This window comes from Streptomyces sp. LaPpAH-108, from assembly GCF_000373625.1.
Classification (GTDB): Bacteria; Actinomycetota; Actinomycetes; order Streptomycetales; family Streptomycetaceae; genus Streptomyces.
Genome location: NZ_KB891993.1, coordinates 452163 through 682848 on the forward strand (window position 1 = coordinate 452163; position 230686 = coordinate 682848).

Sequence of the window (230686 nt, forward strand, 5' to 3'; positions counted from 1 at the left end):
ACCGTGGGCGAGGGGGTGGGGCCGTGCGTGCGATCAGCGGTCTGTGGCGCTGGCGGAGCAGTCCGCTGAGCCGTCCGACCGACCGGGCCGAGGCCTGGGTGTGTCTCGTGGCGCTGCTGCTGATCTGTGGTGCCGCGCCCGCGATCGGCTGGCTGACGGGGGCTGCCGCCCAGGACTCGTTGCGCCGTTCGGTGGCCGAGCAGCGCCACACCCGGCAGCGCGTCCCCGCGACCGTGCTGCGCCGGATGGTCTACCACCCGCCGGAGACCGATCCCGACGCCGGTTCCGTGCACACGGTCCGCAGCCGGGTCCTGGCGGGCTGGACGGCGCCGGACGGCACGCGTCGGCACGGTGCGATCCTCACCGGCCTCAAGTCCCCGCACCGGGGCGACCGTTTCATGATCTGGACGGACCGGCAGGGGCACATGACGAGCCCTCCGCTGGATACGACCACGGCCAAGGCGCACGCCGTACTGGCCGGATTCGGGGCGGCGTTGCTCGCCGCCGCGCTGATCGAGACGGGCCGTCGGCTGGTGGTGTGGCGCATGGTCCGCCGCAGGTACGCGCGTTGGGACCAGGCATGGGAGCGCGCGGGCCCCGACTGGGGCAAGGCCGGGACGGGCAGCTGACCTGCTTCGCGGCTCTGGTCAACCCGGCGTCCGCGCACACGCTACGGTGGACCGGCCGACTCCCTTTCGGCATCGACCCGCGCGCGAGCGAGCCGAAGGCCGCGCCGGAGTCCGGAGCGCACCCGCGCGGGCCCTCGGGGCCGCGGGCGGTCGCCTTCCCGGCATCCGGCGGCGGAGCCCCAGAGGCGGACGAGCACAAGTACCACGAGGTGGGGGCACAGCAACGCCATGGCACAGGGCACGGTCCAGGTGACGCACACCGGTACGTCGCGGTGGCGGCGCCGCACGGGTGAGTACGCTTCGCTCGCCGCCGCCCTGGAGGCCGCCGCGGAGGGCGACGTCCTCACCATCGCCCCCGGCACCTACCGGGAGAATCTGGTCGTCGGCCGCCCGGTGACCCTGCGCGGTCCCGAGGGCGCGCCGGGCTCGGTGCGGATCGCGCCGGTGGACGGGGTGCCGCTGACGGTGCGGGCCTCGGCCGTGGTGCAGGGGCTGCACGTGGAGGGCCAGGACGGCGCGGCGCCCGCCCTGCTGGTGGAGGACGGCACGCCCGAGCTGACGGATCTGCGGATCGTGACGCGTTCGGCCGTCGGCATCGAGGTGCGCGGCGGGGCCCGCCCGACGGTGCGCCGCTGCACGGTCGACAACCCGGCCGGTATCGGCATCGCCGTGCTCGACGGGGGCGGCGGGGTGTTCGAGGAGTGCGAGGTCGTCGCGGCCGGGCAGGCCGGGGTGGCGGTCCGGGGCGGCGCGCGTCCGCGGCTGGAGCGCTGCCGGATCCACCACTCCGCGGGGTCGGGGCTGAGCGTGACCGGGGAGAACTCCGCTCTGGAGGCGGTCGGTTGCGAGGTGTACGAGGTCCGGGGCTCGGGGGTGCAGATCACCCGGCAGGCGACGGCCCAGCTGACCGACTGCGCCGTGCACCGCACCTCGGGCGACGGCGTCACGTTGGACACGGACGCCTCGCTGACGCTGGCCGACTGCCGCATCCACGACATCCCGGAGAACGCGGTCGACCTGCGCTCGCGCTCGATGCTCACGCTGACCCGGACCACGGTGCACCGCTTCGGGCGCAACGGCCTGTCGGTGTGGGACGCGGGCACCCGTGTGGACGCCAACCAGTGCGAGATCTCCGACAGCACCGGCGACTATCCGGCGGTGTGGGTGAGCGACGGCGCCACGGCGGTGCTCGACTCCTGCCGGGTGCACGACGTGCCGGACGCCCTGTTCGTCCTGGACCGGGGTTCGCGGGTGGACGTGGTGGACAGCGATCTCCACCAAGTGCGCAACACGGCCGTGTCCGTGAGCGACGGGGCGACCGCGCAGCTGGACGACTGCCGCATCCGCGACGCGGCGACCGGTGCCTGGTTCCGGGACCACGGCAGCGGGGGCACGCTCGCCAACTGTGTGCTGGAGGGCACCCAGACCGGTGTGATCGTCACCAAGGGCGCCGATCCGTCCCTCGAACGCTGTGTGGTGGAACGCCCTGCCGAGGCGGGTTTCTATGTGTCCGCCGGAGGTAGGGGCAGCTTCCTGAACTGCCGGGTGAGCGGCAGCGGTGGCTACGGCTTCCATGTGATCGACGGCTGTCGTACGACGCTGCGTGGCTGCCGCACGGAGCGGTGTGCGCGCGGAGGCTATGAGTTCGCGGACGCGGGCCCCGACTCCGGCTCGGGCACGGGTCCGGTGGTGGAGGACTGCACGAGCGACGAGTCCGGTGGCGGCCTGCGGCCCCCCGAGCCGCCGCGCGCGACGGCGGTGCAGACGGCGGCCCCGTCGACCGGCGGGCTGCTCGGCGCGATCCCGGGTCAGCGCGCCATGGATCCGGAGGCGCCCGTGGTACCGGAGGTGCCGGAGCCCGAGGTCCGCGCGTCCGAGGCGGTGCTCGGTGAACTCGACGCGCTGGTGGGCCTGGAGAGCGTCAAGCGCGAGGTGCGGGCGCTGACCGACATGATCGAGGTGGGCCGGCGCCGTCAGAGGGCAGGGCTGAAGGCGGCCTCGGTCAAGCGGCATCTGGTCTTCACCGGCTCCCCCGGCACCGGCAAGACGACGGTGGCCCGGCTCTACGGCGAGATCCTCGCCTCCCTCGGCGTGCTGGAGAAGGGGCATCTGGTCGAGGTGTCCCGGGTCGACCTGGTCGGTGAGCACATCGGCTCCACGGCGATCCGTACCCAGGAGGCGTTCGGACGGGCGCGCGGCGGGGTGCTGTTCATCGACGAGGCGTACGCCCTCTCCCCCGAGGACGCGGGGCGCGACTTCGGCAAGGAGGCCATCGACACGCTGGTCAAGCTGATGGAGGACCAGCGGGACGCGGTGGTGGTGATCGTCGCGGGCTACACGGCCGAGATGGAGCGCTTCCTTTCCGTCAACCCCGGTGTGGCGTCGCGGTTCTCGCGGACGATCACCTTCGGGGACTACGGCCCCGAGGAGCTGCTGCGGATCGTGGAGCAGCAGGCGGACGAGCACGAGTACCGGCTGGCGGAGTCCACTCCGGAGGCGCTGCTGAAGTACTTCACGGAGCTGCCGAAGGGCCCCGCCTTCGGCAACGGCCGTACCGCACGGCAGACCTTCGAGGCGATGGTGGAGCACCACGCGGGCCGGGTCGCCCAGCTTCCCGACCCGAGCACCGACGATCTGACGCTGCTGTACGCGGAGGATCTGCCCGAACTCCCCTGAGCCGTCAGCCCGTCGGCGCCTCGTCCTGCTGTGCCGAGGGGCGCTGTGCGGGCAGTCCGGGGTGGAGGCGGCCGAGCAGCCGGGTCCGCGCGCGGGCGAAGGCGGGGTCGTCCTGGTAGTCGGAGTGGCCGAGGATCGGGGCGGGCAGCGGGTGTTGGGGGGTGCGGCCGTAGGCGCGGGGGTCGGCGAGCGGTTCGTGGTCGACGTGGGGCTCGCCGGGGACGCGGAGCGGGCCGCCGATGGGGTCGGTGCGGCGGTAGAGGTTGGTCCAGGGGCCGGTGTCGCGGTGCAGGGCGGCCAGCGCGTCCGGGCCGAAGTGGGCGGGGAACCAGCGGCCGTAGAGGCGTTCCAGCGGTGAGCCGTAGGTCAGCAGGGCGACCCGTTCGCGGGTGGCGGGGGTGAGCTGCCAGGCCGCCGCGGCGACGAGGACGCTGCCCTGGGAGTGGCCGGAGAGGACCAGGCGCCCGCCGGTGCGCTCGGTCCAGGTGGCTGTGCGCCAGGTCAGGTCGGGTACGGCGCGCTCGGCGTAGCAGGGGGGCGCGAAGGGGTGGGCGGCGCGCGGCCAGAAGGTGCCCACGTCCCACAGGATGCCTATGGTGCGCCGGGCGGAGGCGTCCTTGTAGGCGCGGCGGCCCCAGGTGACGAAGAGCAGCAGACCGAGGCCGACCAGCCAGGACCCGAGGGCCTGCGCGGTCTCGGCGGCGATCCGGACCGGTTCGTCGGCGCTGTGCGCGGCGCGCGCGGGCGGCAGTCCGGTGGTCAGGGAGCCGGTCAGGGCTGCCGCGCCGAGCAGCAGGATGGTGACGGCGACGACGGCGAGGAGCAGGGGCGCGCGGTCGGTGAGGGTGGCCATGGCGCGGGTGCGGGCGATGGCGCGGGTGCGGGAGGTGTCCTCGGGTTCGCCGGGGTGCTGGTGGCGCACGCGCGCGCGTTCGGCGCGGGCCAGGCGCGCGACACGCGCCCCGAGCAGCGCGGTCGTGGCGAGCAGGACCAGGAGCAGCGGGGGGATCGCGGCTGCCTGCCAGGTCAGGGTGACGGGTGGTCCGGACAGCGAGGAGCGGGTGCCGTCCAGCCAGTCGGCGACGCGCTGGGCGACTCCGCCGGAGGCCACTCCGCCGAGGGCGCAGGCGAGCAGGGCGACGGCGGGGCCGCCGAGGCCGCGCATGGCGGCGCGGGGGTCGGGGTTGCGGCGGTACAGGTCGTACGCGACGACGGCGAGCGCCACGGCGAGGACGCCCTGGACCAGCATGAGCGCGCCGAAGACGGGGTCGCCGGGCAGCCGTCCGGCGGAGTGCCAGCCGGGGCGGGACCAGCCCGCGTACAGCGCGGCGAGGAGCAGCAGGGCGAGGGCGCCGAGCGGGAGGCCGCGCACGAGGAGGCGGTCGGTCCCGGGGTCGAGGCGTGTCTCGCTGCGTCCCCGGCGGCAGACGACCAGGGCGACGGTGAGCGCCCAGCCGAGCAGGGCCGCGCCGAGGATCAGGCCCAGGGTGTGGAGGAGGGCGGCATGGTGGTCGTGGCGGAGGGCGGGGAAGGTGAGGGCGGCGGCGATGGTGAGCAGTCCGGCGGCGGTGTGGGCGGCGCGGAGCCGGGCGCCGAGGCGGCGGCCGTACCAGAAGCCGGGGCTGGCCAGGGCACCGGCGTTCGGGTCGGCCTCGGGGGTGCGGGTTATCGGGCGGTGGGACTCGTACGCGCTCCAGGTGCGGTGGGAGAGGTACCAGAGCAGGGCGGTCAGCGCGGTGGGGACGAGGGCGGCGAGGGCGAGGCGGCGGCCGGGCACGCTCCACCAGCCGTGGCCCGCGGGCGAGAGGAAACGCAGCCAGGAGTGGCGGCCGGAGCAGGCGGTGACGCCCGCGCACTGCCAGGCGACCAGGTCGAGGGCGACCTCGCAGGCGGCGGCGACCAGCAGCACGGTGAGGGAGAGCGCGGCCAGGCGGACGAGGAGGCCGTAGAGGCGGATGGTGCGGGTGCGGCCGGGGGCGGCGGGGCGCATCCAGTGGGCGAGGTTGACGACCATGAAGGGCAGGAGCAGGAGCCACAGGGCGCGGCTGGCGTTGCCGGAGGTGAGGTTGCACCAGACGTACGCCTCCTGGACCGGTTCGCCGCGGGGGCTGGTGCCGGGCGGAGGGTCGGTGTCGGCTCCGGTGGGCCCGACGTCCCCGGCGCGGCGGAAGACGGCGGCCGTGTCGTCGCCGGTGACGCGGACCGTGCGGGGGTCGCCGAGCATTTTCTCCGGGGTGGTGCCGCCGACCCCGTGCACCAGGAGTTCCAGGTCGGCCGGGCGTGTCGCCGCGGGTGTCCCGGGGGGACGCGCCGGGTCCGGCGCGGTGGTGCGCTTCTGCGCGCCTGCCACTGTTCGCTCGCATTCGTGTGACGCGGTCGGGGTGACGCGACGGCGGCGGTTCCCGTGCCGTACGGGGTCCGGGGCCGTGCGGGAATCAGGTTCTCCGATTCGGGCACCGCGTACACCCGCCGTCACTTTTCGTTACCGAATCTTCCCGATTCGTGCGACGGCGGCCCGGGTGGGCGCGGCGCCTATGTGGTCGCACCCCAGGTGGGCGCGGTGACAGCCGGTGGCGCGGCCTATGGGGCGGCGTGACAAGATGAGACGCCCGCATAGCTGCTGCCGGATGGAACGTCCTGGTCGGACCAGGTGTGCCGGGCGTGTCGGACGAGTGTGGGGCGAAAGGACCGGAGCGTACGTGAGTGAGAATCAGAACCTCCTCGCGGAGCAGCGCCGCGCCCTGATCGTGGACGAGGTACGGCGCCGGGGCGGGGTCCGGGTCAACGAACTGACCCGCAAGCTCGGCGTGTCGGACATGACGGTGCGCCGCGATCTGGACGCGCTGGCCCGTCAGGGTGTGCTGGAGAAGGTGCACGGCGGTGCGGTCCCGGTGGTCGAGGCGAGCACGCACGAGCCGGGGTTCGAGGCCAAGTCGGGTCTGGAGCCGACCGCCAAGGAGGAGATAGCGCGGGCCGCGGCGCGACTGGTCGCGCCGGGTGCCGCGGTGGCGCTGTCCGGGGGTACGACCACGTACGCGCTCGCCCGGCAGCTGCTGGAGGTGCCGGATCTGACCGTGGTGACGAACTCGGTGCGCGTCGCGGACGTGTTCCACGCGGCCCAGCGGGTCTCGGGGCAGCGGCAGGGCGCGGCCACGGTGGTGCTGACCGGCGGGGTGCGCACGCCGTCCGACTCGCTGGTGGGTCCGGTGGCCGACCGGGCGATCTCCGCGCTCCACTTCGATCTGCTGTTCCTCGGTGTGCACGGCATATCGGCCGAGGCGGGCCTGTCCACGCCGAACCTGGCGGAGGCCGAGACGAACCGGCGCCTGGTGCGCTCGGCGCGGCGCGTGGTGGTGGTCGCGGACCACACCAAGTGGGGCACGGTGGGCCTGAGTTCGTTCGCGACGCTGGACGAGGTGGACACCCTCGTGACCGACGCGGGGCTGCCCGCCGAGGCCCGCGCGGAGGTCTCCGAGCGGCTGCGGCGCCTGGTGGTGGCGGGCGAACCGGACGAGGACGAGGACGAGGGCGCGCCGGACGACGCCGAGGAAGCCTGACAACGCCCCCCCGACAGCCGACCTGAGCGCCCCCGGAAACGGCACCCGCTCAGTCCGGCCAGACCCCCGTCGCCAGCAGCGTCTCGATCGCGGCCGTGTACGGCGCGATGTCCAGCCCCTGTTCCTCCAGCCAGCTGTCCGAGTAGTACTTGTCCAGGTAGCGGTCGCCGGGGTCGCAGAGCAGGGTGACGACGCTGCCGGTGCGCCCCGCCGCGACCATCTCGGAGACGATCTTCAGCGCGCTCCACAGTCCGGTCCCGGTCGAGCCGCCCGCCTTGCGGCCGATGGCCCGCTCCAGGGCGCGTACGGCGGCCACGGTCGCCGCGTCCGGCACCTTCATCATCCGGTCGATGGCGCCGGGCACGAAGCTGGGCTCCATGCGGGGCCGTCCGATGCCCTCGATCCGCGAGCCGCAGTCGCAGGTGACGTGGGCGTCGCCGGTGGTCCAGCCCTCGAAGAAGCAGGAGTTCTCCGGGTCGGCGACACAGACGCGGGTGTCGTACTGCATGTAGTGGACGTAGCGGGCGAGGGTCGCGGAGGTGCCGCCGGTTCCGGCGGTGGCGACGATCCAGGCGGGCACCGGGAAGCGTTCCAGGGCGAGTTGGCGGAAGGTGGACTCCGCGATGTTGTTGTTGCCGCGCCAGTCGGTGGCCCGCTCGGCGTAGGTGAACTGGTCCATGAAGTGGCCGCCGGTCTCGGCGGCCAGGCGCGCGGACTCCTCGTACATGGTGCGCGGGTCGTCCACGAAGTGGCAGCGCCCGCCGTGGAATTCGATGAGGCGGCACTTCTCCGCGCTGGTGGTGCGCGGCATGACCGCGATGAACGGCACGCCGATCAGGCTCGCGAAGTACGCCTCGGAGACGGCGGTCGAGCCGCTGGACGCCTCGATGACCGGGCGGTCCGGGCGGATCCAGCCGTTGCACAGGCCGTAGAGGAAGAGGGAGCGGGCGAGGCGGTGTTTGAGGCTGCCCGTCGGGTGGGTCGACTCGTCCTTCAGGTACAGGTCGATGCCCCAGTGCTCGGGCAGCGGGAAGCGCAGCAGATGGGTGTCGGCCGAGCGGTTGGCGTCGGCCTGGACCTTGCGGACGGCCTCTTTCAGCCAGTCGCGGTAGGCCGCGTCGCTGCGGTCGACGTCGAGGGTGGCCCCCGCCCGGGCCGGTGGGGTGGTGCTCACGGCGAGGCTCCTTACGCGGTCGCGCCGACGGCGCCCCGCGCGGCCGGCCCCCCGATCATAGGCACCTCCCGTCACGCTTCTCACCTGCATCAACGCATCTTTCAGCCACCCAAAGGAAGCCTGGGACACCCCCGTAGGGGGCGTGTGGGGGCGCATTGGCGTGAGTACTCCCGGCGCTCGTGGCGCACTTCTTCCGCACCCTGGTGCTCCGGTGCTCGCGGGGGCAGACTGCGAACGGCACGCATCGGCGCGCGACACATGGGGCGAGCACACGACACCCGCAGCGGGCATGTGGCGCGCGGCCATGGACGACACGCGGACGATCGGACGACACGCGCAGGAGGGGACGGCGAGGATGGCGGAGCCCGAGTTCACGGCGAGAGGCGTGCGCATCGGCAAGGGGCTGCGCTCGCTCACCCGGGCCGGAAAGGTCCGGATCAGCGACGGCAGGGTGGAGCTGCTCAACAGCTACGACAGCGAGATCGACAGCGCGCCCGCCTCGGCGGTCCGCGCGTCCAAGCCCTGGTTCGCGCCGGACGACCGCGCGCGGGCGGAGCTGAACGGGCAGCGTTACGAGCTGACGCTGGGCGAGCAGGACCCGGCGCCGGGCGAGTCGGGTCCGCCCGCGGCCCGGCGGTTCATCGACGCGGTGCGCCGAGCGGCCCGACACGGCGACTGACCTGCGTACCGCCGCGGCGAGTTGCGGGAGGGCGGGCGCTGCGTCACGCTGATCTCACGTCACTCTGGGTTTACCTGAGGTAACGCTGAGGTCCAGCCGCCGGCCGCGCAGTCGGGTCGCCTCCTGGACGCGGGCGCCCTCCTGGATTTCCGTTGTTCTCCGTGTTCTTCCGGTTCCTTCCGGACCTCACATCGGGGAGTCGCAGCCGTGATCAGTCACCCCAACAGGCACTGCACGGTGGAGCTCCAAGCCCTGCCGTCGCGGATCGGACAGGTCCGCAGAATCGTCTCTGCGCAGTTGCGCTACTGGCATCTGGATCCCCTCATCGACCGCGCCGCACTCGGCGTGACCGAGCTGCTGAGCAATGTCCACCGACATGCGCGGCCCGACAAGTCGTGCACCGTCGAACTGGAGCTGCTGCCCGACGGGCTCACCGTGTCGGTACGGGACCGCGATCCGCGTCTGCCCGTGGTGGCCGACGCGGCCGACACCCGTGAACTCGCGCCCCTCGCCACCTGCGGGCGGGGCCTGGCGATGGTCGCGGCCGTCAGCGAGAGCTGGGGAGCGCGCCCGGACGGCGAGAGCGGCAAGGTCGTGTGGTTCACGCTGGCCGCCACCGTCATGGAGCCCGCCCGGCCGACCCGCGCCCCGCTCCGCGCGGCGGAGCCGCAGGCCAGGCCGCGCGCCGCCGAACCGCGTCCGGCACCGGTCAACCCGGTCGGCCCGGTCACTCCGGTCACCCCCGTGACTCCGGTGACGCCGGGCCCGGTCCCGGCGCCCCTCCCTGTCACGCCCGTGACTCCCGCACCCGCGCCCGTGAGCCCCACGCCGGAACCCGCGTTGGCGCCCGCCGCCGCCTCTTCCGTGGCGGAGCCCGCCCTGGCGTCCGCGCCCGTCGCCGCCGCGCCCGAGCCCGCGCTCGCGTCCGCACCCGCCGTGGCCCCGGCCGCGGCGGCCACCGCTCCCGCCCGGTCGGCCGTTCCCGGCTGACCGGGCGGTGACCTTCCCGGTACGGCGGCGGGGCGGCGGGTGTCGATGACCCACCGCCCCGCCCGTACGCCCGGGACACGGCACGGCGCCGACCCGGCCTCCGCCCCTGCCTCTCGGCCAGGCCCCTCAGCCCTTGCCCACGGCCCCGAACCGCTCGTCCAGCACGGACAGCCTGCGCCAGTACTCGTCCTCGTCGATCTCGCCGGAGGCGAACCGGCGGCCGAGCACCGCGACCGGTGAGTCGCCCAGGGGGCGCCCGGAGTCCAGCGACCGCCAGGGGGCACCCCGGCCACGCCAGGCCGTGCGCCGCAGCACGGTGACGACTCCCGCCACCGCGACCGCCCAGATCAGCGGGAAGAACAGTATCCAGGGGCCGGGTCCGCCGCCGTCCCAGTTCGCCAGGGTCTCCATCTCGGGCTCATCTCCTCGGTCGAGCACGCATCGGGTGATGCTCCGAGACTCCCTCCGCGAGGGGGTCCGGGTCGTCGTGCGGCGGGCGGCCGTGCGCGTACGACGCCGGGAGTACGGCCCCTGGAGCCGCGCCCGGCCTCGCCTTCTGTACCTATCGGTATGTACAGTGAGAGGATGAACACCTCCGAGCGCCTGATCGAGTCCACCCGCGAGCTGCTGTGGGAGCGCGGCTACGTCGGCACGAGCCCCAAGGCGATCCTGGAGCGTTCGGGCGCCGGGCAGGGCAGCATGTACCACCACTTCCGGGGCAAGCAGGATCTCGCCCTGGCCGCGATCCGCCGGAGCGCCGACGAGCTGGGCGCCACCGCCGAGCGGATCTTCGACGGTCCGGGGACGCCGTACGAGCGGATCGAGGCGTATCTGCGGCGCGAGCGCGACGTGTTGCGCGGCTGTCCGATCGGGCGGCTGACCATGGACCCCGAGGTGATGGCCAGCGACGAACTGCGCGCCCCGGTGGACGAGGTGATCGCGCGGATTCGCGGGCGGATCGCGGAACTGGTCGAAGAGGGCAAGCGGCAGGGGCAGTTCGCGGCCTCCCTGGACGGCGAGGAGATCGGCGCCGCCGTGGTCGCGACCGTGCAGGGCGGCTACGTCCTGGCGCGGGCCTCCGGTTCCCCCGACGCGTTCGACGCGGGCGTACGCGGGCTGCTGTCGCTGCTCGCGCCGCCGACTTCCGCCGCTCGTGACTGACTTGCCGCCGACGCACCGAGAGGACCCGCTCATGCACGCCCTCCAGTACGAGGTCACCCTGCCCGCCGACTACGACATGGCGGTGATCCGCGATCGCGTCGACCGGCTGGGACATCTGCTGGACGACTGGGACGGCCTCGGCGTCAAGGCGTATCTGGTGCGTGAGCGCGGCCGGTACGGCTCGCCGGTCAACCAGTACGCGCCCTTCTACCTCTGGAACACGTTCGACGGCATGAACCGCTTCCTGTGGGGCGGCGGCTTCCAGGGGCTCTCGAACGACTTCGGCCGCCCGCCGGTGCAGCAGTGGACCGGCCTCGCCTTCGAGCGCGGCTCCGTCTCCCCCGCGTCCGCCGCGTTCGCGGTGCGGCTGCGGCAACCGGTGCCGGAGGGCGTGGAGTTGGGGCCGTTCATGGAGGAGGCCGCGGCCGAGGCGATGCGGCTCGCGGGCGAGGACGGTGCCGTACTGGCGGCGGCTGCCGTGGACGCGCGCCGCTGGGAGCTGGTGCGTTTCTCGCTGTGGGACCACGCATCCCCCAAGGCGGAGGGGGACTTGTTCCAGGTACGGCATCTGTCCGCGCCCGGGCTGGACAGTCTTCCGCGCGGCAGGCAGTGGTAGCCGCGCGTCTGACGGTGCGTCAAGCGTTCAAGTGACGAGGCGTCAGCCGAGCGCGCTCAGCGGGTCGTCCAGCACCGGCTGCCAGGCGAGTTCGGCCGCGCCGACCAGGCTGTCGTGGTCCAGGGTGCAGGGCAGGATGGGCACGCCGCCGCTCTGGCCGCCCCACAGGCTGCGCTCGGCGACCACCGCGCACAGCCGGTCGGGGTCGGCCTCCAGCAGGGTGCGGTGCAGTCCGCCGAGGATGATGCGGTCGGGGTTGAGGATGTTGACGAGCCCGGCGAGCCCCAGGCCGAGGCGGTCGATCAGGGTCTCGGCGGCGCGGCGTACGGCCGGTTCGTCATAGCGGGTGCGCAGCAGGTCGGTCGCCTGCTGGAGCAGGGAGACCTCGGGGCCCGGGTCCAGGCCCGCCTCGACCAGCAGGGCCAGCGGGTCGGCCTCCACGTCGAGACAGCCCCGGCTGCCGCAGTGGCAGGGGCGGCCCTCGGGGTTGACGGTGAGGTGGCCGACCTCCAGGGCGAGGCCCGAACTCCCGGTGTGCAGACGGCCGTCGAGGACCAGTGCGCCACCGACGCCCCGGTGTCCGGTGGCCACGCAGAGCAGATCGCGGGCGCCCCGTCCGGCGCCGTGCCGGTGCTCGGCGAGGGCGGCGAGGTTGACGTCGTTGCCCGCGAAAGCGGGGCCGGTGATGCCCGCCGCGCGCACGCACTCCACGAAGATGCGGCGCACCGGCTCGCCCACGGGCCAGGCCAGGTGCAGCGGGTTGAGGGCGAGACCGTCGGGTTCGGCGACGGCGGAGGGCACGGCGAGTCCGGCGCCCACGCAGCGGCGGCCGGTCGCGCGCAGCAGCTCGGCGCCCGCTTCGACGACGGTGCCGAGCACCTTGGCCGGGTCGGCGTCCACGGTCTCGCAGCCGGGCGTGGTGGCCACGATCCGGCCGCCGAGCCCGACCAGCGCGGCCCGGAAGCCGTCGGCGTGGATCTGTGCCGCGAGCGCGACCGGGCCGTCCTCGGCGACCTCGAGGCGGTGCGAGGGGCGCCCCTGGGAGCCGGAGGCCGCGGCGGGCCGCGCGTCGACCCGGATGAGGCCCAGCGCCTCCAGCTCGGCGGCGACCGCCCCGGCCGTGGCGCGGGTGACGCCCAGCTCGGCGGTGAGGACGGCGCGGGTCGGCGCCCGGCCCGTGTGCACCAGCTCCAGCGCGGGGCCGAGGGCTCCGCGCCCACGGTCCAGGCGCGCTCTCGTGGTGGTCTCTTCCCCCGCCTTCCGGGGCTCCGCCATGCCGCTCATGAGGGCGAGTCTCCCATGATCCGGGCCGCTCGTGGCGGGGTGTGCTCACCCGGTGGAGGACGCGAGTCCACTCACCCGCAGCGTGATGTTCAACCGCCCGGTGAGCCCGAGCGCGCCGGGTGCCGTGTCCGGCCGTACGCGCGGTACTCCGTGGTAGGCGAGGCGGGACGGTCCGCCGAAGACGAACAGGTCGCCGCTGCGCAGCTCCAGATCGGTCCAGGGCCGGTTGCGGGTCTCGGTGTTGCCGAAGCGGAACACGCAGGTGTCGCCGAGGCTCAGCGACACCACCGGGGCGTCCGCGTGCTCGTCGGCGTCGCGGTGCATGCCCATGCGGGCGTCCGCGTCGTAGAAGTTGATCAGCGCGATGTCGTACGGCTCCCCGGGGAGCGCGTCCGGGCCGAGCGTGTCGGTGACCGCGCGGCGGGCCAGTTCGTCCAGCCGGGCCGGGAAGGGCTTCACCGGGGAGCCGTCGCCGTCGACCGCCGTGGGGGCGTAGCCGTAGGGGTACCAGTGGTGGCCGAGGCAGACCTGCCGGGCGGTCATCGTGCCGCCGCCGGGGGTGCGGACGGTGCGCAGTCCGGCGGGTGGGCGTGCCCAGGCGCGGCAGGCGGTGAGGAGCGCGCGCTGCTCGTCCGGGTCCAGCCAGGCCGGGACGTGCACGGCGCCCGGGGCGGTCTCGGCACGCTCGCGGGGGAACAGTTCCGCGTCCATGCGCCCATCCTGCCCGACGGCTGGGCGACCGGTCCTGAGCTGCGGCTCGGCTAGCCTGGTGGGCGATGAACGACCGTATGACGACTCCGTGGGGCGAGCTGGACCTGTCCCGCTTCCCCGACGATCCCCGCGACCGGCTGCGTGCCTGGGACGCCTCCGACGCCTATCTGCTGCGGCATCTGGCCGAGGAGGGGGTAGACCTGTCGGGCGAGGTCGTCGTGCTCGGCGACCGCTGGGGCGCGCTGGCGACCGCGCTCGCCTCGCACCGGCCCGCGCAGATCACCGACTCCTTCCTGGGCCAGGAGGCGACCCGCGCGAACCTGGCGCGGGCCGGTGTCGAGCCCGGCGCGGTGCGGCTGCTGACCACGCAGGACCCGGTGCCGGAGCGAGTGGACGTGCTGCTCGTGCGCGTGCCGAAGAGCCTGGCGCTCCTGGAGGACCAGCTCCACCGGCTCGCCCCGGCCGTGCACGCGGGGACGGTGGTCGTCGGCACCGGCATGGTGAAGGAGATCCACACCTCCACGCTTCAGCTCTTCGAGCGCATTCTCGGGCCGACCCGCACGTCACTGGCCCGGCAGAAGGCCCGGCTGATCTTCTGCACCCCGGACCCGTCGCTCGCGCGGCCCGCGAACCCGTGGCCGTACGCGTACGCGCTGGAGGACGGCATCGGCGCGGCCTCGGGGCGCCCGGTCGTCAACCACGCGGGGGTGTTCTGCGCCGACCGGCTGGACATCGGCACCCGGTTCTTCCTCGGGCAGCTGCCGCCTCCGCGCGGGCGCCGGGTGGTGGACCTGGGCTGCGGCAACGGCGTGGTGGGTACGGCGATGGCGCTGGCCGACCCGGACGCCGAGGTGCTGTTCGTGGACGAGTCGTTCCAGGCGGTGGCCTCGGCGGAGGCGACGTACAAGGCCAACGGGGTGCCGGGGCATGCCGAGTTCCGGGTCGGGGACGGTCTGGCCGGGGTGGCGCCGGGCAGTGTGGACCTGGTGCTGAACAACCCGCCGTTCCACTCCCACCAGGCGACGACGGACGCGACGGCGTGGCGGATGTTCACCGGGGCCGAGCGGGCGCTGCGGCCGGGCGGTGAGCTGTGGGTGGTCGGCAACCGGCATCTGGGCTATCACGTGAAGCTGAAGCGGCTGTTCGGGAACTGCGAACTGGTCGCGAGCGACCCGAAGTTCGTGGTGCTCAAGGCCGTCAAGAAGAGCTAGCGGGCGCCGTGCCGAGGACGCCGATGATCCGGGCGACCTCGGCGGCCATCGCCTCCCGGCCCGCGCCGAGGTAACCCCGGGAGTCGACGGCCTCGGGGCGTTCGGTGAGGTGTCGGCGGACGGCGCCGGTCAGGGCCGTGTTGAGCGCGGTGCCGACGTTGACCTTGCCGATGCCGCCCGCGACCGCGCGGGCCAGCGCGTCGTCCGGCACGCCGGAGGAGCCGTGCAGGACGAGCGGAACGGGCAGGACGGCCGAGAGCCGTCGCAGCAGCGCCTGGTCGAGCGTGGCGGTGCGGGTGGTCATGGCGTGCGCGCTGCCGATGGCCACCGCGAGGGCGTCCACCCCGGTGTCCTCGACGAACGCGAACGCCTGGTCGGGATCGGTGCGGGCACCCGGCGCGTGCGCGTCCAGCGGCGGTCGCCCGCCCTTGCCGCCGATCTCTCCCAACTCGGCCTCGATCCAGAGCCCTTGCGCGTGCGCCCAGGCGGCCGTGGCGCGGGTGGCGGCGAGGTTGTCGGCGTAGGACAGCCCTGAGGCGTCGTACATCACCGAGCTGAATCCGGCCTCCGGCGCCTGGCGCAGCAGGTCGTCGCTCTGGACGTGGTCCAGGTGCAACGCGACGGGTACGGCGGCCTGTTCGGCGGCGGCGCGGGCGGCACGGGCCAGTGGCAGCAGGCCCCCGGCGCGGAACGTGACGGTGTTCTCGCTGACTTGGAGGACGACCGGCGTCCGTGCGGTCTCGGCGCCGGTGACGACGGCTTCGATGTGTTCCAGGGTGACGATGTTGAAGGCGGCGACGGCGGAGCCGGAGCGGGCCGCCCGGGTGACCAGGTCGCCGGTGGTGGCGAGGGGCACGGTGTCTCCCTTCCGGGTGGTGTTTCCCTTCCGGTGCCGGGTCAGGGGGCGAGGATCACCGAGCGGGTGAGGTGGCGCGGCCGGTCGGGGTCGAGGTCCCGGAGTGCGGCGACGGCGAGGGCGAGCCGCTGGGCGCGGACGAGTTCGGCGAGCGGGTCGAGAGTGCCGTCGATCCAGCGGGCGCCGGTGGCCCGGACCTGCTCGGCAAGACCTTCGGGGGCCGGGCCGAACATCCACGTGGCGGTGCCCGAGGTGCTGACGCTGATGGGCCCGTGCCGGTACTCCATCGCCGGGTACGCCTCGGTCCAGGACAGCGACGCCTCGCGCATCTTGAGCGCGGCCTCCTGGGCGAGTCCGGTGGTCCAGCCACGGCCGAGGAAGGTGAACTCCTCGCAGCGCGCCAGCCCTTCGGGCAGCGGGGTGGCCAGCGCGGTGCGCGCGTCGGTGACGGCGGCGGGGGTGTGCAGTCCGAGGTGGGCGCGCAGCAGGGTGAGGGCGGTGGTGGCGAACCGGGTCTGTACGACGGAGCGTTCGTCGGCGTAGTCGAGCACGATCAGGTCGTCGGCGGTCTCCTTGACCGGGGTGGCCGGGTCGGCGGTGATCGCGGTGGTCGGCGTGTTCAACTCGCGCAGGAGGTCCAGCACTTCCGTGGTGGTGCCGGAGCGGGTGAGGGCGACGACACGGTCGTAGGAGCGTCCGCGCGGGAACTCCGAGGCGGGGAAGGCGTCCGTCTCCCCGTGGCCCGCCGCCTCGCGCAGGGCCGCCGCGGACCGGGCCATGAAGTAGGAGGTGCCGCAGCCGGTGATCGCGACGCGCTCCCCCGGCGCGGGCAACACGTCGGTGTACCGCGTCACTTCGGCGGCGGCGCGGGTCCAGCACTCGGGCTGGCTGTTCAGCTCGTGCTCGGCATGGCTCATGCCACGTCCTCCCCGTTGCTGATCGCTCCCGACGGTACAGCGGCCGTTCGCGCGCCTTCAAGGAGCGTGCGGGGCACGGCCGTTCGGGCGGACCGGACGACGCGCTCAGCCGGTGGCGGCCGGGCCGTACGACGCGCTCAGCCGAGCCAGCCGGGGCGCACGAGCCCGGACTCGTAGGCGAGGACGACGAGTTGGGCCCGGTCGCGGGCGCCGAGCTTCACCATGGCGCGGCTGACGTGGGTCTTGGCGGTGAGCGGGCTGACCACCAGGCGGCGGGCGATCTCCTCGTTGGACAGGCCGATGCCGACGAGCGCCATCACCTCGCGCTCCCGGTCGGTGAGCCGGCCGAGGGCGTCTGCGGCGGCCGGTTCCTTGGAGCGGGCCGCGAACTCCGCGATCAGCCGACGGGTGACCCCGGGCGAGAGCAGGGCGTCCCCGTCGACCACGGCCCGTACCGCGCGCACGAGTTCGTCCGGCTCGGTGTCCTTGACGAGGAACCCGGAGGCGCCGGAGCGGATGGCCTCGAAGACGTACTCGTCGAGTTCGAAGGTGGTCAGCATGATCACCTTCACGTCGGTGAGCGCGGGGTCCTCGGTGATGCGCCGGGTCGCGGCCAGGCCGTCCAGCACCGGCATCCGGATGTCCATCAGGACGACGTCGGGCCGCAGTTCACGCACCCGGCGCAGTGCCTCGGCGCCGTCGGCCGCCTCCCCGGCGATCTCGATGTCCGGCTGTGCGCCGAGCAGCGCCCCGAACCCAGCCCGGACCAGCGACTGGTCGTCCGCGAGCAGGACCCGGATCACCGCGCCTCCCTGGTCCGCGCGGGCAGGACGGCGAGCACGCGGAAGCCCCCGTCGGCGCGGGGCCCGGCCTCGATGGTGCCGCCCAGGGCGGCGGCGCGCTCGCGCATCCCGGCGAGTCCGTTGCCGGTGCCGCCCGCGTCGGCGCCGGTGGCGGGCCCGTCGTCGTCCACGGTGAGGCGCAGCTGGTCCGCGCCCTGGGCGAAGCGTACGCGCGCGTGCCGTGAGCCCGAGTGGCGTACGACGTTGGTGAGGGCTTCCTGGAGGATGCGGAAGGCGGCCAGGTCGGCGCCGGGCGGCAGGCTCGGGGGCTCGCCCTGGACGTCGACGGTGAGCCCGGCGGCGGCTGCCTGCTCGACCAGTTCGGGCAGCCGGTCGAGGCCGGGGGCGGGCGCGCGCGGGGCGGCGCCGGGGGCGCGCAGGGTGTCGAGGACCTGGCGCACCTCGCCCAGCGCCTCCTTGCTGGCGGCCCGGATGGTGGTGAGCGCGGTGCGGGCCTGCTCGGGGTCCTTGTCGAGAAGCGCGAGGCCCATGCTGGCCTGGACGTTGATGACGGAGATGCTGTGCGCGAGCACGTCGTGCAGTTCGCGGGCGATCCGCAGCCGTTCCTCGTCCGCGCGGCGCTGGGCGGCGCGGGCGCGGTCCGCGCGTTCGCGGGCCCACTGCTCGCGCCGTACCCGGGCCAGTTCGGACACGGCGACCACGGCCGCGACCCAGGTGGCGGCGACGATCTCCTGCCCGGCGCTCGCGCCGGAGTCCCCGGCGGGCGGGAGATAGCGGTAGAGCCAGAGCGCGATCAGCAGATGACCCGCCCAGAGCAGGCCGAGCGCGGCCCACGCGGCGCGCCGGTGCCCGGCGACGACCGCGCCGAAGCAGCCGACCGCGACGGTCAGGAACACGGGCCCGTAGGGGTAGCCCGCCGCCAGATAGGCCAGGGTCACGACGGACGTGGTGAAGGCGACGGCCACCGGGTGGCGGCGCCGCCACAGCAGGGCCACCGATGCGGCGACCAGCAGCACGCGCCCGGCGACGTCCGGCGCCTCGCGATGGGGCTGGGCGTGCGCGGCGAAGGCCGATCCGGCGAGCACGACGGCGGTGATCAGCGCGGTGGAGAGCCAGGGCCACCGGGTGGCGCCCTCCCGGGACTCCGGGTCGGCGCCGGTGCGGGACTCCGCGTCGCCGTCGGTCCGGTGCCACCAGGGCGGTCCGTACCGCCACCACCCGGGTCCGTGCTGCTCTTCCATGCCTGCCACGCTAGACGCCGCCAGGGTGCGCGGGCGTCGGCCGAGCGTGGTGATCACGGGTACTCCCTGGGGAGTACGGGAAACCGGCTCGCGGCGTACGAGCCCTCACGCCCCTGTCAGCCCCACGCTCTCCCCCAGCCGCCCCGCCGCGTACCGGAACAGTTCCGCACGGTCGGTCACCATCCTGTTGAACTGCCCGAACACCTCGAACCCGACCAGCCCGAACAGCTCGGACCAGGCCGCCACCAGCGCGGGCGCGGCCACGGGCGGCAGGGCCGGGGAGATCTCGGCGGCGAGGCGTTCGGCCTCGGGGCGCAGCTCGGCGGGCAGCGGCGGCAGCGGGCGGCCGGTGCCGTCCCGGTGGGCGTCGCCGACGATGCCGACGAGGAGCAGCCCGACGCGGGCCGCGGAGGGGACGGTGGTCGGGGGCGCGGCGTAACCGGGCACGGGGGAACCGTAGATGAGCGCGTACTCGTGGGGGTGGTCGAGCGCCCAGGCGCGTACGGCCTCGCAGACGGTGGTCCAGCGGAGCAGCGGGCCCGTGCCGTCCGGGAGGGCCGCGTGGGCTCTCTCTGCGGCCTCGCCGAGGGAGTCGTAGGCGTCGATGATCAGCGCGGTGAGCAGGTCGTCGCGGCTCGGGAAGTAGCGGTAGAGGGCGGAGGAGACCATGCCCAGCTCGCGTGCCACGGCCCGCAGCGAGAGCTTGGCGGCGCCCTCGGCGGCGAGCTGTCTGCGGGCCTCGTCCTTGATGGCCGCGGTGACCTCGGTCCTGGCCCGTGCGCGGGCGCCCTGTGTGGTGCTCATACGCCGAGTCTGCCATGGAACGAGAGCGGCGCCCACAAAAGAGAGCACTGCTCTTGCGCGAGAGCGCCGCTCTCGGCACACTGGAGGAAAGCGAGAGCACCGCTCTCCCACAGCATGGGGGTCCTCATGTCGTCTTCGTCGTCGCCGTACTACGTCCAGGGCAGCCCGATGGCCGTCCGCTTCAACAACCTCATCGGCTGGCTCGCCCGGCACGGGCTCAGCTTCGCGGGCAGCGCCGAGCTGTCGGTGCGGGGGCGCAAGAGCGGCCAGCTGCAGCGCATCCCGGTCAATCCGCACACCTACGAGGGCGAGCGGTACCTGGTCTCGGCGCGCGGCCACTCCCAGTGGGTGCGCAACATGCGGGCGGCGGGCGGCGGGGAGCTGCGGGTCGGCCGCAAGGTGCGCCCGTTCACGGCGGTGGAACTGCCGGACGCCGAGAAGGTGCCGGTCGTCCGGACCTATCTGGAGCGCTGGGGCTGGCAGGTGGACGCGTTCTTCGCGGGCGTGACCGCCAAGTCCTCCGACGCGGAGATCCTGGCGGCTGCCCCCGACCATCCGGTGTTCCGGATCACCGTCGCGGACTGACGGCGGTCTCGGCACCGGGCGCGATGATGTCCTCGGCGCCGGTCACAGCGCCCTCGGCCACCGTCGCGATTCGGCGGCCGTCACGAAGCGGCCCCCGTCACGAAGCGACGGCCGTCACCGGTCCGCGGCCGTCACGAATCGACAAGGTCCTCGTCCGCGTCCGAGACGTCCGCCCCGTGCCCCCGGTCGAGGAAGGCGATGGTGCGCTGGGCGAGCGGGCGGGACCTGACCATCTCGCCGAGCGAGGACGCGCCGCTGGTGATGTCGCGGAACGCCTTCCAGGCGGGACGGAAGCCGGTCAGGGCGGCGTGGAACAGCCCGGGACGGCGTTCGAAGGCGGCCAGCAGCCGCTTGCCGACGCTCATCTCCACCCCGAGGCCCGCCTTGACGGCGAAGGCGTAGTTCAGCGCCTGGCGGCGGGTGTCCACCGCGTCGTGGGCCTCGGCGATGCGCACCGCCCACTCCCCCGCGAGGCGGCCCGAGCGCAGCGCGAAGGAGATGCCCTCGCGGGTCCAGGGCTCAAGCAGCCCCGCCGCGTCGCCGCAGACCAGCACCCGGCCCCGCGAGAGCGGGGAGTCCTCGGCGCGGCAGCGGGTCAAGTGCCCGGAGGAGACGCTGGGTTCGAACCCGGCGAGGCCGAGCCGGGCGATGAAGTCCTCCAAGTACCGCTTGGTGGCGGCGCCTTCACCGCGCCGGGAGATCACACCGACGGTCAGGGTGTCGCCCTTGGGGAAGACCCAGCCGTAACTGCCGGGCAGCGGGCCCCAGTCGATGAGCACCCGGCCCTTCCAGTCCTCGGCGACGGTGTCGGGCACCGGGATCTCCGCCTCCAGACCGAGGTCGACCTGGTCCATCTTGACGCCGACGTGGGCGCCTATCCGGCTCGCGCTGCCGTCGGCGCCGACGACCGCGCGGGCCAGCACCGTCTCGCCGTCCTGGAGCACCACGGCGACCGTGCGCCGGTCCGGGACCGCCGAGCCGTGCTGCTCGACGCGCTGCACGGTGACGCCGGTGCGCAGTTCGGCGCCCGCCTTCTGCGCGTGCTCGACCAGCTGCTGGTCGAACTCGGGCCGGTTGATGAGCCCGAACAGCATCTGCTGGGAGCGCCGGGTGCGGGTGAAGCGGCCGTTGTGCGCGAAGGTGACCGCGTGCACCCGGTCCTTGAAGGGGAGTTCGAAGCCGGGCGGCAGCGCGTCGCGCGAGGGTCCGATGATGCCGCCGCCGCAGGTCTTGTAGCGGGGCAGCTCGGCCTTCTCCAGCAGCAGTACCCGCCGTCCCGCGACCGCCGCCGCATAGGCGGCCGAGGCCCCCGCAGGTCCCGCGCCCACCACGACGACGTCCCAGACCCGCTGCACGCCGTCCGCCGAAGAGTTCTCGCCGCTCACGATGGTCTACCGCTCCGATCCAGCCGATGCCGCTCTCCCGGGCTCCCGGCCGCACCGGAGCGGGGAAACCCATGTCATCCGGCATCCTACGGCGATCACCGCCGAGGCCCACTGTGGGAGGATCGGGGGTATCCCAGCAGTTCAACGTCGCGTACACAGCGTCGCACCCCTGAGGAGCGTGCCCCATGCCGTCGAATCCGGTCGCCGAGACCGTCGCCTCGCTCATGCCCCGCGCCAAGACGGAGCTGACCGAGCTGGTCGCCTTCAAGTCGGTGGCGGACTTCGCGCAGTTCCCGAAGAGCGAGAGCGAGGGCGCCGCGAACTGGATCGCGGACGCGCTGCGCGCCGAGGGCTTCACCGACGTGGCGCTGCTCGACACCCCGGACGGCACCCAGTCGGTGTACGGCTACCTGCCCGGCCCCGAGGGCGCCAAGACCGTGCTGCTCTACGCCCACTACGACGTGCAGCCGCCGCTGGACGAGTCCGCGTGGACGACTCCGCCGTTCGAGCTGACCGAGCGGAACGGCCGCTGGTACGGGCGTGGCAGCGCCGACTGCAAGGGCGGCCTGATCATGCACCTGCTGGCGCTGCGCGCCCTCAAGGCCGACGGCGGTGTCCCGGTCTCCGTCAAGGTGATCGTGGAGGGCTCGGAGGAGCAGGGCACGGGCGGCCTGGAGCGTTACGCCGAGCAGCACCCCGAGCTGCTCACGGCCGACGCCATCGTCATCGGCGACACCGGCAACTTCCGCGTCGGCCTGCCGACCGTGACCAGCACCCTGCGCGGCATGACGCTGGTCCGCGTCCAGGTCGACACCCTCGCCGGGAACCTGCACTCGGGCCAGTTCGGCGGCGCCGCCCCGGACGCGCTCGCCGCGCTGATCCGGGTCCTGGACTCGCTGCGCGCGGAGGACGGTTCGACCACGGTGGACGGCCTCGCCGCCGACGCGCGCTGGGACGGACTGGAGTACGCCGAGGAGCAGTTCCGCTCGGACGCCAAGGTGCTCGACGGGGTCGGTCTGATCGGCGGCGGCTCGGTGGCGGACCGCATCTGGGCCCGCCCCGCCGTCACGGTCCTCGGCATCGACTGCCCGCCGGTCGTCGGCGCCACTCCGTCGGTGCAGTCGACCGCCCGCGCGCTGGTCAGCCTGCGCGTGCCGCCGGGCACGGACGCCGCCGAGGCGTCGAAGCTGCTCCAGGCCCACCTGGAGACCCACGTGCCGTGGGGCGCCAAGGTCACCGCCGAGCAGATCGGCAGCGGCCAGCCCTTCCGCGCCGACACCACCAGCCCGGCCTACCAGGCGATGGCCACCGCCATGGCCGCCGCCTACCCGGGCGAGACCATGCAGTACGCGGGCCAGGGTGGCTCCATCCCCCTCTGCAACACCCTCGCCGCCCTCTACCCCGAGGCGGAGATCCTGCTGATCGGCCTCAGCGAGCCCGAGGCGCAGATCCACGCGGTGGACGAGAGCGTGTCTCCGGAGGAGCTGGAGCGCCTTTCCATCGCCGAGGCCCTGTTCCTCCAGGAGTACGCGGCGAACTGACCCACCCTCGCGGACGGCCCCCGGCACCGAACACCGCCGGGGGCTGTTCCCCTACGGCCCGTACACGCGCCCGAGCAGCGTCCTGCTACAACCTCGGTAAAGTGGTCCTGATCCCGTGCCGGGGTCAGCCCACCGGCGTCCCCGCCTCCAGATAGATCGCCGCTCCCCGTTCGCGCGCCCGCAGGGCCCAGCGGAGGCGTTCGTAGCGGACCGGCGGGAGCATCGTGGCGGCCTCGTGTTCGGAGGCGAAGCGCCAGGCGCGGAGTTCGGGGCCTGGGAGGTGGACGCGGGAGGCTTCGGACGGGGTGAGACGGCCGCCGTCGAAGAGGAGGCGCAGGCCGCCGTAGCGGGGCGGGTCGGGGCGTTCCCAGTCGACGACGAGCAGCCGGGGGGCCTCGCGCAGCCGGATGCCGGTCTCCTCGGCGACCTCGCGCATTCCGGCGCGGGCCGGGGCCTCGCCGGGTTCGACCACTCCGCCGGGGAACTCCCAGCCGGGTTTGTAGGTGGGGTCCACGAGGAGCACATGGTCGTGTTCGTCGAAGAGGAGGACCCCGGCCGCCAGGGTCTCGGCGGTCGGCTCGGGGGTCTGCACGATGTCGCAGGGCCGGGCCGCACCGCTGCCGACGGCCTCGGTGACGCGCAGGGCGGCCTCGTACGGCGTGAGCGAACCGGTGTCGATCGGGTGGGCGTCGACGGCGAGCCAGGAGGCGAGGGCGGCACGGTAGGGCTCGATGTGGTCGTACGACCATTGCCGCACCCGTATCTCGCCGTCGGGGAGGTCCGGCGGGATCTCCCGGGCGGCTATTCGCGCGCGCAGGATCGTTTCGGCCGGGGCGAGGACCAGGTGGCGCACGGAGATGCGGCGGGCGGCGAGACCGCCGAAGATCTCGTCGCGGTACTCCTGGCGCAGCAGGGTCATCGGCACGACGAGCGTGCCGCCCAGCTCGGCGAGCATCGCCGCCGCCGTGTCGATGACCAGGCGGCGCCAGATCGGCAGATCCTGGAAGTCGCCGACCTCGGCCAGGTGCTTGGCGGGCAGCAGGCGGGACAGCTCCGCGCCGATGATCTCGGGGTCGAAGAGCGTGCTGTTCGGGATCAGTTCGATCAGTTCCCGTGCGGTGGTGGTCTTGCCCGCACCGAACGCGCCGTTGATCCAGACGACGGTCACGGTTCCCCCTCTTCTGTTGGCCCCCTGGGGCTTGCCCGTTCCACCCTGCCACGGAAACCACCCCCAGTTGAGGGCGCACAGCACGGCGCCGGCACCCCTTCGGCAGGGGTACCGGCGCCGTGGCGGCGCTGTCACGCCGTACCGAGCGTGCCCTCGTCCAGGTCCAGGCTCTCCTGGCTGACGAGGTGGTCGACCGTGCCCAGGGTGTCGGTGATCCTGAGGTCCTTGAGCGCGCCGTCCTCGGTCGCGTGGGACGGGGTGACGGCGGCCACGACGAATCCGGTGGCGAGGCTGGCGATGGCGAGCATGCTGCGCTTCTTCATGCCCTGATCAACTGCCGGAGCGGCGAGGAGTCACGCGGATTCGCCCGCGCAGCCCGTGCAGAAGGACAGGATCGCCGAGGTGAACGCCTCGGGCGCCTCCTCGGGCACATAGTGTCCGCACCCATCGATCACGAGTTCCGTGACGTCGGAGGCGACATGTCGTACGTCCCGGGCGACGGCCGCGCCCCGGAAAGCCGCTCCCCCGACGGCCAGGACGGGCATCGGCAGAACGGCACGCGCCCGCGCCCGGTTCTGCCCGATCGTGGCGTCCAGGGCCCGGTAGTACTGGAAGCTGGCGTGCAGGGCTCCGGGCGCCCGGAGCGCGTCGACGTACACATCGACGACGTTCTTCGGCATCGCGGTGGGCGTGGCACCCTTCACGGCGAACTGGTCGCGGTAGTAGATGTCCTCGCGCCCCCTGACCAGCTCCTCATTGACGGAGGCAAGCCGGTTGAACATGAAATGCCAGGTGGCCTCGGCCTGACGGCTGTCGGCCGGAAGGGCCCCGGGGTCGTCGGAGATCCCGGGGAGGGCGGCCTCCATCAGCACGAGTCGCGTGACCCGGGACGGGTGGTCGGAGGCGAGCGCGTAGCTCAGCATCATGCCGACGTCATGACCGACCAGCCGGAAGCGGTCGTGCCCCAACACGCTCATGAGCCGGGCGAGATCGCCTGCCGCCGTGGCGCTGTCGTAGCCCGTCTCCGGCTTGTCGGAGCGTCCGACGCCTCGCGGGTCCACCGCGATCACCGAGAAGTGCTCCGCGAGCGGAAGCATCACCTTGCGCCACTGCCACCAGAACTGCGGCCACCCGCCCACCAGGAGCAGGGCAGGGCCCGAACCGCCCGTGACGGCGTGCAGGGTGATGTCACCGAGGTCGTAGCGGTGGCTGCGGAACCGGTCGAGGAATCCGTCCGGCAGGTCGGGCAACGCCGTCACGGTGCCGAACCCGCTCACGGGCTCCGCTGGAACAGAAGTCATCGCTCCTCCAAGGAACCGGCTTAGGTGGTTCCTTCAACGTAACAGGATCCGCATGAACCAGCTAGGGTGGTTCACACGGTGGCCGACGGACGGCGGAGGAGGTACGGCGATGGCGGACGGCGGGCGCGCGGATGTCGATTCCCAGCCCCTGTGCTTCCGCTTCACCAAGACGGCGAAAGCCCGCACCGACCGCACGCCGAAGGAACTGCTGCGCCGGCCCTCGGACCTCGCGGAATGGCTCGCCGCCGCAGGTCTGACCGAGGGTGGGCGACTGCCTGAGGTGGACGAGCAACTGCTGTGTGAGGCCAGGGAGTTGCGCGAGTCGATCTATCGCGCCGCACGATCCGTCGCCGACGGCCGACCGCTCACCGAGGCGGACCGCGACCGCATCAACGCCTGGGCCGCCCGCAACGACGCGTACCGCGCGCTCGACGACACCGGCGCCGTCTGGCGCTTCCCCGGCCCCTCACCGGCCCGGTCCGCCCTGGCGGTGCTGGCCGCCGACGCCGTCGACACGCTCGGGGGCGCCAGGTCCGGCACGATCAAGGTGTGTGCGGGGACCGGCTGCGTGGCGGTGTTCCTGGACACCACCCGCGGCCGTTCCCGCCGTTGGTGCTCGATGGGCACGTGCGGCAACCGTGCCAAGAAGGACGCGATGCGCGTACGGCACGAAACGGCGCCGTCACCCGGCACTTGACCCCGAGAGGGGTCAGTGGTCCCTGTCGTCTCGCCGAAACCCACACAACCGAACGGCTGATACCCGTTTGCCGCGAGGCTTCCAACAGAGTCCCACAGGTCCTACCGTAATCGCGCACCGCTGACACGAACATGCCGTCACCCGCGCACACGAGTCGGAGGACCGTGGACGATGCGTCACCCCCACACGTACAGATCCCACAGATCCGGCGTCATAGCGGTCGGCGCACTCGCCGCCGCCCTGCTGGTGAGCACGGCCGCGCTGACCGCGCCCGCTGCCGCAACTCCCGTACGGAGTAAGGCTGTCGCCTCGGACGACGGTCTCGCGCTCACCCCGCCCATGGGCTTCAACAACTGGAACTCCACCCATTGCCGGGCCGAGTTCGACGAGAACATGGTCGAGGGCATCGCGGACCTGTTCGTCGACAAGGGCCTGAAGGACGCCGGTTATCAGTACGTCAACCTGGACGACTGCTGGGCACTGCCGAACCGGGACGCGAACGGGCAGTTGGTGCCCGATCCGGTCCGGTTCCCCCACGGAATCAAGGCCGTTGCCGACTACGTGCACGCCAAGGGCCTCAAGCTCGGCATCTACACCAGCGCGGGCACCAAGACCTGCGACACCACGGGCTTCCCCGGCGCGCTCGGCCACGAGGCCAGTGACGCACGGCAGTTCGCGGAGTGGGGCGTCGACTATCTCAAGTACGACAACTGCAACAACCAGGGCGTGGACGCGCGCCAGCGCTACCGCACCATGCGCGACGCCCTCAGGGCCACCGGGCGCCCCATCGTCTACAGCATCTGCGAGTGGGGCGAGAACAAGCCCTGGGAGTGGGCGGGCGACGTCGGCCAGCTCTGGCGCACCACCGGCGACATCAGCGACAACTGGGGCTCGATGCTGTCGATCCTCAAGCAGAACCTGCCTCTCGCGCCCTACGCCGGTCCGGGCCACTGGAACGACCCCGACATGCTGGAGGTCGGCAACGGCGGCATGACGGACACCGAGTACCGCTCCCACTTCTCCCTCTGGGCGGTCATGGCCGCGCCGCTGCTCATCGGCACCGATCTGCGCACGGCGTCCCCGGAGACCCTGGACATCCTCGGCAACAAGGAGGTCATCGCGGTCGACCAGGACCCGCTGGGCCGCCAGGGCGCGGTCGTCTCGTCCGAGGGCGGCCGGTGGGTCGTCGCCAAGGAGATGGCGGACGGCAGCCGGACGGTGGCCCTCTTCAACGAGTCCGCGACCGCCCAGCACATCGCCACCAGCGCCTCCGCCGTGGGCCTGCCCACGGCGCCCGGCTACACCCAGCGCGACCTCTGGCAGCACCGGAGCCTCAACACGGCGGGCACGATCGCCGCGACCGTCCCGGCCCACGGCACGGTTCTGCTCAGCGTGTCGGCCGACGGCCACTGGGCTGCCCATCCCCCGGCTACCGAACTAGGCGTGGCCGAACAGCCGTTGATCGAGGCAGCCACGCCGACGGCACTCACCACCACCCTGACCGACCTGGGGCGTACGACGGCCCACCAGGCGTCCGTGTCCCTGACGGGCCCCGAGGGCTGGGGAGTTCACGCCCTCTCCCCCACCCGCGCCGGAACGCTCGCACCGGGCAAGTCCCTGCGCACCCGTTGGCGCGTCACGGCCCCCGAGGGTACCCCCACCGGCTCCTACACTCTTTCCCTGCGGGCGAGTTACCGCTCGGCCACCGGAACACGCGTCACCGACGTGCTCCCGCTGACCGCCGCCGTGGTGGTACGGCCCCCGACCGGCACGTCGTATCTGAGCGACCTGCCCTGGATGTCGGCCACCGGCGGCTGGGGCCCGGTCGAGCGCGCCACCAGCAACGGAGAGAGCGCGGCGGGCGACGGCAACCCGCTCACGATCGGCTCGGTGACGTACGCCAAGGGTCTCGGCACCCACGCCCCCAGCGAGATCGCCTACTACACGGGCGGCCGGTGCGCGAAGGTCACCGCCGAGGTGGGCGTGGACGACGAGAAGGACACCAGGGGCACCGTCGCCTTCGAGATCTGGGCGGACGGCACGAAGACCGCTTCGACCGGCGTCCTCACCAATGCGATGCCCGCCCAGCCCCTCACCGCCGACGTCACCGGCGCCCAGGTGGTCCGCCTGGTCGTCACCGACGGCGGCGACGGCATCGACTCGGACCACGCGGACTGGGCGGACGCGCGCCTGACCTGCCGAGAGCGACACCTCACCGGGTCCTCCCGGTGAGTGAGCCACCCCTCCACCGCCCGTTCACGCGTCCCGGTGAACACGAGCCGCCGCCCCCTGCCGCAGTCCGGCCGGGGGCGGCGGCTCAGCCATGCGGCACCTGATCATCGACGACAGGTCCGGCACCCTCACCTGTCCGCCGGGGCACGCTCGCCGCACACAGGACTCACGAGCCCGGGACGAGGGCGGCCCCCAGTGCGGCGGCGGCGGCGAGTTCCTGACGGGTGGCACCGGCCGCGGCCTCGACATTGAGCCCTTCGGCGGTGGCGACGACGATGCGCGCCAGAGCGGCGCAGTCGGTGCCGGGGGGCAGGTCGCCGTCGGCGAGGGCCTTCTCGAAGCGTTCCAGCAGGGCCTGGCGGGTGCCGGCGCGGTAGGTGGCGAGGAGTTCGACCACCTCGCGGTCCTCCTCGGCACAAGCCAGTCCGCCCTGGACGGTCATGCACCCGGCCGGCCGGTCGGGCAGGGTGGCGGCCTCGGCCGTCCCGGCCAGGAAGCGCAGCACGGCGGCGCGGGCGGTGGGTTCGGCCATCGCCTCGCTCAGATACCGGGCCCGTTCCTTCGAGTAACGCCGGAGGGCTTCCTCGAAGAGCGCGCGCTTGTTGCCGAACGCCGCGTACAGGCTCGGCGGGTTGATGCCCATCGCGGAGGTGAGGTCGGCGACGGACGTGCTCGCGTACCCGCGTCGCCAGAACATCTCCATGGCGGTGTCCAATGCGGCGTCCCTGTCGAACGCGCGCCTGCGGCCTCGTGGCATGTCCATCCTCCTGCTTCCCGGTGTCCCCATTCTCCGGCTTGCTTTTTCTTAGCGGTCGCTACATTGTAGACGGCGAGCACCTTAGCGATCGCTACACAAATATGATCACCGCAGGAACGAGGAAACCGATCATGGGCAAGCTGGACGGAAAGACCGCGGTCGTCACCGGCGGCACCAGCGGCATCGGACTGGCCACGGCGAGGCGGCTGGCAGCCGAGGGGGCACATGTCTTCATCACCGGCCGCCACCCTGAGGCCCTGGCCAAGGCCGAGGCGGAGATCGGGTCCAACGTGACCGGTGTGCCAGGTGACATCTCCGACCTGGACGACCTCGACCGGCTGTGGGACCGCGTCCGCACCGAGCGCGGCTCGGTCGACGTGATCGTCGCGAACGCCGCGTTCGTCGAGCTGGCCACCCTGGCCGAAGCCACGCCCGACCATTTCGACAAGACCTTCGGCACCAACGCGCGGGGCACGTTCTTCACGGTGCAGAAGGCGCTGCCGCTGCTGAACGACGGCGGATCCGTGGTGCTGGTGTCCTCCACCGGGCACCTGCTCGGCGTCCCCCCGTACACCGCCTACTCGGCGACCAAGGCCGCCGTCCGGTCCTTCGCCCGGAGCTGGGCGGCGGAGCTCAAGGAGCGCGGTATCCGGGTCAACTCGGTCAGCCCCGGCCCGATCGACACGCCCATCTTCGAAGCCCAGGCCGGAAAGGACGCGGATGCCCTGCGTGAGCAGATGCGCGCCGCGATCCCGATGGACCGGCTGGGAAGTCCGGAGGAGGTGGCCGCCGCGGTGCTCTTCCTGGCAGGCGACGACTCCAGCTTCACCACCGGCGCCGACCTCCAGGTCGACGGCGGCCAGACCCAGATCTGACCCCCGCTCCGGCCCGGCCCCGCCCGCCCTTCCGCCACAGACGGCTTCCCGGACTTCCAGCCCGAGATCCGGTGGCAGATCGCCAGCGGCCCCATGGTGACCACCTACAAGATCTACCGCGGCACCCACCGGGGCCCCGTCCTCGGAGTCGCGCCCACCGGCCGCAGCGTCGAATTCGAGACCGTCGACGTCATGAAGGTGGAAAACGGCCGGATCACCGATCACTGGGGTGTCGGCAACCTCCTCAAGATGCTCACCCAGCTCGGCGCCGTCACCCTCTGAGCCCCCGGGCTCGACACTCCCGACAGAAGGAATCCTCACTCATGTCCGACAGCCTCACCCTCACCGGCCAGAACGCCCTGGTGACCGGTGCCACCAGCGGCATCGGGGCGGCCATCGCCCGCAACCTCGCCGCTCAGGGCGCCCACGTCATCGTCGTGGGGCGCAATGCCGCACGCGGCGCCGCCGTCGTGGGCGAGATCACCGACGCCGGTGGCAGCGCCCGGTTCGTGTCCGCCGACATCGGCGACCCCGCCGGCATCGAGGCACTGCGCAAGGAGGCCGGCGACGTCGACATCCTGGTCAACAACGCCGGTCTCGCGATCTGGGGACCGACGCAGACCCTCACCGTCGAGGACCTCGACGCCACCTACGCCACCAACGTCCGCGGCCCCTTCCTCCTGGTCGCCGCGTTCGTCCCCGCCATGCTCACCAAGCGGAGCGGGGTGATCATCAACATCGGCAGCCTCGCCGCGACGATCGGCATCGCCGGTTCCTCCGCCTACGGCGCCAGCAAGGCCGCGCTCACCTCGCTCACCCGCGAGTGGGCCGCCGAGTTCAGCGGGCAGGGCATCCGCGTCAACACCGTCTCGCCCGGCCCCGTCGACACCCCCATGGGCAGCCCCGACGTCCTCGACCAGCTCGCGGCCACCACCGCCGTGGGACGCGTCGCCCAGCCCGAGGAGATCGCCGAACTCGTCGGCTTCCTCGCCTCCGACCGGGCTGCCTACATCACCGGAACCACCGTCCACATCGACGGCGGGCGCACCGCCATCTGAACCACCGTCCCCCTGCCCGGTCGCTGTGCGGACGACCGGGCGGACCAGGGGACCGACCCGAGGCCGTGCCCCTGAAACCCTCCAGGGGCACGGCCTTCCCTCGCTCGGCCGCACCACCGGTGACGTGTGGCAGGCTTGCCGCGCGCCCTCTCCGGGACGAAGTCGGTCCAGGGCAGCCCCGGCTGCCCGACCGCACACCGGGTCCGGAGGACACGCCACCCGGCCCCCGTACGACGAAGGCCCTGCCGCTCCTCACACCCCCGCAGCCGCCGCCCCCGACCCCCGGCTCAACGCCGCTGCAGCCGCTCCCACCAGCCCCGCGTCCGTCCCCATCTGCGCGGGCGCGACCGTCAGCCGCTGGACGAAGGACAGCGTCGCGTAGCTCGCGAGCGCCTTCCGCAGCGGGGCGAAGAGGACGTCGCCCGCCTTGCCGACACCCCCGCCGATCACGGCGATGTCGATCTCGACGAGGGTCGCGGTGGCGGCGATTCCGGCGGCCAGGGCCTGGGCGGCGCGTTCGAAGGCGGCGGCGGCGACCGGGTCGCCCGCGCGGGCGGCGGCGGCCACGGCGACGGCGGAGGTGTCGCCGTCGGGGCCCGGCCGCCAGCCCTGTTCCAGGGCGCGGCGGGCGATGTTGGGGCCGCTGGACAGGCCCTCGACGCAGCCGCGCGAGCCGCACGGGCACAGTTCGCCGTCCAGGTCGACGCTGATGTGGCCGATGTGACCGGCGTTGCCGGTGGGGCCGGGGTGCAGTCGGCCGCCGAGGACCAGGCCGCCGCCGACGCCCGTCGAGACCACCATGCACAGCGCGTTGTCGTGGCCGCGCGCCGCGCCCTGCCAGTGTTCGGCGGCCGTGATGGCCACGCCGTCGCCGATCAGCTCCACCGGGAGGCCGCCGCCGGTCGCCGCGCGCACCCGTTCCACCAGCGGGAAGCCGCGCCAGCCCGGCACGTTGACGGGGCTGACGGTGCCCGCGGAGGCGTCCACCGGTCCGGCGCTGCCGATGCCGATGGCCTCGGCGCGGGACCACAGCGGCGAGGCGGCCAGCTCGGCCAGCACCTCCTCGACCGCGTGCATAACCGTTTCACCGTCCTCGCGGGCGGGCGTGGCGCGCTGCGTACGCGTGTGGATCCGGCCGTCGCCGTCCACCAGCGCGCCCGCGATCTTGGTGCCGCCGATGTCCAGCGCAGCCACGAGGTCGGTGTGCATCAGTGTCAGGTCTCCCCGTCGAGCCGTGAGATGGAGCGAAGCCGGAAAACGCCCCCGACCGGTCACGACGGACCTGGACCGGGGACGGCGGTGGACAGTCTCTCGCGCACCTGACAACGTTGTCCAGGCTCTATGCTCGACGCCACATGCTCGTACCGGCCCCGACCTGGGGCACCGGCCAGTGAAGACCACGGACGACAGGACAGCACATCGTGCCCGAGACCACCCGCGGAGCAGAACGCGCCAACGGCACCGGCCGTTACGGCAACCGGCCCACCATGAAGGACGTGGCCGCGCGGGCCGGAGTGGGCCTCAAGACGGTCTCCCGCGTGGTCAACGGCGAGCCCGGGGTCACCCCGGACACCGAACGGCGCGTCCAGGAGGCCATCGAGGCGTTGGGCTTCCGGCGCAACGACAGCGCCCGGGTGCTGCGCAAGGGCCGTACGGCGAGCATCGGGCTGGTCCTGGAGGACCTCGCGGACCCGTTCTACGGCCCGCTCAGCCGCGCGGTCGAGGAGGTGGCCCGTGCCCACGGCGCCCTGCTGATCAACGGCTCCAGCGCCGAGGACCCGGAGCGGGAGCGGGAGTTGGCGCTCGCGCTGTGCGCGCGGCGGGTGGACGGGCTCGTGGTGATCCCGGCCGGGGACGACCACCGTTATCTGGAGCCGGAGATGCGGGCGGGCGTGGCCACCGTGTTCGTGGACCGTCCGGCCGGGCGCATCGAGGCGGACGTGGTGCTCTCCGACAACTTCGGCGGCGCCCGGGACGGGGTGGCCCATCTGATCGCGCACGGGCACCGCAGGATCGGCTTCATCGGTGACATGCCGAACATCCACACGGCGGCGGAGCGGCTGCGCGGCTACCGGGCCGCCATGGAGGACGCGGGGATACCCGTCGAGGACGACTGGATGTCCCTCGGGGCGACCGATCCGGAGCGGGTGCGCCGCGCGGCGCAGGAGATGCTGACCGGTCCTTCGCCGGTGACCGCCGTCTTCACGGGCAACAACCGGGTGACCGTCACCGTGATCCGGGTGCTGGCCGGGCACGCGCGCCCGGTCGCCCTGGTCGGGTTCGACGACTTCGAGCTGGCCGATCTGCTCCAGCCGGGGGTGACGGTCGTCGCGCAGGACTCGGCCGCGCTGGGGCGTACGGCGGCCGAGCGGCTGTTCCGGCAGTTGGACGGCGCGCTCGTGGCGCCCGAGCGGATCGAGCTGCCGACCCGGCTGATCGAGCGGGGCTCGGGCGAACTGCCCCCGGCCGACTGAGGCTTGCGCGCGCTCAGGCCCGGCGGCCACCAGGAGCCGCGTAGGACTCCAGGGCGTCCCGGGCCAGCCCGGTCAGGGCGGTGACCTCGGCGGTGTCGAGGGCCCCGCAGTCCAGGCCGCGCAGGAGATGGCCGCTCAGCGCACGGGCGGTGGCGGGCTCGTCCAGGACGTCGCCGCCCGCGCGAGCGGCGTAGCGGGCGAGCCGGTCGGCGGCGCGCTCGAACCCCTCGCGGTAGAAGGCGAAGACGGCCGCGTAGCGGGTCGGCAGCTGGCCGGGGTGCATGTCCCAGCCCTGGTAGTAGGCGCGGGCGAGGGCCCGGCGGACCAGGTCGTGATGCAGCCGCCAGGCCGCGTGGACCTGCTCGGCGGGGCCGACGGGCAGCACGTTGGTGGAGCCGTCGGACAGGCGTACGCCGGTGCCCGCGGCGGCGACCTGCATGACCGCCTTGGCGTGGTCGGCGGCGGGGTGGTCGGGGGCCTGGTGGGCGGCGGAGACGCCGAGGGCGGCGCTGTAGTCGAAGGTGCCGTAGTGGAGGCCGGTGACGCGGTCCTCGCCCGCCTGGATCATGCGGGCGACGGTCGCGGTGCCGTCGGCGGCTAGGACGGCCTGGCTGGTCTCGATCTGGATCTCGAAGCCGAGGCGTCCCCGCTCCAGGCCGTGGGTCTCCTCGAAGGCGTCCAGCAGCCGCGCGAACGCGGTCACTTGCTCGGCGTACGTCACCTTCGGCAGCGTCAGCACCAGCCCGTCGGGCAGCCCGCCCGCCGCGAGCAGCCCGGTGAGGAAGACGTCCAGGGTGCGGATGCCCCGCTCGCGCACCCCGGCCTCCAGGCACTTGACGCGGATGCCGGTGTACGGCGGCGCCGTGCCCTTCTCGTACGCCTCGGCCACGAGCCGGGCGGCGTGGGCGGCGGCCTGGTCCTCCTCCTCGGCGGGGCGGATGCCGTAGCCGTCCTCGAAGTCGACCCGGAGGTCTTCCACCGGTTCGCGCTCCAGCTTGGCGCGGACGCGGGCGTACACGGCGTCGGCGAGTTCGGCGGGCAGGCCGAGGACGGCCGCGAAGCTCTCGGCGTCGGGGGCGTGCCGGTCCAGGGCCGCGAGGGCGCTGTCGCCCCAGACGCGCGGGGTGTCGGCGGCGAAGGCGTCGGCGGGGACGTAGACGGTGTGGACGGGCTGCCGGGTGCCCGGGTCGCCGGGGTAGCGGCGGGCCAGGTCGGCGTCGACCGGGGCGAGGAGGGCGCCGATGTGGTCCGTGACCGCGTCCGCCAGGCTGGTCCTGATCTTCTCCTGCCCGTCCATCCACACCCTCCCTCTCGCGCGGCGCGGAACCGGACGGGTCCGCGCGCCGAAGCTATCCGGGGTGATTCTCGCTGGTCAACACCCTCCGGACGGGGCGGAAAACGCGGAACCCCCGCGACCGGAGGCCGGTCGCGGGGGTTCTGTGCGCGCACGGGAGCACACGAGCGTGCTCCGCCGGGATCAGCCCTTGCGGGTCTTGATCTCCTCGGTGAGCTGCGGGACGACCTCGAAGAGGTCGCCGACGACGCCGTAGTCGACCAGGTCGAAGATCGGGGCCTCGGGGTCCTTGTTGACCGCGACGATCGTCTTGGAGGTCTGCATACCGGCGCGGTGCTGGATCGCGCCGGAGATGCCGTTGGCGATGTAGAGCTGCGGCGAGACCGACTTGCCGGTCTGGCCGACCTGGTTGGTGTGCGGGTACCAACCGGCGTCGACGGCGGCGCGGGAAGCACCGACGGCCGCGCCGAGGGAGTCGGCCAGCGCCTCGATGATCGCGAAGTTCTCCGCGCCGTTGACGCCACGGCCACCGGAGACGACGATCGCGGCCTCGGTCAGGTCCGGACGGCCCGTCGACTCACGCGGGGTGCGGCCGGTGACCTTGGTGCCGGTGGCCTGGTCGGAGAAGGTGACCGACAGGGCCTCCACGGCACCGGCGGCCGGGGCGGCCTCCACGGCGGCCGAGTTCGGCTTGACCGTGATGACCGGGGTGCCCTTGACGACACGGGACTTGGTGGTGAAGGACGCGGCGAACACCGACTGGGTGGCCACCGGGCCCTCGTCGCCGGCCTCGATGTCGACGGCGTCGGTGATGACGCCGGAGCCGGTGCGCAGCGCCAGACGGGCGGCGATCTCCTTGCCCTCGGCGGAGGACGGCACCAGCACGGCGGCCGGGGAGACGGCCTCGACGGCGGCCTGGAGGGCGTCGACCTTCGGGACGACCAGGTAGTCGGCGTACTCGGCGGCGTCGTGGGTGAGGACCTTCACCGCGCCGTGCTCGGCCAGCGTGGCGGCGGTGTCGGCGGCGCCGTTGCCCAGCGCGACCGCGACGGGCTCGCCGAGGCGGCGGGCCAGGGTCAGCAGCTCGAGGGTGGGCTTGCGGACGGCACCGTCCACGTGGTCGACGTAGACGAGGACTTCAGCCATGGGATTGCTCTCCTGCGTAACGAAGTTGAGGGGCGGTCGGGGCGCGGGCCCTTAGATGAACTTCTGGCCCGCGAGGAACTCGGCGAGCTGCTTGCCGCCCTCGCCCTCGTCCTTGACGATCGTGCCCGCGGTGCGCGCCGGGCGCTCGGCCACGGCCTCGACCTTGGTGTACGCGCCGTCCAGACCGACCTCCTCCGCCTCGACGTCGAGGTCGGACAGGTCCCAGGACTCCACCGGCTTCTTCTTGGCCGCCATGATGCCCTTGAAGGACGGGTAACGCGCCTCACCCGACTGGTCGGTGACGGACACGACCGCCGGGAGGGACGCCTCCAGCTGCTCCGAAGCGGTGTCGCCGTCGCGGCGGCCCTTGACGGTGCCGTCCTCGACGGAGACCTCGGACAGCAGCGTCACCTGCGGCACGCCGAGGCGCTCGGCGACCAGGGCGGGTACGACGCCCATGGTGCCGTCGGTGGAGGCCATGCCGGAGATCACCAGGTCGTAACCGGCCTTCTCGATGGCCTTGGCCAGCACCAGGGAGGTGCCGAGGGCGTCGGTGCCGTGCAGGTCGTCGTCCTCGACGTGGATCGCCTTGTCGGCGCCCATCGAGAGGGCCTTGCGCAGCGCGTCCTTGGCGTCCTCGGGACCGACGGTCAGCACGGTGACCTCGGCGTCGTCCGCGTCCTCCGCGATCTGGAGGGCCTGCTCCACCGCGTACTCGTCGAGTTCGGAGAGCAGACCGTCCACGTCGTCGCGGTCGACGGTCAGGTCATCGGCGAAGTGCCGGTCGCCAGTGGCGTCGGGCACGTACTTCACAGTGACAACGATCCTCAAGCTCACGCCGGCTCTCCTACTGCATCGTCTATTTCCGGGCTGCCTCTTGAAGGCAGCATAGGCGCCTCAAGCGGCCTGTCCCGGTCGGGGCGTCGGTGCGCTCCCGGCCGAAATATTACTCGCCAGTACATCCAGTTCGTGCCCGCTGAGCAAGCGCTTTGAACTGTGACCTTCGCAACGCAGCGTAACCGGAACTCGACGGCGACGCAGCAGCGGGCCACCGCCCCGGGAGCGGGGCCCGGCCCCGGTCAGTCCCGCAGCGCGTTGAACCGGCCCTGGTGGTAGAGCAGCGGGCGGCCGGTGCCCGAGGGGTCGCCGAGCACGACCTCGGCGAGCACGATCCGGTGGTCCCCGGCCGGGACGCGGCCGACGATCCGGCAGACCAGCCAGGCGAGCACGTCGTCCAGGACGGGCACACCCTCCGGGCCCTCGCGCCAGGCAGTGGGGGCGCCGAAGCGGTCGGCGCCGCTGCGGGCGAAGGTGGCCGCGAGGTCGTGCTGGTGCTCGGCGAGGAGGTGGACGCCGACGTGCTCGGCGCGCGAGACGGCGGGCCAGCTGGAGGCGCCGGTGCCTATGCCGAAGGACAGCAGCGGGGGTTCGGCGGAGACGGAGGTGAGGGAGGTGGCGGTGAAGCCGACCGGGCCGTGCTCGGCGCGGGCGGTGATGACCGCGACACCGGCGGCGTGGCGGCGGAAGGTGGCGCGCAGCAGTTCGGGCGAGGCGGTCTGGTGGGTGCCGAGATCGGGCGTGGCCGTCATGGAGTTGTCCTTCTGCTGAGGGGGGCGAGCGGAGCGGAGGCCGTGGCTGCTCAACAGCCCGGACAGCGCGCGCTCGCGGTGCGGGCCAGGTCGACGTGGGCCCGTCCGACGAGAAGGAGTTCGGTCGGCATACGGTCAGGCTGACGATGGATGGCGCGCACAGTCAAGTACGTTCCATGATCTGGAAGAGGCCCGGTCAGGCGGTCGCCGCCGCTCACAGGGCCTCCCCGAGGGCCGCGATCACATCGGCTCTGCGCGGCTGTCCGGCGGCGCGGCGCACCACGCGTCCTTCCGCGTCGAGGACCAGGACGGTGGGGGTGCGGACGATGCCGAGGGCGCGTACCAGGCCGAGATGGGCCTCGGCGTCGATGTCGACGTGGGTCACGCCGGGGACCATGGCGGCGACGTCGCCGAGAGTGCGGCGGGTGGCCCGGCAGGGGGCGCAGAAGGCGCTGGAGAACTGGACGAGGGTGGCCCGCTCGCCCAGTGCGCCGCTCAGGTCGGCCGGTTCCAGCCGCTGTTCCTCGCCCTGCCCGCGCACGCGTGTCCTCCGCTCCGCCGCTCGCGCGGCACGTGTCCGGCCCGTCGGCCGGTCCTGTCGTCCTCAACACAAGCGCGCGGGCGCCGCGAAGGATTCCCGCGTCCGCGGGGAGGGTATGCGCGGGGCGGGTGAGGCGCGTGCGCCGCCGCTCGACGGGCTGTTACCGGGACGTGACGAGGATCTCGCCGCCACGGGGCACCAGGACTGGCTACCCGTCCGTTCTTGGGGCACGATCTGGAGACGCCGTAAACCTACGGCTGCGTAACTTCCCGCCGGGAGCCCCTTTCCCGAGCAGAGCAGAAAGGGCCGACCCCGCCCATGGCAGAACTGGTCTACCGTCCCGTCGTCGGTTTCGCGAAGACGATGTTCAAGGTGTGGGACCTCAAGATCGACTGCAAGGGGTCGGAGAACATCCCGCGCACCGGCGGCGCCGTTCTGGTGAGCAATCACATCAGTTACCTGGACTTCATCTTCAACGGTCTGGCCGCGCTGCCGCAGAAGCGGCTGGTGCGCTTCATGGCGAAGGAGTCGGTGTTCCGGCACAAGGTGTCGGGTCCGCTGATGCGCGGGATGAAGCACATCCCGGTGGACCGCGCGCAGGGCGAGGCCGCGTACGAGCACGCGCTGAACTCGCTGCGCTCCGGTGAGGTCGTGGGGGTGTTCCCCGAGGCCACCATCTCGGAGTCCTTCACACTGAAGAGCTTCAAGTCGGGTGCGGCGCGGCTCGCCCAGGAGGCGGGCGTCCCGCTGGTCCCGATGGCCCTGTGGGGCACCCAGCGGCTGTGGACCAAGGGCCACCCGCGCAACTTCAAGCGCAGCCACACCCCCATCACCGTCCGCGTCGGCGAGGCGCTGGAGGCACCGCGCGACCAGTACGCGGGCGCGATCACCCGTCGTCTGCGCGAGCGTGTCCAGGACCTCCTGGACGCCGCCCAGCGCGCCTACCCGGCCCGCCCCAAGTCCGCCGAGGACTCCTGGTGGCTCCCGGCCCACCTCGGCGGCACGGCCCCGACGGCGGAGCAACTGCGCGCGGTCCAGGCACTCTGAGGCCCGGCGGCCCGGCCCCCGTTCAGAGGGAGTCGGGCAGCGTCCCGCGCAGGCGCACGGCGACCAGTCCGTGCAGGACGTACCCGGATCCGGCGTCATGGGCCAGCCGCTGATAGCACAGGGCCGTGGGGATGCCCTCGGCCCGCAGCAGTGCGGCCAGCGCGTGCGCCTTGGCGTGGCAGCTGCCCGTGCCCTGCTCCAGCACGTCGGAGGCCCGCCAGGTGACGCGGGGGTCGTCGGCGTCGGCCGAGTGCGTGACGGTGTCGCGTACGAACTCGTAGGCGGCACGGGCGTACGAGGACGCGTCACCGGTCCTGCCGGCCAGTCGGGCGGCCGCCGAGCAGAGAAATGCGGCCACCCGGACTCAATGAGTTTTCGGGTGGCCGCATATTCATGCACTCACTCCTGGCGCGCCATCTCCTCCTTGAGCGCCGACACGAACAGGTCGACGTCGTCCTCCGTCGTGTCGAAGGAGCACATCCAGCGGACGTCACCGGCCGCCTCGTCCCAGAAGTAGAAGCGGAAGCGCTTCTGGAGGCGTTCGCTCACGTCGTGCGGGAGGCGGGCGAAGACGCCGTTGGACTGGACGGGGTACAGGATCTCCACGCCGTCGACCGCGCGGGCGCCCTCCGCCAGGCGCTGGGCCATCTCGTTGGCGTGGCGGGCGTTGCGGAGCCAGAGGTCCTTGGCGTACAGGGCCTCCAACTGGACCGAGACGAAGCGCATCTTGGAGGCGAGCTGCATGGACAGCTTGCGCAGGTGCTTCATGTGGGAGACGGCGTCCTGGTCGATCACCACGACCGCCTCGCCGAGGAGGGCACCGTTCTTCGTCCCGCCGAGGGAGAGGATGTCCACGCCGACCGCGTTGGTGAAGGTCCGCATGGGGACGTTCAGGGAGGCGGCGGCGTTGGAGATACGGGAGCCGTCCAGGTGCACCTTCATGCCGTGCGCGTGGGCGTGCTCGCAGATCGCGCGGATCTCGCCGGGCGTGTAGAGGGTGCCCAGCTCGGTGGACTGGGTGATCGAGACGACCTGCGGCTTGGCCCGGTGCTCGTCGTCGAAGCCCCACGCCTGCCGGTCGATCAGCTCGGGCGTGAGCTTGCCGTCCGGCGTGGGCACGGTGAGCAGCTTGAGCCCGCCCATCCGCTCGGGGGCGCCGCCCTCGTCCACGTTGATGTGCGCGCTCTCGGCGCAGATCACCGCGCCCCAGCGGTCGGTGACCGCCTGGAGCGCGACGACGTTCGCCCCCGTGCCGTTGAACACCGGGAACGCCTCGGCGCTCGCACCGAAGTGGCCGCGGATGATCCGCTGAAGGTTCTCGGTGTACTCGTCCTCGCCGTACGCCACCTGGTGGCCGCCGTTGGCCAGGGCCACGGCGGCCAGCACCTCGGGGTGCGCACCGGCGTAGTTGTCGCTGGCGAAACCCCGGACCGTCGGGTCGTGACGACGACGCGCGTCGGTCCTGGGAGGGTTCACGGCTTCTCGGTCAGCCACAGACGGGTTCCGTTCACTTCGGCGGCGGGCTCGTTCCAGACGCCGGCGACGGCGTCGGCCAGGTCCTTGACGTCCGTGAAGCCCGCGAACTTCGCGTTGGGGCGCTCGGCGCGCATCGCGTCGTGCACCAACGCCTTCACCACCAGGATCGCAGCGGCGGCGCGCGGCCCCTCCTCGCCCCCGGCCTTGCGGAAGCCGTCGGCCATGGCGAGCGTCCACGCCTCGGCGGCGGCCTTGGCGGCGGAGTACGCCGCGTTGCCCGCCGTGGGCTTGGCCGCGCCCGAGGCGCTGATCAGCAGGTAGCGGCCGTTGCCGCTCTGCTGGAGGGCGTCGTAGAAGGCGAGGGAGGTGTTCTGGACGGTGCGGATCAGCAGCTTCTCCAGCAGGTCCCAGTCGGCCAGGTCGGTGTCGGCGAACGTGGCGCCGCCGCGCCAGCCGCCCACCAGGTGGACCAGGCCGTCGATCCGGCCGTGTTCCTTCTCGATGCCCGTGGCCCAGGCCCGGGTCGAGTCGAGGTCGAGCAGGTCGACCGTCTCGCCGGTGACCGTGGCGCCGCCGTTGGCGTAGCGGGCCGCGTCCACGGCCTCCGCAAGGCGGGCCGGGTCGTTGTCCGCGCCGACGACGGTCGCTCCCGCCTCGGCCAGCCGGACGAGCGCCGCGCGCCCCGCCGGTCCGCCCGCTCCGGCGACCGCGATCACCGCACCCCGCAGAACCCCGTTGCCCATCGTCTTCCTCTCCCGCTCCGCGCTCTCGTGTACGCCGCTCTCGTGGACGTCGCCCACCTGGACGCCGTCGCTCACGCGGCGGCCCGCTCGGCGCCGTCCGCCGTGATGCCCTTGGTCGAGGCAATCACGTTCTTCAGCTTCTTGGACAGGGCCTCATAGAACATGCTGAGCGGAAACTCGTCCGGGAGCACGTCGTCCACGAGCTTGCGCGGCGGCAGGCTCAGGTCGAGCGCGTCGGGGCCCTTGGCCCACTTGGAGCCGGGGTGCGGGGCGAGATAGGTCGCCACGAGGTCGTACCCGGCGAACCAGTGGACCAGCTTGGGCCGGTCGATGCCGTCGCGGTAGAGCTGCTCGATCTCGGCGCACAGCCGGTTGGTGACCTCGGGGGCGCGCTCCCAGTCGATGGAGAGCTTGTTGTCGGTCCAGCGGACCACGTCGTGCTTGTGCAGGTAGGCGAAGAGCAGCTGGCCGCCGAGCCCGTCGTAGTTGCGGACGCGGTCGCCGGTGACCGGGAAGCGGAACATGCGGTCGAAGAGGACCGCGTACTGCACGTCACGGGCCTGCGGGACGCCGTCCGACTCCAGTTTCACGGCCTCCTTGAAGGCGGTGAGGTCGCAGCGCAGCTCCTCCAGGCCGTACATCCAGAACGGCTGGCGCTGCTTGATCATGAACGGGTCGAACGGCAGGTCGCCGTGGCTGTGGGTGCGGTCGTGGACCATGTCCCAGAGCACGAAGGCCTCTTCGCAGCGCTTCTGGTCGTGGACCAGCTCCGCGATGTCCTCGGGCAGCTCCAGGCCCAGGAGGGCGACGGCGGCGTCGGTGACCTTGCGGAAGCGCGCGGCCTCGCGGTCGCAGAAGATGCCGCCCCAGGAGAAACGTTCCGGCGCCTCGCGGACGGCGATGGTCTCCGGGAAGAGGACGGCGGAGTTGGTGTCGTAGCCCGAGGTGAAGTCCTCGAAGGTGATGCCGCAGAACAGCGGGTTGTCGTACCGCGTGCGCTCCAGCTCGGCCAGCCAGTCCGGCCAGACCATGCGCAGGACGACCGCCTCCAGGTTGCGGTCCGGGTTGCCGTTCTGCGTGTACATCGGGAAGACGACCAGGTGCTGGAGGCCGTGCTCGCGGTGCGCGGCGGGCTGGAAGGCCAGCAGCGAGTCGAGGAAGTCCGGCACCTCGAAGCCGCCCTCGGCCCAGCGGCGCAGGTCCTTCACCAGAGCCTCGTGGTAGGCGGCGTCGTGCGGGAGCAGCGGGGCCAGCTCCTCGACCGCCTCGGTCACCCGGCGGACGGCGGCCTCGGCGTCGGCCCGCGTGGGGGCGCCCTCGGCCGCGAAGTCGATCGATCCGTCCTTGGACTGCCATGGCCGGATCCGCTCCACGGCATCCTTGAGCATCGGCCAGGCCGGGTGCTCGATCACCCTGGTCAGCGAAGGAAGCCGCTCCTCCGCACCCGCCTGCACAAGAATTTCCGTCATGACCCATCCTCCACGGGAGAACCTCGCGTATGGACACCGTATGCATACCCGGTTTCACCGAACAAGAGGGGTCTCGGGAAATTATTCTGCGCAGCCGCCGTTCAGCCGCTGTTTTTCCTGCGGTAAACCGTGACGGCGCTCACTTCCGTCGGACGGATACGACCGCACCGGCGCCTGCGGGTTTCAGCCACCCCGCGCGCGGGCAGCGGCACACGGTCCGTGACGGGGCGGACGCACATGAAGAGCCATCCCAGGGCGGGGCCATTAGGCTGCGGAACGTGCCGCGCGGTCGACGACGTCCGTCGGGTCCGCGGACCGGGCCGCCGTCGACGGAAGCGAGTTGAACCTTGAACTTCCTTACCATCGGACACCGCGGGGTCATGGGCGTCGAGCCCGAGAACACCCTCCGTTCCTTCGTCGCGGCGCAGCAGGCCGGCCTCGACGTCATCGAACTCGACCTGCACCTCAGCAAGGACGGCGCGCTGGTCGTCATGCACGACGCCGAGGTGGACCGCACCACCGACGGCAACGGGGCGATCTCCGAGAAGACCCTCGCGGAGCTGCGCGCGCTCGACGCGGGGCTCGGGGAGCAGGTGCCGGTCTTCGAAGAGGTCCTGGACGCAGTGAGCGCGCCCCTCCAGGCGGAGATCAAGGACGTGGCGGCGGCCAAGGCGCTCGCCGAGGTCATGCACCGCCGGGACCTGGTCTCCCGCGTGGAGGTGCTGTCCTTCCACGACGAGGCGCTGGCGGAGATCTCCCGGCTGGTGCCGGGGGTGCGTACGGCCCTCGTCGCCAGCCGGTACGGCACCGACGTGGTGGACCGGGCGGTGGCGGTGGGCGCCACCGCCCTCTGTCTCAACATCCGCAGGCTCACCCAGGAGACCGTGGAGAAGGCGCGCGCGGCGGACCTGCGGGTCTTCGCCTGGGTGGTCAACACCCAGGACGACCTGCGGCTGGTGCGCGCGCTCCAGCTCGACGGGGCGACGACGGACTATCCGGAGATCAAGCGCACGGGCCGCTTCACGGCCTGAGCCGCTGAGGACGGCTGCCGGGTCAGGCCAGCGGCTTGACCAGCAGCTCGAAGCGCAGGTCGTCCCGGCGCGGTATGCCGAAGCGCTCGTCGCCGTACGGGAAGGGCGAGGTCTTTCCCGTACGGCGGTAGCCGCGCCGCTTGTACCAGGCGATCAGGTCCTCGCGGACGGAGATCACCGTCATGTGCATCTCGGTGACGCCCCAGCTCTCGCGGACCTGGCGCTCCGCCTCCGCCATGACGACCTTGCCCAGGCCCGCGCCCTGGAGGGCGGGGCTGACCGCGAACATGCCGAAGTAGGCGTACTCACCCCGGTGTTCGAGCTGGCAGCAGGCGACGGCGTGGCCGTCCCGCTCCACGACGAGCAGCCTGCTGTCCGGCGACTTGACGATCTCCCGCACGCCCTCGGGGTCGGTCCGCTGTCCGTCCAGGATGTCCGCCTCGGTGGTCCAGCCGACCCGGCTCGCCTCGCCCCGGTACGCCGACTCGACCAGTGCGACGAGGGCGTCCACGTCGGCGTCGGTGGCGTCGCGGAAGGTCAGTCCGGTGGGGTGGTTCATGGGATGTTCTCCGACTTCTCGGGCGCGGCTCGGCCAGGGTCGAGGGTAACCGGGCGATTAGGCTTCGCCCGCATGGTGCATGTACTCGGCAGTCGTCTGCTCGTCCGCCCGACCGACCCCGACCGTTCCCGCGCCTTCTACGGGGATCAGCTGGGGCTCGCCGTCTACCGCGAGTTCGGTACGGGTCCGGAGCGCGGGACCGTCTATTTCCTGGGCGGCGGTTTCCTGGAGGTCTCGGGGCGCTCCGAGACTCCTTCGTCGCCCGAGGTGCGGCTGTGGCTCCAGGTCCCGGATCTGCGGGCCGCGCACAAGGAGCTGCGGGAGAAGGGCGTGGAGATCGTCCGAGCGCCGGAGCGGGAGCCGTGGGGACTGGACGAGATGTGGATCGCGGACCCGGACGGCATTCCGATCGTGCTGGTGGAGGTGCCCGAGGAGCATCCGCTGCGGTACCGGCCGGGGATCTGACGCCCGGGGCGTGGCGGCTTCAGGCACGCAGGCCGCCGAGGTGGCCCTCCAGTCCGTTCAGGAGCACCGCGAGCAGGTCGGACAGCTCTTCCTGGCCCTCGGGGGCGAGTGCGGACAACACCGCCTTCTCGTAGGCGAGTTGCTCGGGGAGGATGCCGTCCACGAGGGCGCGGCCCGCGTCGGTGAGGCGGAGGTGGGCCACCCGGCGGTCGCGGGTGTCGGTGCGCCGTTCGACCAGTTTGGTCTCGGTGAGCCGCTTGAGGCGCTTGGTCACGGCGGCCCCGGAGGAGAAGGTCTCGCGGGCCAGCTCTCCCGGGGTCAGCTCGTGGCCGGTGCGGCGCAGCGCGCCGAGCAGGTCGAACTCGGCGCGGCTGAGTCCCGCGCGGCGCAGCGGGGCGTCCTCGGCCTGCTGGAGGAGGGCGGCGCAGCGGTTGATCCGGCCGATGACCTCCATGGGGCCGGTGTCGAGCCCGGGGTGCACGGCACGCCACTGGCCGACGACCGCAGCGACGGTGTCGGTGCGGGGCGGGGTGTCGGCGCCGCTCCTGGCACCGGCGCCGTCGGCCGTCGGTCCGGGGCCGTCCGTCCGTTCGTCCCCGGTGTCCGGCTGCCCGTTCCTCGCCGTCATGGCCGTACTGCCTCCGTCGTCCCGCTGTCGTGCGCCTGCGCGTGTGCGGCCCGTCCGTGGCGCACCGTCTCGGTGAGCGTACGGTGTCCGGCCTGCTCGGCGCGCAGGACCCGTTCCTCGGGCAGGGGCCGCTGCCACCACTCCCCCAGCGCGGTGTCGGCCGTGGCGCGCAGGTCGACCAGGGCCACGGCGAGGGCGCGGCGCGCGGCGTCCAGGTCGGCGGCACGGGGCTGTGCGAGCAGCCGGTCGGCGTGGGCGCGGGCCTCCTCGGCGGCGGTGAGGGCGTGCTCCATGTGCCGTCCCGCGCGCCGGTTGGTGACGAGGACGGCGGCGGCGAAGCCGGTCAGGGCGCCGACCAGGGTGTCCAGGACGCGCTGGGTCATCAGCGGGCCGGGGTCCTGGAGGCGGGTGAACTCGGTGATGAGCAGCGCCATGGGCGTGACGCAGACGCTGCCGAGCCAGTAGTTGCGGGCGATCAGCGCCTCGGCGCCGAAGTTGCAGGCCGCGCAGCACAGCACGAGCACCACAGGGTGGAGGTGGGTCAGCGGGGCGAGGGCGGCGAAGAGGAGCACCCCGAGCAGGTTGCCGAGGACTCGCTGGAGGGCGCGGCTCCAGGTGCGGGTGACGTTGGCCTGGTAGAGCGCGGCGGCGGTGACGAGGGCCCAGTAGGGGCGGCCGACACCGAGCGCGAGGGCCGCGTATCCGGCGAGCGCGCAGCCCAGCGCGGTGCGGGCGGCGAGCGGGGCGAGGTGGGCCAGGGGGATGCGGCGGGGGCGGGGGTGCGGCGGTTCCGCGACCGTGCCGGTGGCGCTGGGAACGGGGCCGGAGCCGCGCAGTGCGTCGGCGTGGGCGCGCAGTACGGCGGCGTCGGCGTGCGGGGTCGCGAGGGCGGTCTCGGCCTCGGTCAGCAGGGCGGCGAGGGCCTGCCGGGTGGGGTCGGGGCGGACGCCGGGGGCGTGCAGGGCGGACCGGGCGGTGTGCAGGGCGGCGTAGGCGGCCGTACGGGACGGTCCCGCGCCGCTTCCGGCCTGGGCGGCGACCGCGCGCAGGGCCGCCGCGACGGCGCGGCGTTCGGGGCCGTGCGGGCGGAACAGGCCCGGGGCCATGCCGATCAGCCAGGCCCAGGCGCCCGCGCCGAGCGCGAGGGCGAGGTGGCCGGGAATCTGGCCCAGGGCCTGGGGGACGAAGAGCGCGGCGGACATGACGAAGGCGACGACCACGTTGCCGGGCGGGCCGATCCGGGTCGCCTCGCAGACGGTCTTCTGCACGGCGGCCAGCAGGGCGCCGACGGTGACCAGGACGACCGGGTCGGAGGTGAGCGACGCGGCGAGGAGGGCGGCGGCCAGACCGGCGGTCATGCCGAGGACCGCCAGGGCGAGGACACGGGCCCGGGCGGTGTACGGGCGGTCGTGGGCGTAGAGCGCGCACAGCGCCCCGGCCATCGTGTAGAGGGCGAGGTCGAGTCGGCCGAGGGCCAGCAGGACCAGGTTGGGCGGGAGGGTCGCGGCCACGACGCTGAGGGCGGGTTTGAACCAGATCGCGGAGGGCCGTCCGAGACGGAGCGTCTGAGCGAGCGGAAGGGGGCGGAGGGACAGGCTGCTCATACGGATGAACTTAGCATATGTTTTACCCGTAAAAGATATGGCCTCCGGGCGTGCGCGCTCCGGCGAGTGCTCCCCGTGTACTCCCTTGCGCTCGCGTGCGCTCCGCGTGTCGTGGGCATCGCATCTCTCGACCGACGTCGAACGGGGGTGGTGGGCGTGCACGGTCCGGCTTCACCGGCCTGGCTGCTGGTCGCGCTGTGCGCGGCGACCGGGGCCTACTGCCTGCTGCGGATGCGCAGCGGCGTCGAGGAGCAGCGCCGCGCGGCGGGCGGCGAGGCGCTGATGGGCTTCGGGATGGCCGCGATGGCGGTCCCGACGGCGGTGTTCGCTCCCCCGCGCTGGGTGTGGCCGGTGTACGCGGCCGTGTTCGGCGCGGCGGCGCTGCGCGCGCTGTGGGCGGCCCGCCGGGACGCGCATCATCTGCACCATCTGATGGGCACCTCGGCGATGGTCTACATGTCCGTGGTGATGGCCCTCGCCCCGGCCGGGCACCACCACATGCCCGGCGGCTCGGGCGTGGCCCCGCTGACGGGCGCGCTGCTGCTGTACTTCACCGGCTATGTACTGCTGACCGGAGCCCGTCTGGTACCGGCCACCGCTGGTACGGGACGGGGCGCTCCGCGCTGGGGCGACCGGACCGAACTGGCGCGCGTCTGCCGTCTGTCGATGGGGATAGGCACGGTCGCGATGCTGCTGACGATGTGAGGGCGCGGCGGCGGGCAGGACGGTCAACCTCCGTCGCACGTCCGGGCGTTGTCTGCGTCACTTCGGCGGACCGGGTGGCTCCCGGTGGCCGCTCGCGCCCATAGGGTGCTGCCCATGATGGTCCCCGTGGCGCTGCTGCTGCTCGGCATCCTGACCTCCGCCGCCGCTCCCCGGCTGCTCGGGCGGGCGGACTGGCCGGACCGGGAGCCGGTGGTGGCGCTGTGGGCGTGGCAGTGCGTGGTGGCGGCCGTCCTGCTGTGCTGCGCGCTGTCGATGACGCTCAGCGCGGCGGCGGCCTGGCAGGCGGTGCGCGGGCGGGTGTTCGCCCCGGCACCGCACGCGGTCGTCGAGGCGTACGCCCTCGGCACGGGCGGGGCCTGGGCGGCCGGGACGGCGGTGGCCCTCGCCTGCGGTGGCCTGTGGAGCGCCGCGATGCTGGTCCGCGAGGTGGTACGGGTCCGCAGGTGCCGTGGCCGGGACCGGGCCGAACTCCTGCTCCGGGCCCCGCTGTTGCCCGGTGAACTGCCGTCGGAGGGCCGTCTGGTGGTGCTGGAGGGCGAGCGGCCCGACGCGTGGTGGCTGTCCGGTACGGCTCCCCGGCTCGTCGTCACCACGGCCGCGCTGCGTCGCCTGAAGGGGCGTCAGCTCGATGCCCTGCTGGCCCATGAGCAGGGTCACGCGCGGGCCCGGCACGACTGGCTGCTGCACTGTTCGGCGGCGCTGGCGGACGGTTTCCCGCGCGTGCCGGTGTTCGCCGCGTTCCGCGACGAGATTCACCGGCTGGTCGAGTTGGCCGCCGACGACACCGCGTCCCGGCGCTTCGGCCGGGTGACGACGGCGCTCGCGCTGGTCGAACTCAACCAGCACCGGGGCGTGTTCGGGCCGTGCCCCACCCCCGAGTCACATGTGCCGCAGCGGGTGGACCGGCTGCTGACCGCCCCGGAACGGCTTCCGGCACCCCAGCGGCTGCGGTTGACGGCGGCTGCCGCGCTGATCCCGGTGATTCCGGTGCTGGTGACGCTCGTTCCGGCGCTGCGGGCACTGGGTTAAGCCCGCTTCTGCCGCCGACGCGCCGGGACGGTGGGATGCCCATGTACCGCCGTATGTACGAGGATCGCGGCATGTGTCACCAGCCCGCCCGCGCGACTCCCGCCCACCGGCCCTCCCCCGCGCTCCGCACCGCCACTCTCGTCGTGGCCGTCCTCGCCGCCTGCTGCGCCGTCCTGATGTCGCTGGTGGCGGTCGAATGGGCGCCGCTCGTCGAGGCGGACGGCTCCGTGTCCCGGACGACGCACCGCTGGGCGGTCCGCGACGGCGCGGCCACCTCGGTCATGCGGGTGCTGTCGGACTGGGTGCTCGATCCGCTGACCATGCGTCTGGTGTGCGCGGTGGTCGCGCTGTGGCTGCTGTGGCGCCGGGCGGCCTGGTGGACGGCGCTGTGGCTGGTGCTGACCGTCGGGGTGGCGGTGGTGGTGCAGCAGTCGGTGAAGGCCGCGGTCGGTAGGCCGCGTCCGGTGTGGCCGGACCCGGTGGACTCCGCGCGCTTCGCGGCCTTTCCCTCCGGCCATGCGATGACGGCCACCGTGGTCTGCGGCCTGCTCCTGTGGCTGCTCCACCGCGACGGGACGCGTGGGGCCCTGTGGTGGACGGCCGTCGCGGTCGCGCTCCTCGCGGTGGTGGGCGTGGGCGCGACCCGGGTGTGGCTCGGTGTGCACTGGCCCTCGGACGTGCTGGGCGGCTGGCTGTTCGGGGCGCTGGTGGTGGCGGTCGCGGTGGTGGTGTACGAGTGGCGCCCGCGTGGCGTACGGGGACGCGGGCCCGGGTAGGGTCGCGCGCATGAACGCCGTCCTGTTCGACTTCTCCGGCACCCTCTTCCGTATCGAGTCGACCGAGTCGTGGCTGCGCGCCGGGCTCGCGGCCACCGGCGGGCGGCTCGATGAGGCCGAACTCGTCGCCGTGGCACGGCGGTTGGAGGAGGCCGGGGCGCTCCCGGGCGGTGCGGAGCCGCTGCGCGTGCCGGACGGGCTGGCGGAGTCGTGGGAGACCCGCGACCAGAACGCGCAGGCCCACCGGGCCGCGTACACCGGCCTCTCCCGGCTCGTCCCGCTGCCCGACCCGGGGCTGCACGACGCGCTGTACGACCGGCACATGAGCCCGGCCGCGTGGACGCCGTACCCGGACGCGGCGGACGTGCTGCGCAAGCTGCGGGAGCGGGGGACCGCGATCGGGGTGGTCAGCAACATCGGCTGGGACCTGCGTCCGGTGTTCCGCGCACACGGGCTGGACGCGTATGTGGACACCTATGTGCTGTCGTACGAGCACGGGATCAAGAAGCCCGATCCCCGGATCTTCACGCTGGCCTGCGAGCGGCTGGGGGTCGAGCCGCGCGAGGTGCTGATGGTCGGGGACAGCCGTCCGGCCGATGGCGGCGCGGCCGTGCTCGGGTGCCGGGTGCACTTCGTGGACCATCTGCCGGTGGACCGGCGTCCGGACGCGCTGCTGCCGGTGCTGGAGCTGAGCGGGTGAGAGGGCCCCGCAGGGGGCGCTCACCGGTGTGCCGGCCGCCTGAGACGATCCCCCGCGTCGCCCCAGACGGACGGCACCCCTGAACAGGCCCCGCGCGAAGCGGTGCCTGGTCCGACGAGTATAGTTGGCCGCCAGCCAGTCAACGCAGGAGTTCGACGATGTCCCCGCGCAGCGCCTCGGTCAACGAAGAGCTGCGCCGCCGTTCCCGGGAGCGTCTGCTGCAGGCCGCGGTGGAGCTGGTCGGCGAACGCGGCTACGACGCGACCACCCTCGGAGACATCGCGGACCGCGCCGGTTCGGCGCGCGGACTGGTGTCGTACTACTTCCCCGGCAAGCGCCAGCTGGTGCAGTCCGCCGTGCACCGGCTGATGCACCGCACGCTGGAGGAGGCGCTGGAGCGGGAGCCGCGCACCGAGGACGGGCGCGAGCGGCTGGCCCGCGCCGTCGACGCGATCCTGGGCCTGGCCCGGGACCGGCCCGTGCTCATGCGCCAGCACATGGCGGGGCTGCTCCAGGCCGAGGGCTTCGTGCAGTGCCCGGAGCAGCGGCGCCTGTCGGAGCTCCTTGGCGACACGGTGGCGCGGTACGGCTCGGCGGACGTGCCCGCCGACTACCCCATGCTGCGGGCGCTGCTGATGGGCGCGGTGTACGCGGCGCTCGTGCCCGGGGTGCCGATGCCCGTGCCGGTGCTGCGCGCGGAGCTGTTCGAGCGGTACGGGCTGGACTGGGAGCTGGGGGTGCCGCCGGAGAGTGCGGCGGCCGGGGGCGAGGCGGAGCGGGATCTGTCGCGGTTCTTCGCGACCGGGGAGCGGCCGGAGCCGGACCGGGCCTGAGCCCTGCCGATCGCCCACCGGCCCGGCACCGGCACCGCCCGGACTGAGCTCGGGACCGCCCGGGCCTGAGCGCGGCACCGCCCGGGTGGCCTGCCAGCTCCTGCCGCCGTGGGCCGCCGGTGCCATGCTGGAGCCGTCAGGGCACTCTCCCGATGCCCTCGGGGTGAGGAGGCCGCCGTGCTGCGTGTCGCCGTCGTCGGCTCCGGACCGAGCGGGTGCTACACCGCGCAGAATCTGGTCCAGCTCCGTCCGGACGTGCAAGTGGATGTGCTGGACCGGCTGCCCGCGCCGTTCGGCCTGGTCAGGTATGGCGTCGCCCCGGACCACGAGAAGATCAAGTCGCTCCAGGACAGTCTGCGGACCGTGCTGGAGCACGAGCGGGTGCGGTTCCTCGGCGGGGTCGAGGTCGGCGGCCCGGACGGCATCGCGCCGGAGCGGCTGCGGGAGACGTACCACGCGGTCGTCTACTGCGTGGGCGCCGCCACCGGGCGCCGTCTGGACATCCCCGGCGAGGATCTGCCGGGCAGCTGGGCGGCGACGGACTTCGTGTCCTGGTACAGCGCCCACCCGGACGCGGCGGGCCTCGGCTCACTGAGCGACGTGCGCTCGGCGGTGGTGATCGGCGCGGGCAACGTGGCGCTGGACGTGACCCGGATGCTGGTGCGGGGCGCGGAGCAGCTGCACGGCACGGACATGCCGCAGGCGCCCCTGGACGTGCTGGCCGCGAGCGGTGTCGGCGAGGTGCACATGGCGGCGCGGCGCGGGCCGACCCAGGCCCGGTTCACCACCAAGGAGCTGCGCGAGCTGGGGCAGCTGCCCGGCACTCAAGTCCACGTGGAACTGGCCGAGTTGGCGCTCGACCCGGCCTTCGCGGAACTGTCCGCACTGCCCGCCGCGCAGCGGCGCAACGCGGAGGTGCTGCGCGACTGGGCAGCGCTGCCGGGACCGGAGGCGGAGCGGAACATCCGGATGCGGTTCTTCCTGCGGCCCGTCGAAATCCTGGAGGAGAACGGCCGGGTGGGCGGCGTGCGCTTCGAGCGGACGGCACCGGACGGGCGGGGCGGTGTCGTCGGGACGGGCCGATTCGAGGACGTCCCCGCACAGTTGGTGCTGCGCTCGGTGGGCTATCGCGGAGTGCCGCCCGAGGGGCTGCCATTGGACCCGGCGACCGGGACCGTGCCGCATCAGGAGGGCCGGGTGCTGCGGGACGGGGTGGCCTCGCCCGGTGAGTACGTCGCCGGGTGGATCAAGCGGGGGCCGACCGGGGTCATCGGCAGCAACCGGCCCTGCGCCAAGGAGACGGTGGCCTCGCTGCTCGCCGACGCCCCCGCGCTCGCCGCCCGCGAGGTGCCGGACGAACCGCTCGCCGCGCTCAAGGAGTCGGGGATCGAGCCGGTGCCGTGGCCGGGCTGGCTGGCCATCGAGCGGGCCGAGGCGGAGCTGGGGGAACGCCTCGGGCGCAAGGTGGTCAAACTGGCGGACTGGGACGAGCTGTTGGCGGCGGCGCGGACCGTGTAGGCGACGCGCGCAGGGAAGTTGGCATCTCCGCGCCCCCGGTGGGGCAGGACACACGGCGGCAACGCCGCGGAAATCAACAATCTGTTCAAGGCGCTTACCGTCGCCTGCAGTTCGGATGCCGCTCCCCCACCGCCGCTCTGGAGTCCCCATGGCAGAGACCGCAGTTGTCCATCCCGTCGACGAGATACCACCGGTGCGCAGCCTCGCGGCCTTCGGTCTGCAGCATGTGCTCGCGATGTACGCGGGCGCGGTGGCGGTGCCGTTGATCGTGGGCGGCGCGATGAAGCTGTCCGCCGCCGACCTGGCGTATCTGATCACCGCCGATCTGCTGGTGTGCGGGGTGGCGACGCTGATCCAGTGCGTCGGGTTCTGGCGGTTCGGCGTACGGCTGCCGATCATGCAGGGGTGCACGTTCGCGGCGGTCTCGCCGATGGTGCTGATCGGGACGACGGGTGGTGGACTGCCCGCGATCTACGGCGCGGTGATCGTCGCGGGTCTTGCGATCATGCTCCTCGCACCGGTGTTCGGCAGGCTGCTGCGCTTCTTCCCGCCGCTGGTCACCGGCACGGTGATTCTGATCATCGGGGTCTCGCTGCTGCCGGTCGCGGGCAACTGGGCGGCGGGCGGAGCGGGCGCGAAGGACTTCGGGGCGCCCCGGAATCTGGCGCTGGCGGCGTTCGTGCTCGTGGTGGTGCTCGGGGTGCAGCGGTTCGCCCCGGCGTTCCTCTCCCGGATCGCCGTGCTGACCGGCATCGTGGTGGGCCTCGCGGTGGCCGTGCCGTTCGGCTTCACGGACTTCGGCGGGGTCGGGGACGCGGACTGGGTGGGGATCAGCACCCCGTTCCACTTCGGGGCGCCCGAGTTCCGGGTGTCCGCGATCGTCTCCATGCTGGTGGTGGCGCTGGTGACGATGACGGAGACCACGGGTGACCTGATCGCGGTGGGCGAGCTGACGGACCGTCAAGTGGAGTCGCGCTCGCTGGCCGACGGGCTGCGCGCGGACGGGTTGTCGACGGTGCTCGGCGGGGTGTTCAACACCTTCCCGTACACGGCGTACGCGCAGAACGTGGGCCTGGTCGGGATGACCCGGGTGCGCAGCCGCTGGGTGGTCGCCGCGGCCGGGGGACTCCTCGTGCTGCTCGGTCTGCTGCCCAAGCTGGGCGCGCTGGTGGCGGCGGTTCCGGCCCCTGTGCTCGGCGGGGCCGGGCTGGTGATGTTCGGGACGGTCGCGGCGAGCGGGCTGCGGACGCTGGCCCGGGTCGACTTCAAGGACAACCACCATCTGACGGTCGTCGCGGTCTCGGTGGCGGTCGGGGTGCTGCCGGTGGGCGTGCCGGACGTGTACGCGAGGTTCCCGGACTGGTTCCAGACGGTGATGAACAGCGGGATCAGCGCGGGGTGTCTGACCGCGATCGCGCTGAACCTGCTGTTCAACCATCTGCCGTCGAGGAGCGGCGACGGAGCCGTACCGGCCGACGCGACGCCCGCGCAAGAGGCTCCCGCACAGAGCGCCTAGGCCGCGTCCTCCTCCTTCGGCAGCAGCCGTACGACCGTCTCCTCCAGGCGCGGCAGGGCCCGCTGGCCCGCCACCGCGAGGAGGATCGCCAGGGCGACGCCGGTCCAGGCGACGGGCCCGAGCGGGGTGCAGCCGACGAGGCGGCTGACGCCGGGGGTCTGGATGACGGCGACGAGGACGGCGGCCGAGCCGAGGGCGGTGAAGCGGACGAGGGTGCTGTCGCGGCGGTCCAGGAGCGTCTGCACGAGCTGGGTGCCGACCACGCCGCACAGCGCCATGGTGCTGGAGCGGCGGGCCGTGCCGGGGGTGAAGCGGCCGATCAGCCAGGCGACGGTCGCGCCGAGCGCGGTGGTCAGGGCGCGGTGCCGGATCTGCCGGATCAGGGGCGCGCCGAGGACGCCGCCCGCCGCGTCCTCCGGGGTGGTGGTCCACTCCCCCGCGTCCTCGTCCTCGGGCGCCTTCGGGGTGACGGCGACCGCCATGGCCGGGAACAGGTCGGTGAACAGGTTGACCAGCAGCATCTGGCGGGTGGAGAGCGGTGCGGTGCCCGAGACCAGGGTGCCGAGGATGCCGAAGCCGACCTCGCCCGCGTTGCCGCCGATGAGGATGGCGATGGCGTCGGCGACGCTGTGCCACAGCGAGCGGCCCTCGCCGATGGCGTCGATCAGAACGGTCAGGTCGTCGTCGGTGAGCACGATGTCGGCGGCGTTGCGGGCGGCGGCCGAGCCGCGGGCGCTGATGCCCACGCCGATGTCGGCGGCGCGGATCGCGGCGGCGTCGTTGGCACCGTCCCCGACCATGCCGACGACCCGGCCCGCGTCCCGCAGCGCCTCGACGACCTGGAGTTTCTGCTCGGGCGCGACCCGGGCGACCACTCCGGCGTCGCGCAGCATCCGGGCCCGGGTCCTGCGGTCCGCGGCGGCCAGTTCGTCCCCGGTGACGACCTCGGTGCCCTCGGGCCAGCCGAGGTCGCGGGCGATGGCGCGGGCGGTCTGCGGGTGGTCGCCGGTGAGCATGACGGGGCGTACGCCCTCCTCGTACAGGCCGCGCACCAGGGCCCGGGAGGTCTCGCGGGGGACGTCGGAGAGCGCGAGGAGGCCGTTGAACTCCAGGGCGTGCAGCGGGTCTTCGAGGACTTTTGTCTCGTCCTCGTCGTCGGCGAGGGGGCGGGCGGCCACCGCGAGGACGCGCAGTCCGTCCCCGGCCAGCTCGTGCGCGGTGGCGAAGGCGGGGTCGGGGGTGCCCTCGCAGGCGGGCAGCACGGTCTCGGGGGCGCCCTTGACCACGAGGAGGCGCGGTCCTTCGCCCTCACGGCCGACAGCGGCGGCATAACCCCGGGCGGCCTCGAAGGACAGGCCGCCGAGCTGGGTCCACTCGGGATCGGGGCCCGCGGCGTCGAGGACCGCCTCGTCGGTGGCGTGCACGGGGCGTCCGGAGCCGCCGTTCACACGGGGGCAGGCGCGGGCGGCGCGCAGCAGGGTGCGCGCGGGGCCGGGGTCGTCGACGGCGCCGACCGTGCCCTCGGCGTCGGAGACCCGCACCAGGCGGAGCCGGTTCTCGGTGAGGGTGCCGGTCTTGTCGAAGCAGAAGGTGTCGACGCGGCCCAGCGCCTCCAGGGTGCGCGGGGTGCGCACGAGCACGCCGTCGCGGCTGAGCCGCCGGGCGGCGGCGAGCTGGGCGACGGTGGCGACGAGCGGCAGCCCCTCGGGCACGGCGGCCACGGCGACGGCCACGCCTCCGCTGACGGCCTCGCGCACCGGGGTGCCGCGCAGCAGCGCGAGTCCGGTGACGGCGGCGCCACCCGCGAGGGTCAACGGCAGGGCCTTGCGGGTGAGTTCCTGGAGGCGGCCCTGCACTCCGGCGGCCGGGGGCGTACGGCCCGCGAGGTGGACGGCGCGGGCGGCCTCGGTGCGTTCCCCGGTGTCGACCACGACGGCGTGCGCGGTGCCCGCCACCACGGTCGTGCCCTCGAAGACCATGCAGCGCCGCTCGGCGACGGCGACGTGCGGGGTGGGGTCGGGGTCCTTCTGCACCGGCAGCGACTCGCCGGTGAGCGCGGACTCGTCCACCTCCAGGCCGTCCTCCCAGAGCAGCCGGGCGTCGGCGGGCACCACGTCGTCGCCCTTCAGCTCGATCACGTCGCCGGGGCGCAGCGTGCCCGCGTCGACGGTCACGGTGCCGCCCGCCGGGGCCTCCTCCGGCGGGGGTGCCACGCGGGCCTTGCGCTGCTGTTCGGCCTGGAGCCCGGACAGCGCCCGTTCGGCGCGCAGCCGCTGGACTCCGCCGACGAGCGCGTTGAGATCGAGGGCGCCGACGACCAGCAGGGCGTCCACGACCGAGCCCAGGATGGCGGAGGCCGCGGAGCCGACGGCGAGGACCGGGGTGAGCGGGTCGTCCAGCTCGCCGCGTACGGCCTGGCCGAGCTGCCAGCTCCAGCGGGCGGGGACGAGCGCGGGGTGCCGTACCGCGTGCCGTACGGTACGGCGGGCCGTGGCCAGCGCGCGTTCCAGGGCGGTGGGCGGGGCGTCCGCGGTGCGGTCCAGGCGCTCCATGGCCTCCTGGGGGCCGAGTTCGTGCCAGCGGACCCGGGCGCGCGGGCGCGGGGTGCGGGCGGAGGCCACGCCGAGGGCGGCCCAGATGCCGGAGAACAGCGCGGTCAGCGCGCCGGTGTCGACCGGGGCGTGCCGCAGTCCGGGCAGCAGTGAGTGGCGTCTGCCGCGGTGGCCGTCCCCGATGGCGACGAGGAGGCCGGAGAGCGCGGCGCCGGAGCGGGCGAGGACCTGTCCGCGCCGGCTCACGTCGCGGGCGGCGGGGATCGCGGTCAGCAGCCGCCACACGTCGGGCAGTCCGTGCGGGGCGAGGACGTCGGCGCCCCAGACCACGGCGCCGCCGTGGTCGGTGAGCACCACGGCGATGTCGCTGCCGCGCAGCCCGGCCAGCACCTCGCGCTCCTCGGCGGTGCGCGGCCGGGCCACCGTGATGACGACGTCCTCCCGGCCGCAGGCGGCTTCGACGTCCTCCTCCTCGCCCACCTCGGCGCGCAGGGCGTACACCACGTCGTCCAGCGGGCGCCGGGCGTCCACCACTTGGTCGGCGAGCCCGGTGAAGTCCTCCAGGGCGGGGTCGTCCACCAGCACGACGCGGAGTCCGGCGCGGCGGGCGGCATCGAGCACGGCCTCGGTCCAGGGGTCGGCCAGTCCGTCGTCGGTGCGCAGGGCGCTCGGGTGGAGGACGAGGGTGCCGGCGGTCTCCAGCTGTCGCAGCCGCTCGGGGTCGCGGACGAGCACGCCGTCGCGGGCCAGCGACGTGCCGAACACGGCGTGGAAGGCGGCGGGGGCGTAGCGGGCGGCCTTGGGCGAACCGGCGAGCACGGCCTCGGCGGCGGAGTTGGTGTCGTGCTTGACCAGGAAGGCGGCCACCGCGCCGAGCACGCTGCCGATCGAGGCGTGGGCGGCGTACGCCTGCACCGGGGACTCGCGCAGGGACGGGCGCGGGGTGTCGTCGCCGGTGACGCTCACCCGGCCCGGGCCGCAGAGCTGGTCGTGGACCGTGTCGAAGGCGGCGGCGCGGGCCACGGTCTCGGCGAGCTGGCAGCCGCGCAGGGTGCCGTCGAGCACCAGGGAGGTGGGGGTCTGCCCGGCGGCGTGGACGGTGGCGTTCGCGGTGGCCAGCAGGAGGTCCATGCGGGTGGCGCCGATGCGGGAGCGCAGCAGGGCGCGGAAGCGCGGGTTCTCGCGCAGGAAGGTCACCACGGCGGTCAGCGCGCGAGGCGTGGGCGGGGTACGCAGCAGGAAGGTGGTGACCGCGACGGAGATGCCGAGGATGTCGATGCCGAGGGTGGTCGCGGCGGCGCGTACTCCGGCCGGGTCGGCGGGGTGGGTGTTCTCCTCGGGGTCGCCGCCCGCCACGAGCAGTCCCTCGCGCTGCGCGAGGTCGGCCGCGTGGTCGACGACCCGGTCGAGCATGTCGTCCTCGGTGACGGTGACGACGAGCCGGGCCAGGCCGTCGTCCCAGTAGGCGAAGACCACGTCGGGCCGCTCCGCCAGGGTGACGGCGATCCGGCGGGCCAGGTGCGCGGTGCCGCCTTCGTGGCGTACGCGCTCCGGGTGCGCGGCGCGCAGCGGGAGGTGGGCGCGGACGCCGGAGCGCCAGTGGGCGGGGCCGCCGGGCAGGGCGGAGCGCACGACGCGGGCGACCCGGGCGGTCGTGTCGGCGGCCCGTACGCCCGCGCGGGCGGTGCCGACCGCGGCGCCCGCCGCCAGTCCGACGGCGGGCGCGGCGGCTCCGGCGAGAAGTCCGGGTACGGCGGGCAGCCGTCGGACGGCGGTGACCGGTGACGTCAGCAGCTCGAGCACCATTGCGGCGCCGTCAGAGGCTGGTGCGTTCGGGGCGGGCGGTGGGGCCGAGCGGGCCCGTGGTGCCCTTGGCGTGGGCGCCGGTACGGGCCGGGTTCGCCGGGGCCGCCTTGACCGGGCCGGGGGGTTCCTGGTGGTGCGCCTCCGGCTCGGCGCCGGAGCGGAGGGCGGCGCTGCCGAGGTCGTGCGCGGGCTCGCCCGCCACCTCGTGGGTCTCCTCGGCCGGCGGCTCCTCCTGACCGTTCGCGTGGTGCGCCGGGCGGGGCTGGGTCAGCCAGGCGACGGCCGCTCCGGTGAGGGCGACCGGCCACTCCACGACACCGGTGACCCCCAGGACCCCCGCCCCGGCGTACACGAGCACCCGGCGGCCACGTGGGGACACCACGCCGACCTTGTCCAGCGTCTCCTGGGCCGCCTTGCCGACCATGGCGGCGCCGGGCACTTTGCCCAGGACGGAGGCGGCGCCGCGCAGGGGCGCGGTGAGGAACGACGAGGACTTCCGCTCAGCCATGACTCTCCTCGGGTGCGTTCGCCTGCCGTGCCCCACGAGCACGCACACGCTGTCCACCCCCTCCTCCCAGGGAACGCCAGGGCGGGGCCCGCCGCCACTCGGCGGGGGCGGGCGGGGTACGCGGCGAGAGCACGCCCGCCGGCCGGGCCGTAGCGCCCGGCACTACGACCCTCGGCGGAACCGCTCAGCCCGCTCCGAGCAGCCCCACCGGCCCCGCCAGCTCCCGCTGGTACTCCGCGTAGGCGGCCCGCAGCCGGTCGCCCGGCCAGTGGGGCGGGAGGAGTTCGGGCGGGAGGACCGGGTCGGTCAGCAGGTGGCGGACCATCGCGGCGTAGGCGGCCAGGCGGGTGGCCGGGGTCTCGGCCGCTGCCGCACCGGTCAGCAGGGTGTTCGCGGTCGTCGCCCAGGCGGGCAGCGGCCACAGGCGCGCGACCAGGCGGGAGGCGGGCTCGTCGGGGCGGCCCCGGTAGGTGAGGGCGACCCGGTCCAGTTCCGGGGGGAGCGGGCGTGCCAGGTTGGCCGGGCGGAGCCAGACGCCCTCGCGGAGTTCGGCCAGCCGGAGTTCCCCGAGACGGGAGCGGAGGTCGGCGCGGGCGGCGGGGTCGCGGCCGGTCGCGGTGATGACGACCATCTCCCAGTCGCCGTCCCAGGGCCGGGTCAGGGGTCGTACGGCCTCGTCCTGGCGTCGCTGGCGGGCCAGGAGGCGGTCGCTGAGGCCGTACACCGCGTCCGTGCGGCGCAGGTCGCCCGCCGCGACCATCCGGCTCAGCGCGGCGCGCAGGGTGGAGCCGCCCACGCCGAACGGCTCGACCAGCCGGAGCAGGTCCTTCACGGGGAGCCGGGGCGGGTGCGCGCCGAGGAGCAGGCTCAGGACGACCGACCGCGCGGACAGGGGGCGCGGTGCGGGGGCGGTCCCGTGCGGCGGATCTTTCAGGGGCATGGGCACGTACTGTACGGGCGGATCATTGTTGCACTATTGCTGCGACCGCACGAAGAGTGCAACATGGCCGTATGGACCCGATGCCCGCGCAGCCGCTCCCGCCGTCGTCCGCCACCCACGACGTCACCAACCAGCCCCCGCCCCTGGCCCCCTACGACGCCTCCGACGACCGCGCCCTCCTGGAGGGCCTGCGCCGCGAGGGCGCGGAGTGGGCCGAGGCGGACGTCCGGCGCCTCGGTGTGCGCGCGGGCGGCGGCGAGGCGCAGGAGTGGGGCGAGCTGGCCAACCGGCACGAGCCGGAGCTGCGCACCCACGACCGCTATGGCAACCGCGTCGACGAGGTCGACTTCCACCCCAGCTGGCACGACCTGATGCGCACCGCCGTCGAGGAGGGCCTGGCCGGTGCCCCGTGGGCGGACGAGCGGGTCGGCGCGCACGTGGCGCGTACGGCGGGCGGCCTGGTCTGGGGGCACACGGAGGCGGGCCACGGCTGCCCCACGTCGATGACGTACGCCGCCGTACCCGCCCTGCGCGCCGAGCCGGACCTCGCCAAGGTCTACGAGCCGCTGCTGACCAGCCGGGTGTACGAACCGGGGCTGCGCGTGCCCACCGAGAAGGCCGGGCTGCTCGCCGGGATGGGCATGACCGAGAAGCAGGGCGGCTCGGACGTGCGCACCAACACCACCGTGGCCACGCCGACCGGCGAACCCGGGGTGTACACCCTGCGCGGGCACAAGTGGTTCACCTCGGCGCCGATGTGCGACGTGTTCCTGGTGCTGGCCCAGGCGCCGGGCGGGCTCTCCTGCTTCCTGGTGCCCCGCGTGCTTCCGGACGGCACCCGCAACACCTTCCGCATCCAGCGCCTCAAGGACAAGCTCGGCAACCGCTCCAACGCGTCCTCGGAACCGGAGTTCGACCGTACGGTGGCCTGGCTGGTGGGTCCGGAGGGGCGCGGGGTGAAGACCATCATCGAGATGGTCAACTGCACCCGGCTCGACTGTGTGATGTCCTCGGCCACGCTCATGCGCAAGACGCTCGTCGAGGCGGGTCATCACGCCCGGTACCGCAGCGCGTTCGGCGCCCGGCTGCTCGACCAGCCGCTGATGCGCAACGTCCTGGCGGACCTGGCCCTCGAGTCGGAGGCGGCGACGACACTCACCCTGCGGCTCGCGGGGGCGGCGGACCGGGCGGTGCGCGGGGACGCCGGGGAGCGCGCCTTCCGCCGGATCGCGACGGCCGTCGGCAAGTACTGGGTGACCAAGCGGGGCCCGGCCTTCACCGCCGAGGCGCTGGAGTGCCTGGGCGGCAACGGGTACGTGGAGGACTCCGGGATGCCCCGGCACTACCGGGAGGCACCGCTGCTGTCGATCTGGGAGGGCTCGGGGAACGTCAACGCGCTCGACGTGCTGCGGGCGCTGGTCCGCGAGCCGGAGAGCGCCGAGGCGCTGTTCGCCGAACTCGCCCTGGCCGAGGGCGCGGACACCCGCCTGGACGCGACGGTGACGGACCTGAAGCGGCAGCTGGCCGAGGCCGACCAGGTCACCGCGCGCCGTCTGGTCGAGCGCATGGCCCTCGCCCTCCAGGCCGCCCTGCTGGTGCGCCACGCCCCGCCCGCCGTCGCGGACGCCTTCTGCGCGACCCGCCTGGCCGGGGACTGGGGGCACGCGTTCGGCACGCTTCCGGCGGGGACGGATCTGGACGCGATCCTGGAGCGGGCGCTGCCGGAACGGGGCTGACGGCACCCCTGGGCACGGGGCTCTGCGGCCTCATCCCGTTCTGCCCGTTCTGCGGGCCCCTCAGCCCGTCGTGTGCCCCCACCGCGGTCCGAGTCTGGCCCACTCCGCGTCCCAGTGGGCCAGACGGCGGCGCTCCAGGGCGGTGCGGACGACGCGTCCGCAGACGAAGGGGACCGCGCCCGCCGCCGTCCCCACCAGGGTGCCGAGGAGACCTGCGCGGAAGGTGGCCTCGGCGGCGGTGGCCGGACGGGTGACGAGATGCCCCTGCGGGTCGGTCCAGACGGTGACCGGCGTACCGGCCGGGCTGCCGGGCGCGACCCGGACCTGGCCGGTGTGGGCGGAGCCGTCCGCCACGGTCCAGCGGACCTCGGCCCACACCCGCTCGGCATCGGACTTCGGCCGGTGCGCGGACTTCCCGGGGACGCGGGAGACGACACGGGCGACGGCCTGATGCCAGGTGGCACGGTCGCGGGCGAGCCCGCTGTCCACCGAGCGGGCCGCCGCGAGCCCGGCCAGCACCCCGGCGAGCACCGTCAGCGCCCAGGCGCCGAGCACCACCCACGCCTCCACCACGTCGACACGGCGCCTGAGCGGGTTGCGCCGCCAGCGCCAGAGCCACACCTGCGGACCACGGAACGCCATCAAGGGCATCCTCCTCACCGAGCGCGCCGACCGGCCGTACCGTCCTCCCATACGGGCGGCCCCGCCCTGTTGCTCAGGACGGACCGCCTTCCCGACGGTCGCACGGGAGACACCTCGCGCGCAGGAACATCCGGCAGACCGCCCGGACGACCCCGGTCACCGGCGGTCGGTCCGCCGGGCCGACCCCCGCCGACCTGCGCGGACCTGACGGATGGACACCCAGGCCATCGGCACGGTGGCCGAGATGCGGCGGCTCACTTCCCCGCGAGGCGGTCGATCAGCTCCAGCAGGCGCCGCACGGCCGCGTCCGCCTCCGGGCGGCGCACGGCGACCACGCTCGTCTCCAGGTACGACGACGCGCCCCGCAGCGGGACGAAGACCACCCCGGGGACCGGGAAGCCGCTCAGCCGCCCGGGCAGCAGCCCGACGCACAGACCGGAGGCCACATAGCTGTACAGCCCGGAGAGATCGTCGGCCACCGCGCGGCCCCGGGGTGTGAACCCCACGTCGTGACAGGCGAGTTGGACCTGCCGGGCCAGGGTCGGCAGGGCGACGGGGTCGGGCAGCACGAAGTCCTCGTCGCTCAGGTCGGCGAGGTCGACCTCCTCGGCCCCGGCGAGCGGGTGGTCGTCCGGCAGGGCGGCGGCGATGCGCTCCACCACGAACGGCTCGCTGACGAGGTCGTCCGACACGGACGCGGGGTCGCGGAGGAACCCGAGGTCCAGGGCCCCGGAGCGCACCAGGTCGGCCACGGCGACCGAGGAGTCGTGGTGCAGATGCACCCGCAGACCGGGCAGTTCCTCGGCCACCGCGCGCAGGAAGCCGGGCAGATAGAGGTGGCTGAGGACGCTCACGTACCCCACGCGCACGACGCCCTCCAGGCCCGCGGCCACCCGTCGCACCCGCTCGATCGCGGCGGACTGGGCGTCCAGGAGGCGCCGGGCGTCCACGGCGAACGCCTCGCCCGCCGGAGTCAGCGCGACCCCGCCAGGACCCCGGTCGAACAGCCGCACCCCGAGGCCCCGCTCCAGGCGCTGGATCGACTGGCTGAGCGGGGGCTGGCTCATGAAAAGCCGCTCCGCCGCCCGGCCGAAATGCCGTTCGTCGGCCACCACCAGAAACTGTTCGAGGAGGCGCTTCGTCAGATTGATATCGTCAGCCATATCGAACGCTAGCCAATCATATATTGGACAGACCTGCGCGCGAGGCGTCCACTGGTGACACGGGGATGCCGCGCGATACGGCGGCGGCTCCCCGGCACTACCGGTTTCAGCAATCCCATACGGGAGAGGCCCGGGCCCGTACGGCGGCCCTCTCCCTGGAGGCCCCATGCGCAAGCAGGATGTCGCCCGGCTCTTCACCACCCCGGTGGATTCCCCGGCCTACGCGCCCACGCGGTACCGCTTCACCGACCGCGAGTACCTGAACATCACCTACCGCACCGACCCCGAGGCGCTGCGCCGCCTGGTCCCCGAGCCGCTGACGGTCCCCGAACCGCTGGTCCGCTTCGAGGTCATGCGGATGCCCGACACCACAGGGCTGGGCGACTACACCGAGGCCGGGCAGCTCATCACCGTCGAACACGATGGTGAGCGGGGCGAGTTCAACCTCGCGATGTACGTCAACAGCGTCCCCGCGATCTCCAGCGGACGCGAGTACAGCGCGTACCCGAAGAAGTCCGGCTCCCCCACGCTGTACGTCGACTCCGACACCCTGGTGGGCACGCTGGACTACGGCAGCCTGCGCGTGGCCGACGCCACCATGGGCTACAAGCAGCGCGCGATGGACCTGGACGAGGCCCGCGCGGAGATCTGTGTGCCGACGTTCATGATCAAGACGGTGCCGAACTACGACGGCACCCCGCGCGTCTGCGACCTGGTCCGCACCCGGATCACGGACATCACCGTGAAGAGCGCGTACACCGGCCCCGCCCGGCTTCAGCTCTTCGCCCATGTGATGGCGCCGCTGGCGGATCTGCCGGTGCTGGAGGTCGTGAGCGCCAGTCACATCCTCACGGATCTGTCCCTCAACCCGGTCGAGCCGGTCTTCGACTACCTCGCGCGAGCCTGAGGCCGCCCGAGCGGGTCCGGCGCGAGCCCCCGTCCCCCGCTTCTTCCTTCTCCGAGCTTCGAGAAAGCCGCGACATCATGTCCTCTGTTTCCGAACCCACCGCTTCCGGCCCCGCCCCGGCATCCCGCAAGCGTGCCGCGATCGTCGGCGGCGGCGTCATCGGCGTCTCCTGGGCCGCCCTCTTCCTCGCGCACGGCATGGAGGTGGTCGTCAGCGATCCCCGGCCCGGCATCGAGGAGATCGTCCGCGCCGGTCTCGCCGAGATCGCCCCGACGCTGGACGAACTCGGGCTGCCCACCGAGCACTTGGCCGACCGGCTCTCCTTCGAGGCCGACCTCGCGACCGCCGTCGCGGACGCGGACGTGGTCCAGGAGAACGGACCCGAGCGCCTGGACCTCAAGCAGGAGATCTGGCGCACCGTCGAAGAGGCCGCCCCCGCGCACGCGTTGCTCGCGACATCGACCTCCAGCATCCCGGCGACCGCCATCGCCGCGGGCCTCGCCCAGCCCGAACGGCTCGTGGTGGGGCATCCGTTCAACCCGCCGCACCTGGTGCCACTGGTGGAGGTCGTGCCCGGCGAGAAGACCTCGCCCGAGGTGGTCCGCGAGGCCGTGGACTTCTACACCGCGCTCGGCAAGAAGCCGCAGGTGCTGCACAAGGAGATCCCGGGCTTCGTCGCCAACCGCCTCCAGTCCGCGCTGTTCCGCGAGTGCGTGCACCTGGTCAAGGAGGGCGTGGTGACGGAGGAGGAGCTGGACGAGATCGTGACCTCGTCCATCGGGCTGCGCTGGGCCGTCGCGGGCCCGTTCCGCACCTTCCACCTCGGCGGCGGACCCGAGGGCCTGCCCCACTTCATCGACCACCTGGGCCGCGCCATGGCCGACCACATGTGGCCCGCACTCGGCAATCCCACGCTCGACGACGCCACGGTCGCCCTCCTCTCCGACCAGGCGCGCGACGCCTTCGGCGACGGCACCGTGGAGGAGCTGGCCGCCGAGCGCGACCGCGCGCAGATCGCGCTCATGCGCGCCCTGGGCGAGACCCCGGACCGGCAGGACGCCGACCGGGCCTGACCGCCCGCACCGGCAGGACGCCGACCAGGGCCGACCGCCCATACGGCAACACCGCCCACAGACAACCGCTTTCACCGCCCCCCCCACGCGAGAAACGCACACCCATGAACCTCACCGAGAAGATCACCCGGGCGATCGACGCCCCCGCCACCGACGACGCCTTCGACGTCCACGCCGAGACCGCCGATGTCCTCGCGGGCATCGGGCTGAAGCCGGAGGACACCGGCGGCACGATCACCTTCGAGGGCGCCGACCCGGTCGTCCCCAGCACTCTGCGCCTGGGCGCCGCCTCCGGCATCGCCCTGGTCGCCAAGTCCGCCGCCGTCGCCGCCCTGTGGAAGGACCGCACCGGTCGCGGCCAGGACATCCACATGGACCTGCGCGTGGGCCCGCACCGGCTGTGCCCGTTCTACGAGCAGAAGTGGGAACTCCTCAACGGCTACACCGGGGGCACCCCGTCGATCATCAACATGGCCCTCGCCAACAACTTCTACCGCAGCGCGGACGGCCGTTGGATGATGCCGTTCAACATCTACCCCAACATCAAGGTGGCCGCCGAGCGGCTGCTCGGCGTGGGTGACGTGCCCGAGCACGTCGCCGCCGCGATCGCGCAGTGGGACGCGCGGGAACTGGAGAAGGCGGGCGCGGAGGCCGGCTGCGTGATGCCGATGGTGCGCACGCCCGCCGAGATTCTGACGGAGCGTCAGTACACCGATGTCCTGGCCCACTTGCCGCTGGTGGAGATCACCCGCGTCGGCGACAGCGACCCCGAGCCGCTGCCCGCGGACCCCACCGCCCCGCTGGACGGCGTGCGCGCGCTGGGGATGGGCCACATCATCGCGGGTGCGGGCTGCGGTCGCGCCCTCGCTCTGCACGGCGCGGACGTGCTGAACCTGTGGCGGCCGTACGAGCTGGAGCACGACGTCACCTACCTGACGACGAGCGTCGGCGTGCGCTCCGCCACGGTGAGCCCGTACACCCCGGAGGGCCTGGCCCGTATCCATGAACTCCAGGCCGGAGCCGATGTGTTCTACGCCAACCGGCGCCCCGGCTTCCTGGAGTCCATCGGCCTGTCCGAGGAGGAGGCCGTCGCGCGGCGGCCCGGACTCGTCTACGCCACGGTGTCGCTGAACGGGCACGAGGGTCCGTGGAAGGACTACCTCGGCTTCGACCAGACGGCGGGCGCGCTCACCGGTCTGCTGCACCTGGAGGGCGACGGCGACAAGCCCGCGCTGCCGCCCATCACGGTGGTCAACGACTACCTCGTCTCGTGGTTCCTGACGGCCGGGATCGCCGAGGCGCTGCGCCGCCGTGCCGTGGACGGCGGCAGCTACCGCGTCCATGTCTCCCTGTCCCGCGTCGCCCTGTGGATCCTGTCCATGGGCATCTTCGACCAGGACTACGCGAAGGAGATCGCGGGCACGGGCGAGGCGCACGCCTACCCGGACCCCGAGCTGTTCACCGCCGAGACGCCGCTCGGCCACTACCAGGGCATCACCGACCAGGTGCGGATGTCGGACACCCCGGGCGCCTACCGGCAGATCCTCGTGCCGCGCGGCTCCCAGCGCCCGGAGTGGCTCCCGGCCGCCTGATCCGGCGGGCCACCCGCGCGACGGCCGGCGGGGCGCCGGGGACCATCGAGGTCCCCGGCGTCCCGCACACCGCTACGGCAGGCGCCAGTCCACCGGCTCCGCGCCCTGCTGCGCGAGCAGTTCGTTGGCCCGGCTGAAGGGGCGCGAGCCGAAGAAGCCGCGGTCGGCCGACATGGGCGAGGGGTGGGCGGACTCGACGGCCGGGTAGTCGCCGAGCAGCGGGCGCGCGTTGCGGGCGTCGCGGCCCCACAGGATGGAGACCAGCGGCTTGCCGCGCGCGGCGAGGGCGCGGATCGCCTGTTCGGTGACCTCTTCCCAGCCCTTGCCCCGGTGGGCGCCGGGCTTGCGCGGGGCCGTGGTCAGCGCCCTGTTCAGCAGGAGGACGCCCTGCCGGGTCCAGGGGGTCAGATCGCCGTTGGACGGCCGGGGCAGACCCAGGTCCGAGTGCATCTCCCGGTATATGTTCTCCAGGCTGCCCGGCAGCTGCCGTACCTCCGGCGCCACCGCGAAGCTCAGGCCGATCGCCATGCCCGGCGTGGGATAGGGGTCCTGGCCCACGATCAGGACCCGGACATCGTCAAAGGGCTGCTGGAAGGCGCGCAGGACGTTCGCCCCGGACGGCAGATAGGTCCGCCCCGCCGCCACCTCGGCACGCAGGAAGTCACCCATGGCCGTGATACGGCCCTCCACCGGCTCCAGGGCCTTCGCCCAGCCGGCCTCAACAAGTTCACTCAACGGTCGTCGTGCCACGTCAAGTCACTCTAGTGGCCCCCACCGACAATCTCCTCCGGCGAGGGGAGAAGCGCGCGACAGCCGGGACGCCGGGCCCGTACCCCGCTACTCTTCCTCCCCGTGAGCCGTGTGCCCGAACGAGCCGAGCGGAGTGCAGCCTCCGCCTTCCTCGCCGTGGACTCCGGTGGTTCCGGGATCCGGGTGGCGGTGGGCGTCCCCGGCACGGGCCGGACCGCCGAGGCGGCGACCCGGGAGCCGGTGCGGACCTCGGAGCGCGGCATCGACGCCGGTCACCTCATGGCCCAAGTCGCGCCCCTGGCGCGTACGTTGGCGGCCGAGGCGGGGGCCGACCGCATCGCGTGGGCCGTCGTCGGCGCCGCCGGGTTCGCGAGTCTGGGTGAAGCCCTGCGCGCCGAGCTCCCGGGCACGCTCGCCCGGGAGCTGGGGACCGGGACCGTGGCCCTCGCCGCCGACGCGGTGACCGCCTATGTCGGCGCCCTCGGCCCCCGGCCCGGTGCCGTGCTCGCGGCGGGTACCGGTCTGATCGCCGTCGGCACGGATCTGACCGGCTGGCGGCGGGCAGACGGCTGGGGGCATCTGCTGGGCGACTGCGGCGGCGGGGCCTGGATCGGCCGGGCCGGGCTCGAGGCCGCGCTGCGCGCGCACGACGGGCGGGACGGCGGCTCGGCCGCGCTGCTGAAGCGCGCGACCGAGCGGTTCGGGGCGATGGCCGAGCTGCCCGCCCGGATCTATCCGCGTACCGACCGTGCCGCAGTGCTCGCCTCCTTCGCGCCCGCCGTGGCCGAGTGCGCGGCGCACGATCCGGTGGCGGCCGGGATCCTGCGGACTGCGGCCCGGTATCTGGCCGAGTCGGCCGTCGCCGTGTGCCCGGCGGACGGGGCGCCCGAAGTGGCGCTCACGGGTGGCCTCTTCAAACTGGGCGACCCTCTCCTGGCGCCCCTGCGCGAGGAGTTGGCCGAGCGGCTGCCGCACGCCACGTCCGTACCGGCCGAGGGCGATCCGCTGCACGGTGCCGTACGGCTCGCGGCGGATCTGGCGGCCGGGCGGTGCGATGTCCCGGTTGCGCCGCCCCTGCTCCATGTGGTCACCATAAGGACGGATTGAGTCCGCCGAAGCGCCAAGTGTCCGGCGCGGGGCGGGAAGAGCCGCCTCACCTGCGCACCTCATCAGACAAAACCGGACGGATACCGCTCACCTGCACCCTCCCCGAACAGGGGAGCCCAGGAAACCAGTAACATGCGGCGCCATGAGCTCCCCCACTGGACCCGAGTCCGGCCTGCCAGTACGAATGCCGCGACCCCGCCAGCCAGGACGTCACCGTCGTCCGGAACCGCTGGTGGCTCCCGAGGACGCGCCCGCGTTCGTCCTCGCCGTGCCCGGCGCGCCCAGCGCCGCCACGCGCAGCCTCGCCGAGGAGGTCGTGAGCATCGCCCGCTCCGAGCTGCCCGGCCTGGATGCCCGGATCGGCTACCTGGACGGGGACGACGCGGACTTCCCGACCCTCAAGTCCGTACTGGCGCGGACCGCCGAGGAGCGCACCGCCCGCTACGAGCAGGCCGTCGCCGCCGGCAGTGACGTGAAGAAGCCCGAGGGCCCCGTCGCCGCGGTCGTCCCGCTGCTGGCCGGTCCCGACGGCGCCCTGCTGCGCCAGATCCGCCAGGCGATGATGGACAGCCGGGTCGCCGCCGAGCTGACCGACGTGCTCGGCCCGCACCCGCTGCTCGCCGAAGCCCTGCACGTGCGGCTCTCCGAGACGGGCCTGGCCCGCGCGGACCGCGCCCGGCTGTTCACCGTCACCACCACGGCCGACGGCATCATCCTGGCCACCGTGGGCGGCGAGGAGGCCGTGCAGGCGGCCGGTATCACCGGCATGCTGCTCGCCGCGCGTCTGGCCGTGCCGGTGATCGCGGCGGCGCTGGACCAGGAGGGCTCGATCGCCTCCGTCGCCGAGCAGCTGCGCGCGTCCGGCTCGCAGCAGCTGGCCCTCGCGCCGTACCTGATCGGTCCGGAGATCGACACCTCGCTGCTGACGGCCGCCGCCGAGGAGGTGGACTGCGCCACCTCGGAGCCGCTGGGCGCCTACCCGGCGATCGGCAAGCTCGCGCTCGCCAAGTACACGACGGCGCTGGGCATCGCCCCGCAGCAGTCGCAGGGCGCGCCGGTCCGCTGACGCGGCACGACACCCGTACGACATGAGGGCCCGCCCCGGGCGACCGGGGCGGGCCCTTCGGCATGCCTGAGCAGGCCCTTCCGGCCGCGTGAGCGGGGTTCTCCGGGCCGCTCAGCCGAAGATCACACAGGAGGCGGCGGGGACCGCCAGGGAGCCGTCGTAGCGCGGCAGGCCGGTCCTGTCGTCCACGGTGAACCAGGTCACGTCGCCGGAGCGTTCGTTGGCGGCGTAGAGGCGGCCGTCGTGCTGGGCCAGGGCGCGCGGCCAGTGGCCGCCGCAGGGGACCGTGCCGAGCGGGCGGAGGACGTCGTCCTCGACGCGGAAGGCGGACAGGACGTCCTCGCCCCGGGTCGCGGTCCACACGAAGCGGCCGTCGGGCGCGACCACGATGCCGGAGGGGTAGGCGTCCCCGGCCGGGGCGCCGGGCAGGACGGGGACCTCGGTCAGCGGTCGCAGGGAGCCCGCGCCGCCGTCCCAGCGGCAGACGGTGACGGTGGGGGTGAGCTCGTTGACGACGTAGGCGTGCGTGCCGCCGGGGTGGAAGACCAGATGGCGGGGGCCGGAGCCGGGCCGCAGGGCGATCTCGCGGTGCAGCACGGGCACGCCCGCCTCCAGCGTGCACACCCGCACCGAGTCGCTGCCGAGGTCCACGCTGACGGCCCAGCGCCCCTCGGGGTCGGACTGCACCTGGTGGGGGTGCGGGCCGCGCTGGCGGCGGTCGTGCGGGCCCGAGCCGGTGTGCTGGAGCTGTCCGGAGGGCGCGGGCGCGAGGGTGCCGTCGGAGCGTACGGGGACGGCGGTGACGCTGCCGCTGCCGTAGTCGGCGGTGAGCAGATGCCCGGCGTGCAGACCGAGGTGGGTGGGTCCGCTGCCGTCCACCGGCACGGGCGGCCCGGCGGGCTCCAGCTTGTCCCCCCGCACCCGGTAGGCGGCGACCGCGCCCTCGGCCGTCTCGCTGACCGCGTAGAGCATGTCCCCGGCGGGAGAGAGGGCGAGGTACGACGGGTCGGGCACGGCGCCGAGACCGCCGGTGCGGATCAGGGCGCCGTCGTCGGGCCGGACCTCGGCGGTCACCAGACCGGGGCCGCCGGCCGCCGTGTACGAGCCGATGAACGCCCGGCGGGGCACCGGTCCGCGTTCGCCGCTTTCTGCCACGTCTGTCCCCTCTCGGTCGAGACGATGCCGACGCTAGCAGCAGGTCACCACCGGTCTGGACCAAATGGCGGAGGGGTGCGCGCCGGGACGACGGGGGGGCGCACCGGCCGGGCGCAGGGGTGCGCGTCAGGCGCCGACCAGCCGCGTGGGCGCCGGGGCGTGCAGCGGCTCGGCCAGTTCGGCGAGGGCGCGCTCCAGGCCGTGGAGGTGGGCGAGGGCCGGTTCGGCCGGGGTCTCGGCCGGGCGCAGGATGTGCCCGGCACCGCCCTCGGTGAGCGCTTCCACGGCGGCCTCCACGCGCCAGCAGGCGGCGGCGAGCCGGGCGTCGTGCGAGGCCACCGGGTCGGCGGCGATCGCGACCAGGCCGCGCACCTCGCGGGCGCAGCCGTCGAGCAGGGCGAGCACGCGGTGGGCACGCCGCTTGCGCCACAGCAGCGGGTTCAGCGGGTGGGTGAGCGGCGCGACCGAGAGCCGGACCCGGGCGAGCAGCTGCTCCAGCTCGGCCACGCGCGGGGCGGGGTCGGCGGCGGACCCGGCGAGGCGGGCGGCGGCCTCGGCGGTGCAGGCCCGCACGCAGCGCAGGGCGCGCTGGATCCAGGCGTCGGTGGTGAGGTGGGTGGTGACCGGCAGCACGAACAGCACGGCGAGCGCGGCGCCGACGACACCGACGGCGGTCTCGGCCACGCGCAGCGCGAGCAGGCCGGGGCCGAGGACGCCGAAGAGGCCGTAGAGGAGTTCGGCGAGGAGGGTCACCCAGAGCATCATCCAGGTGTAGGAGACGGCGGCCGTGTAGAAGATCCCGAAGACGGCGACCGCGACGAGCACCGCGCTGGCGACCGGGTCGCCGTGCAGGGGCATCGCGACGAGCACGCCGAGGGCGACGCCGAGCAGGGTGCCCAGGACGCGCCGGAAGCCGCGGACCAGGGTCTCGCCGCGCGAGGCGGTGTTGACGAAGACCCACCAGGTGGCGCCGACGGCCCAGTACCAGCGCTGCCCGGACACCAGCTGGCCGACGACCAGTGCGAACCCGGCCCCGGCCGCCGCCTGGACCGCCTGCCGGGTGGTGACCCGGGCCAGACCGGTGCCGCCGGGCGGCGCGGGGACGGCGGCGGGAGGCATCCGGCGTTCGTAGCACCACAGGCCGAAGCGCACGGCCGAGGCGGCGAGCAGGGAGAGCAGCAGGGCGGCGTACAGCTCGGGCAGGTGGGCGGGGGTGACCCGCAGGAACTGGCCGACGAAGAACATCATGAACGCGAACACGCCGAGGCTGTGTCCACGCGGCCCCCAGCGGCGGGCGTACACCCCGGCGCCGACGACGGCGAGGAAGGCGACGTCGCGGCCGACCGGGTGGGTGTGCAGCCCGGCGGCCAGCGCGAGCACCGGGATGCCGACGGCGGGGAGCAGGGCGGTGGTGACGGCCTGGCCGCGCACGGTGGCGTCGGCGACGGTGAAGAGCGCGAGCAGCGCGGCGAGTCCGCCCGCGACCATCCCGACGAGGGAGTGCCCGGCGAGTCCGCACACGAGGACCGCGAGCCCGATCCCGAGGACCGCGCGCGCGGCGAAGCGCAGCCGCATGTGTCCCGGGTCCGGCGCCACGAACACCTTCTTCAGCACTGCTGTCCGCCCCCTTGTGGCCGTCCGCACGAAAAAGGCGCCGCGGTGATCCGCAGCGCCATCGACCTGACTATATGAGCATCACAGGGCCACTTGGCTCAACTGACCCTCGATTCACTGGGCCATTGGATCAGCAGCACGCGAGAGCGTGGAGCCGTCGGCAGGCCAACGGTCCAGGTCGCACGGTATACAGGGGAGGCACCGCGCTGGGCCATTGGTACAGTCGCCCGCAACCGGGGGTACGAGGAGGCAGGACTGTCATGGCCGTGGACGAACTCGACACGCGCATCCTGCGGTTGCTCCTCGAGCAGCCGCGCACCAGCGTGCGGGAGTACGCCCGGATCCTCGGTGTCGCCCGGGGCACGCTCCAGGCGCGCCTCGACCGCATGGAGCGGGACGGCGTGATCACCGGCACGGGGCCCTCGCTCTCCCCCGCCGCGCTCGGGCATCCGGTGCTGGCGTTCGTGCACATCGAGGTCACGCAGGGCCATCTGGACGATGTCGGCGAGGCGCTGGCGTCCGTGCCGGAGATCGTGGAGGCGTTCTCGACCACGGGCGGCGGGGATCTGCTGGCCCGGGTGGTGGGGCGGGACAACGCCCATCTGGAGGACGTGATCCAGAAGCTGATCAGTGTGCCGGGCGTGGTGCGCACCCGCACCGAGGTGGTGCTGCGCGAGCGCGTGCCGTACCGGCTGCTGCCGCTGGTGGAGTCGGTGGGGCGGGCGGCGGCGCGCTCCTGACCCGGTCGTACGGGCCCGGGGCACCGGTCGTGCGGCGCCGGGCGGGGCGGATCTCCGCGCGCGCCGGACGCGCCCCCTGCATAGCGTGATCGTATGACTACAGTCCAGACCCGCCCGGCCACCGGCGACCGACGGCGGTGGCAGGCGCTCGCGGTCTGTCTGACGGCGGGCTTCATGACGATGCTCGACAGCTCGATCGTGAACGTGGCGCTGCCCTCGATGGAACGCGGCCTGGGCGCCGACGCGGCCGACGTGTCCTGGGTGGTGTCGGGCTTCGCGCTCACCTTCGGACTCACGCTGGTCCCGGCGGGGCGGCTCGGTGACGTGCGCGGACGGCGGGCCGCCTTCCTGTTCGGGCTCGCGCTGTTCACGCTGTCCTCGGTCGCGTGCGCGCTGGCTCCCGGTGCGGGCTGGCTGGTGCTGTACCGGCTGGTGCAGGGCGCGGCCTCGGGTGTCATCGCCTCGCAGACGACGGGGCTGATCCAGCAGATGTTCCAGGGTGCCGAGCGGGCGCGCGCGTTCGGGCTGCTGGGCAGCGTGGTGGGCGTCTCCACGGCGGTCGGGCCGCCCGCGGGCGGGCTGCTGATCCATGTGTTCGGGGTGGCGGACGGCTGGCGCTGGATCTTCTACATCAACCTGCCGATCGGTATCGCCGCCTTCTGCGCGGCGCTGCGGCTGCTGCCCCGTACGCCCGTGGACCCGGCCCGCCCGCGCGAGGGCGTCGATCTGCCCGGGGTCGCGCTGCTCGGCGCCGGGACGCTCGCGCTGATGCTGCCGCTGGTGCAGGAGCAGCAGTGGCCCGGGCGGGAGAAGTGGGCGCTGCTGCCGCTGGCGGGGCTGCTCCTTGCCGCGTTCTGGGTCTGGGAGCGGCACCAGGGGCGGCGCGGCCGGGCTCCGCTGGTCGACCTGAACCTCTTCGCGCTGCGGTCCTTCACGCTCGGTGTGCTGCTGAACGTGGTGTACTTCGCGGGCTTCACCACCGTGTTCTTCGTCTACACCCTGTTCCTGCAGAACGGCCTCGGCTACAGCGCGCTCGCGGCGGGGATGGCCTCGCTGCCGTTCGCGGTCGGCTCGGCGGTGGGCGCGGCCCGGGGCGGTCGGCTGGTGGTGCGCTACGGGCGCGCGCTGGTGGTCCTCGGGCTGAGCGCGGTGGCGGTCGGGCTGCTCGCGGTCGTCGTGGCCGTCCAGGCGGTGCCGGGGCGTGACGTGGCCTGGGCGGCGGCACTCCCCCTGCTGATCGCGGGCCTCGGCTCGGGCATCACCATCTCGCCCAACACCGCGCTCACCCTGACCCGGGTGCCGGTCCAGCGGGCCGGTGCGGCGGGCGGCGTCCTGGTCACCGCCCAGCGCGTCGGCTCGGCGGCGGGCATCGCGGCCGTGGGCGCGGTGTACTTCGCCCACCTCGCCAACGACGGCAACCCCACGACGGCCCTCCAGCTCGGCCTGCTGACAGCGGTCGGCATCATTCTGATCGCCCTGGCCCTGGCGGTGGCGGACCTGCGTGAACGCCGGAACCACCCGGAGCCGACGGAGGCCGTCGAAGGCCCTGCGGCGCCCGAGCCGACGAGCGCGGGGCGCTGACCTCGCGGGCGGTTCCCGCCGCTCAGGACTTGCGGCGGGGCTTGCCCGATCCCTTGCCGGACGAGCCGGAGCGCCCCCGGGTGCCCCGGCCGGACGTCTTCGCGGCGCCGCCGGACCTGGACTTGCCCGCGCCGCTCTGGTGACGGCCCGGCTCCGGGCGCTTGGCCTGCTTCTTCGGCTCGGCCGCGGTGGAGCGCCCCCGCGTGCTGTTGACCGTACGGCCGCGCACGATGCCGATGAAGTCCTCCACCAGGTCGGTGGTGGCCTCCTCCGGCCAGGAGAGGGCGATGCTGGACTGGGGGCCGTCGGTCAGCGTGCGGTAGGTGAGGTCCTTGCGGTGGTACAGGCGGGCCAGGGACTGCGGGACGACCAAGAGGCCGACGCCCGCGGCGACCAGCTCGATCGCGTCCTCGGTGGTGGCCGGGCGCTCGAAGGCGGGCTCACCGGGGGGCGTGTCCCAGTCGAAGACGTCGTCCAGGGGGTGGAAGAGCACTTCCTCGGCGAGGTCGGCCAGGGTCACCTCTTCGCCCGCCGTGAACAGGTGGTCCTTGGGGACGACGACCACGGTGGTCTCGGTGTAGAGCGGGATCGCGCTGAAGAACGTACGGTCCACCGGCAGCCGTACGAACGCGGCGTCCGCCCCGCCCGCGCGCAGCAGCCCGTCGGTCTCGGCGGCCGGGACCTGGAGCAGGGTGAGCGGGATGTCCGGCAGCCGCTCGTTCCAGATCCGCGCCCATTTGGCGGGCGTCACTCCGGGAACGTACGCGAGCCGGAACGACGGTGTTTCCTCCGAGCCTGTCACCAGGCCAGGCTACCGGCCCCGGTCGGCTCACCCGCACACGGCCGATACCCTTGACCTCATGAGTTCGCAGCAGAGCACCCAGACGATGAAGCCCGCCACCGCGGCGAAGAAGCTGGGTGTGTACCTCCCCGCCACCCCCGCCGAGTTCCAGGAGGGTGTCGTTTCGCGCGCCGAGCTGAACGAGCTGCAGGCCGACCCGCCCCAGTGGCTGCGCGAGCTGCGCCAGAACGGCCCCCACCCGCGTCCCGTCGTCGCGGCCAAGCTCGGCGTGTCCATCGCCGGTCTGGCGCGCGGCGGTGTCACCGAGGCGCTGACCACCGAGCAGATCGACGCGCTCAAGCAGGAGCGTCCCGAGTGGCTGGAGAAGGAGCGCGCCACGCAGGTGGAGGTCCGCAAGGAAGCCGTGCGGATCAAGAACCTGAAGCAGGAGAAGGCGGACCGCGAGGACTGACCCCGCCCGCCCCGCACCCGCCCCCCGGCCTGGCCGGGGGGCGTTGTCAGTGGTGCCGCCTACAGTTCCCCTCACTTGATCACCACGGTGCGGGGAGGCACGTATGGGGTGGGTGTCGGCGGGTGGCTACGAGGTCACGCTCGACGGCGGAAAGGTGGTGTGCCGCAACGCGGCCGGACGGCGGCTGAAATCGGTGCCGCCGAAGATCGCCGACGATCCCGCGGTCGTAGGGCTCGCGCAGCTCACCGAGTGGCTGGAGCGGCACGAGCGGGAGTGCCTGGCGGATGTGGAGCGGTGGATGGTCCGCTCGCTGCCGGTGCCGCTCGCCGTGCTCACCCGCGTCTGGCCCGACCCCGCCTGGCAGGGGGCGCTGCGCGACCTCGTGGTGACCGGAGACGACGGCCGGATCGCCGGTTTCCTCCGCGACGCCGGCCCGGAGCGCGGTCTCGGCCTGGTCGACCTGGACGGCGACACCGTGCGCCTGTCCCCCGACCTGGTCCGCATCCCGCACCCGGTGCTGCTCGACGACCTGGCGGACCTGCGGGAGTTCGCCGTCGAACTCGGCGTGGAGCAGCGCGCCCAGCAGCTCTTCCGCGAGGTGTGGCACCGCCCGGCGACCGTGGCCGAGGACGCCACACAGGTCGACACGTACGCGGGCGGCGCCTTCAAGGAGCTGCGCTTCCTGCACGGCCGGGCGGCCCAGCTGGGCTACCGGGTGCGCGGCGGCCAGGCGGTCTGCCCCGTCCTGGAGGATGGCCGGAGCGTCGAGGCCCGCGTCTGGATCGGTGACTACGACGGCTGGGCGGACACCGAGACCGGGCCGCTGATGTGGACCGACCCGGCGGGACGGGTGATCGGGCTCGGCCAGGTGGGGCCGGTCGCCTGGTCGGAGGGGATGCGCATGGCCGCCGCGCTGTACGCGGGGCGCGACGTGGAGAACGAGGAGCGGGCGGCATGACGACGTACGACGAGACCACCCTGGCCGCCCTCCTGGAGGCGGGCGCGGTCCTGCCGCCCGGCAGCACCGCGCGCGAGGACGCCGACACGCTCACCGTCCGCACGTACACCCACCCCGCGCTGGACGACCGCCAGGTCGTACGGCTGGTGCCCGGCACCCTCGGGGAGGCCGAGGACCTGGCGCTGGAGTTCCTGGGCCTGGCCCGGGAGCCGGAGGCCCCCGAGGTCGGGCAGGTGCGCCGCGAGACGCTGGGCTTCCCGGCCTGGGCGCTGGTGCACGACCCGGCGAACGGCCATCACGCGCTCGCCCTGGTCAAGGACGTGGAGCGGCTGGCCCGGCAGGCCAAGTCCCGTCCGGGCAGCGCCAAGCAGGGCTTCGAGGAGCTGGGCGCCCGGCTCGGGCGGGCGGTGCCGCACTTCCTGCCGACGTTCTACGAGCAGGCCGCGCGCGCCTTCCTCCAGCACGAGAACACCACCTACGCCGCCGCGTTCTTCGGCCGGGCCCGCGAGGCCGAGCGGGTGCACGCGCTCGCGGTGGACGAGGAGCGGCAGCGGGCGGTGTTCCTGGAGTTCGCCTTCGCCGGGGCGCTGACCGTGAAGGCGCTCAAGGAGCATGTGAAGGATCTCGGCCGCCGTCTCGACCCGGCCGCCGCGTGGGCGCAGTTCCGGCAGCTGACGGTGGAGCGCTGCGCGGCCGGGATGCCGCCGTACGCCTCGCTGCCGCAGGACGCGCGCGGGCTGATCAAGGCGGCCGGGCTCGACCGGGAGGCCGAGGAGCGCGCGCTCGTCGCCGATCTGCTCACCTCGCCCGCCGCGGTCCGGGCGCCCGCGTCGTTCTGGACGGCCTACCGTCCGGTCCTCGGCGCCCTGGCCGAGGAGCGGCCCGAGGTGCGGACGCGGCTCCTTGAGATCATGCCCGCCGGGCTCGGACGCGGGGTGGAGAACGACGAGTTCTGGCTGGCGCTGCTGGCCGAGACCGGCGCCGACCGGCTGCTGACGGACGAGACGGCGGCTCGCGCACACGGCGTGGACGCGGCCGACTGGCTGACCCGCTGGGCGCTGCACCGCAAGCGCGGCAGCGCGTTCGCCGACCGCTCCCCGGCCACGCTCGTGCTGGCCGCGCGCATGGCGCCGCTGCTGCGCTCCGCCGGGCGCCCGGTGGATCTGTTCGCCGGGAACTGGGGGGCGAGCGCCCACCTCGATCTGCTGGACCTGTGCGTCGCCGAGGGCGTACCGCTGTCGGTCCCGGCGCCGGGCGACGCGGTGCGGCTGTCGGTGACCCACTGGCTGTCGGACACCGGGGAGGGCCGCCGGGACCTGGTGGCGCTCGCGGCCGACCCGCGGGTGCGGCCACTGCTGCACTCGGCGGTGGAGGACGCCGGGCCTCGATACGGCCGCAGGGACGAGCAGTTGAAGGCGCTCGCCGCCCATCCGGTCCTCTCCGAGCTGCTGCGGGAATGGCTCGACGAGGTGTCCGGGGAGTTCACCCGCGCGGCCGGGCTGCCCGCCGCGAGCGCGACGCTCGACCGGCTGCGGCCCTTCCGGCCCGTCGCCCTCGGGGCAGGGCCCGAGGCGGTCGCCCGGATCGCCGCGCACCCGGTCGCGCCCCTGCTCGGCCGCACGCTGCGCGCCGGTGTCCTGGACGAACTGGGCTGGCCCGCCCTCGAAGAGGCGCTGGACCTGCTCGACGCCCAGACCCTGGACCCGAAGAACCCGCGCCGTGAGGTCACCGTCCACGAGGCGTGGCCCGCGCTGATCGTCTCCCGGGGGCACAAGGCGCTCGTCGTCGGCCCGGAGAAGATCCTCCTGGACCACGACCTGCGGCTGCCCCAGGACCTGGACCGCCATCAGCGCCCCCGGTTCCGCCACGTGGACGGGGAGCTGCTGGTGATCTGGCGGCAGGACGGCAAGCAGCGCGCCTACTGGTCGAGCCGTCCCGCCGAGGTGTTCGCACTCGGCGGTGAGCAGATCCCGACCTGGTGGTACGGCCAGGACGACCTCGCCGCCTCGATCCCGCTGCCCGGCGGTGGCCGCGCCTCCGGGGGCCGCGCTCTGCACGCCGGTGACACGGCCCTCCCGCCGAGCCGTCCGGTCCTGGGCGACGGCACCGGCTATTGGCGCGAGGGCAGGCAGGGCGTGCGCACGGTGTGGCTGGAGTACGACCCGGTGACGGGCGGTCACGGCCGCGCCTCGCTGCCCGCGCCGCTGCGCGCCGGTGTCCGCGAGGACGCCGAGCTGATGGCCGGGATGTGCGAACTGCTGCCGCTGCGACCCGGCCTGGAGCAGAGCCCGTTCGGCACCGACGGCACGGTCCTGGGCCGCTGGGTGCGCACCGAGGGGGACACCGGGGAGCGGTTCCGCACCGCCGGGACGCCGGACGGCCGTACGGTGTCGATGCCTGTGACGGACGCCGTCCCGCTGGGCGCGCTGCGGCTGCCGGGCGCCGAGCCCGTCGTCGCGCGGATGTCCCAGACCGTCGCGCTGTTCGCGGGCGACGACCGCGACGCGACCGGACGGCTGGGCCACGTGACGCCGAACGGCCCGGGCGGGGAGTTCGCGGCGGGCACCCCGCTGGTGCCCCCGCTGCCGTTCTGGCACGCGCTGCGGCCACGCGACGAGCGGGGCTCGGCCGTGCTGCGCGCCGTCACCGACGAGCAGGCGGCCGAGCTGATGCGCGGGACGGCCGAGGTGCTGGCCGGGCGTCAGGCGGCCCTGAAGCGCGCCGGGGACGACAAGGGCGCGCGGGAGGCCGTTCCGTCCGAGGCCGAACTGACCGTCCGGGTGGTGCGCGAGGAACTGCCGGGCCTCACCGACGCCCGGCTGATCCTCGGCGTGGCCTCGCTGGTCCGCTCGGCGCTGCGCCTCGACGGCTCGGCGACCGCGTTCGCCGAGCCGCCCAAGGAGCGCCCCGCCCAGCGGCGTGAGCACACCGAGGGCATGTTCTGGGACTACAGCCCGGAGCACGGCGAGGACAGCACGCTGCGCGAGGCGCTGGCCGGGATCGTGAGCGTGTACGGCTACTGGCACGGCGAGCAGCGCACCACGCTGCGCCAGATCCGGGCCGTGAACCACGTGCTCTCCGGCCACGCCGCCCACGGCAAGCCGCTGCCCGCCGCGGAGCGCGACGCCGTCCTCACCGACGGCTGGCGCAGCGAGACGCACACCGTCCCCGGGATCGGCCTGGGCTGGCCCGCCGCCCTGGGTGCCCTGCGGGCGCTCGCCTTCCGGGCCGCCTCCGCGACGCTGTCCGAAGCGCGACGCGAGGCGCTGCTCCTCCTGTTCGAGGCGCTGGGCGAAGGGCCGCTCGTCTCGGGGCCCGGCACCCTGCGGGAGGTCACGCTGAGCGAGCCGTACGACCGGCTGGACCGGTTCGGACAGGTGCTGCGGCGCGGTGAGCGCACGGTCGTGATCCTCGGCAGCCAGCGCGTCGACCAGCTACGGAAGCGCACCGACTGGCTGGCGGTGGACCACGATCCGTCGGGCGCGTTCGGCCCGGTCGCCCACTTCGCCCTGAGCGACGAGGTCCGGCACGACCCGGGGATCTCCGGCGCGGACCTGGCCGCCGTCACGCGGCTGATCCGCGCCAAGGGCGCCGCTCCCTGGCAGTCCGGGGCCCCGGAGATGCTGACGGCCGCGACCGGTGGCGGCCTCGGTCCGGTCCAGGCGACGGCGCTGCTGGCCGCGCTGCCGCCGGAGCCCGGCGCCGAGACGCTGGCCCTCACCGGTCTGAAGTCCCGTCAGTGCGCGTACGGCGTCTCCCGGCTCGGCCGTCTCCCCGCCGAGACGCGGAACGCCCTGCTCGGCGCGCTGCTGCCCGCCGACCCCGAGGCGCTGTGGACCTCGGGCCCGGACACCGGCGCGGCCGGACGCGTCTGGGCCGATCGGCTCGGCTCGGCGCTCCGGCTGCCGGAGGACGTCGACGCCGAACTGGCCGGGATGACCGCCGAGTACGCCGAGGACGTCCTCAACCCGGCGCGGACCCCCTGGCTGGCCCGCACCACCCGGCTGCGCCCGGACGCGAACGGTGAGCTGGGGCCGGAGGACCCGGCGGCACTGCCCGGCGGGCGTTCCCTGTCCGGCGCGGTCACCGCGCTCGCGGCGCTGGCCTACGTCCTGCCGTACGGCCACCCGCTGCGCGCCGCGCTGCCCGAGGGCCTGGCCGCCGTGCGCCGCCGGATGGCCGACCCGGAGCTGCTGCTCGACGCGGAGGTCGGGTGGACGGAGAAGGGCACGCCCACGTCGGCCGAGGTCCGCAAGGCGTACGGGCTGCCCACGACCGGCGGCGCCGACGCGCTGGGGCTGACCCCCGTGGGCGAGGCCCTGGTGCTGCGCCCCTGGTACCACGGCGAGGCGGTCCTGCTCCGCACGGCCGCGCTGAGCGGCCCCGACGACCCGGTGTTCGGGCTCCTCGAGGGGCTGGTCGGCCCGGAGCGCGGCGACCATCTGCGCCCGCTGAGCACGGTCCTCGGGCCCGAGCTGGAGCGCGCGGTGGCCGCCGGTGCCGACGGGCCGCGGGGCCACGCCCAGGACCCGTCGGTGAGCGTGCCCGAGCTGGTCGCCGAGGTCGCCGCCACGCACGGTCTCGGCGAGGACGCGGCCGTGCTCTACCTCCAGTTGCTGGCGCTGCCCGACCCGACGGACCGCGACCGGGCGCGCTGGACCGGCTGGAAGCCCGCCCGGGCGAAGAAGGCACGGACCGAACTCGTCGCGAGCGGCCTGGTCGTGGAGGCCAAACGGCCGCGCGCCGGGCGCACCCTCTTCCTGCCGTGCGGCTGGCGGGACCTGAAGTCCCCCGCGCTGCCGGTGGAGACCTGGAAGGAGGGGCTGTACCCGGTGCCGGTGCGCCGTCGTGCCGTGCCCCTGCTGCCGGTGCCCGAGCTGTTCACCCGCGCCTGGGAACGGGTCCGCTCGGGCGACGGACCGGCGTACGAGGAGCTGACCACCCGCGCGAACCGGAGGGGACGGCGCAGGTGACCGCCCCCGCCCACGACGCTCCCGGAGCGGGCGGCGCCAATGACCGCCCGCTCCCCCGCACGACCGCGAAGGACTCCCGCTCATGACCACCGACCTCGCCCCCGACGCGGCACGCCAGGACGCGGCACGCCAGATCGTCCCGCCGGAGGATCGGTACGCGACCGAACTCGCCTTCCTCGCCGCGTACGACACCGGACCGCGCCCGCCCGCCTGGCGACTGACGCCCCGCGCCGTCGTCACCTTCGTGAGGGGCAGCGAGGGCCGCGCCCTCGCGCTGCCCGCCGACGCGGTGGTCCCGGCCGGTGTGCCGCGACGCCTTGAGATCACCGGCAAGTTCGTGGGTGACCGCGCGCTGGTGGAGCGGTGTGTCGTCACGCTCGCCGGGGAGCGGGGCCTGCTGCTCGTCGGTGAGCCGGGCACGGCCAAGTCGATGCTGTCCGAGCTGCTGTCGGCCGCCGTGTGCGGCACCAGCGGGCTGACGGTGCAGGGCACGGCGGGTACGACCGAGGATCAGCTCAAGTACGGCTGGAACTACGCCCTGTTGCTCGCCCAGGGGCCCAGCAGGCAGGCGCTGGTGCCCTCGCCGGTGCTCACCGCGATGACGCGCGGGGCGATCGCGCGGGTCGAGGAGGTCACCCGCTGTCTGCCGGAGGTGCAGGACGCGCTGGTGTCGCTGCTGTCCGAGCGGCGCATGGCCGTACCCGAACTGGCGGGCGGCGAGGACGCGTTGGCGCACGCGGCACCCGGCTTCAACCTCATCGCCACCGCCAACCTGCGGGACAAGGGCGTCTCGGAGATGTCCGCCGCGCTCAAGCGCCGCTTCAACTTCGAGACGGTGGGCCCGATTTCGGACCTCGACGCCGAGACCGCGCTGGTGCGGGGGCAGGCGAGGGCGGCGGTCGAGCGCTCGGGCGCGGCCTTCCAGGTGGACGACGCCGTGCTGGAGGCCCTGGTCACCGCGTTCCGGGACCTGCGTGAGGGGCGGTCGGCGGAGGGCTGGGAGGTGGAGCGGCCCTCCACCGTGATGAGCACCGCCGAGGCGGTGTCCGTCGCGGGCGCGCTCGGGCTGGCCGCCGCCTACTTCCCCGGGGACCGTGACGTGCTCGGCCTGCTGCCGGGTCACCTCCTGGGCGTCGTACGCAAGGACGACCCGGCCGACGCGGCCCGGCTGCGCGGCTACTGGGACGGTCCGGTACGGCGCCGGGCCGAGCAGGGCTCCGCCACCTGGCGCACCCTGTGGGACCTGCGCACGGTACTGGAGGGCTGAGCACCGTGTCCCACGCATCCCCCGAGGCGGCGGTGGCCGCCCTGACCGACCCGGCGGCGCCGTATCTCATCGGGGTACGGCACCACGCGCCCTCGCTGGCGGCGGCCGTACCGGCGCTGCTTGACGCGGCGAAGCCGGACGTGCTCCTGGTGGAGCTGCCCGCCGAGCTGGAGGAGTGGCTGCCGTGGCTCGCGCACGAGGAGACGCGGGCGCCTGTCGCGCTGGCGGCGGCGCCGGGTTCGGGGCCTGGGGGCTCGGGGCCTTCGGGAGGCGGCGGGGGGCCTGGGGGCGGAGGCGTGGGGCCCGCCTTCTATCCGTTCGCGGACTTCTCGCCGGAACTGGCGGCGGTGCGGTGGGCGGCCCGGCACGGGGTGCCGGTGCTCACCTGCGATCTGCCGCTGGCGGACCGGGCGTGGGCGGGCGGCGAGGCGGAGGCGGTACGGCGGGCCACGTCCGGTCCCGGCCTCACCGCGGCCCTCCGCTCCCGGCTCACCGGGCGTCCGGACGACGACCTGTGGGACCGGCTGGTCGAGACCGCCGCGCCCGGTTCACCGCCGGAGGCGCTGCGCCGCGCGGCGCTGCTGACGGGGTGGGCGCTGCGCGAGGAGGCGGCGGCCTCGGGCGGGGTGCCGGAGCTGGATCTGCGCCGGGAGAGCTGGATGCGCTCCCGGCTGGCCGCCGCCACGGCCGACGGGGAGCGGGCCGCCGTGGTGGTGGGCGCGTTCCACGCCCCGGCGCTGCTCGCCCCGGCCGAGCCTGCCGAACTTGCCAAACTTGCCGAAGTTGCTGACGCACGGCCGTCGTCGGCCCCAACCTGGACGACGGCCTGGACGACCTCCCTCATCCCCTACACCTACGCCCTGCTGGACGAGCGTTCCGGTTACCCGGCCGGAATCCGCGACCCCGAGTGGCAGCACCTGGTGCTCGACGCGGCCGGTGATCCCTCGGCCCTGGCGGACGCGCTGACCGGCGCCGCCGTGCGGATCTGCGCCGAGCTGCGGGGGCTCGGGCATCCGTCGGGGCCCGCCGACGCACGGGAGATCACCCGGCTCGCCGGTGATCTGGCCCGGCTGCGGGGGCTGCCCGCGGCGGGCCGGGGCGAGCTGGTGGAGGCGGTGCAGACGGTGCTCGCGCAGGGCGAGCCGTACGGGCGTGGGCGGGCCGTGGCGCGGGCGATGGAGCGCGTGCTCGTCGGCACGCGGGCGGGGCGTCCGGCGCCGGACGCGCCGCGCAGCGGTCTCGCCCCGGCGGTGGAGGCGGAGTTGGCCGAGCTGGGCCTGCCGGGACCGGCCGGTCCAGGCACCGTCCGCGACCTGCGCCTGGACCCGCTCCGCTCGGCGCTGGACGCCCGTCGTGAGGTGCTGCTGCGCCGCCTGACGGTGTGCGGGGTGCCGTACGCCGAGCCCCAGGAGGTCGGCGCGGCCGGTGGTGGCGAGGCGCTGACCTCGCGCTGGGAGGTGCGCTGGACGCCCGCGACGGCGGCCATGCTGAACGCGGCCGGGGTACGGGGCGTGACCTCGGCCCAGGCCGCGGAGGGACTGCTGCGCGAGCGGCTGCGCGCGGAGCGGGACGAGGGCGGCCCGACGGCGGCGCAGTCGCTGCGGGGCCTGGAAGAGGCGGCACGCTGCGGGCTCCCGGGGCTCACCGAGGAGCGGGTGGCGGACACCGCGTCCGTGCTGCCGGACTCCGGCACGCTGCCCGAACTCCTCTCGGGGCTCGCCCTGTTGGACCGTCTGCGGGCCGGGCACATCGCCGGATCGGGTGCGGTGGACGAGAGCGGGTCGGCCCGCTTGGCCGCGGTCGCCGAGCTGTTGACCACGGCCGCCGTGCGCCAGGTCGACGGCCTCACCGGTTCCGACGACCCGGCCGACGCCCGCGCCCTGTTCGAACTCGCCCACCGCGCCGATGGGTTCGGCGGCATCCGGCTCACGGACGCGCTCGCCCGGCTGGCCCGCGAGGGCTCCCCGCTGATGCGCGGGGCGGCCGGGGCCGTACGGGTGCTGCTCGGACACGAGGAGCCGCAGGCGCTCGGCGACCGGGTCGCGTCCTGGGTGGACGGCGCGGCCGACGCGGCGACCCGTACAGCGCTCATGGACCGGCTGACCGGGCTGCTCACGGCCGCCGGACCGCTGCTGGAGTCCGCGGCTGCCGCCCTGGAGCCGCTGCTGGGCCGGGTGGCGGACCTGTCCGACGAGGACTTCCTCACCCGCCTCCCGGCCCTGCGCGGCGGTTTCGACACGCTGAGCCCGGCGGCGCGCGAGCGGCTGCTGTCGACCGTGGAGGAGCGGCTGGGGGCGCACCGGCTCGGGGACACGGGGGCCGTCGATCCGGTGGCGCTGGCGAGGTGGACGCGGGCCGACCTGGCGGCGCGGGAGGCTCTGGCGGCGGCGGGGTTGCTTCCTTCGGCTGCGGAGCCGGTGGTTCCCAGTGTTGCCGACCCCTCCGGCGAGGACTCGGTCCCCTTCTCGGGACGCATCGCGCCCACCGACCGCTGGCGCCTGGTGCTGGGCCGCCGCCGCGACCAAATCCCGCCGTCCGCACGCCGCTTGGCGACCGCGCTCGACGAGCTGTACGGCACCGGTCGCGGTGAGGGCAGCCGGGGCGATCTCACCGGGGCCGGGTCCGGTTCCGGTGGCGGCCGGGAGGCGCCGTATCCCGGGGTGCGGGAGTGGTCGGAGGAGCTGGCGGCGCTGTTCGGGCCGGGTGTCCGGGAGGAGGTGCTGGCGGCGGCAGCGGCGACGGGCCGGGCGGACGTCTTCGCCGAACTCGACGCGGAGAGCGTGCGCCCCTCGGTGGACCTGCTCCGCTCGGTGCTGCGGCACGCGGGCGGTCTGCCCGAGGCACGGCTCGCGACGCTGCGACCGCTGGTACGGCGCCTGGTGGAGGCGCTGACCAGGGAGTTGGCCACCCGGCTGCGGCCCGCGCTGCACGGCACCGCGCTGCCCCGGCCGAGCCTGCGTCCGGGCGGCGGTCTCGATCTGGCCCGCACCCTGCGGGCCAACCTGGCCACGGCCCGCCGGGCCCCGGACGGCACGGTGACGGTGATCCCGGAGCGGCCGGTGTTCCGCACCCGGGCCCGCAAGGCGGCCGACTGGCGGCTGATCCTGGTCACCGACGTGTCCGGCTCCATGGAAGCGTCCACGATCTGGGCGGCGCTCACAGCCTCCGTGCTGGCCGGAGTGCCCACCCTGTCCACGCACTTCCTGGCCTTCTCCACCGAGGTGATCGACCTGACCGACCAGGTGGAGGACCCGCTCTCGCTGCTGCTGGAGGTGAGCGTCGGCGGCGGTACGCACATCGCGGCGGGGCTGCGGCACGCCCGCGAACTGGTCACTGTCCCCTCGCGGACGCTCGTCGTGGTGATCAGCGACTTCGAGGAGGGCTATCCGCTCGGCGGTCTGCTGGGCGAGGTCCGCGCGCTGGTCGGCGCGGGCTGTCACGTACTGGGCTGCGCGAGCCTGGACGACGCGGGGCGCCCGCGCTACTCGACCGGTGTGGCGGGCCAGTTGGTCGCCGCCGGGATGCCCGTGGCCGCCCTCAGCCCCCTCGAACTCGCCCGTTGGATAGGGGAGAAGATCGCATGAGCACCCAACTGCCGCCCGTCGCACCCGAGGTGACCGCCGCGCTGGTCGAGGCGCTCTCTCCCCGGCTGCGCAAGCGCCTGGACGCGGGCATCGCCAAGCTGGCGGACCGCCCGGTGGGCCGCGAGGGCGACACCGTACGCATCGCCGTGGACGACACCACGCACGTCGAACTCCACGCTCCCGGCGGCACGGTGACGACCCCGGACGCGGTCCGCTGCGGGTGTCTGCTGGCGCCGGACTGTCTGCACCGGGCGGCGGCCGTGTCGTCGGCACCGGTGGCGGAGGCCGAACCGGCTGCCGAGGCAGTGCCGTTGACGGACGGACCGGCGGAACCACAGGACCCCGGGGAGATCACGCTCCCGGAGCCCGAGCGGCCCACTCCAGCCCAACTCACCGCCGCCCAGGCCGTATGGAGCGCGGCAGCGGCCGTACTGGACGCGGGCGCCGACGGCTGCGGTGCCGTCCTCCAGGCGGAGTTGCTGCGCGCCGCCCACACCTCGCGCCTGGCCGGACTGCATCGCGTCGCCGCCGCGTCGTCCTCGGTGGTCACCGCGTTGCGCGCGGCCCGCTCGGCCGACCCGGCGTACCGGCTCGCGGACCTCGTCGCCGCTCTCGGTGACGTCCTCGCGGTGTCCCATCGCCTCCCGCTCGCCGAGGGCGCGGAACTGGCCGCTCTGCGCGGCACCGCGCGGCAGCCGTACCGCCCCGACGGCTCCCTGCGGCTGTACGGTCTGTTCACCGAGCCGGTGCTGACGGCGAGCGGGTACGCGGGCGTGGTGACCTGGACGGCCGACGCGGACGGCAGGCTCTACCAGGTGTCGGACGTGGCGCCCGGTGGCGCGTCCCGGGCGACGGGCGCCGCCGACCGTGCGGTACGGCTCGGCGACACGGCCCTCACCCATCGCGAGCTGTCCCGGGCGGGGCTCGCGGTCTCCGGGGCGACGGTCTCCTCCACGGGCCGACTGGGCGCGGGCGCCACGGTGCGCGCGGTACGCGCCCCCGGCGTCGACTGGCGCGCGGAACCCCTGGACGGGCTCTGGCGCGTCCCCCTCGCAGACCAGCTGACCCGTGCCCTCGCGCCCGACTCCCCCGGCCTGCTCTTCCTGGAGGTGACCTTCACCGGCACGGCCCGCGAGTCGGCGGGCGACTGTCTGCTGGCCGCCTCCGACGGCCTCGCCCTCCGTCTGACGGCGGCCCACGACGACCCCGCCCTCCCCCACCGCGACAACCTCCGCCTCCTGGCCGCCGCCACGGACAAGCCCCTGCGCGTCATCGCCCGCCTGACCCCGGCCTCCCACCCCCGGGCCACCCTGCTGGCGACGGAACACCCGACCCTGCCGGACACGCACGTGGACGTGGGCCTGGACCGCCTGCAGAAGGCGGACCTCCCGCCCCACGCCTCGCCCCCGCACCCCGCTCCCCTGTCCGACGAACCCCCGGTGCACCTCCTCGTCCGCCGCATCCACCAGAGCGCGGCGGGCGGGCGCCGTGCCCTGGCCCACCCCGGTACGGACGGCGTCACCGACCCCCGCCGCCTCGCCGCCCACGGCCTCCCGACGGCGGCGGCCCTCCTGACGGAACTGCACTCCTCGGCGGCGACCCGTTCCCGCGACGCGTTCGGGCGGCTGCTCCCGGCCGATCCGACGCGCTTCACCCAGGCGTGGCTGAAGGCGCGGGAGTACACGGTGGCGCTGGACAGGGCGTTGTGTGTGGCGGGCTGGAGCGCGTGACGGGCGATAAACCGCTCGACAGCCCCGGGGCTCACCCGGAAAAGTACCCCGCCGTGACGAGCAGCGAACTGTGGAGCCGTGCCACCGCCGAGCGGTACGACGCGGAGGACACCGAGATGTTCTCCGCCGCCGTACTCGACCCGGCCCTCGCCTTCCTGGCCGAACTGGCGGGCGACGGGCCCGCGTTGGAGTTCGCCATCGGAACCGGCCGCGTCGGCGTCCCCCTGCGGGAACGGGGTGTGCCCGTGACCGGCGTCGAACTGTCCGAGCACATGGCGGCCGTGCTGCGCCGCAAGGTGGACGAGGAGACCCTGCCGGTCGTCATCGGAGACATGGCGACCACCGTCGTACCGGGCGAGTTCACCCTGGTCTACCTCGTCTACAACACGATCTCCAACCTGCTCACCCAGGACGAACAGGTGGAGTGCTTCCGTAATGCCGCCCGCCACCTGGTCCCGGGTGGCCGCTTCGTGGTGGAGCTGAACGTGCCCCCGCTGCGCCTCCTGCCACCCGGCGCGACCGCCGTGCCGTTCGACGTGTCGGACCACCACCTCGGCTTCGACACGTTCGACCTGATCGAGCAGATCCTCGTCTCCCACCATCTGACCCGCGACGGGGAGGACGGCCGCTACCGGCGCAACGCCTCCCGGCACCGCTATGCCTGGCCGGCCGAGCTGGACCTGATGGCACGGCTCGCCGGGCTCGAACTGGAACGGCGCGTGGCGGACTGGGACGGAACGCCGTTCACAGCGGACTCCGGGAAGCACGTCTCCGTCTGGCGCAAACCGGCCTGACCCGGCCTACGCCCCCTTCTTCCCCACCAGCCGATCCAGATGGGCCAGCACGCCCGCGTTGAACTTGTGCACGGCCTCGTCGATGCTGCGGATGAAGCCCGCTTCCGTGTTCCCGCGCTGCGCGCCCATGCTCTTGAAGAGGGAGAGCCGGAAGCCGGTGATCTTCACGCCGGTCTTCGGCAGCATGTCGCCCGGTTCGGGGCGCAGGCGTTCCAGGGTGCCGCGCGGGCCGCCGGTCTCACCTTCGACCAGGGTCTCGATGTGCAGGTCGGCGGGTGCTTCCGCCAGTTCGCGGACGATGCGCTTGGCCCAGGAGAGCGGGTAGCCCTGTTCGGGGGCCGGGATGTCGATGGAGGTGCGGATCTTCGTGGTGCGCAGGTCGGCCGTCACGCCGAGGACGCCCGCGACGCCCTCGATGCGCAGCTCCGCCTGCAACTTGCCGTCCTGGCACAGCTGGTCGGCCATGCGGGAGCGCCGGGCCACCGCGTCCGTGTCCCGCCGGGCACGCTGGACGGGGAGGACCTTCAGCCCGAGTTCGCCGCCCAGGCCCAGCGACACCTGGCGCACCAGCCGCTCCCAGCTCTCGACGGTCTCCAGCGCCCGGGGGTCGCCCTGGCAGAGCGTCTCGTCCTGGATGCCGCTGCGCACGGGCACCCACGCGGGGCCCATGTTCTGGAAGCCGTGGCAGCCGGAGTTCTCATGGAGGAGGTAGTGCAGCAGTTCCTCGAGGAGCCAGGCGTGCGCCGGGTTCACCACGCCCTCGTGCCGGATCAGCATCTGCGCCTGGTGCGCCACCTCGGCCCAGGACAGGTGCCACAGGCTGACCTTGTTCTTGCGCCGCCGGTCGATCTTCACCTCGACCAGTGGACTGCCCTCAAGCGCCACGTCGTTGGAGAGCGTGATCACCGCCTCGTACCCGCGCCGCGCCGCGATGTCGGCGTACGCCTGCACCTGCTCGGCCTTGAGCGGGTTGCCGTTCGTCTTGGTCTCCACGAGCGCGGTCCAGAGCTTGCCCGCGCGCTCCACCCGGATGACCCCGTCCGGTCGCCGGGGCGTGTCCCCGTGCGGCAGCGACACCTCGGTGAAGGTCTCCATCCGCCCGGCGGGAGCACCGAACCCGGCGGTGAGCCTGCGCCCGAACTCCGGCACCTGCGCCATCACCGCGAGGAGCACGGAGGTGGCCCGCATCTCCCGGTCCCGGTCGCTCTTCAGCGCGGAGACGGGGAAGAGCCGGGCACCGTGCCACGCGTCGTTCTCCGCGAGGGACTTCTTCAGCGCCTTGGGAAGGGTGACCTTCTTCTTGGCGGTACGGGGGCGCGTCTTCCTCGGCGCCGGTACGGCATCGGTGTCGGGGGTGCGCGGTGACGGGACGGCGCCGGTGACAGGCGCGACGGGCTCGGGCGTCGACCTCGGCTCCGGGATCTGCTCGGTCACCGGCCCGGCCGACGGCGGCTCCTCGATCGCGGCCTCCCCGACCGCCTCGGTCTCCACCCCCGCATCGTCCAACCCCGCATCGTCCATCCCCGCGTCGCCCACCGTCTCGGCGTCGTCCTCGATGTCGACCCCGTGGTCGGACGCGAGCGCGGCGAACCCGGACTCGTACCCCTGCCCGACCGCGCGGAACTTCCACTCCTCCCCACGCCGGTACAGCTCGCCGAAGATCAGGGCGCTGACGCCGCCCGCGTCCCCGACCTCGTACGTCAGCAGGGGTTCGCCGGAGCCGTCACTCAACGTCAGCCGCAGGTCCTCGAGTTCGTCGAACCGGGCCGATTCGTACCGGCTCGCGGCGACGAGGATCGTGGCGACGTCGTCCGGGAGTGCCTTGAGGTCGAAGCCGATCCGGTCCTCGCTGCCCTCCCCGACCGGGGTCTTGCCGAGCAACTGCACGCTTCCGTCCGGCGCGCAGGGGTTGTTGTAGAAGTAGAAGTCGGTGTCGCCGCGGACCTTGCCGTTCTCGTCCAGCAGCAGGACGGAGACGTCCGCGTCGCCCTCGCCGGTCGGGCTCACCCACCCCAGGCTGACCACCACGGACTCGACGTCCTCGTCACTCAGGCTGCCCAGAACGACGTTGGCACCCTTGGTCATCTCGTGCACACGGCCTCCCGACCGATCACCAGGCAGAAGGAACCCCCCGCCCTCACCGAAACCTCATGTGGAGATTCGGTGCACCTGATGTGAACGAGACGACTCTATCGATCAACGGGGAAAGTCACCCCAAGGAGACGCGAACCGGTTACGACCCGGGCACGCCGGTTGCGACCCGGGCACGCCCGGAAGGCCGGGTCAGCCCGTCCGCCTGCCCTCGCCCTGGGTCGCCTGGAGGTCGGCGAGGAGTTCGGCCTGGCCCGCGAGGACGCCCGAGAGGATCGTCCGCGCCACCCGCAGCAGCTCGGCCACGTGCGGGCTGGTCAGCGAGTAGTACACGTTCGAGCCTTCCTTACGCGTCCTGACCAGGTTAGCCCGGCGCAGGACGGCCAGCTGCTGGGAGAGGCTGGCGGGCTCGACGCCCACCTCGGGCAGCATCTCGGCGACCGCGTGCTCGCGCTCGCTCAGCAGCTCCAGGACGCGGATGCGAGCGGGGTGGCCCAGGGTTTTGAAGAACTCCGCCTTCAGCTGGTACAGCGGCGTACTCACCGGGCCGTCTCCCCTTCCGCGCGGCGGCACCGTGCCACCGGGCCCGCCCCGGCGCCTCGTGTGCGGCCATTCGTCAACACCATGAACCCATCCTCGCGTGCGGCAGCGGCCCGGCCGAATCCACGTCGACGACGGGAGCCGCCGGATGCGGCGGCGATGACCTCGTGAATCGCCGAGATTAGCAAGTCTTCGAAACGGCGGATCGGCCCGTGTTCCAGCGGTTCCACCGGCGGCGCCACCCCCCCTCAGAGCGGGAGCGTGATCCAGATGGCCTTGCCGCCCCCGTCGTCATCGGCCTGGACGGCGGCGCTGCCACCGAGACCCAGCGTCAGCTCCATGACCGTGGCCAGGCCGCCCGTCCCGGTGTCCAGGCCCGGTCCGTCGAGCCGGGGCCGGTGGGGATGGCGGTCGTGGACGGCGAAGGCGACCCGGTCGGGGGCCGCCGCGTAGACCACGGTGACCTGCGGGGAGAGTACGGCGGCGTGCCGCACGCTGTTGGTCACCAGCTCGCTCACGATCAGCAGGGCCGGGTCGACGGCCGGGTGCCGCAGCCCGATGCCCCACTCGGTCAGCGCCCGCTCGGCGGTCTCGCGGGCGACGCGTACGGCGGAGGGTTCCGTGGGCAGCGTGAGCACATGCCGGTGCGGCAGGGCGTTCAGCTCGGTGAACATCACGCCTCCACGGCCGTCGTCGCGGCGCCCGGCTGCGGGGCGGGTACGGCGGGCAGCACTCCGGCGTGCTCCAGGTACTCCCGGGCGCCCCGGATCGCCTCGGGCGTCGTGGCGTACTCGCGCCCGTCGTGCCGCAGCAGCTCCAGCGCGCCCACGGATTCGAGGACCCGGCGCTGACCGGGCCGTACCCCGGAGGCGAGGACGCGGATGCCGCGCCGCTCCAGCTTCTCGACCGCGTCCTTGAGGACGAGCACACCGGTGGCGTCCATGGTCGAGACCCGGGACATGCGCAGGATGACGACGCGTACGTCCGCGACCTCGGTCAGCTCCAGCAGAAAGCGGTGGGCGGCGGCGAAGAACAGCGGCCCGTCGATGCGGTAGGCGACGATGTGCTCGGCGAGCAGGGCGTGTTCCTCGGCGGTGTGGTCGGCCCGGTCGAGCGGCACCTGTTCGAAGCGGGCCTGCTTGGCGACGGCGCGCAGGGCGAGCGCCCCGGCGACGACGAGGCCGATGACGACCGCGTAGACGAGGTCGAGCGCGACGGTCGCGACGGCGGTCAGGACGAGGACCAGGGCGTCGGAGCGGGTGGCCCTGACCATGGCCCGCAGCGCGCCGACCTCGACCATGCGGATCGCCGTGGCCAGCAGGACTCCGGCGAGCGCGGCCAGCGGGATCTTCGAGACCAGGGGCGCGGCGGCGAAGACGATCACCGCGAGGACGGCGGCGTGGGTCAGGGCGGCGAGCCGGGAGCCCGCGCCGGTACGGACGTTGACCGCGGTGCGCGCGATGGCACCGGTGGCCGGGACGCCGCCGAACAGCGGGGCGGCGATGTTGGCCAGCCCCTGCCCGAACAGCTCACGGTCCGGGTCGTGCCGCTGCCCGACCGTCATGCCGTCGGCCACCGAGGCGGACAGCAGGGATTCCAGCGCGGCCAGGGCGGCGACCGCCACGGCGGGGCCGAGCAGGCTGCCGAGCGCGCCGAGGTCGAGGAAGGACAGCGAGGGCGCGGGCAGCCCGGCCGGAAGATCGCCGATCGGCTTCGCCGCGTCGAATCCGCCGACCTGCGCCACGATCGTCGCCGCGATCACGGCGACGATCGAGAACGGTACGGTCGGCCGCCACCGGGCGCCCACGAGCATCACCGCGGCCACCGCGACGGCGAATCCGGCCGCCGTCCAGTTCGGGGTCCGCGCGAACTCCTCGATCGCCCGCCAGGTCACGACCAGCACCCGGTCGCCCTCGGGTTTGGGCACGCCCAGGGCGCTCGGGATCTGCTGGAGCCCGATCACACAGGCGATGCCGAGGGTGAAGCCTTCGACGACGGGTGCCGGGACGTACCGCATGTACTTCCCGGCCCGCAGCAGTGCCAGGCCGACGAGCATGACGCCCGCCATGAGGCCGACGGTGAGCACCCCGCTCGGGCCGTACCGGCCGACGATCGGCACGAGGACCACGGTCATCGCGCCGGTCGGCCCGGACACCTGGAGGTTGGAGCCGCCGAAGACGGCCGCCAGCGCCCCGGCGACCACGGCGGTCGCGAGGCCCGCCTCGGCGCCGAGCCCGGAGGAGACCCCGAAGCCCAGGGCCAGCGGCAGCGCGACGATGGCCACGGTGAGTCCGGCGAGCAGGTCACGGCGCGGGGCGCGCCGCATCTCCGCGAGGTCGCCCCGGCCGGGCAGCAGCGCGGCGACGGAGGCCCCCAGACGACCGGCCTTGACCTGGTACGACGGAACGGACACGGGCCCCTCGGCTTCCTACCTGCGGACACAACCAGCACAGCATCTAAGCAATTGCGAAATTATGCAATTCCTCAAGAGGTGCGGGCCTTGATCGTTCCGCCATTCCAGGGGTGCCCGGCCTCCGGGCTCAGGCCTTCTTGACCACGCTCGACTTGAGCTGCATCGCGCCGAACCCGTCGACCTTGCAGTCGATGTCGTGCCCGTCGACCCCGTCGACCAGCCGGATGTTCCGCACCTTGGTCCCGGCCTTGATCCCGGACGGGCTGCCCTTGACCTTGAGCGCCTTCACGACCACGACACTGTCGCCGTCCCGCAGCACATTGCCGACGGCGTCCTTGACGACGCGCTCGCCGCCCTCGGCACCGGCCTCGCCGGGAGCCCACTCATGGGCACATTCGGGACACACCACCAGGGCGTTCATCTCGTAGGTGTACTCGCAGGAGCACTTCGGACAGGGAGGAGGATTCTCAAGCATCCGACCAGCCTATCCGGCCCCTGACCTGGTGAAGCCCAGGGACAGCGTCACCGCTTGATGCGTCCTCGCACGGCCAGCACGGCCAGGGCCAGGAGGAGGGGTTCGGCAACCCGGGACGCCATTTCCGTGTACGTGCCGCATACGGTCAGCTCTTCTTCCGAGGAGCGGAAGACCACGGAGTTGACGGTGACGCGCAGCGCCTTCTCGAATCGCTCGCCGGTCAGACGTCCGCGCCACGGGCCCGTCGGGTCGACCGGGTCCTGGGTGTCCGTCACGGCGCTGATCTTCCGGCCCGAGATCGCGCCGACCGTCTCCTGTTTCGGCGAGTCCTTGGGCAGCCCCCAGAGCATGAGCGCCAGCGCGGTGACGGTGGCGGCTGCCAGCAGACAGCACACGGCCCGCAGCGCGCGCAATCCGTATCCGGACACGGCCCAGTACAGGAAAAGCAGGACTCGCTCCATGAAAGGACGCGTGGGGTCGTGGCGGCGCATCTCCATCTCGCCGTAGTAGAAATCCGCCGCGTCCGGCTCGTTCTTGTCGTCCTCGAAGGCTTTCCGCAGCTGACGGTAAGCGGGGGCCAACGCCGTGGGACCGGCCGGGGGCTGCCCCGGGGGACCTGCCGCCCAGCCTGCCGCGCCCCGGGACGCGCGCCAGTGATGTTCCTCGGCGAGGGTACGGCGGCGCGTCCAGCGCACGGGAAGCCACCCGCGGCGCCTGAGCCCACGGGGAGCGAAATCCAGCTGGAAGTGCCCTTCCAGGCGCAGTTGGTCGAGATGAATGGTCCCGAGGAGACGACAGGCCGACAGATCGACATCCGTCAGAGTCAGGTACGACGCGTCCACACCGCTCAGCGAGGCCACCGCGACACCCGGGTTCTTCCCGGCCAGGAGCGTTTCTCCGGCGGAAAAGAACGGCGTGGCGCGGGCCGAGACCGTGAACGGATACTCGAACGTCGCGTTGGTGAGATCGACGGTCGCGTACCGCAGACGCAGCGACGCTTTCGCTTCCCAGCGTGTCCCCTTGCAGGTGACGCGACCCGCCGCTGCCGCCATGGCCACGGGGGCCGTGAACACGGCGCTGTTCAGGTCGAGCGTCCCGGCGCACGCGAGGGGGCCGAAGGCCGTGGCATCGCGGAACACCGTGCGGTTGAACCAGGCATGCAGCGCGAACGTCGCCTCCGTGAACCGGGCTTCGGCGGCGAACAGCGCTCCGGTGAAGCGCGCCTCCAGCCCGAACTCCGCCTTTCCGAAGTCGGCCGACGCCTCGAAGACGGCCTTGGAGAACGTCGCCCCTTTGCCGAAGCGCGCCTTGGAGAAACGGGAACTGCCGCCGAAGGACGCCCGCGTGAAAGAAGCACCGTCCCCGAACGCGGCCTGATCGAACCAGGCCCCGGCGGCGAAGGACGCTTTCCCGAAGTTCGCGTCCTTGCCGAACACCGTCCCCCGGAAATCGGCGGCGTCCTCGAACACCGCCTCCGCAAACCGCGCGTCATCCGGGAACCGGGCCCCGTTGAACCGCACTCCCCCCGCGAACCGCGCCTCGTCGAACCAGGCACTGCGGAACTCGGCCCGGGTGAAGTCGGCCGACCCGCTGAACGTCGCCCCGCTGAACCTGGCCGTACCGAACCTCGGCGTTCCGTCCGCCGGATCCCTGACGGCGTCGAGGAGTCGCCCCAGCAGCTCCCCGGTCAACTCGGTGCCCCGATGGTCCACGGGGCTGCCGCTGTGCAACCCGGCGAAGTACGCGGCCCGTTGACCCTCCGACATATGCGCCAAGCACGCCCCCGAGTCGGCCACCCGACGACCACGGCAGCCGACGGGATCGGTGGAGCCGACATCACGACCACACAGAGGCCACACGGGCCGATCCGGCGACACGGTGGGGTCCGTCTGGGTAACCATAATCAGCTGACCTTACCGAACCACCAGGGCGCCCCCGTTCCCTCCAAGGGAGTTCCCTCTCCCCCCAAGTCCGCCCCGCGCACTGACGCCCCGTCATGTTCAGCGTGCCCGACGAACTGGACACGGTGTCGTCTTCCTTTACGACGAGCCGGCCCGCGGTCTCCTCGACGTCCTGTACGACGGGCACATCGGACCGCTCGACAGCACTCAGACGGCCGTCCTGAATTCCTTGCGCCCGGCCTCGGGTCTCCAGCGCACGATTCATCCCCAGGCCAAGCGCCCTCCGCGCACCGCGAGAAGCCGGCCGAGGCCGAAGCGAAAGCGTTAGGTTCATCGGCAGCGCCGGAAACACCACGGGCACGGCGCACTCGCACAGGACTCGAGGTCAGCGTGACTTCGGCGGGTTCTGGGTGTCGAAGGCGAAGAGGGTGTTCTTGGCGGCGGCCACGACCACCGCGCGTCCCGCGAGGGTCACGCGCGGGGTCGCGCCCAGTTCGCCCGTCAGGCCGTCGGCGCGCGCGCCCGTCGCCCACAGGAACTTCCCGTGGTCCGGCGACAGTGCGACGACCCGGCCGGTGGCCGAGCTGAAGTACAGCGCTCCGTCGCCCGCCACGGGACCGGACGCGCCCTCCACCCCGGTCCGCTGCGACCACTTCTTGCGGCCGGTCGCGGGGTCGAGGGCCATGACGAGACCGGTCTGCCCGCTCACGTAGACGGTGCCGTCCGCCATGCCGGGCGTCCCCGCACAGGTCCGGGCCAGTGGGGAGTACGTGACCTTCCCCGAGGCCGGATCGACCCGTACCACCGCGTCGTACCCGTCCGGGACCGCCGCCTCCTCGGTGTGTTCCCGGAGGAGGACGAGACTGCCGTCGGCGACGCCGACCGGCACGGCGGGGCCGTCGACCGCGACGGGAGCGCCCAGTTTCCCCGAGGTCCGGTCGAGCGCGTACAGAGTGGGGTGGCGCGCCGATACGGCATCCACCTCGGCGTCCGTCGCGCACATCGCGAGGAGCCGGGTGCCCACCGGGACGGGAGCGCACCGCGTGCCCGCGGGGAACGGCGTCGTCCAGAGGACCTCACCGCTGTGCGCGGCCCGTGCCTCGAAGCGGGAGTCGGAACCGTCGACCGACACGACGGCGGAGCCGATCACGAGGGCGTCCTGGGTCTGGCCCGTGACGGCCTGCGACTGGGCACCGGACGGCGCGGACCACAGCTCCCGGCCGCTCTTCGCGTCGATGGCCACCACCTCGGTGGGAGGGGACTGCGGGTCGTCCTGGGCGGCGATGCGGTATCCGAGCACCGTGTCGTCGGTGGCGCCGACCATGTGCATGCCCTGCGCGGGGACGCCCGGGCTCTTCACCGTCCATCGGTGGGAGCCGTCCTTGACCCGGATACGGGTCGCGACGACACCGCCGCCTCCGCAGTAGACCGCGTCGCCGCGCGCGACGCACCGCAGTTCGTCGGGGAGGTCCTGGCCGCCCCGCACGGTCGTACGCCACGGCTTGAAGCCGTCCGGAAGCGCGGCTCCCGACGTCACGACGCTGTCGCCCTTGCCGTCGCCGACGCCCCCGAAGTGGCTCGCGTTCAGCGCGGCGACTCCCCCGCCGATCGCCGCCACCGCGACCGCAGCCGCGAGCACGGGGCGCCATCGGCGGCGGAGGCGACGGCCGGTGAGGGTGCCGGTGCTTTCGGCGTCGGGGGCGGAGGGGACGGCGGGCTGGGCGGAGAGGGGAACGGAATCCGAGGCGTCGACCCGGGCGGAGTCCGGAGCGGCGGTCGGGACGGCAGTCGGCGCGGTCGACGCCAGGGAGGTCGGCGTGGCGGAGTGCTGTTGCGTGATCATGTCGCGGGTACGGCCCGTACCGACGCCACTCGCGCCGTCCCCGTCCGCGTCGGTCCCGCCGAGGTCGGTGGGCAAGTCCCGTAGCAGCACGAGGAGTTCATCGGCCGAGGGACGTCCCTTCGGCTCCTTGTCCAGGCACGGCTCGACGACCGCGCGCAGGGTCGTCGGCACGGCATCGAGCGACGGCTCCTCGTGCACCACCTGGTACGCCGTCATGTAGGGACTGTCGGCGTCGAAAGGCCCCCGCCCGGTCGCCGCGTACACCAGCAGCGTGCCCAGCGAGAAGACGTCCGACCACGGCCCCACCTCACGCGGCGACTGCAGCTGCTCCGGTGACATGAAGGGCGGCGTACCGATGACCCGCCCCGTCATCGTCAGCGTCTCCTGGCCCACGGCGCGCGAGATGCCGAAGTCGATGACGCGCGGCCCCTCGGGCGAGAGCACGACGTTCGAGGGCTTGAGGTCACGGTGGACGACCCCCACCCGGTGGATGTCACGCAGCGCCTCCGCCATCCCGATGGCGAGCCGCCGCAGCTCCGCACCACTCAGCGGCCCCTCGGTGGCGCAGTGCTGGGCGAGCGTGCGCCCCTCGATGTAGGTCGTCGCCATCCACGGCTGCTCGGCCTCGGGCGCCGCGTCGACCACGGCGGCGGTGAACGCACCACTCACCCGCCGCGCCGCCGCCACCTCCTGCCGGAAACGGATGCGGAACTCGTCGTCCTCCGCGAACTGCCGGTGGATCAGCTTGACCGCGATCGGCCGCCCCGAACTCGTCCGGGCCAGGAAAACCGTGCCCATCCCACCCGAGCCGAGCCGCGCCTCCAGTGGATAGCCGCCGATCTCGGCCGGATCACCTTCGCGCAGCGACACCGTCCCCGACCTCCCGTTTCCCCTCGCACCTCACCCACGGGCCCACACACCCACCCGCACAAACTAGCCGCAGGGCGGTACGTCGTGGCACAGCGGGTGACGAACAGGGCGCGCCAGACCGCCCCGTAGGCCGCACACCAGACGATTTCACGCGTCCCCGCAGCTCACGAGGGCGGGAGCGAACCCCTAGCCGAGGAAGCCCAGCCGCACCTGGCGATTCGGATCGTCCTCAAGCTCAGCGCGCACGCGTGGCCGCCACCTCGGCGAGAGAGGCCAAAGTCGCCTCCATACCAGCCGTGTTGTGCGCTTTCAGGTCGAGTAGTTCCTCCCGGCTCGTGCCCATGACCGGGAAGAGGTGTTCGACCTGCCAGCTTTCGGTCACGAGGGTGCCTCCGTCCTGGGGGCGGAGGCGGTAGTGCCACAAGGCGGCGTCCACGCCTTGGACTACGACGTACCAGGCGAATTCGCGTCCGGCCTCGGCCGCGTGGACGCGTGACCGCGTCACCCATTCATGGTCGTGCCGCACATCGGCGTTGACGGCGGTGAACCATGAGCCCACCTGCGGCACACCCGCGGTCTCATACGTCGCGGAGACCAGATCGGGTGTCCACGCGACGGATGCCTCCACGTCGCTGATCAGGTCGTACACGGTCTGAGGGGGCGCGTCGATCCACCGCTCACGCCGCACCCGCAACGCGGACAGTTCGATCAGGTCTGCCATGGTGAGCCCTTCGGTTGCATCGAAAGTCGCAGGCGCCGAGGTTCGGCAGAACGGCGCTCGAAGCCGGAGCGGCGCGGTCCCTACCTTCGGATGGTCACTCTCCACCGTCCGAGAGGAACACACATGTCCTCGCTCATCCGATCGCATCCACTGCTCGCCTTCTTCACTCTCGCCTGCGCACTCAGCTGGCTCGGCTGGGTGAACTACATCCTCTCCGACCAGGGCCTGGGCATCACCGGCGTCGATTACCCGGCCGTTCTCGGGACCACTCAGCTCCTCGGTGTGCTGCCCGGCGCGTACCTCGGCCCGATCGGCGCGGCCCTCATCGTCACCGCCGTCGTCGACGGTCGCGCCGGGCTGCGCGCCTGGGCCGGACGGCTGCTTCGGTGGCGTGTCGGCCTGCGGTGGTACGCCGCCGCGCTGCTGGCCGTTCCCGCAGGGCTGCTGGTCGTCGGAACGGTCTTCTCGGGCGGCCGGATCGCGGCTCCGTCCCTGCTCGCCGCGTATCTCCCGGTCCTCGTCCTCCAGTTGGTCACGACCGGACTCGCCGAGGAGCCCGGCTGGCGCGACTTCGCCCTGAGCAGGCTGCAGCGGCGGTACTCGCCGCTGGTGTCCGCCGCGATCCTCGGGCCGGTGTGGGCGGTCTGGCACTACCCCCTCTTCCTCACGGACTGGGCGGAGGGCAACCGGGGGTGGGCCGGGCTGCTCGCCTTCACCGTGTTCTGCGTGTCGTTCAACGTGGTGATGTCGTGGATGTTCAACCGCACGAACGAGTCGCTGCCCCTGTCGATGCTCATGCACGTCAGCGTGAACACCTTCGTCTCCGTGCTCTGGGCGGACCTCTTCCCCGGCCTCGCCACCGTCGCCGTCCCCGTCATGTCCGTGGGTTCCGTGGTGGCGGCGCTCGCGATCATCGCGCTCACCCGGGGCCGGCTCGGTCAACCGGCCTCGGAGGAACCGTCGTTCGCGCGCCGCGCCGCTCCCCTACACTCCTGATGATGACCACTTCGCCGAGCACGCCCGGGCGTGCATCGCCGAACGACACCGTGGTCGCGGGGATCTGCTGCCTCGTCCTCGGCCTCGCGATCCTCCTGGCGGTGCCGCCCGTGGCCGACGTGCCGGGCAGTTCCGGCACCGTTCCCGCCGTGGGCTCCGCCACGTGGTACGCGATCCTCGTCGCTGTGGCGGTGCAGTCGGCCGCGGTCGCGACGAGCACGCGAAAGCCTCGTACCGCCGTAGCCCTGGTCATCCTCGCCGCACTCCTGCTCGCCGGTGTCGCGCCGGGCGACCTCGTCAGCGTGACCGCGGTGCCCGAGACCGCCGCCGCCTATCTGCTCGCCGTGACGAGCGGTCACCGGCTCCGGAACGGGACGGCGGCGGCGCTGTTCGCCGGGGTCACGGTCGCCACAGCCTTGAACGCCGTACGCTCCGGCGCGGCGGGTCCTCTCGTCGCACTGGGCCTGGGCGTCGGTCAGGGTCTGATCGTCGTCGGGGTGCCGCTGCTCATCGCCCTTGTCGTCGTCGGCAGACGTGAAGTGCACGCGGCCCACGAGCGGGAGATCGCCGCGCTGACGGGCGAGAGGGAGGCCCTGGTCGCCTCTGCGGTCGCCGCCGAACGCGTCGCCCTCGCCCGCGATCTGCACGACATCGCCGCCCACCACCTCTCCGGCATCGCCATGCTCGCGGCAGCCCTGGGACGGCAGATCGACGACCGGCCCACCGCTCGGGAGTCGGCGGACGACATCCGCGCACAGAGCATGGCCGTCCTCGGCGACCTGCGCAGAATGGTGGGGCTGCTGCGCGACGACGACATGGCACCGCTCGCCGAGCGCTCCCTCCGGGCGATCCCCGACCTGCTCGCACCACGGCGCACGGACGGTCACGGCATCGGTCTCACCGTCCGGCCGGACGGTGCCGACCTGGGCGACGGCGTCTCCGCCCTCGCCCAGGTGGTCGGCTACCACATGGTCCAGGAAGCCCTCGCGAACGCGTCCCTGCACGCACCCGGCGCACGATGCTCCGTCATGCTCGACGGCACGGCTGACGACCGAGTCGCCATCACCGTCCGCAACGATCGCGCTCCGGGTCCTGTCCCCGTTCCGAGGCGGGAGGGCTTCGGCCTGATCGGCATGAGCGAGCGGGCCGCCCTCGTGGGAGCGAGCGTCGACTACGGGCCGACGCCCGGCGGCGGTTGGCAGGTGCTGCTGGTGCTCCCGCGCGAACGGCCGTCGCACCACCAGCGGCTGACGGGAGGGGTGACGTCGTGACCACGGGAATCCGCGTGGTGATCGCCGATGATCAACCACTCGTACGGAAGGGGCTCGCCGCGCTCCTCGCCACCGAGGACGGCATCGAGGTCGTCGGCGTCGCCGAGGACGGGGCTCAGGCCCTGCGGCTGATCCAGGAACAGCGGCCGGACGTGGCATGCCTCGACATCCGCATGCCGCGGATGAACGGCGTGGAAGTCGCGCGCGCCGTGCAGCACGACCCGGTCGAAGTGCTCATGCTCACCACCTTCGACCTGGACGAGTACGTCTTCGGGGCGCTGGAGGCCGGGGCCGCTGGGTTCCTGCTCAAGGACTCCGATCCGGATCTCATCGCGCACGCCATCCGCCAGGTCGCTCTCGGCCGAGGCATGCTCGACCAGGAACTGACACGGCGTGTCCTGCGTGCCTTCGCCGGGCGGCGTGCGCCGCGGCCCGTCACCGTGCGGGACGGCACGGCCGCCGACGGCATCCTCACCCTGCGCGAACTCGACATCCTGCGCCTGCTCGCCCAGGGCATGAGCAACAGCGACATCGCGTCCGAACTGCATATCGAACCGTCCACGGTGAAATCCCATCTCGCCCGGATGCTGCCCAAGCTCGGCGCGGCCTCCCGTCTCCAAGCGGTCGTCTGGGCCTACCAGAACCGGGTGGTCGTGCTGCCCGAGGAGGACTCCTGACTCATGTTGATCACACAAACGGATCGCACCGTGCCCATCACCGTGTTCGCGAGGGCGTCGGTCTCCCCCGGAACGGCGTTCGCCGTCATCGCGCCGATCGACCTCTCCCTGGTCTTCAAGGCGGACCGCTTCTTCCCGGGCGTCAGCCACATCGAGGGGCAGCACGCCCCATGGGACCGCGCCGGGGTCGCCCGGGAGCCGCACTTCACCGACGGCTCCCACGTCACCGAGCGGCTGACCGAGTACACGGCACCGCACGGCTTCGCCTACGAACTCACCGGGTTCACCAACGTGCTCAACAGCCTGGCGCAGGGCATCCGCGGAGAGTTCTCGTTCCTGCCGGACGGCAAGGGGACGAACATCCGGTGGACCTACGAGTTCAAACCCCGGCGCGGGCGTGGCTGGGTCCTCAACGGCCCGTTCAAACCCCTGTGGCAGCGCTACATGCAGCGGGCCCTCGACCGCATGGTCGACGTGGCCGAGGGACGGGATCCTCGATAGCCACAGCTCACTGGCCGAGGAAGCTCAGCCGCACCTGACGGTTGGGGTTGTCCTTGTTCGTGTCCACCAGACACACAGACTGCCACGTCCCCAGGGCCAGGCGGCCGTCGATCACCGGGAGGGTCGCGTGGGGTGGGACGATCGCGGGGAGGACGTGGTCGCGGCCGTGGCCGGGGCTGCCGTGACGGTGCTGCCAGCGGTCGTCGGCGGGGAGCAGCGTGTGCAGGGTGGCCAGGAGGTCGTCGTCGCTGCCTGCTCCGGTTTCGAGGACGGCGATTCCACAGGTCGCGTGGGGGACGAAGACGTTGAGCAGTCCGTCGCGGCCGTGCGCCGCCTCGCGCAGGAAGTCCTCGCACGCGCCGGTGAGATCGACGACCCGCTCGTGGGAACCGGTGGAGATGTTGAGCACGCGCGTGGTGAAGGCATCTGACATGCCCCCATCCTCACCCGGACCCGGGACTTCACGCGCCCCGACGCGACCGATTCCGCTACGGGCGAGGCGTGCCCGTTCTCCGATACGCACGGTCCATCAGGCGAGACACCGTTGACCCGCGACCGGTCGGCTGGCTACTTTCACCGGCATGTTGCGTTCAGCCCTGCTCACCACGCGCGGTCACATCGACCTGCTGCGGGTGGCCTCCGCCGCGTGTCGTCGCGGCCGCTGACGCCCTTCCCGCTCGTTTCCCCGCACCGTCCTGCCCCGCCAGGGCGATCCCCGCGGCATCCGTACGCCGTGCTCACGCGGCACCCGTACGCCGTCCCCGCGTACCCCTCGTGACCACGTGCCCGGCCTCGCCGTCCGGTCCGGTGACCCCTGATCCGGACCGGCGCGGAACCGCGTCCCGTGCCCCGCCTCACTCCGTGGAGCAGCCATGAGCATCAGCCATGCCCCACCCAGCGCCCACGATCCGGACACATCCGGCATATCCGCACCCCCCGCACCCGATTCCCTCCAGCGTCTCGTCCCCGGCTCGTTCCGCCGCGCCCGCGTCCCCCGCTGGCTGCGCCGCACCACCGGACCTCTCCTGCTGCTCCTCCTGTGGCAACTCCTCAGCTCCACGGGAGTGTTGACGCCCGACGTGCTCGCCTCGCCGGGGCGGATCGCGCGGGTCGGCGCCGACCTCGTCGGGGACGGTTCGCTGCCCTCGGCCGTCGCGACCTCGCTGGGCCGGGTCGCGGCGGGGCTGGCCCTCGGCACCGTGACCGGCGTCGGACTCGCCCTGCTTTCCGGGCTGTTCCGGATCGGCGAGGACCTGGTGGACGCCCCGGTGCAGATGCTGCGGACGGTGCCGTTCGTCGGTCTCATCCCGCTGTTCATCATCTGGTTCGGCATCGGCGAGACCCCGAAGATCGCCATCATCACGCTCGGCGTGACCTTCCCGCTCTACCTCAACGTCTACGCGGGCATACGCGGTGTCGACTCCCAGCTCATCGAGGCGGGCGAGTCGTTGGGCCTGTCCCGCTGGGGGCTGGTGCGCCATGTCGTGCTGCCGGGCGCGCTGCCCGGCGCCCTCACCGGGCTGCGCTACGCGCTCGGCGTCTCCTGGCTCGCCCTGGTCTTCGCCGAACAGGTCAACGCCGACTCCGGCATCGGCTTCCTGATGGTCCAGGCGCGGGACTTCCTGCGGACCGACGTGATCGTGGTCTGCCTCATCGTCTACGCCTTCCTCGGCCTGTTCACCGACTTCATCGTCCGCTCCCTCGAAAGGCTGCTGCTGCAATGGCGACCGACGTTCACGGGCCGGTGAGCCCCGCGGCGACCGGGCTCTCCCCGGTCGTACGCGTCGAGGGACTGACCCGCTCCTTCGACGGCCGCGCCGTCATCGACGACCTCGCGCTGGACATCGCGCCCGGCGAGTTCGTCGCGCTGCTCGGGCGCAGCGGCTGCGGCAAGTCGACGCTGCTGCGCGTCCTGGCCGGTCTTGACCGGGACATCGAGGGGACCGTTCTCGTGCCGCGCCGCCGGGCCGTCGCCTTCCAGGCGCCCCGGCTCATGCCCTGGAAGAAGGTGTGGCGCAACGTCGTCCTGGGTCTGCCGGGCAGGCCCGAACGCGCCCTCGCGGAACGCGCGTTGGAGGAGGTGGGCCTCGGGCACCGCGCCGACGCGTGGCCGAAGACGCTCTCCGGCGGCGAGGCCCAGCGGGCCTCCCTGGCCCGCGCCCTGGTGCGCGAGCCCGATCTCCTGCTGCTCGACGAGCCGTTCGGCGCGCTCGATGCGCTGACAAGGATCAAGGCCCAGCGACTGGTCGGCGAGGTGTGGCGGCGCCGGGGCTGTGCGGTGCTGCTCGTCACGCACGACGTCGAGGAGGCCGTCCTGCTCGCCGACCGTGTGCTGGTGATGGACGGCGGGCGCATCGCCCATGAGCAGCGGGTCGCGCTCGACCGGCCGCGCGACATCACCGACCCCCGGTTCGCTGAGATCCGCGCGGGGCTGCTGGAACGGCTCGGCGTCGACACGGCGGCCGAAGCCGCCTGACCGGCGCTGCCCCAGCTGTTCCGAGCTGTCCGAGCCGCCCCGAGCCGGACCGCGCTGTCCCGAGCCGGACCGTCCTGTTCCGGCCTGCCTCGGCGTGAAGACGCCCGGGCCCACCCCCGCCCCCACGCCTCATCCCCGTATCCGCCTCCGTACACGAACGGAACCGCCATGCGACGACGTCTGCTTCCCGCCGCGCTGCTCCTCCCCCTCTCCCTCCTGATCACCTCCTGCGGAGGTGACGCGACCGCCGGGACGGGGACCGACACCGACGGTTCGGGGTCCGTCACCCTCGCCGTCGGTGACCAGAAGGGCGGTTCCGAGGCCGTCCTGCGGGCCGCCGGGGAGCTGAAGAACCTGAAGTACCGCATCAAGTGGTCGACCTTCACCTCCGGCCCGCCCCTGCTCGAAGCCGTCAACGCCCGGGCCGTCGACATCGGCGGCGTCGGCAACACGCCGCCCGTCTTCGCGGCCGGTGCCGGTTCGAAGATCGCGGTGGTGGCCGCGCAGCACGGCACCTCGCTCGGCGACGCCATCCTCGTGCCGAAGGGGTCGAAGCTCACCGCTCCGAAGCAGCTCAAGGGCCGGTCGGTGGCCGTCGCGCAGGGCTCGTCCGCCCACTACCAGCTGGTGGCCTCCCTCAAGGCGGCCGGGCTGAGCCTCAAGGACGTCAAGGTGAAGTACCTCCAGCCGGCCGACGCGCTCGCCGCGTTCAACTCCGGCAAGGTCGACGCCTGGGCGGTCTGGGATCCGTACACCTCCCAGGTACTGGAGGCCGAGCAGGGCCGCGTGCTCACCACCGGCGAGGGCGTCACCAACGGGCTGTCCTTCCAGGTGGCCGCGCCCGGCGCACTGCGCGACCCGAAGAAGGCCGCCGCCATCAAGGACTATCTGGCCCGGCTGCGGCGCGCGCAGGTCTGGGTCCACGACCACCAGCAGGAGTGGGCGAAGGTGTGGGCGAAGGACACCGGACTGCCCTACGAGGTGGCGCTCGCCTCCGTACGGCGCACCAACTCCACCCGCGTCACGGTCGCCGTCGACAAGCCCCTCGTCGCCTCCGAGCAGCAGATCGCCGACACCTTCACCACGCTGGGGCTCATCCCCAAGAAGGTCGACTTCGGTGACTTCGTGGACACGCGCTTCAACGGCGATCTGCCCCCGTCGACCACCGCCCCGGCCCGGAACTGACCCAGGAGAAACCCGAGATGACCGTACGACTGCACTGGTTCCTGCCCACGGGCGGCGACGGCCGGACCCTGGTCGACCGCCACGCCTACGGCCCGAACGGCAAGGCGGGGCGCAGCACACCCGGGCTGCGCCTGCCCGACATCGAGTATCTGGCGCAGATCGCCAAGGCCGCCGAACAGCTCGGCTTCGAGGCGGTGCTGACCCCGACCGGCACCTGGTGCGAGGACGCGTGGCTGATCACGGCCGCCCTCTCCCAGCACACCGAACGGCTGAAGTTCCTGGTGGCGTTCCGCCCCGGGCTGCTCTCCCCCACTCTGGCCGCCCAGATGGCCGCCACCTACCAGCGGGTGACGCGCGGACGGCTGCTGCTCAACGTGGTGACCGGCGGCGACTCCTCCGAACAGCGCCGCTTCGGCGACCACCTCGACCACGACCGCCGCTACGAGCGCACGGACGAGTTCCTGTCGATCGTGCGCGGCGTCTGGCGGGGTGAGCCGTACGACTTCCAGGGCGCCCACTACCAGGTGGACGGCGGCCTCACCGCGCTGCCGCCCGACCCGGTGCCCGAGGTGTTCTTCGGCGGCTCCTCGCAGGCCGCCGGGCCCGTGGCCGCCCGGCACGCGGATGTGTATCTGACCTGGGGCGAGCCGCCCGCCCAGGTGAAGGAGAAGATCGACTGGATTCGCTCGCTGGCCGAACGCGAGGGCCGCGACGTCCGCTTCGGTGTCCGGCTGCACACCATCTCCCGGGACTCCTCCGCGGAGGCGTGGGCCACGGCGAACCGGCTGCTCGACGACCTCGACGCCGACACCATCGCCGCCGCGCAGGCCGCGCTCGGGCGCAGCGAGTCGGTGGGGCAGCGCCGGATGCTGGAACTGCACGGCGGCTCCCGCGACCAGCTGGAGATCCACCCGAACCTGTGGGCCGGTGTCGGCCTGGTGCGCGGTGGCGCGGGGACCGCGCTGGTCGGCAGTCACGCGGAGGTGGCCGACCTCATCGAGGAGTACCACGCCCTCGGCATCGAGCACTTCGTCCTCTCCGGCTATCCGCATCTGGAGGAGGCGTACTGGTTCGGCGAGGGCGTGATCCCCGAACTCGCCGCACGCGGCCTGCTGGACCGTACGGCGACCGGGGGTTCCGGCGGCGGTGCGCCGCTGCTGGTGGCGGGCGGGCGCTGAGGCCGGACGCCTGCGGCGGGGAGGCGAGGGGGGCGGGTCCGGGACGTGCTGTCCTGCCGGGCTCGCCCGCCCGTCCTGCCAGCCGCTCAGCCTTCAGCGGGACTCTGGGCCACCGGTGTCCGGTGCGCGGCGTCCGGGCTCCCGTCAGGGCTCCCGCTCGGGGTGCCCGGGTGTGCGGTGGCGGTCCGCTGCTGGTTGAACTCGGTCACGTTGCGCATGTGCTCGATGTAGTCGGAGGTGAAGCGGGTGTCCCCGGGCTTGACCGTGACGAAGTACAGCCAGTCGCCCGTCGACGGACTGAGCACGGCCCGCATCGCGTCCTCGCCGGGATTGCCGATCGGGGTGGGCGGCAGCCCCATGCGCTGGTAGGAGTTGTACGGGCTGTCGATGCGGGTGTCGTCGGTGCTGGTGCGCAGGATGTGGCGGTCGAGCGCGTAGTTGAGGGTGGCGTCCATCTGGAGCGGCATCCCGCGCTCCAGCCGGTTGAACACGACCCGGGCCACCTTGCCCATGTCGGCCTTGCTCCCGGCCTCGGCCTGGACGATGCTCGCGATGGTGACAGCCTGGTAGACGTTCAGCGAGTTGCGCTGGGCCCCCGCGGCGACCGGCGCGGCGTCGAACTTCTCGTTGGCGGTGTCGACCATCAGCCGCAGCAGCGACTCCGCCGTGATGCCCTTCCGGAGCGGATAGGTGGCGGGGAAGAGGTAGCCCTCGGGGTTGCCCTCGGCGTCGTTCGACAGCTTCAGCCCGGCGGTGGGGGCGGCCTTGCGGGTGGTGCCCGGTTTCAGTTCGAGGGCCTTGTCGACGGCGTCGTAGATCTGGCTCGCGCGCCAGCCCTCGGGGATGACCAGGGTCGCCGTCTTCGACTCTCCACTGAAGAGCGCGATCAGCGACACCGCCACGGCGGTACCGGCCAGAACGGTGCCGACCCCGGCGAGGACGAGTCTGCCCCGGCGCGTCAGTCGCATCGTGCTCCGTGACGGAGTGTTGATGTTCATGCGGGCAAGGTAATACGCATATCACCCGATTCCCCGCATATCACCAACTCGCGTACTCCCGTCGCGCGTCAGGCGACGGGGGCCAGCTGGGCGTCCCGGCGCACGAGGGCCGCATAGCGCCCGTCCTGGTCGAGCAGTTCCTCGTGCGTGCCGCGCTCGGCTATGCGGCCGGAGTCGAGCACGACGATCTGGTCGGCGTCGCGGACCGTGGACAGCCGGTGGGCGATCGTGATCGTCGTCCGGTCGGCCGAGAGGACGTCGATCGCCTCCTGGACGGCGGCCTCGGTGCGGGTGTCCAGGGCGCTGGTCGCCTCGTCGAGGATGAGGACCGGCGGGTTGCGCAGGATGGTGCGGGCGATCGCGAGGCGCTGCTTCTCGCCACCGGAGAAGCGGTGTCCGCGCTCTCCGACGACCGTGTCGTAGCCGTCGGGCAGGGCCGCGATGTGGTCGTGGATCTGGGCGGCGCGGGCGGCCTCGTGCAGCTCCTCGTCGGTGGCATCCGGCTTGGCGAAGCGGAGGTTGTCGGCGACCGAGGCGTGGAACAGGTACGTCTCCTGGGAGACGACGCCGACCGCGCGGGCGAGGGTGTCGAAGTCGAGGTCGCGGACGTCCACGCCGTCCAGGGTGACGCGTCCGCCGGTGACGTCGTACAGCCGGGGCACCAGATGGCCGAGGGTGGACTTGCCCGCGCCGGTGGGTCCGACCACGGCGAGACCGGTTCCGGCGGGCACGGTGAGGTCGATGCCGTCGAGAACGGCGCCGCCCTTGTCGTCGTAGCGGAACTCGACGTCCTCGAAGCGGACCTCACCTCTGATCTGGTCGAGGTGGACGGGCCGGGCGCGTTCGGTGATGTCGATGGGCAGGTCCAGGTACTCGAAGATCCGCTGGAAGAGGGCCAGCGAAGTCTGGATCTGGACGCCGGTCGCCAGCAGGCTCACGGCCGGGCGGAACAGGCCCTGCTGGAGGGAGACGAAGGCGACGAGCGTGCCGAGCGAGACCTCGGGCCCGCCGAACCGGAGCGCCAGACCGGCGGCCCAGTAGATGACGGCGGGCATCGCGGCCATCACGATCGTGATCACGGCCATGCGCCAGCGTCCGGCCATGCTCGACCTGACCTCGAGGTCGACCAGCCCCTCGGACTCCGCCGCGAAGGCCGACGTGAGGGATTCCGAGCGACCCATGGTGCGGCCGAGCAGGATGCCGCTGACGGACAGCGACTCGGTGACGGTGGCGGCCATCGTGGCCATCTGTTTCTGCCGTCGGGTGGTGATTTTCTTGCGCTCCGCGCCGACCCGGCGGCTGATCCAGACGAAGACCGGCAGCAGGACCAGGGAGACGACGGTGAGGCGCCAGTCGAGCGCGACCATGGCGACGACGGTGGCGATGACACTGGTGGCGTTGGACACCAGGGAGGTCGCGGTGGAGGTGACCGTGGCCTGCATTCCGCCGATGTCGTTGGCGATGCGGGACTGCACCTCGCCGGTGCGGGTGCGGGTGAAGAAGGCGAGCGACATCCGCTGGAGGCGGCCGTAGACGGCGGTGCGCAGGTCGTGCATGACGCGCTGGCCGACGGTGGTCGAGATCAGCGTCTGCAGGACGCCGAAGACGCTGGAGAGGACCGCGCTGAGGATCATGCCGAGCGCGAGAAGGCTCAGCAGTCCGGTGCGGCGCTGCGGGATGGCGACGTCGAGGATCTCCCTGAGGAGGAACGGCGTGGCCACGGAGACCAGCGAGGCCGCTCCGACCAGCAGGGCGACGATCGCCAGCCGCCCGCGATAGGGGCGGAAGAGCTTCAGGATGCGGCGCACCTGCCGGGGCTGCTGCCCTGCGTCGGCAGGTGGGTTCCAGGTGATTTCACGTTCGGGCTTCATGGGCTCCTACGAAGGGGGAAGGGGGCCGGTCACGCGGGCCGGCCGACGATGACTCGAAGAGCATAGCTCATTGTTACCTATACTCACAATGAACGGGGTCCTGATATTGTTCCCGGCATGAACACCCCCGACCCCGAAAGCGCCCTCGCGGAGCAGTTGCTGCGGCTCACCCGCCGGGTGCACCGCATCCAGAAGCGCCACCTGGAGCAGCGCGATCTGGGCGTCACCCCCGCCCAGTCCCGCCTGCTGCGCGTCCTCACCCACTACGACTCGCCCCCGCGCATGGCCGATCTGGCCGAGCGCTTGGAGGTGGTGCCCCGCGCGGTGACGACCCTGGTCGACGGGTTGGAGGCGAGCGGCAAGGTACGCCGGATGCCGGACCCGGCCAACCGCAGGGTGACCCGCATCGAGCTGACGGACGAGGGGCGCGCGACCCTGCGCGAGCTGCGCGGCGCACGCCGCTCGGCGGCCGAGGAGATCCTCGCCCCGCTCACCGACAAGGAGCGGCAACTGCTCGGTCTCCTGCTGGACACCCTGATGGACGGGGATCTCCCCAGGCCCTGCTGAGCGGCGGGCGTCCCCGCAGGCTTCGGGACGACGGACGGCGCGGCTTGGTGGAATCTCGCGGCGGACCGGGAAAACCGGTTGAAATTCACCACCGCGTGAGGCGACCCTTTCACGGCTTGCCGCCGTCTGTTGCCCTCCTCCGGACACGAGCCACTGGGACGCCATGCAGATCCAAGACCTTCCGTACTCCGATCCGGGCGTGGCCGACGCACGTTCGGGTCCGCACCTGCTGTGGTGGCTCTTCCGCAACCAGCGGGGCGGCCAGCTCAAGGCGTTGCTCTGGGGCCTGCTGCACTTCTCCGCCGTCTGCGCCCTGCCCTTCTGCGTCGGGCTGGCCGTCGAGGCGGCAGTGCAGGGTTCGGCCTCCGGACTTCTGCGGACGGGCGGCCTGCTGCTCCTGTGCGGCACCTGCGTCGCCGTCGGCGACACCTTCCTGCACCGGGCCGCCGTCACCAACTGGATCACGGCCGCCGCCCGGCTCCAGCAGCTGCTGGCGCGCAAGGCCGCGCACCTGGGCTCCGCGCTGACCCGGCGCGTGGCGGCGGGCGAGGTCGTGGCCGTCTCCACCGGTGACGTGGAGAAGATCGGCTGGTTCGTGGAGGCCGTCTCCCGCTTCACTGCCGCCGCGCTGACGGTGGTCCTCGTCTGTGTCGCACTCATCGTCTACCAGCCCGCTCTCGGTGTGGTCGTCGCCATCGGTCTTCCGCTCGTGGCCCTCGCGGTGCTGCCACTGCTCCCCCGCGCCACACGCCGCGCCGACGTCCAGCGCGAGAAGGCGGGCCGCGCCACCGAACTCGCCTCGGACACCGTCGCCGGGCTGCGCGTCCTGCGCGGCATCGGCGGCGAGGAGCTGTTCCTCACCCGCTACCGCAGCGCCTCGCAGGAGGTGCGGCACGCCGCCGTGCGCAGCGCCCGCATGTGGTCGCTCATCTCCGCGATCCAGGTGGTGGTGCCGGGTCTGCTGCTGATCGCGGTGGTCTGGCACGGCGTCCAGCTGGCCCGCGAGGGCCGGGTGACGGTCGGTGAACTGGTCACCGTCTACAGCGCGGTCATGATCGTCGGTTACCCCACCCGGCACTTCGAGGAGATCGCGATGGCCTTCTCCTTCTCACGTCCGTCCGCGACACGCGCGGCACGCGTCCTGTCCCTCCGGCGCCCGACGGACACCGAGGGTGCGGGAGCCGCGGGCGCGGGAGCTGAGGGCACTGGAGCCGACGGCGCGGGCACCGGCAAGGTGCCGGGCGGCGACCTGCACGACCCCCTCACCGGGCTTGTCGCCCCCGCCCACCGGTTCACCGCCGTGGTGTGCGGAGACCCGGACGCGGCGGGCGAACTGGCGGCCCGCCTGGGCGGCCACCCCGCCGAACCGGGGCCGTCGGTCCTGCTCGGCGGCGTCGCGCTCAACGACCTCCCCCTGGACCTGGCCCGCACCGCCGTCCTCGTCCAGGACAAGGACCCGGTGCTGCTGTCCGGCTCCCTGCGCGAACTGCTCGACGTGCCCGCCTCCGGCTCCGTCCAGGCCGAGGACGCGCTCGCCGCCGCGCAGTGCGACGACGTCCTGGACGCCCTGGCGCAGGCTTCGCTCGACGCATCGGACCCCATGGACACCCGCATCACCGAACGCGGACGCTCCCTGTCGGGCGGCCAGCGCCAGCGCCTTGCCCTGGCCAGGTCGCTCGTCACGGACCCCGAGGTACTGGTCCTGGACGAGCCGACCTCGGCCGTGGACTCGCACACCGAGGCCCGGATCGCCGAGGGCCTGCGCGGACTCCGCTCCGGCCGCACCACCGTGGTGTTCACCTCCTCGCCTCTGCTGCTGGACCGCGCGGACAGCGTGGTCTTCCTCCACAAGGGCACCGTCGCCGCGACCGGCCCGCACCGCGAGCTGATCGCCACCGACCCGCGGTACCGGGCGGTGGTGACCCGCGAGACCGAGGACGAAGAGGACGGCAGCCCCCGCGCTGGCACCACTGACCTGACCGGTCGGCTGGAAAAGGCCGACGGCGACGCCCTGTTGGGCGAACTCGACCGGCTCGAAGAGAACCGGCTCGAAGAGATCGAGGAGAGCGCATGATCGGCGTCGTGCCACCGGCGTACGACCCGGCGGCCCCGAAGACCGCGACCACCCTTCCCGTCGGCGCGGCATCGACGGTGCGCGCCTACGTCGCCGAACTGTTCCGTCGGCACCGCCGGGCCTTTCTGCTCCTCATCGGCGTCAACACGGCCGCCGTCATCGCCTCCATGGTCGGCCCCTACCTGCTCGGCGACCTCGTCGAGCGCGTGTCGGACGATGCCCGCGAGCTGCACCTGGGGCTGACGATCGGCCTCTTCGTGATCGCGCTGGCCGTGCAGGCCCTGTTCGTCCGCCAGGTGCGGCTGCGGGGCGCGATGCTCGGTGAGCGCATGCTGGCCGACCTGCGCGAGGACTTCCTCGTCCGCTCGGTGGGGCTGCCGCCGGGCGTCCTGGAGCGGGCGGGCACGGGCGACCTGCTCTCCCGGATCACCACCGACATCGACCGCCTGGCCAACGCCATGCGGGAGGCGGTGCCACAGCTGGCCATCGGTGTCGTCTGGGCGCTGCTGCTGCTCGGCGGTCTCGTCGTGACGGCTCCCCCGCTGGCCGCCGCCGTCCTGCTCGCGGTGCCGGTGCTGGTCGTCGGCTGTCGCTGGTACTTCAAGCGTGCGCCCTCGGGCTACCGCTCGGAGTCGGCCGGGTACGCCGCCGTCGCCGCGGTCCTGGCGGAGAGCGTGGACGCGGGCCACACCATCGAGGCACACCGCCTGGGTGCCCGCCGGGTCGCGCTGTCGGACCGGCGGATCAAGGAATGGACCGCGTGGGAGCGGTACACCCTCTGGCTGCGCTCGGTGCTCTTCCCCGTGATCAACGCCGTGCACATCATCGTGCTCGGCTCGGCGCTCATGGTCGGCGGCTACTTCGTCCTGCGGGGCTGGATCAGCGTGGGGCAGCTGACGACGGGCGCCCTGATCGCCCAGATGCTGGTCGATCCGGTGAACCTGATCCTGCGCTGGTACGACGAGGTGCAGGTCGCCCAGGTGTCGCTGGCCCGCCTGGTCGGGGTGCGGGACATCGAGCCGGACGCGGGTGAGGCCGCACTCGCCCCCGAGGGCCGGGACGTGCACGCGGACCGTGTCCACTTCGGCTACCGCGAGGGCGTCGACGTGCTGCGTCAGGTGTCCCTGGAGGTCGCGCCGGGCACCCGGCTCGCCCTGGTCGGCCCCTCCGGCGCGGGCAAGTCCACCCTGGGCAGGCTGCTCGCCGGCATCTACGCGCCCCGTGACGGCCACATCACCCTGGGCGGTGCCGAACTGTCCCGGATGCCCGCCGAGCGGGTCCGCTCGCACGTCGCCCTCGTCAACCAGGAGCACCACGTCTTCGTCGGCTCCCTGCGCGACAACCTGCTGCTTGCCCGTGCCGGGGCCGAGGACGCCGCGCTGTGGGCGGCTCTCGGCGCGGTCGACGCGGACGGCTGGGCCCGCGCGCTGGACGACGGCCTCGACACCGAGGTGGGTTCCGGCGGGCTGGCGCTGACCCCGGCGCAGGCGCAGCAGATCGCGCTGGCCCGGCTGGTGCTGGCCGACCCGCACACGCTGGTCCTGGACGAGGCGACCTCGCTCCTGGACCCGCGCGCCGCACGCCATCTGGAACGCTCGCTGGCCCGTGTCCTCGACGGCCGCACCGTGGTCGCCATCGCGCACCGGCTGCACACCGCCCACGACGCCGACGTGATCGCCGTCGTGGAGAACGGCCGCATCAGCGAGCTGGGCAGCCACGAGGAACTGGTCGCGGCGGACGGGGCCTACGCGGCGCTGTGGCGGTCCTGGCACGGCTGATGTCACGGCCGCACGGCCCGGCCCGCGCCGCTGACCGCGCGGGCGGCCGGGCTCGCCTGCACCCGCGACGGCATGCCGCACGGTCCCGTACCGGACGGTGTGCCGTTGCGCGGTCCCGAACCGGGATGGAAGGCTGGACGAGGAGACCGGTTCGGGGGACGCCGGGGGACGGTCCGGTCCGCGCCGTGTGACACCCGCGCCGACGGGCCACCGCGCCACGCGATGGCGCCGGGCCGCGCCCAGGACCTGGAGGTTCCCGTGAACAGCGCCGACGGCTGGGGGGACGACGTCTACCAGCCCGATCCTTCCGACATCCAGGAGGACGCCGGGCCGCTCGACGCCGACGACACTCTGATCTCCGACGGCGTCGCCGACCCGCTCGACCGGGGCTGGTCCCCGCCGGAGCGGCCGTGGGCGGTAGAGCACGACGGTGTGACGGCGGCGGAGCGCCAGGCCGGGGAGACGCTCGACCAGCGGCTCGCCGAGGAGCTGCCCGATTCCGCCGCACCCGACGGCGACGGCCTCGGCGACTACGACGGCGGTGACGGCGAACTGCTGGACAACGAGGTCGGCCGACTGCGCTCCGGTCGGCTGGTCGCCCCCGACGAAGGGGCGCACGAGGACGACGAGAGCGCGCTCGTGGCCACCGACGTCGGCATCGACGGTGCCGCCGCCACCGCCGAGGAGGCCGCGGTGCACATCGTCGACGAGGACTCCCTCCCCGGCTGATCCACCCGCACCCCGCCCCACCGCCCCGCGCGAGGAGCCGCCATGCAGCAGGACAAGCACCCCGAGTACCGCCCCGTGGTCTTCCGCGACCGGGCCGCCGGGTACGCCTTCCTGACCCGGTCGACCGCGGTCAGCGAGCAGACCATCGAGTGGGACGACGGCGAGACCTACCCCGTGATCGACGTGGAGATCTCCTCGGAGAGCCACCCCTTCTACACGGGCAAGGCCCGCACCGTGGACACCGAGGGCCGCGTCGCCCGCTTCGAGCGCCGGTACGGCGGAGCGGACTCCGGCGACGCGACCTGAGAGGGGGCCGCGCGTCAGATCACGTTGAGGGCCGCCGCACAGCCCACGCCGCCGAGCACCATGAAGACGGGCATCAGCACCTTGATCTCGACCCAGCTGCCGGCCCGGAACCGCATCACCTTCGGCGGCCCCAGCGGGTACCAGCGCTTGCGTCCGATCGGGATGGGCCACAGGATCGGGCAGCCCGAGACGGTCAGCGCGTCCCCGATGTCGTGGACCAGGGCGCCCAGGACGATCGGCAGGCCCAGCCACAGGTACTCCTGGCCCTGCGCCTCGAACAGCCAGTGGGAGCCGTTGCCGTCCTTGTCCAGCATTCCCGCCAGGATCCAGGCGCTGGTCGCGGCCAGCAGCCAGACCAGGACATCGCTGCTGGAGCCGCGGGCCGCTCGCCACAGCAGGCCCTCGATGGCCAGCACCATGTGCACGAAGAGGATCGCCAGCACCGCCCAGCGGCCACCAGTGATCGCCAGCGCCGAGCAGGCGGCTCCGATCATGACCGCCCACAGCCAGGTGTGGGTGAGCGTGCGGTGCCCGCCCGAGCGACGCGCGTCGCCCGGCTTCCTGGTCGCCTTGTAGACGGCGTACGACAGCTTGTCGACGACTTCGCAGACCCTGCGCGACACCGGCCCGAACGACCGCGAGATGGTGGCCGCCTTGTGATCGAGGTCCGGGGCGAGCGCGGCACCCGCGCAGATCAGGGCGCCCACCAGCAGGACCGGCCAGGGCATCGGATGACCGAAGGCCGCGGTGGCGGCCCCCACCCCGAGCCAGGCAGCGGCTCCCGACAGTGAATGTGCTGGTCCCATCATGGCCGCTTTCCGCCCCATTCCTCGTGTACCACTGTGCAGTTGAGCCGGAGCGTTGACGCCCCGTCGGCGACACAGCGTAGCTGCCATGATCATGGAGGCGACAGCCGATTCCCCGGTTGGCACCGAGGCCAGGCAAGATGGGGGCGTGACCCTCATCGATCAGCTGCCGCCGACCGCCGACCCCGACGCCCTCTACGAAGCCTTCGAGTCGTGGGCCGACGAGCGCGGTCTCACGCTCTACCCCCACCAGGAGGAGGCGCTGATCGAGGTGGTCTCCGGGGCGAACGTGATCGTCTCGACGCCCACCGGCTCGGGCAAGAGCATGATCGCCGCGGGCGCGCACTTCGCGGCACTGGCCCGCGACGAGGTCACCTTCTACACCGCTCCGATCAAGGCCCTGGTCTCGGAGAAGTTCTTCGAACTGTGCAAGCTGTTCGGCACCGAGAACGTCGGCATGCTCACCGGCGACGCCTCGGTGAACGCCGACGCGCCCGTGATCTGCTGCACCGCCGAGATCCTGGCGTCCATCGCCCTGCGCGACGGCAAGAACGCGGACGTCGGCCAGGTCGTGATGGACGAGTTCCACTACTACTCGGAGGGCGACCGCGGCTGGGCCTGGCAGATCCCGCTCCTCGAACTGCCGCAGGCCCAGTTCATCCTGATGTCGGCCACCCTCGGCGACGTCTCCTTCTTCGAGAAGGACCTCACCCGCCGCACCGGCCGCCCCACCTCGGTGGTCCGCTCGGCCACGCGCCCGGTCCCGCTCTCCTACGAATACCGGCTCACCCCGCTCACCGAGACACTGACCGACCTGCTGGAGACCAAGCAGGCCCCGGTGTACATCGTGCACTTCACCCAGGCGCAGGCCGTGGAACGCGCGCAGGCGCTGATGAGCATCAACATGTGCACGCGCGAGGAGAAGGAGCGGATCGCCGAGCTGATCGGCAACTTCCGCTTCACCACCAAGTTCGGCCGCAACCTGTCCCGTTACGTACGGCACGGCATCGGCGTGCACCACGCCGGCATGCTGCCCAAGTACCGGCGTCTGGTGGAGAAGCTGGCCCAGGCCGGTCTGCTGAAGGTCATCTGCGGCACGGACACCCTCGGCGTGGGTGTCAACGTGCCCATCCGCACAGTGCTGTTCACCGCGCTGACCAAGTACGACGGCAACCGGGTGCGCACGCTGCGGGCGCGGGAGTTCCACCAGATCGCGGGCCGGGCGGGGCGGGCGGGCTTCGACACCGCCGGTCTTGTCGTCGCGCAGGCCCCCGAGCATGTCATCGAGAACGAGAAGGCGCTCGCGAAGGCGGGCGACGACCCGAAGAAGCGCCGCAAGGTGGTGCGCAAGAAGGCTCCGGAGGGCTTCGTCGGCTGGACGGAGAACACCTTCGACAAGCTGATCACCTCCGAACCCGAGCCGCTGACCTCGCGGTTCCGCGTGACGCACACGATGCTGCTCTCGGTGATCGCCCGGCCCGGCAACGCCTTCGAGGCCATGCGCCACCTCCTTGAGGACAACCACGAGCCGCGCAAGCAGCAGCTCAAACACATCCGCCGGGCGATCGCGATCTACCGCTCCCTGCTGGACGGCGGGATCGTCGAGAAGCTCGACCAGCCGGACGCCGAGGGCCGCATCGTGCGTCTCACGGTCGATCTCCAGCAGGACTTCGCGCTCAACCAGCCGCTGTCCACGTTCGCACTCGCCGCGTTCGAACTGCTCGATCCTGAGTCGCCCTCCTACGCCCTCGACATGCTGTCCGTGGTCGAGTCCACGCTGGACGACCCGCGCCAGATCCTGGTCGCCCAGCAGAACAAGGCGCGCGGTGAGGCCGTGGCCGCCATGAAGGCGGACGGCGTCGAGTACGAGGAGCGCATGGAGCGGCTTCAGGACATCACGTACCCGAAGCCGCTGGAAGAGCTGCTCTTCCACGCGTACAACACCTACCGCAAGAGCCACCCGTGGGTCGGCGACCACCCGCTGTCCCCGAAGTCGGTCGTCCGTGACATGTACGAACGGGCGATGTCCTTCACGGAGTTGGTGTCCTTCTACGAACTCGCCCGCACCGAGGGCATCGTGCTGCGCTACCTCGCCAGCGCCTACAAGACCCTCGACCACACCATCCCGGACGACCTGAAGTCCGAGGACCTTCAGGACCTCATCGAATGGCTCGGCGAGATGGTCCGCCAGGTGGACTCCAGCCTGCTGGACGAGTGGGAGCAGCTGGCCAACCCGGCGGAGATGACCGCCGAGGAGGCCCAGGAGAAGGCCGACCAGGTGAAGCCGGTCACCGCCAACGCGCGCGCCTTCCGGGTCCTCGTCCGCAACGCCCTCTTCCGCCGTGTGGAGCTGGCCGCGCTCGACCAGGTCGAGGAACTGGGCGAGATGGACGCCGAATCCGGCTGGGACGCCGATGCCTGGGGCGAGGCCATGGACAAGTACTGGGACGAGTACGACGACCTCGGCACCGGACCCGACGCCCGCGGCCCCAAGCTGCTGGTGATCGAGGAGGAGCCGCAGAACAAGCTGTGGCGCGTCCGCCAGATCTTCGACGACCCGAACGATGACCACGACTGGGGCATCAGCGCGGAAGTCGACCTCGCCGCCTCCGACGCGGAGGGCCGTGCGGTCATCCGTGTCACCGATGTCGGCCAGTTGTGAACAACAGGAGAACCCACCGATGACGAACCCGGCCGAGAGCCTGGTAGACCTGCTCGACCTGGAGCAGATCGAGGTCAACATCTTCCGTGGCCGAAGCCCGCAGGAATCCCTCCAGCGGGTCTTCGGCGGCCAGGTGGCCGGCCAGGCACTGGTCGCCGCCGGACGCACCACCGATGGCGACCGTCCCGTGCACTCGCTGCACGCGTACTTCCTGCGGCCGGGTCGCCCCGGCGTGCCGATCGTGTACCAGGTGGAGCGCGTCCGCGACGGACGCTCGTTCACCACCCGGCGGGTCACGGCCGTGCAGCAGGGCCGCACGATCTTCAATCTGACCGCCTCCTTTCACAAGCCCGAGGAAGGACCGTTCGAACACCAGCTGCCGCCGGCCCGTGAGCTGCCGGACCCCGAGTCCCTGCCGCCGGTCGCCGAGGAGATCCGCAAGCATCTGGGCGCGCTGCCGGAAGCCCTGGAGCGGATGGCCCGCCGTCAGCCCTTCGACATCCGCTATGTCGACCGGCTGCGCTGGAACCCGGAGGAGATCGACGGCGCCGACCCCCGCAGCGCGGTGTGGATGCGCGCGGTCGGCCCGCTCGGCGACGATCCGCTGGTGCACACCTGCGCGCTGACCTACGCCAGTGACATGACTCTCCTGGACGCGGTCCGCATCCCGGTCGAACCCCTGTGGGGTCAGCGGAACTTCGACATGGCGTCGCTGGACCACGCCATGTGGTTCCACCGCCCGTTCCGCGCCGACGAGTGGTTCCTGTACGACCAGGAGTCCCCGATCGCGATCGGCGGCCGGGGCCTGGCGCGCGGCCGTATCTACGACCAGCAGGGGAACCTGCTGGTGTCGGTCGTCCAGGAGGGCCTGTTCAGGTCCCTCTGAGGCAGGTGCGTGTCCCGTCGGAGCGCCTGGTGCCGGTCGGCGCCAGGGCGTTCCGGGAGCGTCGGCCGCGCAGCCATGCGAGGAGCCTGCGGCGTTCGCGCGCGGCTTCCGGAGTCTGCGGGCGGACGAGCGATCCGGGCCGCCGCGGCATGGAGGCGGGGCTGGGACGGGGCGAGCGGGCTCGTGCTTCCTTGGGTGAGTCCGCCGCCCGGGCCTCCCTCAACGCCTGCTCCAGGTCGGCGCACAGCCACATGATCTCGTCCGGGTCCTGTGCCGTCATCAGTTCCTCGGCGAGGTCCGCGGATGGGGTGCCCGGGGCGCCGTGGCGGGGTGGCACCGGGCGGAGCCGGTCGAGACGTGCCCGCTCTGCGGGAGTCTCGGTGGCGGCTGCGACCTCGTCGGGCGGGAGCAGGGACGCCAGCGCTCCGGCTCGCGCCCAGGGGTCGCCTTCCGCGTCCCTCAGCAGGAACCCGAGATGACGGCCGCGCCAGTTGCGGGCGCGCAGATCCACGCCCGCCGCCACCTGGCTTCTCAGGGTCTCGGGTGTCCGGCCCTCCAGGAGATGGGCGTTGACGTCACGCGCCGCGAACTCCTCCACTTCTTCGGCGAGGTACTGCCAGACCACGACCCGGTAGCGGTTGAGATAGAAGCGCACCGGCACCAGCAGTCCCAGGCGTGCGAGCCGGGCGAACCGGCCCGGAGAGATGTCCATGAGCGCCGCGGCGCCGGTCGTGGTCACGAGCCGCACGCGCGCCCGGAGAGTCTCAGGGAAGCCGTCCTCGGCACGGATGCGGTCGATCTCCGTGCGCTCGACGCGGCGTCCGCCGCCGCCCTCGTCCCGCATGGTCCGGACGCGGCCGAGCTGGACGGCGAGGTCGAACTCGGCTCGGTTCAGCCCCAGTTCCCGTGCGGCGCGGCTCGGGGTGCAGGTGGTGGGGCTCGGTGAGGTCAGGGTGGTTCCCGGCATGGTCGTACTCCCCCGTGGAGTGTGTGGCTCACGCCCTGTGCGTTCGCCGTGCACACACCGTAGCCGGTTCCGTGCTCTGCGTGGCAGCCCTGTGGATAACTCCGACGCGAGCCACAAACCCGCAGGTCAGATGTCTGCCACTGGGGTGTGCTCGGGTCGGCGGGCGTCCACTTGGAGATGTTCTCCGACCCGGTTGACGAGCACCGTCATCTCGTAGGCGATCTGTCCGATGTCCGCCTCCGCCCCGCTGAGCACGCACAGGCAGCTGCCCGAGCCCGCGGCGGTGACGAACAGTACGGCGTCGTCGAATTCGATCATCGTCTGGCGGACCCGGCCGGCCCCGAAGTGCCGGCCCGATCCCTTGGCAAGGCTGTGCAGGCCGGAGGCCACGGCGGCGAGGTGCTCCGCGTCCTCCCGCCGAAGTCCCGTACTGGCTCCGGTGACCAGGCCGTCGTTCGACAGGACCAATGCATGGCGAACGTGGTCCACGCGCTCGGTCAGATCGTCAAGAAGCCAGCCAAGTCCTTGGTTATGCCCCATGTTCCGTCTCCCCGTGCGACCTCTCCCCCTGGCCGGAGGATCTATCCGCCAGCCTTCCCCACCTCCGGCGTCCGGGCAAGCAGGATGGGCGTATGGCACAGAAGATGACCGACGAGGAATGGCGGGCGTTCGTCTCGTACGGCACCCGAACCGGCAAGCTGGCGACGGTCAGGGCGGATGGGAGCCCTCATATCGCCCCGATCTGGTTCCTGCTCGACGGTGACGAGCTGGTCTTCAACACCGGCAAGGAGACCGTGAAGGGGCGAAATCTCGCCCGTGACAACCGCGTCGCCCTCTGCGTGGACGACGACCGGCCGCCCTACTCCTTCGTGGTGCTCAACGGGGAGGCCCGTCCGACGGAGGATCTGGACCAGGTCCGGCACTGGGCCACCCGGATCGCCGCACGGTACATGGGCGAGGAGCGTGCGGAGGAGTTCGGCAGCCGCAACGGCGTTCCGGGCGAACTGCTGGTCAGGGTCTCCATCGACCATGTGGTCGCGATGAAGGACATGACGGACTGAGAAGGCTCTCGGTGCACGGGCGCCTCGGCCCACGATCTCGCGGCGCCCGAACCACCCGTGCCTCAGCCCACCCGTACCTCACCCCACCGGTGCTTCAGCCCATCGACGCCTCAGCTCACCGAGTCCAGCAGCCGGGCGGTGTGCATCCGCCCGGCGTACTCGACGAGACGGATCAGCACCTCCTTGCCGGAGTCACGGTCCCGCGCGTCGCACAGGACCACGGGCGTGCCCGAGTCCAGGTCCAGAGCGCGGGAGACGTCGTGGGCGCCGTAGGAACGGGCGCCGGGGAAGCAGTTGACGGCCACCACGAACGGGATGCGCCGGTGCTCGAAGTAGTCGACCGCCGGGAAGCAGTCCTCAAGGCGGCGGGTGTCGGCGAGGACCACGGCCCCCAGGGCACCTTGCGACAGCTCGTCCCACAGGAACCAGAAGCGGTCCTGTCCCGGCGTCCCGAAGAGGTAGAGGGCGAGGCCGGAGCGGATGGTGATGCGGCCGAAGTCCATGGCGACGGTCGTGGTGGTCTTCTGGTCCACGCCGTCGGTGTCGTCCACCAGCCGCCCCGCCTCGCTGAGCATCTCCTCAGTGCGCAGCGGCCGGATCTCGCTGACGGAGCCGACCAGGGTCGTCTTGCCGACGCCGAATCCGCCCGCGACAAGTATCTTCAGCGCCAGGGCGGAGCTGTCGTCGACGTCGGAGTGCTCAGAGGCCATGATCACTTCTCTCGGGAGGGCCGGCTGCGGTGACGTGCTCGGAGCGTGGGGTCAGCATCATGACAACTGCGGCACCACTGCGGGCGTTCGGACTGAAAAACACTCGAAGTGACCGCTTCCCGGCCGAATGGTTGCCGAACGAGTGCGGGACGGCGTAGGGGCGAGCCGCGGGCCGGTCGGGAACGTTCATCTACAGTGCCCGCAATCCCTCGATGACCTCACGCAGAATCCGTTCGTCCGGCAGATGGGCCGGGGGAACAGGGCGGCTGACGGTGACACAGCCCAGCTCCAGGAGGTCGCCGAGGAGCACCCGGACCACGCCCACCGGGAGGTCCGCGTCCGCCGCGAGTTCGGCGACGGACTGCGTCTCCGTACGGCACAGCTCGATCAGGGTCCGGTGCTCGGGGCCGAGCGCGGTCCCGTCCATTCCGGGCGCGGCGGGGTCGAGGGTGACGAGCGCGATCAGGTCGAAGGCCACTCCCGTCGGGCCGGGCTGGGTGCGCCCACCGGTCATCGCGTAGGGGCGGACCAGCGGTCCTGCCTCGCCGTCGTACCACTGGCTGCCCTGTTCCACCGGGGCGCCTGGCGGGTTCTCGGTCATCCGTGCCGACCCTTCCGGTTCATCCTGCGGCGGGCGGCCGCGCCACGATGCGCGGAGCCGTGGAGAGGTGTTCACCCACCCGCTTGACCAGGCGTGCCATCTCGTAGGCGACCAGGCCGATGTCGGCGGTGACGGCCGTGAGGACCGCGAGACAGGAACCGTCACCGGCGGCTGCCACGAAGAGGAAGGCGTCGTCCATCTCCACCATGGTCTGGCGCACGCCACCCGCGCCGAAGTGGCGTCCCGCGCCCTTGGCGAGGCTGTTGAAGCCGGAGGCCACGGCGGCCAGATGCTCCGCGTCGTCCCGGCCGAGGCCGCTGGAGGAGCCGACGGCCAGGCCGTCGTTGGAGAGGACGACGGCGTGGCGCACCTCGTGCACGCGCGTCACCAGGTCGTCCAGCAGCCAGTCGAGTTCGCCGGACCGCTGCGCGCCCGTTCTGTTCGAGTTCTGGATCATGCCGGATCTCCTTCAGTGCTGTCGCTGCCCGTTCGGGGCTCCTGGGCGGCGGTGCGGCCGGGCCGTCTGCCGCCGCCTCGCGCCCAGCCGTCTCGATAGGCCGCCATGCGCTGCCGTACGAGTTCGGGGGTGCGTGCGTCGTCCGCGTCGGGTTCGGGTTCCGGCGCCGCCTCCTCGGGGCGCTGCTGCCGGAGCTGGGGGACGAGGTTCGCCTGGCGCACGCGGCGTGGGAGGTCGTCCGTGGGCTCGGAGTCGTTCGGTGGGTGGTGCGGCCTCAAGGTGCTGACTCCGGGAAGCGGTGGTTCGGGCGCCGGAGTGGGCGCCGGTGGGGCGGTGACGGCCAGGGCGGGGCGGTCGACCGGGGCGGCCACCGCCTGCGGGTGGGACGGAACCTCGGGCACGCGCGCGTACTCGGGGCGCGGCTCCGGGAGCGCCGGGGGCTGCTCGGCGTCCGGTTCCTCGGGGCCGTTGTGGACGAGGGCGGTGGGCAGCAGGACGACGGCGGTGGTACCGCCGTACGGCGAGGTGCGCAGGTGCACCTTGATGCCGTGCCGGGAGGCGAGCCTGCTGACCACGAAGAGTCCGAGGCGGTCGGTGTCGAAGAGGTCGAGGGCCTCGGACTGCTCGATGCGCCGGTTGGCGTCGGCGAGGACGTCGGGGCCCATGCCGAGCCCGCGGTCCTCGACCTCGAGGACGTAGCCGTTGCCGACGGGTTCGCCGGAGACGCGCACTCGGGTGTGGGGCGGCGAGAACTGGGCGGCGTTCTCCACCAGTTCGGCGAGCAGGTGGGTGAGGTCGGCGACGGCCGCGCCGACGACGGAGGCGGCGGGCAGCTGGCGCACCTCCACGCGCGCGTAGTCCTCGACCTCGGACACGGCGGCGCGGACCACGTTGGTGAGGGAGACCGGCATCCGCCAGGCGCGGCCGGGTGCCGCTCCGGAGAGGATGATCAGGCTCTCGGCGTGGCGCCGCATCCGTGTGGTGAGGTGGTCCAGGCGGAAGAGGTCGCTCAGCTCGTCCGGGTCGTCGGAGCGCCGCTCCATGCTGTCCAGCAGGCTGAGCTGGCGGTGCACCAGGACCTGGCTGCGCCGGGCGAGGTTGACGAAGACGCCCGAGATACCGCTGGCCAGTTCGGCGCGCTCCATGGCGGCGCGGAGGGCCGCACGGTGCACGGTCGTCAGGGCTTCGGCGACCTGACCGGTCTCGTCCTCGGCGGGGGGCCCGGCGGGCGCCTCCGCCCGGATGTCGATCTCCTCACCGGCGCGCAGTTTCCGCATGGCGGCGGGGAGTTTACGGCGGGCGATCTCCAGAGCGTCGTTGCGCAGGCTCACCAGCTCGATCACCAAGCCGCGTCCGATACGGACGGAGATCACCAGCGAGGCGATGACCGCGGCGAATCCGAAGAGCACGGCGGCGCCCGCGGGGCTGAGCAGTCCGCCGGTGAACGGGTCGGTGCGGCCCGCGACTTCCCGGCTCGTGTCCGCCGCGACGGCGGACATCCCCTCCTGCACGCGCGCGTACGCGACGGTCCAGACCGACCCGGACGACGAGTCGACCGCCTTCGCGTCGTCGCCCGCGGTGAGAACGTCGTCCTCGCTCGCCGTGAGCGACGTGTAGGCGCTGTCGCTCGCCACACGGCTCCAGGCGGCGCGCTGGGCGGCGGGCAGGTCCGCGACGGCCGTGTCGGTCAGGGCACGGCGGGTGGTCACGGCGGCGTCGAACAGCCGCAGCCGTTCGCCGCGCAGCACCGTGGTCGGCCGGGTACCGGCGACGACGGCGTTCTCCTGGGCCAGTGCCTCGGCGGCGCGGGAGAATTCCAGCAGTACGCGCGCGTCGGAGCCGGTGTCGGACTGCTGGATGCCGGTGAGCGCGCCGTCCACGGCGAAGGCGCTGCCGATGGTCTTCGTGTACTGGTCGTACGCCTGGTTCCAGCCGGTCGTGCGGTCGAGTACGGCCGTGCGCAGGGTGCGTAGTTGTTCGGCGCCCGTCACGAAGGCTGTCAGGCGGCTGCCCACCACGGCGGGCAGTTCCTGACCGGAGGCGACGGTGCTGTGGTCGCCGAGGCGCAGCGCGGCCACGGTCCGGTCGGTGCGGGAGACGAGGGTGCGGAGGTCGTCGGCGTGGGCCGCGCTCGGGTCGTTCGCGTACCGCACGGCGGCGGTGCGTTCGTTCTGGAGGGCGGCGACGGCGGCGGCCACCGGGCTGCGCAGTTCGTCGTCCACGCGTTGCGACTGGCGCAGGCGGGTGACGTCCTGGGCGGTGGTGACAGTGGCGTACGCCCACAGGGCGAGCAGGGAGACGACGGGCACCATCAGCAGGCAGACCACCTTGGCGCGCACGGTGCGCGGGCGCATGTGCCAGCGCCCCGCACGCGGGGGCGCGTGGTCCGGTGGGAAGTCGAGGAGCGCGTCCAGGGGCTCGTCGGCCGGCGGTCCGGCGTGCGCGCGGCGACCGCGTCGCGGGGGCGGAGCCTGCGTCGACGCAGCGGCCTGTGGTGTGCTTCGGGGTGGGCGCATGGCCTCCTCGCTCTGGACGTGGTTCGGTGCTGTCGGGTCCGGGCTCCCGCTAGCGGACGGCGCTCTCGACGGGCTGTTGGGCGGTGGCGGACGCCGCGCGCTCGTCGGCCGTGGGCGAGAGGGCCACGAAGGCCGAGGTGATGAACAGGTAGGAGCCGAGGCCGACGGCGAGCGGGAAGATGAACTGCATCGCCGTGGCTCCGGGCAGCGGCTCGCCCGAGGGGTCGACCCGCACGCTCACGGCGAACATCCCGCTGTAGTGCATGCTGCTGACGGCCGCGCCCATGACCAGGGAGGCGAGGGTCACCGCGACGGGCGACTTGATGTTGAGGCCGGCCCACAGCGCGGCGGTCGCGGCCACGACAGCGATCACCACCGAGAGGCCGACCAGGGCGGGGTCGTAGGTGACGTGCCCGTGCAGCCGCACCGCCGCCATGCCGAGGTAGTGCATCGCGGCGACACCCAGACCGGTGGTGAGGCCGCCGATCAGGAGCGCCCTGTTGCGGTCCTTGCTGTAGCCGACGGCGAAGACACCGGCGCAGACGACGACCATGGCGACGACGAGGCTGAGAATGGTCAGTGGCACGTCGTATCGGATGTCGGTGCCGCTCACCCGGAAGCCGAGCATGGCCACGAAGTGCATGGTCCAGATGCCGGTGCCGATCGCGGAGGCGGCCGTGACGAGCCAGTTGCGGCGCGCGCGTCCGGTGGTGGCGAGCGCGCGCACGGTGCAGCGCAGGCCGAGCGCGGCACCGGTGCAGGCCATCGCGTACGACAGTGCGGGGGTCAGCCAGCCGAAGGCGGCGTGGTCCATATGTCCCATGGCTCACGGACGCTAGCCGGGGCAGGGGCGTACGCAGGGGGCGCGTTTCGAAAGGTGTCACAACATGACACAAACGCTGTCACAGCATGACGCAGAGTTGCGATGAACGGGTCGCATCGTGCCCGATCATGCGCGCGGCGGCGTCATCGGTTCGGGTGAGAGATCATGCGGAACATGAGTGACGACCACACACACGTCCAGGAGTTCTTCGGCGCCCGGGCGGCCGGCTGGGACAGCAGGTTTCCCGACGACGGCCCCGCCTACGAGGCCGCGGTCGCCGATCTCGGGCTCAACGAGGGCGACCGCGTGCTGGACGCGGGCTGTGGCACGGGTCGCGCGCTGCCGTTCCTCCGGTCCGCCGTCGGGTCCGAGGGGACGGTGATCGGGGCCGACCTGACCCCGGCGATGCTCCAGGCCGCGGTGGGCGCGGGCCGGGACCGCGACGCGGCTCTCCTGCTCGCCGATGTCGTCGCGCTGCCGCTGCGCTCGGAGTCCCTGGACGCCGTCTTCGCGGCGGGACTGATCGCGCACTTGCCGGAGCCTGCCGAGAACCTGCGTGAGCTGGCCCGTGTGGTGCGGCCGGGCGGACTGCTCGCGTTGTTCCACCCCATCGGCCGGGCCGCGCTGGCGGCACGCCAGGGACGGGAACTCACCCCGGCCGACCTGCGGGCCGAGGCCAATCTGGGGCCGCTGCTCGCGGGTTCGGGCTGGCGCATGACGTCGTACGTCGACCAGGACGACCATTTCCTGGCCCTGGCGGTGCGCGAGCCCTGAGGCGGACGATCGGACACTCGCGGTCGGACGCGGGGGCGCCCAGCTCGACCAGGTGTTTCCCGGCTTCCGTTCACTCCGGCGCGTCGGCCGCCGAGGTGGGCGTGTGGCGTACCGGGCAGCCGCCGAGCCCGGGTACGGGCCGGGTGCCCAGGTCGGCGGTCCGGTAGCCGTCCGGGTAGCTTCTGACCTCCCAGTTCTGGCGGGCGAAGTGCGGGGTACGGCGCGGTGGCAGCAGCCGGACCAGGCGACCGCGCGTCCGCACGGCACGGCGTACAAGCGAGGTGGCTGCCTCACCGGGTGGTTCGTAGCGGAAGGCGCGCAGCAGCGGCTCGTCGAGCAGCGCGAGCGTGGTGGTGCGCAGCAGGGGTGCGAGGGGGCGCGGGTACCAGGAGGCCATCAGGTCGAGGGTGGCGTCGGAGACCTGCCGGGAACGCTCGTCCCAGGCGAAGTGGGTCTCCTCGTAGGTGTCGAGCAGGTCCTCGAACTCCTCGTAGGTCTCCGGGATGCCGGGGATGCCCAGGTGGCGGCCGAAGGTGCGGTAGTACTCGGTGGTGGCGACGACCTCGTGGCGGGACAGGCGCCGCCAGCCGTAGGCGTCGATCCAGCGCCGGGGCATCACGACGAAGGTGGAGAGGACGTAGCGCATGTCCTCGTCGCTGATGTCGTAGGCGCGGTGCATCTGGTTGATCCGGCGGATCGCGGTGCGGGCCTGTTCGGCGGCGAAGCCGTGCTCCATGACTGCGTCCAGGAGCAGCGAGGTGTCGTCGTACCTCTTCTGTGTGCGTTCGGTCAGCTCCGCCGTCTCCGCCAGCAGGCGTCCGATGCTCGGGACGGCGTAGGTGCGGAACAGCGCGAGTTCCAGCGCCCGTGTGTAGTCCCAGGGGAATTCGAACGCCGCACTGAGCCGGTAGATCTCGTGGGCGTCGGCGACCGGGTCCATCCGCCGGATCTCCTGGAGCCGCGCGAACCGTTTCACTGACATGTCCCCTTCTGCCGTTGAATTTCCAACTCTACGGTGAGCAGCGGCAGATGCTCGATCGGCGACTACCCCGGTCAGGGGAAAGGCGGTCCGCATCTTCGATGCGATTCGCAGGTACGCGGCCAAGTTCCACAGCACCTCCTCACAGGTGAAGCCCGTGGGGAGCCCGGCACGGCGCACCCCCAACTTGTTCGAGGCGGCGGCCGCCTATGTGGCGGCGCGCGCCGAGGACGATCAGGACGGGATCGACGAAGCGTCGGCGTGGGTGTCGCCGGAAGCGCTGTCCTTCGGGGTCGGCGAGCTGGCGTGTCGCGCGGTCGTCACCCTCGCCCGGGAGCGGTCCATGTCTCCTCGCGCGGTCGCCCATGACCTCCTCGGCCTGCCCGCGGTGTGAAAGGCGGCACGGACGGACAGCGGGTGATTCGCCCCTGTCCGGGCGGAAAACCGCAGCTCCGCGTGGTGCGCGAAGTCGTGACAAGCCTCTCCCGCGCCCACTAGGGTGCGCGCCACGGACGAACCACTGGGGAGGCTGAGTTGGCCGGGACGGACGAGGAGGCCGTCGCCTCCAGCGACGCGCTGTACGTACTCACGGCGGTGCTGCTGACACCGGCGCAGTTCCCCAGCGTGCTGGGTGACGACTACCCGGAGGCGTGCGCGGCACTGGGACTGGCGCCGCGTGCCGACGGATACGGGCTGGTCCTCGGGCAGGACGGTGACGGGGCCCGCTGGACAGCCGTGATCGACGACGTGTCGCTGGTCGCCGTGGCCATCGCGTCCTGGGACTGCGGTATGGAGTACGACCTCTCGCCGGACGAGCGGACCGTCGTGGCGGCGCTGCCCGGCTGGCCTCTTGCCGTCGCCGTCGCGGCACCCGACGTACCCGCACCGCACGACCCGTCCCCGGAGGACGGGGGTAGGGAACCGCTCGTCCCGCCCGATGCCACGGTCTGGGGGCCGCCGCAGCGTCGTCTCGGGGCCGACGAGATAGCGCTCCAGTGGGCGACATGGCGGAGCAAGCTGCGCGGCGGCGTCTTCGCCACCCCGGACGACTCGGAGGAGTCGGAGAAGTCGGAGAAGTCGGAGAAGGGGGAGGCGAAGGCCGCGCCCTCGGCTGAGGAGCGCAAGCCGAAGAGCGGCCATCCGGGAGTCCGGCGGGTGCTGGCGGAAGCGCGCGCGTACCTCGACGCGCCGCCGCCGCTCGGCCGGATCCGCTCGGCGTTCGCCCCCGGGGACGCCCGGACGCTGCGCGCCGACGGACCCGGCTGGTCGATCGTGGCCCGCACCGACGACATCGCCTTCGTCCTCCTCGACGAGAAGCCCGGCGAGGTGCTGCCGGTGGGCCGCGGTCCGGAGCTTCCCGGACTGCTGGAGGCGCTGGACAAGATGGCCGTCCGGCCCAACTGATCCGACAGATGCTCCCGGCGGCACCGGAGGAGCCGCGCCACCCGCGCGAGCGCGGCCTCCGGTGCACGGTCCGCCGACGGCCGACTCGGCGAGAGGATCGACGCGGCTCGCGTCAGCGGCCCAGCTCCTTTCGCGTGACCCGGCGCAGCCTGCGCCGCTGCGAGGGGTCCAGCGCCAGATAGGCGGCGGTCGGGACTCCCACGATGACCAGAAGCGCCACCCACCAGGGCAGCCATATCAGCAAGATCAGCCCGACGGCCAGACCACCCACCGCGATCTTCGCGTTCCTGGACATGAGCGTCGCCTCCTTCGTCGCAGCCATTGCCGCTCTCTGCATGGGAAACGGCCTCGCGAGCCCTGCGGTTCCGGCTTCCACCCCTGAGACGCCCCTGAGGAACCCCTGAGACGCATCTCGGGGGCCTCTCAGGGACTACGAAGCGGTGAGGCCGGGTACATACCCGTACTCCACCCGGCGCGAGTGCTTCAGCCCCGCGCACCGAGCAGGTGGTCCATCGCCAGCTGGTCCAGCCGCTCGAAGGCCATGCCCCGCGCACCGGCGGACTCGACGTCGAAGTCCTCGAACGCGGTGCGGTCGGCGAGCAGCGGGTCCAGGCCGTCCGCCGCCGTCGGCTGGGCGAGCTGGTCCAGACGCGAGGCGCGCAGGGCCTCCTGGACCTCGGGATCGGCCCGGAAGGCGGCGGCGCGGTCCTTCAGGATGAGGTAGTTGCGCATGCAGCCTGCCGCCGACGCCCACACCCCGTCGAGGTCCTCGGTCCGCGGCGGCTTGAAGTCGAAGTGCCGGGGGCCGTCGTAACCGGCGCTCTCCAGCAGGTCGACGAGCCAGAAGGCGGACCGGAGGTCCCCGGCGCCGAAGCGCAGGTCCTGGTCGTACTTGATGCCCGACTGGCCGTTGAGGTCGATGTGGAAGAGCTTGCCCGCCCACAGGGCCTGGGCGATGCCGTGCGGGAAGTTGAGGCCCGCCATCTGCTCGTGCCCCACCTCGGGGTTGACGCCGTACAGCTCGGGCCGCTCCAGGCGCTCGATGAAGGCGAGGGCGTGACCGACGGTCGGGAGCAGGATGTCACCGCGCGGCTCGTTCGGCTTGGGCTCGATGGCGAAGCGGATGTCGTAGCCCTGCGCGGTGACGTACTCGCCGAGGAGGTCGAACGCCTCCTTCATCCGGTCCAGCGCGTTGCGCACGTCCTTGGCGCCGCCGGACTCGGCGCCCTCACGGCCGCCCCAGGCGACGTAGGTGCGGGCGCCGAGTTCCACGGCGAGGTCGATGTTGCGGATGGTCTTGCGCAGGGCGTATCGGCGCACGTCGCGGTCGTTGGCGGTGAATCCGCCGTCCTTGAAGACCGGGTGCGTGAAGAGGTTGGTGGTGGCCATCGGCACGGTCATGCCGGTGGCGTCCAGGGCCTGCCGGAACCGCTTGACGTGCGACTCGCGCTCGGTCTCCGAGGCGCCGAACGGAATGAGGTCGTCGTCGTGGAAGGTGACCCCGTGGGCGCCCAGCTCGGCCAGGCGCTGGACCGTCTCGACCGGGTCGAGGGCACGGCGGGTGGCGTCGCCGAAGGGGTCCTTGCCCTGCCAGCCGACGGTCCACAGACCGAAGGTGAACCTGTCCTCGGGGGTGGGCTGGTAACTCATGTCGCGGCTCCTTCGCTGCGCACGGCTATTTCGTCATGGCCGTTTACAAATTAGTATGCGAACACATCTCTGGGAAGAGACAAGGTGTCTTGGACAGTGAGGCGGGCCCTCGACGGGTGTCGCGCGGGTTCGACGGAAACGCGGATCACGCCGGTGCCGGGGCCTCTCGCCGTCTGCCCCGCAGAGCCGCGGAAGAGGAGAGCCCGATGTCAGCAGCCGAGGGTCCGCTCGTCGTCGGCGTGGACACGTCCACGCAGTCCACGAAGGCGCTGGTCGTCGACGTGGCCACCGGGGAGGTGGTGGCGAGCGGTCAGGCGCCCCACACGGTCTCCTCCGGCGAGGGCCGGGAGAGCGACCCCCGCCAGTGGTGGGAGGCCCTGTGCGAGGCGCTGCGTCAGTGCGGCGACGCGGCCCGAGAGGCGGCGGCCGTGTCGATCGGCGGCCAGCAGCACGGCCTGGTCACGCTGGACGGGCGCGGCGAGCCGGTACGCCCCGCGCTGCTGTGGAACGACGTCCGCTCGGCGCCGCAGGCCCGCCGCCTCGTCGACGAACTGGGCGGTCCGAAGGCCTGGGCGGAGCGCACGGGAAGCGTGCCCGGCCCCTCGTTCACGGTGACGAAGTGGGCGTGGCTGGCCGAGCACGAACCCGAGGCGGTCTGCGCCACCAAGGCGGTGCGCCTCCCCCACGACTACCTCACCGAACGCCTCACCGGTCAGGGCACCACCGACCGGGGCGACGCCTCCGGCACCGGCTGGTGGGCGTCCGGGACGGAGACGTACGACGAGGAGACCCTGGCGCACGTGGGTCTCGACCCGGCGCTGCTGCCGCGTGTGGTGCGGCCCGGCGAGGTAGCCGGAACCGTTCGTGACAGCCATGATCTGCCGTTCTCCAAGGGAACGCTGGTCGCGCCGGGCACGGGCGACAACGCAGCCGCCGCGCTCGGTCTGGGACTGCGCCCGGGCACCCCGGTGCTCAGCCTCGGCACCTCGGGCACGGTGTACGCCGTCTCCCGGCACCGGCCCGCCGATCCGACCGGCACGGTCGCCGGTTTCGCCGACGCCCATGGCGACTGGCTGCCGCTGGCCTGCACTCTCAACTGCACGCTCGCGGTGGACCGGATCGCCGCCCTGCTGGGCCTGGACCGCGAGGCCGTGGAGCCGGGTGCGTCCGTCACGCTGCTGCCGTATCTGGACGGCGAGCGCACGCCGAACCTGCCACACGCCTCCGGTCTGCTGCACGGGCTGCGCCACGACACGACCGCCGGTCAACTGCTCCAGGCGGCCTACGACGGCGCGGTCCACTCCCTGCTCGGCGCCCTCGACCTGGTGCTCGACCAGGATGCCGACCGCACCACTCCCCTGCTGCTGATCGGTGGCGGGGCGCGTGGGACGGCCTGGCGGCAGACGGTACGCAGGCTGTCGGGCCGTCCGGTCCAGATCCCCGAGGCCGGGGAGCTGGTCGCGCTCGGCGCCGCAGCTCAGGCGGCGGGCCTGCTGACCGGCGAGGACCCGGCGGCGGTGGCCCGCCGCTGGAACACGGCGGCGGGTCCGGTGCTGGACCCCGTGGAGCGGGACGAGGCCGCCCTCGCCCGGATCTCCGGGGTACTCTCCGACGCGGCCCCGCTGCTGGAGCGGGATACGGAACGGCGCTGAGCGGAACGGCTCGGCCGCGCACTCACGGACCGGCGGCGCACCATGGACGCCGTCGACGCCGTGAACCCGCAGGGCACCATGGTTGCCGTCGACCGACGGGACATCATGGACCGGCGGTACGAGGGAACACCGAGGAAACGACGGAGGCATGACCGCACCCCTGCCCGACGCGCGCCCGCCGAGAAAGGGACGCGCGCTGCCGGACACCCAGCACGGCATACGCCGACGCAACCTGGGGCGCGTGATGCACGCCGTCAGCGCGGAGGGCCCATTGTCGCGCGCCGCGGTCGCCTCCCGCATCGGCCTGACCCGGGCGGCCGTCTCGACCATGGTCGACGATCTGATCCGCTGGGAACTCCTGGAGGAGCTGGGTCCTGAGCGGCCCAGCCGGGTGGGCCGCCCCGGATCGGCGCTCGCGGTCAGTGGGCGGGGCCCCGCGGGCATCGGTGCCGAGGTCGGGGTGGACCATCTCGCCGTGTGCGCCGTCGACCTGCGCGGCAGGGTGCGCGCCCGGGCGGTGCGCCACGGCTCCAACCGGGGGCGCGCTCCCGAACCGGTGACGGAAGAACTCACAGGCCTGATCCGCCAGGTCGTGGCCGAGGCGGAACGGGACGGCCTGTGGGCCGCGGGGCTCGCGGTGGCCGTACCGGGGCTGATCGCCCGTGACGGCCGTACGGTCGTTCGCGCGCCGAACCTCGGCTGGCAGGACACCGACCTCGGCGCCCTGCTGCCCGCCGAACTGTCCCCGTCCGTGGACAACGAGGCTAATTTCGGCGCTCTGGCGGAGCTGTGGCTCGGCGCCGGTACGCCTCCCGACTTCCTGCACGTGTCGGCGGAGATCGGCATCGGCGCGGCGGTCGTCGTGGACGGGGACCTGCTGCGCGGAACGCGGGGATTCGCGGGCGAACTGGGCCATGTGCCGGTCCGGCCCGACGGGCCCGCGTGCCCGTGTGGCGGCCGGGGATGCCTGGAGCAGTACGCGGGCGAGGAGGCGGTCCGGCGCGCGGCCGGCATCGCGCCGCACGAGGAACTGCTCGGGCTGCTCGCGGAGCGCGCCGAGTCGGGCGACCGAGCCGTACGCACCGCCCTGAGCGACGCCGGTACGGCGCTGGGCATCGCCCTGACCGGAGCGGTCAATCTCCTCGACCCCGACACGGTCGTCCTCGGCGGGGCCCTGGCCGGGCTCTCGCCCTGGCTGCTGCCCTCGCTGGAGGCGGAGTTGCGCGGTCGCACGGCCGGTCCGGCCTGCCCGGTGACGGTGTCCACGCTCGGTCCGGAGGGTCCGCTGCTCGGCGCGGCCCACGCCGTGGTGCGGGCGGTGCTGGACGATCCGGCGGTGGTGGCGGAACGGGCCTGATCCCTGGCCTGCTGAGGCGCTGCGAATCGGTTCCTGGTGCGGCTCGGTGCCCGGCGCTCGGTACAGCTCGGTGCCCGGCGTCGCGACTGCCGAAACTCACTCGTTCAGGCGGCGGAGTTGTCCACAGCCCCCGTCTCGTCCACGGAAACGTCGCACGGTCTTCTGCGCAACTCGCCCTCGCCGTACCGTGATTCACACGAGGCGCGACCGCCGGACCAGCCCGGCGGCACACGCACTCCGGTGAGCCGGACGCGTGCCGGTGGGCAACCCGGGAGGCCCAATCCCCTCGGCCGCCGCGCGTGGCACTGAACTGCTCGCACGTGGCGGGGATACACACGTGACAGCCGTTCATGTGTGCGGCGTTCCCGATAGGCGGGCGCGGCCTCGGTACGGGGCCGGGCACCGGCTCCGGCAGTCGGCCACCGATCGGCTGTACCCAACGTCCCACCCTCAGAAAGGCATCGACGATGGAAAAGAAGCGGGCCCTTCACCACCCGAGCCGACGCGGCCTCCTGAAGGGTGCGGCACTCGCCGCCGTCCCTTACGCGGTGCTTTCCGGACCCCAGGCGAGCGCGCAGCCCGCCCTGGACTATCCCGACGGGGAATGGCATCCGGCGAGCAGCGCCAACTACACCGCGTCGAGCCGCCCTTCCACCTACACGATCGATCGTGTGATCATCCACGTCACCCAGGAGACCTTCAACGGCGCGCTGAACATCTTCAGCGACCCGGAGAAACAGGTGTCCGCGCACTACGTCGTGCGCTCGGCGGACGGTCACGTCGCCCAGTGCGTGCGGGAGTCCGACATCGCCTGGCATGCGGGCAACTGGGACTACAACACCCGCAGCATCGGCATCGAGCACGAGGGCTGGGTGGATCAGCCCTCCTACTTCACGAACGCGCTCTACGAGCAGTCCGCGCGGCTGACGGCGACGATCTGCGCCAAGTACGGCATCCCGAGAGACAGAGAGCACATCATCGGCCACTACCAGGTGCCCGGCACCGATCACACCGACCCGGGCGTGAACTGGGACTGGGTCCGCTACATCAGACTGGTCAATTTCGCCTAGTTGCACGTCATGCCGGTTGTCCACGCCGACACCGCGCGTGACGATGACCCCAGCTGTTCCACCGTCCGGGGAGGACGAGTTGACCGATCAGTGGGTGGCCCTGGAACCAGGAGCCGACCCGGCCGAACGGGTCCGGACGCTGCGCCAGGCGCACGAGAAGTTCACCATGGCGGGCACGGTGCCGCAGCGGGTGCGGTCGGTCGTCGCGGAGTCCTGGCGGCGCAGCGCGCGGGCGGGCGTGCGGGTCGACGGGACGGCGAGCGTGGAGCTGACCGACGGCGACCTGGGCGTCTATCGTGCCGAGCATCCGCTGGCCCGGGTGATGCCGCTGTTCAGAGAGCTGCTGGGCACGTTCGCCGCCGACGGCGAGCATCTGCTGGCGGTGTGCGACGCGCACGGCAGGCTCATGTGGGTCGAGGGCCATCCGGCGACCCGGCGCCAGGCGGACCGGATGAACTTCGTACCGGGTGCGCGCTGGTCGGAGACCGCCGTCGGGACCAACGCGCCCGGCACCGCCGTCGCCGTGGACCGGCCCGTGCAGGTCTTCTCGGCCGAGCACTTCATAAGGCGCGTGCAGCCGTGGACGTGCGCGGCGGCGCCGGTGCACGATCCGCGCACCGGGCGGGTCCTCGGCGCCGTCGACATCACCGGTGGGGACCGGCTGGCGCATCCGCACAGCCTGGGCTTCGTCCAGGCTGTGGCACGGGCGGCCGAGTCGCACCTGGCCCTCCTCGCCCCGCCGGGCAACGCCGAGGACGCGCCGTTCCTGAGCGTGCTGGGCCGTGACGAGGCGCAGCTCCGGCTGGGCGACGGGCAGCGGATCGGGCTCAGCCGACGGCACAGCGAGATCCTTGTGCTGCTGGCCCGTCACCCCGAGGGCATGACCGGCGACGAGCTGCTGTGCGCGCTGTACGCGGACGAGTCGGTCACACCGGTGACGCTGCGCGCCGAGCTGGCCCGGCTGCGCCGACTCCTGAAGCCGGGGCTCCTGGCCTCACGCCCGTACCGGCTGACGGCGCCGGTGGAGTCCGACGTCGCCGTGGTGGAACGCAGGCTGGAGGCAGGGGCGCTCACCGCGGCGTGCAGGGCGTACCGGGGTCCGCTGCTGCCGGGTTCACAGGCGCCCGCGGTCGTACGGCTCCGGCGACGGCTCGCCGCCGCCCTGCGGACGGCACTGATCACGCACGGCGATCCGGATCTGCTCGCCGACTGGGCGCACGCTCCGTGGGGCGAGGCCGATCTGATGGTGTGGCGAGCGCTGGCGGCGGTCCGGCCGACGCCTCCGGTACGAGCACGGCTCGCGGCGCTGGAGGCCGAACTGGCCGCTCCCGCGCCTGTGCTCCGGCGGCCACCCAGGGCTCGCACACCCGTTCTGACCAGCGACGCAACATATTTGCAACGTCCGCCCGTCTAGTTTTCTCACCGAGAGCCGTCCAACGGCGGGCGGCACTTCACCGGGAGGCAGAGCAGCATGACCCGATACGCGACGCCCGGATCCGAGGGCTCGATCGTCTCCTACCAGCCGCGCTACGACCACTTCATCGGCGGTGAGTACGTCCCACCGGCGCGCGGCCAGTACTTCGACAACCCGTCACCGGTCAACGGGCAGCCGTTCACCGAGATCGCGCGCGGCACGGCGGAGGACGTCGAGCGGGCGCTGGACGCGGCCCACGCGGCGGCACCGGGCTGGGCCCGTACGTCGGTGACGGAGCGTTCGGACATCCTGCTCAAGATCGCCGACCGCATGGAGGCCAACCTCGAGGCCCTGGCGGTGGCCGAGACCTGGGAGAACGGCAAGCCGGTCCGCGAGACGCTGGCCGCCGACATCCCGCTCGCCATCGACCACTTCCGGTACTTCGCGGGAGCGATCCGCGCGCAGGAGGGCTCGCTCGGCGAGATCGACGACGACACCGTGGCGTACCACTTCCACGAGCCGCTCGGCGTGGTCGCGCAGATCATCCCGTGGAACTTCCCGATCCTGATGGCGACCTGGAAGCTCGCCCCGGCGCTCGCCGCGGGCAACGCGGTCGTCCTCAAGCCCGCCGAGCAGACCCCGGCATCCATCCACTACTGGATCAGCCTCGTCGCCGACCTGCTGCCGCCGGGCGTGCTGAACATCGTCAACGGCTTCGGGGTGGAGGCGGGCAAGCCGCTGGCCTCCAGCCCCCGGGTGGCGAAGGTGGCGTTCACCGGCGAGACGACGACCGGGCGGCTGATCATGCAGTACGCCTCGGAGAACATCAAACCGGTCACCCTGGAGCTCGGCGGCAAGTCGCCCAACATCTTCTTCGACGACGTGTGGCTGCACGACGACGACTTCCGTGACAAGGCGCTCGAGGGCTTCACGATGTTCGCCCTCAACCAGGGCGAGGTGTGCACATGCCCGTCCCGTGCGCTCGTCCAGCGCGGTCACTACGCCGAGTTCATCGAGGCCGCCGTCGCCCGCACCAAGCTCATCAAGCCCGGTCACCCCCTCGACACCGAGACGATGATCGGCGCCCAGGCGTCCAACGACCAGCTGGAGAAGATCCTCTCCTACCTGGACATCGGCCGCCAGGAGGGCGCCAAGGTCCTCACCGGCGGCGAACGCGTCGAGTACGACGGCGAGCTGAAGGGTGGTTACTACGTCCAGCCGACCATCTTCGAGGGCGACAACCGCATGCGGATCTTCCAGGAGGAGATCTTCGGCCCGGTCGTCTCGGTCACGTCGTTCGACGACTTCGACGACGCCATGAAGCTGGCCAACGACACCCTCTACGGCCTCGGCGCCGGCGTCTGGACCCGCGACATCAACACCGCCTACCGCGCGGGCCGCACCATCCAGGCGGGCCGCGTCTGGACCAACTGCTACCACGCCTACCCGGCCCACGCGGCCTTCGGCGGCTACAAGCAGTCCGGCATCGGCCGCGAGACACACAAGATGATGCTGGAGCACTACCAGCAGACGAAGAACCTGCTGGTGTCGTACTCCCCCAAGAAGCTCGGATTCTTCTAGGCACAAGCGAAAGGCGCCTGCCCAGGGTTCTCACCCGTCAGGCGCCTTTCGCTCGCCGGGGGTGTCTACTCCCGGGCCTGGTTCGGGTCGATCGGGATTTCCCGGGCCATGTTCTCGGCGCGCTTTTCGGCGCCCAGCTGCTGTGCCGCGGTGCCGCAGCAGCGGTCGTACTGGTTCTGCCAGTCCGTCATGAAGGTGTTGTAGTTGGACTGGCCGGTGAGCTTCAGGTTCGACTCGTCGTTGTGCCAGATGCCGTTGCTCGTCCAGTTCGAGGAACCGACGAACACGAGCTTGGAGTTGGCCGTACCCGCGTAGGTGCCGTTGATCATCATGTACTTGTCGTGCGTGTAGTGGAGAGCGTTGCCGTTCGCGTCAGTGCCGCGGCTGGTGTCGTGCACGTCGATGTTCGGCCGGTTCTTCAAGTAGCTCTGCACGCTGTCGTCGACCTGGTCGGCGGTGATCAGGATATGGATCTTGACGCCGGTGCCGGCCAGGCTCACCAGCTTCTTCGGCAGTTCCAGATAGTTCCGGTCGCCGGGCTGGCCGTGCGAGGTCCACTGGAACATGGCGATGTTGATCGTGGCCGGTGCCTTGATGTTGTTCAGGAAGTCGACCCAGGTGTCGCTCCCGGAGCGCGTCTTGGGCCACTGGTAAGAGGGCGGAGACAGTTTCCTGGCGGCCTTGCCGTCGGTGGAGTTGTAGTAGTCGGGCGCCAGCGGGCCCGGGCCGTTGAGCGCGCCCTTGGCCATCGCGGTGAAGTAGTGGACGTAGGAGTTGTACAGGTCGACATTGCCCTTGACGGTGGCGCTGCTGTTCCACGCCGTTCTGGCCTGGGCGCCGGTGGGGTTGGCGCTGCTGACGGTCACCGTCCGGTTCGCGTCGCTTCCGCCGCTGAGCATGTAGTACTTCGCGTGCAGGGCGGAACCCTCGAAGTGGGACAGACAACCGCCCGGGCACAGCGCGGCAAAGCTGGAGGCTCGCGGGTCGTTGCCCAGCTCGGTGACCATCGACTGCCAGACCGCGTTGTCGCTGTGGGCGTCCATCAGCGCTTTGACGATGACACCGCGCTGGTGCGCCGCGATCAGGGCGTTGGCGAAGTCCGGGCCCGGCTGTCCGCCGCTGATCGAGTACATGGCGACGCGGATGGTCTGCCCGCAGCCGGCGCTGTTGATCGAGTCGATGATCGGGCCCATGACCTTCATCTGGGCGGCGGGGTCCTCCGGGTCATTGAAGCGCGCGCCCGGGCTGGAGGTGAACGTCCGTTGCTCACAACTGAGCGGGTCCTTGGCCTTCTTGACCGCGGCGTGCGCCGGTGCCGTCGACAGCAGGGTGAGGACCAGCGCGGTGAGCAACGTGATCGTTCTCTTCATGGGCGGCCTTTCGCTGGGCTGTTGCTGACGAAGAGTCGGGTTGCCACGAGAGTCCCGCAGCAACCAAGCCGCCGTGAGCGGAATCTACTGCTGTCCCACTGATTGTTCCGGAATCAGTGTGCAGTCCCCGCCTCATGCATCGCAAGATCCCTCGAGCGAGTGAGCGGTCTCGGGGCGCCGCTCCGTCGGCCTCCCGCTTTCGTCGTGATGGTGCGTCACCCCGCGTCACCCCACCGACGCGCGTTCCCCGGCAAAGGTCTCCGCCAGCCCTTCGATGAGCGCCGCCGCCCAGCAGGAATGGTCGTGACCGCCCAAGTAGACGTTCAGGGAGGCGTCGAATCCGCGGGCCGCCATCAGCGTGTGCAGCCGGTGCAGGTCGTCCACCATCGTGCCCTCGTTGGAGCCCACGTCCATGCGGACGCGGACATCGGTGACCGGCGCCTGGGCGACCTGCTCGTACAGCCACGTGTCCCGTCCGTCGACGCCCGTCTGCGGACGTGAGGCCATCCCGGGGCGCCACCAGGTGGAGGCCGAGTGGGCGAGAACCGCACCGAAGGCGGCCGGTCGCCGCAGAGCCGTGGCCAGAGCGGTGAGTCCCCCCAGGCTCTGTCCGCACAGCACGGTGCGCCGAGGTCCGGCCCAGCCGGGCAGTTCGGCGGTCACCGCGGGCAGCAGTTCGTCGGCCAGCATGTCGATGAACGCCGGGTTGGCGCCGAGCTGGCGCATCCGTGCCGCCGGATCGGACCCCGCCTCGACACCCAGGACGGCCAGGGGCGGCATCCGGCCCGCCTCGACGGCGGCGGTGACGGCGGCGGTGATGCCGTACTGGTCGAACCACCGCTCGCCGTCGAACACGACGAGCAGACCGGGTGTGCCCCGGGAATCGTCGAGGTCAGGGACGAACCGCCGTACGCGGTAGGTGGTCCCGTCGGTGGCGGGGAAGTCGAATGCGTCGGTGCGGCACGCGGAGGAGGGTGCGGGGGAAAGCCACTCGGCGAGCGAGGGCGCGCCTTCCAGCTCGATCAGGGAGCCGAAGGGACCGGTGGCGTGCGGGTTCAGCGGGTCCGTCCGGTCGTCCGGCAGCAGCCGTGAGGCGCCGTCGCGGGGACCGTCCGGCGTGAGGTGCGGATCGTCCGGGCCGAAGGGATGGATGCGGTAGGCGCAGCGCAGGCCCACGGGCAGTCGCAGGCTGACGTACCAGACGTCGGTGCCGTCGAGTCGGCGCATCATCCCGCGCCGTACACGGTGCTTGTCGGTGACGCGGTTGGCCAGGAGATAGACGCCCGTGACCGGCCGGTCCTGGCGCCACACCACCGTCACCAGGCGTTCGCCCGGGGCGTCTTGCAGAGGTTCGACCAACGGCGTGCCCCGGTGGGTGACATCTCGCCAGAACTGGTCGAGCACTTCGCGCCCCCCGGTGCGCACTTCGGTCAACAGACGTGCCAGGAACGGGCTTTCGGGGTGTGTCGACGGTGTCTCGTTCGTCATGACGAGTTCGCCTCCCTCAACAGGCCGCGATAGAAGTTTAGGTAAGGCTAACCTAAGTAATGGAGTCGCTTATGCGTGTGCTCTTCATCGGACCGCCGCTGTACGGACTGCTGTATCCGGTCCTCTCCCTGGCCCAGGCGTGTGGCAGCCGGACCTCGTCGTCTATCCGCCGCTCGGAGTCGCCGGGCCGCTCGTCGCGGCCAAGTACGACCTGCCCGTGGTCATGCAGACCGTCGGCTTCGGACACCAGCGCCGGCACATCGAGGGCGTGACACGCTCGATGGACGACGCCTACGCCCGGCACGGCGTCGCGGCGCCCCAGCCGGACCTGGCCTGGCTGGACATAGCCCCGCCGAGCATGCGCGTGCTCGACGAGCCGGACCTGTGGTCGATGCGGTACGTCCCCTTCAACGGCGGCACCGTCCTGGAGGACTGGTGGAGCGCCGACACCGGACGGCCCCGCGTCGTCGTCAGCCTCGGCACGCTCAAGCCGATGGTCGACGGCATCGATCTGATCAAGTGGGTCGTCGAATCCGCCCACGAGTCGGACGCGGAGTTCGTCCTGTCGCTCGGCGAGCACGGGCAGCGGGAGATCGGCTCGCTGCCGGACAACGTCCGCCTCGTGTCCTGGATCCCGATGGGGCCGCTCCTGGGCCGCGCCGCCGGGTTCATCCACCATGGCGGCGCCGGGAACACGCTGACCGCGCTGTCGGCCGGAGTCCCGCAGATCGTGTTCGGCCAGGGCGCGGACCGGCCCGTCAACGCCGAGACCGTGCGGGATCGCGGTTGCGGATTCGTCCCGGCCGAGCACGGGCTCGTCAAGGCCGACATCGACCGGCTGCTCACCGACCCGGCGCTGCGGACCGCCGCCGCCGAGGTGCGCGACGAGATGCGCACGCAGGACCCGCCGACCGTCGTCGCCCGGCGGCTCGCCGAACTCGTCGCCTCGGGCACCCGGCCCGGCCGGACGACCTCACCCGCACGCAAGGACCGCTGAGGAGACATGCCGATTTCACTGTTCCCCACGACAGGACCCGGCTGGCTCCGGCGGCTGATGAGCATCTGCCTGAGCCGCAAGCGGCTCATGACCGCGATCGTGCTCTCGTCCATTCTGAGCATCGTCCTCGTGACACTCGGCCCGCTGCTGACCAAGGACGGCGTGAACCAGGCCGTCGCCGGTGACAGCGGCGGCATCGCCCGGGTGGCCGGGGGTCTCGTCCTGATCGCCGCGATCGACTTCGCGGGCAACTACGTCCGCCGCTTCACCGGCGGCAAACTCGCCCTCGACGTCCAGCACAGCCTGCGCGAGGACGTGTTCCGCAGCATCCAGCGGCTCGACGGGCCCGGCCAGGACAAGCTGCGCACCGGCCAGGTCATCTCCCGCACCAACAGCGACCTCCAGCAGATCCAGCAGATGCTGACGATGCTTCCGGTGCCGCTGACCGTCGTGACGTACTACCTCTTCGGCATCACCGCGATGTGCTGGCTCTCGCCCCGGTTGACCGTGGTCACCGTCGCCGTGGTCGTCGCGCTCGGTGCCGTCGCCCTGTGGACCAGGCGCCGTGTCTTCGAGACCTCGGCCCGGGCGGCGAACGACGCGGCGGAGGTGACCGAGCACATCAAGGAGGTCATCGACGGCGTCCGCGTCGTCAAGGGCTTCGGCCAGGAGGAGCGGGAGGTCCGCTGGCTCGACCGGGCCACACGCGGCCTCTTCGGTCGGCGGATGCGGATGATGCGGGTGCATGCCGCCCCCGGGGCGACCATGCTCGCCCTGCCCGTCCTCGGTCAGATCGCCGTCCTCGTCTACGGCGGCAGCATGGTCATGGACGGCTCGATCGACATCGGTACGTTCATCGCCTTCGCCGCGTATCTGACCATGCTGACCGGCCCGACCCGGGTGTTCGCGTCGTACCTGGTGATCGCGCAGCGCACGCGCGCCTCGGCCGAGCGGATCTTCGAACTCATCGACTCCCGGCCGGAGATCCACGACGGAACCGCCGATCTCCCCGTATCCCCCACGGAGTTGGTGTTCGAGAACGTCGGCTTCGGTTACACCCACGACGACCCGGTCCTGTGCGACGTCTCCTTCCGCGTCGGAGCCGGGGAGACCGTGGCCGTCGTCGGCCCCTCAGGGTCCGGCAAGTCGACGCTGTCGCTGCTGATACCGCGGTTCTACAACGCCACTTCCGGCACCATCGCCCTGGGCACCGCGGACGGCCGCACCGACATCCGCGAGCTGCGTCTGGAGGCCCTGCGGGCCGACGTCGGCGTCGTCTTCGAGGAGCCGTTCCTGTTCGCCCGCAGCGTCCGGGAGAACATCGCCTACGGACACGAGGGCGCCACGGACGAGGAGATCGTCGCCGCGGCCGAGGCGGCGGGCGCGCACGCGTTCATCGCCGCGCTGCCCGCGGGCTACGACACCGAGCTGACCGAGCGCGGGCAGAACCTCTCGGGCGGTCAGCGTCAACGCCTAGCCCTGGCAAGGGCGTTGCTGCAGCGGCCACCGGTGCTGATCGTCGACGACGCGACCTCCGCGGTGGACGCCACGACCGAGGCCGCCATCCACCGCGCCCTGGAGGAGTACGTCGGCGGCGACCGGATCACCGTGCTCATCGCCCGCCGCCGCTCCACGCTGGAACTCGCCGACCGGATCGTGGTGCTCGACGGCGGTCGCGTCGCCGACATCGGCACCTACGCCGAACTGGCCGAACGCAGCGTGCTCTTCCAGGAGTTGATCGCGGGTGACGGCGACGCCATCGACGCCCGCACCGCGCGTACCCCGAGCGAGCTGTGGCCGGCCCGGGAACAGGGGGACGAGGAGGATTCCACGGCCCCGGCCGGTCGGCGCGACCGGTTCGCGGAGATCCCGCCCGCGGTGCTCGCCGACGTGGCCCTGGAGACGCCGCCCACGCTGAGGGCGATCCTGCGCCCGGTGCGGGGGCTGCTCATGGTCGCGCTCGGGCTGATCGCCTTCGACGCGCTGGCGCGTGTGGTCGTGCCGGTCCTGCTGCAACGGGGCATCGACGACGGCATCTCGCTCGGCTCGATGAGCACGGTCTGGTGGATCGCCGCGATCTCCCTCGCCCTGTGCGCGGCCAACTGGTTCGTCTACACCTACCAGACCCTGACCAGCGCCCGCGCATCCGAGTCCGTGCAGTACGCCCTGCGGCTGCGCAGTTACCGGCATCTGAACCGGCTGGGCCTGGACCACTACGAGAAGGAGAGCGCGGGCAGCCTGCTCACCCGGATGACCGTGGACATCGACTCCCTGTCGAAGTTCCTTCAACAGGGCATGGTGCAGGGCCTGGTGAGTGTGCTGACGATGGGCGGCATCGCCGTCGCCATGTTCGTGCTGGACCACCGGCTCGCCCTCGCCGCGCTGGCGCCGTTCCCGGTGATCGCGCTGATCACGCCGGTCTTCCGCAGGCTGAGTTCGAGCGCGTACCAGGAGGCGCGTGACCAGCTCGGCAAGGTCAACAGTTCCCTGCGGGAGAACGTCGCGGGCCTGCGCGTCGCCCAGTCCCACGGCAAGCAGCACAGCACGGAGAAGCACTTCAGCGCCTTGTCCAACCTGAACCGGCTCATCCAGGTGAAGGGCCAGCGGTACATCTCGCTGTACTTCCCGTTCCTGGCGTTCTGCTCCGAACTGTCGATGGCCCTGGTCGTGCTGGTCGGCGGACACCTCGTGGCGAGCGGCTCCGTGACGACCGGTGTGCTCGCGGCGTTCCTGCTGCTGCTCGGCCAGTTCTACGGGCCGAGCAGCAGCTCTCGTCCATCTACGACTCCTATCTGCAGACCCGTACCAGCGTGCGTAAGGTCACCCAGCTGCTCGCCACCGAACCGGCCCGGTCCCCGGCCGCCGATCCGGTCCCGGTGTCCGGCCGGTTCAGCGGACGTCTCGAACTGCGGGACGTGACCTTCCGGTACGAGGGAGCGGCCGAGGACACGATCGACATCGCGGACCTCACCCTGGAGGCCGGGCTGAGCGTCGCCGTCGTCGGCGCCACCGGCGCGGGCAAGTCGACCCTGGTGAAGCTCCTCGCGCGGTTCTACCGCCCGGCGTCCGGCACGATCCGCCTCGACGGGGTCGACATCGGCCACTACGACCTGGCCGGTTACCGGCAGCGGATCGGCATCGTCCCGCAGGAGGCCCATCTGTTCGAGGGCGACATCGCGGAGAACATCCGCTACGGCCGCCCCGACGCGAGCGATGCCGAGGTCACCGCCGCCGCGCGGGCGGTCGGCGCGACCGCGGCCATCGCCCGGCTGCCCGGCGGGTTCCGGCACGCCGTGCGCCAGGCGGGCGGCAATCTGTCGGCCAGCGAGCGTCAGCTCGTCGCCCTGGCCCGGGTGGCGCTGGTCGAGCCCGACGTGCTGCTGCTCGACGAGGCCACCGCGATGCTCGACTCGGGCACCGAAGCCGCCGTGCTCGACGGCATGTTCCGGGCCGCCCGGGACAAGACGGCCCTGCTGGTGGCCCACCGTCTGACGACGGCCGCCCGCTGCGACCGGGTTCTGGTGATGGACGCGGGCAAGCCGGTCGAGTACGGCACACACGACGAACTCCTGGCGCGCCAGGGGGCGTACGCCCGGCTGTGGGAGAGCGCGCGGCCCCAGGCGCCGTCCCGTCAGGAGGTCGGATCGGGGGTCTGAGCCGCGCCCCCTCGCCCTGTACGACGGAGTCCCCCCGGCCATCGCCGGGGGGACTCCTGTCGGACCTTCCGGTCACACGTGATGCGCCTTGCGCTCCCGCAGCAGCAGCCACGCCAGGAACAGGCCGCCGCCGACCCCGGTCACCACTCCCACGGGCATCAGGGCCGATCCGGTCACGCGCTGCGTCACCAGATCGGCGGTCGTCACCAGAAGGGCGCCCATCCACGCGGAGGGCAGCACGTTCGGCCCCGCCGCCCGGGTGACGCGCCGGGCCAGCTGGGGCGAGGCCATCGCGAGGAACGGGATCGGACCGGCGGCGGCCACCGCCATCGCGGTCAGGCCGGTGCCCGCGCACAGCAGGATCAGGCGGCTGCGTTCCGGCGGCACACCCAGCGCGCCCGCCGTGTCGTCGCCCATCTCCAGTATGGTCAGCCGACGCCCGTGGACCAGGACGACGGGAACGCAGACCACGAGACCGAGCCCGGCCATGCGTACCTCGTTCCAGCCTCGGTCGTTGAGAGAGCCGATCATCCAGCTCGCCGCCTGCGCGGCCTTGCCGATGTCGGCGCGGACGTACAGGAAGCTGGTCGCCGCCCCGAGCACCGCGGACACGCCGATGCCGACGAGCACGAGCCGATACCCGTGCACGCCACGGCGCCAGGCCAGCAGATAGACCGCCGTGGCCGTGGCGAAGCCGCCGACCAGCGCGCCGAGCGCGGTCTGCGGGGCGCCCGCGTTCAGGAAGATGATCGCGACGAGCGCGCCCGCGGACGCGCCGTTGCCGAATCCGATGATGTCCGGGCTGCCCAGCGGGTTGCGGGTGAGCGACTGGAAGACGGAGCCGGCCATGCCGGTGCCGAAGCCGACCAGGACGGCCACAAGGGCACGGGGCAGCCGCAGGCCGAGCACGATGAACTCGGCGCCGGGCGGCCCGTTCCCGGCGAAGGTCCGCAGGACCTGAGCGGGCGACAGCTCGTAGGTGCCGGTGCCGACGGAGAGCACGACCAGGAACGCCGTCAGCACGATCAGCGCGAGGCAGACGAGGACCGTGCGCGGGTCGAAGCGGAGAGAGTAGCGGCCCACACGGAGTCGGCCCGCGCGCAACTCGACGCGGATCGGGCGCTGTTCGTCCTGAACCAGGGTCGTCACAGCTGGGCCACCTTCCGCTGGCGTACGAGGTGGACGAAGAGCAGCCCACCGAGGAACGAGGTGACGATGTCCGCCTGGATCTCGGACGGCGACGCGACGACCCGGCCGATCACGTCGGCCCCGAGGAGCAGGGCGGGGGCGAACAGGGCGCAGTAGGGGAGCATCCAGCGCGGGTCCGGTCCGGTGAACGCCCGGACGGCGTGCGGGATCATCAGGCCGACGAAGCCGATCGGGCCGCACACGGCGGTGGCGCTGCCGCACAGCAGGGTGATGGCCACGACGGACAGGATCCGGGTGCGGCGTACCGAGGTGCCGAGCGCACGCGCGTGGTCCTCGCCGAGCGAGAGCGCGCCGAGCGGCCGGGCCAGGGCGAAGGCCAGCAGGGCACCGGTGACCAGCAACGGCAGGGCGGCGAGCAGGAGTTCGGGGTCGCGTTTCTCCAGCGTGCCGACGGACCAGTAGCGCATCGTGTCGAGGGTGCTCAGGTCCCACAGCTGGAGGCCGTTGACGTAGCCGAACAGGGCCGCGTTGACGGCGGTGCCCGCGAGGGCGAGCCGGACCGGGGTCGCCGCGCGGGTGCCGCCGAGCGCGTTGACGAGGACGGCGGCGACGGCGGCGCCGAGCAGCGCGAACCACAGATACCCGGTGAACGAGGTGATGCCGAGGACGCCGATCGCGGTGACGACCGCGGCCGAGGCTCCCGCGTTCACGCCGAGCAGTCCCGGATCGGCGAGCGGATTGCGGCTCAGGACCTGCATCACACCGCCCGCCAGGCCGAGCGCCGCGCCGACGGCGATCCCTATGAGGGTTCGTGGCAGCCGCAGTTCACGGACGATGTTGTCGTACCGGGAGCCGGAGGGCGAGAACAAGCCGGACCACACGTCGCCGAGCGGGATGTGCTCCGCGCCGACGGCAAGCGACAACGCACACGTCGCGACGAGGAGGACCACACCGGTCACCAGGCCGGTCAGCCGTGGGGAACGGCGGGGTGGCGTGGCCGATAGTCGCGGCGTCTCCCCCGGGCGGGGACGCGTTTCAGTCACCATGCACTTAGGTTAGGCTAACCTAAACGCGCATGCCAGTGATCACACTGCCGGAACTGCTCGGCCGTCGGCCGATTCAGCGGAGGAAGAGGAGACATGCGCGCCCAGACCGCAGGCCCCGCCCCGGATCTGACGGACCGTCGGCCGGTCCGCTTCACCGGTCCTCGGCGCCGGACCGCGTGTCACGGACCTCCGCGCCGTCACCTCTCCTCGCCCCGCGCGCCCGGTCGCCGGTCGGCCGAACGCCGCGCGGGCCCACCGGCCCGCCGCACATCCCTTCCCCTCTTGTTTCCTTAGGAGCATCACGCACATGTCCCTCAACCGAACCTCCCGCCGCGCGGTCCTGCTCTCCTGCACCGCCGCCGTCACGGGAGCCCTGCTCCTGAGCGCCTGCGGCAGCGACGACAGTGACAGTGACAGCGGGAAGGACAAGACCGCGGCGGCCACCACACGTCAGATCACCGACGCCCAGGGCCGCAAGGTCGAGGTGCCCAGCGACCCGCGGAAGGTCGTCACGCTCAGCGAGCCGACCACCGATGCCACTCTCGCCCTCGGCATAGAGCCCGTGGGTGTCACCGCAGGCCGGGGCCAGCAGGGCGTCTCCACCTACCTCGCCGACAAGGCGTCCAAGGCGCAGGTCGTCGCGACCGTCGCCGAGGCCGACATGGAGAAGCTGGCCGCGCTGCACCCCGACCTGATCCTGCTCGACGAGACGACCGGTGCGAAGAAGACCGTCGACAAGCTCCAGGAGATCGCGCCGACCGTCGTCACCGCGAAGCTGAACGAGGACTGGAAGAAGTCCTTCACCGACACGGCCGACGCCCTGAACAAGAAGGCGGACGCCGAGAAGTGGCTGACGGACTTCGACACGGAGGTCGCCGGTCTCAAGAAGCAGCTCGGTGGCAACGCCGGGCGGTCCGTGTCCGTCATCCGCTGGCAGGACGGCGCGCCCTCGGTCGTCGGCAAGGGCGACGGGGTCGTCGGCTCCACGCTGAAGGCGCTCGGCATGACCCGCCCGAAGGACCAGCAGGGCGCGAGCGCCGGGCACAGCGAGCCGGTCTCCCTGGAGAAGCTCACCACCATCGACGGCGACTGGCTGTTCTTCGGCACGCTCGGCGACAAGGCCGACGGCGAGAAGGCGTACCGCGAGGCGCGGAAGGTCACCAACTTCGGGAAGCTGCGGGCCGAGAAGGACAAGCACGTCGTGGTCGTCGAGGGCTCGGCGTGGAACAGCGCCGGTGGTCCGCTCTCCGCGCGGATCGTGCTCGACGACATCAAGGGCGCGCTGGCCGAGCGATAGCCCCGGCGTCCGGTCAGGATCCGGCGGGCGCCGGTAGGCCCGCGCCCGCCGGTCGCACCGCCCGCGCGGCGAGGAGCACACGCCCCGCCGCCCCCGAGGGACGGACGGTGACCTGACGACGACCTTCCCCCTCGAAGTATGGTTAGCCTAACCTAAGTTGACCGCCTCTTCAGTGACGGAGATTGCAGGCCATGGTGCCGTACCAGACCTCCCGTTCCCTTCGCCCCACCGCCGATGCCACGCGGGACACCCTCCGGAAGGCCGTGGTCAAGTGAGGTCGCACACCGCCCCGGACGACCACGGACTCGCGGGCCGGATCGCTCTGGTGACAGGCGCCGGACGCGGAATAGGCGAGGCGGTGGTGCGGGCGTTCGCCGAACGGGGCGTCCGTGTCATCGCCACCGACCTCGACGGCGACCAGGTCGGACAGGCGGCGAAGCTCACCGCCGGCCTCCCCGGCACGGTCCTCCCCCGGCGCCTGGACGTGACCGACGCGGCGGCCGTCGACGCGCTCGTCGGCGAGATCGAGGAGACCGAGGGCCCGCTCGACATCGCGGTCAACGTCGCCGGTGTGCTGTGGAGTTCACCGGTGGAGAGGCTCAGCGACGCGCAGTGGGCCGCCACGTTCGCGGTCAACACCACCGGCGTCATGCATGTCTCGCGCGCCGTGACCCGCCGTATGACGGCCCGGGGCCGCGGCTCCCTCGTCACCGTCGCCTCCAACGCGGCCGGTATTCCCCGGTCCGGGCTGTCCGCCTACGCCGCCTCCAAGGCCGCCGCGGTCATGTTCACCAAGTGCCTCGGCCTGGAGGTGGCCGCGCGCGGGGTGCGGTGCAACACCGTCTCCCCCGGCTCGACCCTCACCGACATGCAGCGGGCCCTGTGGACCGAGGGCGAGGACGAGGCCGCCGCCCGCCGTGTCATCGAGGGCGACCTCGCGGCCCACCGCACCGGCATTCCGCTCGGCCGGATCGCCGACCCCGCCGACATCGCCGACGCCGTCGTCTTCCTCGCCTCCGACCGCGCCCGCCACATCACCATGCACGACCTGTACGTGGACGGCGGCGCCACGCTCCGGGCATAAGACCGCCCCGCACCGCACCGGTCCCCCCTCATCGACGGCCGACCCGCACCGGCCCCACTCCACCATCGACGGCCGACCCGTGCCGGCCCCCCACCGAGTGCCGCCGCGCGGCGGCCAGTTCCCACGGAGATCACCATGTCCACCCCTGTACGCGCGTCCGGCGTCCCCACCCAGGACGGTTCCGACGCCCTGCACCGGCCGCTTCCCTCGCACCTCACTCCTGGTGCGGCCACCGCTCTCCTCGACGCCTACCGGCCCGGCGAGGACCGCTTCCTGGCCACCCCTCATCGCACCCTGCTCGGCCATGGCACCGCCACCGAACTCCCGTCCGGCGACGAGCCGGTGACCGTACGGGTCAAGGCCGTGCTCGACGCCCGCCGCCGGGCCGGTGACCGCGACCCGGTCGTCCTGGGCGCGCTCCCCTTCGACCCCTCGGCACCCGCCGCGCTCGCCGTGCCGCGAACGGTGCGGCGCGCCCAGGCGCTGCGCGAGGACCCGCTCATCGCCCTGCCCGCGACCGCCCCCGCGCCCGTCGACTGGCGCGTGCGGGAGGTGCCGTCGGCCGCGGAGTACGGCGAAGCGGTGGCCGCCGCCGTGGCACGGATGAAGGCCGGTGACTTCGCCAAGGTCGTTCTCGCCCGCACGCTGGAACTGACCAGCGACACCGAGCCGGACCTGTCGGCGATGCTGCGCCGCCTGGCCCGCCGCGACCCGTCCGGCTACACCTTCGCGGTGCCCAGCGGCCCGGGCCGCACCCTGGTCGGCGCCAGCCCCGAACTCCTGGTCTCCCGCACCGGCCGCCGTCTGACCGCCAATCCCCTGGCCGGGTCGGCGCCGCGCTCCACGGACCTCGCCGAGGACGTACGACGCGCGGCGGCGCTGCTGGAGTCGGAGAAGGATCTGCACGAGCACGCCGTCGTGGTGGACGCGGTCCGCGCGGCCCTCGCACCGTACTGCTCGCGCCTGAAGGTGCCCGAGCGGCCCACCCTGGTGCGCACGGCGGCGATGTGGCACCTGTCGACCACCGTCACCGGTGACATCACCGACCCCGCGACCACCGCGCTGGATCTCGCCTGTGCGCTCCACCCCACCCCGGCGGTGTGCGGGACTCCGACCGGCCTCGCCCGCAAGGTGATCGCGGAGTCCGAGCCGTTCGACCGCGGCGCCTACACGGGCATGGTCGGCTGGCAGGACGCCGACGGTGACGGCGAGTGGGTCGTGACGATCCGCTGTGCCGAGGCCGAGGGCCGCACCCTGCGCCTGTTCGCCGGGGCCGGGATCGTCGCCGGGTCCTCGCCGGAGGCCGAGACCGCTGAGACCGGTGCCAAGTTCGGCACGTTCCTGACCGCCGTGGGAGCCTCCCTGTGACCGCGCCGGACACCGCGAGCACCGCCCTGGCGACCACGCCGGGACTCGACGCCCCCACCTGGCCCGCCGAGTTCGCCGCACGGTACCGGGCGGCCGGCTACTGGCGCGGGGAGACCTTCGGCGGGGTGCTCCGCGACCGCGCCGCCGCCCACCCCGACCGGATCGCGCTGGTCGACCCCGCCCCGGAGCGCCGTACCTGGACCTATCGGGAGCTGGACGAACGGGCCGACCGCCTCGCCGCCGGGTTCGCCGCGCGGGGCATCGGCAAGGGCGACCGCGTCGTCCTCCAGCTGCCCAACATCGGGGAGTTCGTCGAGGTCGTCTTCGCCCTCTTCCGCCTCGGCGCGCTGCCGGTGTACGCGCTTCCGGCGCACCGGGAGACGGAGATCGCCTACTTCTGCTCCTTCACCGAGGCCGTCGCGTACGTGGTCCCCGACCGGCACGCCGGTTTCGACCACCGCGAGCTGGCGTCGAAGGTGAAGGCGAACACGCCCAGCCTGCGGGAGGTGTTCGTCGTCGGCGACCCCGGTGAGCACACCGCCCTCGCCGACGTGCCCGCCGACCCCGTGGACCTCCCCGCCGGTCCGCAGCCGCACGAGGTGGCCTTCCTCCAGCTCTCCGGCGGCACCACCGGACGGTCCAAGCTGATCCCGCGCACCCACGACGACTACCTGTACTCGCTGTGGGGCTCCAATGAGATCTGCGGTGTCGACGCGGGCACCCGCTTCCTGGTCGTGCTCCCTGCGGCGCACAACTTCCCGATGAGTTCGCCCGGTTGGCTCGGCGTGCTGTACGCGGGTGGCACCAGCGTGCTGTGCCCGGCGCCCGACCCGGCGACCGCGTTCCCCCTCGTCGAGGCCGAACGGATCACCATGACGGGCATGGTGCCCCCGCTCGCCCTGGTGTGGACCGACGCCGCCCCGGACAGCGCGTGGGACCTGTCGAGCCTGGAACTGGTGCTGGTGGGCGGCGCCAAGTACAGCGAGGCCGCGGCCCGTCGTCTGGAACCGGCACTGGGATGCCGTCTGATGCAGGTCTTCGGCATGGCCGAGGGACTGGTCAACTACACGCGCCTGGACGACGATCCGGAGACGGTCGTCACCACCCAGGGTCGCCCGATCTCCCCGGACGACGAGATCCGCGTCGTCGACGACGAGGACCGCGACGTCCCCGACGGCGGCTTCGGCCATCTGCTGACCCGTGGCCCGTACACCATCCGCGGCTACTGGCGGGCCCCCGAGCACGACGCGCGCTCCTTCACCCCGGACGGCTTCTACCGCACCGGCGACATCGTCCGACGCACCCCCACCGGCCATCTGGTGGTCGAGGGCCGGGCGAAGGACCAGATCAACCGGGGCGGGGAGAAGGTGGCGCCGGAGGAGGTCGAGAACATCATCCTCACCCACCCGGCCGTCCACGACGTCTCGGTGGTGGGCGTGGCCGACGACTACCTGGGGGAACGGACCCTCGCCTACGTCGTCCTGCGCAAGGACGCCGAACCGCTGAAGCCCGTGCACGTCAAGAAGTTCGTGCGCGAGCGCGGCATCGCCGCCTACAAGGTGCCCGACCTGGTGGAGTTCGTCGACGCCTTCCCGCAGACCGGCATCGGCAAGGTCAGCAAGAAGGGACTGCGCTCCACCGCGAGCGCCGCCGAGCAGCAGCCGTCGCCGCCCCCACAGCACTGAAAGGCCCCCACCCCATGGCGCTTCCCGCCATCTCCCCCTATCCCCTGCCGACGGCGGACCAGCTCCCGGCGAACCGCGTCGAGTGGGACATGGACCCCGCCCGCGCCGTACTCCTCGTCCACGACCTGCAGAACCACTTCCTGCGCGCCTATCCGGCCGGTCGGCAGCCGCTGACGGGCATGCTGGACAACGTCGCCCGTCTCGTCGAGGCGTGCCGTCGCGCCGGTGTGCCGGTGGTGCACTCGGCGCAGCGCGGCGGCCAGACCCCCGAGGAACGGGGTCTCCAGCTCGACTTCTGGGGTCCTGGCGTCGCCGACGACCCGGGTGCCCTGGCCGCGCCGGAGCAAGTCGCCCCGGCGGAGGGCGATCTGACCGTCACCAAGTGGAAGTACAGCGCGTTCGTCCGCACCGAGCTGGAGCGGCTGATGCGCGAGCGCGGACGCGACCAGCTCGTCGTCGTGGGTGTCTACGCGCACATCGGCGTCATGATGAGCGCCGCCGATGCCTGGCAGCGCGACATCAGGACGTGGGTCGTCGCCGACGCCGTCGCCGACTTCTCCCGCGAGGAGCACGACATGGCCCTGCGCTGGGCCGCCGGCCGCTGCGCGGTCGTCACCACCACCGACGCGCTGCTCAAGGAGATCTGAACCCCATGGCACTCACCCTGGACCAGATGCGGCACGACGTCGCCGACACCCTCGGCGAGGACCCGCAGGACATACCTCTCGACGAGAACCTGATCGACTACGGGCTGGACTCCGTGCGCATCATGGCGCTCCTTGAGCGCTGGCGTCGTGTCCACGGCGTACAGACGGACTTCGTCGCCCTCGCCGAGCGGCCCGCGCTGGAGGCGTGGGCCCCGCTGCTGGGGGTCGCCTCATGACCGCGCGGTTCACCGAGGTCTCTCCGCCCGCGGCCACGGCTTCGGGCGGCCCGCTGCCGCTGACCGCCGCCCAGTCCGGCATGTGGTATGCCCAGGCTCTCGACCCCCTCAGTCCGGCGCAGAACACCGCCGAGGTGCTGGAGATCGACGGGCCGCTCGACCAGGAACTGTTCGATGCCGCGCTGCGGCGGGTGGCCGACGAGGCCGAGACGCTGCGGGTCCGTTTCGAGGACACCCCGGACGGCCCCCGTCAGTACGTCGTGCCCGGGGCGGCGGCGCAGCTCACCGTCGTCGACCTGCGCGGCGCCGGCGACCCGGACGGCGAGGCCGAGGCGTGGATGCGGGCCGACCTCGCCCGCCCCTGTGACCTGGCCGCCGGGCCGCTGGTCCGGCAGGCGCTCTTCCGCGCCGCCGACCAGCGGTGGCTGTGGTACCAGCGCGTCCACCACCTGGTCATCGACGGCTTCGGCCACTCCCTCCTGGTCCGCCGCACCGCGGAGGTCTACTCGGCCCTGGTACGCGGGGATGAGCCCCCGGCGCGTACCTTCGGCACCCTCGCCGACCTGGTGGCGCAGGACGCCGGGTACCGCTCTTCCGACGCGTTCGAGGCCGACCGTCGCCACTGGTCCACGGCGTTCTCCGATCGTCCGGAGGCACCGCACCTGGCGGGTCGCGGCGCGCTGCCCGCGCGTACGTTCCTGCGCCGCACCGCGCAGCTGACGCCGGACACCACGGAGGCGCTGCGTGAGCTGGGCGGTCGTCTCCGCGCCACCTGGCCGGACGTGATCATCGCCGCGCAGGCCCTGTACACCTCGCGCGCCACCGGCCGCCGCGACGTGGTGCTGGGGCTGCCGATGATGGGCCGCATGGGGTCGGTGGCGCTGCGGGTGCCGGGCATGGTGATGAACGTGCTGCCGCTGCGGCTCACCGTCACCCCCGAGGCGACCTTCGCCGAGCTGGTGCGCCAGGTGGTGCTCGCCGTCCGCGAGGTACGCCGCCACCAGCGCTACCGCTACGAGGACATCCGCCGCGACCTCGGCCTGCTGGGCGAGAACCGGTCGCTGGTGGGCCCGCTGGTCAACGTCATGCCCTTCGACTACGGCGTGGACTTCGCGGGCGTCCCCGCCCGGGCCCGCAATCTGTCCGCCGGGCCGGTGGAGGACCTGACGGTCAACGTCTACGACCGCGCGGACGGGCGGGGTCTGCGCATCGACCACGACGGCAACCCCGCGCTCTACGACGCGGACGGCCTCGCCGATCACCAGACCCGCTTCCTGCATCTGCTGGAACGCCTCGCCGCCACCGATCCGCAGGCCCCCCTGGCGGGCCTCGGTATCGCCACTGCGGCCGAACACGCCCTGGTGATCGATGAGTTCAACCAGACCGACCGCGACCTGCCGCCCACCACGCTGGTCGGCCCCATCGAGGCACAGGCCGACCGCACCCCGAACGCGACGGCCCTGGTGTACGGCGGCACCACTCTGACCTACCGTGAGCTGAGCACCCGGGCCAACCGCCTCGCCCGGCACCTGCAGTCGCTCGGCGCCGGTCCCGGCACGGTGGTGGCGGTGTCGGTGCCCCGCTCTGCGGAGCTGGTCGTCGCCCTCCTCGCGACGGTGAAGTCCGGCGCCGCCTATCTGCCGCTGGACCCGGACTACCCCGCCGAGCGGCTGGCGTTCATGCTCCAGGACGCCGCGCCCGTCTGTGCCGTCACCGACCGCGCGGACCGGCTCCCCGAGACGGCAGGCACCCCGCTGGTCGTGCTGGACGGGCTCGACCTCAGCGGCTGTCTGACGATCAACCCGTCGCGCCCGCTGACGCCGCACCATCCGGCGTACGTCATCTACACCTCGGGTTCCACGGGCCGCCCCAAGGGCGTCGTCGTCCCCCACAAGGCGATCGACAACCGGCTGCGGTGGATGCAGGCCGCGTACGAACTGGCGCCCGGAGACCGGGTGCTGCAGAAGACGCCGTCGTCGTTCGACGTCTCGGTGTGGGAGTTCTTCTGGCCGCTGCGCGTGGGTGCCACCCTCGTGGTGGCCGAGCCGGGCGGCCACAAGGACCCGGACTACCTGGCCCGTGTCATCCATGAACAGGCCATCACCGTCTGCCACTTCGTCCCGTCCATGCTCCAGGTCTTCCTCTCCGCCGAGGGTGCCGCCGCCTGCGGTGGTCTGCGCAGGGTGTTCTGCAGCGGGGAGGCACTGCCACGGGACACCGCGGTCGCGTTCGCCCGGGCGCTGCCCGAGGTCGCACTGCACAACCTGTACGGGCCGACCGAGGCCGCCGTCGACGTCTCGTACCACGCCTGCGAGGCCGACGGCTCGGGTCCGGTGCCCATCGGCCGCCCGGTCTGGAACACCCGCCTGTACGTCCTGGACGCGGCGCTCCGGCCCTGCCCGCCCGGCGTCCCCGGTGAGCTGTACCTCGCGGGGCGCCAGCTCGCCGACGGGTATCTGAACCGGCCCGAGCTGACCGCCGCCCGTTTCGTCGCCGATCCCTTCGGCGCGGCAGGCTCCCGGATGTACCGGACCGGCGATCTGGCCCGGTGGACGGCCGAGGGCGAGGTGGAGTACCTGGGCCGTACCGACTTCCAGGTCAAGCTGCGCGGCCAGCGCATCGAACTCGGCGAGATCGAGGCCGCGCTCGCGGCCCAGGACGACGTCGACGGGGCCTGCGCGGTGGTCCGGGAGGACGGCTCCGAGCAGCGTCTGGTGGGGTACGTGACCGGTGGCGCCGACCCCGTGGCGGTGCGCGCCGGGGTGGCGAGGGACCTGCCCGAGCACATGGTGCCGGTGGCCGTGGTGGCTCTGGACGCGTTCCCCCTCAGCCCCAACGGCAAGCTGGACCGGCGCGCGCTGCCCGCACCGGTGTTCACCGGCTCCGCCGCACGACGCCCGTCGGGTCGGCGCGAGGCGACGCTCACCCGCCTCTTCGGCGAGGTGCTGGAGGTCGCGAAGACCGGTCCCGACGATTCGTTCTTCGACCTCGGTGGCACCTCCCTGCTGGCGGTGCGGCTGGTGGGACGCATCCGCGAGGAGCTGGGCGCGGAACTCACCATCGGGTCGCTCTTCGAGTCGCCCACCCCGGCGGCCCTCGCCGCCCGGCTGGAGAGGTCCGGCCCCGCCTCGGCGGACGCCCTCGACGTCCTGCTGCCGTTGCGGGGCGCAGGGGAGGCGACCCCGTTGTTCGTCTTCCATCCGGCCGGTGGCATCGCCTGGTGCTACGCGGGGCTCGCCGCCCGTCTCGGTCCCGGGCAGCCGGTGTACGGCCTCCAGTCACGCGGCCTGGTCCGGGACGAGCCGCTGCCGGTGACGCTGGAGGAGGAGGCCGCCGACTACGTGGAGCGCATCCGTGAGGTCCGACCGCACGGTCCGTACCGGCTCGCGGGCTGGTCGGTCGGTGGTGTCCTCGCCCACCACGCCGCCGTCCTGCTCCAGGAGGCCGGCGAGGAGGTCGAACTGCTCGCGCTGCTCGACGCCTTCCCCTCCGAGCAGTGGCGGGAGCGGCCCGCCCCCGAGGAAGGGGACGCCCTCACCGCGGTGCTGCGCATGGCCGGTCTCGAGCGCACCACGGAGCGCGACCGGGACGATGTGCTGGCGACCCTGAACGCGGGCGGCAGCCCGCTGGCCGGACTGCCGGACCACACGCTGAACAGCATCGTCGACATCGTCCCCAACCACGCCCGCATGATGCGCGAGCACACCCACCGGCCCTACGACGGCGACGTGCTGTTCTTCACCGCGGCGGCCCCGCGCGCGGAGGACTGGCTGACCTGTGCCGCCTGGCGCCCGCACGTGCGGGGCGAGGTCGTCGGCCACGACCTCGCCTGCACGCATCCGGCGATGATGCGCGACGCCCAGCTCGACGAGATCGCCGCCGTCCTGGCGGCCCGGCTGAAGGAGCTCGACGGATGACGCCGGTTCAGGCCACGCCGAGCAGTTCGACCAGTCCGTCGGCGAGTTCGGTACGCCAGCACAGGTAGTCGTGGCCGCCGTTGAACTCCCGGTGGACCGCGTCGTCGTACCCGGCCCGCGCCAGGACGTCGCGCAGCCGCCGGGCGGCGGGCAGGACCACCCACTCCTGTTCTCCGAAGGAGAGCCGGAAGCGCACCGGCAACCGCGGTGCGGCGGCCAGTTGCCCGGTCAGCCACTCCGCCTCCGTGGCGTCCTCGGCGTTCGGCCACCAGAACGACCCGGACTGTGCCAGGACGTTGCCGAACCGCCACGGAGCCCGGTAGGCGGCGTACGCGGCGGTGAGGCCGCCGAGGCTCTGCCCGGCGACGACCGTCCGCGCGGGGTCGGAGGTGAGCGGCAGCCGTGCGGCGGCCCAGGGCAGCAGTTCCTCGGTGAGGAAGTCGGCGTACGCGGGGCGGCAGCTGAGTTCGTCCCAGCGGGTGGCGGGGTCCACCGAATCGGGCAGGAGGGCGGCGACCGGCGGGATGCGGCCGTCGGCGATCAGGTTGTCCAGCATCCGGGCCACCCCCAGCTCCTCCTGCCAGTGCTCGCCGTCGAGCAGGACGAGGACCGGCAGGTCCCCGGCATGCCCGGACGGCACCGGCGGTTCGTAGAGCCAGACCCTGCGGTGGCCCCCCAGGTGCGCGCTGGGCACCTGGGGGGCGCGAACGGTGCCGCGTGCCACCCCGGGCCGTTCCTCCCAGCCGAACGCCACGGGGGCTCCGGGAAGTTCGGCGTACGGGACCGGGTCGCCACCCCAGCGCCGGGGTGTGGTGCGGGAGTTGAAAGGGTCGGGGCGGCGCCGGGTGCGCAGCCACTGCCAGTACTCGGGTGTGCCGTGCTCCGGACCGCCGCCCTCGTCGACGAAGAGGTCGTAGGTGCCGCGCCAGTCGCGGCGCAGGCGTGCCGTCCAGTGCCAGACGTCCGTGCCGGGCACGTGCTCCATGAGGTTGTCGTGGGGCGCGCGCGGGTCGCCGATCTTGTTGGGCATGACCTGGACCGCCCGGGTCGCCGCGGTACCGCGCCAGAGCCAGGTGACGGCCATGTGGTCGTCGTCGTCCAGCGGGTCCGGGCCGGTCAGGGGGGTGCCCTCGCGCCGTACCGCCGCCCAGAACGCCTCGCATCCGTCGGGCGCCGGGAGCCGGCGGCACGATGCCGTCAGCCGGGGCGTCGGGGTGGGCCGCTCCAGACGGGGCGGACGGCGTGGGGTGTCCCGGGGCGGCACGGCGGCGACGGTCATACGGCGGTTCTCTCTCCTCGTACCGGTTCGTGTTGTGCCCAGCACCACACGAGAGTCGGTCACAACTTAGGCAAGGCTAAGCTAAGTTGGACCCGGAAGCGCCTCCTTCAGAGGCGCCTGGTGTCAAGGAGATGCACGCAGCATGACCTCATCCACCACCCGCCCCTCCCGCCGGATCATCGCGACCGCCGTCGCCCTCGCCGCGGGCGGCGCCGTCGCCCTGACCGGCACCGGGACGGCGAGCGCCGCCGCCAAGTCCCCGTCCGTGGAGTCGGCCCCGGTCGCGAAGGGCCTCTACCAGTCCGCGTACTCCGAGCGGAACCACGTCCTGTGGGCCACCACCGCGGTGGGCCGCCCGCCGGTGACCTCCTCCGCCCTGCTGAAGCTGGACCCCGAGACCCTCGAGGTCGAGGCCACCTACACCCCGCCGGTGACCGATGCCGCCACCGGCGCCGTGGAGGCCGTCTACGGCGTGGCCGTGGACGACGAGCACGACACCGTGTGGACGACCAACACGCGCGACAACTCGGTGGCGGTCTACAGCCAGAAGACCGGTGCGCATCTGGCCACCTTCCCGAACGTGGCCCACGCCCGCGAGATCGTCGTGGATCCGGTGCACAACACCGCCTGGGCGAGCGGCTTCGGCGACGGCACCCTGGCCGCCTTCGACACCAGGACGCTGAAGGAGAAGAAGCGCGTCACGGTGGAGGGCAGCAGCCCCGCCGGGCTCGCGGTCAACAACATCACCGGCACCGTCTACGCGGCCGACCTGAACAACGACCGGATCATCGCCGTCTCGCCGTACGCGCGGACCCCCCGGCTGATCCCCACCGGCGACGGTCCCATCTCCGTCTCCCTCTCCCGCACCGGCCTGACCGCCTACACCGCGGACCAGGCCGCGGGCACCCTCTCCGAGGTCGACCTGCTGACCGGCAAGGTGACCAGGACCGTCGCCACCGGCGCGGGCGCCCTCTCCGTCGCCACCGACACCCGCTCGGGCCGGGTCGTCGTCGCCAACCGCACGTCCGCCACCGTCACCGTGGTCGACCCCTGGAAGGGTGACGTCGTCAAGACCGTCGCGGTCGGCGCCAACCCCAACCACGTGGAGATCGCCGACGGCATCGCGTACGTCACCGAGAAGTCCGCCGCCGGCCCCGGCGGCGAGGACGTCGTCCACCGCGTCACCGTCGGACGGTGACACGGCATCGCCCCGCGCCAGGTGCGGCGCGGGGCGATCGAGGGGCGGGGCAGGTCGCCGGTCAGGTCGCCGGGGTGACCTCCTGGAGGTTTCCGGCGTTCAGCAGGTTCGGGATCGTCGTGCTCGTCACGTACTGGGTGCCGAGGCCGGGCTGGCCGAACCAGGGGCGGATCGGACCTGCCTCCACCGTGAACGGCTTGACCACCTTGTAGAGGTGGTAGTTGTACGCCGGGTCGGAGGCGTTGTACTCGTCGAGGTTGGTCGGCGGGATCGCACGCCGGTTGTACGGGGTGCCCTGCGGGGCGAGGAAGTTGCCCCGGCCGCTGCCGAAGAGGTCGACCATCTGACCGGCCGTCAGCGTCTTGGTCTCGTGCACGGGGCGGCCGTCACGCAGGACGAAGCCGTCGTTGTCCGGGTACCACCAGCCGGACTTGTTCTGCTGGTCCGTCTGCCAGTAGCAGCCCAGGAACCAGTACTGCGAGGTGCCGTCCTGCGGCTTCCAGCCGCGCAGCATCCGGGCGATCGGGCCGGTGCGGGGCAGATGGCTGGGGCCCAGCCGCCAGTCCTCGCGGTAGTACGTCTCCAGCCCGGTCGGCGGTGCCGTGGTCGTACCGGCCGACCGGTGGGTGGTCGGGCAGCTCTGCCCGGCCACGCCGGTGGCGGCGGCGGGGGCGCCGGCGGCCTCGACGGGGGCACCGGCGGCCTCGACGGGGCCCGGTGCGAGGCCGATCAGCAGGAGCGGCGACGTGAGCGCACCCACCACGAGGCGACGCAGTAGCTTCATCCGAGTCTCTTCCCTGTCCCTTCTCAGCCGGTGCCGCACGGCACCGGGCACACGGGCGATGCCCGTGACGGAGCCATTAGTGGCGGCCGGGAGAACGAGATACCGGGATGGTGGGGCCGGAAAGACCTTCGAACGGCGCAGCGAGGAAACCCGCATGGCGCAATTGTGTGAGCGGACTCACGTGCGGGACCGTGTTGCTCTTGGGGAGCCGGGGTAGCAGGGTGCCGGATGTACTGCGGGGACGGCCGATCACTGGGGAGTGTCATGGCCGTCCCCGTAGTGTGTCCGGGCAACGCCGGTCAGGCGGACCCGAGTTCAGCTGGACGGAACGGCATCCGCCGGGGCGGTGTGCCAGTTGGTGACGATCGGACGGTCGACGGTGATGGTGCCGACGCGCAGGGACACCGGATTGGGGTCGTCGTCACCGATGGCGACGATGATGAAGTCCAGTTCCTTGCCGCCGTTTTCCTTGGTGGTCTTCGGGTTCACCCCCGCGTAGGCGGCCGTGTTCCCGCTCAGCTTGATCTGCTGGCCGACGCTCTGCTCCGCGGGACGCGCCTCGGTGCCGTCGGAGCCGAACGCCACGGTCGGGAGCGCGGCGGGCAGGTAACAGGTGATCCCGGGCTTCGCCTTGGCGGTGATCAGGATGTATCCCCCGCCCTGCGTCTCGGACTTGGTGCTCCAGGAGATGTCGTTGGCACCGCAGCCCTGCTCGACGGGCTCCCGCTTGCCGCCGCCGGTGTCGGCGCCGGAACCGGAGTCGGAGCCCGCGCCGGTGGACGCGCCTCCGGTTCCCTGGCCCGTCGCACCGGAGTCCTTACCGGTGTTCTTTCCGCCGCCCGTAGCCGCCGCCCCGGACGAACTGGGCACGTCACCGGTGGGAGTGGCCGACGACGAGCCCTGTGCGGCACCCGAGTCCGCGGTCGCGTCGCCGTCCTGACATGCGGTCATCAGCATGGCTCCGCCGACGAGCGCGGCGGAGACGAGGAGGGTCTTGCGACGGTTGCCGAACATGAAATCCCCTTTGGTCATCAGCAGATGCGACCGAAGCGCGTGTCGGCTCCCGGTGGTCGCTCGATCACTATGCGGGGTCTGTGAGCCGGGAAGAAGCGGCACCGTCGTTCCATGACAACGCTGTCGCAGACCGGTGACATGATCACGGCGGGCCCCAGGTCCCGCCCCGGCGGCCGGACAGGCTGTCGGCATGAGCACCCGGCCCACGCCCCTGGAGCCTGTGGTTGGGGCACATCCCTCGGCTAGTGAATACGCAGAGTGATGAACGAGAAGAGGACGCTTTCCTTGCCCGCTGTCACCTACGCGGGTTTCAGACCGACCGGCAAATGGAGGGCGGCGTCGCCTGCCGGCGGCGGACGACGGGGGACGGTTATTCGCCCGTCCACCGGTTGCGGTCATGCTCTAATCGCCGGATGACGAAGATCGAATCAGAGCTGATACGACGTTGGCTGAACGGCTGGACCGTGGCTCGCTCCCTGCCCGAAGCCGAGCCGGTCGAGTCCGCCGGGGACGGCCTGCGGTCCAAGTGCGACCAACCCGGCCGCGAGGTCGAGGTGTTCGCGCTCCGTGCGGACGAGGAGCCCGAGTCCTTGGCACGGCTGGCGGCAGCCGTCGCCGCCGCGCGGCAGATCACCTGGCTCACGGTACCTACGCTGCGCCCGGCTACCGTCGAAGCCGTCGTCGATGCCGCCGGACTGGAGTTGCTCCACCGGTCCGAGTGGTTCATGACGACCGATCTGGCCGAGCACCCGCAGCACGCGCCTGCCGCGCCGTACGAGCGCGAGGTCCGCACGGAGGGACCAGTCACGGTCGTCTCCCTCCACGACTCCTCCGGAGAGGTGGCGGCGCGTGGCACCATCGCCGTGGTCGGCGCCGATGCGGTCGCCGATCGTATCGAGACGGACGCGGCACACCGGCGACGCGGCCTGGGCCGCGCCATGATGAGCGCTCTGGTGGAGGCCGCCGTGGCCCAGGGCGCCCGTACCGGTCTTCTCATCGCCAGTGAGGAAGGCCAGCGCCTTTACTCCTCCCTCGGCTGGCGCCACGAAGCCGATGTCCTGATCGCCCGGGGGCCGGTGGTTCCCTCCAGCCGGTAGGACTGGCTCACACTGGCCGATCCGCCCATACGTATGGCGCACTCCTGCGGATCCCACCGCGAAGATGCCCGTCATGTCGACGGTGGTGGAGAAGATGATGCTGTTGGCCATCAGGTCGAGGAACTTGACGGCTTTCTCCTGGAGTTCGGGATCGCGGGAGCGCAGGTAGCCGTCTCCGCCGAAGTGCAGCCATTTCGTGTACCCGTTGTATGCCTCGGCCTTGTTCGCCGCCCTGGTGATCTGTTCCCGCAGTTGTGGGTCCGACAGGTAGCGGAGCAGAACGATCGTGCGGACGGCGCGGCCGACCTCGCGGAAGACCCGGTAGATCTGATTCTTGCGGGAGTGGTTGTTCAGGCGCCGCAGGAGGGTGACGGAGGACACGGTGCCTTCGCGTACCGACAGGCCGACTTGCATGAGGTCCTTCCAGCCGCTCTCGATGAGCTGCCAGTCGATGCAGGTGCGCGGATCAGCGGAGAACAGCGCGTCGATATGCCGGTAGCGCACCTGGGGATCGGGGCGGTGGAAGGTGAGGTCCTGGAAGTTGCGGATCCGCGGCAGCAGGTCGATGCCGAGCAGGTGGGCGAGCCCGAAGACCGGGAAGGACTGGCCCTGGGTGTCGGCGTGTACGGTGTCCGGCCTGACCTCCGACTCGTTCGCAAGGAGCGAGTCGATGAGGTAGACAGCCTCCCACACCCCGCACGGGATGAACCGGGAGAAGAGCGCAACGTAGGTGTCGGAGACGAGATGGTGGGCGATCCCGCCGTAGCCGCCGTAGCGGATCGATGTCTCGGCGAGGAGGTTGCCGATGACGGTGTCCATCATGGTGCCGTCCACCGCCGCCACCGACCCGTCACCCCACGCCGCCGTCAGGTCCAGGCCGGCGTGGGCGTTGACGACGTCGGCACCGCACCGGTTGAGAACTGGGATAGTGAAGTGGCGCTGCGCGATCGCGCCGAGTTCGTGCGCGGCCACGCTGCCTCGCATAGGGCGTACTGCCTGAGCGGGGCCGAGCCCGGCGCCGTAGACGAACGCGGTGGTCACGTAGCGCGGCAGGGGTTCCTTCAGCTTCGGGTCGCTGCCCGAGCGTGGGCCGGACCGTTTCCACCAGTTGGTCCAGTGCGCCGCCCGCGCCAGATGTTCCAGCACGCTGCGGGCGGGAAGACGCTCGGAGAGAGCTTCTTCCAGCTTCTCCGCGGAGGCGGTGCGCTCGCCTGCTCTACGTACCGCGAGGGAGGGGACGCCGGTGACCGGGTCGATGGTGAGGTCCTTGTTGTCCGGGTACCCGGCGTCCACGGTCTCGGCGATCGTGGTGAGCCGCTCGCGCAGCCGAACGGTGAACTCGCTCGCAGCGGTGGGGAGGCCGGCCTGCTCGCAGAAGCGCGCGAGCTTGGGCTCGCACTGCTCCCAGGGCAGGAGCATGCGGGTCCAGTCACCGTAGTCCTCGGCGCCGATCACGGCGACATCACCGCAGCGCAGCTCTTCCACGAGACAGGCGTACACCATTGCCTCGAAATGGCGGCGGACCAGCATTCCCGGATGTTCACGGGAGTAGACGGTCTTCAGCCACATCTTCGGCGCGAACGACAGGTCCAGCCGTACCGACTCCCCGTTCTCGTCCGTGCGGGTGGGATGCGTGTCCGCCACGAGGGGCCGGGTGAGGTGCTGACAGGCGAGGACGTGGTCCAGTGCGTCCAGCACGCTGCGGTCGGTCGAGGTCGCGGTGAACGACAGACGGCGGGCGATCTTGAACATGGTCGGCCGGTCCGGTTTGAAGAAGCGCTCAACCAGTGCCGTGTAGTTGCTGCCCCGGTAGGCGTCCAGGGCCTCCAGCTCCGCCAGCTGGGCCTCGAACCCGCCCGCCGTCTCGATCGCAGCCCGGGCGTTCTTCAGCGCCAGCAGGTCGTCCAGCGACGCTTCCCCCTCCCACGCGCCGGGAGCGGCCTCGCCACTGCCGCGCAGGGCGGTCAGCACGTCCCGGAAGGTGGCCAGGAGCTGCTCGGTGGTCTCCTTCTGCCGCTTCTCGATCTCCAGCAGCTCTTCCTGGGCCCGCTTGAGGTGCCAGGACATGCGCTTGGAGAGCATGACCACGGTCTCGTCCCGCACCGCCGCCTGCACCTGCGCCAGCAGGCACACGGTCATCGCGGTGCGCCGGGGCTCGGCGATGACCTTCATCTCGCCCACCGACAGCACCCTCGCCTGCTCGGCCAGCGCGGCCACCTTCGCCGGCGGTGTCTTCCCCACCCAGAAGACGGCATCCCCCAGCCCGTCCACCCTCTCCATCCGCTCCGCATGCGCCCTAAACCGCGACCAGGTCGCCCGCCGGGCGGGCTGCTTGATCCACGCAAACAGGCTCTGGTACTCGCCCCCGACGACCTCCAGCATGCCCGCGACCCGCTGCCGCGCCGCGTCACTCATGCGCGCGACGATCGCCTCGCACTGCGAGGCTTCCACCTCGGAGCGGATACGGGCAGCCACCCGGTCCAGGGTGGAGAAAGCCGGAAGCTCCAGCCGCTCCTTTTGCCGGACCAGCTCCTCCAGCGCCACGTTCACCAGGTCCGCGGTATGCGCCTTCACCGGCGCCGCCGCCCGCATCGCGACTTCCGCGACCGAGCGGGCCTCGGCCGGCTTGTGCTTCAGCTCCAGGCGGTCACGTACGGCGGAACGGTAGCGCTCCTCGCTCCGTTCGGAATCCGTCTCTGGCACTGTCCCCGCAGCGAGCCCCGCCTGATCGCGCACGTGGGCCACGACCACCTCGGGTATCTCCCCAATCTTGGGGACACGGCCCAGCCGTGATGCGGACTTCAGCATCACGGCTGGGCCGTGTCCCTGCCTGGGCGGTCATGCGTACGCTCACGTGCCCACGCCACCTCCTCCGCCGACGGCGTGAAGAACTCCCGCAACTCCCGTTCCGAGATCAGCCTCTTGAACCTCGGATACGCCGTCCGCTCCAGCGACGCCACACCAACCGCCCCACGCCCGACCGACTGACAGCGGCCACCATGAACAGCGACGATCCCGGGAGCAGGGCCAGGGCCAGATCACGGAGCGTAGGCACACTCACCGCATTCGAGCGTCACGCTCTGCTACGAAGTGGCGGCTTTTACGCGTATCTCCTCCGCCCACCTGACACAGCGAATCCGTATCGCGAGCAGAGCATCGGCGATGGCCACCGCGCAGGTCCGGTGGTTGCGGGGCGAGCTGGAACGGACCGCCCCCGGCGTGGTGGCGGAGTTCGTTCCCGTGAGCACGGTGGGCGATCGCTGGGCCGGGCCGCTGGCCGAGGTGGGCGGCAAGGCGGTCTTCACCAGCGCGGTGACACGCGCGGTCCTCGACGGCCGGGCGGATCTCGCGCTGCACTGCTCGAAGGACATGCCCGGGGACGGCCCGGAGCCCGAGGGGACGGTGTGCCTGTACCCCCGGCGGGACGACGTCCGTGACGTCCTGGTCGACCCCGGCGGGCGCCGGTTGGACGACCTGCCCCCAGGCACCCGCGTGGGCACCTCCGCCCCGCGCCGGATCGCTCAACTCACCGCCTCGCACCCGCATCTGAAGCTGGTCCCCGTACGCGGCAACGCGGACACCCGCCTGGCTCTGGCCCGTACGGGCGAGGCCGTCGACGCCGTGGTCCTCGCCGGAGCGGGGCTGCGGAGGATCGGCCGGGAGGCCGAGGCCACGGACGTCCTGGACGCGCACCGGATGATGCCCGGCCTGGCGCCGGGCAGCTGGCCATGCAGACCCGGGCGGCCGACGAGGCCACCCTCGCGGTCCTGGCCCCGCTCGTGGGCGCCGACGCGACCCGTGCGGCAGTCGCGGAGCGGACGCTGTTGCGCGCGCTCGCCGGACACTGCCACGCCCCGATCGCCGGGCACGCCACCGTCGACGCCTCGGGCGAAGTCCGCCTCGCGGCCCGGGTGTACGCCCCGGACGGCTCCGTCGTCCTCGGCGCCGAGCGGGCGGGGCGCGCCCCGGAGGAGGTCGGCCGTGCCGTGGCAGACGATCTCATCGGCCAGGGCGCGGCCGACGTCCTCGCCGCCTCCCGGCGCATCTGAGACACCGCGCGCCGAAGAACCGCGACGGGCCGAGGAGACCGCGCCGCGAGGAGTTCTACGCCCGCTTCCCCGGCCCGCTCGACCTGACGCTCCGCGCCGACGAGGACGCGTAACAGCGGTCGGACGCCCAGGAATTGACGGGTGCGGCCCGAAGTCGCCCCACCCGTCACGCGCAGCATTGACGTGCTCACGTCTCATCGCTACGTTGCACAGCGTTTCGGCGCCCGTCACCGCTCTCCGTACGAGCCGCGCTGCCCTCCGCCGTGACCAGTCGTCACCACGCGCACCCTGAACGACCCCACGCTCCGGCCGGAAGGCCCCGCTCCACCCGCGTCACCTCTCAGACAACGTTGTCACCCACCCAGGAAACACAGCGAGTCCGCCCCTCCCCCACTCCCACAGGAGGCACATCGCGATGTTCGGGATCTCGTCGTCAAGCAGACGCCGGAGCGGCCCACCCGGATGGGCGTCGGGTCGGTCGCGCCGGGGGTACGCGGTCCTCGGTGCCGTGGCCGGGGCCGTGCTGTTCGGTGCGTACGCGCTGCCCGCGCCCGCCGCCGTGGCCGCCGTCGTACGCCCGGCCGATCTCGTGGCTCACCCGGCCGACCTGGTCAATCCCTTCATCGGTACGTCCAACGACGCCAACGACTTCCCCGGCGCGGACGTGCCCTTCGGCATGGTGCAGTGGAGCCCGGACACCCCCTCACGGCCGCCGGGCGGCGGGTACGAGTACAAGGACTCTTCGATCACCGGGTTCAGCCTCACGCACATCGCAGGTCCCGGCTGTGGCGCGGCCGGGGACGTGCCGGTGCTGCCCACGGTCGGCGCGGTCAGCAACTCCGCCACCGACTCCTTCTCGCACGCCAACGAGTCCGCCACGGCGGGGTCGTACAAGGTCGCGCTCGACAACAAGGTGACCACCGAGCTGGCCACCACCACGCGCAGCGGCATGGCGCGGTTCACGTTCCCCGCGACCACCCAGGCGAATCTGCTGTTCAAGCTGAACGGCAGCCAGAACGGCGGGAGTTCGACCCAGTTCACCGTCGTCTCCAGCACCGAGGTCAGCGGGCAGGTCACGAGCGGCAGGTTCTGCGGGGCCGGGAACAGCTACACCGTCTACTTCGACATGGTCTTCGACCGGCCGTTCGCCACCAGCGGCAGCTCGCTCGCGCCGTCGAAGCAGGCGGCACCGAGCGTGAAGCGGGCGGGCACGAACGCGGCGGACCGGCCCAACCATCCGCGTCTGCACGGCACCGGCCCGAAGTCGGCGGTCAAGGACGGCAGTTCCGGGAACACGACGCCGAAGGCCGCCGCGTCCAACGCCCATGTCACCTTCGACACCAGCGCGAACCAGGTCGTCCAGGCCAAGGTGGGCGTCTCCTACGTGTCCGTCGCCAACGCGAGCGCCAACCGCGCGGCGGAGAACCCGAATTGGAACTTCGACGCCATCCGCACCTCGGCGCACGACGCCTGGGACTCGGCTCTCGGCAAGGTGCTGATCGGCGGCGGGACCTCGGACCAGCAGAAGATCTTCTACACCGCGCTCTACCACTCCCTGCTGCACCCGAACGTCATCAGCGACACCAACGGACAGTACTTCGGCTTCGACGGCAAGACGCACGCGGTGGACTCCGGACACCGGGCCGCGTACGCCAACTACTCCGGCTGGGACATCTACCGCTCCCAGGCCCAGCTGGAGGCGCTGGTGAGTCCTCAAGTGGCCTCCGACACCGCACAGTCGATGGTCGACGACTACCAGCAGACCGGGATCTTCCCCAAGTGGTCGGAGAACAACGGGGAGTCCTACGTGATGGTCGGTGACCCGGCTGCGGCGATCATCGCCGACTACTACGCCTTCGGCGCACGGGACTTCGACACCCCGGCGGCGCTCTCGGGTCTGCTGAAGCAGGCGAGCACCGCGAACAACGACCGCCCTGGCCTCAATTACCTCGACAACCCGGGGTACGAGCCGCATGACGGCAGCTACGGCTGCTGCAACTTCTACGGCCCGGTCGCCACCACACTGGAGTACGACACCGCCGACTTCGCCCTCTCCGCCTTCGCCGGAGCACTCGGCGACAGCCAGAGCCAGAAGACGTACGCCCACCGGGCGCAGGACTGGCGCAACGTCCTCAACCCGGCCTCCGGTTTCGTCCAGCCGCGCAACCTCAACGGCACCTGGACCGGCGGGTTCGACCCCACCAGCGGGACGGACATGGTGGAGGCCGACTCCTGGATCTACACGGGCATGGTGCCGTTCAACGTCGCCGGACTCGCCACCGCCAAGGGCGGCAACAAGGTGATGGGTGACTATCTCGACACCGTCCTGCGCAGCTACACCGGCGCGAACGGCTATGCCTGGGTCGGCAACGAGCCGAGCATCGAACTGCCGTGGGAGTACGACTACATCGGCATGCCGTACAAGACCCAGGCGACCGTGCGCGCGGTGCAGGACCAGATCTGGTCCAACTCCCCCGCAGGGCTTGCCGACGGCAACGACGACCTCGGTGCGATGAGTGCCTGGTACGTCTGGTCGGCGCTCGGCATGTTCCCCATGACACCGGGCACGTCCGATCTCGCCCTCGGTTCACCCTTGTTCCCGCAGGCCCAGATCACGCTGCCCTCGGGCAAGACGCTCACGGTCAACGGCATCGGTGCGGCGGACAACGCGCCCTATGTCCAGTCCGCGACGTTCAACGGCTCGGCGTGGAACAACGCCTACGCCCCGGCATCCGCGCTCACTTCGGGCGGCACCCTCGGCTTCACCCTGGGGAGCAGCGCCAACACCTCATGGGCCAGCGGGACTTCGGCTGCTCCCCCGTCCTACCCGGGTGACACCTCCGCACCGGCCAAGCCCCGAGTGGGGCCGGTGAGGTCGGGTGTCAGTTCCTCGCTGTGCGTGGATGACGCCAACTCCGGTACGGCGGACCACACGGCGATCCAGCTCTGGTCCTGCAACGGGACGTACGCCCAGGACTGGACGGTCGCCTCGGACGGCACCCTGCGCACGCTCGGGAAGTGCCTCGATGTGACGAACAGCGGGACCACCAACGGCACCCTCGTCCAGCTCTACACCTGCAACGGCACCGGCGCGCAGGCGTGGACGATCGGTTCGGACGGCTCGCTGAAGAACGCCAACTCCGGGCTGTGCCTGGACGATCCGGACTCCGCCACGGCGGAGGGCACGCGGTTGCAGATCTATGGCTGCAACGGGTCGGCGGCCCAGAAGTGGACGCTTCCGGCGGCGTAGCCCACCCGTAGCGGTCCACGCGGCACGTTCCTTCGCCCTGCCTCCTTCCTCTCGGAGGGGGCAGGGCGAAGGCGTCTCCGGATGTGCAAGGTCTGTAAGAGGCCTACGGCGAGGCGGAGTTGGCGCATACCCTGATCGCTCCGCACTCCGAGAACGACAGTCGCTGTGCCGACGCCCTCGCCTTCTGGAGAGTCACCGTGACCATCAGCGGTCCCGTCGCCCGCGCCGTCATCGACCCCTTCGGCGCCGATATCCCCGCCGAGATCGCCGAGTTGCACTCCCTCGGCCCGGTCGTCCCTGTCGAACTGCCCGGCGGTATCCCCGCCTGGGCTCCCACGGGATACGACGTCCTCAAGGACCTGATCCTGGACCCCCGGGTCAGCAAGGACCCCCGGCGGCACTGGCGGCTGTGGCCCGAGATCCCCGAACACCCTTCCTGGGGCTGGGTCCTGGGCTGGGTGGGTGTCGTCAACATGTTCACCACCTACGGCTCCGAACACGCGCGGCTGCGCAAGCTGGTGGCGCCGAGCTTCACCCACAAGCGCACCGAGGCGATGCGCCCGCGCGTGGAGTCGATCACGGGCGAACTGCTCGACTCCCTCGCGGAGGCGGGTGCGGACGGCCGGGTCGTAGACGTCAAGCGGATGTTCGCGCACGAGCTGCCGATGCGGATGATCTGCGAACTGTTCGGTGTGCCACCGGAGTTGCGGGCGGACACCGCCGGTCTGATCGCGGCCATCATGGACACCTCCGACCCGGGCCCCGAGCACACGGCGTTCGTGCAGGAGCGGATCGGGACCGTCCTGGGCGGCCTGATCGCGTACAAGTCCGGGCATCCGGGCGACGACATGACCACGGAGCTGATCCGGGTCCGCGACGAGGACGGTGACCGGCTCAGCGACGAGGAGCTGCTGTACACGCTGCTGCTGGTGATCGGCGCCGGGTTCGAGACGACGGTCAACCTCATCGGCAACGCGGTCGTCGCCCTGCTGGACGACCCCGCGCAACTGGCCGCCATACGCTCCGGCGAGATCTCCTGGGACGCGGTGATCGACGAGACGCTCCGGGTGCAACCCTCCATCGCCGCACTGCCGTTGCGCTACGCGGTCGAGGATCTGACCGTCGGAGACATCACCATTCCGGCGGGCGACGCCATCATCACGACGTACGCCGCCGCCGGACTCGACCCGGCCCACTACGGCACCGACGCCCACACCTTCGACGCGGCACGCGGAGCCGACGACCATCTGGCCTTCGGTCTCGGCGTCCACCGCTGCATCGGCGCCCCCTTGGCCCGCCTGGAGGCCCGCACCGCGCTCCCCGCCCTGTTCACCCACTTCCCCGACCTGACATCAGCCTTCCGCAAAGCCGAGCTGCACCAGGTCCCGTCCTTCATCGCCCTCGGCTGGCAGGAGATCCCGGTCCGCCTGCGCGGCTGATCATCGCGTCGGCGGACCGTGGGTCCGCCGAGGGAAGCCGGCGTCATCCACGGGTGATGTCAGCTCATCGGCGGCCGTGTGACATTGCCGCTCAGCCGAGCGGCTTGGAGAGCACTGCCTTGCGGTGGCTGAAGGTGTCCAGTGAGTAGCGGCCGTGGTAGCTGCCCATGCCGCTCTCTCCCACGCCGCCGAAGGGGAGGTCGGAGACGGTGAGGTGCGCGAGGGGGAGGCCGTGGCCGAGGGCGCCGGAGGAGGTCTCGGCGGCGAGGCGGTCGCGGGTGGTGCCGGAGTCGGTGAAGACGTACAACGCCAGGGGCTTGTCACGGTCGTTGATGAAGTCCACCGCCGCGTCCAGGTCCGGAACGGTGACGATCGGGAGGATGGGGCCGAAGATCTCCTCCCGCATCACGGGCGCGTCGGGGGCGACATCGGCCAGGACGGTCGGCGCGATGTACTTGTCCCCGCGGTCGCTCTCCCCGCCGACCACCACCCGGCCGGAGTCGAGCAGGCCCGAAAGGCGGTCGAAATGGCGCTCGTTGATGATGCGGCCGTACTCCGGCGAGGCCGCCGGGTCGACGCCGTAGATGCCTTCGACGGCACGGAGGAGCGCGGCCTCCAGGGCGGGGGCGGTCTCCGGGTCGGTGAGGACGTAGTCGGGGGCGACGCAGGTCTGCCCGGCGTTGAGGAACTTGCCGCGCGCCAACCGGTCCGCGACCACGTCGAGATCCGCGTCCCGGTCGACGAACGCCGGTGACTTGCCGCCGAGTTCGAGGGTGACCGGGGTCAGGTGCTCGGCCGCCGCGCGCATGACGATGCGGCCCACCGTGCCGTTGCCGGTGTAGAAGATGTGGTCGAAGCGCTCGGCCAGCAGGGCCGTGGTCTCCGGGATGCCGCCTTCGACCACGGCGACCGCGTCGGTGTCGAGGTAGGCCGGGATCAGTTCGGCCAGCGCGGCGGAGGTCGCCGGGGCCAGCTCGCTCGGCTTGGCCACGACCGCGTTGCCGGAGGCCAGCGCGCCGACCATGGGGGCGAGCAGGAGCTGGGCCGGGTAGTTCCAGGGGGCGATGACGAGGACGACGCCGAGCGGGTCGTACTGCGTCCAGGCCGTCGCGTCGGCACCGAGGTGCGCGGGGACCGGGGCCGGCTCGGGGCGCAGCCACTCCTCCAGGTGCTCCAGGGTGTGGTCGATCTCGCGGATCGTGAAGTCGATCTCCGTGCGGTGCGCCTCGGTGGCGCTCTTGCCCAGGTCGGCGTGGAGGGCGGCGGCGAGGTCGGTGCCGTGCTCGGTGAGCATCGCGCGCAGGCGGCGCAGCTGCTCGGTGCGCCACTCGACCGACTTGGTGCGGCCGGTGCGGAACGTGCTGCGCAGGCGGGCGACGGTGTCGGCGGGCTGCTCGGTGGGGGCGTGGTTCACGGGTGCCTCGCGTTCTCGACTAACAGATGTAAACACCAACCTTTCAGGTGGCCGCGCACATTCCGCGGATTGCCCGGAATGACACAGATCACGTTCCGTACGCGGGAGGGCGCTCCGCCGATGGCGTCATGCGCCCGGCCCCAGCCGTACGTCCAGCCCGTCGTTCTCCGTCCAGAAGCTGTCGTCCGCGTCCTGGAGGCGGGACGCGGCGTGGCGGAGGTGGCGGCGGGCGGCGGCCTGGGCGGCCTCGGGGTCGCGGGCTTCGACGGCGGCCAGGATGGCGTGGTGCTCCTGGCGCACCGCCTCGATGAAGTCGCTGCGGCGGGCCTCGTTGGCGCGGGTGACGCGGATGCCGCCGCGCGCGACCTCGCCCAGGTAGCGCACCGTCTGGACGAGGACCGGGTTGCCGGTGGACTCCGCGATGGAGCGGTGGAAGGCCAGGTCCTCGTCCACGCCGTCGCCGTCGGCGGCGACCGCCGCGTCCAGCGCGTCGAGCGCCCCGCGCATCCGGGCGATGTCGTCCGGTGTGGCACGGGTGGCCGCCAGGGCGGCGGCCTCGCCCTCCAGCGCGGCGCGGACCTCCACGATCTGGAGCACCTTGGCCTTGGTGCCGGGCGACTCCGCCTCCAGGTCGAGCGGCCGGATGCGCCGGGGCAGGACGAAGACGCCGAGGCCCTGGCGCGGCTCGACCAGGCCCGCGTTGCGCAGCCGGGACACCGCCTCGCGGACGACCGTACGGCTCACGCCGAGCTGCTTGACCAGCGCGACCTCGGTCGGCAGTTTGTCGCCCTCGGCGAGCCGCCCGGACTCGATCTCCTCCGCGAGGATCGCGGCGACCCGGTCCGCGAGCCGTATCGGACCGCTCACCTTGGAAAACATGCTTTTCAGTCTATCGATCCGCGCTCTGCCGCCCGGCCCCGAGCCCGGTGACGGCGGTCACCGCGTCGGCGTGGTCGGCGAGGTACTCCCGGACGACCGATGCGAAGTCGGGGTCGGCCGCGAGGCCGAGCGTGGCGGCGCGCGCGTTGTCGAAGTCGGCGGGCCAGGAGCCCACGATGGCCTCGACGGCGGGCTCGGGCGCGACCGTCACCAGGTCCGCGACCGCGTCCCCGGCCACCTGGCGCAGGGTCTGGAGCATGTCGGCGACGGAGACCGTCAGCGCGGGCAGGTTGACCGGGAGCCGCCCGCTGAGCCGACCGGGGCCGTCACCGCGCTCCAGCTCCGCGACCCGGAGGATGCCCGCGACCGTGCGCCGGGGCGAGGCCAGGGCCACCCGCAGGGCGGGGTCGACGGGGCAGACGGCGGGCAGCCCGGCCAGGGGCTCGCGGACGATGCCGGACAGGAAGCCGGAGGCGGCGGCGTTCGGCTTGCCCGGCCGCACGGACACGGTCATCAGCCGGGCCACGCGCCCGTCCACGTAGCCACGCCGTGTGTACTCGGCGACCAGCTGCTCGCAGACGAACTTCTGCACGCCGTAGCTGGAGCGCGGGGTCGGCAGCGTGGCCTCGCTGACCACCTCGGGCAGCGGCAGCGCCGGGTCCGAGCCGTACACCGCGACACTGCTGGAGAACAGCAGCCGTACGACCGGTCCCCCGGCGGCGGACTGGGCGCGGGCGGCTTCGAGCAGGGCGCGGGTGGTGTCCACGTTGGCGGCCATGCCGAGGTCGAAGTCGGCCTCGCACTCGGCCGACACGGCGGAGGCGAGGTGGATCACCACGTCCACCGGCTCCGCGAACAACTCGCCAAGCCGCGCGGTCAGATCACCCTGGACGACCTCCACGAGCGGGTCGGCGGTGAGTGGTGAGGCGTCCGGTACGAACAGGTCGGCCAGCACCAGCCGTTCCACGGGTGTGCCGCCGAACGTCCCTGTCTCCAGCAGCCGTTGGGCCACCTGGCGGCCCAGGAAGCCGAAGCCACCGGTGATGACGATCCTCATGCGTGTGCTCCTCGGTAGTCGCGCAGCCAGCCGAGCCCGTCGCTCGTCCCGGCGCGGGGGCGGTACTCGCAGCCGACCCACCCCTCGAAGGCCAACTCGTCGATGACGCCGAAGAGATGGCCGATGTTCAGTTCGCCCGTGTCGGGCTCGTGCCGGTCGGGCACCCCCGCGATCTGGAGATGCCCGACCCGGCCGGTCGGCAGGTCCCGGCGCAGGGCCGTGGTGAGGTCGCCCTCGGTGATCTGGCAGTGGTAGAGGTCCAGTTGGACCTTGAGGTTGTGGGCGCCCAACTCCTGGACGACGGCGTGTGCTTCGGCCTGTCGGTTCAGGAAGTAGCCCGGCATGTCACGGTGGTTGATCGGCTCGATCAGGAGGTCCACCCTGGCGGCCCCGGCCCGCTCGGCGGCCCAGGTGAGGTTGCCGAGGTAGGTGTCGCGGTGCCGGGCCTCCTCGGCGGGGGTGGCTCCGCTCGGCAGCAGTCCGGCCATCACGTGCACGCGCGGGCAGTCCAGGACGGCCGCGTACTCCAGCGCCCGCTCGATCCCGGCCCGCGTCTCCGCCTCGCGTCCGGGCAGCGCGGCGGTCCCGCGCTCACCCGCGTCCCAGTCGCCGGGCGGGGCGTTGAACAGCACCTGCCGCAGCCCGTGGTCGTCCAGCAGGCGGCGCAGTTCGGCGGGGTCGTACGCGTACGGGAACAGGTACTCGACGGCTTCGAAGCCGTCCGCCGAGGCCGCGGCGAAGCGGGCCGGGAACGGGTGCTCGGTGTACATCATGGACAGGTTCGCTGCGAACCTCGGCATGGTCACTCCCATGACGCCGGTAGGGGCGCCGGTCAGCGGTTGACGACGTCCTTCTTGGTGGTCAGTACGGCGGCGGCGCCCACGACGAGGCTGAGCGCCAGCACGTACATCGGTATGGACGCCGAACCGGTGCTGTCCTTGAGCGCGCCGATCATGTAAGGGCTGGCGAAACCGGCCAGGTTGCCGACCGAGTTGATGAGGGCGAGCCCGGCCGCGGCGGCCGTACCGCCCAGGAAGGCGGTGGGCAGCGACCAGAACAGCGGGGCGCAGGTCAGCACGCCGGCTGCCGCGAAGGACAGGGCGATCAGGGACAGCGCGGTCGAGCCCGACCAGGAGGCGGCCAGGGTGAAGCCGACGGCGCCCATGAGGCTCGGGACCACCAGATGCCAGCGGCGTTCCCGGCGCCGGTCGGCCGAGCGTCCGAACAGGTTCATGGCGACCAGCGCGGCCAGGAACGGCACCGAACTGAGCACGCCGATCGCGAAGTTGCCCTTGATACCGGTGGACTCCACGAAGGTCGGCATCCAGAACGTCAGCGCGTACTGGCCCATCACGAAGCAGAAGTAGATGAGGCTCATCAGCCACACCTTGGGGTCACGGAAGCCGTCCCAGACCTTGCCGTGCACGCTCCGGTGCGCGGCGTCCTCGGCGAGCGCCCGCTCCACGACGGCCTTCTCCTCGTCGCTGAGCCACTTCGCGTCCCGTACCCCGTTGTCCAGGTAGAACAGCGTGACCACCCCGACGACCAGCGCCGGAAGCGCCTCCAGCGCGAACATCCACTGCCACCCCTGCCAGCCGCCCGTGCCGTGGAAGGCGTCCAGGATCCAGCCGGAGAGCGGGTTGCCGAAGATGCCCGCCACCGGGATCGCCGACATGAACATCGCGATGACGCGGGCCCTGCGGTGCGAGGGGAACCAGTAGGTGCAGTACAGGATGACCCCGGGGTAGAACCCGGCCTCGGCCGCGCCGAGCAGGAAGCGGAGCACGTAGAACGTCGCCTCGTCGGTGACGAACACGAACGCCGCCGAGACCACGCCCCAGCTGATCATGATCCGGGCGATCCAGGTACGGGCGCCCACGCGCTGGAGCAGCAGGTTCGAGGGGACCTCGAAGAGGAAGTACCCGATGAAGAACAGCCCGGCGCCCAGGCCGTACGACGCCTCGCTGAACCCCAGGTCGTCGGACATCTGGAGCTTGGCGAAGCCGACGTTGACGCGGTCGAGGTAGGAGACGATGTAGCAGAGGACGAGGAAAGGGACGATGCGCCGGACGACCTTGCGGAAGACGGCGTTCTCGCGGGTGAGGTCGGCTTCGGTGGCGACCGTGGGGAGGGACATGACGAATCCTTAGAGCGGCTCAGGGGGATTCTGGGGGACGAGTGAGCGGGTGTCGGGGCGGCTGTCGGGGCGGGTTCACCAGCGGGCGCCGAACACGGAGCGCAGTTCGGCGAGTTCGGGTTCCATGAGCGGTGCGGGCCTGCGGTCGGTGAGCAGCCACAGGCGTGCCGTCTCCTCGAGTTCTTCGAGGACGGCGAGGGCGGAGGCCGCGTCGGGCCCCCAGACGACCGGGCCGAGCCGGTCGAGCAGCACGGCCCTGATCGGCGTACCGCGCGCGGCGCGTTCGGCGATGCGGGCGGCCACGAGGTCGGCCACGCGCGGGTCGCCGGGCCGGTGATAGGGGACGAGCGGGACGTGCCCGACCTTCATCACGTAGTACGGGGTGATCGGCGGGAGCACGTCGTCCTGGCTCCACACTCCGGACAGGGTCAGCCCGACCAGGTGGGTGGAGTGGGTGTGGACGATGAAGCGGGCGGTGGGGTCGGCGGCGTAGATACGGCGGTGCAGGGTGAGGGTCTTGCTGGCGCGGTCGCCCGCGCGTTGGTCCCCCTGCGCGTCGACGAGGGCCAGCCGGTCGGGTTCGAGGAAGCCCAGGGCGGCGTCAGTTGGGGTGATCAGGTGGGAGTCGCCCACCTGGGCGCTGATGTTGCCCGCGCTGGCGTGGACGTAGCCGCGGGCGAAGAGGGTGGTGCCGACTCGTACGATCTCGCGGCGGGCCGCTTCGACGGGGTCTGACATGGCGGGGTCTGACATGGCGGGATCGGTCACGGCTTCCGTCATGGCTTCTGTCATGGCTTCTCCAGCAGGGCGAACGCGGCGGAGAAGAAGTCCGGGCCGCCGAAGTTCCCTGATTTCAGGGTGAGATGAAGCGTCTCCCCGTCGGGCAGGGCCGCCGCGCACCACGGCACACCGGGGTCGATCTGCGGGCCGATGCGGAGTCCGGTGACGCCGAGCGCCTGGACGACGGCGCCCGAGGTCTCGCCCCCGGCGACGACGAGTTGACGCACTCCGCGCGCCACGAGCCCCCGCGCCACCTCGGCCAGGGTGCGCTCGACCAACTCACCGGCCTCGGCGGCGCCGAGCCTGCTCTGCACGCCGCATACGGCGTCGGGGGCCTCGGTGGAGTAGATGAGTACGGGGCCGTCGGCCAGGTGGGCGTCGGCGAAGGCGAGGGCTTCCCCGGCCACGTCCTCACCGGCCGCGATGCGCAGCGGGTCCACGCTGAACGCGGGGCGACCGCTGTCCAGGAACGCTTGGACCTGGCCGTTCGTGGCCACGGACACCGAGCCGGAGACGATGGCCTGGCGACCGCTGGCGGGCGGCAACTGGGCTGCTGCCGTGGACGGTTGAATCCCCCAGTTCGCGGGCATCCCGATGGCCAGGCCCGAACCGGCGGTCACCAGCGGGAGTTCGCTCACGGCCTCGCCGAGGCGTAGCAGGTCGTCGTTGGAGACGGCGTCCACAATGGCGAACGCGACGCCTGCGGACCGGAGTTCGGCGATGCGCTCCCGGACGGCGTCCGCACCGGCCGCGAGGACCGTGTGGTCGATGAGTCCGACAGGACGCGTGGTCTGCGCGCCGAGCACATGGACCAGGTTGGAGTCGGTCATCGGTGTCAGCGGATGGTGCCGCATGCCGCTCTCGCTCAACAGCACGTCGCCCACGAAGAGATGCCCCTTGAAGACGGTGCGCCCGTTGTCGGGGAACGCCGGGGTGGTCACCGTGAAGTCGGTACCCAGCGCGTCCATCAGGGCTTCGGTGACCGGCCCGATGTTCCCGGCGGGGGTGGAGTCGAAGGTCGAGCAGTACTTGAAGTAGATCTGCTCGGCGCCCGCGCTCCGCAGCCACGCCAGGGCGCGCAGGGAGGCGTCGACGGCCTCCGCGACGGGGACGGTACGGGACTTGAGCGCGATCACGACGGCGTCCGCGTTCTTGGCGATGTCGTACCCGCCGTCCTCGGGGACGCCGATGAGCTGGACCACGCGCATGCCCGCGCGCACCAGGTTGTTCGCCAGGTCGGTGGCGCCGGTGAAGTCGTCGGCGATGGCGCCGAGTCGGATTCCCATGTCAGCCGTCCTCCGGCTTCGGCAGGTCGACCCCCGGGAAGATCTTGATCACCGCGCTGTCGTCCTCGCCACCGAGCCCCGAGGCCGCAGCCTGGAGGAACATCTGGTGGGCGGTGGCGGCGAGGGGCAGGGGAAAGCGCTCGGGGCGGGCGGAGTCGAGCACGATCCCGAGGTCCTTGACGAAGATGTCGACGGCGGACAGGGGCGTGTAGTCACCGGCGAGCACGTGCGCCATACGGTTCTCGAACATCCACGAGTTGCCCGCGCTGTGGGTGATGACCTCGTACAGCGTCCCGGCCGGGATACCGGCCTTGATGCCCAGCGCCATCGCCTCGGCCGCTGCGGCGATATGCACGCCCGCGAGCAGCTGGTTGACGACCTTCACCTTGGAGCCGAGCCCGGCGTCCGCCCCCAGCCGGTGCACGGTCGCGCTCATCGCCTCCAGGACGGGATCGGCCACGGCGTACGCCGCTGGGGAGCCGGAGGTCATCATGGTCAGCTCTCCGGCCGCCGCGCGGGCGGCTCCGCCGGAGACGGGGGCGTCGAGGTAGAGCACGCCCAACTCGGCCAGTCTGCTGTCGAGTTCAGCGGACTCTGCGGGGTCGATGGTGGAGCACATCACGAACACGGACCCTGGCCGCAGCCGCTCGGCGGCGCCGCCCTCACCGAACAACACCTGCTCGATCTGAGCGGAGTTGACGACCACACCGACCAGGACATCGACGCTCGCGGCGAGTTCACCGGGCGCCGGGAAAGCGGTGCCGCCCTCCCGGGCGAAGTCGGCGGCCACCTCGGGGCGCAGGTCATGAACCCCGACATCGAACCCCGCCTTCCGCAGGCTCCGTGCCATCCCGAGCCCCATGGCCCCGAGTCCCACCACGCCCACGCGGGGCAGGGCGGACCTTTCCTGCTCGTTCACGCGCAACATCCTTGTCTCGCTGTGGCCGCGCCCGGACGCCGTTCCCTGCCCGGCCCCTTCGCCGACGGTCAGGTCATATGATGACCTGATGACGAGAGTTGATGCACTGTGATGCCGGTCACATTCTCTCCGAGAGGTCGGCTCAGACCGCGCCGGGGTAGGGCCACCCCTCCAGGTAGTCCCGCATGTTCTTCAGGATGCCCGCGATACGCCCCGGCCCCCATGCGGCGACACCGGCGTGGTCGAAGGCGGGAAGCGGCACGGTGGCGGAATTGTGGTGGAGTTGAGCGGTCGCGCCGCCCATGGCGCGGGCCACATCGGCCTCCTGGTAGGGCGGTTCGGCCGTGCCGGGGAGCCACCGCAGGAGCGCGAACGTGGCGGGTTCGTCGTGGCCGGGGACGTCCACCTGGACCACGTACCGGCCGTCGGTGGTGGCCACCGGCCCGGGCACCGCGACCGCGCCGGAAGCGGCCAGGCCCTCCAGCCACCGCATCTCACCGCGCTGTTGGCGAACCGGGCGCCCGTCCCTCAGGGACAGGCGCCCCGCGAAGGAGCCCGCGCCGGGCGAGGTGATCCGCCACACGGCGTTGTCCTCGTACTGCTGGACCTCCATCCGTACGGGTGAGCGCGGCGCGCGTCAGGGTTTCGAGGAGTTCGAGCTGCGCGGCGTGGGAGAGCTGCGCGAAGGGCGCGACGTCATCGTCCATGAGGCAGACGTATCAGAGTGCCGCACTTGCCGACGAGGCCCCGAACGAGGGCTTTGCGACCTGGCTCGCCTACGCCCCCGAAGGCTGCTCCTCGACCGTGCCGCCCCGCGATGGTGCCCGCACGTTCACGTCCTCTCGGATGTCCGCCCCCTCCGGCTGTGCCCGTACGTCGGTCACCGGGCGTTCCTCAGCCGCGCGGCGCCCCCACGTGGTTCCGGCGAGGACGAGGACGGCGCCCAAGTACCCGAGAACGCCGGGCTCGTCGCCGCCGAGGGCGACGCCGATGACGGCGGCCCAGAGAGGTTCGGTGCCCTGGAGGAGGCTGACGCGGGAGGGGGAGCTGCGGCGTACGGCCCAGAGTTGGACGAAGAAGGCGAACAGGGTGCACATGAGGGACAGGTAGAGCAGGTTGATCCACTGGGCGCCGGTGAAGGAGGCCGCGAGGTTCCAGGGCGGGGTTCCGCCCAGGGGCGTCAGGAGCGCGAACACGGCGACAGCTGTGGAGAGTTGGACGAAGGTGAGAGCCGCGTCGTCGGTGTCACGTACGGCCGGGAGTCGGTGGATCACCAGCACGTTGACCGTACGGGCGACGGCGGCCAGCAGCATGAGCAGGTCGCCGAGGGAGGGTGCGGTGAAGCCGGTGCCCTGGGTGAGCAGGGCGACGCCGAGCAGGGAGAGCGCGGCTGCGGCCAGGAAGGAGCGGCTGGGCGGGGTGCGGTTGAGGGCGGCTTCGGCGAGCGGGGTGAAGACCATGGTGAGGCTGATGATCAGCCCGGCGTTGGTCGCCGAGGTGTGGACGACGCCGTAGGTCTCCAGCAGGAAGATGGCGGCGAGGATCAGCCCCAGAACGCCTCCCCCGCACACCTCACGTACCGTCAGCCGCCGTAGCGCCCGCCGCGCCACCAAGCCGAGGAGCGGGACGGCGACGACGAAGCGCAGCAGGAGCAGCGTGATGACGGTGTCTTCGCGCGTGATGTTCTTGGTGGCCAGATAGCTGGACCCCCAGACGACGGCGACCAGAAGTACGGGGCCGTCGGTCAGCCAGGCTCTGCGGGAGCCGGGGGTGGCGGGCGCGGTGGGCATGGGACGTCTCCGGGGGTGAGCGGGCAGCGCCCCGGCCGGTGGTGCCGGGTCGGCCGGGGCTGATGTGAGCGCGGGAGTCGGCGGGCGGTCGGGCCGAGTCCCGCTCCGGCGGGCACCTCAGCAACCCCGTTGTGGCTGAAGCATCCAAAGATCGACTTTGAACGGCCGACGCTACAAGCAGTTGTCGGCTCACACCCCGGTGACATGGATCACTTACTCTGCGGCGCTCGCTCACGAGCCCGCGAAGTCCCCACGCCGGGCCGCCCGGTAGGCCGTATGAGTGGCGAGGACGGTGGCCCCGGCGAGTGCGGTCGCCGCCGGCGGTGCCGGTGGTGCCGGCCACGGCGCGGGCGAGCGGCCCGGACGTCGTTTCCGATCTGCAGCTGTCGATCATGCGTCTGCTGGTCACCGGCAGCACCGACTCCGCCATCGCCCACCGCCTCGGCGTCAGCACGCGCACCATCACCGAGCACGTACGGCGGATCTCCGGGCGGCTCGACAGCGGCAGCCGGGCGCGGCTCGGCTGCCTCATCGCCACGTCGGGGCTGCTGGACGAGCCGGTCTCCGAGAACTGACCGGGGTCAGGGTGCCGTCGACCGGCGCACCCGCCCGCACCCGCCCGCACTCCCCCGTCAGCGAGACTTCCGTGCCCGCGCCGCCCGCCGGGCCTCCGCCAGCTTGCGTGCCTCGGCTGCCTTGCGGGTCTCCTTCGCCGGGCGGCCCGGGCGGGTGCCCATGCCTCGGAAGGGGGCGTTGGTGTTCTTGGCGGGGGTGGTCGAGGGAGCGCGTCGGGCGCCGGTGATGTCGGTCAGCTTCGCCTCGCCGGAGCGGACCGGGGTGACCGTGGGGCGGATGCCCGCGTCGGACGTCATGCGGTTGACCTCGCGGCGCTCGCCGGGGGTGACCAGGGTGACCACGCGGCCGGACTCGCCCGCGCGGGCGGTGCGACCGCCTCGGTGGAGGTAGTCCTTGGAGTCGGCGGGCGGGTCCACGTTGACGACGAGGTCCAGGTCGTCGACGTGGATGCCCCGGGCGGCGACGTTGGTGGCCACCAGCACCGTGACCGCGCCGGACTTGAACTGGGCCAGCGTGTGGGTGCGCTGGGGCTGGGACTTGCCGCTGTGCAGGGCGGCGGCCTGGATGCCGCTGTCCCGCAGATGGCGGGTGAACCGGTCGACGGCCACCTTGGTGTCGAGGAACATCAGCACCCGGCCGTCGCGGGCCGCGATCTCGGTGGCGGTGGCGAGTTTGTCGGCCGGGTGCACGAGCAGGACGTGGTGCTCCATCGTGGTCACCGAGCCCGACGGCCGGTCGACCGAGGCGTATACCGGGTCGTGCAGGTGGTGCTTGACCAGCTGGTCGACATCGCGGTCGAGCGTGGCCGAGAACAGCATCCGCTGCCCGTCGGGGCGCACCTGGTCGAGAAGTTCCGAGACCTGCGGCAGGAACCCCATGTCGCACATCTGGTCCGCCTCGTCCAGGACGGTGATCTCCACCCGGTCCAGATGGCAGTCCCGGCGCGAGACCAGGTCGGTCAGCCGTCCCGGGGTGGCGACGACTACCTCGGCCCCGGTCTTCAGCGACGCCGCCTGGCGGCTGATCGACAGACCGCCGACCACGGTCGCCAGCCGGACCCCGAGGACCTGCGCGTACGGCGTCAGGGCATCGGTCACCTGCTGCGCGAGTTCCCTGGTCGGTACGAGGACCAGCGCGAGGGGCCGCTTCGCGTCGGCACGGCGGCCCGCCGTACGGACCAGCATCGGCAGACCGAAGGCGAGCGTCTTGCCCGAGCCGGTGCGTGCCCGGCCGAGGATGTCGCGGCCCGCGAGAGCGTTCGGCAGGGTGGCCGCCTGGATCGGGAACGGCTCGCGCACCGCCAGCTCGGTCATCGTCCGGACCAGCTCCGACGGCAGGTCCAGCTCGTCGAACGCCTCGATGGGCGGCAGACCCGGCGTCGTCGCGCCGGATGCCGGGTCCACGTCCTCCGGCGTCTGGGTACGGTCGTCGGCACCGGAGCGCCCTGGCTGCCCGGGGTTCGGCGTCTTCGCGTTCATGGGGACCTTCCTCTGCTGGTGACCCCGAACGGGACAGGGCCCGCGCCTTGGTCGGCACGGGCCCTGTGTGTTTCGAAGCGTACGGTCATTTTACCAGCGTGCGGCCCGCCGCGATCGGGCATCCCGCGCGGCCCCCGTCCGGCGTGGTCGCCCGTCCCGCGTCCGAGACGACCCCCACGTAGCCGTCCGGACGGACGAGTACGAGCGTGCGCTCCCCGGCGCCGTACGCCCGCCGCAGGTGACCGCAGGTATCGACGACATCGTCGTCCCCCGTCGCCTCGTCCACGACCCGAAGCGTCCTGACATCGAAGTGCGGGACCACGACCTCGGCCCCGGCAAGGACCCTCGCGCCCCCGCCGCCCCCTCCCCGAAACCTGGCCGAATCACGCCGTTTGAAAAATCCCCGCACGCTCATTGACGCCCACCCGCCCGACTGCAATCGTTCTCTGACAACGGTTTCAGCGACGAAACGGGAGTCCTCTGTGAGCACCATCCATGATGTGGCTGCCCGCGCCGGGGTCTCCGCGGCCACGGTCTCGCGGCATCTGCGCGGTCAGCGCGTGCGGAGCGCGGAGGTGATCCAGGAGGCCATCGACGCGCTGGGATACCGGCCCAGTGTCGTCGCGCAGTCGCTGAAGTCCGGGCGGACACGGACGATCGGTGTCGTCGTTCCCGACATCAACAACCCGTATTTCGCCGCCGTCGTGAAGGGGATGGAGTCGGTCTCCCGCGACCGTGGGTACCGCATCCTGCTCGCCAACAGCGACGAGAGCAGCGAGCGCGAGGACGACGTGCTCTCCGACATGATCCATCAGGTTGACGGGGTGATCCTGGCCCCCGCGACCGAGCAGGACGAGACGCCGCTGCATGTCCGGGACGCGGGCGTGCCGCTGGTGTTCGTGGACCGTGATCTGGCGGGCGGCGAGCACTTCGACGCCGTGCTGGTGAACAACCACGAGGGCGGTCGGCAGGCGGCCTCCCATCTGCTCTCGCTCGGACACACCCGGATCGCCGCCGTCAGCGGTCAGCAGGAGACGACACCCGGACGGTACCGCCGCGAGGGGTTCGTGGCGGCGCTGGCCGAGGCCGGTGTGGAACTCCTGCCGGAGTTCGACCTGATCGGTGATTTCCGGGAGGAGAGCGGCTACCAGCTCACCCTGCGCCTGCTGTCCTCGGCCGAGCCGCCCACGGCCCTGTTCACGGCCAACAACCTCATGACGCTGGGGGCGTTGAAGGCGCTGCACGACATGCGCGTCGGCGTCCCCGGCCAGATCAGCGTCATCGGCTTCGACGACCTCGACACCGGACCGCTGCTGAATCCGCCGCTCACCGTCGTCGACCGCCCCATGGTCGAACAGGGCGTCCTCGCCATGCGCCTGCTGCTCCAGCGGCTGGGCCAGGACGAGGACCGGGGCGGCGGTTCCCGGCGGATCACGCTCGACACCAAGCTCGTTCAGCGCGGTTCCACGGCGGCGCCCCGGCGTTAGCCGACACCGGTGCCGGGCCGCGCCCCCGCCGTAGACACAGACACAGACGCCAACACCCCTCAGGGCAGCGCTCCTTGCGCCGTGCCCCTCCCCCGCCCATGCCAAAAACAGGAGGAAGACCGCGATGACCCGCACCGGTGTTCTCGTCGTCGGCAGCATCACCGCGGACGTCACCGCGTTCACGCGACGGCTGCCCCGCCCCGGCGAAACCGTGCTCGGGGACGACTTCACCCTCGTCCTCGGTGGCAAGGGGGCCAACCAGGCCGTCGCCGCGGCCCGTTCGGGCGCCCCCACCTGGATGGCCGGCTGTGTCGGGGAGGACCTGTTCCGGGACCTCGCGCTGGACGGTCTGCGCGGGCACGGCGTGGAGACCTCCGAGGTCCGTACGGTCCCCGGGCGCACCGGTGTCGCCCACATCCGCGTCGACGCCTCCGGTGAGAACGACATCGTCATCACCCCGCTGGCCAACGCCTCGCTGACGCCCGAGATGGTGGACGAGAGCATCGCCGCGACCCGGGACCGCACGAGCGTCCTGCTGCTGCAGCTGGAGGTGCGGGCCGAGGTCACCCGGCATGCCGCGCGGGCGGGTGCCGAGGCCGGGTTCACCGTGGTGCTCGATCCGGCGCCCGCGCAGCAACTGCCGGACGACATCTGGGAGTACGTCGATGTCGTCACCCCGAACGAGAGCGAGGCCGCCGCGCTGACCGGCGTCGAGGTGGACGGGCCCGAGTCCGCCGAGCGGGCGGCCCGCTGGTTCCTGGACCGGGGCGTACGGCACGCGCTGATCACGCTCGGCGGGGCCGGGGCGGTCTCGGTCACGGCGGAGGCGGTCCGGCACTTCCCGGCCTTCCCGGTGACCCCCGTCGACACCACGGCGGCCGGGGACGCCTTCACCGGCGCGTTCGGCGCCGCCCTCGCCTCGGGCCTGGACGCCGACACCGCCGTACGACGCGGCATGGCGGCCGGTGCCCTGGCCACCACCCGTCCCGGGGCCAGCCCCTCGCTCCCCGACCTGGCCGCGGTCGACGCCCTGCTCGCCGCCGCGGACACCGGCCCCACCTCCGGCCCGGCCCTCGCCGACGCCGCGACCGACCTGGAAGGAGCCGCCTCGTGAGGCGCAACAACGGAACGCTCAACGGGCAGCTGGCCCGGGTCATCTCCGAGCTGGGCCACACCGATCAGCTCGTCGTCACCGACGCGGGCCTGCCGGTCCCGCCCGGTGTGGAGCGGGTGGACCTGGCCGTCGCCGAGAACCTGCCGCGCTTCCTGGAGCTGCTGGACGTGGTCCTGGCCGAGGTCGCGGTGGAGGACGTGCTCCTGTCGGAGGAGATCAAGGAGGCGAGCCCGCAGATGCTCGCCGAGATCGAGAAGCGGTTCGCCGCGCTGGGGGTGGGCCTGCGCTTCGTCCCCCACACCACCTTCAAGCAGGCGACCGCCGCCGCACGGGCCGCCGTTCGCTCCGGGGAGTTCACCCCGTACGCGAACGTGCTGCTCACGGCGGGCGTCGTGTACTGAGGAGCGGGGCATGAGGCTACGACTTGAGGACGTCACCAAGTCCTTCGGCGAGAACAGCGTGCTGCGCGGTGTCACCTTCGAGGTCGGTCCGGGCGAGGTCGTGGCCCTGGCCGGGGAGAACGGGGCCGGGAAGTCCACGCTCACCCGGGTCATCTCGGGCGCGCACCAGCCGGACTCCGGTCAGGTCGTCATCGACGGCGAGCCCGTGACGTTCAAGAACCCGCAAGGAGCGATGGCGCGGGGCATCGAGGTCATCTACCAGGAGTTCCGGCAGAACCTCTTCCCGCATCTGAGTGTCGCCGAGAACATCCATGTCCTCGACCGTGAGCGGCGGTTCGGGCGGCTGCTGGTCTCCCGGAAGCGGATGGCCGAGGAGGCGCGGTCGGCGCTGGCCGCGCTCGGTATGGACGGCATCGACGTGCTCGCCCCCGTGGGCACGCTGGGTGTCGCCGAGCAGCAGATGGTCGAGATCGCCAAGGCCACCTCCCACGAGCTGCGGCTGCTCATTCTCGACGAGCCGACGGCGGCGCTCGACGAGCGCGAGTCCGAGCAACTTTTCGAGCAGGTACGGAGGTTGAGGGACGAGGGCGTGTCCATCGTCTACATCAGCCACCGTCTGGACGAGATCTTCGAGCTGGCGGACCGCATCGTCGTCCTGCGGGACGGTCTGGTCGCGTTGGACTCCCCGATCGCCGAGACCGGCCCGGCGCAGGTCGTCGCGGCCATGGTCGGCAACACGGTGGACGACTTCTATCCCAAGGAGCGCAACGCCGGGGAGGAGACCGTCCTGCGGGTCCGGGGCGGCTCCGGCAGTGTCTTCCAGGGGGTCGATCTGGAGGTCAGGGCCGGGGAGGTCCTGGGCATCGGCGGGGTGGTCGGCTGCGGTCGCAGCAGTCTGCTGCGCGCGCTGTTCGGGCTCGAACCGCTCACCTCCGGCACGGTCGAGGTCGACGGCCGGCTGGTGCGGCTGCGGAACATCCGGGACGCCATCGCCGCCCGCATCGCCTACGTCACCCCCGACCGGCAGGCGGAGGGGCTGTGCCCCGACCTGTCGGTGGAGGCCAACGTCTCGCTGGCCACCTTGCGCAGGCACACCGGTCCGGGCGACCTCGTGCGCCGGGCCCGGGAGCGGGAGGCCACCGGCGAGGTCATGTCCCGGCTGCGGGTACGGACCGCCTCCCCGGAGGCCGCGGTGACCTCGCTGTCCGGCGGCAACCAGCAGAAGGCGCTGTTCGCCAAGTGGGTCCTGACCGGTCCCCGGGTCCTGCTCATGGACGAGCCCACCCGAGGGGTGGACGTCGGGGCGAAGACCGAGATCTACCGCATCATCAACCAGCTCACCGCGGACGGGGTGGCCGTCGTCCTGGTGAGTTCCGATCTCCCCGAGCTGGTCGCCATGTCGGACCGCGCGGTCGTCATGCGCCAGGGGCGGGTGGTGGCCGAGATGACCGGCGACCGCCTGAGCGAACAGTCCGTCCTGGAACACGCATTGGTGGGTGCCGCATGACCTCCGTCCTGAAATCCGTGGCCCGCCAACTGCGCGCCGTATGGATGCTGTTGCTGGTGGGCGTCGTCCTGAGCATCGCCTCGCCCGTCTTCCTGACCAGCACCAATCTGCTGAACGTCGGCCTGGCCACCTCGGTGGTCGCGCTGCTGGCCATCGGGCAGACGTACGTCATCGTCCTGGCGGAGATCGATCTGTCGGTCGGCGCCGTCCTCGGCTTCTCCTCCGTGGTGACGGCCCTGGTCCTGCGCGATCACGGGCTGCTGCCCGCGCTGGCGGCCGGGATCGGCGTCGGCGCGGCGGCCGGTCTGGTCAACGGGCTGCTGGTCACCCGGACCCGGATGCCGTCCTTCATCGCCACGCTGGCGATGATGTCCATCCTGTCCGGGCTGACGCTCCAGCTGACCGACGGCAACCCGGTCGGGGTCGACGACTACGGCTTCCAGGGCATCGGGCAGGACTATCTCGCCGGGATCCCCCTTCCCGTGTGGCTGATGGTGGCGGGGTACGTCGTCTTCGGCGTGCTGCTCGCCCGTACCGGCTTCGGCCGTTTCGTCTACGCGACCGGCGACAACCTGGAGGCCGCGCGGCTGTCGGGCATCCGCACCCAGCGGGTCAAGGTGCTCGCCTTCGTGATCAGCGGAGTCCTCGCGGCGCTCGGCGGCTTCATCCTCACGGCCCGGCTGTCCACGGCCGAGCCGACCGCCGGTACCGGTCTGGAGCTGGAGTCGATCGCCGCCGTGATCATCGGCGGCACCAGCCTCGCCGGTGGCCGGGGCAAGCTCCTTGGCACCCTGATCGGCGCGCTGGTCCTCGGTGTCATCGACAACGGCATGAACCTGCTGGACGTGTCGCCGTTCCTGCAGAGCGTGGTCAAGGGCGTGGTGATCCTGCTGGCCGTCTTCCTGGACCGCAATGTCGACGGGCTGCGGGCGATGGTCGCCTGGCGCAAGCCGACGCTCCCCTCCGGACCTCCGGCGCAGGAGACCGTCCTCGCCCCGGCGGCCGTCCCCACCGCGCGCCACACCCCCTGAAGGCCCCGCCCCCGAACGCCCCCAGCGCACGCCCCGAGCACCCGCTCGACGTCCCCTGTACGACCCTGAAGGAGCCGCACCATGTCCGTCACCCGTACCGTAAGAGCGGCCGCCGCGCTCGCCGCCGTCACCGCGCTCGCCCTGACCGGCTGCAGCCGGGGCTCGGCCTCCGACACCGCCTCCGCCAAGGGGTCGGGCAAGAAGACCGCCACCCTGATCATGAGCACCCTGAACAACCCGTTCTTCGTCAGTGTCGGCAACGGCGCCAAGTCCCAGGCGGCCAAGTCCGGGGTGAAGCTCAGTGTGCAGAACGCCAACAACTCCGACTCCACGGCGCTGAACCTGGCCACCACCGCCGTCTCCAAGCAGGTCGGCGCGCTGATCATCGACCCGGTGAGCAGCACGTCCGCGACGGCGTCGGTCAAGCAGGCCAACGGCGCGGGCATCCCGGTCATGGCCTTCGACCGCAAGCCGGAGGGCGGCAAGCTGGCGTCCTTCATCGGCTACGACGCGATCCAGGCGGGCCGCAACGCCGCCGACGCGCTCGCCAAGTCCCTCGGTGAGAAGGGCACGATCGTCGAGATCCAGGGTCTGCTCGGCACGAACGTCGCCCAGGACCGCAGCAAGGGCTTCGAGGAGGAGATCGCGAAGTACCCGAAGATCAAGACCGTCGCCAAGCAGGCCGCGGACTTCGACCGGGCCAAGGCGCTCGACGTGATGACCAACATCCTCCAGGCCCATCCGGACATCGACGGGGTCTACGCCGCCAACGACGAGATGGCGATGGGCGCCCTGGCCGCCCTCAAGTCCCGTCACCTCGCCGGGAAGGTCAAGCTCGTCGGCAACGACGGCATAGCCGACGCGCTCGCCGCGATCCAGGCGGGCACGATGTACGCCACCAACGCCGAGTCGCCGTACGCCCTCGGCCAGAAGGTCGTCAGCCTCACCGGCCAGGTCCTCGACGGCAAGAAGGTGTCGGCCGCGGAGACCCTCCAGGGCAAGCTCGTCACCAAGTCCACGGTGCAGGAGTACGCCCAGTACCTGGTCAGCATCGGCGACTCGGCGGACGTACCGGCGGCGCTGCGGAAGTAGCGGTCGCTCTTCTCACGGTGGAGGTCCGGAGCCCGGGCCTCCACCGCTGCGTTTCACGACTTCCCCGGCCGTACGGCCCCGCCCCGCGAGACGACCTGTTCGGCGATGCGCCGCCGGTAGTTCGGGCACTCGGTGATGTCCTCGTACGCGCAGTTCAGGCCGCCCTCGATGAGCTCCAACGAGGCCCGGGCCGCGGCGATTCTCGATCGGAGCTCTTCGGCCTCGGCACGCAGGATCCCCTGCCGTCCGGCACGCCCGGCGGTGGCGGACAGGCTCCTGATGGTCTCCAGGCTCAGGCCGGCCTCCTTGAAGACGAGGATCGTCGCCACGCGGGTGAGGTCGCTCGCGCCGTAGCGGCGGCGGCCGCCCGCGTCCCGTACGGGGTGCAGCAGGCCCCTGGACTCCCAGTGCCGCAGGACGTGTGTGGCGAGACCGAACCGTGCCGCGAGAGCGCCGATGCTCATCAGACTCGCGCCGTTGTCTCCGCTTGACTTCATGCTGACATTAAGTTGCAGCCTGGCATCCATGTTCAAGGACCAGGAAGCACCGGAAGAGCACCACGACACCCAGGCCCTGCTGGCCGTCCTCGACGCCGCTGACCGGTTGCCGAGCGCCGGCCTGCTGCGGGCCCGCTCCTACGAACTGCTGTCCCTCGTCCCGGCCTCGACCGTCGTGGACGTCGGCTGCGGTGCCGGGCGTGCCGTCGCCGAGCTGGCCGGACGCGGCGTCCACGCGGTGGGCGTGGATCCCGATCCGCGGATGCTGGCCGCGGCCCGGGAACGGTGGCCGGCGGGCGAGTTCCGGGAGGCAGGGGCGGAGGAACTGCCGTTCGCCGACGGGAGCGTGCGCGGCTACCGCGCCGAAAGAGTCTTCCACGTCCTCCAGGAGCCGGGGCGGGCGGTGACGGAGGCACGGCGTGTTCTCTGCCCGGGCGGCAGGATCGTCCTGGTGGGACAGGACTGGGACGCCATCATGGTCGACTCCGACGACGCGACGCTCACCCGCACGATCGTGCACGCCCGCGCCGACCTCCTCGGCACGCCACGCGCCGGCCGCCAGTACCGCGCCCTGCTCCTGGACGGCGGCTTCGACGACGTCACCGTGGAGGCGCACACCAGCGTGTTCACCGATCCCGCGATGCTGTCACTGCTCACCAGGCTCGCCGAGGCGGCCTGCGCGAACGGCGCCGTCGACCGTGACCGGACCGATGAGTGGCTCGCCGAACAGCGCCGACGCGCCGAGACCGGCCGCTTCCTGATCGCCATTCCGTTCTTCGTGGCCGCCGCCTCTGCCTAGAGGGCAGCTGGAGGCATGCGTCGGCGGGCAGGTCGGCGTGGGTGCCCGCGGCCCGCTCCTCCGCGCTACTCGTTCACCAGGAGGATCTTGCCGATGTGGCCGCCCTCCTCCATGAGCCGGTGGGCCTCGGCGGCCTGGGACATGGGGAGGCGTCGGTCGATGACGAGCTGGACGGTGCCGCTCTCGATCATCGGCCAGACCGCGTCGCGGACCTGGGCGACGATCGCGGCCTTCTGCTCCCTGGACCGTGTGCGCAGGGTGGTGCCGTGCACGGAGGCGCGCTTGAAGACCAGCTCCGCGAGGTTGAGGTTGGCCTCCAGACCGTCCTGGAGGCCGATGACGACCAGGCGTCCGTCGGGGGCGAGGGCGCGTACGTTGCGTTCGAGGTAGCTGCCGCCGACGACGTCCAGGATGACGTCGTAGGGGCCGTGCTCGACGAAGTCCTCCGTGCGGTAGTCGATCGTGACGTCCGCGCCCAGCTCCCGGGCGCGCGCAGCCTTTTCAGGACCGCCGACCGTGGTGACGACCCGGGCACCGAGCGCCTTGGCGATCTGGATCGCCATGGTGCCGACGCCTCCGGCACCGCCGTGGACGAGGAAGGTCTCGCCCTTCTTCAGTCCGGCGGTCATGACGATGTTGGACCACACGGTCGCGACGGCCTCGGGCAGGCCCGCCGCGTCGACCAGGCCGATCCCCTCGGGCACGGGGAGCAGCTGCCCCTGCGGTACGGCGACCTTCTGCGCGTAGCCGCCGCCGGTGAGCAGCGCGCAGACCTCGTCGCCGACCTGCCAGCCGGTCACGCCCTCGCCGAGGGCGCTGATCCGGCCCGAGACCTCGAGGCCCGGGTAGGGCGAGGTGCCCGGCGGGACGGGGTAGAGGCCCCAGCGCTGCATCACGTCGGCGCGGTTCAGGGCGCTGGCGACGACATCGACGACGACCTCTCCGGCGCCGGGCGCCGGGTCCGCCACGTCGGTCCACTCCAGCACCTCGGGGCCGCCGGGCTCCTTGATCGACACTGCCTTCATGATGCTCCGTCCCTGGGGGTGAGGGCTCCCGTGCGTGCGTCGGCGCGCATCCGGAAGCTCGATGTTTACAGCACACACATTAGGCCGCGAGTGTGTGCACTGTCAACATGGGGTGGCTTCCACGCCCTCCGCCACCCCTAGCGCGCCAGGGCGGCCGACGCGGCGAACAGCGCCCGTACGGCCCCGCGGACCTGCGCGTCCACCACTTCGGAGGTCGAGGAGTCGAGCTTGCCGTCCAGGCACAGAAAGGCCAGGCCGTGGACGAGGGCCCACACCGTGGTCGCGAGCGCTTCCGGGTCGGCGGCGCCCGGGAAGGCGCCGCGCACGATGTCGTGGACGTACTCCGAGATGGCGGCGGTCGCCGCGACCCGCTCCTCGCTGGTCGGGTCGCACGGCTCCGCGAACATCACCCGGAACATCGCGGGCCGGTCGAGCGCGAAACGCACGTACGCGACGGCGACGGCGGCCAGTTCGTCCGGAGTCGTGGGCGCGGAATGCGCGGCGGCCAGCGATCCGGCGAGTTCGCGGTACCCCTCGGCGGCGACGGCCGAGACCAGCGCGTCACGGTCCGCGTAGTGGCGGTAGGGAGCCGTCGCCGACACGCCCGCCCGGCGCGCCACGGCACGCAGCGACAGCCCGGCGCTGCCGTCCTCCTCCAGCAGCCCCAGCGCGGCGCGCAGGCAGGCGGCGCGCAGATCGCCGTGATGGTACGAGCCGGTCGCTTGCGGCATAGGTCACACTCCTTGAAGTTTACGGCGCTTACATTCCTGACCTAATGTGAACGCTGCACACATTGTAAGCGATGAAGATCGAGAGGGGAAAGCAGGATGACCAGCGAACTGTTCGCGCAGTTGTCCCTGCGCTCCGGCCAGGTACTGCGCAACCGGATCGCCAAGGCGGCCATGGAGGAGAACATGGCGGCCGACGGCCAGCTACCGGGCCACGAGCTGTTCGGGCTGTACCGGCGCTGGGCCGAGGGCGGTGCCGGACTGCTCATCACCGGCAACGTCATGGTCCACGCCGAGGCACTGACCGGGCCCGCCGGTGTCGTGCTCGACGAGGCCGCGCCGCTGGAGCCGTTCACCGAGTGGGCGAAGGCCGGCAAGGCGGGAGGCGGGAAGATCTGGATGCAGATCAACCACCCCGGGCGCCAGATCGCCTCCGACATGCCCGGCGTCGTCTGGGGCCCGTCCGCCGTCGGCGTCGACCTCGGCAAGCACAGCAGCCGCTTCGGCCGCCCGGTCGCCATGACCGCCACGCAGATCGGCGAGACCGTGACGCGGTACGCGGTGACCGCCCTGCGCGCGGAGGAGGCGGGCTTCGACGGCGTCGAGATCCATGCCGCGCACGGCTATCTGCTCTCGCAGTTCCTGTCGCCCCTGGTCAACAAGCGCACCGACCAGTGGGGCGGCTCGCTGGAGAACCGGGCCCGGATGCTGCTGGACATCGTCCGCGCCGTACGGGCCGCCGTCTCGCCCTCCTTCGCGGTCGCGGTCAAGCTGAACTCCGCGGACTTCCAGCGCGGTGGCTTCGACGCGGACGACGCGCGTGAGGTGATCGAGATGCTCGCCCCGCTCGGTGTCGACCTGGTCGAGCTGTCCGGCGGCAGCTACGAGTCCCCGGCGATGTCCGGGCGCCCGGCCGACGCGCGCACCCAGGCCCGTGAGGCGTACTTCCTCGACCTGGCCAAGGACCTAGTCAGGACGAGCCCACTGCCGCTGATGCTGACCGGTGGCATCACCCGGCGCGAGACCGCGGACCGGGTTCTCGCCAGCGGAGTCGCCGTCATCGGCATGGGCACCGCGCTCGCCGTCACACCCGACCTGCCGAGGCGCTGGCGCACCGGCCGCGAGGCCGAGCGGCAGCTCCGCCCGGTGACCTGGTCCGACAAGGCGCTCGCCTCGGCGGCGGGCATGGCCCAGGTCCGCCACCAGATGCGCCGGATCGCCCGGGGCAGCCGCCCCACGCCCGGCACGCACCCGGCGGTCGCCCTCATCGCGGAGCGGCGCAAGCAGCGGCGGGCGCTGCGCCGCTACCGCGCGTGGCTGGGCGCGACGAGGGACGCCGCGTAGTCCGCCGTCGGAGAGGCGCCCCAGGTACTCGGGTATCTGGGGCGCCTCTTCGGTTTCCTTCGGTGCCACGCACGACGCGAGCGGCGCGGCTCTCTCGGAGCCGCGCCGCCTGGTTTCCGGTGTCTCAGCGGGTGCCGATCGCCTTCAGCACCTTCAGTCCCGTCGTCAGCAGTGCCGCCCAGGTCTCGGGCGGGATGCTCTTCGGCGGGGTGAACCCCTGAACGCGCTGGTGGGCGATGTTCTGCGCCTCGGTGTACTTGAGGATGCCCTCGGCACCGTGGCGGCGACCGAGCCCGGAGTCGCCCATGCCGCCCATCGGCGCGTCGACGCTGCCCCACGCGGCGGCGAACGCCTCGTTGACGTTGACGGTGCCCGCGTGCAGCCGGGCGGCGACGGCACGCCCCCGCGAGGCACTGCGGGACCAGACGCTGGCATTGAGTCCGTACGGCGTGGCGTTGGCCCGCGCGACCGCCTCGTTGTCGTCGCGCACGGGGTAGATCGAGACGACGGGTCCGAACGTCTCGTGCTCGCACAGCGTCATGTCGGGGGTGACGTCGGCGAGGATGGTCGGCTCGTAGAACAGCGGTCCGAGATCGGGGCGCGCCTTTCCGCCCGCGAGGACCCGCGCCCCCTTGGCCACGGCGTCGTCGACGTGGTCGGTGACGGTCTTCAACTGGGCGGCGGTGGTGAGGCTGCCGACATCGACGCTGAAGTCGTACGCGGCGCCCACCTTGAGGCTCCTGGCGCGCGCGACGAACGCGGCGACGAACTGGTCGTGCACCGACTCCGCGACGTACAGACGCTCGATGGAGACGCAGAGCTGACCCGCCGAGGGGAAGCACGCGGCGACGGCGCCCTCGGCAGCCTTCTCGATGTCGGCGTCGTCCAGGACCAGCATGGCGTTCTTGCCGCCGAGTTCGAGCGAGGAGCCGATGAGCCGTTGCCCCGCGTCCCGGGCGATCTTGCGGCCGCTGGCGGTGGAGCCGGTGAACATCATGTAGTCGGCGCCCGCCATCAGCGCGCCGCCGATGGAGCTGCCCCGCCCGATCACCATCTGCCAGACGCCGGAGGGCAGTCCGGCTTCCCGCATCAGTTCCAGCGACCACAGTGCGGTGAGCGCGGTCTGGGTGTCGGGCTTCTGGACGACCGCGTTGCCTGCCATCAGCGCCGCGATGGCGTCGCTTGCGGCCATGCTCAGCGGGTAGTTCCAGGGCGAGATGATCGACACGACGCCCTTGGGATGGCGCAGTTCGGTGGTGTGGGTGAGCAGCGGGAACGCGCCCCGGCGGCGCTTGGGCGCCAGGTACCGGGCGCCGTTGCGGGCGTAGTAGCGGGACACGAGGGCGATGTCCACGACTTCGAGGAACGCGTCCCGCCGGGTCTTGCCGTTCTCGGCCTGCATGAGGTCCAGCGCCTCTTCCTGGCGGGCCAGGACGAGGTCGTGCAGGCGCAGCAGGATCTTCTTCCGCTCGCTCAACGGCGTGGCGGACCAGGTGCGTTGGGCGATCCGCGCCCGCGCGAAGGCGTCCTCGACGTCGGCGGGCGTGGAGACCGGGAGGTCCGCCAGGGGTACGCCGGTGTAGGGGGCGGTGGTGGTCACGCGCGCCGCGTCGGGCGAGGCGCTGACCAGGTTCGCCAGCCGCTCGATCCGCGCGGGCGTCAGGGACGCGGGCAGCGGGGAGGGGCGGGCGGCGGGCGGGGCGGTGACGTGATCGGTGGCCATGTCGGAACTCCTCGCTTACCGGCTGCGGACCGAGGTCGGGACCGGCATGTGCAGGGCGAGCTGCCCCTCGGTCACGACGTCGAACTGGATGGTCCGGATCGGCTTGAGGGAGCGCAGGTCGTCGGCCATGCGGCCCTCCCCCACCTCGAGTTCGACATCACGCGGGACGAGCGAGGTGCCGGAGGCCAGCACGTTGGTCTGGCTCAGCGTGGAGTGCCACGCGTCGCCGATCGTCGTGTACGAGGTGAAGGTCGAGACCCGCTTGCCGCTCGGGTAGAGGGTCTGGGCCGGGGTGAGCGCCGAGAGCGCGAGGTCCGTGCCGCCGGAGTCGTTGGCCACGCGCGCGGTGGTGCGCCGTGCGTCGATGTCGACGTCGAGATCGGTCACCCACTTGGGGAAGCCGTAGCCGTCGTGGCCGCGCACCTGGGCGATCTCCGAGCTGACCGGCAGGGAGAGCACATAGGCGTCGAGGTGCTCGTTCTTGAGGGCGGCGACGAGGTCGACGAAGCCGAGCTTGCCGTGCCGGGCGGGCTTCACGGCGATGCCGACGGTGGCCTCGGTGTAGAAGTCGATGTCGCACACGTCGTACCGGAAGAACATCGCGGAGACCAGGCCGAGCCCGGGCGCGACCTCCAGCGGGGCCAGCTCGCGGGGCAGCCGGGAGCGGATGGCGCGGGTGGGCGCGAGCATCGTGAGCCGGGCGGTGGAGATGCGGTAGTAGAAGTTCGGGGTCAGCGTGGGGCCGATCGGGGAGTCGACCTTGGTCTTCGGCAGCTTGCGGAAGAACTCCACGCCGCTGACGCGGGGGTCACGGGCGATCTCGTCGAGGTCGGTCTCCATCCGGTAGCGGTCGTAGAGACCGCCCTTGGGGACCGAGACCGTACGGCCGCCGAGGTCGACCTTGACGGTGCCCTGCGGGGATTCCGGCCGGGGGTTCTGCTGCGATTCCTGCGGGGACGAGGACATGACGCGGCTCCTGAGTCGCATGTTGACGGTGATTACATCAGCGTAGCCATCAATGTAAGCACCGTCAACACGTGAGGTCGTGCGCGCCGTCTCAGTCCTCGTGCAGGGCGTTCCCCAGGAAGTCGATGGCGATCTTGCGGGCGATGGTGGCCGCCTTGGTGTCGCGCAGGCTGTCCAGGAGCAGGAAGTCGTGGACCATGCCCGCGACCCGGACCGAGGTGACGTCGTTGCCCGCCTCGCGGAGCTTGTTGGCGTACTTCTCGCCCTCGTCGCGCAGCACGTCCGCCTCGTCGGTGATGACGAGGGTGGGCGGCAGCCCCTGGAGTTCTTCGAGCGACGCCCGGAGCGGCGACGCGTACACCTCGGCGCGCTGGGCCGGGTCCGTGGTGTAGGCGTCCCAGAACCACTTCATGGCGTCGCGGGTGAGGTAGTACCCCTCGGCGAACTGGTGGTACGACGGCGTGTCGAAGTCGGCGTCGGTCACCGGGTACAGCAGGCACTGGGCCTTGAGGTCGATCCCGCCGCGGTCCTTGTTCATCAGCGTGAACACCGCCGACATGTCACCGCCGACCGACTCGCCGGTGACGGCGATGCGCGAGGTGTCCAGGCCGTGCTCGGCGCCGTGCTTCAGGACCCACTGGCCCACGGCGTAGTTCTGCTCCACCTGGGTGGGGTACTTCGCCTCGGGCGCGCGGTCGTAGACCGGGAAGACGCCCGCCGCGCCCGCGCCGACGGTGAGTTCGCGGAAGAGACGGTCGTGGGTCTTGTCGTCGCCGAAGACCCAGCCGGCGCCGTGGATGTAGAACAGCACGGGCAGCGGGCCCGTCACGCCCTTGGGCCTGATGATGCGGGTGCGGACGGTCCCCCACTCACCGGCGTCGACGTCGACCCACTCCTCGTCGACCTCGGGGCGCGGCACGCTCAGGTCGCTCTGCAGGTCCGCGAGGATGGCCCGGCCCTGTTCCGGCGGGACCTCGTAGATGCGGGGGTGCGGGTCGGTCGCCTCGGCCAGTTCCCGCGCGGCGGGTTCCAGGTACGGGGTGACGGGCGGCGGGATGTCGGTCATGGCCACTCCTTGGGATCGGCACACGAATGTCGCGTCGGACTCGCGTCACGCGGCCGCTCCGGCCGCTGCCGGTGACGACTGCCCCGAGCCGGAGATCACCCACACGTGTGGGGCACAGATCCCCGTGTCCATGTTTGGCGCCTGCGCGGTGGGGCGCAACCGGCCGCCGCGAGCCCCGCCCGGCTCAGGCGCCGGAGGGCTCCTGCGGGATGCGCACGAACGCGAACACCTCGCCGACGAGGGCCGCCAGGGACCGGTCCTCGATGTCGTCGGCCCAGCGTTCGAGGGCGACGTCGAAGCAGGCCAGGGCGGCGGTGACCATGGTCCGCGCCTTCAGCTCGGCGGCGGGACCGTCCTCGCACATCCGGGCGGTGATCTCGGGTACGAGGGCTCCGGTCCAGGCCAGGTGCTTCTCCAGGTACCGGGCGCGCAGGGCGGGAGTGTGGCAGATGACGCGGGTCGCCCGCTTCCAGCGCCCCGCCTCGCTGTCCATCTGCCCGGCCGCGACGACGAAGGTGTCCCGCAGGGCGTCCCAGCCCGGCTGCCCGTCGAGATGGCGGCACAGCTCCTCCCGTACGTCCTCGGCACTGGGGATGCGGTCGCCGAAGACGACGTCCTCCTTGTTGCCGAAGTAGCGGAAGAAGCTGCGCTGGGAGATGCCCGCCGCGCGCGCGATGTCGGCGACGGTCACCTGCTCGAACCCGGAGGCGTCGAACAGTTCGAGGGCCGTGTCGGCCAGCGCCTCCGTGACGAGCCGACGGGTTCTCAGGCGCAGTCCGGGCGTGGTCGTGGTCTCCCTCATACCGAGAGGTTATCAGTGCCGAACTTGGCATACTGTGCCAGAAGTGGCGTACGGTGTTATAGACGGGGTGTCCGTCGCCCGGGGAACCCGTCGTACCGGCGACCGTCACCGGTCGCACCGGTCGCAGAGGCCGCACAGGTCGCACAGGTCGTCACCACAGAGGGAGCAACAGCCATGACCAAGGTCCTCTTCGTCGTCTCCGCGGCCGACCGCTGGACGCTGAACGACGGCACCGAGCACCCCTCGGGCTACTGGGGCGAGGAATTGGCGATGCCGCACAAGATCTTCAGCGAGGCCGGGTGGGAGATCACGCTCGCCACTCCGGGCGGCAAGCCCCCGACCCTGGACCGGCTGAGCATGTCCCGCACCGCGGGGCTGCCCGGCAAGCTGCGCGAGGTCGGCCGCTACCTGGACTCGATCCGGGCCGAGCTGGACACCCCGCGCCCGCTGGCCGAGGTCGATCCCGCCGCGTACGACCTGGTCTTCTACCCCGGCGGGCACGGCCCGATGGAGGACCTGGCGTACGACGAGGTCTCGGGCGCCCTGCTCACCCGTGTCCTGCACTCCGGCAAGCCGCTGGCCCTGCTGTGCCACGCCCCGGCCGCGACGCTGGCCGCCCGGAACGCCGACGGCTCGTGGCCGTTCGCCGGATACCGGATGACGGGTCTGTCCAACACCGAGGAGAAGCTCAACAGCTTCGGCCGCAAGGCCCCTTGGCTGCTGGAGGACCGGCTGCGCGAGGAGGGCGCGGACTACGTCAAGGCCCGGCTGCCGCTGCTGCCGTTCGTGGTGGTGGACCGCAACCTGTACACGGGCCAGAACCCGATGTCCTCCGAGCGCCTGGCCAAGCGGCTGGTCGCGGACCTGGACGAACGCTGAGCCGAGCCGTTTCGCACACCGAGGAGCACACCCCGATGAGCAGCCGCATCCTTCTCCTGGGCGCCACCGGTTACACCGGCGGCCTGGTCCTGGACGCCCTTCTCCGACGCGGTGTCCGGCCGACCCTGGCGGGGCGCAGTGCCGCCGCACTGACGGCTCTTGCCGCGCGGAGCGGCGGTCTCGACCACGTGGTGGTGGACGCCACGGACTCCGGGGCCCTGAGACGCCATCTTTCGCGGGGCGACGTACTCGTCACGACCGTCGGCCCCTTCGAACGCCTCGGCCACTCCGCCGCCGAGGCCGCGGCGGAGACCGGGGCCCACTACGTCGACTCCACGGGGGAAGTCGGCTTCGTCCGCACCGTACGCGACAGGTACGACCGACGAGCCCGCGAGACCGGCGCGGTGATGCTCCCCGCCTTCGGCTACGACTACGTCCCGGGCATCCTCGCGGGCACGCTCGCCGCTCGCCAGGCCGGGGCCGCCGTACGCGCCCTGGACATCGGCTACTTCGCGACCGGCCCCCTCTGGCGCGGCATCAGCCAGGGCACCCGGACGACCATGCGCGACGGCCTGACCCTGCCGTCCCCGACCTGGCACGCACACCGGCTGACGGACGAACGCACCGCGTCCCGCGTCCGCGAGTTCACGGTGCGGGGCCACCGCAAGTCCGCCTTCCTCGTCTCCGGCACGGAAGTCCTCTTCCTCCCGGGCGACTTCCCCGTCCTGGCCGACATCACGGTCTTCAACGGCTGGTTCCCCGCCCTCAGCCGCCCCCTCACCCTGCTCTCGGCCGCCGCCAACACCCTGACCCACCTCCCCGGCGGCCACCACCTCACCACCCTCCTCACCCTCCCCTTGACCTTCGGCCCTTCCGGCGGCCCGGACGCCACCGAACGCGCCCGCACCCGCTCCTACGTGGTCGCCGTCGCGTCGTCAGGCGCCCCCGGCGCCTCCCCCCTCGCTCAGATCCACCTGGAAGGCCCGAGCGCCTACACCCTCACGGGCGAGCTGATGGCCTGGGCGGCGGTACGGCTTGCCGCCGGGGCCGGTGGGGTGGCGGGGGTGGTGGGTCCGGTGGAGGCGTTCGGGCTGGATGTACTGCGGGACGCTTGTGCGGAGATGGGGCTGGTGTCGGTGGGGTGAGGGGGTGCCTTCGGTGTGCTTCTGGGGGCGCGATGCGCCGCTTCGAGGCGTATCGCTGACGTCGCTCACCTACCAGGCCCTCGATCCGGTACTGCCGGGTCAGGAGGTTGTTGACGCGCGTCCGCCAGGCAGCACTGAGACGACGAAGTCTGCTAGACGGAGGAGGTCGTTGCGCCCGAGGCCCTGGTTCGACTGCGCAGATAGTCCATGCCACAGAGTCTGAAGCGATGCAGCGAGTGTGGCCGGGTCTGTGCGCTTCGGGACTTGCCCATCGTCCTGAGCTTGTTCGATGCGCTTGAGCAGCAGGCGCTGGTTCGACGCGTAAAGGTCGTCGAGGTAGGCGCGAGTGTCGATCGTATCCGGGCTGTCCGTCATCGCGGCGCTGCTCACCAGGCAGCCCGGGTGCCCTGAGTCGGGTTGGGTGAACTCTTCGACGGATCGACGGAACAACTGGTCGAGGGTGTCAGCGAAGTCGGGTTGCGCACACGCGTCCTGGTGGATGACCCGGTACCGCTCGGCGTACGTTCGCACCGCTTCCTCGAACAGCCCCGCCTTGCTCCCGAACGCGGCATAGATACTCGAAGTGGACATCCTGAGCGCGGCGCCCAGTGCCCGCGTGGACGTGCCGGAGTAGCCGCGTTGCCAGAAGAGCCGTGCCGCTTCGAGTACAACCGTGGCTCGATCGAACTGGGGAGGTCGTCCTGCTCGGCTGGGGCGCATGCTTGCATTGTAGAGCGGATGCTCCATAATCCACGTTGTGGAGCAATCGATACAGAAGAAGGTGCCGCGTCCGGACGGCAGTTGGGTGAGCGTCGACATCTATGGCGCTGCGGCGGAGCCGGGGCTGCTCATGCTGCCCGGCGTGATGAGCGATGCGCACAGTTGGCGGCACGTAGCTCGCTCACTCGAGGCGTGGCCTTCGGTGTCTGTCGTCAATCGCCGGGGGCGAGCACCCTCAGGACCGCTCGGAGACCAGTATTCGCTGCGAACCGAGGTCGACGACCTCTGCGCGGTGATCGAGGCCGTCGGTGAGCCGAAGGCCGTCTTCGGTTGGAGCTACGGGGGCCTGGTCGCCCTGCTTCTTGCGTGCGAGCGCCCGATGAGCCATGTGATCGCTTACGAGCCGGTCGACCCCGGCTTCGGCAACGCCGCGCTGCCTTCGCTCCGCGCCGCAGCTGCCGCACAGGACTGGGATCGAGCGGTCGAGATCGTGAACGAGCGGGTGTCAGGCTTCTCCACGAAATACGTCGATGCGCTGCGCGCTGATCACAGTGCGTGGTCGACGTTGCGCAGACTGAGCGAACCGCTCTACTCGGAACTGCAGGCGCTGTCCGATGCCGAACTCGGCACGGATCTCGGCTCCCACGCGGCCGTCATCGACCTGATCGTCGGCGAGCGGAACGTCGGCGCGGAGCCGTACGGAACCTCGTTCCAGCGGGTCGTGAGCAGACTCCGCGGTGGCACGGTCCATCCACTGGCCGGCCAAGGACACCTCACCCACCTCGAAGGCCCTGCCGCCCTGAGCAGGCTCCTCGACAAGCTCGAAGACCGAGGCAATGCGACGCGAGCACAAGTGGTCAGCGGCGCGGATCGCGTTTGAACTCAACGAGACTGGCGTTAGCACCAGCCGTCGCGCCACGAGCCGAATCCTTGCCCAACTCGGGTTGAACCCTTTCCGGCTGGTTGCTCAGCACCACCGTCATCACCGGCATCACCCGGCGAATCGCCCGCCCCTGACACATCAGGGCTGAGGCTGCTCGGCCGTGTCCTCCGCAGCCGCCGTCTCCGCCGCCGCGATGTCGATGAAGCGACGTATCGTCTCGGCGGGCATGTCGAGCCCCTGGGAAGCCGCATGTTCGTCGCCGAAGACCTGGACGGCTTCGGCGACGGCCAGGGCGAGTTCGGCTTCTGCCTTGCGCAGCTTGACCTCGGCCTTGTCGACGGTGTCGACGACCGCCAGCTGGCGGCGCTGCTTCTCCTGGAGTCGCTGTTTGCGGGATGGCGTCTTGCCCGTGTTCTGCACAGTCACACCAAGATCATAAACAGGGACGCGGTCAGAGATGTAATCGACAACTTCGCCTAAGCGCGGGGCTGTTCACGATCCGGCGCGCGGAAGACGGCTCAGGCCGACAGCTCCCACGCGTACGGCGGCTCCGCCCCCGGCCGGGAGCAGGTCAGCGCGGCGGCGCGCGCCGCGAAGCCGAGTACGTCGCGCCAGACCTCGGCATCCAGGCCCGCGACGGCCGCGTGGCTCAGCGCGTCGATCTCCCGCAGCCGGTGGAGGAGCGCCGCGTTGACGGTGTCGCCCGCACCGATCGTGTCGACCACCGTGACCTTCGTACCCGGCACGCTCACCTGCCCCGCGCCCCGGCTCCACACGCTGAGGCCGTCGCCGCCTCGGGTCAGGACGATCGCCGCCGGGCCGTACTCCAGCCACGCGGCCAGCTGGGCGTCCAGGTCGCCGTCGGGGCCCAGGTCCGCGAGCCAGCGGGCGTCCTCGATCGAGAGCTTCAGCAGCGCGACATGCGGCAGCCAGGCGAGGAACCGCTCGCGGTAGGCGTCGGCGTCCGCGATCAGACCGGGCCGGATGTTGGGGTCGAGGGCGGTGAAGACGCCGTTCTCCGACTCCCGCCGCAGCAGCGCCTCGTACGCGCTCGCGCCCGGTTCCAGTACGAGCGAGCAGGTGCCCACGGACAGGGCGGTGGCGCCCTCCGGCAGCGCGGGCGGAAGCGTGAAGAGGCGGTCGGCGGTGCCCTCGGTGTAGAAGCCGTAGCCCGCCGAGCCGTCGCTGCCCACGTCGGCGACGGCCAGCGTCGTCGGCTCGGGGCCCCGCTGGACCAGCGCCGTGTCGACACCCGCGTCCCGCAGCCCCGCCAGCAGGGCCGCGCCGAAGGCGTCCGTGGACACGCGCGAGCAGAACGCCGTCGCGGAGCCGAGGCGGCCGAGCGCGACGGCGACGTTGTACGGACCGCCGCCCCGCCGCGGGAGGAGCTGCGGCAGCGGGGACGCCTCGGAGGCGGTGGCGGGGGCGGGCACGAGGTCGATCAGTGCCTCGCCGGCGACGACGATCACAGTGCTGGTTCCTTTCGGTGCGCCGTGGAGCGGCGGGGCGTGCTTGATTGGCCAGGGGGATAAGGGAGTTGGGGAGGCCAGAGGGCTTGCGCCGGGCTACGGCGACGCCATCGGGAAGTCGGTCGCTGCGGACCCGACGGCACCGGCCCCCGGCGGGCAGCCGCAGGACGTCCGGTGGACCACCTCGCACGGCAGCCGCACCGTCCGCGCCGCCCGCCCCGGCGTGTCCAGCCGCTCAAGGAGCAGCCGCAGCGCCACCCGACCGACCTCCCGGCTCGGCTGGCGGACGGCCGTGAGGCTGGGCGAGAACAGGTCCGCCCACTCGAAGTCGTCGAAGCTGACGAGCGCGATGTCCTCGGGGATGCGCAGATCCGCGTCGCGGAGCGCCTGGAGCGCGCCGATGGTCATCGCGTTGTTGGCCGCGATGAGCGCGGTGGGACGGGCGGGCCCGGACAACAGGCGTTCGGTCGCGCGACGGGCGCCCTCGGACGCGGAGCTGCCGTGGGCCAGCAGCCCGGGGTCGTACGAGAGCCCGGCCGCCCGCAGCCCCTCCCGGTACCCCTCGATGCGCTCGGTCGTCGTACTCAGCCCGGCGAGGCCCGCCACCATCGCGATGCGGCGGTGGCCGAGCGCGGCGAGGTGTTCCACCAGTTCCCGCACGGGTGCGGCGCCCTCGGCGCAGACCTGGTCGTACGCCGGTTCCTCGGACTCGTCGACAAGACGGTCCAGGAAGACGGCGGGGACGGCGGCGCGGGAGAGGTAGTCGAGGAGGGCCGACGGTTCGGCCGAGGGGGCGATGATCACGCCGTCGACCCGGCGCTCGTGGAGCATCCGGACCACGCTCAGTTCGTGCGCGGGGTCGTCGTGCGGGTCGGCGATGAGCAGCCCGTACCCGGTGGCCAGCGCCTCGGCCTCGACGCCCTGAAGGATCTCGGTGAAGTACGGGTTGCTGATCGCGGAGACGGCCAGGCCGACCGAGCGGGTGCGGGAGGTGACGAGGGAGCGGGCAAGGGAGTTGTGGATGTAGCCCAGCTCCTCGATGGCGCGGAGCACCGCGTCGCGGGTCGCGGGCCGTACCGGACGTGTGGCGTTCAGCACGTGGGAGACGGTGGCCACCGAGACACCGGCGTGCCTCGCCACGTCCGCCATCGTCCGCATCCCGTACTCCTTCGTGTGCCCCGTGCCGGTCCCGTACCGCCCTGTGCCGGTCCCGTACCGCGTGTCCGCCTGCCCACGGTGGAGCCGGACGGGGGCGGGCGCGGTGGGGCGGCGCGGCCGGTCCGTCCAGGAGACCTCGTCCGTCGGTGGGACAGACGCCGGAGACCTATGAAAAGTCATACGTAAGCGTTTGCGCAAGCGCTTACGTGGCGATTATGTTTCCCCGCGTCTTCGGACATCCGTCCGCACACCGCTGTGAGGAGGCGCCATGCGCGCTGTCGTGGTCACCCAGCCGGGAAGCGCCGAGCTGACCGACCTGCCCGATCCGAGTCCCGGTCCCTCGGAGGTGGTCGTCCGCGTCAGCTCCTGCGGCCTCTGCGGCACGGACATGCACATCCTGGGCGGCGAGCTGCCGTCCGTGAGCTACCCGCTCGTCCCCGGCCACGAGCTGACCGGCGTCGTGGTGGAGACCGGCCGGGACGTACGCTTCCCGCTCGTCGGCCAGCGTGTCGCCGTGGACCCCAACACCCCTTGCGGCGCCTGCCATTACTGCCGGATCGGGCGTGGCAACCTCTGCGAGCACTACACCGCGGTGGGCGTCACCCGTAACGGCGGGTTCGCCGAGTACGTCGCGGTCCCCGCGGGCCGCTGCCACGTCCTGCCCGAGGGGCTGTCCGAGGCCGCCGCTGGTCTGGTCGAGCCCCTGTCCTGCGCCGTCCACGGCCTCAGCAGGCTCCCCCGGCGGCCCGGTGAGCACTACCTCGTCTACGGCGCCGGGACCATGGGCCTGATGATGGCGGCCCTGGTGGCGCACTCAGGCGCGGCCTCCGTGTCCGTCGTCGACCCCAACACCCGCCGCCTGGACCTCGCCCGGCGGATGGGCGCCGACGCCACCGCCGCGAACGCCGACGAGCTGGGTCGCGAGCAGGGCTTCGAGGTCGTGATCGACGCGACCGGTGTCATCGCGGCGATCGAGGACGGTCTGGGGCGCGTCCGCAAGGGCGGTACGTTCCTGCAGTTCGGCGTCGCGGACCCGGCCAAGCGGGCCTCGTTCTCGCCGTTCCTGGTCTACAACCGCGAGATCGACATCATCGGGTCCATGGCGGTGCACAACGGCTTCCAGCCTGCGGTGGAGATCCTGGCCGGTGGGCTGGATCTCGACCCGCTCGTCAGTGATGTGCTGCCGCTGGAGAGGTTCGACGAGGCGGTGGGGCTGTTCCGGGCGGGGTCCGGGCAGAAGATTCATCTTGCGCCGCAGGCGGGGGATCCGCGGGTGGCGGGGGCTGGTCGGGGGGCGGCTGCGGGTGCGGCCCGTGGAGAGGTCGCGGAGGGTTCCGCTGCCGCGGCGGCTACGGAGCTGGCGACGGCTGCGGCGGTCGAGGCGGCTGGGCGGCTTGCGACGGCTGCGGGGACGGGTACGGGTACGGCTGCGTCCGCGTCGACGGGTGCGGCCTCGTGAGCCGGGTGGTGGGGTCCGGGGCGGCGGAGCCGGAGGCGGCGGAGCCCGAGATGATGGGGTCCGAGACGGCGGGACCTGGGGCGGCGCCTAAGCGGCGGCCCCGGCTGCGGAACGCCCTGATCTGGGTGTTCGGTGCCCTCGGCGGCATCCTGTGGGGCTACGACACGGGCGTGATCTCCGGCGCGATGCTCTTCATACGCCAGGACATCGCCCTGACGCCGCTGATGGAGGGCCTGGTCGTCTCCGGGCTCCTGGTGGGCGCGATGGCGGGCGCCGGTCTTGCCGGAAAGCTGTCGGACGCATGGGGTCGGCGTCGGCTGATCCTGGGCGCGGCGCTCGTCTTCATCGCGGGTACGGTCGGCGCGGCACTCTCCTCCGAGGCGTCGCTGCTCATCGGCGCGCGAGTGCTCATCGGTGTGGGCGTGGGCATCGCCTCGGTCGTCGTACCGCTGTATCTGACGGAGCTGGCGCCGATGGAGGTGCGCGGCGGCCTTGCCTCCCTCATGCAGCTCCTGGTGACCGTGGGCATCTTCTTGGCCTACCTCACCGACTACGCGCTGGCCCCGGCGCACGCGTGGCGCTGGATGATCGGGCTCGGCGTACTGCCCGCGGCCGTCCTCGCCCTCGGCATCCTGACCCAGCCGGAGAGTCCTCGCTGGCTGGCGGGGCGGGGGCGCCGGGACGACGCCCGTGCCGCCCTGGCCCTGCTGCGCGGCGACGACGAGACCGCCCGTACCGAGCTGTTCGACATCGAGAAGACGCTCGCGGAGGAACGTGCGGCGACGCAGCGGCTGACGCTGCGCGACCTGCTGTCCCCCCGGCTGCGGCCCATGCTGGTCGTCGGCCTTCTCCTGGTGTTCTTCCAGAACTTCGGCGGCATCAACACGATCATCTACTACGCCCCGACGCTCCTCACGAGCATCGGCTTCGGCGACAACGGCGCGATCCTCGCGAACGTCGGCATCGGTCTCGTCAATATGCTGATGACGCTCCCGGCGATGCGCCTCATCGACCGCCGCGGCCGTCGCCCCCTTCTGCTCTGGGGCTCGGTCGGCATGTGCGCGGGCATGGCCGTCCTGGCCGCGGTCAACCTCACCCCCCTCCACCACGGCTCCCTCCTCGCCCCGCTCACCCTCTTCGGCGTCGCCCTCTACGTCGCCGCCTTCGCCGCTTCCTGGGGCCCCGTGCAGTGGGTGATGCTCCCCGAACTCTTCCCCACCCGCATCCGCGCGGGCGCGGTCGGCGTCTGCGTCGTCTTCAACTGGCTCTTCAACATGGCGGTCGCCCTGGTCTTCCCGTCCCTCCTCCACGCGTGGGGCGCGGGCGCGAACTTCGTCATCTTCGCGGTGACGACGTTCCTGTCCGGGGTCTTCGTGAAGCGGCTGCTCCCTGAGACGAAGGGGCGGTCGTTGGAGGAGATCGAGCGGGAGGTGCTGCGGCGGGACGCGGGGGCTGCTTCGACTGCGTCGGTGTCCTGACCGGGACGTAGTCACGTCGCACAACTGCGCGGGCCGCGCCGGGGGTTGACTCCTCGGCGCGGCTTGCGTCTACGCACACCCTCGGTGCCCCTTGGCGCCATCCCCTGCCGACACGTTCTGCAACGACGGACCTTCGGGCGCCCTTTCCCGGTGTCCCCATTCAGCCAATCGGGCAATTGCGAGCACTGGGCCGGAACTGTACGTTCCCGCTGACGGATCATCGCGACTGCGGGAGGGGCAGGGATGCCTGGATACGGCCGTGCGGACAGTGAATGGGAAGAGCTGGTGCATGCCGGTCGTGGCTTCCTCGTCGAGCGAGCGACGCGGGGCGAGCTCACCACGTATACCGAGCTCAATGTGGCTCTGGCCGAGCAAACAGGCTGCCGTCCCTTCAACTTCGAGCGTGCCGACGAACGGGCCGCGATGGGGCATCTGCTCGGACTGATCGTGGAGCGGGACCAGGAGCTCGCCCCCTCGGAGCCGCCTGTCATGCTCTCGGCCCTGGTGAACTACGAGGGTTCCAACGACGCCGGTTCTGGCTTCTATCAGTTGGCCAAGGATCTCCGGCTTCTGCCCCTGAGTGCGTCAGCCGATGAGAAGTTCGGCTTCTGGGCCAGGCAAGTGAAGCAGCTCTACGCTCTTCATGGACCGGATTCGGTGGTGGCGTGAGATTCAGGCACTCTGCATGCCTGACTGTGTGGCGACGCCGAAAAGCCACGGCGCGTCCCTGCTTACAACTGGTCCCCGTTCTTGGGTGATTTCGGTGGGTGCGGGCCGCCGCCGTCCTTGACGTCCTGTTCGCAGGTTCGGTCGTCGTGGGACTGGTCGTTGGGGATGAGGAGGACTGCGGCGACCTGGTCGGGGTGGTCGACGGTGAGCCAGGCGTCGCCTGTACCGTTCGGGCCGAACGCCTCGGACGAATAGACCGTCGTGCAGATCATCGCCACGCGCTTCTTGTCGACCACGCAGGCGTCGACAGCGGGGCCGGAGGTCTCGTCTGCGCCGTCGAAACGGTAGTGGAAGTGGACCTTGTCCCCGGCGTCGGGTTGCTGCGGGTGGGGCTCAAGGCGCCAGTCGACGACCTTGGCGGTGACACCGAGAAGCTGCCCGGACGCGTCCACGACCTGCACGCTGACACCGGCCGCGCCGCGCTTCGCGGTCGTGTCGGTACAGCCCCAGGAGGAAGCGCAGCCGGACAGGGCGAGGATCGCCAGGGCCGACGACGCAGCGGCGAGTATGCGGGCGGGAGGCATTCAGCTGTCCTTCTCGTAGCGTGCGAGCAGGTCGCGCCAGAAGGGGACCGTCGCTCGCGGGTTCCAGCCCTTGCCGGTCTCGCCCCGGGTCTCGTCGAACTCCCGGTGCGTGTAGTCGACCAAGTCCAGGCCGTAGTGGATGACGTCGGTCTGCCACAGGGAGAGCACGGGATGTCCGGAGGTGTCCCGCCCGGCGGGCAGGTAGCGGTGGGCGTAGACCGGCACCAACACCGGCGCCTCCGCCAGCTGCTGCCGCGCCCTTTCCAGCGCCACCGCCCTGGAGGCCGGACGCTCACCCCAGCTCGCGTGCCAGAACCCGCTGTGTTCGACGTCGAGCAGAACGCTCTCGACCGGCCAGTCCAGCTGTCGACGCAAACTCTCCAAGTCGCCGCCCCGCCACTCGGGCCAGGGCTTGAGCCACGTCTGCCCCTCCTCAGGAGGGACGTTGACCGGGAGCCCGGCCGCGAGAAACGCCCGGTGATCAGCTGCGAACTCGAACCCGTACTCGCGCTCGATCCGCTCGAACTCGGCATCCGTGAGCCCCGGTTCGAACGCGTAGAGCCCCGTCCCCGCCAACCGGAGCGCGGCCTCCGCACCCAGTGCTGCTCCCTCGGTCCTGATCACTACGGCACGCTAGCGCCAACCGGCCGCGCAGTCACCCGAGTTGTCCACGGACCCCGGTCCCGCCTCACGGCACCCCGCGCTCGTGTCGTGCCCGCATGCGCGATGAGAGGCACGACGAACCGCTGTCGGACGCGGAATTGGAGTTCTGACTCAGAGCCTGTAATCAATCTCCTTTTCGCGCATCAGGGTCTCGAACTCCTCGTCCGACAGCGGGTGTAGAGAGTCCAGGAAGCTGCGCAGCCCCGCTTCGTCCAGGGTCTGGCTGGAGACTTCGATCTCGGCGTTCTTGTGGCGGCGGGTGAGGGTGGTGGTGTGGCCGCCGGGGAAGGTGGTGAGGGTGCGCAGGTTGTCGGGGGCGGTCACTTTGCAGGTCGTGCCCTTGGGGAGGACAGCGGGGCATTGGAGGGTGGGGGTGAGGGGCGGGCGGACCACGAGGTCCAGGGAGGCGCGTTCGTCCTGGCGGACGGGGCGGTAGGCGACGCTGAAGTAGGCGGGGCCGATTTCGGCGCGGGAGAGTTCCATGTCTGGGGGTGGGGTGCCCAGGTACTGGAGTTCCGCGTGCTCCCGGTAGCGGGTGAAGTCCGCTTCGTGGCGGCGCTGTTGGGCGTGGGCCGGGCCGATGAGGCTTCCGTACGCCACCCCGGCCGCCAGGACGGCCACCGCGCCCAGGCGGACCCACCTGCTCGGCACGAAGAACGCGGCGGCGACGGCGTACGGCACTCCCACCAGTGCGATCCGGGTACCGGCGCTCCCCAGGTCGACGTCCGCGCCGTAGGCGACCAGGCCCGCCACGACGCCGAGCGTGCCGAGCCCGAACACGGCCACCGCCCAGCCGAGTCGCCGCCATGGGGACTCGCACAGCGGGACCACGGTCCGCGCCGGTAGCGCCGCGACGGTCAGCGCGACCACCGTCAGGGGCACCCCCAGCGCGAGCACCGGCCCCATCGCCCCGGCTCCGCCCTTCCACGCCGACGCGAACAGTACGAAGCCGAGCACCGGCACGGCCGCCGCCGTCAACGCCCAGACCAGGAAGAGGTGCAGGGCCGTCAGGGCCCGTCCGTCACTCGTCATGCCGCCGGATGCTGCCAGTTGGGGTGGGGGGCCACATGAGTACGCGTACTCATCGCGAACGCGCCGTGCCTGGCGGCTACTTCACGAGGACCGCGTGCTCGAAACCACCGTCCGGGACGCATCTGGTGCGGATCGGTGAACTGGTGCCGGTTCTGCTGTACATGCTGATCCGCGATCAGGGGAACTTGGTCGAGTCGCAGCGGGCCACCGAAGAACGTACGGTGGCCCGCCCGGCGTCTCACGAGCGGAGCGGCTCGGTCAGCGCAGTACGCGCCCGAACCGTGCCGAGGTCGCCGGGGCACCCACCTTGGTGGGGCCGAAGGCGATCGCGCCGGTGGTGGTCAGGCCCGTGGACGTGCCGTTGAGGGACCAGATGGCGCCTGCGGCGGCGTTCTCGTTGGAGGCGGCGACGGCGAGGTCGCGGTGGCCGTCGCCGTTGGTGTCGGCGAGGGCGCAGGCGTCGCCGAAGCGGTCGTTGCTCTCGGCGACGCCGGGGACGCCCGCGGTGTTCTGGTGCATGACCTGGCTGCCGGTGCCGGTGACGCCGGTGGACGTGCCGTGCAGCAGGGCGAAGGACCCGGCATCGGTGAGGCCGCTGAAGTCCTCGCCGCTGATGCCGAGCGCGACCTCGGCCTTGCCGTCGCCGTCCACGTCGGCCACCGCGACGCAGGAGCCCAGGTCGTCGCCCTCCTCCTGCGCGCCATAGAAGCCGGGCAGGCTCTGGTCGAAGGTCTGGGTGCGCTTGGTCAGGTCCGCGTCGGGCGCGCCGAAGCCGATCGTGACGTACGGGCGGTCCTCGCCGGAGCCGGACACCACGTCGTCGTAGCCGTCGCCGTCCACGTCACCGACGCCGACCGCGCCGTCGAAGCCGGGCGCGCGGACGATCTTGAAGCCGGTCGGGGTGCTCAGGAGCACGCGGTTGGCCCAGCTGCCGTCGCCGGTGTACAGCCTGATCACGACGTCCTGGAGGTGGTCGCCGTTGACGTCACCGGTGCCCAGGGCGACGACGGGTCCGGCGATGGAGTGCGGGCCGTTGACGCAGGTGTCCTTCGCGGCGCACGCGTCGGGGCCGTCGTCACCGTCGTCGCCGTAGCCCCACCAAGTCGACTTGTCCATGAAGTCACGTGTCGCGGCAGGCTTGCCGGTACGGGAGATCGGGCCCTTCCACAGCGCGGCGGGCTGGTCCACCGGGTCGTCGCCGAAGGCGTCCGGGTCGCCGAAGAGGGCGAGGTCGGTCTTGCCGTCGCCGTCGAAGTCCCCGGCGATCGGCGTACGGCGGTACTTGCCCAGGGACGTGCCGCCGGTGAGGCCGGACGGGGAGCCCCACAGGACGACGGCGTCGGAGCCGTTCTTGCCCGCGCCGATGACGAGGTCGCTGTAACCGTCGCCGTCGAGGTCGCCCTTGGTGAAGGAGTCGCCGAACCCCTCCTTGGCGACGGCCGCGCCGGGTACGCCGCTGGTGGAGCGGGAGATGACCGACTTGTGCGCGGGCGAGAGGCCGGAGGCCGAGCCGTACACCACCGCCACGTATCCGGCGCCCGCCTTGTCGGAGACGGTGCCGGTCGACGCGCTCACCACGAGGTCCGCGTAACCGTCGCCGTTGAAGTCGTCCGCCTTCGTCACCTGGGACGCGTGGCCGGTCGACGCGTAGGCGGGGGCTGCGGTCAGGGTCAGGGCGCTCATCCCGGTGGCCGCCAGCAGCGCGGCGGCGAGCGGGGCGGTGACGCGGGCGCGCCGGACACGGGGCGCGCCGCCGGTCACGCGGTGCTCGGGGCCGACGGGGCGTCGTATGTGCGTCATCGCGAAGTCCTTCTGTCGTGGGTCTACGTTCACAAGACCCACCGGGGAGGGATTGGTTGCACGCGCCACGGGAATCGGCACGAGAATCACACACGGTGCTCCTGGTCGAGAGGAGCGCTCACGGCACCCGTGGTGACGAGTCCCCCGTGATCCACCCCCCGTACGCCGCGCGGCGGGGCAGACTTGGGTCATGTCGCAGCGAGATGAGCGGGTACGCGAGATTCGTGCGCTCTCCGACGAGGAGGCCGTGCGGGCGTTGACGGTGCTGGTGGAGGACAGGGGGTTGCTGTCCTCGGCCGTGGACATCGCTCTGCCCGACGCGGAGTTGGCGGACGCCCTCAGCGCCGCGGGGGTCGGACCGGGTGGCGGCGGAGGGGAAGGCGACGTCGCGCGGGCGGCGTTGGAGTATGCCGCCCTGGACGGGGCCGGATACCGGGACGGCGATGTCGGTGAGGCCGTGGAGTACGCGCGGTCGCCGTTGGACCGGCTCGACCCGGTGTCCGTGTCCGTGGGAGTGCTGGCCGTCACGCTGTTGCAGACCGATGTCCTGGTCAAGCGGGACGCTCGGGGGCGGTGGACGGTGACCGTGCACAAGCGGGCCCTGAAGGACACGGCGCTCGCACGGGTACTGACGGCATTGCTCGCGCACTTCACCGACAGCAGGTAGACCGGCGGTGACGGTCTCCACGAGGGCGCCGTACGCGTGGCGTTGCGAGCGGTGCGGTCGGCGGTGTCAGGCGCCGGTGTGGCGCATCGTCGACAGCCGTGAGCGTGCCGATGTCCTGGAGAGCCGTGACGGGCCGGACGGGTTCGGGCCCGGGCTGCACCGGGCCGACTGCCCCGGCTGCGGCACCCGGGCACCTGTCGAGGCGCCGGTGCTGGTGCTGCGGTCCGGGGCGTTCGTACCGTCGTTGTTCGCCACGTCCGTCGCGGAGCTTCAGCGCGATGCCACCGCGAGCGCGGCCACGCTGGTGGAGGAGGCGCGGCTGGCCGGGGCCTTCGCGAGCGGGAGTTTCCGCGGGAACGTGATCGTGCTGCCCCGCAGGCTGCTGCCGTTCGTACTCGGCCGGGACACGGAACGGGATCTGGCGGACCCCGAGGCGGCGTGCGCGGAGCTGGCACCGTACGGGGCGCCGACGGTGGACAACTACCGGATCTTCCTGGACAACGTGGCGGCGGAGTCGGCGGGAACGGGCGTCCGGGACCTGCTGCACGCCGTCACCGTGTCCCTGCCGGACCGGCTCGCGGAACTGGTCCGGGCGCATCCCGGGCTCACCGGGGACACCCTGGTGCGCGACGCCGGGGCGCGGGAGCTGCGCGAGGTCGCCGGTACCCCGCTGGAGGCTCCGCTGCGGCTGCGGCAGCGGTTGCTGGAGGATCTGTGCGGGGGCCGTACGCCCGTGAGTACGGCGCTCGAGCGCTACGCGGCGGCGCTGGCCGACTTCGGGCAGGGGCTGCGGGCCCGGCTGTACGAGATGTGCGACCGGATTCGGGGCTCGGACGGCCCGGAGATCGTCCCGCTCGTGCGTGCGGCGCTCGAACTCGCCGAGCAGACGGGCGAGATAGAGGTGGAGGGTGAACTCGCCGCGCGGCTGGGCGGGTTGCTGGCGGCTTCCTTGCACACGGCCCGGCCCGCCGACCCCGCCGAAGCGGTGAGCGCGCTCCAACTCGCCCTCGCCCGGCTGCCGGAGGGCTCCGTCCAGTGGGCCGAGGCGGCGACCGATCTCGCCTCCGTCCAGTACTTCCGGGAGGACGGCGATCACATCGAGTACTGGGAGGCCGCCCGCGATCTGCTCGCCCGCGCCACCGCCGTGGTGGATCGCCGCGCCCACGGCGGCTGCTGGGCCCGGGTGCAGACCAACTACGGGCTGTTGCTCGGTCAGCGCCCGGGTGGCGGTCCCGACGATCTGAGCCTCGGCATCGCACATGTCCAGGCCGGTCTGGCCGAGCGCTCCCCCGAGCGCGACCGCGTCGACTGGGCCTACTCCCTCATCAACCTCGGGATGCTTCTCTTCCGGCGCGGCGGGCCGGGCGACCCGGAGCGGGCCGAGCGGTGCTACCGGGACGCCCTCGGCCGGCTGCGTCCGGAGGACGACCCCGTGCTGTGGGCCCAGCTCCGGTGCAACCTGGCCGACCTGCTGCTCGCCCCCGACCGCGCTGCCGCCGACCCGCACGGTGCCCGGGCCGCCGCGTCCGCCGTCGTCGCCTTCGACACCGCGCATCCGGGGCTCCTCGACATCAGCCGTGCCACCTGGCTCCTGGCCCGCGCCGCCGATCTGCTCGACGGTCCGGAGAGCGCCGAGGGACTGCGGCTGCGGCGCACGGCGCTGACCGCCGTACCGCCGCGTGTCTCTCCGCATCTGCATCTGTCCCTCGCCCGGGAAACGCTCGACGCGCTGGCCGCGACCGGGGACTGGGACGGCGCGGCCGATGTGGCGGCGGGCATGCTGACCGCCGTCCACGCGCTCTACGACGCCCAGGTGACCGCCGCCGGACGCCGGGGAGTGCTCACGCTGACCCGTGGCACCGCCCGCCAGGCCGCGTTCCTGCTGGCCCGTGCGGGGCGCCCGGAGCGTGCGGTGGAGGCGATCGAGCGGGGGCTCGCCCGTGAACTGTCGGTGGTGACCGGGCGGGACACGGTGGACCTGGCGGCGCTGGAGGCGGTCGATCCGCTGCTGGGCCGCCGCTACCGGGAGGCGCGGGAGCGGTACCGGGTGGTGGCCGCCGGGGTCGAGGAGCCGGGCCCCGCGGCCGAGGGGACAGATGTCGAGCCGACCAGGGGGTTCACCGCTCCGGACGGTGGATTCGGGGGCGCGGCCGGAGGGCTCGTCGCCTCCAGGGACGCGCGGGCCGCCGCCGAGCGAGGTGTGCGCACCGTGGTCGAGGAGATCCGGGCGATCCCCGGCTTCGAGGGGTTTCTGCGGACGACCGAGGTGGCGGACGTCGTCCAGGCGGCGGGCGGGATGCCGCTCGCCTATCTGGTGAATTCGGTCTGGGGCAGCTGTGTCCTCGTGGTGCCCCGGGACACCCGGGCCGGGGTGCGCGCCGAGTTCGTCCCCGAGGTGACCAGCTCCTCGATCGTCCGCCTCCTGACACTGGACCCGGAAACATCGGAAGCGGGACTGCTCGTGGTCCAGCAGGCCGGTGCGCTCACGCGACGACGTGAACTGCCGCGCGCGGTGGACCGATTGAGTGCCCTCGCCCCCTTGCTGCGGCCTCTCGCCGGGCTGCTGGCGGCGGACCCGGGGCACGAGGTGGTCGTCGTACCGACCGGGCTGCTGGGGCAGGTGCCGTTGCAGGCCGTACCGGTGGGGGACGGTGGTGAACTGCTCGATGATCTGGGGACGTTGACGCTCGCCCCCTCGGCCGGGGTGTACGCCGCCTCCCGGGTCGCCGCCGACCGGCCGCCGTTACCCGTGCCCCAACTGGTCGCCGTCGCCGACCCCGACGGCTCGCTGCCGGGTGCGCGCGGTGAACTGGCCGAGATCCGGGAGCTGTTCGAGGCGACCGGGGAGACGGTGTCCGCCGTGGGGGACGATGCCACGGTCGAGTGGCTGCTCGGGCATCTCGCGGAGGCGTCGTATCTGCATCTGAGCTGCCATGGGAGCGCCGAACTCGCCGGGCGGGGCGGCACCTTGTCGCTCGCGGACGGCATCCTGGATCTGGACGCGCTCGTACGGCACCGGCTCCCGCGCTGCCGGCTGGTGGTGGCGGGGGCCTGCCAATCGGGGCGGTACGAGGTCGTCGACGCGCCCGACGAGTTCACCGGGCTGCCGGGCGGCTTCCTCCAGGCGGGGGCCGCCTGTGTGATCACCAGTCTGTGGCAGGTGAACGACCTGGCGACGGCACTGCTGTTGACCCGCCTGTACGAACTGCTCGCGCCCGTCGGCGGTGCGCACGGTGCGCCTCCGGTGTCCGCGCTGCGCTCGGCGCGGACCTGGCTGCGGCGGCTGACCTGGTCCGGCCTCGCGCGGTACGCCGACGCCCACCCTCATCTCGCGGACCTGGCCGCACGTCATGCCCGGCCGGGGCGCGACACCCGCGAACGGCCTTTCGCCTCCCCCGTGCACTGGGCGGCGTTCACAGCGTGGGGGGTGTGAGCGGGTCAGCCCTGGTAGGTCGGACCGGATCGCCCGAGCGTGAAGAAGGTGTCGGGATAGATGGACGACTGCGGGGCCCTGACTTCCATGAGGGTGTAACGGCCATCGGCAAGGCCGGAGACGATGACCGTGGCGGTCGAAGTGGCCCGCGAACCCTCGGCACAGCTCGGTTGGCAGACCTTCTCCGAGACGTTGCCCCGCGCGGTGGCCGTGGCGCTGCCCCAGTCTGTCCAGACCAGGTCGTACAGCGTGGCCCCGGCGTCCCCGCAGTAGAGCAGGAGTGAGTCGGGCTCGGCCAAGGGGTCGCCCCAGCAGTCGATGATCGTCCCGGTCTGCCGGGTCCGCTGCGGGGCGGGCGGTGGCTGGCTGGTGGGGGTGGCGGGGTCCGTGGAGGGGGTCGGCTCCTCGGTCGGTTCCTGCTGCGGAGGCGTCCGCTGCTGCGGAGTGTCGTCCTCGGTCGGCTGGAGCCGGGTCGGTCGGCTCGTCGCCGGGCTGTCGGCGGTGCGGGTGTCACCGTCGCGGCCCGGCACCAGGAGAAGCAGCGCCGTGATCACCACGCCGACGAGGACGGCGGCCACGATCGCGAGGGCGAGCCGGGCTCCGGACAGACCGTGCGCCTTGGGGCGCGGCGGCGCCTCGACCGGGGTGCCGGGTGGCGGGGTGTCGGATGGCGAGGTGTCCGATGGCGGGGTGGTTGCAGCGGGTTTGATCAGGTCGTCGACCTCGACCGTCCAGACGGGCTCCTCAGGCGCCATCGCCCTGATCAGGACCAGCAGTTGGGCAGGAGTCGCCCGCTCCTCGGGATGCTCAGCCAGGCATACGGCGACGACCTGCCGCAGCCGCACCGGCAACTGGTCGAGATCGGGCCGCCGGTCTCTGACACCGGTGTACGCGGCGACGAGCAGCATCCCCAGCGCGACCATGTCGGCCGCGGGCACGGGCGCCCCGCCGTCCCGCCCAGACGTGTCCCGCCCGGGCGCGTCACCGGCGAGCCGTGGTCCGCCGTGCGTCAGCAGCACGTTCCCGGGCCGCACCGCCCCGTGGGCCCGCCCGGTCCGGTGCAGCACGGCCAGTGCCCCGGCCAGCCCGGCCGCGACCCACAGCACCGCGTCCTCCGGCAGGCCGCCGGAAGCCCCGACGACCTCCGCCAGCGAAGGCGCGGGCGCGGCACGACCGGCACCCTTCGCCACCTGCCCCGGCCCGCTCCCTGCCCGACCGCCGTCCGCCGAACGCCTCATCACGTCCCCCGACCAGAAGAAGTTCCAGGACGAGTCTGGCCAGATCCGGTTCGGCCTACAAGGACTTGGCGCCGGAGACCGCCCCTTCACCACAAAAGCGACCTCAACGACCAACAAGGGGCCGTTTCTTGTCAGCAGCCGCACACATCCGGACCGGGAGCGACGCTTCTCGGCTGCCCGCGCACCGGCACGCACCCCACTCCCGCCCGCCCCGTTGACGCGCGTAGCAATCGTCCGGCACCGTCGTTAGTCCTTCACCTTCCTTCAGGAGGCGCGATGTTGAGACGTCATGTCCGGAGCTTGCTCGCGTTTGTCATGCTCGCATCATTGACGGTGCTCGGTGGAGTGGTGACCGCCGGGACCGCGCACGCCGACGGCTGTTACACGTGGAATCGGACGCTCAGTCAGGGAAGCAGCGGCGAGGACGTACGGCAGTTGCAGATCCGGGTCGCGGGGTACCCGGGCTACGGCTCGGTCCTCGCGATCGACGGGGAGTTCGGCCCGGCGACCAAGGCCGCGGTCACGCGGTTCCAGCAGGCGTACGGGCTCTCGGCGGACGGGGTCGCCGGGTCACAGACGTACACCAAGCTGTACGCGCTCCAGGACGACGACTGCACCCCCGTCCACTTCACCTACGCCGAGATGAACCGCTGCAACTCGGACTGGTCCGGCGGTGCGGTGTCCGCCGCCACCGCGAAATCCAACGCGCTGCAGCAGATGTGGAAGCTGGAGGCGCTGCGGCACGCCCTCGGCGACCGCCCGCTCACCACGAGCAGCGGCTTCCGCTCCAAGTCCTGCAACAGCGCGGCCGGGGGTGCGTCGGGCAGCAACCATCTGTACGGGCGCGCCATCGACCTCACCGGGTCGCCGTCCTTCTGCGAGATCGCCAAGCAAGCCCGCAACCACGGCTTCAACGAGATCCTCGGCCCCGGCTACCCGGACCACAACGACCACGCCCACCTCGGCAGCCAGAGCTCACGCTTCTGGTCGGCGTCGTCCTGCGGGATCTGAGGGGGCGTACGGCCACGTGAGACAGCGCGTCCGCCCCTGGTCGGCGAGGCGGGCGTGCTGTCCCTCAGCGGGTGAACTGAAGCGCCGATCACCGGAGTTGAGCGTCCGCCGCCGAACCGTCAGCACGCCCGGTCGTAGAGCGCCCGCAGCCACGGTTCTCCGGCGGTGGGCATGCGGGCGAGCGTGTTCCGGAACGCGTACGGGGACGGCTGGAACGGATAGGACGGGTGGGGCGGCAAGGGGTCGTCCCGCTCCGTGCCGGACGGTAGGCCGCCGACCGCCGGTAGCCGGGTTCGGTGGGGTGGGAAGGCGAGTTCGGCCCAGAGTGCGGCGTCCATGGGGACCGGCACCGCACCGGAGTGCGGCTGCCAGACGGCGCCGGTCTGGGGATGGATCGGGACGAGTACCAGGTCGGCGGGCGGCTCGCCGTGTCCCGGTCCCGCGAGCTCCAGCCGCTTCGCGGCGGCCTTTCCGGTGGGCAGCAGCTTGCCGAGGGCCCGGCCGAGAAGGTCGGCGACCGGGCCGGGTGCCGCCTCGATGGGTGCGCCGTCGGCGGCCACCACCACATGGGCGAGGGCCACGCCCGCCGGGATGTCCCGGAACGTGCTCAGCCGGTGCCACAGCGCGTCGGTGGCCAACAGCTCCGGCCAGTCCATGACCGGCCGCTCCGGTGGGCCGGGCAACCGCACCACCGCCTCGGGGACGAGCTGGACGACCTGCCAGCAGCCGCACTCGTCCAGCCGCGTTCCGACCGGCAGATCGCAGTCCAGGCAGGCGAGGTTCGGGCCGTCCCGCCCGTCGATCCCCCTGCAGTAGCCCGCGGCCCGCTCCAGGATCAGCCGGGTACCGCGCGTGTCGCCGGGGGCGAGGAGGACGGCGTCCGACAGTGCGGGGGCGACGGCATAGGTGCCGCCCTCCAGCAGGGGCGGATGCAGCGTCTCCCAGTGGGTGTCGGCCAGATGGACCGGCAGCGCCACCTCCGACACCGCCGCCGTCAGCACCGCGCCACAGCCCGCACACCCGAACACCGCCAAGCTGTCCCCTCCCACCGTCGCCCCCGCATCCCATCAACGGGCGGACCAGGGAGCAACGGAATATCGGACGACCCGCGCTCCGCGTCCTCCGGGCTCCGTCAGCCCGAGTGCCAGCGGTTGCGGCCGTCGGAGGCGGGGCCGCAGACCATGGCGGTGCCTGCTTGGGTTACGCCTCGCGCGCCTGCGGGGGAACAGAAGGACCCGGGGTGGACGACCGGGCCGCCACCGCCGCCTCCGGTGGAGGATGAGCCGCCGCCGGAGGCCGAGGAGGCGCCGCCACTCGTGGACGAACTCCCGACGCCGATAGTGGAGCCTCCCGACGTTCCGCCCTCTCCCCCGGTTCCGCTGCCCCCAGTCGGCGTACTCCGCACCCGGTCATCCGCGTGATCCCGGTAATCCGGAACCCCGTCATCGTCCTTGTCCCCCAGGTACGAGCCCTCCGTCGCGCACCCGACCTCCGGCGAGGCCAGCCCGAGTGTCACCTCGGCGGTGATGTCATCGCCCTTGGCCGGGTTCTGGTCACACACGCGCCACGAATCGTGATCTCCCTCGGGCAGCGCATCGTTCATGTAGTGCGACTCGACCCGGATCGCGGACTCGGATACCTCAAAGTCCCTCAACTCCCCCACAGCAGCCCGCCACGTACGACCCGACAGGTCCGGCATCACCGGCCACGGGATCTTCGCGCCGTCCTTGTCCGGGCACGGCTCCCCGGACTTGACGGCGGCGAAGGTGATCGCCCTGGGACCGCCGAGGGAAGTTCGGAAGCAGACCTGCCAGCCCGATCGCACGACGATCGCGCGGTGGTCGACGGAGGCATCGTGGTGGTCGGTGGTGTAGCCCGCGTCGCGAGCCGCGGTCTCCGCCTGGTCGAGCGGCTTGCCCCGGTAACTCGGCGGCGGGGTGGGCTCGTTCTTGGGTTTCCGGGACGGCTCGGTGCTCGGCGCATGGGTCCGTACCGAGGCCGGTTTGGCGTCCGTCCGTGCGGGGTCGTCGAGTTGGCCACCCACGCCCGCGCCGATCGCCAGGAGGACGAACGCCCCTACGCTCGCCCCGAGTCTGGCGAACCAGCGCCAGGGCGGGAGGAACCAGAGCAGGGCGACGGCGGCGATCAGCGCGAGGAAGCTCAGCGGGAAGCTGAACGCGCCGATGAGGGCGACCGCTGCCAGAAGGCCGAGGCCGACGGGGGTGGTCTTCCACCAGGGGCGTGGGGAAGGGGGGTACGGGTTCACGTGGGGCTACCTCGTCGGGCGGGATGGGAGGGCGCTCGGTTCACGCGGGGGATGCCCTTTTCGCGGGTGCGCCCAAGTCGCCCCACTTCAGCGGCATGTCACCCCTTGTACGGCACCTTCGCGTCCACGTCCCGCGCGCCCCTCACCACAACCGGCCCCTCACAGTGACCTGTCCCCCACCCCCACACTCCCCCGCCCGCTCAGCCGGAACAGCAGCAGGAGGGACGGGACGATCAGGACCGCCGCCACGCACGCCACGCCCACGACCACCGCGAGCGTCGCGTCGGGGGCGGCGGATGCGGTGAGGGTGAGGTGGGTGCCGAGGAGGTAGGGGTACTGGGCGACGCCCCAGCCCGCGACGACCAGGGCGACGGTCCCGGCGGCGAGGGCGCGGACGCCGAAGGTCCTGTGGGCGCCCAGCATCGCCAGGCCCAGGACGCCACCGACGGCGGCCAGGACCACCAACGGGAGGGCACGGCCGGTGAGATGGGCGAAGAGACGGGGCGCGTCGGCTTGGAGGACGAAGATGCCCGCGATGCTGACCGCGCCGGTCACCGCTCCGGCGGCGAGGGCGCGGTCACGGAAGTACCGGTAGAGCGTGGGGGCGCGGCGCAGGGCTTCCACCGTGAGGTAGGTGGCGGCGAGGTAGCCGCAGGCCAGGACCGCGAGGACGCCGCCCAGGACGCTGGTGGGGTTGACCCAGCTGCTGACGGCGTCACCGTTGCCCGCCGTCGGGACGCGGCCGGAGGCCAGCCCGCCCGCGATGGCGCCGAAGCAGTACGGCGTGAGAACGGAGGACAGCGCGAACGCGGCGCCGTACAGGCGTTGTTCGGGTGTGCTGATGGTCGCCTTGCGGAAGGCGAACCCGGCGCCGCGCAGGACGATGCCGAGCAGGGCGAGGAGCAGCGGGATGTACAGCGTGGTCGTCATGGCGGAGAAGGCGGTGGGGAAGCCGCTCCAGAGGACGACCAGGCAGTAGATGAGCCAGGTGTGGTTGGCCTCCCACACGGGGGCGAGCGAGGAGTCGATGAGGTGGCGGGGCGCTCGGCCGCGCCGGGCGCCGCCCGCGATCAGATCCCAGAGGCCCGCCCCGAAGTCGGCGCCGCCGAGCACCGCGTAGGCGATGACGCCGATGAAGAGGAACACCGCGACCACGTCGGCCATTTACGACACCTTCCCCTCGGAGCGCTCGCGCGGGGCGTCCGGCCCGTACGGCACGTCGACCGTGCCGTCGCCCTGTTTCCGCCACCGTCTCTTCATGGAGAGCAGGACCCAGATGGCCGCGGCCCCCACGGCGGTGTAGAGGGCGACCACGACCCCGAAGGTGATCCACAGGTTGCCCTGGGTGGCCACCGCGTCCCGGGTGCGCAGCAGGCCGACGACGATCCAGGGCTGGCGGCCGACCTCGGTGACCACCCAGCCGCTCTCCATGCTGAGGATGGACAGCACCCCGCAGACGGAGGCCGCGCGCAGGAACCAGCGGTCGGTCTCCAGGGTGTGGCGGCGCTTCCACCACAGCCACACGAACCAGGCGGCGACGGCCAGCATGACCATGGAGGTGCCGACCATGATGTCGAACGCCCAGTGCACGATGTTGACTTGCTCGGTGGTGGGCCGTACGGCCACGGGTACGGCGTCGAGTCCCTTGATGGTGGTCGACGGCTTGAACCCGGCGAGGACGGAGGCCACGCTCGGCACCGAGATGCCGTAGCGCACCTCGCCGTCGATCAGGAAGCCGCCCAGGGTCTCCGGGACGTGACTGCCGGTGGTGGGGAGCAGTTCGATGGCGGCAAACTTGGCGGGCTCGTCGTCGAAGACCTCGCGCGCGATGGTGTCGCCGACGAAGATCTGCACGGGCAGCGCGGCGGCAGCGGTGACGAAGCTGATCAGGAAGCCCAGCCGCTGGTAGTGACCGCGCCGTCCCCGGAGCATCCCGACCGTGTAGACGCTCGCCACGACGAATCCGGCGACGATGTAGGCGGCGAGCAGCATGTGCCAGAACTGCCACCAGAAGGCGCCGTTGAAGAAGACCTCCGCCGGGCGTACATCGACCACCTTGCCGTCGCGCAGGGTGATGCCGCTGGGCTGGTTCATCCAGCTGTTGGCGGCGATGACGGCCGCCGCTCCGCCGACGCTGGCCAGCGCCACGGGCACACCCGCCCAGAAGTGGGCCCAGGGGCGCATCCGGTCCCAGCCGTAGATGTAGATGGCGACGAAGATGGCCTCCAGGAAGAAGAAGAGCCCTTCGATGGCGAACGGGAACCCGAAGGCGGCGCCGTAGTTCTTCATCAGCCCGGGCCAGAGGATGCCCAGTTCGAAGGAGAGGACGGTGCCGGTGATGGCGCCGACCGCGAAGAGCACGGCGGCGACCTTCGACCAGCGCCGGGCGAGGAGCAGGGCCGCCTCGTCGCCCTTGCGCAGTCCCCGGTGGTTGGCGATCAGCATGAGGGAGGTCAGCGCCACGCCGAAGGGCACCAGGATGATGTGGAAGCCCAGGGTGAAGGCCATCTGTTCCCGGGCGCGCAGCAGCTGATCCGGGTCAGCGGCGGCCAGGAGCGCGGTGAGTCCGGCCGGGTCGACCGTGAACATGGACGGTTCCTCCTCGTGCGCGGGAGGGACTGCGGCCACCGTGGGACTTCGGCCGCCTTCCATGGATCTGTTTCACGTCGTACGTCGGGTTCGGATGCGTCCCGATATGCATGGATCTAGACGTGTGTGTCTGCCTGTGGATCTACAGGTGTACGGCCGGGGCGTCGGACAGGGTGGTCCGGGCGACCAGGCCCCCGGGAGCGGGCCGGGCGCGCAGCAGGTCCGTGACGGCCTCGGTGGCGAGCGCGTGCCAGGTGGGCAGGCGGCGGAGCATGGCGTGGTCGGCGTCCGCGAGGACGACCATCCCGGCGCGGGCTCCCTCGGCGCGGGCCCGCTCGACGAAGCGGGTGGAGTCCGCCGCGTCCGTGACGTGGTCGGCGTCGCCGTGGAGGACAAGCAGCCGGGCGCCGTCCAGGTGGGCGGTGGGTTCGCCGGGCGGCAGCCAGGGGGCGAGGGCGAGAACGCCGCGTACGGCGGGATGACCCGCCATGCGCAGCGCGGCCCGGCCGCCCATCGAGTGGCCGACGAGGACGACGGGGACGGGGCCGTAGCGGGCGGCCAGTTCGGCGAGGGCGCGGTGGACGTCGTCGGCGGCGGCGCCGTCGTTCCAGCCCCGGTGCTGGTAGCGGATCTCGCCCAGCAGGACGTGGTCCGGGGGCAGTCCGGTGCCGACCGCGCGCAGCAGGGGGCGCATGCGCAGGGCGGCGAGGTGCCAGGGACGGGAGAGGGTGTGGTCCTCGGCCCGGCCGCCGTGCGCGGTGAGGACGGCGGCCCGTACGGTCTCGGGTGCGTGCCGTACGAGCAGGGCGCTTCGCGTCCCACGGCGGTCCGTCGCCGTCCGGTCCGTCGTCATCCGGCGTGCTCCTCGCCGTCGTGATCGCCGTCCGTCGTGGGGAATCCGTAGCCGGTCGCCGCGCGGCTTGGCCCGGGTCTGACAATCCCATGGGCCGGGAAGCGGCCGGTCGGCGACCCGGCAGGTCTGAGCGCGCCGGACCGGGGCACCCGTCATCGGGCAAGGAACGCACGCCCGCGAGAGACCCGAGGTGGAACCATGACGAAGGAGATCAAGGATCTGACCCCCAAGTACACCGTCCCCGGTATCGAGCGCGAGGCGGCGGGTCGGCTGATCGGGCTGCTGCGGCTGCGGCTGCACGCGCTCAACGATCTGCATCTGACGCTGAAGCACGTGCACTGGAACGTCGTCGGGCCGCACTTCGTCGCCGTGCACGAGATGATCGACCCGCAGGTGGACCGGGTGCGCGAGATGGCCGACGACGTGGCGGAGCGCATCGCGGCGCTGGGCGGCGTGGCGCAGGGGACGCCGGGCGCGCTGGTGGAGGAACGCACCTGGGACGACTACTCGATCGGCCGGGGCGACGCCATCGCCCATCTGGGTGCCCTGGACCTCGTCTACACCGGGGTGATCGAGGGCGTACGGGCCGCGATCAAGGAGGCGGGTGAGATCGACCCCGCCACGGAGGATCTGCTGATCGAGCAGCTGCGGGACCTGGAACAGTTCCAGTGGTTCGTGCGGGCGCATCTGGAGAGCGCGGGCGGCACGCTCGCGACCGGCGGCGCGCACACCGAGGAGGAGGCGGCGGCCAAGGGGGCCGCGCTCAGCTGAGGCGGGCGGGAGCGGGGGCGCGGCGTCACGGGGGTCCGGCGCCGCGCTCCCGCTCGGTGCGCAGCACCTCGTCCAGGTCGCGGAGCCGGTCCAGGCCCTGGACGGCGCGCGTGGTGCGCGGGTTGCCCGCGAGGACGGCGCGGTGGCGGTGGACGAAGGACCAGTAGCCGGTGGTGAAGGGGCAGGCCCGCGCGCCGGTGCGGTCGCCGGGACGGTAGGCGCAGCCGTCGCACAGGTCGCTCATGCGGTGGATGTAGGCGCCCGCGGAGGTGTAGGGCTTGGTGGTCGTCCGGCCGCCGTCGGCGTACTGGGACATGCCGACGACGTTGGGCAGCATCACCCAGTCGTAGCCGTCGACGAAGCAGCGGTGGAACCAGTCGGTCACCGCTTCCGGTTCCCAGCCCCGCTGGAGGGCGTGGCTGCCGAGCAGCATCAGGCGCGGGATGTGGTGGGTCCAGCCGGTGTCGCGGACCTGGGCGAGGGCGGTGGCCAGACAGCGGGCGGTGACGGCGTCGGCATCGAGGCCGGTGAACCAGTCGGGCAGCGGGGCGTGGTGGCGCAGGGCGTTGCGGTGGCGGTAGTCCTCGCCGAAGTACCAGTAGAGGTGCCAGACGTACTCGCGCCAGCCCGCGATCTGCCGTACGAAGCCCTCGGCGCTGTGCACGGGCGCGTGCCCGGAGCGCCAGGCGTCCTCGGCGGCGGCGACGGTCTCGGCGGGGTCGAGCAGGCCGAGGTTGAGGGAGGACGAGAGCAGGCTGTGGCTCATGACGGGGTCGGCGGCGAGCATGGCGTCCTCGTGCGGGCCGAATCCGGCGAGCCGGTGCTCGGTGAAGCGGCGCAGCGCGGCGCGGGCCTCGCGGCGGGAGGCGGGGAAGCGGCGGGGGCCGTCGCGGCCCACGAAGCGGATGCCGTCGTGCTGTTCCCAGCGGTCGAGGTCGGCGCGGACCTCGGCGTCGATGTCGTCCTCGCGGGGGCGGTAGGGGGCGGGGGCGCCGAGGGTGCGGGCGCCCTTGGGCGGGGGTTCGCGGTTGGCGTGGTCGTGGTTCCACCGGCCGCCTGCCGGGGTGTCGCCGTCCATGAGGAGGCCGAGTTCGCGGCGGACCCAGCGGTAGAAGTCCTCCTGGCGCAGCCGTCGTCCGTCGCGCCCGTCCGCCCAGACGCGGAAGGCGTCGTGCGGCAGCAGGAAGGCGGGGGTGGGCAGCACGCGGACCCGGTCCAGGGAGCGGACCAGGCGCAGGGCGGCGCGTGAGGTGGGGTGGTGGACGGTCACGGGGGCGTCGCCCACGGCTTCGCGCAGGCCCTCGCGGTAGGTCTCGGCGCGGACGTAGTGGACGCGGTCGCCCAGTTCCGCGGCGCGGTGGCGCATCGCGGAGAGGATCAGGTGGGCCTTGGCGCGGTGGAAGCGGCGGCGCCGGAAGACCGAGCGGGCCTCGATCATGACGACGGGCGCGTCGCGGGCGGGGCCGTCGTCGCCGGGGGTGAGGAAGTGGGGGCCGAGCTGGTCGCCGAAGAGCCAGTGCGGGTCGGTCATGCGCGGGCCTCGTCTCCGGCGTCGTCTCTCGGGGCGGCCGGTTCCC

General features: G+C 72.4%; 196 protein-coding genes and 5 pseudogenes. 100 read left to right on the forward strand and 101 right to left on the reverse strand.

Features of this window, described 5'->3' with window-relative positions:
• The first annotated feature begins 23 nt into the window (after positions 1–23).
• Together B079_RS0113535 and B079_RS0113540 are read left to right on the forward strand one after the other, a co-directional pair.
• Entirely contained in the window at positions 24–629 is a 606-nt protein-coding gene (locus B079_RS0113535) for a hypothetical protein (RefSeq protein ID WP_018546349.1), read from the forward strand.
• A gap of 228 nt (positions 630–857) precedes the next feature.
• Positions 858–3305: a right-handed parallel beta-helix repeat-containing protein gene (locus B079_RS0113540; protein ID WP_018546350.1), complete on the forward strand. Its 2448-nt coding sequence runs from the start codon at positions 858–860 to the stop codon at positions 3303–3305.
• 4 nt (positions 3306–3309) lie between these two features.
• Here B079_RS0113540 and B079_RS0113545 read toward each other — a convergent pair whose 3' ends face one another.
• Entirely contained in the window at positions 3310–5655 is a 2346-nt protein-coding gene (locus B079_RS0113545; protein ID WP_018546351.1) for a hypothetical protein, read from the reverse strand.
• 349 nt (positions 5656–6004) lie between these two features.
• Here B079_RS0113545 and B079_RS0113550 point away from each other — a divergent pair, with 349 nt between their 5' ends.
• Complete coding sequence (locus tag B079_RS0113550) at positions 6005–6862, forward strand: DeoR/GlpR family DNA-binding transcription regulator (RefSeq protein ID WP_018546352.1); 858 nt, start codon at positions 6005–6007, stop codon at positions 6860–6862.
• Positions 6863–6911: 49 nt separating this feature from the next.
• Here B079_RS0113550 and B079_RS0113555 read toward each other — a convergent pair whose 3' ends face one another.
• Entirely contained in the window at positions 6912–8036 is a 1125-nt protein-coding gene (locus tag B079_RS0113555; RefSeq protein ID WP_018546353.1) for a PLP-dependent cysteine synthase family protein, read from the reverse strand.
• Between the two features lie 355 nt (positions 8037–8391).
• Here B079_RS0113555 and B079_RS0113560 point away from each other — a divergent pair, with 355 nt between their 5' ends.
• Both B079_RS0113560 and B079_RS35855 read left to right on the forward strand, forming a co-directional pair.
• Entirely contained in the window at positions 8392–8715 is a 324-nt protein-coding gene (locus B079_RS0113560; protein ID WP_018546354.1) for a hypothetical protein, read from the forward strand.
• A gap of 207 nt (positions 8716–8922) precedes the next feature.
• Positions 8923–9420, forward strand: a pseudogene (locus tag B079_RS35855) (ATP-binding protein); the annotation flags it as partial.
• Positions 9421–9831: 411 nt separating this feature from the next.
• Here the strand turns inward: B079_RS35855 and B079_RS0113570 are convergent.
• The gene (locus tag B079_RS0113570) at positions 9832–10116 is read right to left on the reverse strand and encodes an SHOCT domain-containing protein (protein WP_018546356.1); all 285 of its coding nucleotides are present in this window, start codon (positions 10114–10116) and stop codon (positions 9832–9834) included.
• A 174-nt stretch (positions 10117–10290) separates the two neighbouring features.
• On the opposite strand from B079_RS0113570, the gene B079_RS0113575 reads away from it, so the two are divergent.
• Positions 10291–10866, forward strand: a complete 576-nt coding sequence (locus tag B079_RS0113575; protein ID WP_018546357.1) for a TetR family transcriptional regulator — start codon at positions 10291–10293, stop codon at positions 10864–10866.
• Between the two features lie 31 nt (positions 10867–10897).
• Positions 10898–11482 (forward strand): DUF4865 family protein, encoded by a 585-nt coding sequence (locus tag B079_RS0113580; protein WP_018546358.1) that lies wholly within the window; start codon positions 10898–10900, stop codon positions 11480–11482.
• 42 nt (positions 11483–11524) lie between these two features.
• On the opposite strand, the gene B079_RS0113585 is transcribed toward B079_RS0113580, so the two are convergent.
• Positions 11525–12766, reverse strand: a complete 1242-nt coding sequence (locus B079_RS0113585) for an ROK family protein (RefSeq protein WP_026248662.1) — start codon at positions 12764–12766, stop codon at positions 11525–11527.
• A 45-nt stretch (positions 12767–12811) separates the two neighbouring features.
• Complete coding sequence (locus B079_RS0113590; protein ID WP_018546360.1) at positions 12812–13477, reverse strand: alpha-ketoglutarate-dependent dioxygenase AlkB family protein; 666 nt, start codon at positions 13475–13477, stop codon at positions 12812–12814.
• A 77-nt stretch (positions 13478–13554) separates the two neighbouring features.
• On the opposite strand from B079_RS0113590, the gene B079_RS0113595 reads away from it, so the two are divergent.
• The gene (locus B079_RS0113595) at positions 13555–14688 is read left to right on the forward strand and encodes a methyltransferase (RefSeq protein WP_018546361.1); all 1134 of its coding nucleotides are present in this window, start codon (positions 13555–13557) and stop codon (positions 14686–14688) included.
• On the opposite strand, the gene B079_RS0113600 is transcribed toward B079_RS0113595, so the two are convergent.
• The 5 genes from B079_RS0113600 to B079_RS0113620 all read right to left on the reverse strand — a co-directional run bounded on the left by B079_RS0113600 (position 14675) and on the right by B079_RS0113620 (position 19309).
• Complete coding sequence (locus B079_RS0113600; protein ID WP_018546362.1) at positions 14675–15544, reverse strand: class II fructose-bisphosphate aldolase; 870 nt, start codon at positions 15542–15544, stop codon at positions 14675–14677. The two genes, B079_RS0113595 and B079_RS0113600, sit on opposite strands and share 14 nt — an antisense overlap.
• Positions 15545–15585: 41 nt before the next feature.
• On the reverse strand, positions 15586–16461 hold the full coding sequence (locus tag B079_RS0113605) for an SIS domain-containing protein (protein WP_018546363.1): 876 nt from the start codon (positions 16459–16461) through the stop codon (positions 15586–15588).
• Positions 16462–16598: 137 nt separating this feature from the next.
• A complete protein-coding gene (locus tag B079_RS0113610) occupies positions 16599–17264 on the reverse strand; it encodes a response regulator transcription factor (protein WP_018546364.1) in 666 nt (221 codons plus the stop codon).
• Complete coding sequence (locus tag B079_RS0113615) at positions 17261–18505, reverse strand: sensor histidine kinase (protein WP_018546365.1); 1245 nt, start codon at positions 18503–18505, stop codon at positions 17261–17263. The genes B079_RS0113610 and B079_RS0113615 overlap by 4 nt, the downstream gene beginning before the upstream one ends.
• A gap of 105 nt (positions 18506–18610) precedes the next feature.
• Positions 18611–19309, reverse strand: coding sequence for a TetR/AcrR family transcriptional regulator (locus tag B079_RS0113620; RefSeq protein WP_018546366.1), 699 nt, complete (start codon positions 19307–19309; stop codon positions 18611–18613).
• A gap of 126 nt (positions 19310–19435) precedes the next feature.
• On the opposite strand from B079_RS0113620, the gene B079_RS0113630 reads away from it, so the two are divergent.
• On the forward strand, positions 19436–19894 hold the full coding sequence (locus B079_RS0113630) for a nitroreductase family deazaflavin-dependent oxidoreductase (RefSeq protein WP_106432319.1): 459 nt from the start codon (positions 19436–19438) through the stop codon (positions 19892–19894).
• Between the two features lie 131 nt (positions 19895–20025).
• On the opposite strand, the gene B079_RS0113635 is transcribed toward B079_RS0113630, so the two are convergent.
• Positions 20026–21279, reverse strand: coding sequence for a geranylgeranyl reductase family protein (locus B079_RS0113635; RefSeq protein ID WP_018546369.1), 1254 nt, complete (start codon positions 21277–21279; stop codon positions 20026–20028).
• Positions 21280–21464: 185 nt separating this feature from the next.
• On the opposite strand from B079_RS0113635, the gene B079_RS0113640 reads away from it, so the two are divergent.
• Positions 21465–22820 (forward strand): dipeptidase, encoded by a 1356-nt coding sequence (locus B079_RS0113640; protein WP_018546370.1) that lies wholly within the window; start codon positions 21465–21467, stop codon positions 22818–22820.
• A gap of 124 nt (positions 22821–22944) precedes the next feature.
• Here the strand turns inward: B079_RS0113640 and B079_RS0113645 are convergent, their stop codons facing one another.
• From B079_RS0113645 to B079_RS0113655, 3 genes are all read right to left on the reverse strand, one after another.
• Entirely contained in the window at positions 22945–23988 is a 1044-nt protein-coding gene (locus B079_RS0113645; protein WP_018546371.1) for an NUDIX hydrolase, read from the reverse strand.
• Positions 23989–24119: 131 nt separating this feature from the next.
• Positions 24120–24311, reverse strand: a complete 192-nt coding sequence (locus B079_RS0113650; RefSeq protein WP_018546372.1) for a hypothetical protein — start codon at positions 24309–24311, stop codon at positions 24120–24122.
• A gap of 30 nt (positions 24312–24341) precedes the next feature.
• Positions 24342–25289, reverse strand: coding sequence for an alpha/beta fold hydrolase (locus B079_RS0113655; protein ID WP_051095084.1), 948 nt, complete (start codon positions 25287–25289; stop codon positions 24342–24344).
• A 109-nt stretch (positions 25290–25398) separates the two neighbouring features.
• On the opposite strand from B079_RS0113655, the gene B079_RS0113660 reads away from it, so the two are divergent.
• Both B079_RS0113660 and B079_RS0113665 read left to right on the forward strand, forming a co-directional pair.
• A complete protein-coding gene (locus B079_RS0113660; protein WP_018546374.1) occupies positions 25399–25986 on the forward strand; it encodes a CGNR zinc finger domain-containing protein in 588 nt (195 codons plus the stop codon).
• 171 nt (positions 25987–26157) lie between these two features.
• Complete coding sequence (locus B079_RS0113665) at positions 26158–28218, forward strand: NPCBM/NEW2 domain-containing protein (RefSeq protein WP_026248664.1); 2061 nt, start codon at positions 26158–26160, stop codon at positions 28216–28218.
• A gap of 166 nt (positions 28219–28384) precedes the next feature.
• Here the strand turns inward: B079_RS0113665 and B079_RS0113670 are convergent, their stop codons facing one another.
• Complete coding sequence (locus tag B079_RS0113670; protein WP_037801493.1) at positions 28385–28981, reverse strand: TetR/AcrR family transcriptional regulator; 597 nt, start codon at positions 28979–28981, stop codon at positions 28385–28387.
• Positions 28982–29106: 125 nt separating this feature from the next.
• Here B079_RS0113670 and B079_RS0113675 point away from each other — a divergent pair, with 125 nt between their 5' ends.
• The 3 genes and pseudogenes from B079_RS0113675 to B079_RS0113685 all read left to right on the forward strand — a co-directional run bounded on the left by B079_RS0113675 (position 29107) and on the right by B079_RS0113685 (position 30908).
• A complete protein-coding gene (locus B079_RS0113675) occupies positions 29107–29850 on the forward strand; it encodes an SDR family NAD(P)-dependent oxidoreductase (RefSeq protein ID WP_018546377.1) in 744 nt (247 codons plus the stop codon).
• 48 nt (positions 29851–29898) lie between these two features.
• Positions 29899–30132 (forward strand): annotated as a pseudogene (locus B079_RS31990) (ester cyclase); the annotation flags it as partial.
• Positions 30133–30173: 41 nt separating this feature from the next.
• Positions 30174–30908, forward strand: coding sequence for an SDR family NAD(P)-dependent oxidoreductase (locus B079_RS0113685; RefSeq protein WP_018546379.1), 735 nt, complete (start codon positions 30174–30176; stop codon positions 30906–30908).
• A gap of 252 nt (positions 30909–31160) precedes the next feature.
• On the opposite strand, the gene B079_RS0113690 is transcribed toward B079_RS0113685, so the two are convergent.
• The gene (locus B079_RS0113690) at positions 31161–32117 is read right to left on the reverse strand and encodes an ROK family protein (protein WP_018546380.1); all 957 of its coding nucleotides are present in this window, start codon (positions 32115–32117) and stop codon (positions 31161–31163) included.
• 212 nt (positions 32118–32329) lie between these two features.
• Here B079_RS0113690 and B079_RS0113695 point away from each other — a divergent pair, with 212 nt between their 5' ends.
• Positions 32330–33382, forward strand: a complete 1053-nt coding sequence (locus B079_RS0113695) for a LacI family DNA-binding transcriptional regulator (protein ID WP_018546381.1) — start codon at positions 32330–32332, stop codon at positions 33380–33382.
• Between the two features lie 13 nt (positions 33383–33395).
• On the opposite strand, the gene B079_RS0113700 is transcribed toward B079_RS0113695, so the two are convergent.
• The 5 genes from B079_RS0113700 to B079_RS0113720 form a co-directional block, all read right to left on the reverse strand.
• A complete protein-coding gene (locus B079_RS0113700; RefSeq protein WP_018546382.1) occupies positions 33396–34679 on the reverse strand; it encodes a DUF6986 family protein in 1284 nt (427 codons plus the stop codon).
• 180 nt (positions 34680–34859) lie between these two features.
• On the reverse strand, positions 34860–35822 hold the full coding sequence (locus B079_RS0113705) for an electron transfer flavoprotein subunit alpha/FixB family protein (RefSeq protein ID WP_018546383.1): 963 nt from the start codon (positions 35820–35822) through the stop codon (positions 34860–34862).
• 51 nt (positions 35823–35873) lie between these two features.
• Positions 35874–36659, reverse strand: coding sequence for an electron transfer flavoprotein subunit beta/FixA family protein (locus B079_RS0113710; protein WP_026248666.1), 786 nt, complete (start codon positions 36657–36659; stop codon positions 35874–35876).
• A gap of 242 nt (positions 36660–36901) precedes the next feature.
• Positions 36902–37411, reverse strand: coding sequence for a flavin reductase family protein (locus tag B079_RS0113715; RefSeq protein ID WP_018546385.1), 510 nt, complete (start codon positions 37409–37411; stop codon positions 36902–36904).
• A gap of 214 nt (positions 37412–37625) precedes the next feature.
• Positions 37626–37952, reverse strand: a complete 327-nt coding sequence (locus B079_RS0113720; protein ID WP_018546386.1) for a TlpA family protein disulfide reductase — start codon at positions 37950–37952, stop codon at positions 37626–37628.
• A 318-nt stretch (positions 37953–38270) separates the two neighbouring features.
• Between B079_RS0113720 and B079_RS0113725 the strand changes: the two genes are divergently transcribed.
• On the forward strand, positions 38271–38999 hold the full coding sequence (locus B079_RS0113725; protein WP_018546387.1) for a lysophospholipid acyltransferase family protein: 729 nt from the start codon (positions 38271–38273) through the stop codon (positions 38997–38999).
• A gap of 43 nt (positions 39000–39042) precedes the next feature.
• Here B079_RS0113725 and B079_RS31995 read toward each other — a convergent pair.
• The 4 genes and pseudogenes from B079_RS31995 to B079_RS0113745 all read right to left on the reverse strand — a co-directional run.
• Positions 39043–39333 (reverse strand): annotated as a pseudogene (locus B079_RS31995) (transglutaminase domain-containing protein); the annotation flags it as partial.
• Between the two features lie 65 nt (positions 39334–39398).
• On the reverse strand, positions 39399–40475 hold the full coding sequence (locus B079_RS0113735; RefSeq protein WP_018546389.1) for a threonine aldolase family protein: 1077 nt from the start codon (positions 40473–40475) through the stop codon (positions 39399–39401).
• The gene (locus B079_RS0113740) at positions 40472–41218 is read right to left on the reverse strand and encodes an SDR family NAD(P)-dependent oxidoreductase (RefSeq protein WP_026248667.1); all 747 of its coding nucleotides are present in this window, start codon (positions 41216–41218) and stop codon (positions 40472–40474) included. The genes B079_RS0113735 and B079_RS0113740 overlap by 4 nt, the downstream gene beginning before the upstream one ends.
• A gap of 71 nt (positions 41219–41289) precedes the next feature.
• Positions 41290–42687 (reverse strand): DUF6421 family protein, encoded by a 1398-nt coding sequence (locus tag B079_RS0113745; protein ID WP_026248668.1) that lies wholly within the window; start codon positions 42685–42687, stop codon positions 41290–41292.
• A gap of 347 nt (positions 42688–43034) precedes the next feature.
• On the opposite strand from B079_RS0113745, the gene B079_RS0113750 reads away from it, so the two are divergent.
• Positions 43035–43718 (forward strand): glycerophosphodiester phosphodiesterase, encoded by a 684-nt coding sequence (locus B079_RS0113750; RefSeq protein ID WP_026248669.1) that lies wholly within the window; start codon positions 43035–43037, stop codon positions 43716–43718.
• 22 nt (positions 43719–43740) lie between these two features.
• On the opposite strand, the gene B079_RS0113755 is transcribed toward B079_RS0113750, so the two are convergent.
• A complete protein-coding gene (locus tag B079_RS0113755) occupies positions 43741–44277 on the reverse strand; it encodes a GNAT family N-acetyltransferase (RefSeq protein ID WP_018546393.1) in 537 nt (178 codons plus the stop codon).
• A gap of 72 nt (positions 44278–44349) precedes the next feature.
• Here B079_RS0113755 and B079_RS0113760 point away from each other — a divergent pair, with 72 nt between their 5' ends.
• Positions 44350–44742, forward strand: a complete 393-nt coding sequence (locus B079_RS0113760; RefSeq protein ID WP_018546394.1) for a VOC family protein — start codon at positions 44350–44352, stop codon at positions 44740–44742.
• 19 nt (positions 44743–44761) lie between these two features.
• On the opposite strand, the gene B079_RS0113765 is transcribed toward B079_RS0113760, so the two are convergent.
• Positions 44762–45370, reverse strand: a complete 609-nt coding sequence (locus tag B079_RS0113765) for a MarR family winged helix-turn-helix transcriptional regulator (RefSeq protein WP_018546395.1) — start codon at positions 45368–45370, stop codon at positions 44762–44764.
• On the reverse strand, positions 45367–46974 hold the full coding sequence (locus B079_RS0113770; protein ID WP_018546396.1) for an FUSC family protein: 1608 nt from the start codon (positions 46972–46974) through the stop codon (positions 45367–45369). The genes B079_RS0113765 and B079_RS0113770 overlap by 4 nt, the downstream gene beginning before the upstream one ends.
• A gap of 156 nt (positions 46975–47130) precedes the next feature.
• Between B079_RS0113770 and B079_RS0113775 the strand changes: the two genes are divergently transcribed.
• From B079_RS0113775 to B079_RS0113805, 7 genes are all read left to right on the forward strand, one after another.
• Entirely contained in the window at positions 47131–47679 is a 549-nt protein-coding gene (locus tag B079_RS0113775; RefSeq protein WP_026248670.1) for a DUF5134 domain-containing protein, read from the forward strand.
• Positions 47680–47793: 114 nt separating this feature from the next.
• Positions 47794–48729 (forward strand): M56 family metallopeptidase, encoded by a 936-nt coding sequence (locus tag B079_RS0113780; RefSeq protein WP_018546398.1) that lies wholly within the window; start codon positions 47794–47796, stop codon positions 48727–48729.
• A gap of 71 nt (positions 48730–48800) precedes the next feature.
• Positions 48801–49505 carry a phosphatase PAP2 family protein gene (locus B079_RS0113785; protein WP_106432320.1) on the forward strand — a complete coding sequence of 235 codons (705 nt, stop codon included), beginning with the start codon at positions 48801–48803 and terminating at the stop codon, positions 49503–49505.
• Positions 49506–49515: 10 nt separating this feature from the next.
• Positions 49516–50205, forward strand: coding sequence for an HAD family hydrolase (locus B079_RS0113790; protein ID WP_026248672.1), 690 nt, complete (start codon positions 49516–49518; stop codon positions 50203–50205).
• A gap of 158 nt (positions 50206–50363) precedes the next feature.
• Complete coding sequence (locus B079_RS0113795) at positions 50364–51038, forward strand: TetR/AcrR family transcriptional regulator (protein ID WP_018546401.1); 675 nt, start codon at positions 50364–50366, stop codon at positions 51036–51038.
• Between the two features lie 177 nt (positions 51039–51215).
• A complete protein-coding gene (locus B079_RS0113800) occupies positions 51216–52556 on the forward strand; it encodes an FAD-dependent oxidoreductase (protein ID WP_018546402.1) in 1341 nt (446 codons plus the stop codon).
• Between the two features lie 148 nt (positions 52557–52704).
• A complete protein-coding gene (locus B079_RS0113805) occupies positions 52705–54072 on the forward strand; it encodes a nucleobase:cation symporter-2 family protein (RefSeq protein ID WP_026248673.1) in 1368 nt (455 codons plus the stop codon).
• On the opposite strand, the gene B079_RS0113810 is transcribed toward B079_RS0113805, so the two are convergent.
• The 3 genes from B079_RS0113810 to B079_RS0113820 form a co-directional block, all read right to left on the reverse strand.
• Positions 54069–58430 (reverse strand): cation-translocating P-type ATPase, encoded by a 4362-nt coding sequence (locus tag B079_RS0113810; protein WP_018546404.1) that lies wholly within the window; start codon positions 58428–58430, stop codon positions 54069–54071. The two genes, B079_RS0113805 and B079_RS0113810, sit on opposite strands and share 4 nt — an antisense overlap.
• A 10-nt stretch (positions 58431–58440) precedes the next feature.
• Positions 58441–58938, reverse strand: a complete 498-nt coding sequence (locus tag B079_RS0113815; RefSeq protein ID WP_018546405.1) for a hypothetical protein — start codon at positions 58936–58938, stop codon at positions 58441–58443.
• A 184-nt stretch (positions 58939–59122) separates the two neighbouring features.
• Entirely contained in the window at positions 59123–59878 is a 756-nt protein-coding gene (locus B079_RS0113820; protein WP_018546406.1) for a PaaX family transcriptional regulator C-terminal domain-containing protein, read from the reverse strand.
• A 71-nt stretch (positions 59879–59949) separates the two neighbouring features.
• Between B079_RS0113820 and B079_RS0113825 the strand changes: the two genes are divergently transcribed.
• The gene (locus B079_RS0113825; protein WP_018546407.1) at positions 59950–61614 is read left to right on the forward strand and encodes a DNA alkylation response protein; all 1665 of its coding nucleotides are present in this window, start codon (positions 59950–59952) and stop codon (positions 61612–61614) included.
• A 60-nt stretch (positions 61615–61674) separates the two neighbouring features.
• Here B079_RS0113825 and B079_RS0113830 read toward each other — a convergent pair whose 3' ends face one another.
• Together B079_RS0113830 and B079_RS0113835 are read right to left on the reverse strand one after the other, a co-directional pair.
• On the reverse strand, positions 61675–62256 hold the full coding sequence (locus tag B079_RS0113830; protein WP_018546408.1) for a hypothetical protein: 582 nt from the start codon (positions 62254–62256) through the stop codon (positions 61675–61677).
• 254 nt (positions 62257–62510) lie between these two features.
• Positions 62511–63419: a LysR family transcriptional regulator gene (locus tag B079_RS0113835; RefSeq protein ID WP_018546409.1), complete on the reverse strand. Its 909-nt coding sequence runs from the start codon at positions 63417–63419 to the stop codon at positions 62511–62513.
• Positions 63420–63585: 166 nt separating this feature from the next.
• On the opposite strand from B079_RS0113835, the gene B079_RS0113840 reads away from it, so the two are divergent.
• From B079_RS0113840 to B079_RS0113850, 3 genes are all read left to right on the forward strand, one after another.
• Positions 63586–64326 (forward strand): acetoacetate decarboxylase, encoded by a 741-nt coding sequence (locus B079_RS0113840; protein ID WP_018546410.1) that lies wholly within the window; start codon positions 63586–63588, stop codon positions 64324–64326.
• 77 nt (positions 64327–64403) lie between these two features.
• Positions 64404–65399, forward strand: coding sequence for a 3-hydroxyacyl-CoA dehydrogenase family protein (locus tag B079_RS0113845; RefSeq protein WP_018546411.1), 996 nt, complete (start codon positions 64404–64406; stop codon positions 65397–65399).
• 104 nt (positions 65400–65503) lie between these two features.
• Entirely contained in the window at positions 65504–66991 is a 1488-nt protein-coding gene (locus B079_RS0113850; protein WP_018546412.1) for a CoA transferase, read from the forward strand.
• Positions 66992–67063: 72 nt separating this feature from the next.
• On the opposite strand, the gene B079_RS0113855 is transcribed toward B079_RS0113850, so the two are convergent.
• Positions 67064–67741 (reverse strand): uracil-DNA glycosylase, encoded by a 678-nt coding sequence (locus B079_RS0113855; RefSeq protein WP_078495931.1) that lies wholly within the window; start codon positions 67739–67741, stop codon positions 67064–67066.
• Between the two features lie 102 nt (positions 67742–67843).
• On the opposite strand from B079_RS0113855, the gene B079_RS0113860 reads away from it, so the two are divergent.
• Positions 67844–68848: an N-acetylglucosamine kinase gene (locus B079_RS0113860; RefSeq protein ID WP_234016788.1), complete on the forward strand. Its 1005-nt coding sequence runs from the start codon at positions 67844–67846 to the stop codon at positions 68846–68848.
• 142 nt (positions 68849–68990) lie between these two features.
• A complete protein-coding gene (locus tag B079_RS0113865; protein ID WP_086022364.1) occupies positions 68991–69914 on the forward strand; it encodes a sirohydrochlorin chelatase in 924 nt (307 codons plus the stop codon).
• 111 nt (positions 69915–70025) lie between these two features.
• On the opposite strand, the gene B079_RS0113870 is transcribed toward B079_RS0113865, so the two are convergent.
• Complete coding sequence (locus tag B079_RS0113870) at positions 70026–71069, reverse strand: lactonase family protein (protein ID WP_026248675.1); 1044 nt, start codon at positions 71067–71069, stop codon at positions 70026–70028.
• 126 nt (positions 71070–71195) lie between these two features.
• Positions 71196–72683, reverse strand: a complete 1488-nt coding sequence (locus B079_RS0113875; RefSeq protein WP_018546417.1) for an FUSC family protein — start codon at positions 72681–72683, stop codon at positions 71196–71198.
• 260 nt (positions 72684–72943) lie between these two features.
• On the opposite strand from B079_RS0113875, the gene B079_RS0113880 reads away from it, so the two are divergent.
• Positions 72944–73423: an Lrp/AsnC family transcriptional regulator gene (locus tag B079_RS0113880; RefSeq protein ID WP_018546418.1), complete on the forward strand. Its 480-nt coding sequence runs from the start codon at positions 72944–72946 to the stop codon at positions 73421–73423.
• 93 nt (positions 73424–73516) lie between these two features.
• Positions 73517–75004, forward strand: a complete 1488-nt coding sequence (locus B079_RS0113885; RefSeq protein ID WP_018546419.1) for an MFS transporter — start codon at positions 73517–73519, stop codon at positions 75002–75004.
• Positions 75005–75026: 22 nt separating this feature from the next.
• Here B079_RS0113885 and B079_RS0113890 read toward each other — a convergent pair whose 3' ends face one another.
• Positions 75027–75806, reverse strand: a complete 780-nt coding sequence (locus B079_RS0113890) for a LysR family transcriptional regulator substrate-binding protein (RefSeq protein ID WP_026248676.1) — start codon at positions 75804–75806, stop codon at positions 75027–75029.
• Between the two features lie 58 nt (positions 75807–75864).
• Between B079_RS0113890 and B079_RS0113895 the strand changes: the two genes are divergently transcribed.
• From B079_RS0113895 to B079_RS0113925, 7 genes are all read left to right on the forward strand, one after another.
• Positions 75865–76257: a DUF5997 family protein gene (locus B079_RS0113895; RefSeq protein WP_026248677.1), complete on the forward strand. Its 393-nt coding sequence runs from the start codon at positions 75865–75867 to the stop codon at positions 76255–76257.
• A 103-nt stretch (positions 76258–76360) separates the two neighbouring features.
• Positions 76361–77215: a DUF4132 domain-containing protein gene (locus B079_RS0113900; RefSeq protein ID WP_018546422.1), complete on the forward strand. Its 855-nt coding sequence runs from the start codon at positions 76361–76363 to the stop codon at positions 77213–77215.
• Positions 77212–82188, forward strand: coding sequence for a hypothetical protein (locus B079_RS0113905; protein ID WP_018546423.1), 4977 nt, complete (start codon positions 77212–77214; stop codon positions 82186–82188). Before B079_RS0113900 ends, B079_RS0113905 begins: the two co-directional genes overlap by 4 nt.
• Positions 82189–82270: 82 nt before the next feature.
• Positions 82271–83455 carry an ATP-binding protein gene (locus B079_RS0113910; RefSeq protein ID WP_018546424.1) on the forward strand — a complete coding sequence of 395 codons (1185 nt, stop codon included), beginning with the start codon at positions 82271–82273 and terminating at the stop codon, positions 83453–83455.
• Between the two features lie 5 nt (positions 83456–83460).
• A complete protein-coding gene (locus tag B079_RS0113915) occupies positions 83461–87039 on the forward strand; it encodes a vWA domain-containing protein (RefSeq protein ID WP_018546425.1) in 3579 nt (1192 codons plus the stop codon).
• Entirely contained in the window at positions 87036–88769 is a 1734-nt protein-coding gene (locus B079_RS0113920; protein ID WP_018546426.1) for a hypothetical protein, read from the forward strand. The genes B079_RS0113915 and B079_RS0113920 overlap by 4 nt, the downstream gene beginning before the upstream one ends.
• Before the next feature lie 53 nt (positions 88770–88822).
• Positions 88823–89563, forward strand: a complete 741-nt coding sequence (locus B079_RS0113925; protein ID WP_018546427.1) for a class I SAM-dependent DNA methyltransferase — start codon at positions 88823–88825, stop codon at positions 89561–89563.
• Positions 89564–89569: 6 nt separating this feature from the next.
• Here the strand turns inward: B079_RS0113925 and B079_RS0113930 are convergent, their stop codons facing one another.
• The 8 genes from B079_RS0113930 to B079_RS33280 all read right to left on the reverse strand — a co-directional run bounded on the left by B079_RS0113930 (position 89570) and on the right by B079_RS33280 (position 100417).
• Positions 89570–91648, reverse strand: coding sequence for a TerD family protein (locus tag B079_RS0113930; protein WP_037801588.1), 2079 nt, complete (start codon positions 91646–91648; stop codon positions 89570–89572).
• A gap of 198 nt (positions 91649–91846) precedes the next feature.
• Entirely contained in the window at positions 91847–92197 is a 351-nt protein-coding gene (locus B079_RS0113935; RefSeq protein ID WP_018546429.1) for an ArsR/SmtB family transcription factor, read from the reverse strand.
• Between the two features lie 245 nt (positions 92198–92442).
• Positions 92443–92868 (reverse strand): ATP-binding protein, encoded by a 426-nt coding sequence (locus B079_RS0113940; protein ID WP_018546430.1) that lies wholly within the window; start codon positions 92866–92868, stop codon positions 92443–92445.
• On the reverse strand, positions 92868–94520 hold the full coding sequence (locus B079_RS0113945; protein ID WP_106432321.1) for a SulP family inorganic anion transporter: 1653 nt from the start codon (positions 94518–94520) through the stop codon (positions 92868–92870). The genes B079_RS0113940 and B079_RS0113945 overlap by 1 nt, the downstream gene beginning before the upstream one ends.
• A gap of 214 nt (positions 94521–94734) precedes the next feature.
• Complete coding sequence (locus B079_RS0113950; protein ID WP_018546432.1) at positions 94735–95082, reverse strand: zinc ribbon domain-containing protein YjdM; 348 nt, start codon at positions 95080–95082, stop codon at positions 94735–94737.
• Between the two features lie 47 nt (positions 95083–95129).
• On the reverse strand, positions 95130–96773 hold the full coding sequence (locus tag B079_RS0113955; protein ID WP_324604057.1) for a pentapeptide repeat-containing protein: 1644 nt from the start codon (positions 96771–96773) through the stop codon (positions 95130–95132).
• A gap of 595 nt (positions 96774–97368) precedes the next feature.
• Entirely contained in the window at positions 97369–99696 is a 2328-nt protein-coding gene (locus tag B079_RS0113960; protein ID WP_018546434.1) for a serine/threonine-protein kinase, read from the reverse strand.
• 235 nt (positions 99697–99931) lie between these two features.
• Entirely contained in the window at positions 99932–100417 is a 486-nt protein-coding gene (locus B079_RS33280; protein WP_018546435.1) for an SRPBCC family protein, read from the reverse strand.
• Between the two features lie 123 nt (positions 100418–100540).
• Here B079_RS33280 and B079_RS32005 point away from each other — a divergent pair, with 123 nt between their 5' ends.
• The 4 genes from B079_RS32005 to B079_RS0113985 are packed head-to-tail and all read left to right on the forward strand — an operon-like array spanning position 100541 to position 103862.
• Positions 100541–101413: a CPBP family intramembrane glutamic endopeptidase gene (locus tag B079_RS32005; protein ID WP_018546436.1), complete on the forward strand. Its 873-nt coding sequence runs from the start codon at positions 100541–100543 to the stop codon at positions 101411–101413.
• 2 nt (positions 101414–101415) lie between these two features.
• Positions 101416–102684 carry a sensor histidine kinase gene (locus B079_RS0113975; RefSeq protein ID WP_158684983.1) on the forward strand — a complete coding sequence of 423 codons (1269 nt, stop codon included), beginning with the start codon at positions 101416–101418 and terminating at the stop codon, positions 102682–102684.
• On the forward strand, positions 102681–103361 hold the full coding sequence (locus B079_RS0113980) for a response regulator (RefSeq protein ID WP_018546438.1): 681 nt from the start codon (positions 102681–102683) through the stop codon (positions 103359–103361). Before B079_RS0113975 ends, B079_RS0113980 begins: the two co-directional genes overlap by 4 nt.
• A 30-nt stretch (positions 103362–103391) precedes the next feature.
• Positions 103392–103862, forward strand: coding sequence for an SRPBCC family protein (locus B079_RS0113985; RefSeq protein WP_199779907.1), 471 nt, complete (start codon positions 103392–103394; stop codon positions 103860–103862).
• Between the two features lie 7 nt (positions 103863–103869).
• Here B079_RS0113985 and B079_RS0113990 read toward each other — a convergent pair whose 3' ends face one another.
• Positions 103870–104295, reverse strand: coding sequence for a YjbQ family protein (locus B079_RS0113990; RefSeq protein WP_018546440.1), 426 nt, complete (start codon positions 104293–104295; stop codon positions 103870–103872).
• Positions 104296–104443: 148 nt separating this feature from the next.
• Between B079_RS0113990 and B079_RS36550 the strand changes: the two genes are divergently transcribed.
• The 5 genes from B079_RS36550 (at position 104444) to B079_RS0114010 (ending at position 108701) form a co-directional block, all read left to right on the forward strand.
• On the forward strand, positions 104444–104527 hold the full coding sequence (locus tag B079_RS36550) for a putative leader peptide (protein WP_313884353.1): 84 nt from the start codon (positions 104444–104446) through the stop codon (positions 104525–104527).
• A 207-nt stretch (positions 104528–104734) separates the two neighbouring features.
• Positions 104735–105610: an ABC transporter permease gene (locus B079_RS0113995; protein WP_018546441.1), complete on the forward strand. Its 876-nt coding sequence runs from the start codon at positions 104735–104737 to the stop codon at positions 105608–105610.
• On the forward strand, positions 105583–106338 hold the full coding sequence (locus B079_RS0114000; RefSeq protein ID WP_018546442.1) for an ABC transporter ATP-binding protein: 756 nt from the start codon (positions 105583–105585) through the stop codon (positions 106336–106338). Before B079_RS0113995 ends, B079_RS0114000 begins: the two co-directional genes overlap by 28 nt.
• 168 nt (positions 106339–106506) lie before the next feature.
• A complete protein-coding gene (locus B079_RS0114005) occupies positions 106507–107523 on the forward strand; it encodes an ABC transporter substrate-binding protein (RefSeq protein WP_018546443.1) in 1017 nt (338 codons plus the stop codon).
• A 17-nt stretch (positions 107524–107540) separates the two neighbouring features.
• Positions 107541–108701, forward strand: coding sequence for an LLM class flavin-dependent oxidoreductase (locus B079_RS0114010; RefSeq protein WP_018546444.1), 1161 nt, complete (start codon positions 107541–107543; stop codon positions 108699–108701).
• Between the two features lie 86 nt (positions 108702–108787).
• Here B079_RS0114010 and mltG read toward each other — a convergent pair whose 3' ends face one another.
• Together mltG and B079_RS0114020 are read right to left on the reverse strand one after the other, a co-directional pair.
• The gene (mltG, locus tag B079_RS0114015; RefSeq protein ID WP_051095089.1) at positions 108788–109699 is read right to left on the reverse strand and encodes an endolytic transglycosylase MltG; all 912 of its coding nucleotides are present in this window, start codon (positions 109697–109699) and stop codon (positions 108788–108790) included.
• A 68-nt stretch (positions 109700–109767) separates the two neighbouring features.
• Positions 109768–111570, reverse strand: a complete 1803-nt coding sequence (locus B079_RS0114020; protein ID WP_026248678.1) for an ABC transporter ATP-binding protein — start codon at positions 111568–111570, stop codon at positions 109768–109770.
• A 117-nt stretch (positions 111571–111687) separates the two neighbouring features.
• On the opposite strand from B079_RS0114020, the gene B079_RS0114025 reads away from it, so the two are divergent.
• The 5 genes from B079_RS0114025 to B079_RS0114045 all read left to right on the forward strand — a co-directional run bounded on the left by B079_RS0114025 (position 111688) and on the right by B079_RS0114045 (position 117024).
• Positions 111688–112137, forward strand: a complete 450-nt coding sequence (locus B079_RS0114025) for a MarR family winged helix-turn-helix transcriptional regulator (RefSeq protein WP_018546447.1) — start codon at positions 111688–111690, stop codon at positions 112135–112137.
• Between the two features lie 163 nt (positions 112138–112300).
• Positions 112301–114211: an ABC transporter transmembrane domain-containing protein gene (locus B079_RS0114030; protein ID WP_018546448.1), complete on the forward strand. Its 1911-nt coding sequence runs from the start codon at positions 112301–112303 to the stop codon at positions 114209–114211.
• Complete coding sequence (locus B079_RS0114035; protein ID WP_018546449.1) at positions 114208–115989, forward strand: ABC transporter ATP-binding protein; 1782 nt, start codon at positions 114208–114210, stop codon at positions 115987–115989. The genes B079_RS0114030 and B079_RS0114035 overlap by 4 nt, the downstream gene beginning before the upstream one ends.
• Before the next feature lie 258 nt (positions 115990–116247).
• Positions 116248–116718, forward strand: a complete 471-nt coding sequence (locus B079_RS0114040; RefSeq protein WP_026248679.1) for a DUF5709 domain-containing protein — start codon at positions 116248–116250, stop codon at positions 116716–116718.
• A 42-nt stretch (positions 116719–116760) separates the two neighbouring features.
• Positions 116761–117024 carry a type B 50S ribosomal protein L31 gene (locus tag B079_RS0114045; protein ID WP_018546451.1) on the forward strand — a complete coding sequence of 88 codons (264 nt, stop codon included), beginning with the start codon at positions 116761–116763 and terminating at the stop codon, positions 117022–117024.
• 14 nt (positions 117025–117038) lie between these two features.
• Here the strand turns inward: B079_RS0114045 and B079_RS0114050 are convergent, their stop codons facing one another.
• Entirely contained in the window at positions 117039–117833 is a 795-nt protein-coding gene (locus B079_RS0114050; protein WP_026248680.1) for a metal-dependent hydrolase, read from the reverse strand.
• 145 nt (positions 117834–117978) lie between these two features.
• Between B079_RS0114050 and B079_RS0114055 the strand changes: the two genes are divergently transcribed.
• The gene (locus tag B079_RS0114055; RefSeq protein ID WP_018546453.1) at positions 117979–120492 is read left to right on the forward strand and encodes a DEAD/DEAH box helicase; all 2514 of its coding nucleotides are present in this window, start codon (positions 117979–117981) and stop codon (positions 120490–120492) included.
• Between the two features lie 19 nt (positions 120493–120511).
• A complete protein-coding gene (locus B079_RS0114060) occupies positions 120512–121378 on the forward strand; it encodes an acyl-CoA thioesterase (protein WP_018546454.1) in 867 nt (288 codons plus the stop codon).
• Here the strand turns inward: B079_RS0114060 and B079_RS0114065 are convergent.
• Together B079_RS0114065 and B079_RS0114070 are read right to left on the reverse strand one after the other, a co-directional pair.
• The gene (locus B079_RS0114065) at positions 121365–122345 is read right to left on the reverse strand and encodes a DUF6397 family protein (RefSeq protein WP_018546455.1); all 981 of its coding nucleotides are present in this window, start codon (positions 122343–122345) and stop codon (positions 121365–121367) included. The two genes, B079_RS0114060 and B079_RS0114065, sit on opposite strands and share 14 nt — an antisense overlap.
• A 126-nt stretch (positions 122346–122471) precedes the next feature.
• The gene (locus tag B079_RS0114070) at positions 122472–122885 is read right to left on the reverse strand and encodes a roadblock/LC7 domain-containing protein (protein ID WP_026248681.1); all 414 of its coding nucleotides are present in this window, start codon (positions 122883–122885) and stop codon (positions 122472–122474) included.
• Positions 122886–122977: 92 nt separating this feature from the next.
• Here B079_RS0114070 and B079_RS0114075 point away from each other — a divergent pair, with 92 nt between their 5' ends.
• On the forward strand, positions 122978–123406 hold the full coding sequence (locus B079_RS0114075; RefSeq protein WP_018546457.1) for a PPOX class F420-dependent oxidoreductase: 429 nt from the start codon (positions 122978–122980) through the stop codon (positions 123404–123406).
• A gap of 110 nt (positions 123407–123516) precedes the next feature.
• On the opposite strand, the gene B079_RS0114080 is transcribed toward B079_RS0114075, so the two are convergent.
• The 5 genes from B079_RS0114080 to B079_RS0114100 form a co-directional block, all read right to left on the reverse strand.
• Complete coding sequence (locus B079_RS0114080) at positions 123517–124116, reverse strand: GTP-binding protein (protein WP_018546458.1); 600 nt, start codon at positions 124114–124116, stop codon at positions 123517–123519.
• Between the two features lie 190 nt (positions 124117–124306).
• The gene (locus tag B079_RS0114085; RefSeq protein WP_018546459.1) at positions 124307–124717 is read right to left on the reverse strand and encodes a DUF742 domain-containing protein; all 411 of its coding nucleotides are present in this window, start codon (positions 124715–124717) and stop codon (positions 124307–124309) included.
• A gap of 19 nt (positions 124718–124736) precedes the next feature.
• Positions 124737–125174, reverse strand: a complete 438-nt coding sequence (locus B079_RS0114090; protein WP_018546460.1) for a roadblock/LC7 domain-containing protein — start codon at positions 125172–125174, stop codon at positions 124737–124739.
• Positions 125171–127690 (reverse strand): sensor histidine kinase, encoded by a 2520-nt coding sequence (locus B079_RS0114095; protein WP_026248682.1) that lies wholly within the window; start codon positions 127688–127690, stop codon positions 125171–125173. The genes B079_RS0114090 and B079_RS0114095 overlap by 4 nt, the downstream gene beginning before the upstream one ends.
• Positions 127691–127739: 49 nt before the next feature.
• On the reverse strand, positions 127740–128513 hold the full coding sequence (locus tag B079_RS0114100; RefSeq protein ID WP_026248683.1) for an MHYT domain-containing protein: 774 nt from the start codon (positions 128511–128513) through the stop codon (positions 127740–127742).
• Between the two features lie 174 nt (positions 128514–128687).
• Between B079_RS0114100 and B079_RS0114105 the strand changes: the two genes are divergently transcribed.
• The gene (locus B079_RS0114105; protein WP_026248684.1) at positions 128688–129287 is read left to right on the forward strand and encodes a class I SAM-dependent methyltransferase; all 600 of its coding nucleotides are present in this window, start codon (positions 128688–128690) and stop codon (positions 129285–129287) included.
• 70 nt (positions 129288–129357) lie between these two features.
• Here B079_RS0114105 and B079_RS0114110 read toward each other — a convergent pair whose 3' ends face one another.
• Positions 129358–130263, reverse strand: a complete 906-nt coding sequence (locus tag B079_RS0114110; protein WP_018546464.1) for an oxygenase MpaB family protein — start codon at positions 130261–130263, stop codon at positions 129358–129360.
• A gap of 151 nt (positions 130264–130414) precedes the next feature.
• Between B079_RS0114110 and B079_RS0114115 the strand changes: the two genes are divergently transcribed.
• The gene (locus B079_RS0114115; protein ID WP_234016789.1) at positions 130415–130660 is read left to right on the forward strand and encodes a hypothetical protein; all 246 of its coding nucleotides are present in this window, start codon (positions 130415–130417) and stop codon (positions 130658–130660) included.
• Positions 130661–130800: 140 nt separating this feature from the next.
• Entirely contained in the window at positions 130801–131670 is an 870-nt protein-coding gene (locus B079_RS0114120) for a hypothetical protein (protein WP_018546466.1), read from the forward strand.
• A 112-nt stretch (positions 131671–131782) separates the two neighbouring features.
• On the opposite strand, the gene B079_RS0114125 is transcribed toward B079_RS0114120, so the two are convergent.
• A complete protein-coding gene (locus B079_RS0114125) occupies positions 131783–131965 on the reverse strand; it encodes a hypothetical protein (RefSeq protein WP_018546467.1) in 183 nt (60 codons plus the stop codon).
• A gap of 188 nt (positions 131966–132153) precedes the next feature.
• On the reverse strand, positions 132154–133320 hold the full coding sequence (xylA, locus tag B079_RS0114130) for a xylose isomerase (RefSeq protein ID WP_018546468.1): 1167 nt from the start codon (positions 133318–133320) through the stop codon (positions 132154–132156).
• A gap of 206 nt (positions 133321–133526) precedes the next feature.
• Here xylA and xylB point away from each other — a divergent pair, with 206 nt between their 5' ends.
• The 5 genes from xylB to adh all read left to right on the forward strand — a co-directional run bounded on the left by xylB (position 133527) and on the right by adh (position 140394).
• Positions 133527–134972 (forward strand): xylulokinase, encoded by a 1446-nt coding sequence (gene xylB / locus B079_RS0114135; protein WP_018546469.1) that lies wholly within the window; start codon positions 133527–133529, stop codon positions 134970–134972.
• 148 nt (positions 134973–135120) lie between these two features.
• Positions 135121–136329: an ROK family transcriptional regulator gene (locus B079_RS0114140; RefSeq protein ID WP_018546470.1), complete on the forward strand. Its 1209-nt coding sequence runs from the start codon at positions 135121–135123 to the stop codon at positions 136327–136329.
• 467 nt (positions 136330–136796) lie between these two features.
• Positions 136797–137399, forward strand: coding sequence for an N-acetylmuramoyl-L-alanine amidase (locus B079_RS0114145; RefSeq protein ID WP_018546471.1), 603 nt, complete (start codon positions 136797–136799; stop codon positions 137397–137399).
• A gap of 79 nt (positions 137400–137478) precedes the next feature.
• Positions 137479–138813 (forward strand): GAF domain-containing protein, encoded by a 1335-nt coding sequence (locus tag B079_RS32010; protein WP_018546472.1) that lies wholly within the window; start codon positions 137479–137481, stop codon positions 138811–138813.
• A gap of 57 nt (positions 138814–138870) precedes the next feature.
• Positions 138871–140394, forward strand: coding sequence for an aldehyde dehydrogenase (gene adh, locus B079_RS0114155; protein WP_018546473.1), 1524 nt, complete (start codon positions 138871–138873; stop codon positions 140392–140394).
• Positions 140395–140459: 65 nt separating this feature from the next.
• On the opposite strand, the gene B079_RS0114160 is transcribed toward adh, so the two are convergent.
• Both B079_RS0114160 and B079_RS32015 read right to left on the reverse strand, forming a co-directional pair.
• Positions 140460–141764, reverse strand: coding sequence for a phospholipase D-like domain-containing protein (locus B079_RS0114160; protein ID WP_018546474.1), 1305 nt, complete (start codon positions 141762–141764; stop codon positions 140460–140462).
• Positions 141765–141989: 225 nt separating this feature from the next.
• Positions 141990–143252 carry an alpha/beta hydrolase-fold protein gene (locus tag B079_RS32015; RefSeq protein ID WP_018546475.1) on the reverse strand — a complete coding sequence of 421 codons (1263 nt, stop codon included), beginning with the start codon at positions 143250–143252 and terminating at the stop codon, positions 141990–141992.
• Between the two features lie 139 nt (positions 143253–143391).
• On the opposite strand from B079_RS32015, the gene B079_RS32020 reads away from it, so the two are divergent.
• Genes B079_RS32020 through B079_RS36445 form a run of 3 tightly spaced genes read left to right on the forward strand, consistent with a single transcriptional unit; the run spans position 143392 to position 147905 of the window.
• On the forward strand, positions 143392–144249 hold the full coding sequence (locus B079_RS32020) for a glycosyltransferase (protein WP_018546476.1): 858 nt from the start codon (positions 143392–143394) through the stop codon (positions 144247–144249).
• A 6-nt stretch (positions 144250–144255) separates the two neighbouring features.
• A complete protein-coding gene (locus tag B079_RS32025; protein WP_078495934.1) occupies positions 144256–147168 on the forward strand; it encodes an ABC transporter ATP-binding protein in 2913 nt (970 codons plus the stop codon).
• On the forward strand, positions 147060–147905 hold the full coding sequence (locus B079_RS36445; RefSeq protein ID WP_324604059.1) for an ABC transporter ATP-binding protein: 846 nt from the start codon (positions 147060–147062) through the stop codon (positions 147903–147905). The genes B079_RS32025 and B079_RS36445 overlap by 109 nt, the downstream gene beginning before the upstream one ends.
• Positions 147906–147977: 72 nt before the next feature.
• On the opposite strand, the gene B079_RS0114180 is transcribed toward B079_RS36445, so the two are convergent.
• Together B079_RS0114180 and B079_RS0114185 are read right to left on the reverse strand one after the other, a co-directional pair.
• A complete protein-coding gene (locus tag B079_RS0114180) occupies positions 147978–149054 on the reverse strand; it encodes a FecCD family ABC transporter permease (protein ID WP_018546478.1) in 1077 nt (358 codons plus the stop codon).
• Positions 149051–150100 carry a FecCD family ABC transporter permease gene (locus B079_RS0114185; protein ID WP_051095091.1) on the reverse strand — a complete coding sequence of 350 codons (1050 nt, stop codon included), beginning with the start codon at positions 150098–150100 and terminating at the stop codon, positions 149051–149053. Before B079_RS0114185 ends, B079_RS0114180 begins: the two co-directional genes overlap by 4 nt.
• 307 nt (positions 150101–150407) lie before the next feature.
• Between B079_RS0114185 and B079_RS0114190 the strand changes: the two genes are divergently transcribed.
• The 7 genes from B079_RS0114190 (at position 150408) to B079_RS0114225 (ending at position 160334) form a co-directional block, all read left to right on the forward strand.
• Entirely contained in the window at positions 150408–151397 is a 990-nt protein-coding gene (locus B079_RS0114190) for an ABC transporter substrate-binding protein (protein WP_018546480.1), read from the forward strand.
• Positions 151398–151668: 271 nt separating this feature from the next.
• Positions 151669–152481, forward strand: coding sequence for a 2,3-dihydro-2,3-dihydroxybenzoate dehydrogenase (locus tag B079_RS0114200; RefSeq protein ID WP_018546481.1), 813 nt, complete (start codon positions 151669–151671; stop codon positions 152479–152481).
• A gap of 135 nt (positions 152482–152616) precedes the next feature.
• A complete protein-coding gene (gene dhbC, locus B079_RS0114205; RefSeq protein WP_018546482.1) occupies positions 152617–153849 on the forward strand; it encodes an isochorismate synthase DhbC in 1233 nt (410 codons plus the stop codon).
• On the forward strand, positions 153846–155534 hold the full coding sequence (locus B079_RS0114210; protein ID WP_018546483.1) for a (2,3-dihydroxybenzoyl)adenylate synthase: 1689 nt from the start codon (positions 153846–153848) through the stop codon (positions 155532–155534). Before dhbC ends, B079_RS0114210 begins: the two co-directional genes overlap by 4 nt.
• 14 nt (positions 155535–155548) lie before the next feature.
• On the forward strand, positions 155549–156181 hold the full coding sequence (locus B079_RS0114215; RefSeq protein WP_018546484.1) for an isochorismatase family protein: 633 nt from the start codon (positions 155549–155551) through the stop codon (positions 156179–156181).
• Between the two features lie 5 nt (positions 156182–156186).
• Positions 156187–156417 carry a phosphopantetheine-binding protein gene (locus B079_RS0114220; RefSeq protein ID WP_018546485.1) on the forward strand — a complete coding sequence of 77 codons (231 nt, stop codon included), beginning with the start codon at positions 156187–156189 and terminating at the stop codon, positions 156415–156417.
• Complete coding sequence (locus B079_RS0114225; RefSeq protein ID WP_018546486.1) at positions 156414–160334, forward strand: non-ribosomal peptide synthetase; 3921 nt, start codon at positions 156414–156416, stop codon at positions 160332–160334. Before B079_RS0114220 ends, B079_RS0114225 begins: the two co-directional genes overlap by 4 nt.
• Before the next feature lie 7 nt (positions 160335–160341).
• Here B079_RS0114225 and fes read toward each other — a convergent pair whose 3' ends face one another.
• Positions 160342–161613 carry an enterochelin esterase gene (gene fes, locus B079_RS0114230; protein ID WP_018546487.1) on the reverse strand — a complete coding sequence of 424 codons (1272 nt, stop codon included), beginning with the start codon at positions 161611–161613 and terminating at the stop codon, positions 160342–160344.
• Between the two features lie 142 nt (positions 161614–161755).
• Between fes and B079_RS0114235 the strand changes: the two genes are divergently transcribed.
• Positions 161756–162811, forward strand: a complete 1056-nt coding sequence (locus B079_RS0114235) for a YncE family protein (protein WP_018546488.1) — start codon at positions 161756–161758, stop codon at positions 162809–162811.
• Positions 162812–162872: 61 nt separating this feature from the next.
• Here the strand turns inward: B079_RS0114235 and B079_RS0114240 are convergent, their stop codons facing one another.
• Positions 162873–163595 carry a TNT domain-containing protein gene (locus tag B079_RS0114240; protein WP_018546489.1) on the reverse strand — a complete coding sequence of 241 codons (723 nt, stop codon included), beginning with the start codon at positions 163593–163595 and terminating at the stop codon, positions 162873–162875.
• A 315-nt stretch (positions 163596–163910) separates the two neighbouring features.
• Complete coding sequence (locus B079_RS0114245; protein WP_018546490.1) at positions 163911–164609, reverse strand: hypothetical protein; 699 nt, start codon at positions 164607–164609, stop codon at positions 163911–163913.
• A 725-nt stretch (positions 164610–165334) separates the two neighbouring features.
• On the opposite strand from B079_RS0114245, the gene B079_RS35860 reads away from it, so the two are divergent.
• A complete protein-coding gene (locus tag B079_RS35860) occupies positions 165335–165706 on the forward strand; it encodes a GNAT family N-acetyltransferase (protein ID WP_234016798.1) in 372 nt (123 codons plus the stop codon).
• Between the two features lie 72 nt (positions 165707–165778).
• Here B079_RS35860 and B079_RS32030 read toward each other — a convergent pair.
• Positions 165779–168514, reverse strand: a pseudogene (locus B079_RS32030) (Tn3 family transposase); the annotation flags it as partial.
• A 354-nt stretch (positions 168515–168868) separates the two neighbouring features.
• On the opposite strand from B079_RS32030, the pseudogene hemC reads away from it, so the two are divergent.
• From hemC to B079_RS0114265, 3 genes and pseudogenes are all read left to right on the forward strand, one after another.
• Positions 168869–169755: pseudogene (gene hemC / locus B079_RS32035) on the forward strand (hydroxymethylbilane synthase).
• Between the two features lie 508 nt (positions 169756–170263).
• Positions 170264–173005, forward strand: coding sequence for a lectin (locus B079_RS32040; RefSeq protein ID WP_018546494.1), 2742 nt, complete (start codon positions 170264–170266; stop codon positions 173003–173005).
• Between the two features lie 197 nt (positions 173006–173202).
• Positions 173203–174444 (forward strand): cytochrome P450 family protein, encoded by a 1242-nt coding sequence (locus B079_RS0114265; RefSeq protein ID WP_026248688.1) that lies wholly within the window; start codon positions 173203–173205, stop codon positions 174442–174444.
• Between the two features lie 91 nt (positions 174445–174535).
• On the opposite strand, the gene B079_RS0114270 is transcribed toward B079_RS0114265, so the two are convergent.
• The 10 genes from B079_RS0114270 to B079_RS0114315 all read right to left on the reverse strand — a co-directional run bounded on the left by B079_RS0114270 (position 174536) and on the right by B079_RS0114315 (position 184706).
• A complete protein-coding gene (locus B079_RS0114270) occupies positions 174536–175858 on the reverse strand; it encodes an aldehyde dehydrogenase family protein (protein WP_018546496.1) in 1323 nt (440 codons plus the stop codon).
• Positions 175859–175984: 126 nt separating this feature from the next.
• Positions 175985–176737 (reverse strand): FadR/GntR family transcriptional regulator, encoded by a 753-nt coding sequence (locus tag B079_RS0114275; protein ID WP_018546497.1) that lies wholly within the window; start codon positions 176735–176737, stop codon positions 175985–175987.
• A 10-nt stretch (positions 176738–176747) separates the two neighbouring features.
• Positions 176748–177794: a D-erythronate dehydrogenase gene (denD, locus tag B079_RS0114280; RefSeq protein WP_018546498.1), complete on the reverse strand. Its 1047-nt coding sequence runs from the start codon at positions 177792–177794 to the stop codon at positions 176748–176750.
• On the reverse strand, positions 177791–178594 hold the full coding sequence (otnI, locus tag B079_RS0114285; protein ID WP_026248689.1) for a 2-oxo-tetronate isomerase: 804 nt from the start codon (positions 178592–178594) through the stop codon (positions 177791–177793). The genes denD and otnI overlap by 4 nt, the downstream gene beginning before the upstream one ends.
• A 32-nt stretch (positions 178595–178626) precedes the next feature.
• On the reverse strand, positions 178627–179931 hold the full coding sequence (locus B079_RS0114290) for an MFS transporter (protein WP_018546500.1): 1305 nt from the start codon (positions 179929–179931) through the stop codon (positions 178627–178629).
• 75 nt (positions 179932–180006) lie between these two features.
• Positions 180007–180723, reverse strand: a complete 717-nt coding sequence (locus B079_RS0114295; protein ID WP_234016790.1) for an aldolase — start codon at positions 180721–180723, stop codon at positions 180007–180009.
• On the reverse strand, positions 180720–181997 hold the full coding sequence (otnK, locus tag B079_RS0114300; RefSeq protein WP_018546502.1) for a 3-oxo-tetronate kinase: 1278 nt from the start codon (positions 181995–181997) through the stop codon (positions 180720–180722). Before otnK ends, B079_RS0114295 begins: the two co-directional genes overlap by 4 nt.
• Position 181998: 1 nt before the next feature.
• Positions 181999–182916, reverse strand: a complete 918-nt coding sequence (gene ltnD, locus B079_RS0114305) for an L-threonate dehydrogenase (protein ID WP_018546503.1) — start codon at positions 182914–182916, stop codon at positions 181999–182001.
• 142 nt (positions 182917–183058) lie between these two features.
• Positions 183059–183529, reverse strand: a complete 471-nt coding sequence (locus B079_RS0114310; RefSeq protein ID WP_018546504.1) for a phosphotransferase — start codon at positions 183527–183529, stop codon at positions 183059–183061.
• Between the two features lie 163 nt (positions 183530–183692).
• Complete coding sequence (locus B079_RS0114315) at positions 183693–184706, reverse strand: DMT family transporter (RefSeq protein ID WP_018546505.1); 1014 nt, start codon at positions 184704–184706, stop codon at positions 183693–183695.
• A gap of 332 nt (positions 184707–185038) precedes the next feature.
• On the opposite strand from B079_RS0114315, the gene B079_RS0114320 reads away from it, so the two are divergent.
• On the forward strand, positions 185039–185281 hold the full coding sequence (locus B079_RS0114320; protein ID WP_158684985.1) for a LuxR C-terminal-related transcriptional regulator: 243 nt from the start codon (positions 185039–185041) through the stop codon (positions 185279–185281).
• Between the two features lie 57 nt (positions 185282–185338).
• Here the strand turns inward: B079_RS0114320 and B079_RS0114325 are convergent, their stop codons facing one another.
• Positions 185339–186760: a DEAD/DEAH box helicase gene (locus tag B079_RS0114325; RefSeq protein WP_018546507.1), complete on the reverse strand. Its 1422-nt coding sequence runs from the start codon at positions 186758–186760 to the stop codon at positions 185339–185341.
• An 85-nt stretch (positions 186761–186845) separates the two neighbouring features.
• A complete protein-coding gene (locus B079_RS33930; RefSeq protein ID WP_158684987.1) occupies positions 186846–187046 on the reverse strand; it encodes a hypothetical protein in 201 nt (66 codons plus the stop codon).
• A 196-nt stretch (positions 187047–187242) separates the two neighbouring features.
• On the opposite strand from B079_RS33930, the gene B079_RS0114335 reads away from it, so the two are divergent.
• The 6 genes from B079_RS0114335 (at position 187243) to B079_RS32055 (ending at position 193392) form a co-directional block, all read left to right on the forward strand.
• Positions 187243–188247 (forward strand): LacI family DNA-binding transcriptional regulator, encoded by a 1005-nt coding sequence (locus B079_RS0114335; protein ID WP_018546509.1) that lies wholly within the window; start codon positions 187243–187245, stop codon positions 188245–188247.
• Between the two features lie 124 nt (positions 188248–188371).
• A complete protein-coding gene (rbsK, locus tag B079_RS32045) occupies positions 188372–189361 on the forward strand; it encodes a ribokinase (protein WP_018546510.1) in 990 nt (329 codons plus the stop codon).
• Positions 189358–189762 (forward strand): D-ribose pyranase, encoded by a 405-nt coding sequence (gene rbsD, locus B079_RS0114345; RefSeq protein WP_018546511.1) that lies wholly within the window; start codon positions 189358–189360, stop codon positions 189760–189762. Before rbsK ends, rbsD begins: the two co-directional genes overlap by 4 nt.
• 10 nt (positions 189763–189772) lie before the next feature.
• On the forward strand, positions 189773–191269 hold the full coding sequence (locus B079_RS0114350; RefSeq protein ID WP_018546512.1) for a sugar ABC transporter ATP-binding protein: 1497 nt from the start codon (positions 189773–189775) through the stop codon (positions 191267–191269).
• Positions 191266–192300 carry an ABC transporter permease gene (locus B079_RS32050; RefSeq protein WP_018546513.1) on the forward strand — a complete coding sequence of 345 codons (1035 nt, stop codon included), beginning with the start codon at positions 191266–191268 and terminating at the stop codon, positions 192298–192300. The genes B079_RS0114350 and B079_RS32050 overlap by 4 nt, the downstream gene beginning before the upstream one ends.
• An 81-nt stretch (positions 192301–192381) precedes the next feature.
• Positions 192382–193392, forward strand: a complete 1011-nt coding sequence (locus B079_RS32055; protein WP_018546514.1) for a substrate-binding domain-containing protein — start codon at positions 192382–192384, stop codon at positions 193390–193392.
• Between the two features lie 53 nt (positions 193393–193445).
• Here B079_RS32055 and B079_RS0114365 read toward each other — a convergent pair whose 3' ends face one another.
• Positions 193446–193889 carry a MerR family transcriptional regulator gene (locus B079_RS0114365; RefSeq protein ID WP_026248692.1) on the reverse strand — a complete coding sequence of 148 codons (444 nt, stop codon included), beginning with the start codon at positions 193887–193889 and terminating at the stop codon, positions 193446–193448.
• Positions 193890–193917: 28 nt separating this feature from the next.
• On the opposite strand from B079_RS0114365, the gene B079_RS0114370 reads away from it, so the two are divergent.
• Positions 193918–194688: a methyltransferase domain-containing protein gene (locus B079_RS0114370; RefSeq protein ID WP_018546516.1), complete on the forward strand. Its 771-nt coding sequence runs from the start codon at positions 193918–193920 to the stop codon at positions 194686–194688.
• Between the two features lie 65 nt (positions 194689–194753).
• Here B079_RS0114370 and B079_RS0114375 read toward each other — a convergent pair whose 3' ends face one another.
• Positions 194754–195713, reverse strand: coding sequence for an NAD(P)H-quinone oxidoreductase (locus B079_RS0114375; protein WP_018546517.1), 960 nt, complete (start codon positions 195711–195713; stop codon positions 194754–194756).
• 137 nt (positions 195714–195850) lie between these two features.
• On the reverse strand, positions 195851–196444 hold the full coding sequence (locus B079_RS0114380; protein WP_018546518.1) for a TetR/AcrR family transcriptional regulator: 594 nt from the start codon (positions 196442–196444) through the stop codon (positions 195851–195853).
• Positions 196445–196540: 96 nt separating this feature from the next.
• Between B079_RS0114380 and B079_RS0114385 the strand changes: the two genes are divergently transcribed.
• On the forward strand, positions 196541–197785 hold the full coding sequence (locus tag B079_RS0114385; protein WP_018546519.1) for an NADH:flavin oxidoreductase/NADH oxidase family protein: 1245 nt from the start codon (positions 196541–196543) through the stop codon (positions 197783–197785).
• 124 nt (positions 197786–197909) lie between these two features.
• Here the strand turns inward: B079_RS0114385 and B079_RS0114390 are convergent, their stop codons facing one another.
• The 4 genes from B079_RS0114390 to B079_RS0114405 all read right to left on the reverse strand — a co-directional run bounded on the left by B079_RS0114390 (position 197910) and on the right by B079_RS0114405 (position 202342).
• On the reverse strand, positions 197910–199508 hold the full coding sequence (locus B079_RS0114390; protein ID WP_018546520.1) for a succinic semialdehyde dehydrogenase: 1599 nt from the start codon (positions 199506–199508) through the stop codon (positions 197910–197912).
• A 15-nt stretch (positions 199509–199523) separates the two neighbouring features.
• Positions 199524–200474: an acetoacetate decarboxylase family protein gene (locus B079_RS0114395; RefSeq protein ID WP_018546521.1), complete on the reverse strand. Its 951-nt coding sequence runs from the start codon at positions 200472–200474 to the stop codon at positions 199524–199526.
• A gap of 91 nt (positions 200475–200565) precedes the next feature.
• Positions 200566–201540: an alpha/beta hydrolase gene (locus B079_RS0114400; RefSeq protein WP_018546522.1), complete on the reverse strand. Its 975-nt coding sequence runs from the start codon at positions 201538–201540 to the stop codon at positions 200566–200568.
• A gap of 184 nt (positions 201541–201724) precedes the next feature.
• Positions 201725–202342 carry a TetR/AcrR family transcriptional regulator gene (locus B079_RS0114405; RefSeq protein ID WP_018546523.1) on the reverse strand — a complete coding sequence of 206 codons (618 nt, stop codon included), beginning with the start codon at positions 202340–202342 and terminating at the stop codon, positions 201725–201727.
• 174 nt (positions 202343–202516) lie between these two features.
• On the opposite strand from B079_RS0114405, the gene B079_RS0114410 reads away from it, so the two are divergent.
• Complete coding sequence (locus B079_RS0114410; protein WP_018546524.1) at positions 202517–203221, forward strand: type 1 glutamine amidotransferase domain-containing protein; 705 nt, start codon at positions 202517–202519, stop codon at positions 203219–203221.
• Positions 203222–203256: 35 nt separating this feature from the next.
• On the forward strand, positions 203257–204366 hold the full coding sequence (locus B079_RS0114415; protein ID WP_018546525.1) for a saccharopine dehydrogenase NADP-binding domain-containing protein: 1110 nt from the start codon (positions 203257–203259) through the stop codon (positions 204364–204366).
• Positions 204367–204465: 99 nt separating this feature from the next.
• On the opposite strand, the gene B079_RS0114420 is transcribed toward B079_RS0114415, so the two are convergent.
• Complete coding sequence (locus tag B079_RS0114420) at positions 204466–205086, reverse strand: TetR/AcrR family transcriptional regulator (protein ID WP_037801498.1); 621 nt, start codon at positions 205084–205086, stop codon at positions 204466–204468.
• Positions 205087–205123: 37 nt separating this feature from the next.
• Between B079_RS0114420 and B079_RS32060 the strand changes: the two genes are divergently transcribed.
• Positions 205124–205966, forward strand: a complete 843-nt coding sequence (locus tag B079_RS32060) for an alpha/beta fold hydrolase (RefSeq protein ID WP_051095097.1) — start codon at positions 205124–205126, stop codon at positions 205964–205966.
• Between the two features lie 141 nt (positions 205967–206107).
• On the opposite strand, the gene B079_RS0114430 is transcribed toward B079_RS32060, so the two are convergent.
• From B079_RS0114430 to B079_RS0114440, 3 genes are all read right to left on the reverse strand, one after another.
• Positions 206108–206395 (reverse strand): hypothetical protein, encoded by a 288-nt coding sequence (locus B079_RS0114430; protein WP_106432302.1) that lies wholly within the window; start codon positions 206393–206395, stop codon positions 206108–206110.
• Between the two features lie 92 nt (positions 206396–206487).
• Entirely contained in the window at positions 206488–207438 is a 951-nt protein-coding gene (locus B079_RS0114435; protein WP_018546529.1) for a carbohydrate kinase family protein, read from the reverse strand.
• A 96-nt stretch (positions 207439–207534) separates the two neighbouring features.
• Positions 207535–208596 carry a LacI family DNA-binding transcriptional regulator gene (locus B079_RS0114440; protein WP_018546530.1) on the reverse strand — a complete coding sequence of 354 codons (1062 nt, stop codon included), beginning with the start codon at positions 208594–208596 and terminating at the stop codon, positions 207535–207537.
• A 268-nt stretch (positions 208597–208864) separates the two neighbouring features.
• On the opposite strand from B079_RS0114440, the gene B079_RS32065 reads away from it, so the two are divergent.
• The 3 genes from B079_RS32065 (at position 208865) to B079_RS32070 (ending at position 212202) form a co-directional block, all read left to right on the forward strand.
• Complete coding sequence (locus B079_RS32065; protein ID WP_018546531.1) at positions 208865–210055, forward strand: zinc-dependent alcohol dehydrogenase family protein; 1191 nt, start codon at positions 208865–208867, stop codon at positions 210053–210055.
• Positions 210052–211533 carry a sugar porter family MFS transporter gene (locus B079_RS0114450; RefSeq protein ID WP_234016791.1) on the forward strand — a complete coding sequence of 494 codons (1482 nt, stop codon included), beginning with the start codon at positions 210052–210054 and terminating at the stop codon, positions 211531–211533. The genes B079_RS32065 and B079_RS0114450 overlap by 4 nt, the downstream gene beginning before the upstream one ends.
• 243 nt (positions 211534–211776) lie before the next feature.
• Positions 211777–212202, forward strand: a complete 426-nt coding sequence (locus B079_RS32070) for a hypothetical protein (RefSeq protein ID WP_018546533.1) — start codon at positions 211777–211779, stop codon at positions 212200–212202.
• Between the two features lie 62 nt (positions 212203–212264).
• Here the strand turns inward: B079_RS32070 and B079_RS0114460 are convergent, their stop codons facing one another.
• The 4 genes from B079_RS0114460 to B079_RS0114475 form a co-directional block, all read right to left on the reverse strand.
• Positions 212265–212786 (reverse strand): hypothetical protein, encoded by a 522-nt coding sequence (locus B079_RS0114460; protein ID WP_018546534.1) that lies wholly within the window; start codon positions 212784–212786, stop codon positions 212265–212267.
• Positions 212787–213410, reverse strand: coding sequence for a hypothetical protein (locus tag B079_RS0114465; RefSeq protein ID WP_018546535.1), 624 nt, complete (start codon positions 213408–213410; stop codon positions 212787–212789).
• A gap of 150 nt (positions 213411–213560) precedes the next feature.
• Positions 213561–214481 carry a hypothetical protein gene (locus tag B079_RS0114470; protein ID WP_018546536.1) on the reverse strand — a complete coding sequence of 307 codons (921 nt, stop codon included), beginning with the start codon at positions 214479–214481 and terminating at the stop codon, positions 213561–213563.
• A 258-nt stretch (positions 214482–214739) separates the two neighbouring features.
• Positions 214740–216281 carry an FG-GAP repeat domain-containing protein gene (locus B079_RS0114475; protein ID WP_018546537.1) on the reverse strand — a complete coding sequence of 514 codons (1542 nt, stop codon included), beginning with the start codon at positions 216279–216281 and terminating at the stop codon, positions 214740–214742.
• A gap of 190 nt (positions 216282–216471) precedes the next feature.
• Here B079_RS0114475 and B079_RS0114480 point away from each other — a divergent pair, with 190 nt between their 5' ends.
• Positions 216472–216948: a hypothetical protein gene (locus B079_RS0114480; protein WP_018546538.1), complete on the forward strand. Its 477-nt coding sequence runs from the start codon at positions 216472–216474 to the stop codon at positions 216946–216948.
• 76 nt (positions 216949–217024) lie between these two features.
• Positions 217025–220381 carry a CHAT domain-containing protein gene (locus B079_RS0114485; protein ID WP_018546539.1) on the forward strand — a complete coding sequence of 1119 codons (3357 nt, stop codon included), beginning with the start codon at positions 217025–217027 and terminating at the stop codon, positions 220379–220381.
• 5 nt (positions 220382–220386) lie between these two features.
• On the opposite strand, the gene B079_RS0114490 is transcribed toward B079_RS0114485, so the two are convergent.
• Positions 220387–221571: a hypothetical protein gene (locus tag B079_RS0114490; protein WP_018546540.1), complete on the reverse strand. Its 1185-nt coding sequence runs from the start codon at positions 221569–221571 to the stop codon at positions 220387–220389.
• A gap of 324 nt (positions 221572–221895) precedes the next feature.
• Here B079_RS0114490 and B079_RS0114495 point away from each other — a divergent pair, with 324 nt between their 5' ends.
• Positions 221896–222630, forward strand: coding sequence for a D-Ala-D-Ala carboxypeptidase family metallohydrolase (locus tag B079_RS0114495; RefSeq protein ID WP_078495938.1), 735 nt, complete (start codon positions 221896–221898; stop codon positions 222628–222630).
• A gap of 119 nt (positions 222631–222749) precedes the next feature.
• On the opposite strand, the gene B079_RS0114500 is transcribed toward B079_RS0114495, so the two are convergent.
• From B079_RS0114500 to B079_RS0114520, 5 genes are all read right to left on the reverse strand, one after another.
• Positions 222750–223658: a hypothetical protein gene (locus B079_RS0114500; protein ID WP_234016799.1), complete on the reverse strand. Its 909-nt coding sequence runs from the start codon at positions 223656–223658 to the stop codon at positions 222750–222752.
• A 104-nt stretch (positions 223659–223762) separates the two neighbouring features.
• On the reverse strand, positions 223763–224896 hold the full coding sequence (locus tag B079_RS0114505) for a PASTA domain-containing protein (RefSeq protein ID WP_026248696.1): 1134 nt from the start codon (positions 224894–224896) through the stop codon (positions 223763–223765).
• Positions 224897–225055: 159 nt separating this feature from the next.
• The gene (locus B079_RS0114510) at positions 225056–226060 is read right to left on the reverse strand and encodes a cytochrome d ubiquinol oxidase subunit II (protein ID WP_018546543.1); all 1005 of its coding nucleotides are present in this window, start codon (positions 226058–226060) and stop codon (positions 225056–225058) included.
• Positions 226061–227485 (reverse strand): cytochrome ubiquinol oxidase subunit I, encoded by a 1425-nt coding sequence (locus tag B079_RS0114515; protein WP_018546544.1) that lies wholly within the window; start codon positions 227483–227485, stop codon positions 226061–226063.
• Between the two features lie 142 nt (positions 227486–227627).
• Positions 227628–228338: a dienelactone hydrolase family protein gene (locus B079_RS0114520; RefSeq protein WP_018546545.1), complete on the reverse strand. Its 711-nt coding sequence runs from the start codon at positions 228336–228338 to the stop codon at positions 227628–227630.
• A gap of 198 nt (positions 228339–228536) precedes the next feature.
• Here B079_RS0114520 and B079_RS0114525 point away from each other — a divergent pair, with 198 nt between their 5' ends.
• Positions 228537–229109, forward strand: a complete 573-nt coding sequence (locus tag B079_RS0114525; protein WP_018546546.1) for a Dps family protein — start codon at positions 228537–228539, stop codon at positions 229107–229109.
• 25 nt (positions 229110–229134) lie between these two features.
• Here the strand turns inward: B079_RS0114525 and B079_RS0114530 are convergent, their stop codons facing one another.
• Complete coding sequence (locus tag B079_RS0114530) at positions 229135–230640, reverse strand: cryptochrome/photolyase family protein (RefSeq protein ID WP_018546547.1); 1506 nt, start codon at positions 230638–230640, stop codon at positions 229135–229137.
• Between the last annotated feature and the right edge of the window lie 46 nt (positions 230641–230686).

Excerpts from the sequence above, each read along its gene's own strand:
- B079_RS0113540 (WP_018546350.1), top strand. The coding sequence starts at position 858 with ATGGCACAGGGCACGGTCCAGGTGACGCACACCGGTACGTCGCGGTGG.
- B079_RS0113560 (WP_018546354.1), top strand. The coding sequence starts at position 8,392 with ATGGCGGAGCCCGAGTTCACGGCGAGAGGCGTGCGCATCGGCAAGGGG.
- B079_RS0113570 (WP_018546356.1), bottom strand. The coding sequence starts at position 10,116 with ATGGAGACCCTGGCGAACTGGGACGGCGGCGGACCCGGCCCCTGGATA.
- B079_RS0113575 (WP_018546357.1), top strand. The coding sequence starts at position 10,291 with ATGAACACCTCCGAGCGCCTGATCGAGTCCACCCGCGAGCTGCTGTGG.
- B079_RS0113580 (WP_018546358.1), top strand. The coding sequence starts at position 10,898 with ATGCACGCCCTCCAGTACGAGGTCACCCTGCCCGCCGACTACGACATG.
- B079_RS0113585 (WP_026248662.1), bottom strand. The coding sequence starts at position 12,766 with ATGAGCGGCATGGCGGAGCCCCGGAAGGCGGGGGAAGAGACCACCACG.
- B079_RS0113590 (WP_018546360.1), bottom strand. The coding sequence starts at position 13,477 with ATGGACGCGGAACTGTTCCCCCGCGAGCGTGCCGAGACCGCCCCGGGC.
- B079_RS0113595 (WP_018546361.1), top strand. The coding sequence starts at position 13,555 with ATGACGACTCCGTGGGGCGAGCTGGACCTGTCCCGCTTCCCCGACGAT.
- B079_RS0113605 (WP_018546363.1), bottom strand. The coding sequence starts at position 16,461 with ATGAGCCATGCCGAGCACGAGCTGAACAGCCAGCCCGAGTGCTGGACC.
- B079_RS0113615 (WP_018546365.1), bottom strand. The coding sequence starts at position 18,505 with ATGGAAGAGCAGCACGGACCCGGGTGGTGGCGGTACGGACCGCCCTGG.
- B079_RS0113620 (WP_018546366.1), bottom strand. The coding sequence starts at position 19,309 with ATGAGCACCACACAGGGCGCCCGCGCACGGGCCAGGACCGAGGTCACC.
- B079_RS0113630 (WP_106432319.1), top strand. The coding sequence starts at position 19,436 with ATGTCGTCTTCGTCGTCGCCGTACTACGTCCAGGGCAGCCCGATGGCC.
- B079_RS0113640 (WP_018546370.1), top strand. The coding sequence starts at position 21,465 with ATGCCGTCGAATCCGGTCGCCGAGACCGTCGCCTCGCTCATGCCCCGC.
- B079_RS0113650 (WP_018546372.1), bottom strand. The coding sequence starts at position 24,311 with ATGAAGAAGCGCAGCATGCTCGCCATCGCCAGCCTCGCCACCGGATTC.
- B079_RS0113655 (WP_051095084.1), bottom strand. The coding sequence starts at position 25,289 with ATGACTTCTGTTCCAGCGGAGCCCGTGAGCGGGTTCGGCACCGTGACG.
- B079_RS0113660 (WP_018546374.1), top strand. The coding sequence starts at position 25,399 with ATGGCGGACGGCGGGCGCGCGGATGTCGATTCCCAGCCCCTGTGCTTC.
- B079_RS0113665 (WP_026248664.1), top strand. The coding sequence starts at position 26,158 with ATGCGTCACCCCCACACGTACAGATCCCACAGATCCGGCGTCATAGCG.
- B079_RS0113670 (WP_037801493.1), bottom strand. The coding sequence starts at position 28,981 with ATGGACATGCCACGAGGCCGCAGGCGCGCGTTCGACAGGGACGCCGCA.
- B079_RS0113675 (WP_018546377.1), top strand. The coding sequence starts at position 29,107 with ATGGGCAAGCTGGACGGAAAGACCGCGGTCGTCACCGGCGGCACCAGC.
- B079_RS0113685 (WP_018546379.1), top strand. The coding sequence starts at position 30,174 with ATGTCCGACAGCCTCACCCTCACCGGCCAGAACGCCCTGGTGACCGGT.
- B079_RS0113690 (WP_018546380.1), bottom strand. The coding sequence starts at position 32,117 with ATGCACACCGACCTCGTGGCTGCGCTGGACATCGGCGGCACCAAGATC.
- B079_RS0113700 (WP_018546382.1), bottom strand. The coding sequence starts at position 34,679 with ATGGACGGGCAGGAGAAGATCAGGACCAGCCTGGCGGACGCGGTCACG.
- B079_RS0113705 (WP_018546383.1), bottom strand. The coding sequence starts at position 35,822 with ATGGCTGAAGTCCTCGTCTACGTCGACCACGTGGACGGTGCCGTCCGC.
- B079_RS0113715 (WP_018546385.1), bottom strand. The coding sequence starts at position 37,411 with ATGACGGCCACGCCCGATCTCGGCACCCACCAGACCGCCTCGCCCGAA.
- B079_RS0113725 (WP_018546387.1), top strand. The coding sequence starts at position 38,271 with ATGGCAGAACTGGTCTACCGTCCCGTCGTCGGTTTCGCGAAGACGATG.
- B079_RS0113740 (WP_026248667.1), bottom strand. The coding sequence starts at position 41,218 with ATGGGCAACGGGGTTCTGCGGGGTGCGGTGATCGCGGTCGCCGGAGCG.
- B079_RS0113745 (WP_026248668.1), bottom strand. The coding sequence starts at position 42,687 with ATGACGGAAATTCTTGTGCAGGCGGGTGCGGAGGAGCGGCTTCCTTCG.
- B079_RS0113755 (WP_018546393.1), bottom strand. The coding sequence starts at position 44,277 with ATGAACCACCCCACCGGACTGACCTTCCGCGACGCCACCGACGCCGAC.
- B079_RS0113760 (WP_018546394.1), top strand. The coding sequence starts at position 44,350 with ATGGTGCATGTACTCGGCAGTCGTCTGCTCGTCCGCCCGACCGACCCC.
- B079_RS0113765 (WP_018546395.1), bottom strand. The coding sequence starts at position 45,370 with ATGACGGCGAGGAACGGGCAGCCGGACACCGGGGACGAACGGACGGAC.
- B079_RS0113770 (WP_018546396.1), bottom strand. The coding sequence starts at position 46,974 with ATGAGCAGCCTGTCCCTCCGCCCCCTTCCGCTCGCTCAGACGCTCCGT.
- B079_RS0113780 (WP_018546398.1), top strand. The coding sequence starts at position 47,794 with ATGATGGTCCCCGTGGCGCTGCTGCTGCTCGGCATCCTGACCTCCGCC.
- B079_RS0113785 (WP_106432320.1), top strand. The coding sequence starts at position 48,801 with ATGTGTCACCAGCCCGCCCGCGCGACTCCCGCCCACCGGCCCTCCCCC.
- B079_RS0113790 (WP_026248672.1), top strand. The coding sequence starts at position 49,516 with ATGAACGCCGTCCTGTTCGACTTCTCCGGCACCCTCTTCCGTATCGAG.
- B079_RS0113795 (WP_018546401.1), top strand. The coding sequence starts at position 50,364 with ATGTCCCCGCGCAGCGCCTCGGTCAACGAAGAGCTGCGCCGCCGTTCC.
- B079_RS0113805 (WP_026248673.1), top strand. The coding sequence starts at position 52,705 with ATGGCAGAGACCGCAGTTGTCCATCCCGTCGACGAGATACCACCGGTG.
- B079_RS0113810 (WP_018546404.1), bottom strand. The coding sequence starts at position 58,430 with ATGGTGCTCGAGCTGCTGACGTCACCGGTCACCGCCGTCCGACGGCTG.
- B079_RS0113815 (WP_018546405.1), bottom strand. The coding sequence starts at position 58,938 with ATGGCTGAGCGGAAGTCCTCGTCGTTCCTCACCGCGCCCCTGCGCGGC.
- B079_RS0113820 (WP_018546406.1), bottom strand. The coding sequence starts at position 59,878 with ATGCCCCTGAAAGATCCGCCGCACGGGACCGCCCCCGCACCGCGCCCC.
- B079_RS0113825 (WP_018546407.1), top strand. The coding sequence starts at position 59,950 with ATGGACCCGATGCCCGCGCAGCCGCTCCCGCCGTCGTCCGCCACCCAC.
- B079_RS0113830 (WP_018546408.1), bottom strand. The coding sequence starts at position 62,256 with ATGGCGTTCCGTGGTCCGCAGGTGTGGCTCTGGCGCTGGCGGCGCAAC.
- B079_RS0113835 (WP_018546409.1), bottom strand. The coding sequence starts at position 63,419 with ATGGCTGACGATATCAATCTGACGAAGCGCCTCCTCGAACAGTTTCTG.
- B079_RS0113840 (WP_018546410.1), top strand. The coding sequence starts at position 63,586 with ATGCGCAAGCAGGATGTCGCCCGGCTCTTCACCACCCCGGTGGATTCC.
- B079_RS0113845 (WP_018546411.1), top strand. The coding sequence starts at position 64,404 with ATGTCCTCTGTTTCCGAACCCACCGCTTCCGGCCCCGCCCCGGCATCC.
- B079_RS0113850 (WP_018546412.1), top strand. The coding sequence starts at position 65,504 with ATGAACCTCACCGAGAAGATCACCCGGGCGATCGACGCCCCCGCCACC.
- B079_RS0113865 (WP_086022364.1), top strand. The coding sequence starts at position 68,991 with ATGAGCTCCCCCACTGGACCCGAGTCCGGCCTGCCAGTACGAATGCCG.
- B079_RS0113880 (WP_018546418.1), top strand. The coding sequence starts at position 72,944 with ATGGCCGTGGACGAACTCGACACGCGCATCCTGCGGTTGCTCCTCGAG.
- B079_RS0113885 (WP_018546419.1), top strand. The coding sequence starts at position 73,517 with ATGACTACAGTCCAGACCCGCCCGGCCACCGGCGACCGACGGCGGTGG.
- B079_RS0113895 (WP_026248677.1), top strand. The coding sequence starts at position 75,865 with ATGAGTTCGCAGCAGAGCACCCAGACGATGAAGCCCGCCACCGCGGCG.
- B079_RS0113900 (WP_018546422.1), top strand. The coding sequence starts at position 76,361 with ATGGGGTGGGTGTCGGCGGGTGGCTACGAGGTCACGCTCGACGGCGGA.
- B079_RS0113905 (WP_018546423.1), top strand. The coding sequence starts at position 77,212 with ATGACGACGTACGACGAGACCACCCTGGCCGCCCTCCTGGAGGCGGGC.
- B079_RS0113910 (WP_018546424.1), top strand. The coding sequence starts at position 82,271 with ATGACCACCGACCTCGCCCCCGACGCGGCACGCCAGGACGCGGCACGC.
- B079_RS0113920 (WP_018546426.1), top strand. The coding sequence starts at position 87,036 with ATGAGCACCCAACTGCCGCCCGTCGCACCCGAGGTGACCGCCGCGCTG.
- B079_RS0113930 (WP_037801588.1), bottom strand. The coding sequence starts at position 91,648 with ATGACCAAGGGTGCCAACGTCGTTCTGGGCAGCCTGAGTGACGAGGAC.
- B079_RS0113940 (WP_018546430.1), bottom strand. The coding sequence starts at position 92,868 with ATGTTCACCGAGCTGAACGCCCTGCCGCACCGGCATGTGCTCACGCTG.
- B079_RS0113945 (WP_106432321.1), bottom strand. The coding sequence starts at position 94,520 with ATGCGGCGCGCCCCGCGCCGTGACCTGCTCGCCGGACTCACCGTGGCC.
- B079_RS0113950 (WP_018546432.1), bottom strand. The coding sequence starts at position 95,082 with ATGCTTGAGAATCCTCCTCCCTGTCCGAAGTGCTCCTGCGAGTACACC.
- B079_RS33280 (WP_018546435.1), bottom strand. The coding sequence starts at position 100,417 with ATGGCAGACCTGATCGAACTGTCCGCGTTGCGGGTGCGGCGTGAGCGG.
- B079_RS32005 (WP_018546436.1), top strand. The coding sequence starts at position 100,541 with ATGTCCTCGCTCATCCGATCGCATCCACTGCTCGCCTTCTTCACTCTC.
- B079_RS0113975 (WP_158684983.1), top strand. The coding sequence starts at position 101,416 with ATGACCACTTCGCCGAGCACGCCCGGGCGTGCATCGCCGAACGACACC.
- B079_RS0113990 (WP_018546440.1), bottom strand. The coding sequence starts at position 104,295 with ATGTCAGATGCCTTCACCACGCGCGTGCTCAACATCTCCACCGGTTCC.
- B079_RS36550 (WP_313884353.1), top strand. The coding sequence starts at position 104,444 with ATGTTGCGTTCAGCCCTGCTCACCACGCGCGGTCACATCGACCTGCTG.
- B079_RS0113995 (WP_018546441.1), top strand. The coding sequence starts at position 104,735 with ATGAGCATCAGCCATGCCCCACCCAGCGCCCACGATCCGGACACATCC.
- B079_RS0114000 (WP_018546442.1), top strand. The coding sequence starts at position 105,583 with ATGGCGACCGACGTTCACGGGCCGGTGAGCCCCGCGGCGACCGGGCTC.
- B079_RS0114005 (WP_018546443.1), top strand. The coding sequence starts at position 106,507 with ATGCGACGACGTCTGCTTCCCGCCGCGCTGCTCCTCCCCCTCTCCCTC.
- B079_RS0114010 (WP_018546444.1), top strand. The coding sequence starts at position 107,541 with ATGACCGTACGACTGCACTGGTTCCTGCCCACGGGCGGCGACGGCCGG.
- mltG (WP_051095089.1), bottom strand. The coding sequence starts at position 109,699 with ATGAACATCAACACTCCGTCACGGAGCACGATGCGACTGACGCGCCGG.
- B079_RS0114020 (WP_026248678.1), bottom strand. The coding sequence starts at position 111,570 with ATGAAGCCCGAACGTGAAATCACCTGGAACCCACCTGCCGACGCAGGG.
- B079_RS0114025 (WP_018546447.1), top strand. The coding sequence starts at position 111,688 with ATGAACACCCCCGACCCCGAAAGCGCCCTCGCGGAGCAGTTGCTGCGG.
- B079_RS0114030 (WP_018546448.1), top strand. The coding sequence starts at position 112,301 with ATGCAGATCCAAGACCTTCCGTACTCCGATCCGGGCGTGGCCGACGCA.
- B079_RS0114035 (WP_018546449.1), top strand. The coding sequence starts at position 114,208 with ATGATCGGCGTCGTGCCACCGGCGTACGACCCGGCGGCCCCGAAGACC.
- B079_RS0114045 (WP_018546451.1), top strand. The coding sequence starts at position 116,761 with ATGCAGCAGGACAAGCACCCCGAGTACCGCCCCGTGGTCTTCCGCGAC.
- B079_RS0114050 (WP_026248680.1), bottom strand. The coding sequence starts at position 117,833 with ATGATGGGACCAGCACATTCACTGTCGGGAGCCGCTGCCTGGCTCGGG.
- B079_RS0114060 (WP_018546454.1), top strand. The coding sequence starts at position 120,512 with ATGACGAACCCGGCCGAGAGCCTGGTAGACCTGCTCGACCTGGAGCAG.
- B079_RS0114065 (WP_018546455.1), bottom strand. The coding sequence starts at position 122,345 with ATGCCGGGAACCACCCTGACCTCACCGAGCCCCACCACCTGCACCCCG.
- B079_RS0114070 (WP_026248681.1), bottom strand. The coding sequence starts at position 122,885 with ATGGGGCATAACCAAGGACTTGGCTGGCTTCTTGACGATCTGACCGAG.
- B079_RS0114075 (WP_018546457.1), top strand. The coding sequence starts at position 122,978 with ATGGCACAGAAGATGACCGACGAGGAATGGCGGGCGTTCGTCTCGTAC.
- B079_RS0114080 (WP_018546458.1), bottom strand. The coding sequence starts at position 124,116 with ATGGCCTCTGAGCACTCCGACGTCGACGACAGCTCCGCCCTGGCGCTG.
- B079_RS0114085 (WP_018546459.1), bottom strand. The coding sequence starts at position 124,717 with ATGACCGAGAACCCGCCAGGCGCCCCGGTGGAACAGGGCAGCCAGTGG.
- B079_RS0114090 (WP_018546460.1), bottom strand. The coding sequence starts at position 125,174 with ATGATCCAGAACTCGAACAGAACGGGCGCGCAGCGGTCCGGCGAACTC.
- B079_RS0114095 (WP_026248682.1), bottom strand. The coding sequence starts at position 127,690 with ATGCGCCCACCCCGAAGCACACCACAGGCCGCTGCGTCGACGCAGGCT.
- B079_RS0114100 (WP_026248683.1), bottom strand. The coding sequence starts at position 128,513 with ATGGGACATATGGACCACGCCGCCTTCGGCTGGCTGACCCCCGCACTG.
- B079_RS0114105 (WP_026248684.1), top strand. The coding sequence starts at position 128,688 with ATGAGTGACGACCACACACACGTCCAGGAGTTCTTCGGCGCCCGGGCG.
- B079_RS0114125 (WP_018546467.1), bottom strand. The coding sequence starts at position 131,965 with ATGTCCAGGAACGCGAAGATCGCGGTGGGTGGTCTGGCCGTCGGGCTG.
- xylA (WP_018546468.1), bottom strand. The coding sequence starts at position 133,320 with ATGAGTTACCAGCCCACCCCCGAGGACAGGTTCACCTTCGGTCTGTGG.
- xylB (WP_018546469.1), top strand. The coding sequence starts at position 133,527 with ATGTCAGCAGCCGAGGGTCCGCTCGTCGTCGGCGTGGACACGTCCACG.
- B079_RS0114140 (WP_018546470.1), top strand. The coding sequence starts at position 135,121 with ATGACCGCACCCCTGCCCGACGCGCGCCCGCCGAGAAAGGGACGCGCG.
- B079_RS0114145 (WP_018546471.1), top strand. The coding sequence starts at position 136,797 with ATGGAAAAGAAGCGGGCCCTTCACCACCCGAGCCGACGCGGCCTCCTG.
- adh (WP_018546473.1), top strand. The coding sequence starts at position 138,871 with ATGACCCGATACGCGACGCCCGGATCCGAGGGCTCGATCGTCTCCTAC.
- B079_RS0114160 (WP_018546474.1), bottom strand. The coding sequence starts at position 141,764 with ATGAAGAGAACGATCACGTTGCTCACCGCGCTGGTCCTCACCCTGCTG.
- B079_RS32015 (WP_018546475.1), bottom strand. The coding sequence starts at position 143,252 with ATGACGAACGAGACACCGTCGACACACCCCGAAAGCCCGTTCCTGGCA.
- B079_RS32025 (WP_078495934.1), top strand. The coding sequence starts at position 144,256 with ATGCCGATTTCACTGTTCCCCACGACAGGACCCGGCTGGCTCCGGCGG.
- B079_RS0114185 (WP_051095091.1), bottom strand. The coding sequence starts at position 150,100 with ATGGTGACTGAAACGCGTCCCCGCCCGGGGGAGACGCCGCGACTATCG.
- B079_RS0114190 (WP_018546480.1), top strand. The coding sequence starts at position 150,408 with ATGTCCCTCAACCGAACCTCCCGCCGCGCGGTCCTGCTCTCCTGCACC.
- dhbC (WP_018546482.1), top strand. The coding sequence starts at position 152,617 with ATGTCCACCCCTGTACGCGCGTCCGGCGTCCCCACCCAGGACGGTTCC.
- B079_RS0114215 (WP_018546484.1), top strand. The coding sequence starts at position 155,549 with ATGGCGCTTCCCGCCATCTCCCCCTATCCCCTGCCGACGGCGGACCAG.
- B079_RS0114220 (WP_018546485.1), top strand. The coding sequence starts at position 156,187 with ATGGCACTCACCCTGGACCAGATGCGGCACGACGTCGCCGACACCCTC.
- B079_RS0114225 (WP_018546486.1), top strand. The coding sequence starts at position 156,414 with ATGACCGCGCGGTTCACCGAGGTCTCTCCGCCCGCGGCCACGGCTTCG.
- fes (WP_018546487.1), bottom strand. The coding sequence starts at position 161,613 with ATGACCGTCGCCGCCGTGCCGCCCCGGGACACCCCACGCCGTCCGCCC.
- B079_RS0114235 (WP_018546488.1), top strand. The coding sequence starts at position 161,756 with ATGACCTCATCCACCACCCGCCCCTCCCGCCGGATCATCGCGACCGCC.
- B079_RS0114240 (WP_018546489.1), bottom strand. The coding sequence starts at position 163,595 with ATGAAGCTACTGCGTCGCCTCGTGGTGGGTGCGCTCACGTCGCCGCTC.
- B079_RS0114245 (WP_018546490.1), bottom strand. The coding sequence starts at position 164,609 with ATGTTCGGCAACCGTCGCAAGACCCTCCTCGTCTCCGCCGCGCTCGTC.
- B079_RS35860 (WP_234016798.1), top strand. The coding sequence starts at position 165,335 with ATGACGACCGATCTGGCCGAGCACCCGCAGCACGCGCCTGCCGCGCCG.
- B079_RS0114275 (WP_018546497.1), bottom strand. The coding sequence starts at position 176,737 with ATGTTTTCCAAGGTGAGCGGTCCGATACGGCTCGCGGACCGGGTCGCC.
- denD (WP_018546498.1), bottom strand. The coding sequence starts at position 177,794 with ATGAGGATCGTCATCACCGGTGGCTTCGGCTTCCTGGGCCGCCAGGTG.
- otnI (WP_026248689.1), bottom strand. The coding sequence starts at position 178,594 with ATGCCGAGGTTCGCAGCGAACCTGTCCATGATGTACACCGAGCACCCG.
- B079_RS0114290 (WP_018546500.1), bottom strand. The coding sequence starts at position 179,931 with ATGTCCCTCCCCACGGTCGCCACCGAAGCCGACCTCACCCGCGAGAAC.
- B079_RS0114295 (WP_234016790.1), bottom strand. The coding sequence starts at position 180,723 with ATGACAGAAGCCATGACGGAAGCCGTGACCGATCCCGCCATGTCAGAC.
- otnK (WP_018546502.1), bottom strand. The coding sequence starts at position 181,997 with ATGGGAATCCGACTCGGCGCCATCGCCGACGACTTCACCGGCGCCACC.
- B079_RS0114310 (WP_018546504.1), bottom strand. The coding sequence starts at position 183,529 with ATGGAGGTCCAGCAGTACGAGGACAACGCCGTGTGGCGGATCACCTCG.
- B079_RS0114315 (WP_018546505.1), bottom strand. The coding sequence starts at position 184,706 with ATGCCCACCGCGCCCGCCACCCCCGGCTCCCGCAGAGCCTGGCTGACC.
- B079_RS0114325 (WP_018546507.1), bottom strand. The coding sequence starts at position 186,760 with ATGAACGCGAAGACGCCGAACCCCGGGCAGCCAGGGCGCTCCGGTGCC.
- rbsK (WP_018546510.1), top strand. The coding sequence starts at position 188,372 with ATGACCCGCACCGGTGTTCTCGTCGTCGGCAGCATCACCGCGGACGTC.
- B079_RS0114350 (WP_018546512.1), top strand. The coding sequence starts at position 189,773 with ATGAGGCTACGACTTGAGGACGTCACCAAGTCCTTCGGCGAGAACAGC.
- B079_RS32050 (WP_018546513.1), top strand. The coding sequence starts at position 191,266 with ATGACCTCCGTCCTGAAATCCGTGGCCCGCCAACTGCGCGCCGTATGG.
- B079_RS32055 (WP_018546514.1), top strand. The coding sequence starts at position 192,382 with ATGTCCGTCACCCGTACCGTAAGAGCGGCCGCCGCGCTCGCCGCCGTC.
- B079_RS0114365 (WP_026248692.1), bottom strand. The coding sequence starts at position 193,889 with ATGAAGTCAAGCGGAGACAACGGCGCGAGTCTGATGAGCATCGGCGCT.
- B079_RS0114370 (WP_018546516.1), top strand. The coding sequence starts at position 193,918 with ATGTTCAAGGACCAGGAAGCACCGGAAGAGCACCACGACACCCAGGCC.
- B079_RS0114375 (WP_018546517.1), bottom strand. The coding sequence starts at position 195,713 with ATGAAGGCAGTGTCGATCAAGGAGCCCGGCGGCCCCGAGGTGCTGGAG.
- B079_RS0114380 (WP_018546518.1), bottom strand. The coding sequence starts at position 196,444 with ATGCCGCAAGCGACCGGCTCGTACCATCACGGCGATCTGCGCGCCGCC.
- B079_RS0114385 (WP_018546519.1), top strand. The coding sequence starts at position 196,541 with ATGACCAGCGAACTGTTCGCGCAGTTGTCCCTGCGCTCCGGCCAGGTA.
- B079_RS0114390 (WP_018546520.1), bottom strand. The coding sequence starts at position 199,508 with ATGGCCACCGATCACGTCACCGCCCCGCCCGCCGCCCGCCCCTCCCCG.
- B079_RS0114395 (WP_018546521.1), bottom strand. The coding sequence starts at position 200,474 with ATGTCCTCGTCCCCGCAGGAATCGCAGCAGAACCCCCGGCCGGAATCC.
- B079_RS0114400 (WP_018546522.1), bottom strand. The coding sequence starts at position 201,540 with ATGACCGACATCCCGCCGCCCGTCACCCCGTACCTGGAACCCGCCGCG.
- B079_RS0114405 (WP_018546523.1), bottom strand. The coding sequence starts at position 202,342 with ATGAGGGAGACCACGACCACGCCCGGACTGCGCCTGAGAACCCGTCGG.
- B079_RS0114410 (WP_018546524.1), top strand. The coding sequence starts at position 202,517 with ATGACCAAGGTCCTCTTCGTCGTCTCCGCGGCCGACCGCTGGACGCTG.
- B079_RS0114415 (WP_018546525.1), top strand. The coding sequence starts at position 203,257 with ATGAGCAGCCGCATCCTTCTCCTGGGCGCCACCGGTTACACCGGCGGC.
- B079_RS0114420 (WP_037801498.1), bottom strand. The coding sequence starts at position 205,086 with ATGCGCCCCAGCCGAGCAGGACGACCTCCCCAGTTCGATCGAGCCACG.
- B079_RS0114440 (WP_018546530.1), bottom strand. The coding sequence starts at position 208,596 with ATGCGGACGATGGCGGACGTGGCGAGGCACGCCGGTGTCTCGGTGGCC.
- B079_RS32065 (WP_018546531.1), top strand. The coding sequence starts at position 208,865 with ATGCGCGCTGTCGTGGTCACCCAGCCGGGAAGCGCCGAGCTGACCGAC.
- B079_RS32070 (WP_018546533.1), top strand. The coding sequence starts at position 211,777 with ATGCCTGGATACGGCCGTGCGGACAGTGAATGGGAAGAGCTGGTGCAT.
- B079_RS0114460 (WP_018546534.1), bottom strand. The coding sequence starts at position 212,786 with ATGCCTCCCGCCCGCATACTCGCCGCTGCGTCGTCGGCCCTGGCGATC.
- B079_RS0114470 (WP_018546536.1), bottom strand. The coding sequence starts at position 214,481 with ATGACGAGTGACGGACGGGCCCTGACGGCCCTGCACCTCTTCCTGGTC.
- B079_RS0114475 (WP_018546537.1), bottom strand. The coding sequence starts at position 216,281 with ATGACGCACATACGACGCCCCGTCGGCCCCGAGCACCGCGTGACCGGC.
- B079_RS0114480 (WP_018546538.1), top strand. The coding sequence starts at position 216,472 with ATGTCGCAGCGAGATGAGCGGGTACGCGAGATTCGTGCGCTCTCCGAC.
- B079_RS0114495 (WP_078495938.1), top strand. The coding sequence starts at position 221,896 with ATGTTGAGACGTCATGTCCGGAGCTTGCTCGCGTTTGTCATGCTCGCA.
- B079_RS0114510 (WP_018546543.1), bottom strand. The coding sequence starts at position 226,060 with ATGGCCGACGTGGTCGCGGTGTTCCTCTTCATCGGCGTCATCGCCTAC.
- B079_RS0114515 (WP_018546544.1), bottom strand. The coding sequence starts at position 227,485 with ATGTTCACGGTCGACCCGGCCGGACTCACCGCGCTCCTGGCCGCCGCT.
- B079_RS0114520 (WP_018546545.1), bottom strand. The coding sequence starts at position 228,338 with ATGACGACGGACCGGACGGCGACGGACCGCCGTGGGACGCGAAGCGCC.
- B079_RS0114525 (WP_018546546.1), top strand. The coding sequence starts at position 228,537 with ATGACGAAGGAGATCAAGGATCTGACCCCCAAGTACACCGTCCCCGGT.
- B079_RS0114530 (WP_018546547.1), bottom strand. The coding sequence starts at position 230,640 with ATGACCGACCCGCACTGGCTCTTCGGCGACCAGCTCGGCCCCCACTTC.